This window comes from Xanthomonas sp. 10-10, assembly GCF_040182365.1.
Lineage (GTDB): Bacteria > Pseudomonadota > Gammaproteobacteria > Xanthomonadales > Xanthomonadaceae > Xanthomonas > Xanthomonas arboricola_F.
This window is the reverse complement of record NZ_CP144460.1, coordinates 3,164,473-3,394,128: the sequence shown is the minus strand read 5'-3', so window position 1 is coordinate 3,394,128 and position 229,656 is coordinate 3,164,473. Positions and strand designations below refer to the sequence as shown.

191 protein-coding genes, 1 tRNA gene, 1 other RNA gene and 2 pseudogenes (2 of these 195 cut by a window edge) are annotated in these 229,656 nt (G+C 66.1%); 112 read left to right on the top strand and 83 right to left on the bottom strand.

The window, feature by feature from the left end:
• The 4 genes from VZ068_RS14295 to VZ068_RS14280 form a co-directional block, all read left to right on the top strand.
• On the top strand, positions 1–802 hold the 3' portion of the coding sequence (locus VZ068_RS14295) for an XdhC family protein (RefSeq protein ID WP_349655663.1). The gene continues 212 nt to the left of window position 1, outside the view; 802 of the gene's 1,014 nt are visible here — the last part of the coding sequence; the start codon falls outside the window, past its left edge; it ends in the stop codon at positions 800–802.
• Positions 803–1,241: 439 nt separating this feature from the next.
• Entirely contained in the window at positions 1,242–1,850 is a 609-nt protein-coding gene (locus VZ068_RS14290) for a nucleotidyltransferase family protein (RefSeq protein ID WP_349655662.1), read from the top strand.
• Positions 1,851–2,369: 519 nt separating this feature from the next.
• The gene (locus tag VZ068_RS14285; RefSeq protein ID WP_046965284.1) at positions 2,370–2,585 is read left to right on the top strand and encodes a hypothetical protein; all 216 of its coding nucleotides are present in this window, start codon (positions 2,370–2,372) and stop codon (positions 2,583–2,585) included.
• Between the two features lie 344 nt (positions 2,586–2,929).
• On the top strand, positions 2,930–4,180 hold the full coding sequence (locus tag VZ068_RS14280; RefSeq protein WP_349655661.1) for a DUF819 family protein: 1,251 nt from the start codon (positions 2,930–2,932) through the stop codon (positions 4,178–4,180).
• Positions 4,181–4,349: 169 nt separating this feature from the next.
• Here the strand turns inward: VZ068_RS14280 and VZ068_RS14275 are convergent, their stop codons facing one another.
• Entirely contained in the window at positions 4,350–5,534 is a 1,185-nt protein-coding gene (locus VZ068_RS14275) for an XVIPCD domain-containing protein (RefSeq protein WP_349655660.1), read from the bottom strand.
• A gap of 36 nt (positions 5,535–5,570) precedes the next feature.
• Complete coding sequence (locus VZ068_RS14270; protein WP_349655659.1) at positions 5,571–6,380, bottom strand: ankyrin repeat domain-containing protein; 810 nt, start codon at positions 6,378–6,380, stop codon at positions 5,571–5,573.
• 224 nt (positions 6,381–6,604) lie between these two features.
• Between VZ068_RS14270 and VZ068_RS14265 the strand changes: the two genes are divergently transcribed.
• Positions 6,605–7,282, top strand: coding sequence for an HAD family hydrolase (locus tag VZ068_RS14265; RefSeq protein WP_349655658.1), 678 nt, complete (start codon positions 6,605–6,607; stop codon positions 7,280–7,282).
• A gap of 606 nt (positions 7,283–7,888) precedes the next feature.
• Here VZ068_RS14265 and VZ068_RS14260 read toward each other — a convergent pair.
• A complete protein-coding gene (locus VZ068_RS14260; RefSeq protein ID WP_005926176.1) occupies positions 7,889–8,113 on the bottom strand; it encodes a CstA-like transporter-associated (seleno)protein in 225 nt (74 codons plus the stop codon).
• Entirely contained in the window at positions 8,113–10,185 is a 2,073-nt protein-coding gene (locus VZ068_RS14255) for a carbon starvation CstA family protein (RefSeq protein ID WP_259151601.1), read from the bottom strand. The genes VZ068_RS14260 and VZ068_RS14255 overlap by 1 nt, the downstream gene beginning before the upstream one ends.
• 233 nt (positions 10,186–10,418) lie before the next feature.
• Here VZ068_RS14255 and VZ068_RS14250 point away from each other — a divergent pair, with 233 nt between their 5' ends.
• Together VZ068_RS14250 and VZ068_RS14245 are read left to right on the top strand one after the other, a co-directional pair.
• Positions 10,419–11,276: a pirin family protein gene (locus tag VZ068_RS14250; RefSeq protein ID WP_259151599.1), complete on the top strand. Its 858-nt coding sequence runs from the start codon at positions 10,419–10,421 to the stop codon at positions 11,274–11,276.
• A gap of 33 nt (positions 11,277–11,309) precedes the next feature.
• Positions 11,310–11,732, top strand: coding sequence for an OsmC family protein (locus VZ068_RS14245; RefSeq protein WP_349655657.1), 423 nt, complete (start codon positions 11,310–11,312; stop codon positions 11,730–11,732).
• A 148-nt stretch (positions 11,733–11,880) separates the two neighbouring features.
• Here the strand turns inward: VZ068_RS14245 and VZ068_RS14240 are convergent, their stop codons facing one another.
• The 3 genes from VZ068_RS14240 to nfi form a co-directional block, all read right to left on the bottom strand.
• A complete protein-coding gene (locus VZ068_RS14240) occupies positions 11,881–12,342 on the bottom strand; it encodes a hypothetical protein (RefSeq protein ID WP_259151596.1) in 462 nt (153 codons plus the stop codon).
• Between the two features lie 249 nt (positions 12,343–12,591).
• Positions 12,592–13,482, bottom strand: coding sequence for a pirin family protein (locus VZ068_RS14235; RefSeq protein WP_259151595.1), 891 nt, complete (start codon positions 13,480–13,482; stop codon positions 12,592–12,594).
• A 153-nt stretch (positions 13,483–13,635) separates the two neighbouring features.
• Positions 13,636–14,343 (bottom strand): deoxyribonuclease V, encoded by a 708-nt coding sequence (gene nfi, locus VZ068_RS14230; RefSeq protein WP_349655656.1) that lies wholly within the window; start codon positions 14,341–14,343, stop codon positions 13,636–13,638.
• 103 nt (positions 14,344–14,446) lie between these two features.
• Between nfi and gpmA the strand changes: the two genes are divergently transcribed.
• The 4 genes from gpmA to VZ068_RS14210 all read left to right on the top strand — a co-directional run bounded on the left by gpmA (position 14,447) and on the right by VZ068_RS14210 (position 19,864).
• A complete protein-coding gene (gene gpmA, locus VZ068_RS14225; RefSeq protein ID WP_259161245.1) occupies positions 14,447–15,196 on the top strand; it encodes a 2,3-diphosphoglycerate-dependent phosphoglycerate mutase in 750 nt (249 codons plus the stop codon).
• A gap of 137 nt (positions 15,197–15,333) precedes the next feature.
• Positions 15,334–15,651: a hypothetical protein gene (locus VZ068_RS14220; protein WP_349655655.1), complete on the top strand. Its 318-nt coding sequence runs from the start codon at positions 15,334–15,336 to the stop codon at positions 15,649–15,651.
• 246 nt (positions 15,652–15,897) lie between these two features.
• Positions 15,898–18,000 (top strand): M13-type metalloendopeptidase, encoded by a 2,103-nt coding sequence (locus VZ068_RS14215; RefSeq protein ID WP_349655654.1) that lies wholly within the window; start codon positions 15,898–15,900, stop codon positions 17,998–18,000.
• A 301-nt stretch (positions 18,001–18,301) separates the two neighbouring features.
• Entirely contained in the window at positions 18,302–19,864 is a 1,563-nt protein-coding gene (locus VZ068_RS14210; protein WP_349655653.1) for a phospholipase D family protein, read from the top strand.
• Positions 19,865–20,056: 192 nt separating this feature from the next.
• On the opposite strand, the gene VZ068_RS14205 is transcribed toward VZ068_RS14210, so the two are convergent.
• From VZ068_RS14205 to rlmJ, 11 genes are all read right to left on the bottom strand, one after another.
• Entirely contained in the window at positions 20,057–20,377 is a 321-nt protein-coding gene (locus VZ068_RS14205; RefSeq protein WP_349655652.1) for a hypothetical protein, read from the bottom strand.
• 274 nt (positions 20,378–20,651) lie between these two features.
• On the bottom strand, positions 20,652–21,791 hold the full coding sequence (locus VZ068_RS14200) for a chemotaxis response regulator protein-glutamate methylesterase (protein WP_259152491.1): 1,140 nt from the start codon (positions 21,789–21,791) through the stop codon (positions 20,652–20,654).
• Positions 21,788–22,594, bottom strand: a complete 807-nt coding sequence (locus VZ068_RS14195) for a protein-glutamate O-methyltransferase CheR (protein ID WP_259151583.1) — start codon at positions 22,592–22,594, stop codon at positions 21,788–21,790. Before VZ068_RS14195 ends, VZ068_RS14200 begins: the two co-directional genes overlap by 4 nt.
• Before the next feature lie 4 nt (positions 22,595–22,598).
• Positions 22,599–23,882 (bottom strand): EAL domain-containing response regulator, encoded by a 1,284-nt coding sequence (locus tag VZ068_RS14190; RefSeq protein ID WP_259151580.1) that lies wholly within the window; start codon positions 23,880–23,882, stop codon positions 22,599–22,601.
• A 25-nt stretch (positions 23,883–23,907) separates the two neighbouring features.
• Positions 23,908–24,417, bottom strand: coding sequence for a chemotaxis protein CheW (locus VZ068_RS14185; RefSeq protein WP_259151578.1), 510 nt, complete (start codon positions 24,415–24,417; stop codon positions 23,908–23,910).
• 10 nt (positions 24,418–24,427) lie between these two features.
• Positions 24,428–26,575, bottom strand: coding sequence for a methyl-accepting chemotaxis protein (locus VZ068_RS14180; RefSeq protein WP_259151575.1), 2,148 nt, complete (start codon positions 26,573–26,575; stop codon positions 24,428–24,430).
• Positions 26,576–26,640: 65 nt separating this feature from the next.
• A complete protein-coding gene (locus VZ068_RS14175) occupies positions 26,641–28,659 on the bottom strand; it encodes a chemotaxis protein CheA (RefSeq protein ID WP_349655651.1) in 2,019 nt (672 codons plus the stop codon).
• A gap of 18 nt (positions 28,660–28,677) precedes the next feature.
• Entirely contained in the window at positions 28,678–29,007 is a 330-nt protein-coding gene (locus tag VZ068_RS14170; protein WP_055849799.1) for an STAS domain-containing protein, read from the bottom strand.
• A 449-nt stretch (positions 29,008–29,456) separates the two neighbouring features.
• The gene (gene mfd / locus VZ068_RS14165) at positions 29,457–32,927 is read right to left on the bottom strand and encodes a transcription-repair coupling factor (protein ID WP_349655650.1); all 3,471 of its coding nucleotides are present in this window, start codon (positions 32,925–32,927) and stop codon (positions 29,457–29,459) included.
• Positions 32,928–33,599: 672 nt separating this feature from the next.
• Positions 33,600–34,142, bottom strand: a complete 543-nt coding sequence (locus VZ068_RS14160) for a GNAT family N-acetyltransferase (RefSeq protein WP_055849802.1) — start codon at positions 34,140–34,142, stop codon at positions 33,600–33,602.
• Positions 34,143–34,523: 381 nt separating this feature from the next.
• A complete protein-coding gene (gene rlmJ / locus VZ068_RS14155; protein ID WP_349655649.1) occupies positions 34,524–35,432 on the bottom strand; it encodes a 23S rRNA (adenine(2030)-N(6))-methyltransferase RlmJ in 909 nt (302 codons plus the stop codon).
• Between the two features lie 190 nt (positions 35,433–35,622).
• Here rlmJ and creB point away from each other — a divergent pair, with 190 nt between their 5' ends.
• Together creB and creC are read left to right on the top strand one after the other, a co-directional pair.
• Positions 35,623–36,327 (top strand): two-component system response regulator CreB, encoded by a 705-nt coding sequence (creB, locus tag VZ068_RS14150; protein ID WP_259151567.1) that lies wholly within the window; start codon positions 35,623–35,625, stop codon positions 36,325–36,327.
• Positions 36,328–36,376: 49 nt separating this feature from the next.
• Positions 36,377–37,825, top strand: a complete 1,449-nt coding sequence (gene creC / locus VZ068_RS14145) for a two-component system sensor histidine kinase CreC (RefSeq protein WP_349655648.1) — start codon at positions 36,377–36,379, stop codon at positions 37,823–37,825.
• A 252-nt stretch (positions 37,826–38,077) separates the two neighbouring features.
• Here the strand turns inward: creC and VZ068_RS14140 are convergent, their stop codons facing one another.
• Positions 38,078–38,890, bottom strand: a complete 813-nt coding sequence (locus VZ068_RS14140; RefSeq protein WP_349655647.1) for a C1 family peptidase — start codon at positions 38,888–38,890, stop codon at positions 38,078–38,080.
• A 432-nt stretch (positions 38,891–39,322) separates the two neighbouring features.
• Here VZ068_RS14140 and creD point away from each other — a divergent pair, with 432 nt between their 5' ends.
• The 7 genes from creD to VZ068_RS14105 all read left to right on the top strand — a co-directional run bounded on the left by creD (position 39,323) and on the right by VZ068_RS14105 (position 46,111).
• Positions 39,323–40,642 carry a cell envelope integrity protein CreD gene (creD, locus tag VZ068_RS14135; protein WP_259151563.1) on the top strand — a complete coding sequence of 440 codons (1,320 nt, stop codon included), beginning with the start codon at positions 39,323–39,325 and terminating at the stop codon, positions 40,640–40,642.
• 7 nt (positions 40,643–40,649) lie between these two features.
• Positions 40,650–41,069 carry a hypothetical protein gene (locus VZ068_RS14130; RefSeq protein ID WP_259151561.1) on the top strand — a complete coding sequence of 140 codons (420 nt, stop codon included), beginning with the start codon at positions 40,650–40,652 and terminating at the stop codon, positions 41,067–41,069.
• A gap of 47 nt (positions 41,070–41,116) precedes the next feature.
• Positions 41,117–41,719, top strand: a complete 603-nt coding sequence (locus VZ068_RS14125; protein ID WP_259151559.1) for a GNAT family N-acetyltransferase — start codon at positions 41,117–41,119, stop codon at positions 41,717–41,719.
• A 69-nt stretch (positions 41,720–41,788) separates the two neighbouring features.
• Positions 41,789–42,685, top strand: a complete 897-nt coding sequence (locus VZ068_RS14120; protein ID WP_349655646.1) for a carbon-nitrogen hydrolase family protein — start codon at positions 41,789–41,791, stop codon at positions 42,683–42,685.
• 154 nt (positions 42,686–42,839) lie between these two features.
• Complete coding sequence (locus VZ068_RS14115; RefSeq protein ID WP_349655645.1) at positions 42,840–43,931, top strand: DUF3616 domain-containing protein; 1,092 nt, start codon at positions 42,840–42,842, stop codon at positions 43,929–43,931.
• Positions 43,932–44,175: 244 nt separating this feature from the next.
• Positions 44,176–45,579 (top strand): glutamate--tRNA ligase, encoded by a 1,404-nt coding sequence (gene gltX, locus VZ068_RS14110; protein ID WP_259161213.1) that lies wholly within the window; start codon positions 44,176–44,178, stop codon positions 45,577–45,579.
• A 13-nt stretch (positions 45,580–45,592) separates the two neighbouring features.
• Complete coding sequence (locus VZ068_RS14105) at positions 45,593–46,111, top strand: transcriptional repressor (RefSeq protein WP_349655644.1); 519 nt, start codon at positions 45,593–45,595, stop codon at positions 46,109–46,111.
• A gap of 635 nt (positions 46,112–46,746) precedes the next feature.
• On the opposite strand, the gene VZ068_RS14100 is transcribed toward VZ068_RS14105, so the two are convergent.
• Positions 46,747–47,364: a TetR/AcrR family transcriptional regulator gene (locus VZ068_RS14100; RefSeq protein ID WP_349655643.1), complete on the bottom strand. Its 618-nt coding sequence runs from the start codon at positions 47,362–47,364 to the stop codon at positions 46,747–46,749.
• Positions 47,365–47,495: 131 nt separating this feature from the next.
• Between VZ068_RS14100 and VZ068_RS14095 the strand changes: the two genes are divergently transcribed.
• The 5 genes from VZ068_RS14095 to VZ068_RS14075 all read left to right on the top strand — a co-directional run bounded on the left by VZ068_RS14095 (position 47,496) and on the right by VZ068_RS14075 (position 55,273).
• The gene (locus VZ068_RS14095; RefSeq protein WP_259161179.1) at positions 47,496–48,719 is read left to right on the top strand and encodes an efflux RND transporter periplasmic adaptor subunit; all 1,224 of its coding nucleotides are present in this window, start codon (positions 47,496–47,498) and stop codon (positions 48,717–48,719) included.
• A gap of 16 nt (positions 48,720–48,735) precedes the next feature.
• Positions 48,736–51,882 carry an efflux RND transporter permease subunit gene (locus tag VZ068_RS14090; protein ID WP_259151534.1) on the top strand — a complete coding sequence of 1,049 codons (3,147 nt, stop codon included), beginning with the start codon at positions 48,736–48,738 and terminating at the stop codon, positions 51,880–51,882.
• A gap of 1 nt (position 51,883) precedes the next feature.
• On the top strand, positions 51,884–53,371 hold the full coding sequence (adeC, locus tag VZ068_RS14085; protein ID WP_349655642.1) for an AdeC/AdeK/OprM family multidrug efflux complex outer membrane factor: 1,488 nt from the start codon (positions 51,884–51,886) through the stop codon (positions 53,369–53,371).
• Positions 53,364–54,050 carry a TetR/AcrR family transcriptional regulator gene (locus tag VZ068_RS14080; RefSeq protein ID WP_349655641.1) on the top strand — a complete coding sequence of 229 codons (687 nt, stop codon included), beginning with the start codon at positions 53,364–53,366 and terminating at the stop codon, positions 54,048–54,050. The genes adeC and VZ068_RS14080 overlap by 8 nt, the downstream gene beginning before the upstream one ends.
• A gap of 239 nt (positions 54,051–54,289) precedes the next feature.
• Complete coding sequence (locus VZ068_RS14075) at positions 54,290–55,273, top strand: aldo/keto reductase (protein WP_349655640.1); 984 nt, start codon at positions 54,290–54,292, stop codon at positions 55,271–55,273.
• A gap of 402 nt (positions 55,274–55,675) precedes the next feature.
• Here the strand turns inward: VZ068_RS14075 and VZ068_RS14070 are convergent, their stop codons facing one another.
• Complete coding sequence (locus tag VZ068_RS14070) at positions 55,676–56,575, bottom strand: LysR family transcriptional regulator (RefSeq protein ID WP_349657714.1); 900 nt, start codon at positions 56,573–56,575, stop codon at positions 55,676–55,678.
• A gap of 335 nt (positions 56,576–56,910) precedes the next feature.
• Here VZ068_RS14070 and VZ068_RS14065 point away from each other — a divergent pair, with 335 nt between their 5' ends.
• Positions 56,911–57,399, top strand: a complete 489-nt coding sequence (locus VZ068_RS14065) for a cupin domain-containing protein (RefSeq protein ID WP_349655639.1) — start codon at positions 56,911–56,913, stop codon at positions 57,397–57,399.
• A gap of 135 nt (positions 57,400–57,534) precedes the next feature.
• Here VZ068_RS14065 and VZ068_RS14060 read toward each other — a convergent pair whose 3' ends face one another.
• The gene (locus tag VZ068_RS14060; protein ID WP_349655638.1) at positions 57,535–58,446 is read right to left on the bottom strand and encodes an AraC family transcriptional regulator; all 912 of its coding nucleotides are present in this window, start codon (positions 58,444–58,446) and stop codon (positions 57,535–57,537) included.
• 210 nt (positions 58,447–58,656) lie between these two features.
• On the opposite strand from VZ068_RS14060, the gene VZ068_RS14055 reads away from it, so the two are divergent.
• A complete protein-coding gene (locus VZ068_RS14055; RefSeq protein ID WP_349655637.1) occupies positions 58,657–58,857 on the top strand; it encodes a hypothetical protein in 201 nt (66 codons plus the stop codon).
• 138 nt (positions 58,858–58,995) lie between these two features.
• On the opposite strand, the gene VZ068_RS14050 is transcribed toward VZ068_RS14055, so the two are convergent.
• Positions 58,996–59,916 carry a LysR family transcriptional regulator gene (locus VZ068_RS14050; protein ID WP_349655636.1) on the bottom strand — a complete coding sequence of 307 codons (921 nt, stop codon included), beginning with the start codon at positions 59,914–59,916 and terminating at the stop codon, positions 58,996–58,998.
• A 99-nt stretch (positions 59,917–60,015) separates the two neighbouring features.
• On the opposite strand from VZ068_RS14050, the gene VZ068_RS14045 reads away from it, so the two are divergent.
• Positions 60,016–61,221 carry an MFS transporter gene (locus VZ068_RS14045; protein ID WP_349655635.1) on the top strand — a complete coding sequence of 402 codons (1,206 nt, stop codon included), beginning with the start codon at positions 60,016–60,018 and terminating at the stop codon, positions 61,219–61,221.
• 148 nt (positions 61,222–61,369) lie between these two features.
• Positions 61,370–62,401 (top strand): aldo/keto reductase, encoded by a 1,032-nt coding sequence (locus VZ068_RS14040; RefSeq protein ID WP_349655634.1) that lies wholly within the window; start codon positions 61,370–61,372, stop codon positions 62,399–62,401.
• Between the two features lie 69 nt (positions 62,402–62,470).
• On the opposite strand, the gene VZ068_RS14035 is transcribed toward VZ068_RS14040, so the two are convergent.
• From VZ068_RS14035 to VZ068_RS14000, 8 genes and pseudogenes are all read right to left on the bottom strand, one after another.
• Positions 62,471–63,064: a hypothetical protein gene (locus VZ068_RS14035; RefSeq protein ID WP_349655633.1), complete on the bottom strand. Its 594-nt coding sequence runs from the start codon at positions 63,062–63,064 to the stop codon at positions 62,471–62,473.
• 1 nt (position 63,065) lies between these two features.
• Positions 63,066–64,763, bottom strand: a pseudogene (locus VZ068_RS14030) (S8 family serine peptidase); the annotation flags it as partial.
• A 233-nt stretch (positions 64,764–64,996) separates the two neighbouring features.
• The gene (locus VZ068_RS14025) at positions 64,997–65,608 is read right to left on the bottom strand and encodes a hypothetical protein (protein WP_349655632.1); all 612 of its coding nucleotides are present in this window, start codon (positions 65,606–65,608) and stop codon (positions 64,997–64,999) included.
• Between the two features lies 1 nt (position 65,609).
• Positions 65,610–67,355 (bottom strand): S8 family serine peptidase, encoded by a 1,746-nt coding sequence (locus tag VZ068_RS14020; RefSeq protein ID WP_259163859.1) that lies wholly within the window; start codon positions 67,353–67,355, stop codon positions 65,610–65,612.
• Between the two features lie 918 nt (positions 67,356–68,273).
• Positions 68,274–70,652, bottom strand: coding sequence for a TonB-dependent receptor (locus VZ068_RS14015; RefSeq protein ID WP_349655631.1), 2,379 nt, complete (start codon positions 70,650–70,652; stop codon positions 68,274–68,276).
• A gap of 436 nt (positions 70,653–71,088) precedes the next feature.
• The gene (locus VZ068_RS14010) at positions 71,089–72,318 is read right to left on the bottom strand and encodes an MFS transporter (RefSeq protein ID WP_349655630.1); all 1,230 of its coding nucleotides are present in this window, start codon (positions 72,316–72,318) and stop codon (positions 71,089–71,091) included.
• Complete coding sequence (locus VZ068_RS14005; RefSeq protein WP_259151503.1) at positions 72,315–72,737, bottom strand: MarR family winged helix-turn-helix transcriptional regulator; 423 nt, start codon at positions 72,735–72,737, stop codon at positions 72,315–72,317. Before VZ068_RS14005 ends, VZ068_RS14010 begins: the two co-directional genes overlap by 4 nt.
• Before the next feature lie 435 nt (positions 72,738–73,172).
• Positions 73,173–75,239: a TonB-dependent receptor gene (locus tag VZ068_RS14000; RefSeq protein ID WP_349655629.1), complete on the bottom strand. Its 2,067-nt coding sequence runs from the start codon at positions 75,237–75,239 to the stop codon at positions 73,173–73,175.
• Positions 75,240–75,398: 159 nt separating this feature from the next.
• On the opposite strand from VZ068_RS14000, the gene VZ068_RS13995 reads away from it, so the two are divergent.
• Positions 75,399–75,815, top strand: coding sequence for a MerC domain-containing protein (locus tag VZ068_RS13995; protein ID WP_046964950.1), 417 nt, complete (start codon positions 75,399–75,401; stop codon positions 75,813–75,815).
• Positions 75,816–76,098: 283 nt separating this feature from the next.
• Complete coding sequence (locus VZ068_RS13990; protein ID WP_003487537.1) at positions 76,099–76,281, top strand: 30S ribosomal protein THX; 183 nt, start codon at positions 76,099–76,101, stop codon at positions 76,279–76,281.
• A 255-nt stretch (positions 76,282–76,536) separates the two neighbouring features.
• On the opposite strand, the gene VZ068_RS13985 is transcribed toward VZ068_RS13990, so the two are convergent.
• Genes VZ068_RS13985 through VZ068_RS13970 form a run of 4 tightly spaced genes read right to left on the bottom strand, consistent with a single transcriptional unit; the run spans position 76,537 to position 81,260 of the window.
• Positions 76,537–77,868 (bottom strand): chloride channel protein, encoded by a 1,332-nt coding sequence (locus tag VZ068_RS13985; protein ID WP_349655628.1) that lies wholly within the window; start codon positions 77,866–77,868, stop codon positions 76,537–76,539.
• Positions 77,869–77,913: 45 nt separating this feature from the next.
• Positions 77,914–79,218 carry an ectonucleotide pyrophosphatase/phosphodiesterase gene (locus VZ068_RS13980; RefSeq protein WP_349655627.1) on the bottom strand — a complete coding sequence of 435 codons (1,305 nt, stop codon included), beginning with the start codon at positions 79,216–79,218 and terminating at the stop codon, positions 77,914–77,916.
• A 36-nt stretch (positions 79,219–79,254) separates the two neighbouring features.
• Positions 79,255–79,800, bottom strand: coding sequence for a methylated-DNA--[protein]-cysteine S-methyltransferase (locus VZ068_RS13975; protein ID WP_349655626.1), 546 nt, complete (start codon positions 79,798–79,800; stop codon positions 79,255–79,257).
• Positions 79,797–81,260, bottom strand: coding sequence for an AlkA N-terminal domain-containing protein (locus tag VZ068_RS13970; RefSeq protein ID WP_349655625.1), 1,464 nt, complete (start codon positions 81,258–81,260; stop codon positions 79,797–79,799). Before VZ068_RS13970 ends, VZ068_RS13975 begins: the two co-directional genes overlap by 4 nt.
• A gap of 125 nt (positions 81,261–81,385) precedes the next feature.
• On the opposite strand from VZ068_RS13970, the gene VZ068_RS13965 reads away from it, so the two are divergent.
• From VZ068_RS13965 to VZ068_RS13945, 5 genes are all read left to right on the top strand, one after another.
• A complete protein-coding gene (locus tag VZ068_RS13965) occupies positions 81,386–82,363 on the top strand; it encodes a hypothetical protein (protein ID WP_349655624.1) in 978 nt (325 codons plus the stop codon).
• A gap of 90 nt (positions 82,364–82,453) precedes the next feature.
• Positions 82,454–83,644, top strand: a complete 1,191-nt coding sequence (locus VZ068_RS13960) for a hypothetical protein (RefSeq protein WP_349655623.1) — start codon at positions 82,454–82,456, stop codon at positions 83,642–83,644.
• Positions 83,645–83,721: 77 nt separating this feature from the next.
• On the top strand, positions 83,722–83,976 hold the full coding sequence (locus VZ068_RS13955; RefSeq protein ID WP_259151420.1) for a hypothetical protein: 255 nt from the start codon (positions 83,722–83,724) through the stop codon (positions 83,974–83,976).
• A 267-nt stretch (positions 83,977–84,243) separates the two neighbouring features.
• Complete coding sequence (locus tag VZ068_RS13950) at positions 84,244–84,783, top strand: DUF4019 domain-containing protein (protein ID WP_349655622.1); 540 nt, start codon at positions 84,244–84,246, stop codon at positions 84,781–84,783.
• Positions 84,784–84,808: 25 nt separating this feature from the next.
• Positions 84,809–85,210 carry an MAPEG family protein gene (locus tag VZ068_RS13945; protein WP_349655621.1) on the top strand — a complete coding sequence of 134 codons (402 nt, stop codon included), beginning with the start codon at positions 84,809–84,811 and terminating at the stop codon, positions 85,208–85,210.
• 207 nt (positions 85,211–85,417) lie between these two features.
• Here VZ068_RS13945 and VZ068_RS13940 read toward each other — a convergent pair whose 3' ends face one another.
• The 4 genes from VZ068_RS13940 to VZ068_RS13925 form a co-directional block, all read right to left on the bottom strand.
• Complete coding sequence (locus tag VZ068_RS13940; protein WP_259151417.1) at positions 85,418–85,738, bottom strand: hypothetical protein; 321 nt, start codon at positions 85,736–85,738, stop codon at positions 85,418–85,420.
• On the bottom strand, positions 85,735–85,977 hold the full coding sequence (locus VZ068_RS13935; protein ID WP_259151416.1) for an RNA-binding S4 domain-containing protein: 243 nt from the start codon (positions 85,975–85,977) through the stop codon (positions 85,735–85,737). The genes VZ068_RS13940 and VZ068_RS13935 overlap by 4 nt, the downstream gene beginning before the upstream one ends.
• Before the next feature lie 147 nt (positions 85,978–86,124).
• A complete protein-coding gene (locus VZ068_RS13930) occupies positions 86,125–86,772 on the bottom strand; it encodes a hypothetical protein (protein WP_349655620.1) in 648 nt (215 codons plus the stop codon).
• Positions 86,773–86,795: 23 nt separating this feature from the next.
• Positions 86,796–87,296: a sigma-70 family RNA polymerase sigma factor gene (locus VZ068_RS13925; protein ID WP_349655619.1), complete on the bottom strand. Its 501-nt coding sequence runs from the start codon at positions 87,294–87,296 to the stop codon at positions 86,796–86,798.
• Between the two features lie 172 nt (positions 87,297–87,468).
• On the opposite strand from VZ068_RS13925, the gene VZ068_RS13920 reads away from it, so the two are divergent.
• The 4 genes from VZ068_RS13920 (at position 87,469) to VZ068_RS13905 (ending at position 94,063) form a co-directional block, all read left to right on the top strand.
• A complete protein-coding gene (locus VZ068_RS13920; protein WP_349655618.1) occupies positions 87,469–89,409 on the top strand; it encodes a DEAD/DEAH box helicase in 1,941 nt (646 codons plus the stop codon).
• Between the two features lie 260 nt (positions 89,410–89,669).
• Positions 89,670–92,075, top strand: a complete 2,406-nt coding sequence (locus VZ068_RS13915; RefSeq protein ID WP_259151410.1) for an EAL domain-containing protein — start codon at positions 89,670–89,672, stop codon at positions 92,073–92,075.
• A gap of 79 nt (positions 92,076–92,154) precedes the next feature.
• Positions 92,155–92,877 (top strand): pseudouridine synthase, encoded by a 723-nt coding sequence (locus tag VZ068_RS13910; RefSeq protein WP_259151406.1) that lies wholly within the window; start codon positions 92,155–92,157, stop codon positions 92,875–92,877.
• Between the two features lie 115 nt (positions 92,878–92,992).
• A complete protein-coding gene (locus VZ068_RS13905; RefSeq protein ID WP_349655617.1) occupies positions 92,993–94,063 on the top strand; it encodes a sensor domain-containing diguanylate cyclase in 1,071 nt (356 codons plus the stop codon).
• A 404-nt stretch (positions 94,064–94,467) separates the two neighbouring features.
• On the opposite strand, the gene VZ068_RS13900 is transcribed toward VZ068_RS13905, so the two are convergent.
• The 3 genes from VZ068_RS13900 to VZ068_RS13890 form a co-directional block, all read right to left on the bottom strand.
• Positions 94,468–95,415: a DMT family transporter gene (locus VZ068_RS13900; protein WP_259151404.1), complete on the bottom strand. Its 948-nt coding sequence runs from the start codon at positions 95,413–95,415 to the stop codon at positions 94,468–94,470.
• 46 nt (positions 95,416–95,461) lie between these two features.
• A non-coding RNA gene (locus VZ068_RS13895) (sX9 sRNA) lies at positions 95,462–95,538 on the bottom strand.
• A gap of 115 nt (positions 95,539–95,653) precedes the next feature.
• Positions 95,654–96,487, bottom strand: coding sequence for a DUF72 domain-containing protein (locus tag VZ068_RS13890; RefSeq protein WP_259151403.1), 834 nt, complete (start codon positions 96,485–96,487; stop codon positions 95,654–95,656).
• A gap of 189 nt (positions 96,488–96,676) precedes the next feature.
• On the opposite strand from VZ068_RS13890, the gene rraA reads away from it, so the two are divergent.
• Both rraA and VZ068_RS13880 read left to right on the top strand, forming a co-directional pair.
• Positions 96,677–97,171, top strand: coding sequence for a ribonuclease E activity regulator RraA (rraA, locus tag VZ068_RS13885; RefSeq protein WP_259152488.1), 495 nt, complete (start codon positions 96,677–96,679; stop codon positions 97,169–97,171).
• A gap of 22 nt (positions 97,172–97,193) precedes the next feature.
• Positions 97,194–98,768: a serine hydrolase gene (locus VZ068_RS13880; RefSeq protein WP_259151402.1), complete on the top strand. Its 1,575-nt coding sequence runs from the start codon at positions 97,194–97,196 to the stop codon at positions 98,766–98,768.
• Positions 98,769–98,872: 104 nt separating this feature from the next.
• Here VZ068_RS13880 and panB read toward each other — a convergent pair whose 3' ends face one another.
• Complete coding sequence (gene panB / locus VZ068_RS13875; protein ID WP_259151400.1) at positions 98,873–99,730, bottom strand: 3-methyl-2-oxobutanoate hydroxymethyltransferase; 858 nt, start codon at positions 99,728–99,730, stop codon at positions 98,873–98,875.
• Between the two features lie 240 nt (positions 99,731–99,970).
• Here panB and VZ068_RS13870 point away from each other — a divergent pair, with 240 nt between their 5' ends.
• A complete protein-coding gene (locus tag VZ068_RS13870) occupies positions 99,971–100,432 on the top strand; it encodes an Lrp/AsnC family transcriptional regulator (protein ID WP_259151399.1) in 462 nt (153 codons plus the stop codon).
• A gap of 242 nt (positions 100,433–100,674) precedes the next feature.
• Entirely contained in the window at positions 100,675–101,940 is a 1,266-nt protein-coding gene (locus VZ068_RS13865; RefSeq protein ID WP_259151398.1) for a cation:proton antiporter, read from the top strand.
• Positions 101,941–102,001: 61 nt separating this feature from the next.
• Here VZ068_RS13865 and VZ068_RS13860 read toward each other — a convergent pair whose 3' ends face one another.
• Both VZ068_RS13860 and VZ068_RS13855 read right to left on the bottom strand, forming a co-directional pair.
• Positions 102,002–103,195 carry an ATP-binding protein gene (locus tag VZ068_RS13860; RefSeq protein ID WP_259161131.1) on the bottom strand — a complete coding sequence of 398 codons (1,194 nt, stop codon included), beginning with the start codon at positions 103,193–103,195 and terminating at the stop codon, positions 102,002–102,004.
• Entirely contained in the window at positions 103,192–103,881 is a 690-nt protein-coding gene (locus VZ068_RS13855; RefSeq protein WP_259151393.1) for a response regulator, read from the bottom strand. The genes VZ068_RS13860 and VZ068_RS13855 overlap by 4 nt, the downstream gene beginning before the upstream one ends.
• Before the next feature lie 105 nt (positions 103,882–103,986).
• On the opposite strand from VZ068_RS13855, the gene VZ068_RS13850 reads away from it, so the two are divergent.
• The 6 genes from VZ068_RS13850 (at position 103,987) to VZ068_RS13825 (ending at position 113,331) form a co-directional block, all read left to right on the top strand.
• A complete protein-coding gene (locus VZ068_RS13850) occupies positions 103,987–105,447 on the top strand; it encodes an efflux transporter outer membrane subunit (RefSeq protein ID WP_259161129.1) in 1,461 nt (486 codons plus the stop codon).
• 11 nt (positions 105,448–105,458) lie between these two features.
• Positions 105,459–106,295 (top strand): MipA/OmpV family protein, encoded by an 837-nt coding sequence (locus VZ068_RS13845; protein WP_326521101.1) that lies wholly within the window; start codon positions 105,459–105,461, stop codon positions 106,293–106,295.
• Between the two features lie 25 nt (positions 106,296–106,320).
• Positions 106,321–107,424 carry an efflux RND transporter periplasmic adaptor subunit gene (locus tag VZ068_RS13840; RefSeq protein ID WP_259151391.1) on the top strand — a complete coding sequence of 368 codons (1,104 nt, stop codon included), beginning with the start codon at positions 106,321–106,323 and terminating at the stop codon, positions 107,422–107,424.
• A complete protein-coding gene (locus tag VZ068_RS13835; protein ID WP_349655616.1) occupies positions 107,421–110,492 on the top strand; it encodes an efflux RND transporter permease subunit in 3,072 nt (1,023 codons plus the stop codon). The genes VZ068_RS13840 and VZ068_RS13835 overlap by 4 nt, the downstream gene beginning before the upstream one ends.
• Positions 110,493–110,710: 218 nt before the next feature.
• The gene (locus VZ068_RS13830; protein ID WP_259161125.1) at positions 110,711–111,307 is read left to right on the top strand and encodes a plasmid pRiA4b ORF-3 family protein; all 597 of its coding nucleotides are present in this window, start codon (positions 110,711–110,713) and stop codon (positions 111,305–111,307) included.
• Positions 111,308–111,498: 191 nt separating this feature from the next.
• Positions 111,499–113,331, top strand: a complete 1,833-nt coding sequence (locus VZ068_RS13825) for an ABC transporter ATP-binding protein (RefSeq protein WP_349657713.1) — start codon at positions 111,499–111,501, stop codon at positions 113,329–113,331.
• A 235-nt stretch (positions 113,332–113,566) separates the two neighbouring features.
• On the opposite strand, the gene VZ068_RS13820 is transcribed toward VZ068_RS13825, so the two are convergent.
• Positions 113,567–115,375, bottom strand: a complete 1,809-nt coding sequence (locus VZ068_RS13820; protein ID WP_259161124.1) for a DUF885 domain-containing protein — start codon at positions 115,373–115,375, stop codon at positions 113,567–113,569.
• A gap of 235 nt (positions 115,376–115,610) precedes the next feature.
• Between VZ068_RS13820 and VZ068_RS13815 the strand changes: the two genes are divergently transcribed.
• Positions 115,611–115,967, top strand: a complete 357-nt coding sequence (locus VZ068_RS13815) for a GFA family protein (protein ID WP_349655615.1) — start codon at positions 115,611–115,613, stop codon at positions 115,965–115,967.
• Positions 115,964–116,770 (top strand): DUF4349 domain-containing protein, encoded by an 807-nt coding sequence (locus VZ068_RS13810; protein WP_259161123.1) that lies wholly within the window; start codon positions 115,964–115,966, stop codon positions 116,768–116,770. Before VZ068_RS13815 ends, VZ068_RS13810 begins: the two co-directional genes overlap by 4 nt.
• A 190-nt stretch (positions 116,771–116,960) precedes the next feature.
• Here VZ068_RS13810 and VZ068_RS13805 read toward each other — a convergent pair whose 3' ends face one another.
• From VZ068_RS13805 to VZ068_RS13790, 4 genes are all read right to left on the bottom strand, one after another.
• Complete coding sequence (locus VZ068_RS13805; RefSeq protein ID WP_005994696.1) at positions 116,961–117,254, bottom strand: hypothetical protein; 294 nt, start codon at positions 117,252–117,254, stop codon at positions 116,961–116,963.
• A gap of 81 nt (positions 117,255–117,335) precedes the next feature.
• On the bottom strand, positions 117,336–118,769 hold the full coding sequence (locus VZ068_RS13800) for a DUF2867 domain-containing protein (protein WP_349655614.1): 1,434 nt from the start codon (positions 118,767–118,769) through the stop codon (positions 117,336–117,338).
• Positions 118,770–118,799: 30 nt separating this feature from the next.
• Positions 118,800–119,114, bottom strand: coding sequence for a metalloregulator ArsR/SmtB family transcription factor (locus tag VZ068_RS13795; protein WP_024939743.1), 315 nt, complete (start codon positions 119,112–119,114; stop codon positions 118,800–118,802).
• A gap of 353 nt (positions 119,115–119,467) precedes the next feature.
• A complete protein-coding gene (locus VZ068_RS13790; RefSeq protein ID WP_349655613.1) occupies positions 119,468–120,403 on the bottom strand; it encodes a LysR substrate-binding domain-containing protein in 936 nt (311 codons plus the stop codon).
• Between the two features lie 170 nt (positions 120,404–120,573).
• On the opposite strand from VZ068_RS13790, the gene VZ068_RS13785 reads away from it, so the two are divergent.
• Positions 120,574–121,461 carry a DMT family transporter gene (locus tag VZ068_RS13785; RefSeq protein ID WP_259161120.1) on the top strand — a complete coding sequence of 296 codons (888 nt, stop codon included), beginning with the start codon at positions 120,574–120,576 and terminating at the stop codon, positions 121,459–121,461.
• Between the two features lie 66 nt (positions 121,462–121,527).
• Here VZ068_RS13785 and VZ068_RS13780 read toward each other — a convergent pair whose 3' ends face one another.
• The 3 genes from VZ068_RS13780 to trxA form a co-directional block, all read right to left on the bottom strand.
• A complete protein-coding gene (locus tag VZ068_RS13780) occupies positions 121,528–122,499 on the bottom strand; it encodes a peptidylprolyl isomerase (protein ID WP_259152486.1) in 972 nt (323 codons plus the stop codon).
• A 163-nt stretch (positions 122,500–122,662) separates the two neighbouring features.
• Positions 122,663–123,112 carry a DUF4442 domain-containing protein gene (locus VZ068_RS13775; protein ID WP_349655612.1) on the bottom strand — a complete coding sequence of 150 codons (450 nt, stop codon included), beginning with the start codon at positions 123,110–123,112 and terminating at the stop codon, positions 122,663–122,665.
• Between the two features lie 362 nt (positions 123,113–123,474).
• Positions 123,475–124,335 (bottom strand): thioredoxin, encoded by an 861-nt coding sequence (gene trxA / locus VZ068_RS13770; RefSeq protein ID WP_259151343.1) that lies wholly within the window; start codon positions 124,333–124,335, stop codon positions 123,475–123,477.
• Positions 124,336–124,494: 159 nt separating this feature from the next.
• On the opposite strand from trxA, the gene VZ068_RS13765 reads away from it, so the two are divergent.
• The 6 genes from VZ068_RS13765 to rsfS all read left to right on the top strand — a co-directional run bounded on the left by VZ068_RS13765 (position 124,495) and on the right by rsfS (position 131,425).
• Positions 124,495–125,106 (top strand): DUF998 domain-containing protein, encoded by a 612-nt coding sequence (locus VZ068_RS13765; RefSeq protein ID WP_259151341.1) that lies wholly within the window; start codon positions 124,495–124,497, stop codon positions 125,104–125,106.
• A 72-nt stretch (positions 125,107–125,178) separates the two neighbouring features.
• On the top strand, positions 125,179–127,821 hold the full coding sequence (leuS, locus tag VZ068_RS13760; RefSeq protein WP_259161113.1) for a leucine--tRNA ligase: 2,643 nt from the start codon (positions 125,179–125,181) through the stop codon (positions 127,819–127,821).
• A 399-nt stretch (positions 127,822–128,220) separates the two neighbouring features.
• A complete protein-coding gene (lptE, locus tag VZ068_RS13755; protein ID WP_259151336.1) occupies positions 128,221–128,862 on the top strand; it encodes an LPS assembly lipoprotein LptE in 642 nt (213 codons plus the stop codon).
• A gap of 186 nt (positions 128,863–129,048) precedes the next feature.
• Positions 129,049–130,077: a DNA polymerase III subunit delta gene (holA, locus tag VZ068_RS13750; protein WP_046963866.1), complete on the top strand. Its 1,029-nt coding sequence runs from the start codon at positions 129,049–129,051 to the stop codon at positions 130,075–130,077.
• Positions 130,074–130,955, top strand: coding sequence for a nicotinate-nucleotide adenylyltransferase (nadD, locus tag VZ068_RS13745; protein ID WP_349655611.1), 882 nt, complete (start codon positions 130,074–130,076; stop codon positions 130,953–130,955). Before holA ends, nadD begins: the two co-directional genes overlap by 4 nt.
• A gap of 56 nt (positions 130,956–131,011) precedes the next feature.
• Entirely contained in the window at positions 131,012–131,425 is a 414-nt protein-coding gene (gene rsfS / locus VZ068_RS13740) for a ribosome silencing factor (RefSeq protein WP_046963868.1), read from the top strand.
• Between the two features lie 90 nt (positions 131,426–131,515).
• On the opposite strand, the gene VZ068_RS13735 is transcribed toward rsfS, so the two are convergent.
• A complete protein-coding gene (locus VZ068_RS13735; RefSeq protein ID WP_349655610.1) occupies positions 131,516–133,051 on the bottom strand; it encodes an alkaline phosphatase PhoX in 1,536 nt (511 codons plus the stop codon).
• A 121-nt stretch (positions 133,052–133,172) separates the two neighbouring features.
• Between VZ068_RS13735 and rlmH the strand changes: the two genes are divergently transcribed.
• Complete coding sequence (gene rlmH / locus VZ068_RS13730; protein WP_055849938.1) at positions 133,173–133,643, top strand: 23S rRNA (pseudouridine(1915)-N(3))-methyltransferase RlmH; 471 nt, start codon at positions 133,173–133,175, stop codon at positions 133,641–133,643.
• Between the two features lie 433 nt (positions 133,644–134,076).
• Here rlmH and VZ068_RS13725 read toward each other — a convergent pair whose 3' ends face one another.
• From VZ068_RS13725 to VZ068_RS13715, 3 genes are all read right to left on the bottom strand, one after another.
• Entirely contained in the window at positions 134,077–134,748 is a 672-nt protein-coding gene (locus VZ068_RS13725) for an energy transducer TonB (RefSeq protein WP_349655609.1), read from the bottom strand.
• Between the two features lie 304 nt (positions 134,749–135,052).
• On the bottom strand, positions 135,053–138,157 hold the full coding sequence (locus VZ068_RS13720) for a TonB-dependent receptor (protein WP_349655608.1): 3,105 nt from the start codon (positions 138,155–138,157) through the stop codon (positions 135,053–135,055).
• 315 nt (positions 138,158–138,472) lie between these two features.
• Positions 138,473–139,210: an SIMPL domain-containing protein gene (locus tag VZ068_RS13715; protein ID WP_349655607.1), complete on the bottom strand. Its 738-nt coding sequence runs from the start codon at positions 139,208–139,210 to the stop codon at positions 138,473–138,475.
• Positions 139,211–139,341: 131 nt separating this feature from the next.
• On the opposite strand from VZ068_RS13715, the gene VZ068_RS13710 reads away from it, so the two are divergent.
• From VZ068_RS13710 to VZ068_RS13700, 3 genes are all read left to right on the top strand, one after another.
• Entirely contained in the window at positions 139,342–139,914 is a 573-nt protein-coding gene (locus VZ068_RS13710) for a Maf-like protein (RefSeq protein ID WP_349655606.1), read from the top strand.
• On the top strand, positions 139,914–141,413 hold the full coding sequence (gene rng, locus VZ068_RS13705; protein ID WP_046963876.1) for a ribonuclease G: 1,500 nt from the start codon (positions 139,914–139,916) through the stop codon (positions 141,411–141,413). The genes VZ068_RS13710 and rng overlap by 1 nt, the downstream gene beginning before the upstream one ends.
• 169 nt (positions 141,414–141,582) lie before the next feature.
• A complete protein-coding gene (locus VZ068_RS13700; RefSeq protein ID WP_349655605.1) occupies positions 141,583–145,494 on the top strand; it encodes a YhdP family protein in 3,912 nt (1,303 codons plus the stop codon).
• Between the two features lie 5 nt (positions 145,495–145,499).
• On the opposite strand, the gene VZ068_RS13695 is transcribed toward VZ068_RS13700, so the two are convergent.
• On the bottom strand, positions 145,500–146,255 hold the full coding sequence (locus VZ068_RS13695; RefSeq protein WP_259161099.1) for a DUF6065 family protein: 756 nt from the start codon (positions 146,253–146,255) through the stop codon (positions 145,500–145,502).
• Positions 146,256–146,354: 99 nt separating this feature from the next.
• Here VZ068_RS13695 and tldD point away from each other — a divergent pair, with 99 nt between their 5' ends.
• Entirely contained in the window at positions 146,355–147,800 is a 1,446-nt protein-coding gene (gene tldD / locus VZ068_RS13690) for a metalloprotease TldD (RefSeq protein ID WP_349655604.1), read from the top strand.
• A gap of 256 nt (positions 147,801–148,056) precedes the next feature.
• Here tldD and yjgA read toward each other — a convergent pair whose 3' ends face one another.
• Complete coding sequence (gene yjgA, locus VZ068_RS13685; RefSeq protein ID WP_259151301.1) at positions 148,057–148,638, bottom strand: ribosome biogenesis factor YjgA; 582 nt, start codon at positions 148,636–148,638, stop codon at positions 148,057–148,059.
• Between the two features lie 198 nt (positions 148,639–148,836).
• Between yjgA and pmbA the strand changes: the two genes are divergently transcribed.
• Both pmbA and VZ068_RS13675 read left to right on the top strand, forming a co-directional pair.
• Positions 148,837–150,204 (top strand): metalloprotease PmbA, encoded by a 1,368-nt coding sequence (gene pmbA, locus VZ068_RS13680; protein ID WP_349655603.1) that lies wholly within the window; start codon positions 148,837–148,839, stop codon positions 150,202–150,204.
• A 336-nt stretch (positions 150,205–150,540) separates the two neighbouring features.
• Positions 150,541–150,930: a DUF4870 domain-containing protein gene (locus VZ068_RS13675; RefSeq protein WP_259151298.1), complete on the top strand. Its 390-nt coding sequence runs from the start codon at positions 150,541–150,543 to the stop codon at positions 150,928–150,930.
• 69 nt (positions 150,931–150,999) lie between these two features.
• On the opposite strand, the gene VZ068_RS13670 is transcribed toward VZ068_RS13675, so the two are convergent.
• The 5 genes from VZ068_RS13670 to VZ068_RS13650 all read right to left on the bottom strand — a co-directional run bounded on the left by VZ068_RS13670 (position 151,000) and on the right by VZ068_RS13650 (position 156,951).
• Positions 151,000–152,097, bottom strand: coding sequence for a M35 family metallo-endopeptidase (locus tag VZ068_RS13670; protein WP_349655602.1), 1,098 nt, complete (start codon positions 152,095–152,097; stop codon positions 151,000–151,002).
• A gap of 400 nt (positions 152,098–152,497) precedes the next feature.
• Positions 152,498–153,373 carry a farnesyl diphosphate synthase gene (locus tag VZ068_RS13665; protein WP_349655601.1) on the bottom strand — a complete coding sequence of 292 codons (876 nt, stop codon included), beginning with the start codon at positions 153,371–153,373 and terminating at the stop codon, positions 152,498–152,500.
• Between the two features lies 1 nt (position 153,374).
• Positions 153,375–153,638: an exodeoxyribonuclease VII small subunit gene (locus VZ068_RS13660; RefSeq protein ID WP_259151291.1), complete on the bottom strand. Its 264-nt coding sequence runs from the start codon at positions 153,636–153,638 to the stop codon at positions 153,375–153,377.
• A gap of 31 nt (positions 153,639–153,669) precedes the next feature.
• Positions 153,670–154,971, bottom strand: a complete 1,302-nt coding sequence (gene tilS / locus VZ068_RS13655; protein WP_349655600.1) for a tRNA lysidine(34) synthetase TilS — start codon at positions 154,969–154,971, stop codon at positions 153,670–153,672.
• Positions 154,972–155,250: 279 nt separating this feature from the next.
• Entirely contained in the window at positions 155,251–156,951 is a 1,701-nt protein-coding gene (locus VZ068_RS13650; RefSeq protein ID WP_349655599.1) for an alkaline phosphatase, read from the bottom strand.
• A gap of 148 nt (positions 156,952–157,099) precedes the next feature.
• On the opposite strand from VZ068_RS13650, the gene VZ068_RS13645 reads away from it, so the two are divergent.
• From VZ068_RS13645 to VZ068_RS13630, 4 genes are all read left to right on the top strand, one after another.
• Positions 157,100–158,440, top strand: coding sequence for a dicarboxylate/amino acid:cation symporter (locus tag VZ068_RS13645; RefSeq protein WP_259151278.1), 1,341 nt, complete (start codon positions 157,100–157,102; stop codon positions 158,438–158,440).
• A gap of 9 nt (positions 158,441–158,449) precedes the next feature.
• A complete protein-coding gene (locus VZ068_RS13640; RefSeq protein WP_349655598.1) occupies positions 158,450–159,277 on the top strand; it encodes a class I SAM-dependent methyltransferase in 828 nt (275 codons plus the stop codon).
• An 82-nt stretch (positions 159,278–159,359) separates the two neighbouring features.
• Positions 159,360–159,830, top strand: a complete 471-nt coding sequence (locus VZ068_RS13635) for a hypothetical protein (RefSeq protein ID WP_349655597.1) — start codon at positions 159,360–159,362, stop codon at positions 159,828–159,830.
• A gap of 504 nt (positions 159,831–160,334) precedes the next feature.
• Positions 160,335–160,826: an acyl-CoA thioesterase gene (locus VZ068_RS13630; RefSeq protein WP_259151275.1), complete on the top strand. Its 492-nt coding sequence runs from the start codon at positions 160,335–160,337 to the stop codon at positions 160,824–160,826.
• Between the two features lie 345 nt (positions 160,827–161,171).
• Here the strand turns inward: VZ068_RS13630 and VZ068_RS13625 are convergent, their stop codons facing one another.
• Positions 161,172–161,921, bottom strand: a complete 750-nt coding sequence (locus VZ068_RS13625) for a C40 family peptidase (RefSeq protein WP_046963896.1) — start codon at positions 161,919–161,921, stop codon at positions 161,172–161,174.
• A gap of 109 nt (positions 161,922–162,030) precedes the next feature.
• Complete coding sequence (locus VZ068_RS13620; RefSeq protein WP_259163840.1) at positions 162,031–162,573, bottom strand: C40 family peptidase; 543 nt, start codon at positions 162,571–162,573, stop codon at positions 162,031–162,033.
• 109 nt (positions 162,574–162,682) lie between these two features.
• Here VZ068_RS13620 and VZ068_RS13615 point away from each other — a divergent pair, with 109 nt between their 5' ends.
• The 6 genes from VZ068_RS13615 (at position 162,683) to VZ068_RS13590 (ending at position 168,852) form a co-directional block, all read left to right on the top strand.
• Complete coding sequence (locus VZ068_RS13615; protein WP_259151271.1) at positions 162,683–163,162, top strand: peptidylprolyl isomerase; 480 nt, start codon at positions 162,683–162,685, stop codon at positions 163,160–163,162.
• 230 nt (positions 163,163–163,392) lie between these two features.
• On the top strand, positions 163,393–164,637 hold the full coding sequence (locus VZ068_RS13610; protein WP_349655596.1) for a DUF418 domain-containing protein: 1,245 nt from the start codon (positions 163,393–163,395) through the stop codon (positions 164,635–164,637).
• Positions 164,638–164,643: 6 nt separating this feature from the next.
• Positions 164,644–165,894, top strand: a complete 1,251-nt coding sequence (locus VZ068_RS13605) for an FAD-dependent oxidoreductase (RefSeq protein ID WP_349655595.1) — start codon at positions 164,644–164,646, stop codon at positions 165,892–165,894.
• Complete coding sequence (gorA, locus tag VZ068_RS13600) at positions 165,891–167,261, top strand: glutathione-disulfide reductase (RefSeq protein ID WP_349655594.1); 1,371 nt, start codon at positions 165,891–165,893, stop codon at positions 167,259–167,261. Before VZ068_RS13605 ends, gorA begins: the two co-directional genes overlap by 4 nt.
• 435 nt (positions 167,262–167,696) lie before the next feature.
• The gene (locus tag VZ068_RS13595; RefSeq protein ID WP_349655593.1) at positions 167,697–168,110 is read left to right on the top strand and encodes an MGMT family protein; all 414 of its coding nucleotides are present in this window, start codon (positions 167,697–167,699) and stop codon (positions 168,108–168,110) included.
• Between the two features lie 40 nt (positions 168,111–168,150).
• Positions 168,151–168,852 carry a rhomboid family intramembrane serine protease gene (locus VZ068_RS13590; RefSeq protein WP_259163839.1) on the top strand — a complete coding sequence of 234 codons (702 nt, stop codon included), beginning with the start codon at positions 168,151–168,153 and terminating at the stop codon, positions 168,850–168,852.
• A 472-nt stretch (positions 168,853–169,324) separates the two neighbouring features.
• Here VZ068_RS13590 and VZ068_RS13585 read toward each other — a convergent pair whose 3' ends face one another.
• From VZ068_RS13585 to VZ068_RS13575, 3 genes are all read right to left on the bottom strand, one after another.
• Positions 169,325–171,337, bottom strand: a complete 2,013-nt coding sequence (locus VZ068_RS13585) for a M13 family metallopeptidase (protein ID WP_349655592.1) — start codon at positions 171,335–171,337, stop codon at positions 169,325–169,327.
• Between the two features lie 168 nt (positions 171,338–171,505).
• Positions 171,506–173,605, bottom strand: coding sequence for a M13 family metallopeptidase (locus tag VZ068_RS13580; protein WP_349655591.1), 2,100 nt, complete (start codon positions 173,603–173,605; stop codon positions 171,506–171,508).
• Positions 173,606–173,979: 374 nt separating this feature from the next.
• A complete protein-coding gene (locus VZ068_RS13575) occupies positions 173,980–176,082 on the bottom strand; it encodes a M13-type metalloendopeptidase (protein WP_349657712.1) in 2,103 nt (700 codons plus the stop codon).
• A 346-nt stretch (positions 176,083–176,428) separates the two neighbouring features.
• On the opposite strand from VZ068_RS13575, the gene VZ068_RS13570 reads away from it, so the two are divergent.
• On the top strand, positions 176,429–178,024 hold the full coding sequence (locus VZ068_RS13570) for an NAD(P)/FAD-dependent oxidoreductase (RefSeq protein WP_349655590.1): 1,596 nt from the start codon (positions 176,429–176,431) through the stop codon (positions 178,022–178,024).
• 109 nt (positions 178,025–178,133) lie between these two features.
• Here the strand turns inward: VZ068_RS13570 and VZ068_RS13565 are convergent, their stop codons facing one another.
• Positions 178,134–181,226: a TonB-dependent receptor gene (locus VZ068_RS13565; RefSeq protein WP_349655589.1), complete on the bottom strand. Its 3,093-nt coding sequence runs from the start codon at positions 181,224–181,226 to the stop codon at positions 178,134–178,136.
• A gap of 775 nt (positions 181,227–182,001) precedes the next feature.
• Here VZ068_RS13565 and apbC point away from each other — a divergent pair.
• Both apbC and dcd read left to right on the top strand, forming a co-directional pair.
• Positions 182,002–182,853 carry an iron-sulfur cluster carrier protein ApbC gene (apbC, locus tag VZ068_RS13560; RefSeq protein ID WP_349655588.1) on the top strand — a complete coding sequence of 284 codons (852 nt, stop codon included), beginning with the start codon at positions 182,002–182,004 and terminating at the stop codon, positions 182,851–182,853.
• Positions 182,854–182,948: 95 nt separating this feature from the next.
• Positions 182,949–183,518 carry a dCTP deaminase gene (dcd, locus tag VZ068_RS13555; protein WP_010366727.1) on the top strand — a complete coding sequence of 190 codons (570 nt, stop codon included), beginning with the start codon at positions 182,949–182,951 and terminating at the stop codon, positions 183,516–183,518.
• Positions 183,519–183,540: 22 nt separating this feature from the next.
• Here the strand turns inward: dcd and VZ068_RS13550 are convergent, their stop codons facing one another.
• From VZ068_RS13550 to VZ068_RS13535, 4 genes are all read right to left on the bottom strand, one after another.
• Positions 183,541–183,726 (bottom strand): DUF5668 domain-containing protein, encoded by a 186-nt coding sequence (locus tag VZ068_RS13550; RefSeq protein WP_259151244.1) that lies wholly within the window; start codon positions 183,724–183,726, stop codon positions 183,541–183,543.
• Between the two features lie 390 nt (positions 183,727–184,116).
• A complete protein-coding gene (locus VZ068_RS13545; RefSeq protein ID WP_005994260.1) occupies positions 184,117–184,284 on the bottom strand; it encodes a DUF5668 domain-containing protein in 168 nt (55 codons plus the stop codon).
• 28 nt (positions 184,285–184,312) lie between these two features.
• Positions 184,313–184,750 (bottom strand): HIT family protein, encoded by a 438-nt coding sequence (locus VZ068_RS13540; RefSeq protein WP_259161063.1) that lies wholly within the window; start codon positions 184,748–184,750, stop codon positions 184,313–184,315.
• Positions 184,747–185,409 carry a dienelactone hydrolase family protein gene (locus VZ068_RS13535; RefSeq protein WP_349655587.1) on the bottom strand — a complete coding sequence of 221 codons (663 nt, stop codon included), beginning with the start codon at positions 185,407–185,409 and terminating at the stop codon, positions 184,747–184,749. The genes VZ068_RS13540 and VZ068_RS13535 overlap by 4 nt, the downstream gene beginning before the upstream one ends.
• Positions 185,410–185,592: 183 nt before the next feature.
• Here VZ068_RS13535 and rimO point away from each other — a divergent pair, with 183 nt between their 5' ends.
• Positions 185,593–186,966, top strand: coding sequence for a 30S ribosomal protein S12 methylthiotransferase RimO (rimO, locus tag VZ068_RS13530; RefSeq protein ID WP_349655586.1), 1,374 nt, complete (start codon positions 185,593–185,595; stop codon positions 186,964–186,966).
• Positions 186,967–187,087: 121 nt separating this feature from the next.
• On the opposite strand, the gene greB is transcribed toward rimO, so the two are convergent.
• Positions 187,088–187,594, bottom strand: a complete 507-nt coding sequence (gene greB, locus VZ068_RS13525; RefSeq protein WP_349655585.1) for a transcription elongation factor GreB — start codon at positions 187,592–187,594, stop codon at positions 187,088–187,090.
• Between the two features lie 113 nt (positions 187,595–187,707).
• Here greB and VZ068_RS13520 point away from each other — a divergent pair, with 113 nt between their 5' ends.
• The gene (locus tag VZ068_RS13520; protein WP_259161058.1) at positions 187,708–189,174 is read left to right on the top strand and encodes a rhomboid family intramembrane serine protease; all 1,467 of its coding nucleotides are present in this window, start codon (positions 187,708–187,710) and stop codon (positions 189,172–189,174) included.
• Positions 189,175–189,415: 241 nt separating this feature from the next.
• On the opposite strand, the gene VZ068_RS13515 is transcribed toward VZ068_RS13520, so the two are convergent.
• Positions 189,416–190,690, bottom strand: coding sequence for a hypothetical protein (locus VZ068_RS13515; RefSeq protein WP_349655584.1), 1,275 nt, complete (start codon positions 190,688–190,690; stop codon positions 189,416–189,418).
• A 434-nt stretch (positions 190,691–191,124) separates the two neighbouring features.
• Here VZ068_RS13515 and nudK point away from each other — a divergent pair, with 434 nt between their 5' ends.
• The gene (nudK, locus tag VZ068_RS13510; RefSeq protein WP_349655583.1) at positions 191,125–191,724 is read left to right on the top strand and encodes a GDP-mannose pyrophosphatase NudK; all 600 of its coding nucleotides are present in this window, start codon (positions 191,125–191,127) and stop codon (positions 191,722–191,724) included.
• A 61-nt stretch (positions 191,725–191,785) separates the two neighbouring features.
• Here nudK and VZ068_RS13505 read toward each other — a convergent pair whose 3' ends face one another.
• Together VZ068_RS13505 and VZ068_RS13500 are read right to left on the bottom strand one after the other, a co-directional pair.
• On the bottom strand, positions 191,786–192,442 hold the full coding sequence (locus tag VZ068_RS13505) for a hypothetical protein (RefSeq protein WP_259161054.1): 657 nt from the start codon (positions 192,440–192,442) through the stop codon (positions 191,786–191,788).
• A gap of 32 nt (positions 192,443–192,474) precedes the next feature.
• Positions 192,475–193,980 carry a helicase HerA-like domain-containing protein gene (locus VZ068_RS13500; protein ID WP_349655582.1) on the bottom strand — a complete coding sequence of 502 codons (1,506 nt, stop codon included), beginning with the start codon at positions 193,978–193,980 and terminating at the stop codon, positions 192,475–192,477.
• 283 nt (positions 193,981–194,263) lie between these two features.
• On the opposite strand from VZ068_RS13500, the gene VZ068_RS13495 reads away from it, so the two are divergent.
• Complete coding sequence (locus VZ068_RS13495; RefSeq protein WP_349655581.1) at positions 194,264–195,847, top strand: transglycosylase SLT domain-containing protein; 1,584 nt, start codon at positions 194,264–194,266, stop codon at positions 195,845–195,847.
• A gap of 636 nt (positions 195,848–196,483) precedes the next feature.
• Here the strand turns inward: VZ068_RS13495 and VZ068_RS13490 are convergent.
• The 3 genes and pseudogenes from VZ068_RS13490 to VZ068_RS13480 form a co-directional block, all read right to left on the bottom strand.
• Positions 196,484–196,612 (bottom strand): annotated as a pseudogene (locus VZ068_RS13490) (phosphatidylserine decarboxylase); the annotation flags it as partial.
• Between the two features lie 49 nt (positions 196,613–196,661).
• On the bottom strand, positions 196,662–197,510 hold the full coding sequence (asd, locus tag VZ068_RS13485) for an archaetidylserine decarboxylase (protein ID WP_349655580.1): 849 nt from the start codon (positions 197,508–197,510) through the stop codon (positions 196,662–196,664).
• Complete coding sequence (locus VZ068_RS13480; protein WP_046963921.1) at positions 197,507–198,157, bottom strand: SCO family protein; 651 nt, start codon at positions 198,155–198,157, stop codon at positions 197,507–197,509. Before VZ068_RS13480 ends, asd begins: the two co-directional genes overlap by 4 nt.
• Positions 198,158–198,237: 80 nt before the next feature.
• Here VZ068_RS13480 and prmB point away from each other — a divergent pair, with 80 nt between their 5' ends.
• From prmB to VZ068_RS13435, 9 genes are all read left to right on the top strand, one after another.
• Positions 198,238–199,164, top strand: coding sequence for a 50S ribosomal protein L3 N(5)-glutamine methyltransferase (gene prmB, locus VZ068_RS13475; RefSeq protein ID WP_349655579.1), 927 nt, complete (start codon positions 198,238–198,240; stop codon positions 199,162–199,164).
• Positions 199,154–199,642 (top strand): hypothetical protein, encoded by a 489-nt coding sequence (locus VZ068_RS13470; protein WP_259151219.1) that lies wholly within the window; start codon positions 199,154–199,156, stop codon positions 199,640–199,642. Before prmB ends, VZ068_RS13470 begins: the two co-directional genes overlap by 11 nt.
• On the top strand, positions 199,632–200,735 hold the full coding sequence (aroC, locus tag VZ068_RS13465) for a chorismate synthase (protein ID WP_349655578.1): 1,104 nt from the start codon (positions 199,632–199,634) through the stop codon (positions 200,733–200,735). Before VZ068_RS13470 ends, aroC begins: the two co-directional genes overlap by 11 nt.
• Positions 200,728–201,786, top strand: coding sequence for a D-glycerate dehydrogenase (locus tag VZ068_RS13460; protein ID WP_349655577.1), 1,059 nt, complete (start codon positions 200,728–200,730; stop codon positions 201,784–201,786). Before aroC ends, VZ068_RS13460 begins: the two co-directional genes overlap by 8 nt.
• 84 nt (positions 201,787–201,870) lie before the next feature.
• On the top strand, positions 201,871–202,896 hold the full coding sequence (locus VZ068_RS13455) for an aspartate-semialdehyde dehydrogenase (protein ID WP_349655576.1): 1,026 nt from the start codon (positions 201,871–201,873) through the stop codon (positions 202,894–202,896).
• A 956-nt stretch (positions 202,897–203,852) separates the two neighbouring features.
• Complete coding sequence (locus tag VZ068_RS13450; protein WP_349655575.1) at positions 203,853–205,814, top strand: FimV/HubP family polar landmark protein; 1,962 nt, start codon at positions 203,853–203,855, stop codon at positions 205,812–205,814.
• Complete coding sequence (locus VZ068_RS13445; RefSeq protein ID WP_259151206.1) at positions 205,811–206,194, top strand: VOC family protein; 384 nt, start codon at positions 205,811–205,813, stop codon at positions 206,192–206,194. The genes VZ068_RS13450 and VZ068_RS13445 overlap by 4 nt, the downstream gene beginning before the upstream one ends.
• Positions 206,195–206,368: 174 nt before the next feature.
• Complete coding sequence (truA, locus tag VZ068_RS13440; protein WP_259151204.1) at positions 206,369–207,142, top strand: tRNA pseudouridine(38-40) synthase TruA; 774 nt, start codon at positions 206,369–206,371, stop codon at positions 207,140–207,142.
• Positions 207,139–207,807: a phosphoribosylanthranilate isomerase gene (locus VZ068_RS13435; RefSeq protein ID WP_166748936.1), complete on the top strand. Its 669-nt coding sequence runs from the start codon at positions 207,139–207,141 to the stop codon at positions 207,805–207,807. Before truA ends, VZ068_RS13435 begins: the two co-directional genes overlap by 4 nt.
• Positions 207,808–208,218: 411 nt before the next feature.
• Here VZ068_RS13435 and VZ068_RS13430 read toward each other — a convergent pair whose 3' ends face one another.
• Positions 208,219–209,145, bottom strand: coding sequence for a LysR family transcriptional regulator (locus tag VZ068_RS13430; RefSeq protein ID WP_349655574.1), 927 nt, complete (start codon positions 209,143–209,145; stop codon positions 208,219–208,221).
• A gap of 107 nt (positions 209,146–209,252) precedes the next feature.
• Between VZ068_RS13430 and trpB the strand changes: the two genes are divergently transcribed.
• The 10 genes from trpB to VZ068_RS13380 all read left to right on the top strand — a co-directional run bounded on the left by trpB (position 209,253) and on the right by VZ068_RS13380 (position 220,094).
• Complete coding sequence (trpB, locus tag VZ068_RS13425; RefSeq protein ID WP_259151196.1) at positions 209,253–210,470, top strand: tryptophan synthase subunit beta; 1,218 nt, start codon at positions 209,253–209,255, stop codon at positions 210,468–210,470.
• On the top strand, positions 210,467–210,985 hold the full coding sequence (locus VZ068_RS13420) for a hypothetical protein (protein ID WP_349655573.1): 519 nt from the start codon (positions 210,467–210,469) through the stop codon (positions 210,983–210,985). Before trpB ends, VZ068_RS13420 begins: the two co-directional genes overlap by 4 nt.
• Positions 210,982–211,800 (top strand): tryptophan synthase subunit alpha, encoded by an 819-nt coding sequence (gene trpA / locus VZ068_RS13415; RefSeq protein ID WP_349655572.1) that lies wholly within the window; start codon positions 210,982–210,984, stop codon positions 211,798–211,800. The genes VZ068_RS13420 and trpA overlap by 4 nt, the downstream gene beginning before the upstream one ends.
• 319 nt (positions 211,801–212,119) lie before the next feature.
• On the top strand, positions 212,120–213,004 hold the full coding sequence (gene accD / locus VZ068_RS13410; RefSeq protein WP_259161036.1) for an acetyl-CoA carboxylase, carboxyltransferase subunit beta: 885 nt from the start codon (positions 212,120–212,122) through the stop codon (positions 213,002–213,004).
• Positions 213,005–213,101: 97 nt separating this feature from the next.
• On the top strand, positions 213,102–214,451 hold the full coding sequence (gene glmM, locus VZ068_RS13405) for a phosphoglucosamine mutase (RefSeq protein WP_259151184.1): 1,350 nt from the start codon (positions 213,102–213,104) through the stop codon (positions 214,449–214,451).
• Between the two features lie 113 nt (positions 214,452–214,564).
• Positions 214,565–215,503, top strand: a complete 939-nt coding sequence (locus VZ068_RS13400) for a 2-oxoglutarate and iron-dependent oxygenase domain-containing protein (protein WP_259151183.1) — start codon at positions 214,565–214,567, stop codon at positions 215,501–215,503.
• 253 nt (positions 215,504–215,756) lie between these two features.
• Positions 215,757–216,440: a methylamine utilization protein gene (locus VZ068_RS13395; RefSeq protein ID WP_349655571.1), complete on the top strand. Its 684-nt coding sequence runs from the start codon at positions 215,757–215,759 to the stop codon at positions 216,438–216,440.
• Entirely contained in the window at positions 216,437–218,803 is a 2,367-nt protein-coding gene (locus VZ068_RS13390) for an EAL domain-containing protein (protein ID WP_259151177.1), read from the top strand. The genes VZ068_RS13395 and VZ068_RS13390 overlap by 4 nt, the downstream gene beginning before the upstream one ends.
• A gap of 50 nt (positions 218,804–218,853) precedes the next feature.
• Positions 218,854–219,672: a DUF3034 family protein gene (locus tag VZ068_RS13385; RefSeq protein WP_259152483.1), complete on the top strand. Its 819-nt coding sequence runs from the start codon at positions 218,854–218,856 to the stop codon at positions 219,670–219,672.
• Entirely contained in the window at positions 219,672–220,094 is a 423-nt protein-coding gene (locus VZ068_RS13380) for a group 1 truncated hemoglobin (RefSeq protein WP_349655570.1), read from the top strand. Before VZ068_RS13385 ends, VZ068_RS13380 begins: the two co-directional genes overlap by 1 nt.
• Positions 220,095–220,168: 74 nt before the next feature.
• Here the strand turns inward: VZ068_RS13380 and VZ068_RS13375 are convergent, their stop codons facing one another.
• Positions 220,169–220,969 (bottom strand): SDR family oxidoreductase, encoded by an 801-nt coding sequence (locus VZ068_RS13375; RefSeq protein WP_349655569.1) that lies wholly within the window; start codon positions 220,967–220,969, stop codon positions 220,169–220,171.
• Between the two features lie 112 nt (positions 220,970–221,081).
• On the opposite strand from VZ068_RS13375, the gene tpiA reads away from it, so the two are divergent.
• The 10 genes from tpiA to nuoG all read left to right on the top strand — a co-directional run.
• Positions 221,082–221,837 carry a triose-phosphate isomerase gene (gene tpiA / locus VZ068_RS13370; RefSeq protein WP_259163824.1) on the top strand — a complete coding sequence of 252 codons (756 nt, stop codon included), beginning with the start codon at positions 221,082–221,084 and terminating at the stop codon, positions 221,835–221,837.
• Between the two features lie 33 nt (positions 221,838–221,870).
• On the top strand, positions 221,871–222,344 hold the full coding sequence (gene secG, locus VZ068_RS13365) for a preprotein translocase subunit SecG (RefSeq protein ID WP_349655568.1): 474 nt from the start codon (positions 221,871–221,873) through the stop codon (positions 222,342–222,344).
• A 49-nt stretch (positions 222,345–222,393) separates the two neighbouring features.
• Positions 222,394–222,478: transfer RNA gene (locus tag VZ068_RS13360), tRNA-Leu, on the top strand.
• A gap of 105 nt (positions 222,479–222,583) precedes the next feature.
• On the top strand, positions 222,584–222,940 hold the full coding sequence (locus VZ068_RS13355) for an NADH-quinone oxidoreductase subunit A (RefSeq protein ID WP_005991364.1): 357 nt from the start codon (positions 222,584–222,586) through the stop codon (positions 222,938–222,940).
• Positions 222,931–223,485 carry an NADH-quinone oxidoreductase subunit B gene (locus VZ068_RS13350; protein ID WP_039420570.1) on the top strand — a complete coding sequence of 185 codons (555 nt, stop codon included), beginning with the start codon at positions 222,931–222,933 and terminating at the stop codon, positions 223,483–223,485. Before VZ068_RS13355 ends, VZ068_RS13350 begins: the two co-directional genes overlap by 10 nt.
• Positions 223,486–223,521: 36 nt before the next feature.
• Entirely contained in the window at positions 223,522–224,274 is a 753-nt protein-coding gene (locus tag VZ068_RS13345; protein WP_005991368.1) for an NADH-quinone oxidoreductase subunit C, read from the top strand.
• Positions 224,271–225,578, top strand: a complete 1,308-nt coding sequence (locus VZ068_RS13340; protein WP_039420572.1) for an NADH-quinone oxidoreductase subunit D — start codon at positions 224,271–224,273, stop codon at positions 225,576–225,578. Before VZ068_RS13345 ends, VZ068_RS13340 begins: the two co-directional genes overlap by 4 nt.
• Positions 225,575–226,102, top strand: a complete 528-nt coding sequence (gene nuoE, locus VZ068_RS13335; RefSeq protein ID WP_005991372.1) for an NADH-quinone oxidoreductase subunit NuoE — start codon at positions 225,575–225,577, stop codon at positions 226,100–226,102. Before VZ068_RS13340 ends, nuoE begins: the two co-directional genes overlap by 4 nt.
• Positions 226,103–226,105: 3 nt before the next feature.
• Positions 226,106–227,440 carry an NADH-quinone oxidoreductase subunit NuoF gene (gene nuoF, locus VZ068_RS13330; protein WP_349655567.1) on the top strand — a complete coding sequence of 445 codons (1,335 nt, stop codon included), beginning with the start codon at positions 226,106–226,108 and terminating at the stop codon, positions 227,438–227,440.
• Positions 227,437–229,656: the 5' portion of an NADH-quinone oxidoreductase subunit NuoG gene (gene nuoG / locus VZ068_RS13325; RefSeq protein WP_349655566.1), read on the top strand. 15 nt of this gene lie beyond the right edge of the window; the window shows 2,220 of its 2,235 coding nt (coding positions 1–2,220); its start codon is at positions 227,437–227,439; the stop codon falls past the right edge of the window. The genes nuoF and nuoG overlap by 4 nt, the downstream gene beginning before the upstream one ends.

Here is a 229,656-nt window from a genome sequence, read left to right as displayed (position 1 = left end):
GGTTGCCGGTTATGTCTCCGGCGGTTGCGTGGAAGCGGCCGTCGCGCATGAAGCCATGGGCGTATTGCGCGATGGGCAACCGCGATGGCTGGACTATGGCGAGGGCAGCGATGTGCTGGACATCCAGCTCAGCTGTGGCGGGCGCATTGGCGTGCTGGTCTGGCCAGTGCCGGATCTGGCCGAGCATCTCGCACGCTGGCGCAATGCGCGTCAGCACCGCCGCGCGTTTCATGTTGCGCTGGATCGCAGGACCGGAAGCGTGCGCTATCCCGCCCATGTGCACGATGTGCGTGCCGGCGAATTTCTGCGCGTCCATCGCCCGCCCTTGCGGCTGGTACTGGTGGGTGCAGATCCTGCATTGCTGGCGCTGGTGGCGTTGGCCAATCAAATGGGGATCGAGGCGCGTGTGCTGCGTCCGCACGGGCCCAGTGAGCCGCCGCCCGGCCTGGCGCCGGAACACTACGATCGCCGCAGCTTGCGCGATGCGTTACGCGATCTGCAGCTGGACGCCGGCACAGCCCTGTACAGCCTGGCGCACGACAGCGAGATCGATCTGCAGGTCGCGTGCCGCGGCCTGGAAACCGATGCAGCATGCATCGGCATCCTGGGCAGCCGGAGCAAGCGCGACAGCCGCCTGCAGGCGTTACGTGCGCTGGGCTACGACGAAGCTGAGCTTGCGCGTTTGCGCCTGCCGGCGGGTTGGCGAATGGGGCGCTCATCGCCGCATACCATCGCGTTGGGCATCATCGCCGAAGCCACGCAGGCAGTGACGGACCTGCACATCGGTGCGGCCAGCGCTTAGGTCGTCGTGCATCTGTCGTATGGTTTGTCGTGCCGCGCCTCGTAGGCCTTGGCGGTTGCCCGCAGCGCTGCTTCGTGCAGGTAATCCATCCCGACACAACGCCGTGTGCGTGCACGCATTCCGCGCTAATCCGCACTCCGCATGGTGCGTTGACGCCTGCTACGCATCAGCGCAAGCATCGCATGCGGTCGATGCGTTGCGCAGTCACTCCGCACGCACAGCGCGGCCTCTACGCTGAGTCTGTCTCCATCACGCACGACGTCGCCATGCCCCTTGTTCTCTCGCTTTGTGACGTTGTGTCGTGCGATGTGCCAGTTGCCGGATCGCCACGCGTTGCCGTGTGCATGCACGCAACGCCTGGCGACGCACGCAGCTTGCATCCGGCACGCAGTTGCCGCGCTACGTGCGTCGGTTGCGACGCGCCTGGCAGGCGCCGCGCATGAGCAGCGACCATGCCGCATTGATATTGGCAGCAGGCGCGGGGAGCCGGCTCGGCCGCTCCAAGCAGTTGCTGATGCGCGACGGCGAACCATTGCTGCGGCGTGCTGCACGCATCGCATTGCAGACCGCACCACTGCGCTGTGTCGTCGTGCTGGGCGCCGATGCCGACAGGCTGGCCGACGTCCTGCAGGGGCTGGAGGTGGAAGTGCTGCGGCATGCCGACTGGTCTTCCGGAATGGGCTCCAGCCTGTCCGCACTGCGCCGGCATGTACAGGACGATCCGACGCTGCGACGCAGCCTGATTTTGGGGTGCGACCAACCGGCACTGGAGGCGCCGCACTTACGCGCCTTGCTGGACGAAGCTGAGCGTGCCACTTCGCGGTGTGCCACCAGTGGCTATGCGGGCGTGCGCGGGATTCCCGCGGTGGTGACCCACACCGCCTGGGCAGACGTTGCGCTGCAGGGCGATAGCGGTCTGCGCGCGCTGTTTGCGAGTCTGGATGTGCAGACGCTGGGCTGCGTCAGCGCACCGGCGCTGGCGCTGGACGTGGACACGCCTGCGGATCTTGCGGCAGCGCAACAACGCGGTTGGGTAGACCGGGATTGAGACGCGATGACGGGTATCGGCCACCGATTTCCGACAGCCTGCTGCGCAATGCGCCGATGCCGATCAGGTCCAGAGCACCAAGGCTTCCCTGACCACCAGAACGTAGCCCACCACCATCGCGGTCTTGACCGGAAACTGGAACTTTCTGAGCAGATACATGCCAACCCTCCCCAAGGTCTGGTTCGAGCGCGCCTTGATTCCTGCAAGCCGTCGGCGCTCCTGTGGCGGCTGCCTGTGAAGATTTCTTCACGCCTCGTCGCGGAATGTAGCGCCCAGCGTGAACTGTGTCACGTAAGAATTTTCCTACTCGGATGCCAGTGTCCGCCCGACGGTGTCGCCATGCGTAAAACCGCATGCTCGCTATGCCAAACGCGGAGCCATCGGCCACTCTCCCGCGGCCCCTTGAGTAAGGGCATGTTGGCTACCGGAAGTGGCGTGGCTTGCCCCAATCCCTGGCGTGGTGCGCCCGTCCGGCGCGTCCGCTGTGTTTGACCGCTGTACTCACCGGCCGGAGGCCATATGGACCAATCCCGCTACGTCGTACGCATTCGTCCCGAGCAAGGCAGCTGGTGGGTGACCCGCCCGGAATGGTCGCCGCTGCGCTACCTGCGCGAGCAGGGCGCCCTGGAAAATGCCGAGCTGATGGCCAAGCTGCACTGCCTGACCACCGGCCAGCCCAGCGGCGTGGTCCTGGATACCGCCGACGGCGAACGCGTGGTGCGGCGCTACGGTTAAGCGCTGGTCCGGCGCCCGGCGTCGATCGCGATGGCCGTATGGCCGCATTTCAGTCTGGCTGCGGCTGTGCGACTACGAGGCTGTGTCGGCTTCTGCCAACCTACCGGTCGCGGCAGCAAGCTGCCGATAACGACAAGGCGCGCGCTCGACGGACTGTTCAACCGCCCATCCGCCTGGCATGGAAATGCGGCGCGCCGCAGATGGACCGGTTGCGATCGCCAGACCCGCTGCGCTCAGATTGTCCGCAGGGTTTGCGTGACCGCCGCGGTCGGCTAGATTCGTGGTCATCGGCCGCTCCTGGCCCGATCCGCGTCGGCGGCCCTCTGTCCGGATGACCGCCCGCGGTGAATGCGCCTGCGTCTGCACTGATTCAAAACGATATCGTCGTCTTCGGCCTGATCGCCGCCACTCTGGGGGCGGTGTTCTGGACCTCCTCGCGCGAGCAAGGCCCGTGGCGGCGCTTCTATGCCGTGGTGCCGGCCTTGTTGCTGTGCTACCTGCTGCCCGGGATCTACAACACCGTCGGGCTGATCGATGGCGCCAACACGCGCCTGTACAACCCCATCGCCCGCGATGTGCTGCTGCCGGCCGCATTGATCCTGCTCACCCTGAGCATCGATCTGCGCGCGATCCTGGGGCTGGGGCCCAAGCTGGTCGCCATGTACCTGGGCGCGTCACTGAGCATCATGCTGGGCGCGGTGGTCGCCTTCTGGGTGATGCGATGGCTGCACCCGGCAACCGTCGCCGGCGACACCTGGGCGGGCATGGCCGCACTGGCGGGCAGCTGGATCGGCGGTGGCGCCAACATGCTGGCGATGCGCGAAGTGTTCAATGTCGATGCGACCACGTTCGGGCAGTTTGCGGTGGTCGATGTCGGCGTCGGCTACGTGTGGATGGCGGCGTTGATTTTCCTGGCCGGACGCGCGCGCAAGATCGATGAGCGCAGCGGTGCCGACACCCGAGCGCTGGACGCCTTGCAGGAGCGCATGGCGCGCTTCCAGGCCGAACATGCGCGCATCCCCAGCCTGGCCGATCTGATGGTGATCGTGGCAGTGGCGTTTGGCGGGGTCGGGTTGGCCCACGCGCTGGCCAACCCGTTGGCGGCGTGGTGCAAGGCGCAGCTGAGCTGGGCTGGCCAGTTCAGTCTGGATGCGCCGTTCGTGTGGGTGGTGGTGCTGGCGACCAGCCTGGGACTGCTGCTCAGCTTCACGCGCGCACGGACCCTGGAAGGCGCGGGCGCCTCCAGGATCGGCGCGTTGCTGCTGTATTTCCTGATCGCCTGCATCGGCATGCAGATGGACCTGCTGGCGCTGCTGGATCGGCCGTGGCTGTTCCTGCTCGGGCTGATCTGGATCGCCGTGCACATCGCCTTGTTGTGGGCGCTGGCGCGCTGGCTGCGGGTGCCATTCTTCTATTTTGCGATCGGCTCGCAGTCCAACATCGGCGGCCCGGCGTCTGCGCCCGTCGTCGCTGCGGCCTTCCACCCGGCGCTTGCACCGGTGGGTGTGCTGCTGGGCACGATGGGCTACGCCACCGGTACCTATCTGGCCTATCTGGTCGGCATCACCCTGCGGGCGATGGCCGGGGCAGGCTAGTGCCGCGTTGCGCTGTGCGGCCGGCGTCATGGGGCTGCTGCCTGGAACAGCTGCATGCGCTTTCCCGGTCGGTTTACCGCAGCAGAGCCGTCGCCCATTTCCCCGACGCTTTCCGCGCCGCACGCGTCCACGGGACAAGGACTGCGTGCGGCACGGTTTGCCAGGCCCTCTAGTGCTGCATCACGCGGCGCTGCTCTTCCTGCTGCTGGGCAGGTTGCTGGTTGTGCTGCTGCAACTGGCTGACATTGCCTTGCGCAGGCTCATTGGCAGCGGATGCGGTCTGCACATGGCTGCGCAGATGCGCCGGGTCGTCCATGCGGCCTTGCACCGCAATCAGGCTGTCGCCATCGCGGTTGGGGACCAGGTGATCGATCCGCTGCAGGCCGTCGTTGCCTGCACGCGCGGCCACGCTGGCAGCAGTGTTGAGAAACGCGGTGTCGTCACGCAGCCCCAGCCGCTCGCGTTGGCCATCCAGTTGCACGACCGCGTCGTTGAACAACCGGCTGCCGGGTTGCAGCGACGTGCCGCGTGCCTGGTCCGGCGATTGCATGTCCTGCGCCTTGATCACCGAGTCCATCCCGTGCAGGTCCAGACGGTGCTTGAGCATCATGCCGGGCACCAGACGCTGCCCGAACGAGAGCGGGTCCGGCTCCGGCAACTGGATCTGGTGACCGGCCGCGTTGGGCATCGTCCACTTCAGCGGAATGCTGTCTTCCTGCAGATGGGTGAGGATTTCGTTCTTAACGTGGTAGCCGCGAATCAATTCATCGCTGGCATATTGCTTGGCTGCCGCCGCATCCAGGCCCTCGCGTTCGAGGGTGCGGTCGTTGACGCCGGCCGCGTTGTACGTCACTGCGGGAATGTCGTTGACCATGGCCGATGCAGACGCCAGACCACCGCCCAGCGAATGGCCGGAGATCACCACCTGGTCGCCAAAGGCCTGTTTGGCCTGGCTGCCGAGCTGGATTGCCGATGCGTATTGCGCATCGGCAAAGCCCAGGCCCTGGCCGATGTTGTGCTTCCAGTCCTTGCCTTCGTCGGTGCCGCAAAAACCGAGCACCACCTGGCCTTGATCGTTGCGATAGAACGCGGCATCGAAACCGCTTTTGGCATCGTGCAGCAGGGCCGGATCGATGCCGGCCTGCTGCAGCGCACTGTCGTCCATGCGCGACCAGCCGTTGGCCAGCGGCGCAAAGGTTTCGGCGCCGCCTTCGCGACGTTGGTTTGCAGTGGCGTAGAGATCTTGCAACAGCTCCGGAAACTGCCGGTCCTGCGGTTGCGGTTGTTGTCCGCGCATCGACTCTGCGAACGGAGTGGGTGCGGCGGTGGAAGAGATGGATACTGACGTGGGCATGCGCGGCTCCTTGCGTGCGTCGTACGGAAAGCGCGCTTAGCGGCTGCTTTCCACGGGAATGTTGTGGGCGCTCAACCATGTACGCACATCCGACCTGACCTGCTGTCCGGTGGCATTAAGCAGGCGGTCCGGCGTGGTGAAGAAATACGCCTGGAAGGTTTTCTGCTGTGCATTGCGCACCGTGGGGTCCACGCCGGCCTTGAGCAATTGCAATACTGCCGGGCTGGCGGCGCCGCTCTGCGCGGCCAGATGCAGCAGGCTGTTACCAGTGTGGTCGACACGCTGCACGTCGGCGCCGGCATCGAGCAACAGGCCGATCTGCGCATCGCGCTTGCTTTGCACCGCGCGGAACAGCGGCGTCCAGCCGGCACGTGCGCTGACCACATCGATCGGCGCCTTGTGCTGCAGCAGAATCTTCAGGTACTCCGGATCCTGCGCCATTGCGGCCATGTGCACGACCGTTTCCTGGTCCATGCCCGGTAACGCGGGGTCGGCGCCCGCGTCGAGCAGGGCGTCCAGGGCGCGTGGTTGTTCGTTCCAGATCGCCCATTCCAGCAAGGTCACGTTCTGATCGCCGTGTGCGGCCAGATCGACGGTGGGGGCGAGCGTTTTGATCCGCGCAACATCGCCGTGCGCGACGGCGTTGGCGATGTCGGTCAGACCGGGGTCGCGGAAGGCGACGGCGTGGTCCTGCAGCGTAGCTGACATGGTGGTTTGCTCCTTGGCACCGGGCGAGGCGGTGCATGAGACCGCGAAAAACGAGGTCGCAAGAACGAGCAGGGCAGAGAATCGCGGTTGCATCGAAATCTCCTTCTCCTGATCGCATTCCTGATGGCGCTGCGGCAAGTCCTTCCGCAGCGGGCCTGATCCTACCAGCTGTAAAAATCGCAAGCGGTAAGATTTCGTGACATCGGCGCGGAGGCGGGGCGTCTGGTCGGGACTGCTTGACGACGGGCCTTCCAGGCGAATGCGTGTGCGTAGTTGTTACCTGTACTAGCGCCGGGCCACAGCCGACGGTCACGACCGGGCCGGCATAATGGCGCTTTGCAAGCAGCAAGCAGATGGGTGCAATGGCGTACGAGCTACTGATCAGTGACTGCGATGGGGTTCTTGTCGACAGCGAAATACTGGCCGACCGGGTGATGCGCGAGGCGCTGGCAGCGTTCGTGCCGGCCGAGCCGTTGGAACATCTGCTGGAAACCACGTTCGGGCAGACCACACGCGAGGTATTGCGGCGGGTGGAGGAACACTTTGCGCTGCAGTTGCCCGAGACCTTGCTGGCACAGATCCAGGCGCGCAGCGAGGCCTTGATCGCCGCCGAGGTGCAGCCGATTGCGGGTGTGCGCGCGGCATTGGAGCAGATCCCGCTGCCGCTGGCGGTAGCCTCCAACAGTCGCCGCCACAATGTGATCGCTTCGGTCGAACGGGTGGGGCTCACTGCGCGCGCGGCGGGACACATCTTCGCCGCCGATATGGTGGAGCGGCCCAAGCCGGCGCCGGATGTCTATCTGTTGGCTGCCCGCACCCTGGGTGTTGCGCCGGAGCGCTGCCTGGTGATCGAGGACAGCCCCACCGGTGCGACTGCCGCGTTGGCGGCCGGCATGCAGGTGCTGGGTTTCACCGGTGCCAGCCATATCCCGCAGGGACATGCCGACACCTTGCGTCGCCTTGGTGTGCTGGCGGTGTTCGACGAGATGCGCGATCTGCCTGCGTTGTTCGAGCGGCTTGCGCAAAAACGCGCTGGCTGAGGCGCTGACAGGGTCTCTTGGATGTCAAAAGCCCGATGAGTCGTGCGCGCGGTGCCCTCACCGATCGCGGGACACGCCGCAAGTACGTCCATGTAGGCGCGGTGGCGGCATCCATGCCGCCACACGGTCCCGCAAGCGGCGAGGGCACCGCACCAGACAGTTGGTCGGCGCTCGTTTGAAAAGCTGTCTGTAGTGCGGCGCCCCCATCAGACATGGAGCCGATACGTCATGATCGGACAGGCGCATCCAGCAGGGCGCTTCCATGCGCACCGACCAACTCGACTGGTCCTTGCCCGCCCACCGTCGCGGGACCTTACGCGGCATGGATGCCGCGTAAGAGCCTCCATGGACGGATTCACGGCGTGTCCCGCGACGGTGGGCGGGCAAGGGCCCTGCAGCCAGCGCGCAGATCAACCGCCCTACAACTGATCCATTGGCAAGGCCGGCCATCAGCCGCCCGGCCTTGCGGCGTGTCTGCGGTGATGAGTGCGAGAGGCCCCCTTGCGGCCAACCCCAAGCCATCAACGCAACAGGGCGCGATTCGCATCGCGCCCTGTTGCGGTTCCACTAGACGATCGGCCACTCTCTGATCAGACACTCGTCCGATCAGCAGCAGCGGAACCCGCTCTTGCCGCCGTAACGCGCATCCTGGCGTTCGCGGAAGAATGCCGGGTAGTCCATCACCGGTTTGTCGGGATGTTTTTCCAGCATGTGGCGCACGTAGTTGTCGTAATCAGGAATGCCGCAGCACAGGCGTGCAGTCTGTATCAAGCGCCTCCAGATGCGGCGATGCACCTGGTACTGGCTGGCAAGAACGAGTTGGGTGCCCATTACAGATCCGCCATCTGGTGTGGCTGCAAGGCCACGTACGGAGTTTCGCGGTCGCTGCGTTGCGGAGTGCGGCGCGCGATCACGATCGTCTTGACCGCATAGATCAGGATCGAGCCGACCACGAACAGGAACAGCACGGTCAGCCCGGTGTTGACGTAGGCATTGGTGACGATCTGCTGCATCTGCGGCACGGTCTTGGCCGGTGCGGTGATGGTGTTGCTGGCGATGGCGGCCTGGTACTTGTGCGCCTGCGCCAGGAAGCCCTGCGCCGGGTTGCTGTCGAAGATCTTGATCAGCCCGGCATAGGTCGTGCATAGCAACAGCCACAGTGCCGGCACGATGGTGACCCATGCATAGCGGTCGCGCTTCATCTTGAACAGCACCACGGTACCGAGCATCAACGCGATACCCGCCAGCATCTGGTTGGAGATGCCGAACAACGGCCACAGGGTCTGGATGCCGCCGAACGGATCGATCACGCCGGTGTAGAGCAGATACCCCCACAGCGCCACGCAACCTGCGGTGGCGATGATGTTGGCGGCCCACGATTCGGTCTTCTTCAGGGCCGGGATGAAGTTGCCCAGCAGGTCCTGCAGCATGAAGCGGCCTGCACGCGTGCCGGCATCCACTGCGGTGAGGATGAACAAGGCTTCGAACAGGATGGCGAAGTGATACCAGAACGCCATGGTGTCTTCGCCCGGCAGCAGCTGGTGCAGGATCTGTGCGATGCCCACCGCCAACGTGGGGGCACCGCCGGCGCGCGCCAGGATGCTGTGCTCGCCGATGTCCCTGGCGGTGGCTTCCAGCACGTCCGGGGTGATCGCAAAGCCCCACTCGGAGACCTTGGCCGCAACCGCGATGGTGTCGGTGCCGACCAGCGAAGCGGGGCTGTTCATGGCGAAGTAGATACCCGGCTCGATGATCGAGGCCGCCACCAGCGCCATCACCGCCACGAACGATTCCATCAGCATGCCGCCGTAGCCGATGTAGCGCATGTGGCCTTCGTTGGCGAGCAGCTTGGGTGTGGTGCCGGAGGCGATCAGCGCGTGGAAGCCGGACACCGCACCGCAGGCGATGGTGATGAACAGGAACGGGAAGATGCCGCCCTTCCAGACCGGGCCGTCGCCGGTGGAGGCGAACTGGGTCAGGGCCGGCATCTTGAGATCGGGCATGACCACCAGGATGCCGATCGCCAGCGCCAGGATGGTACCGATCTTGAGGAAGGTGGACAGGTAATCGCGCGGCGCCAGCAGCAGCCACACCGGCAGCACCGAGGCGACGAAACCGTAGCCGATCAGCATCCAGGTGATCTGCTTGGCGGTGAAGGTGAAGGCCGGCCCCCAGGTGGGGTCGGCGGCGACCTTGCCGCCCAGCCAGATCGCGCCCAGCAGCAGGATCAGCCCGACCACCGAGATCTCACCGATCTTGCCGACGCGGATGTAGCGCATGTACACGCCCATCATGATCGCGATGGGCATGGTGGCGATCACCGTGAACATGCCCCACGGGCTCTCGGCCAACGCCTTGACCACCACCATCGCCAGCACCGCCAGGATGATGATCATGATCAGGAAGGCGCCGAACAGGGCGATCGTGCCGGGCACCTGACCCATTTCCTCGCGCACCAGATCGCCCAGCGAGCGCCCGTTGCGGCGGCTGGACAGGAACAGCACCACGAAGTCCTGCACCGCGCCGGCAAACACCACGCCCACCACCAGCCACAGCAGGCCCGGCAGGTAACCCATCTGCGCGGCGAGCACCGGGCCGACCAACGGTCCTGCACCGGCAATGGCAGCGAAGTGATGCCCGAACAAGACGTGCTTGTTGGTGGGGACGTAGTCCAGGCCATCGTTGTTGGACACCGCCGGCGTGGCGCGGGTGGGGTCGAGCTGCATCACCTTGTCGGCGATGAACAGGCTGTAGAACCGGTAGGCGATCAGATAGATCGACACCGCCGCCACCACGATCCACAGCGCGTTGATGTGCTCGCCACGCCGCAGCGCCACGGTACCCAGACAGAACGCGGCCAGCAGCGCGAGCGCGCCCCAGGCCAGCTTCGAGAACCCTTTCATGCATGCCCCTCAGGAACGATTCGCTCAAGGGTCCCCCCGTGCCCCGGCTGCGGTCAATGGCGACGTTCTGCGGCAGGGTAAAACTTTGGTCGTAGAGTATTCGGGGACACGATGCGCTAGCGCCCGCCATACCAGGCCGACGATTGGAACGATCGGTTGCAACCGCCGTGGTTGGGCGGTGCAGCATGCGCACCCATCATTGGCGCACCGACCCACTGCACAGGGACAACGCAATGAGCACCACCACCACGACAGCGGCGCATGTGCTGCGCACCATCCGCGGCATGCCGACCTCCGACGGTGCCGGCGTCAAGCTGACCCGCGTCATCGGCACCCAGCAGTTGCCGGATCTTGACCCGTTTCTGATGCTCGACGAGTTCGGCACCGAGAAGGCCGAGGACTACATCGGCGGTTTTCCAAGCCATCCGCATCGCGGCTTCGAGACGGTGACCTACATGCTCGACGGGCGCATGCGGCACAAGGACAACCACGGCAACGAAGGCCTGCTGACACCGGGCAGCGTGCAGTGGATGACCGCCGGCCGCGGGCTGATCCATTCGGAAATGCCCGAGCAGCAATCCGGGCGCATGCGCGGCTTTCAGCTGTGGGTGAACCTGCCTGCGCGCGACAAGATGACCGAGCCCAAGTACCAGGAGTACGCGCCCGACCACATTCCGGTGGCGCAGCCGGCGCCCGGGGTGACGGTCAAGGTGATCGCCGGCACCGTGGGTGAGGTGGTCGGCCCGATCGTGCAACCTGCCACCAGCCCGGTGTATCTGGATATCGCGCTGGCACCGGGTGCGGTGTGGGACTACCTGCTGCCCGGCGGGCACAACGCGTTTGCGTACGCGTTTGAAGGCGAGGTCGCAGTGGGCGAAGGCGATGCGTCCCGCGCGCTGCCGGCGCAGGAACTGGCCGTGCTGGGCGGTGGCGAGCGGCTGACGCTGCGCGCCGGTGCACAGGGCGCGCAGCTCATCCTGGTTGCCGGCCGCCCGCTCAACGAACCGGTGATGCGGCATGGCCCGTTCGTGATGAATACCAAGCAGGAATTGATGCAGGCGTTCGTCGATTTCCAGGAAGGGCGGTTCTAACCGTGTCGACGTCATGCATCGCAGGAGAATGCCATGAGTGACCGCCCCGTCCATGTCAGCACCGAAGCGGTGCCGTACACCGTCAGCATCCACGATGGGCAGCATCGCTGGGTCGGCGACACCCAACCGGCAAATGGCGGTAGCGATGCCGGGCCGGATCCGGAGTCGCAAGTGCTCGGCGCATTGGGCGCGTGCACCGCGATCACCGTGTCGATGGTGGCGGCACGCAAACAGTGGCCGTTGACGGCGGTGCACGTGCATCTGCATTACACCCAACGTGGTGCAGCAGGCACCGACATCAGCCGAGAGATCGTGCTCGAAGGCGCGCTGGACGACGCGCAACGCGCGCGCTTGATGGAAGTGGCCGACAAATGCCCGATCCATCGGCTGTTGACTGGCGAGGTGCGTATTTCCAGTCGGCTGCAGGCGTCGGACGCTGCCGATCCTGCGGCCTGAGGGTGTCGACAGGTCATCGCATTCGGTCCGGGATGCGGTGACCTGCGGCCAGCAGTCAGCCCATCAGCACGGCAAGCGCCAGACCTGCCGAGGCGCTCATGCGTGGTGCACGCGCGGCATTCACGCCGCGCGGCAACTGGCATTACCTCTAGCGCTGCAACGCAAGACTGGCCGGCTGCAGATCCATCGCCTGCACCAGCGATTGCATTGAGGCGAGTTCTTCGGTGCTGGCGCCGTCGATCCACAGCTGCGCATAGCGCTTCTTGCCCAGTTCCACCACGGTGACGCGGCGCGATTCCATGCCCGGAATGTCACGCCCGCCCAGATCGAGCTTGTACCAGTAGAAGTCTTCCTGCTGGATCTGACCCTTCTCGGCGCGGCGGTCGCGGGCCAGGGTCATGGCCGGGTCGCGGGTGGTGAGCATCACGCCCACCACCTGGCGGCCGTCGGCGGTGACCGCCTTGCAGACCAGATAGTCGGCACCGGCCAGCTCGTTCCACTGCAATCCCGATGCGGGCGGCAAGGGCGGGCAGACCGGCGAGGTCTGGGCGTGGGCGGTTGCGGCGGCCAACAGCAAGGACAGGCCGAACAGGCAGGATGCGGACTTCATTCAAGTGTTCCCCGGCGATGGATGACAATGCGGGGCGACGTCGTCTTTCGTGCCGCTGCACCGTCCCAAGCTCCCCGCTCGAGCGTGCCGTCCACGCGACGTGCTCCGACTACGGGGGTATCACTACCACAATTCTGTGGGCGTGCTCAAGATGGGTCGCATCCCTGCCTGGCATCGCTTGTGTGACGGGGCACTCCCGTTGCGAGACCTGGAGCGGTCGCGGTCGCCAGGCCGGATCCGCGCATGGTTTCAGGGGTAATTGACCGGATTGGGTGCCGGTGTTTCCGGCAGCGGAATGAACTCCTTGTCGTCGCCGGGGATGCTGCCGAAGCGCCCGGCCTGCCAGTCGTCCTTGGCCTGTTCGATACGCTCCTTGGAGCTGGACACGAAGTTCCACCACAAATGACGCGGGCCATCCAGCGGTTCGCCGCCGAGCAGCATGGCCTTGAGCGGCGTCTTGGCGCGCAGGCGCCCACGCGCGCCGGACGAGGGCAGGATCAGGTGGCGCGACGGCACATCGGCGCCATCCAGTTGCGCCTCGCCTTCCAGGATGTACAACGCGCGTTCGGCGTAGCCGGTGTCCAGATCGATCTCGGCATCGGGCGCCAGATCCAGTGCCACATTGAGGGTGCCGCTGAACACCTGCACCGGCGACTCCTCGCCATAGGCGCGGCCGGCGATCACGCGCAGCCACACGCCCTCGCGGCGTTGCTGCGGCAGGCTCGCGGCGGCGTGGTGATGGAACGCCGGGGCGGTCTCTTCGGCCGAACGCGGCAGCGCGATCCAGGTCTGCATGCCATGCAGTGCATGTTCGCGTGCGCGCTCGGGGCCGGGCGTGCGTTCGGAATGGGCGATGCCACGGCCGGCGGTCATCCAGTTGACGTCGCCCGGGCGGATCACCTGATCGGAGCCGAGCGTGTCGCGGTGGCCGATCTCGCCCGCCCACAGGAAGGTCACGGTCGCCAGGCCGATATGCGGATGCGGGCGCACGTCGATGCCGTGGTCCGGCTCCAGCACCGCTGGACCCATGTGGTCGACGAACACGAACGGGCCGATGCTGCGCGCCTGCAGGGTGGGCACGGCGCGACGCACCTGCAGCCCGCCGATGTCGTGGACGCGTGGGGCGATCAGGGTGGTCATGGCGTTAGCTCGTGACGGGTGGGAGCCAAAGCTTCGCATGCACGCCACGCCGTCGCAGCGCCGCCGATCAAGACGGAATGTTCTGTGAGCACCGCCGGGGAGATTGCATCGGTGCCGGGGTCGACTGCGCTGCGCCGGTGCGCCGGGTCGGTGCTACAGCAGGCTTGCCTGTGTGGGCAGGTCGATCTCGCCACGCCGCGAGGCCAGTCGATCGGCCAGGCGCGTGGGCTCGGGCAGGCGATGGGCGCGCAGCGTGCGCAAGGTCCAGTCGAGTGCCCCCTGCATCGAGACGCGATGCCCGGGCGAGACGATCAACGGATTGCAGCGCGGCTTGCTGCGCAGTGCCCAGCCGATCTGCGTGCCGCCCAGCAGGATCGGGCTGTGGTCGCCGCGGTCGGCACCGGGCTCCACGAAGGTCCCGGCCAGCCGTTGCTTGGCCACGCCGATGCTGGGCAGCCCGGTCACCACGCCGAAGTGCGCGGCGATGCCGAGCTTGCGCGGATGCGCGATGCCCTGGCCATCGACGAACACCAGATCCGGCGTACGCGACAGCAGTGCCAGCGCCTGCAGCAACGCCGGCAATTCGCGAAAGCTGAGCAGGCCAGGCACATACGGCATCGAGGTGGGCACGCGCGCCACATGCGTTTCCAGCGGACGCAAGGTCTGCGCGTCCAGCAGCACGGCGGCGGCCCGTGTGGTCTGGCCATCGTCTTCGAAGCCGACATCGAAACCGGCCAGCAACTGTGGCGTGGCGACGACTTCGTCCTGCAACACCACGCGGTGTGCCAGTTGCTGCTGCAACTGTCGCGCCTGTGCGGCGCTGCCGTCCCAATCGGCGAATACGGGAGCGATGCTGGACATGGCAGCAGCATCGCGCCCCGCACGTGGGCAGATCGTGCACGCCAGCGATGCGCCGGCTGCCGCTACAATCGCAGGCTGATCGGCCCCCAATCGGAGAACCGTAGTGACCCGCAAACTCGTACTGCTGCGCCATGGCCAGAGCCAATGGAACCTGGACAACCGCTTCACCGGCTGGGTGGACGTGGAACTTACCGAGCAGGGCCGCCAGGAAGCCACCGCGGCCGGCAAGCTGATGAAGGACGAAGGGCTGCAGTTCGATGTTGCCCACACCTCGGTGCTCAAGCGCGCCATCCACACGCTGCAGGGCGCACTGAAGGAACTCGATCAGGACTGGCTGCCGGTGTCCAAGAGCTGGCGCCTTAACGAACGCCATTACGGCGGCCTGCAGGGGTTGGACAAGGCCGAAACCGCGGCCAAGCACGGCGAAGAGCAGGTCAAGATCTGGCGCCGCTCGTACGACATCCCGCCGCCGGCGATGGACGTCAACGATCCGGGCCACCCCTGCCACGACCGTCGCTACGCCACGCTGGATCGCAATGCATTGCCGGGCACCGAGTCCTTGGCGACCACGCTGGTGCGCGTGTTGCCGTATTGGCACGACGCCATCGCGCCGCAGCTGAAAGCCGGGCAGACCGTGCTGGTGACCGCGCACGGCAATTCGTTGCGCGCGCTGTACAAGTACCTCAATGACGTCTCCAACGAGCAGATCCTGGAGCTCAACATCCCCACCGGCATCCCGCTGTTGTTCGAGCTGGACGACAACCTGCAGGTGCAGAGCTACCGCTATCTCGGCGATCCAGAAGCGGCCAAGCGTGCGGCCGAGGCGGTAGCCAACCAAGGCAAGGCGAAGTAGGCCTATGCCCGATGCCGCGCGTGCAGGCGCGGCGTGGAGTATCCACGGCGCAGCGAGCGCGTTGCGGCACTTCCATCCGGTACGCCGGGTGCTGCGTGGTTCAGCGCCCGGCGTCTCACGCATGCAGGGACGACAGGATGTCCGCCAGACGCAGGCACCAGAACGTGAGCGCCATCTACTGCCGTGCCTATCTGGTCACGGTAGGGGTTTTGCTGGCAGGCGCCAGCGCTGCATTCGGGATAGTGGCCGCCGGCAGCGTCTCCAGCGACGCACTGCTGGTGGCGCTGCTGATCTGCATCATGGGTGTGTTGCTGCTGGCGTTCGGGCTGTTTGGGCCTTCGCGCCCTATGGAATCCTGGGCGGGCGCGGCCTCCGGGCATGAAGTCGCGCTCGTGCTGATGCTGTTGGCGTATCCGGTGTATCTGCTGATGGCGCCGTTTTACGCGCGGAAATGACTGCACTCGGCGGCGCGTCCCTGCGCCGGAGTGCAGTGTCTGATCGGTCGACGATAGAACATGGTGAATGTCCGCCTGGATGGGGCGCAGATGATCTGTCGACGGCGTTGATGTGTTTTCGATAAGGCGCGGCATCCAACCTCACGCTGTTCTGGTGCCGCTGCAAGCATTTGTGTGGTTGTCTCCCAGACGGCTACCTACTTTTTTCGACCGCGTACGACGCGGTCTTGTGCCTTGGAGAATCCAATGAAGTTGAGCAAGTTTGCCCCGCTGTCGCTTGCGGTGGCCAGTGTGGTGGCGCTATCTGCGTGCGGTGCCTCCGACGACTCCGCCAAGGCGGCGCCCACCACCCCGCGGGCGGTACCGACCAAGGTGGATGTCTCCAAGCTCGATGCGCCGATCGTGGCGTTCGCTAGCGCCGATCTGGATCCGGCCATCAACGCGTGCCAGGACCTCAACGGCTTCGTCAACGCCAAATGGCTCAAGGCACACCCGGTGCCGTCCGATCGCAGCAGCTGGGGCAGTTTCGAAGTACTCGCCGAGCGCTCGTTGACCATCCAGCACGCGCTGGTGGAACAGTTGGCGCGCGGCAATCTGTCGGCCGGCTCGGTGGATGCCAAGATCGCCGACCTGTGGCGGACCGGCTCGGACGAGGTGGCCATCGACAAGGCCGGCATTGCCCCGCTGCAGCCGCAGTTGAAGGCCATCGATGCGCTGACCGACGCGCCTGCCATCGCGGCATGGCTGCGCGACAGCTACGCGCAGGGCCAGGGTTTCGTGTTCTCGTTCGGTGCCAATGCCGACTACAAGAATTCCGAACAGATGATCGCCTATGCAGGGCAGGGCGGCCTGGGCTTGCCCGAGAAGGGCTATTACACCGATCCGGCGCAGGCCAGGATCCGCGAGCAGTATGTGGCCTACATCGCGCGCGTGCTGGAGTTGTCCGGCATTCCCGCCGCGCAGGCGGCCACGCAAGCCAAGGCCGTGATGGCGTTCGAGACCCGCCTGGCGGCCGCCTCGCTTTCGCGCATCGAGTTGCGCGACCCGGCCAAGCGCTACAACCCGGTCGATGTGGCCGGCGCCAACGCAGTGACGCCGCACTTTGACTGGCAGGCGTTCTTCACCGCGCTCAAGGTGCCGGCCGGGACGTTTTCGCTGAGCCAGCCAGACTATTTCGCCGAGCTCGATGCGATGCTGGCCGACACGCCGGTGGAGACCTGGAAGGCGTACCTGCGTTTCCACAGCGTGGATGAGGCGGCGCCGTATCTGGCCAAGCCGTTCGAGCAGGCCAATTTCGATTTCTATTCGAAGACGCTGCGCGGCCAGCAGGACATGCTGCCGCGCTGGAAGCGCACCTTGAATGCGGTCAACGAAGCGATGGGCGAGGCGCTGGGCCAGCTGTATGTGCAGTCCGCGTTCCCCGCCGAATCGAAGGAACAGATGCAGCAGCTGGTGCAGAACCTGTCGGTCGCCCTGAAGGCACGGCTGGAAAAACTCGACTGGATGAGCGCGGACACCAAGCAGCGCGCGCTGGAAAAGTGGGCCAGCTTTACGCCCAAGATCGGTTACCCGGATCAATGGCGGGATTGGTCGGGCCTGGAGACGCGCGGCGATGGGTTCCTGGCCAACATGCAGGCCGCGCAGGCGTTCAACTACCGCTACATGCTGGACAAGATCGGCAAGCCGGTCGACAAGCGCGAGTGGCATATGACCCCGCAGACGGTCAACGCGTACTACAACGCCACCCGCAACGAGATCGTGTTCCCGGCGGCGATCCTGCAACCGCCGTTCTTCGATCCCAAGGCCGATCCAGCGCTCAATTACGGGGGGATCGGCGCGGTGATCGGGCACGAAATGATGCATGGCTACGACGACTCGGGCAGCCAGTTCGATGCCAAGGGCAACTTCGCTACCTGGTGGACCGATGCGGACCGCAAGTTGTTCACCCAGCGCACCGATCAGTTGGTGGCGCAGTTCGATGGCTACGAAGCGATTCCCGGCGTGCACGTCAAGGGCAAGCTGACCCTTGGAGAAAACATCGGCGACCTGGGCGGCCTGACGGTGGCCTACGACGCCTTGCAGATGGCGCTGAAGGAACAACCCGATGCCAACAAGGACATCGACGGCCATTCGCAGGATCAGCGCTTTTTCATGAACTGGGCAACGGTATGGCGTCGTAATTTCACCGATGGCGAACTGCGTGTGCGGCTGAACACCGACCCGCATGCACCGGCGAATTTCCGCGCCAATGGCGCGCCGTCGAACATGCCGGCATTTGCACAGGCGTTTGCATGCAAGCCCGGCGATGCGATGGTGCGTGCGGACAAGGATCGCGTGGCGATCTGGTAAGCAGGTGTTGGAACGATTGCGTTCGCCGTGGTGGGCGCAATCGTTTTTCCTGGTGCCGGCATCGATCGAGCAGACGCCTGTTTCCAGCGCAGAGAACAATCGTCGAGGCGCGTCAGAAAATCTCGGCGGAATCGCTGCCTGCGCGTCGGCGCCGATGTGGCTTGCGAGCGGTCGCAGCGACGATCTTCAACGCAAAACCGCTTGTTTGCAGCATTGTCGGGGCCGCTCGCGTGCCAGCCTGTGCACACGCAGCTACCAGCGCTGCATCTACACTGCGGCGCTGGCAATTTCGGGCTCGGCAGTGACCAAGCGTAACGTCTTCAAATGGATCGGCATCGGCATGCTGGTCCTAGTGCTGGGCAGCGTGCTGTCGCTGTACGGCTATGGCCGTTTTGCCGATCGCCAACGCGGGCCGGTGAGTCACGCGCTGCCGGCGACGGCCGTGACCACGTCGATCGACCAGGCGGTTGCACCTTTGCAGCAAGCGCATGCCGACCGGACCGGCATGGTGATCCTGTCCGACAACATCGATGCGTTTGCCGTGCGTGCGCTGACCGCGCGTGCGGCCGGGCGCAGCCTGGATCTGCAGTACTACATCTGGCACGCAGATTTCACTGGCAACCTGCTGCACAACGAGCTGCTGCGCGCGGCCGATCGCGGGGTGCGCGTGCGGTTGCTGCTGGACGACATGAATATCCATGGCAGCGATTCGGTCCTGGCGGCGCTCGACAGCCACCCGATGATCGAGATCCGTCTGTTCAATCCCACCCGCGCGCGCGAAGGCACGTTGATGCGCGGGGTGGAGATGGTGCTGCGCATGTTCAGCATCAACCGGCGCATGCACAACAAGGCCTGGATTGCCGACGGACGGATTGCGGTGGTCGGTGGGCGCAATGTGGGCGACGAATACTTCGATGCTGCGCGCGATACCAATTTCATGGACATGGACGCCGCCGTGCTGGGGCCGACGGTGCAGCAGGCCGAGCGCAACTTCGATGCCTACTGGAACAGCCCGAATGCCTTGCCGCTGGCCGCGCTGGTGACCGCAAAACCGCAGGCGCTGGAAGCGTTGCGCGGCAGCCTGGATGCCGGCATGGCGTCGGCACGCGCGCATCCGTATGTGGAGCGCTTGCGGCGCTCGCCCGGCGTGCATGCGTTGATGCAGGGCGACCGCCCGGTGCATTGGCTCGCGCATGCGCGCATCGTGTCCGACCCGCCGGAAAAAGCCGATGGCGCGCAGCCGCAAGCGGACTGGATGACGCCGGTACTGATCGGCGAGATGGCGCATGCGCAGCGCGAGTTGAAGGTGATCTCGCCGTACTTCGTTCCGGGCGAGGAAGGCATGCGCTGGATCGGCGATCTACGTCGGCACAAGGTGCGTGTGAACATCCTCACCAACTCGCTGGCGGCAAACGACGTGGTGGCCGTGCACAGCGGCTACGCCGATTACCGCGTGCCGCTGTTGCAACAGGGCGTGCACCTGCATGAGCTCAAGCCGATGGGCAAGCCGGATGGAAGCCTGTTCGGGTCCAGCGGTGCCAGCCTGCACACCAAGGCGTTCGTGGTCGACGACACGCGTGGTTTCATCGGCTCGTTCAATCTCGATCCGCGCTCGATGAATCTCAATACCGAGATGGGCCTGCTGTTCGAGGACCGCACCGTCACTGCGGAGCTCGAGCGTCTTTACAACCACAAGGTCAGTGCGGCGGTGAGTTATCGGGTCACCCTGGAACAGGGCGCGCTGCGCTGGCACGACGATGCCGCGCAGCCGCCGCGCGTCTGGACGCGCGAGCCGGAAGCCAGTGTCTGGCGCCGCAGCGCTGCGAAGCTGCTTGGCTGGTTACCGCTGGATTCGCAGCTGTAAGGCTTGGCGGCGCCTGCGCTGGTCACGCATGTCGAACGCTTACGGTGATGTGGTGCGGCCGACAAAACCGCTGCGCTCGCCGCCGGCCCGGCGCGGCCGGTGCCCGCTGCGGCAGATGGCATGCGGACGCACCGACTGGATCGTGCCGTCCACACCTGGCTGACGACTGCGCGCTAGGGGGCGTTGCCGCGCTTAGTGCATGCGGGAACGGGAAAGGGGAGACTCCGCGCGCGCCCGCGCATCGCCTGCAGCGCGTTGCGAAACGGGCTGTGCAAGCAAGGCTGCACGTGCCTGTGCCCAGTCGGGGCGGGGCTCTGCCTGCGGGCAATGCACGGCCGGCAGCAGTTGCAGCGGTGGCTGGCCGCAGTGCGCGTCGTCGACCACACGGGCAGCGGGTGCCAGCAATGCAGCACAGCCGATGGTGGCACCTGCCGCGATGACGGGGTCGACAATCACCGAGTCGACACTGACCGGATCGATAAACAGGCCATCGTCAAGATCGCGCGTCGTCATGTTGCACCTCCGGTCCCGGGACGGCGATGCCGCCGCTTCGGGTGACCCGCGCAATGCTGGGTCTTCAGTCAGGTTAGCGGCAGCAACGGCGGATCTTTAGGCTGCCGTGGACGCCAACGCAGCGGCAGCGCGGGCTGTGGCCGGAAGACCCGGCCCGCGTGGCGGGCGCCGGACTGCCGCGTGTATCGCGGTCTTGAATGCGCCGCCAGGCGCCAGGCGTGGGCCGCGTTGTGCACGCCCGCGGTCGACGCTACCTGGGCGCCGCAGGCGGTGCCTACTGCAGCTGCGTTACGATCTCCCGCGCCATCGCACCCAGCGGCAGGATGCGATCCGCACCACCGCGTTTGATCGCTTCCTTGGGCATGCCGAACACGATGCTGGTGTGTTCGTCCTGCGCCACCGTGCGCGCGCCGGCCTGGCGCATTTCCAGCAGCCCGGCGGCGCCGTCGTCGCCCATGCCGGTCATGATGATGCCCAGCGCATTGCTGCCGGCCGCACGCGCGGCCGAGCGGAACAGCACATCCACCGACGGACGGTGCCGGTTGACCGGCGGGCCTTCCATCACTTCGACGAAATATTGCGCGCCGCTGCGGCGTAGCAGCAGATGTTTGCCGCCCGGCGCGATCAACGCGCGCCCCGGCATCACCCGGTCGTTGTTGGCCGCTTCCTTCACTGCGATCTGGCACAGGCCGTTGAGGCGGGCGGCGAAGGCGGCGGTGAATTTCTCCGGCATGTGCTGCACGATCACGATGCCGGGGCACACGCGCGGCAAGGCAGTGAGCACTTCTTCCAGCGCCTGGGTGCCGCCGGTCGAGGTGCCGATCGCGACGATGCGCTCGGTGGTCTGCGCCAGCGCACGCCCGCTTTGCGCGGGGAGGATCACGTCGGCGGTGTGCTTGACCTCCGCTTCCAGCGGCACGGCGGCCACGCGTGCGGCCAGGCGCTTGACGTTGGCGCGTGCGGCGCTGCGCACCGTGGCGACCAGTTCGTCGGCAGAATCGGTCAGGAATTGCTTGAGTCCCAGGCGCGGCTTGGTCACCACCGCCACCGCACCGGCGGCCAGGGCATCCATGGTGACGCGCGCGCCTTTTTCGGTGAGCGTCGAACAGATCACCACCGGGGTGGGGCGCTCGCTCATGATCTTGCGCAGGAAGGTGATGCCGTCCATGCGCGGCATCTCCACATCCAGCACGATCACGTCCGGCCATTGCTTGCGCATCTTCTCGATCGCCAGCAGCGGATCGGCCGCGGTGGCGATGACCTCGATGTCGGCCGCGTCGTTGAGCACACCCACCAATACCTGGCGCACCACCGCCGAGTCGTCGACGACCATGGCCTTGATGGAATCGGTGCGGGCACCAGGGCTGGCGGCAGGGCGGTTGAAGGCTGTGGACACAGTGAATCCTTGGCTCAGGCCTTGCGGAAGATCGAGGGTGCCACCTGGACCAGATCGATGTCGAGTTCGCTCAGGCTCTCGGAATGGCCGATGCAGAAATGCCCGCCGGATTTGAGGGTGGCGAGCACGCGCAGGATGACTTCGCGCTTGGTCTGCCCATTGAAATAGATCATGACGTTGCGCAGGAAGATCGCATCGAAGCTCCCCAATGCAGGCAACGCGGCGTTGAGGTTGGCGTGCACGAACTGCACCCGCTCGCGCAGGCGCCGTTCCACCAGCAAGGTGCCGGCATACTCGCCCTGGCCGCGCAGGCAGTAGCGCTTGAGATACGCCTGCGGAATGCCGTCGATGCGTTGCAGCGCGTAATGCCCGGTGCGCGCCTTGGCCAGCACGCGCGTGCTGATGTCGGTGCCGACCACCTCGAACGGGCGCCCCTGCAAGGTGTCGTCCAGCACCATCGCCATGCTGTAGGCCTCTTCGCCGCTGGAACTGGCCGCGCTCCAGCAACGGAACGGCAGCCCGCCGCGATGTTCGCCGGCCAGTTTGCGCAGCAGCTCGAAGTGCTTGGGCTCGCGGAAGAAATAGGTTTCGTTGGTGGTCAGCAGGTCGATCGCGGTCTGAATCTCCGCGCGGTCCTGGCGGCTTTCCAGCAACTGCAGATACTGCGTGTAGTTGCTGAACTGATGTTCGCGCAGGCGCTTGCCCAGGCGGCCGCACAACATGGCTTTTTTACCTGACGAAATGCTGATGCCGGCGGCTTCGAAGATGAAACGCTGGAAGCGGCCGAACTCCTGCTCGGTGATGGCGGTAGCGGTACTCATCGGCTCAGGCCACATCCGCATCGCTGCTGAGCGTGGTGTCGCTCAATCGGGCGATACGCACGGCATGCTCGCGCCACCAGTCCGACAGCATCGGCCCGGGCATCGGCGACCCCATCAGATAGCCTTGCGCCAGATCGCAGCCCAGCTCGCGCAGCAGGCGCCAATCGTCCGGGGTTTCCACGCCTTCTGCCACGGCCGTCAGTTCCAGGCGATGGGCCAGCTCCAGCGTGGATTCGAGCACCGTACGCTGGCTGCGGCTGCGATGCGCGGCCTGCACGAAGCTGCGGTCCAGCTTGAGTTCGGTGAACGGGATGCTGGCCAGACGTTGCAGCGACGAGAAGCCGGTGCCGTAATCGTCGATGGACAGCCCGAAACCGTGCAGGCGCAGGCGCGCAAGCATGCTCAGCGCATTGGCCGGTTCCACGATGGCGCTTTCGGTCAGCTCCAGCACCAGATCCGCCGGACGCAGTCCGTTGTCGCTGAGCTTGGCGCACAGTTGTTCGAGAAAATCCTCTTCGCTGAGCAACCGGGGTGACAGGTTCAACGCCAGGCTCAGCTGAAAACCTTCGCTGCGCCAATCCACCAGTTGCGCAATCGCCTTGTCGATCACCTGCTGGGTCAGGGCGTGGATCAAGCCTTCGCGCTCTGCCAGCGGAATGAAGCGATCCGGCCCGATCATGTCGCCTTGCGGACGACGCCAGCGCGCCAGCGCTTCCACACCGCGCAGGCGGCCATCTTTCAGATCGAGTTTGGGTTGATAGGCCACGCGGATTTCGCCGCGCCGCATCGCGCGGTCCAGGCGCGAGGCCGCCGCGCCGCCGCTGGACATCAACGGCGAGATCGCCGTTTGCACGAAGCTCGGCACGCTGGCGCTGGATTCGGGTTCGCACTCCAGCACGGTGGCCAGGTCCTGCAGGTTCATCGGTTTCTCGATGCCGCCCAACACACGCACGCCGGCGCTGCGGCTGAGCTGCATCACCGCATCGATCAGCGCGCCGCCGCGTTGCGACACCACCACCACCGGCACGTTGTGCTTGCCGCGCGCCAGCGCATCGAGCAGTTGCACGCCGTCCATGCCCGGCATTTCCAGGTCGATCAGCAACAGCGAGGGCGCGGTGGCGTGGACCAGCCAGGCCAACGCGGCGTGGCCATCGACGGCGCCGTCGACCGTGCTGGCGCCGAGCTGGCGACACAAGGCCATGGCGTGCTCGCGTTGCACCACGCTGTCGTCGACCACCAGCACCGGGCCGGTGAGCGTGCAGTTGCAGGAGAGGAGGGCGGGGCGCATGGGAATCCTTGCGTGCATGCGGCAGTCAGGCCGCCAACGTGGCGGCGGGGAGCTGGGCGAGCGCATCGCGGCCCAGTACGGCATCGGCATCGAGCAGGATCACGAAACGCTCGCCGATCTTGCCCATGGCATGGATGAAATCGCGCGAGATGCCGGCGCCGAAGCTGGGCGTCTGGACGATGTCACCCGGTGCGATCTCCAGCACTTCGCTGACCGCATCCACCAGCAGGCCGAGCACGTGGTGTGCATCGCCCTGCGCGATCTCCACGATCACGATGCAGCTGCGCTTGGTGATGGCGCTGGCATCGCGGCCGAAACGCTGCTGCAGGTCCACCACCGGCACCACCGCGCCGCGCAGGTTGATCACCCCGCGTAGCGCCGCCGGCATCATCGGCACGTCGGTGGGGACGCGGTATTCGATGATTTCCTTGATGCCCAGGATGCCCAGGCCGAACATTTCCCCGGCCAACAAAAAGGTCAGGTACTGCTGCGGTGCCGTCGGCGACGGTGCGGTGCTGGTGCTGTGCGCGTGCATCGTCGGCTCCTCAGAAGCTGGCGAACTGCGATTCGTCGATGGTGTCGGCGGTTGCCGCCACCACGCCGAGCTGACGCACGTTGGTGCGGCGTGGCGGTGCGCTGGTCGGCGCGGAGTGGCTGGCCTGCACGACACGGCGTGGGCCGCTCTTGGTGCCTGCGCCGCGCCCGCCATTGCCCAGGCGGAAGAAGCCCATCAATTGCTGCAGCTGCTCGGCCTGCGCGCTCATTTCCTCGGAGGTGGCGGCCAGTTCTTCGGCATTGGCGGCAGCCGACTGCGTGGTCTGGTTCAACTGACCCACCGCGGTATTGATCTGGCTGACCCCGGCGGTCTGTTCTTCGGAGGCTGCCGCGATTTCCTGCACCAGGTCGGAGGTGCGGCGGATCGAGGGCACCATCTCGCCGAGCACACGGCCGGCGCTTTCGGCCAGTTCCACGCTGGAGCCGGCCACCTCGCCGATTTCCTGCGCGGCGATCTGGCTGCGCTCGGCCAGCTTGCGCACTTCGGCGGCCACCACCGCAAAGCCCTTGCCGTGTTCGCCGGCGCGCGCCGCTTCGATCGCAGCATTGAGCGCCAGCAGGTTGGTCTGGTAGGCGATGTCGTCGATGATGCCGATCTTCTTGGCGATGTCCTTCATCGCCACCACGGTGGCGCGCACGGTGTCGCCACCGTCGGCCGCTTCGCTGGCGGCCTTGGCGGCCATGCTGTCGGTGACGCGTGCGTTCTCGGTGTTCTGCGCGATGGAGGCGGTCATCTGTTCCAGCGAGGCGCTGGTTTCTTCCACGCCGGCCGCCTGTTCGCTGGCGGCCTGCGCCAGCGCCTGCGCGGTGGCGCTGACCTCTTCCGAGGCACTGGCCAGGTTCTCGGCGTTGCGGTTGACCTCATCGACGATCTCGGTGAGCCGGCTCATGGTGGTGTTGACGTAGCGCTGCATGTCGGCAAACGCGCCTTCGTAGCGGCCTTCCACGGTATGGGTGAGGTCGCCGTCGGCCATCGCGCCCATCACCTGGATGACTTCGGAAATGCTGCGCAGGTTGCCGCGCGCCCGTTCCACGGTGTCGTTGATGAAGGCCTTCTTGCCCGGCAGCGGCGCCAGCGGCGCATCGAAGTTGCCACGGCCGAACTCGGCCACCACGCCCATCGCCAGCTTTTTGACCGCGATATGCGCGCCGACCATCTGGTTGATGCCCAGCGCCATGCTGCGGAAGTCGCCATCGAAGCGCGCGCTGTCGATGATCACGTCGATATCGCCGGCTTCGTGCTCGGCCGACATGTGGTTGATCTCGGCGATCAGTCCGGTGAGGTTGCCGCGCACCTGGTCGATGGTCTCGTTGATGAAGCGCTTCTTGCCCGGCAGCTGCGGCAGTTGTGCGGTGAAGTTGCCGCGACCGAACTCGGCCACGCAGGCGATGGCCTGCTTCTTGACCGCGATATGCCCTGCCACCATCGCATTGATGCCTTCGGCCATGCGACGGAAATCGCCGGTGAAGCGCTGCGTGTCGATGACCACGTCGATATCGCCGCCATCGTGCTCGGCTGCCATGCGGTTGACCTCGGCGACCAGGCCGGTGAGGTTGCCGCGGATCTGGTCCACCACCTCGTTGATGAAGGCCTTCTTGCCCGGCAGGCGTTCCAGCTCGGCGGAAAAATTGCCGCGGGCGAATTCGGCCACGCAGGCCATGGCCTGCTTCTTCACCGCGATATGGTTGGCGACCATGCGATTGATGCCTTCGCCCATGGTGCGGAAGTCGCCGTCGAAACGTGCCACATCGATGCGTGCATCGATTTCGCCGGCATCGTGTTCGCGCGAGACGCGATTGATCTCTTCATTGACGTGGCGGATGCCGCCCTGCAGCTTGCGCAAGCCGCGCAGCACCTCGCCGGCATGCTCGTCGCGTGTCTGCGGCAGGGCGACATCGAAATTGCCGCGCGAGAATGCGTCCAGCGTGGTCGTCGCCAGGTCCAGCGCGCCGCCGGCGATGCGGATCGCCCACACCAGCAGTGCGCCGCTGATGAGTGCTGCCACGACGCTGGCGCCGAGCAGGGCCGCGTGCGACAGCGTCAGCGCAAAGCCGGCGACGATCACGAGGACGGGCAGGGCCACCGCAAGCGCGGCGGTGAACCATAACTGGGTAGCGATCGGAAGACGGTGTGACATGGCGATGATTCCTGGAGTCAGGTAACAACGAACGACGCGGGTTGTGGGAGCGGGACGACGAACGCTCAGGCCGCCAACGCGTCCTGGTTGGGATGCAACTGTTGAATCAGGCTGGGCACATCCAGGATCAGCGCGACATCGCCGCTGCCCAGGATGCTGGAGCCACTGATGCCCTTGACCTGTGCGAAGACCTTGGACAGCGGTTTGATCACCGTCTGCCATTCGCCCAGCAAGGTGTCCACGACCAGGCCGAAGCGCTGCGTGCCCTGGCGGATCACCACGATGCTTTCGCGCGCCGGCGTCCTGCCGCCGAGCGCGAACAGTTCACGCAGGCGCACATACGGCAGCACGCTGCCGCGCAGGTCGATGTAGTCGCTGGCGTAGTCGGGCGTGAATTCCACGCACTCTTCCACCACATCCAGCGGCACCACGAACACGGACTTGCCCACGCCCACCTGGAAGCCGTTGATGATGGCCAGCGTCAACGGCAGGCGCACCGAGATGGTGGTGCCCAGCCCGGCAGCGCTGTCGATCTCGACCGTGCCGCGCAGCGCAGTGATGTTGCGTTTGACCACGTCCATGCCGACGCCGCGGCCGGACAGGTTGGTGACCTTTTCGGCGGTGGAAAAACCCGGCTCGAAGATCATCGCGAACACTTCGCGGTCGCTGAGCTGGCGGCCGGGTTCGATCAGGCCGCGTTCCAGCGCCTTGGCCAGGATGCGGTCGCGGTTCAAGCCGCCGCCGTCGTCGGTGATCTGGATGACGATGCTGCCGGAGTCGTGATACGCGTTGAGGCCCACCGTGCCGCGTGCGGGCTTGCCACGCGCCACGCGCACGTCCGCCGGCTCGATGCCGTGGTCCATCGCATTGCGCACCAGGTGGGTCAGCGGGTCGCCGATCTTTTCCACCACCGACTTGTCCAGTTCGGTGTCTTCGCCGGCCACGACCAGCGCGATGTCCTTGCCGAGTTCGCGCGCCACATCGTGCACCACGCGCTGGAAGCGGCTGAATGTGCCGCCGATCTTGACCATGCGCAGCTGCAGGGCGCTTTCGCGGACCTCTTCCACCAGCCCGGCCAGGATCGAGGCCGATTCCAGCAGTTGCGCATCGCCGGTGCGCTGTGCATTGGCGTTGGTGCTGGACACGGCAATGATGAGTTCGCCGACCAGATCGATCATGCGATCGAGCTTGTCGGCATCCACGCGGATCGAGCGCGCATCGTTGTTGCGCCCGCCGGCGTCAGGCGCATTGCGGGCCGGCGCCGAAGCGGCATTTGCCGCATTGGGCACGGCCGCAAGCGCGCCGGCCGGTGTTGCGGCAAGCACCGGCTCGCTGACCAGCAGCGTGGCGGCATCGGTCGGTGCAGGCACTGCGGCGATGTCCAGGTCGCAATCGTCGCGGACGAATTCGAACACGTCTTCGATCGCGGCGCGGTCGGCGTCGCTGCGCAGCAGGATCTGGAAGCCGAGGTAATTGGCTTCCGGGTCGAGGTCTTCAAACCGTGGCAACTGGCTGTAGTCGGTACCGATCGATTCCACCGAGCCCAGGCCACGCAGATTGCGGATCAGCTTGAGCGGCGAGTTGCCGAAGCGCAGGGCATCGGCGAAGAGTTTGAGCGAGATGCGCCAGTAACCGCTCTGTTTTTCGGGCGTACTGTGCTGGATGGCGGCGGCGGTGACGCCGCAGGCGCTGCCTTGCAGGTAGGTCTGCAATTGCGCCAGCAGCGGTTCGGCTTCGGCAGCCAGCGCATCGGCATCGGCATGGCTGGGGTCGGCGGCGGTCTCCACCAACGCGTGGATATGATCGCAGCACACCAGCAGCAGCCCGATCAGTTCCGAGCTCAACACGAGCGCGTCCTCGCGCACCAGATCGAGCACGCTTTCCACCACATGGGTAAAGCCGACCAGCTGCGGCAGATCGAACAAACCGCCCGACCCCTTGATGGTGTGCGCGGCGCGGAAGATCGCATTGACCGCATCCGGCGAGGAGGCGCCACGCTCGGCTTCGAGCAGGTGCCGTTCCATGTCTTCGAGCAGGTCCCGGCTCTCGGCCAGGAAGGTCTGCATCAGTTGGTTCATGTCCATGCGCGCGTCACCAGTCCGTTAGTGAATGTGTTCGCCGAGGCCGGCAACCGCATGCGGATACAGCGCTTCGAGCAGGCCGAGCAGTTCGATCACATCGACTACCGCACGGCTGGAATCGGTCAGCGAAAATGGCCGTCCATCGGCCTGGATCGCCTGCTTGGTGGCCAGCAACAATTGCAGGCCGGTGGTGTCGATTTCGCTCACCGCCGCCAGATCCAGATGCACGCCACCCGGATGCGCCAACGCCGGCTGCAACAGCGGCTTGAGTTCGGCAGCGCGGCGAATGGTCATCTCGCCCTCAAGGGCAAGCGTCAGCGGCGCGGGCAGGTCGGGAGATGGAGTGTTCATTGGTGCCTCAAGCGATGGCGCACGTTGGGTGCGATGACGCGGGGGAGAAGGGCGCGGTGACATGGAACTGCGTATGGGTCTGCACGCAGGGTCATGCCGGTCTATGCAGGTATCGGCGCCTCGCTGGAATATTTAGGACAAATTCAGCCGAATGACGGAAATGCGAAATCATCGGCAGTTTTTGAATTAACTGCTCAGCTTTGTCGCAACCAGACTCATAAGGCGTTTGTCCCGGACAGTCCCCTGGACAAGGCACGCGTGTCTAGACGCACGGCAGGGCAGTGCACTTAGCAAGGGCAAGGGTTGCGAGCCCGTTGCGGGTGATGCAGATGGGCGCGATATCGGAACAGGCGCGCGCGCACGTCATGCAAACGGTGGCGCTTGCCGGCCTGCATGGTGCCCGGTGTTGTTGAGTCTGTTTGCAACGCCGTCAAACGCAGCGTTGCGCTTCAGCCCGGTGCCAGCGCAGCCATCAAACCGCGTGCGGCATTGAACCGATCCGCTCCTTCGGGCAGCGGCAGCTTGATGCGCAGTTTGTCCGGGCCATCCATGGTGTAGAGCTTGGGCTGCTTCTGGATCATCTGGATGATGGTCATCGGGTCGATCGACGGCTTGGCCTCGAACACCAGACGCCCGCCATTTTCGCCAAGATCCAGCTTGCGGATACCCAGCGCGTTGGCCTGCAGCTTGAGCTCGGCAATGGCGAACAGGTGCTTGACCGGGTCGGGCAGCAAGCCGAAGCGGTCGATCATCTCCACCTGCAATTCGCGCAACGCATCGGGGTCGCGCGCACTGGAAATGCGCTTGTACAACGTCAGCCGCGTATGCACGTCGGGCAGGTAATCCTCGGGAATCAGCGAGGCCACGTGCAGCTCCACCTCGGCGCCACGCGCCTCTTCGCCGGCATCCAGGTCGGGCAGCTTGCCCTGGCGGATGCTGCGTACCGCGCGCTCCAGCAGCTCGGTGTACAGGCTGAAACCGACCTCGGCCATCTGGCCGCTCTGGTCTTCGCCGAGCAATTCGCCGGCGCCGCGGATTTCAAGATCGTGCGTGGCCAGCGTAAAGCCCGCGCCCAGCTCGTCCATCGAGGCGATGGCTTCCAGGCGTTTTTCCGCATCGGAGGTCATCGAGCGCCGGTCCGGCACCACCAGGTACGCATAGGCGCGGTGATGCGAACGGCCGACGCGGCCGCGCAGCTGATGCAACTGCGCAAGACCGAAGCGGTCGGCGCGGTTGATGATGATGGTGTTGGCATTGGGGATGTCGATGCCCGATTCGATGATCGTGGTCGACAACAGCACGTTGAAGCGCTGCTTCTGGAAATCCAGCATCACCCGTTCCAGCTCGCGTTCGGGCATCTGCCCGTGCGCGATACCGATGCGCGCCTCCGGCACCAGTTCGGACAACTCGCGCTGCATGCGTACGATGCTTTCCACATCGTTGTGCAGGAAGTACAGCTGCCCGCCGCGGCTCAGCTCGCGCTGGAATGCCTCGCGCAGCAGGGTGTTGTCCCAGGCGGTGATAAAGGTCTGCACTGCCAGCCGGTTCGGCGGCGGGGTGGCGATGATGGAGAGATCGCGCAAGCCGGCCATGGCCATATTGAGCGTGCGCGGGATGGGCGTTGCGGTGAGCGTGAGCAGATGCACGTTGGCGCGCATCGCCTTGAGCGCTTCTTTTTGCCGCACACCGAAGCGTTGTTCCTCGTCGACCACCACCAGGCCCAGATCCTTGAACTTCACATCGGGCTGCAACAAGCGGTGCGTGCCGATGATGACGTCGATGTCGCCGCTGGCGACCTTCTCCAGCTCGGCCTTGATTTCCTTGGTGCTCTTGAAGCGCGACAGCACTTCCACCTTCATCGGGTAGTCGGCGAAGCGGTCGCGGAAATTGCGGTAATGCTGTTCGGCCAGCAAGGTGGTCGGCACCAAGACGGCGACCTGCTTGCCGGCGCTGGCGGCGGCAAAGGCGGCGCGCACGGCCACTTCGGTCTTGCCGAAGCCGACATCGCCGCAGACCACGCGGTCCATCGGCTGGCTGCTGCCCAGGTCGCGCAGCGTCGCATCGATGGCCGCCAGCTGGTCGGCGGTTTCCTCGAACGGAAAGCCGGCCGCGAACGGCTCGTACATCGCCCGGTCCACCTGCAAGGCCAGACCGGCGCGCGCGCGGCGGCGGGCCTGGATTTCCAGTAACTCGGCTGCCACGTCGCGGACCTTTTCGGCGGCCTTGCGCTTGGCCTTGGTCCATTGCTCGCCGCCCAGCGAATGCAGCGGCGCGGTTTCGGCCGAGGCACCGGAATAGCGGCTGATCAGGTGCAGCTGCGCCACCGGCACGTAGAGCCGGTCGCCCTTGGCGTATTCGATTTCCAGGAACTCGCCGGGCATGCCGCCGGCGTCGAGCACGATCAGCCCGCGGTAGCGGCCCACACCGTGATCTTCGTGCACGATCGGCGCGCCTTCGGACAGTTCGCCCAGGTCGCGGATGATCGCTTCCGGCTCACGCCCGACCCGGCGCGTGCGGCGCGGCTGGTTGGCCCGCTCGGGAAACAGCTGGCGCTCGGTCAGCACCGCAATCTGCGGTTCGTCCAGCGCAAAGCCGTCTTCCAGCGCTGCCACGGTGATGCCGAAACGCAGTTTGGGCGCCGCCAGGAAAGCCGGCACATCGGTCACGACATCCGGTTTGAGCTGGGCGGCGGCCAGCACTTCCATCAGCGCTTCGCGGCGGCCGGCCGAATCGGCGGCAACCAGCACACGGCCCGGGTAATGGCCAAGGAACGACGCCAGCGCCTGGCCGGCCGGCGCGTCCTTTGCGGCAACCGGCAGCGGCGGCAACGGTTGCTCGCCGAGCGCGGCGGCCTCGTCGATGCGCGCGTGGTCGCTGGCCCACACCTCGATACGCGCCAGCTTGTTGAGCCGCTCGCGCAATGCGTCTGGCGATTGATACAGCTCGTCCGGCGGCAGCAGCGGGCGTTCCACATCGTGGCGGCGCTGCTCGTAGCGATTCTGCGCCTGCGCCCAGAACGCATCGGCTGCGTTGGACACGCCGGTGGCAACCAGCGGCAACACGCGCTTGTCCAGATAATCGAACAAGGTGGCGGTCTTGCTGAAGAACATCGGCAGGTAATACTCGACGCCCGACGGCGCCAGGCCCGATTTCAGATCCTGATACAGCGCGCTGCGGCGGGTATCCACGTCGAAACGTTCGCGCAGGCAGGCCAGCACCCGCTCGATGCTGGCATCGTCCATCGGCACTTCGCGGCCGGGCAGCAGTTTGACGGCATCGACCTTGTCCAGCGAGCGCTGCGATTCGGGGTCGAAGACGCGGATCGAGTCGATATCCTCGTCCAGCAGCTCCACCCGCAACGGCGTGGATTCACCCATCGGAAACACATCGAGCAAGCCGCCGCGCACGGCAAAATCGCCCGGGTCCATCACCTGCGGCACGTTGCGGTAACCGGCGCTTTCCAGTCGGCGTTTTTCCGCATCCAGATCCAGCCGCTGCCCGACCTTCAGATCGAAACTGCCGCCGACGATGTAGCTCAGCGGTGCCAGCTGCTGCATCAGCGTCTGCACCGGCACGATCACCACGCCACGGGTCAGGCCGGGCAGGCGGTGCAGGGCGGCCAGGCGCTGGCTGATGATTTCCGGGTGCGGGCTGAACTGGTCGTAGGGCAGGGTCTCCCAATCGGGGAACGGCACTACCGGCAGCGTCGCATGCTCGCCGAGCAAGGCATGCAGATCCGCCTCGATCTGATGCGCGCTCTGGTTGTCGCGTGCGATCACCAGCAGCGGACCGGTATGCGCCTCGGCGGCCCGCGCGATCGACCAGGCCAGCGCAGTCGGCGAAGACGGAGCGCGCCAATAGGCGCGGAGCTGGCCGGACTTGGGCAGCGGCGGAGAGGGGAAAGTGGTTGGCGACGGCATCAGCCGGCGATTTTATCAGAGCGACCGCTGCGGCCGGTCCATCCGGCGTGAAACCCGGCCCCGGCCGCCTGCGCGCAAGCGCGCCGCAGAGCCCCGCCTTACGTATCGACATGCTTGTACCGGGCAACCCCTGGCAAGCAACCGGTTGGACCAGATGCAGGCGGGAGCGCAGTCGAAAGCCTAGTCAAAATCCCGGTCGGTCGAGAGCGCGGTGCCCTCACCGCTTGCGGGACACGCCGCAAGTACGTCCCTGTAGGCTCGGTGGCGGCATCCATGCCGCCACACGGTCCCGCAAGCGGCGAGGGCACCGCACCAGACAGTTGGTCGGCGGTTTTCTTGAAGGCGTGTTGTTCGGCCTGCGGTGGCAGGCGGGACGTTTTCAGGTTGCGCGTTAAAAAGCCTGTCTGTTGCTCGGCTTGCGGTGGGAAGGTGGTGGGAAGCCGGTCGACGCACACGGATCCAACCAGCGCATGTCATGCCTTGCTCTTAAATTAGGCACACCGACCATCTCGACGGGTCCTTGCCCGCCCACCGTCGCGTAAGAGCCTCCATGGACGGATTCACGGCGTGTCCTGCGATGGTGGGCGGGCAAGGGCCCGGCAGCCAAGCCGCAGATCAACCGCTCCAAGCCGCTTCACGAATCCCAAATCCCGAATCCCCAATCCCAGCCCCTCAGGCATCCAGCTCGAGCACCATGCGCACCAGCTCCGGCGAATCCGGATGCGCCTGCGGCTTGAAGCCCAGCGATTCGGCCAGCTGCAGCATCGGCACGTTGCTTTGCAGCACGTCGCCAAACAGGCAGTCCAGATACTTGCGGCGCGCCCACTTCACCAGTTTGCGCATCAATTGCCGGCCCAGGCCCTGGCCGGCGACGAAGCTGCTGACCAGGATGGTGTATTCGGCCTGGCGGGTGCCGGGCACCAGCGCCGCACGCGCCACTGCGCCCACCAGGGCTTCGCCCGGGGGCAACTGCTCGGCGGCGACCAGCACGATCTCGGTCTTGGGATTGGGATGGGTCAGGCGCTGCACCATCTCCGGGGTGATTTCGGCGGAGGAGCGCACGAAGCGCGCGCGGATTTCCTCCGGTCCCAGCAGGCTGAAAGCCCCCTGCAGCGGCGGGCCGTCCTCGGGACGGATCGGGCGGAGCAGAAGGGTGCGGCCATTGGGCAGGCTGAAGTTTTCATGCCAGGGGGGCATGCGATTGCGAATGGCCATGACCGGTGTTCCTTAAAGATCGGAAGATTCTGGCACCAGCCCGGCGCGCAACCGTGAATGAATCCGGTGCGCCGCAGAGGGCCAACAGGGGGTGGCAGTGCTTCCCACGCAACTGTAACGAGCCGAGCCGTGAGCCAGTCGTGAGAGTGTCGGGACAGGCGCTGGCCCGGTGCGGTCAATCCACGTCCGGGCGGCGACGCGGCAACCGGCGATTCTGCGCGCCATCCCGGCGGCCGGGCGATCAGTCCGGAACAGCCCGCGCTGGCATGCAGCGCATGCCGCGAGTCGGCACCAGGGGCCTGGCGTGGTGACAGTCAGCGGCCTGCCGACGCATGCCGTCCCGCTGCGGCCGCCACGGCCACGGCGACGGCTGGCGGCGGATCAGGCGTCCTGCCGCAGCCACTCCAGCCGGGTCGAGGCGCCGGGTTCGCCCAGGTGCTTCTTCAGCACCGGCAAGGCCGGCGCCAGCACCTGGTCGAACTGCCAGGGCGCGTTGACGATCAACAGCCCGCTGCCGGTCAGGCGCAGCGGCGAGTCGTCCGGGCGTACCTGCAGCTCGGCCACCAGCACCGACTTGGCCGGCAGCGTGGCGGCCTTGCGCATGAACGGCTGCAGACTGCGGCGCAGCTTGATCGGGTACCAGACCATGCAGATCGCCTGCGGCCAGCGTGCCAGTGCCTCGCGCACGCTGTGGATGATCTGCTGGTACTCGGCTTCCTGCGACTCGTAGGGCGGGTCGATCAGCACCAGCCCACGGCCGATCCTGGCGTCGCCGGCACGCGGCGGCAAAAACGCGCGGATGGCGGCATAGCCATCGCCGGCATGCACGCGCACGCGGCTGTCCTTGGCGAACAGGCCCTTGAGCGCCTGAGCCTCGTCCGGCTGCAACTCGCAGAACGCCATGCGGTCCTGTTCGCGCAGGGCCTGGGCGGCCAGCAGCGGCGAGCCGGGGTAATGATTGAGCTGGATGCCGGCCGTGGGGCGCGCCGGCTTCTGTCCGGGCGTGGCGGGGCGGGCAACGCTCTGGTTGTCGGCCTGCACGGCGCGCAGGTAGCGTTCGACCACTTCAGGCAAGGTGGATTCGGCCATCAGTCGCATCACGCCGTCATCGGCCTCGTTGGTCTTGCGGCTTTCTTCGCCGCCGAGTTGGTAGCGGCCGCGCCCGGCGTGGGTGTCGAGCACGAAGAACGGCGTGTCCTTGCGCTTGAGGGTGTCGATCAGCGCCAGCAAGGCGATGTGCTTGAGCACGTCGGCATGGTTGCCGGCATGGAAGGCGTGGCGATAGTTCATCCGGGAAGTGTAGAGCGTGCGCGGCCCTTTGCGCTGCGCGCTGGTATGCGGTGTGGTGGGATGTACCGGCGGCGTGGCCGTGAGGGCGGCACGCCAGGATGGCGGCGCCGCCCCGGCCATCTGTCGCCAAAGCCTGCGGGCTTCTACGGCCTGGCCGCACGCGCGCTATTGGCCGCACCGGCATGCGGCTATGCTGCGCGCCATGTCCGACACTTCCGTCCGCGTGCTCGTCGTCGAAGACGAAGCCGCCATTGCCGATACCGTGCTCTACGCGTTGCGCAGCGAAGGCTATGCGGCCGAGCATTGCCTGCTGGGCCGCGAGGCACTGGCGCGGCTGCGTGCCGACCCGGCCGATCTGGTGGTGCTGGATGTCGGCCTGCCGGACATCAACGGCTTCGAGGTCTGCCGCACCCTGCGCAGTTTCAGCGAGGTGCCGGTGATCTTCCTGACCGCGCGCAACGACGAGATCGACCGCGTGCTCGGGCTGGAACTGGGCGCCGACGACTACATGGCCAAACCGTTCTCCCCGCGTGAGCTGGTGGCGCGGGTGCGCGCACGCCTGCGTCGCCGCAGCGTGGCGGCAGTGGCCGAACCGGGCTGGCAGCCGCATGGCGCATTCGCGATCGACCGCGAAGGCAGCCGCATCCGCTATGGCGATGCCTTGTTGCCGCTGACCCGTTACGAATACGCGCTGCTGGCCGCGTTGCTGCAACGGCCCGGTGCGATCCTGAGCCGGGCGCAGTTGATGGATCGCGGCTGGGATGCCAGCGCCGACAGCGCCGATCGCACCGTCGATACCCATATCAAGACGCTGCGCGGCAAGCTGCGCCTGGCCGGCGTGCCGGCCGACCCGATCCGCACCCACCGTGGCCTTGGCTACGCACTGGAGCTGTAGGCGATGGGCCGGTCTGCGCGTGCTGGGTTGAGCGGAGCGGCGCGCTGACATGCGGCTAGGTCTCAAGCTGTTTCTGGGGTTTTTCCTGATCGTGGGCCTGGCCGCGTTCTTCGTGATGCGGGTGTTCGTCAACGAGGTCAAACCCGGCGTGCGCCAGGCGATGGAATCCACGTTGGTGGATGCGGCCAACGTGCTGGCGGAAATGGCCAGCAGCGACCTGGCCGCAGGGCACATCGTCGACGGCCGTTTTGCGCGCAACCTGGCGCAGGCGCAGCAGCGCGAGCCCAAGGCCTGGGTGTGGCGCTTCCGCAAGAACCATGTGGATTACCGCGTCACCGTGACCGACGCGCGCGGCGTGGTGGTCTTCGACTCGCTGGGCCGCGACGTGGGCCGCGACAACTCGCGCTGGAACGATGTCTACCGCACCTTGCGTGGCGAATACGGCGCGCGTTCCAGCCCGGAACTCGATGGCGATCCGACCGCAACGGTGATGCATGTGGCTGCCCCGATCTACGCGCCCGACCAACCCGGCAAGTTGATCGGCGTGCTGACGCTTGCCCAGCCCAATCGCAGCATCGACCCGTTCATCGAAGCCAGCCAACGCAACATCCTGCAGCGCGGTGCCTGGTTGATCGGCATTTCCGCATTGATTGGCGTCCTGATGACGTGGTGGTTGATGCGCGGCATCGGCCGGCTCAACCGCTATGCGCAGGCCGTGAGCGCCGGCATCCCGGTGCCGCCGCCCAAACCGCGCGGCGATGAAATCGGCGACCTCGGTCAGGCGCTGGAAACCATGCGCCGCAAGCTGGAAGGCAAGGCCTACGTCGAGCATTACGTGCAGTCGCTGACGCATGAAATGAAAAGCCCGCTGGCGGCGATCCGTGGCGCATCGGAGCTGTTGACCGAACCGTTGCCGGAAGCCGATCGCCAGCATTTTGTTGCCAGCATTCGCGCGCAGGAACAACGGCTGACCGAAACCATCGACAAGCTGCTCGCGCTGGCCGAGGTGGAACAGCACGGCTGGCTGCAGACGCGCGAGCGCATTGCCGTGGCCGGCGTGCTGCAGGCGGCGTCGGAGGCAGTGGCGCCGCGCGCCACCGCGGCAGGCGTGCAACTGCAGGTTGCCGCGCTGCCCGATTCGGCCGGCGAGCAGTACGTATCCGGCGACGGGTTTCTACTGCGTCAGGCGTTGATCAATCTGCTGGAAAATGCAATTGCGTTTTCGCCCCAGGGCAGCAGCGTGCTGCTGCGTGCGCAGATGGACGCAGGGCAATGGCGGCTGTCGGTCGAAGACAGGGGCAGTGGTGTGCCCGATTACGCCATCGAACGCGTCTTCGAACGCTTTTACTCGCTGGCGCGCCCACAGACCGGGCAACGCAGTTCCGGCCTCGGCTTGCCCTTCGTGCGCGAGGTGGCGCGCCTGCACGGCGGCGATGCGGCGCTGGGCAATCGCGCCGGTGGCGGTGCGATTGCGACCCTGCGCTTGCCGATCGGCTAAGCGCAGCTGACACGACGCGAGCCTGGTCAGATGGGATGGCCAATGCGCAGGAGCCAGGAAGTGCACGTGCTACATGCTGATTGCACGCGCCGGCTGCGCAGTCGTCTTGGCAACCGCTGGTAGCGGCCTGGTCGAATTTCGTGCAGCAGTATCTCGCTGAGAGCAGCGGCCTCCCGGTGCGGAATGCGGCATGCACTAGTGCACATGCCGTATCCGTATCAGCCGCGCATCACCGCGCGCATCCGCAACGCGCTAATGCACCACGTCGGCGCCGATGACGTCCTTGGCAACCACTGACCAGGACAGCTTGCCAAACCCTTTGTTGCCCCACTCGGTGCCCCAGCTGTTCTCCACGATCAGCCCATCGCTGTCGTAACCCAGTGCAATCACCGCATGCCCGCCCAGGATCGGCGTCTTGATGTCGTAGTCGACCTGGTTGCTGGGTGTGAGGTCCTCGAAACCCTGCCGGACATAGAAGCCGATGGCGACCGGCGTGGACGCGGCCAGTGCAAGTTTGATCTGCTCGATCAGCGGTCGCCCGCCATTGCCATCGCCTGCATACAGCACGGTGTATTTGCGATAAGGCGTGGGGTTCCTGGCCGCGTTGGCGCGGTCGGCGGCGGTGGGCGGGTTCTTCCAGTTGTAGTCGCCCCACGAATAATGCTGTTCGGTGTCGATACCTTGCGCCAGTGCGACATCCAGTGGAGCTTCCAGCGTGGAGCCTTCATCGACACCGCCGTTGACCTGGCTGTAGAGATACATCGGCGCAAAGCGGGTTTGCGCCTGTTTGCTGGCGTTGGCATACCAACCGGTCAGGGTGTGCGCGGTGGCCCATGATGCGCAGGATCCCACCTGGCCTTGATCGCCCGGTGCGATCGCCCAGGCAGTCAGGTCCACCGATGCGGGAAGGGGTTTGGCCGCACTCGCGGATCCGAACAACGGGGTGACCGGCTGCATCAACGCAGATGGTTTCAAACCCATTCCGTGCATTGCCGCCTGCGCCGCAGCGGAGGACAAACTCAGGGCGGCGAGCACGCAAAGCGCAAGTGAACGTTGCTTGTTCATGGAAGGCAGACTCCAGATGAAAAGAGGGATGCAGTTGCGCGCACGTTTGAAACCACTGCCGGCAAGCTGGCACGCGGGTGGAATGGCACCAATGCGGTGCACGCAAGGGACGAGGAAGAACGACACAATCGGAAAGCCGTGAGCCAGACAACTCAGAACACGATTGGATGGCTTTGAAGTGCGTAACTGCGTGCCCATCCTTGCGCCTGGCGCGAACGGGCGCGGCGGTGATGCGAAGTGTCATCGGTGAAACGGAAGCGTACGGCGGGCCTGCGTTGCAGTTTTAGGGCTGGAAACCCGGATTTCCCGTGTGCGTCACAGTGTCGGCCGCCACCCGTGCAGAGGTGGCACTTCACATTCGCTTCAAATTGACCTCAAACCCCCGACACCGGCGCCTTGCACCCTGGCCATCTCCCAGAACGAGGATGGCCGATGAAATCCCTGAAACTGTTGTTGCGGTTCGCCACCATCGGCGGGCTGATCCTGTTGTTGCTGATTCCCTTGTTGCTGATTCGCGGCACCGTGCAGGATCGCGCGCAGTACCGCGACCAGGCGGTGGAGCGGGTGGCGCAGAGCAAGGCCGGCGAGCAGCAGTTCATCGCGCCGGTGCGGGTGCTGCCGTACACCGAAGACGTGCAGGTGACCGAGCCGGACGAGGAAGGCAAGCCACACAAGGTCTGGCGCAAGCGCGATGGGCAACTGCTGCAGACCCCGCGCACGCTCAACCTGAGCGGCGAGCTGACCCCGTCCGAGCGCAAGATCGGCCTGTTCCGCGTGCAGGTGTATTCCTGGAAGGCCAAGCTCAAGGCCGAATTCGACCCGTTCGAGTATCCGGCCGTGGCCGGGCGCAGCTATGGTCAGCCGCATCTGGCCGTGGGCATTTCGGACGTACGTGGCCTGGTCGGCACGCCAACGCTGCGGGTGGACGGCCGCACGCTTGCGCTGGAAAGCGGCGCTGGCGGCCTGGCATCGCGCTCGGCCGGCATTCACGCCGATCTGCAGCCCTTGGGCGATCCGCTGGCCGGCAAGCTGGTCGATGGCAATACGCTGGACATGGCATTCGTGCTGGATGGCACGCGCAGCCTGGCCATCGCGCCGATTGGCGACAACAACGAGATCGCTTTGCGCTCGGCCTGGCCGCACCCGCTGTTCGGTGGGCGCTTCCTGCCGAATGCGCCGACCATCGGCGAGCGCGGTTTCGATGCGAGCTGGTCGTTGTCCTCGCTGGCGACCGGTGCGCAAACGCAGCTGCAGTCGTCGCAGTCGTCGCTGGATACGCTGGAAGTGCGTCTGGTCGACCCGGTGGATGTGTATACCCAGGCCGATCGCGCCAGCAAGTACGGCATCCTGTTCGTCGTGCTGACCTTCGTGGCGTTCGTGCTGTTCGAACTGATCAAGCGCTTGCCGATCCATCCGTTGCAATACCTGCTGGTCGGCCTGGCGCTGGCGATCTTCTTCCTGCTGCTGCTGAGCCTTTCCGAGCACATCGCGTTCTGGCAGGCGTATCTGGTGTCGGCGGCGGCGTGCATCGGCCTGCAGTTCTTCTACCTGTCCGGTGTGTTGCGCAGCTGGGTGCGCGCTGCCGGGTTCTCGGTGATGCTGACGGCGTTGTATGGCGTGCTCTATAGCCTGCTGGTCTCCGAAGACAACGCGTTGCTGATGGGCTCGCTGCTGCTGTTCGGCATCCTGGCCAGCATCATGTGGGTGACGCGCAAGGTCGACTGGTACGAGCTTGGCAACAGCCTGCGCTGAGGTCGGCATGCGCGCACATGCACAGGTGTACCGGCGGGCGCAGCGTCTGTTGCCCGCCGGAATCGACACGGTGGCGCTGCTTCCCGCAGCGCCACTACCGCAATGGGAATGCTCGCCGCTGTCGGCATTGCCGCTGGCGCGCGAGGGCCGCCGTGGTGTGATCGGCCTGCGCCTGCATGCGCGCACCGCGCAGGCATTGCGCGTGGATGGGTGCGGGTTTTTGCAGGCGGCGCGGCGGCAGGCGCCTTCAGCGGACGCAGCGGTTCGTGGCTACGGGCCGTGGCAGCGCTTGAGCAACGGCAGTTACTGGGCGCGCAGCGTCGATGCGCTGCTCGGGGTGCTGGTGGCCCAGGACGACGCGGCGGTGTGGCTGATGTGGCAGCAGCCCGACAACGCCACCCAAGACCACGGCGGCTGGCTGCGTTGAGCCGTGGCAGCGCAGCAGCGCGACGCGGCCTGGCTTACCATGGCCGCATGACCGGCACCTCCCTGATGGTTGAGACAGTTCACGGCAACGCGGTGTTGCCGTATCTGGATGCGGTGGCGCAGCTGCGCATCGCGGTGTTCCGCGCATGGCCATACCTGTACGACGGCGATGCCGGCTACGAGCGCGATTATCTGGCCGCCTATGCCGCTTCGCCCGACAGCGTCTTCGTGCTGGCGCGCGATGGCGAGGCTGTCATCGGCGCTTCCACCGGCCTGCCGCTGCTCGACGACAGCGAGGCCTTCCATGCGCCGTTTCGCGCCTGCGGCATCGACCCGGCCAGCGTGTTCTATTTTGGCGAGTCGGTGTTGTTGCCGGCATATCGCGGGCAGGGTATCGGCCACGCCTTCTTCGACCGTCGCGAGGCGCATGCCCGCGCATTGGGCCGCTTTGCGCGCACCGCGTTCTGTTCGGTGGAGCGCACAGCGGACGACCCGCGCAAGCCTGCCGACTATCGGCCCAACGATGCGTTCTGGCGCAAGCGCGGCTACGCGCCGCAGCCGGGCATGCAGGTGCGGCTGGAGTGGGCGGAGTTGCAACACGGGCAGATCGACCACAGCTTGAGTGTGTGGACGCGTGCGCTGAACCCTTGAGCGTGGCGTAGCCGATCATGGTGGTGTGCACCATTGCCTCACTCCAGCGCCGTTAGAGGAATCTTGCCGATGAATGCTCCCCTCACCGTTGCCGTTGCCAGATATCCGATCGGCAAACCCGCGGATTTTGCCGCCTTCGCGGCGCGCATGTCGGCCCTGATCGGCGAGGCCGCGGTTGCCGGCGCGCGGGTGGCGGTGCTGCCGGAATATCTGTCGCTGGAGCTGGCGGCCAGCTTCGGCACGCAGGTGTCGGCCGGCCTGCCGGAGTCGTTGGCGGCCATCCAGACGCTGCGCGCTGCCTGGTTGGAGCTGTTTGCCGGCCTGGCGCGGCAGCACCGCTTGCATGTGATTGCCGGCAGTTTTCTGCTGGATCTGGGGCAGGGGCGCTACCGCAATCGCAGTGACTGGTTCGCGCCCGATGGCGGCCATGGTTGGCAGGACAAGCTGCAACTGACCGGCTTCGAAAAGGCGACCGGGCTGATCGAGCCGGGCGATGCGTTGAAGGTATTCGACCTGGATGGGGTACGTGCGGCGATTGCGATCTGCTACGACAGCGAATTTCCGTTGCCGGTACGTGCCCAGTACGAAGCCGGCGCGCGCCTGTTGATCGTGCCCAGTTGCACCGACACTGCCGCCGGCGCCACCCGGGTGCGGGTCGGGTGTCTGGCGCGGGCATTGGAAAACCGCATGTTCGTCGCGCAATCGGTCACCGCCGGCGAGGCGCCCTGGAGCCCGGCGCTGGACGTCAACACCGGCGAGGCGGCGGTGTTTGCGCCGATGGATGTGGGATTCCCCGCCGACGGCGTACTGGCGCAAACCGACGCCGACGCCGTCTGGGCATATGCCGCGCTGGACTTCGATGCGTTCGAGGCCAGCCGCGCGCACGCGCAGGTGGCCAACGACCGCGACTGGCCGGGCCAGTTGGCGCCGCAAGTGGCGCGTGCCAAGCTGGCCGCGTTCGATTGACCAAGCACGATTGATTGCGACCTGCAGTGTGCGCAGGCGCGGCGGCTGCAGACGCGACGGGGGCCTTGGCCCCTGCCTCCGTCGGCCGCGACCGCGCAGCCATCTGCACAGGTGTTCAATCGCCCAGCCTTGCAATACCACCCACCAGGTTCCCATGCTCAAGAAAACCCTGATTCCGCACAGCGTCCGGCTGGAGTTCGCACCCGGCGCGCTGGTGCACAGCAATCTGTCCGGCGCGGCGTTCACCGACGACTGGCTGTGGGTGGCTGGCGACGAAGCCTGCGCGGTGGATCGCCTGCGCAAGCTGCAGCCCGGCCAGCGCGAGACGCTGCGCTTCGGGCAGGGCCAGAGCTTCCCGCTGGCCGAGCTGCTGGATCTTCCGGGCGAGGCCGCCGAGGAGGCCGACCTGGAAGGCATGGGCCTGTCGGACGGCTATCTGTGGGTGATCGGCTCGCATGGTTTGAAGCGCAAGAACGCCAAGCCCGGCCGCGACGACGCCGACAACGCCAAGCGCCTGACCAAACTCAAGCTCGACGCCAACCGCCGTCTGCTGGCCTGCCTGCCGATCGAGCGCGATGCCGACGGCACTCCGCGCCTGGTGCGCGAAGCGGCCGACGGCCGCCGCGCGCTGCGGCTCAAGGGCGACGCCAAGCACAACCAGCTCACCGAGCTGCTGGCCGACGACGCGCATTTCGGCCCGTTCCTGAAGATTCCCGGCAAGGACAACGGCTTCGATATCGAAGGCATCGTGGCCGACGGCAAGCGCCTGCTGCTGGGCCTGCGCGGACCGGTGCTGCGTGGCTGGTCGGCGCTGCTGGAAATCCAGGTGGAGGCGCATGGCGACCATCTGCGCCTGGCGCCGCTGGACGAGGACGGCACACTGCTGCGCAAACACTTTTTGCAACTAGGCGGGCTGGGTATCCGCGATCTGCATTATTCCGGCGACGATCTGTACCTGCTGGCCGGCCCCACGATGGTGTTGAACGGCGAGATCCGCCTGTTCAAGTGGCCGGATGCACGCACCGTGCTGGCTGCCAACCGCGAAGCGGTGCGCTTTCAGCATGCACTGCTGGAATCGGCGGTGCTGCCGCATGGCACCGACAGCGACCGCGCCGAGGCCATCTGCAATCTGCCGCCGCAGCTGGCCGGCAAGGTCCCCAGCTGGCTGGTGTTGTACGACGCGCCCGGCCCGGCGCGCAGCGATGGCGAATGCGTGGTGTACGGCGACCTGTTGCGCAATCGCTAAGCCATGCCGACGCGCCGGCTGCAGCCTCCGTGGTGCAGCCGGCGGGTGGATCTGCAACCGCCCTGGTCGCAGCGCAGATGCGCGCGGCTGAAGGCGCTGCGCGGCAGGGTGCGGGCGTGCCGGCAGCGCCGGCCAGGGTCCCGCAGGGCCGATGCGCCCCCGACATCACTGCCGTAGCGTCCGGCCGGGCAGGGCCACGCTGCGCAAGGTAAAATCGGCGCACTCCCGTTTCGCCGAGCGTTCCATGACCTGCCGCACCCGCTTTGCTCCCAGCCCCACCGGTTACCTGCACATCGGCGGCGCCCGCACCGCCCTGTATTGCTGGCTGGAGGCGCGCCACCGCGGCGGGCAGTTCGTGCTGCGCATCGAAGACACCGACCGCGAACGCAGCACCCAGGCGGCCATCGACGCCATCCTGGAGGCGATGGACTGGCTGGGTCTGGGCTATGACGAAGGCCCGATCTACCAGACCCAGCGCATCGCCCGTTACCAGGAGGTGGCCGAGCAATTGCTGGCACAGGGCAAGGCCTATTACGCCTACGAAACCCGCGAAGAGCTCGACGCCATGCGTGAGGCCGCGATGGCCAGGCAGGAAAAGCCGCGCTACAACGGCGCCGCGCGCGAGCAGCAGCTGCCGTATCGGGACGACCCGAACCGGGTGATCCGCTTCAAGAATCCGCTCGGCGGCACGGTGGTGTTCGACGACCTGATCAAGGGCCGCATCGAGATCGCCAACAGCGAGCTCGACGACATGGTGATCTTCCGCCCGGATGGCTTTCCCACCTACAACTTCGCGGTGGTGGTGGACGATTGGGACATGGGCATCACCGAGGTGATCCGCGGCGACGACCACATCAACAACACCCCGCGCCAGATCAACATCTATGAAGCGCTGGGCGCGCCGGTGCCCAAGTTCGCGCACATGCCGATGATCCTGGACGAGCAGGGCGCCAAGCTGTCCAAGCGCACCGGCGCGGCGGACGTGATGCAGTACAAGGACGCCGGTTATCTGCCGCATGCGCTGATCAACTACCTGGCCCGTCTGGGCTGGTCGCATGGCGACCAGGAGTTGTTCACCCGGCAGGAGCTGCTGGACCTGTTCGACGTCACCGACGTCAATTCCAAGGCGGCGCGCCTGGATATGGCCAAGCTCGGCTGGGTCAACCAGCATTATCTGAAGACCGACGACCCGGCCAGCATCGCGCCGCAGCTGGAATATCAGCTCGCCAAGCTCGGCCTGGACATCGCCGCCGGCCCTGCCGCGGCCGATGTGGTGGTGGCGCTGCGCGAGCGCGTGCAGACCCTGAAGGAAATGGCCGAAAAGGCCGTGGTCTGGTACCAGCCGCTGGAAACGTACGACGAAGCGGCGGTGATCAAGCACCTGAAACTGGGTGCGGAAGTGCCGTTGGGCAAGGCGCGCGAGATGCTGGCTGCGCTGAGCGAGTGGAGTGTGGAGAGCGTGTCGGCCGCTCTGCACGCCGCCGCCGAGGCGCTGGAACTGGGCATGGGCAAGGTCGCCCAGCCGCTGCGTGTGGCCATCACCGGCACCCAGGTCAGCCCGGACATTTCGCAGACGGTGTACCTGGCCGGTCGCGAGGGTGCCTTGAAACGCATCGATGCGGCACTCATCAAGATAGGAGCGGCCTGACGCCGGAGCCTGTATGACCAAGCACACGCACACCCGAACGCACGACCAAGAGCACGCCTGCACGGCCCCGCATCACCACGTCGACGATGCCAACAGCTTCGTGCGCGCGGTGGAGCGCGCCTGCAGCGAACGCGGCCTGCGGTTGACGCCGATCCGCGCCAACGTGCTGCGGCTGATCGCCGATGCCGGCAAACCGGTGAAGGCCTACGAATTGCTGGACTGGGTGCGCGAAGGCAAGGGCGTGGGCGCAGATGCCCCGCCCACGGTGTACCGCGCGCTGGACTTCCTGATGGCGAATGGCTTTGTGCACAAGCTCGAGTCGGTCAATGCCTTCGTCGCCTGCCACCACCCCAACAGCGCCCAGCACTCGGTGCCGTTCCTGATCTGCGACCGCTGCCATAGCGCGGTGGAGCTGGAAGACCGCGACGTGGTGGCGCAACTGGAAGCGCGCGCCAAGGCGCTGGGCTTCCAGCCGCAGGCGCAGACGCTGGAAGTGCACGGCCTGTGCGCCAAGTGCGCGGTGGCGGGTTGATTGTTGTGAATCGAACCGCTGCCAGCGGTTCGGGTTAGCCACCTCGCGCAAGACGGTAACCCAAGCGCCCCTCGCTGCAGGGGCAGCTTGGGCGCGATGGGGCTTTCCCGGTGTTATTTCGGCGCGGGTACGCAGAACGCGCGCGCGCTCGTCCGCATCGTCCGCCGCCGCTCAGTCTCCGCAGGGAATGCGGGCTCCTCGTAGGAGCGGCCTTGGCCGCGACAAGGCGTGCACGCAGTGCATCAACGTCGCAGCGCACAGCTGTCGTTTCGAACCCATCCGGCAATGCATCACTATGCAGCGAAGCTCTGCCAGCAGCGCACATGGCATTGCATTGAGCATGGCGTGCGGCTCCGCCTCCTTCAGCTAATGGCACGCACCACCAGCACGTGCGGTTCGGTCGAAACTGTTTGCGCTGTCGTCCCGCACTCTGCGTCTCTCATGCGCGCAAAGGAAGCACATCACAGTGCACAGTGCGCACGTCGAAGGCCGGCAACGCACTGCCATCGATGCGCTCGACCACGTAATGCCGCCCGGTGCACGGAATCGTCGTCGATTCGATAAACCAGTGAAGTCGTGAATCACCACAGCACGTCATCCACCAAACCGCCTCCCCGTGCACGCATCCGCAACACTCAGGCCGTCGCCGGCTTACACGCATACCCCGCCAGAAAAAGATCCACCGCGCGCCGCGTTGCATCGCACAGATACTGCGGGGAAGGATCCTTGAGTGCGCCGAACAGGCATGGCATCAAGGTGTCGGCCTGCAGCAGGCCGCCGAATTGCCGGGAGGCATCGACCGAGTCGGCGTGCCGTAACAAACCCTTGTCCATCTGCTTGCGCAGGTACTGAGCCACACGCTGCATGCCTTCTTCGGGGCCGCTGTTGTAGAACAGCGCGCCGACGTCCGAGCGCCCGGACACGCCAATGATGGTCTGCCAGATGGTGATGGAGGTGGGCGCGCACAGGAAGGTGAGGATGTCCCGGCCAAAAGCATGCAGCGCCTGCTCCACTGGCGCGTCGGTGCTTTCCAGCGTCGCGATCAACGGATCGATATAGCTGTCGGCCATGGCGGTGGCCACCGCGATGAACAGTTCTTCCTTGGACGGGAAATAGCCGTAGAGCGTGCGCTTGGAGCCGCCGACCCGGGTGGCGATCTGCGACATCGAGGCGCCTTCGAAGCCCAGTTCGAGGAACACCTCGCTGGCCGCCTGGACGATGGCGTCGCGTTTTTCTTCGGTTCTGACCCGCATCAACTCACTCCACTTTTGAAGTTTAAGTATACCGATTGGGCAGAAATGCTTGACGGCTACGGACACGCTTATTAGGATACCGAACCGTACCGTTTAGATTTCACCCTTACTGTCCCTCCGGAGACATCCTCGTGCGTTCTCATGCTTCGTTCCGCCTGCCGCTGCTCGCCGTTGTCGTCACCGCCCTGCTGAGTGCCTGCGGCAGCCCGCCGGGCGGACCGCCACCGGAAGAGGGCACGCCGGAGATGGCCGTGCTGACCGTCCAGCAGCAGCCGGTGTCGCTGACCACCGCGCTGCCGGGGCGTACCGTGCCGTACCTGATTGCCGAAATCCGCCCGCAGGTCGGCGGCATCGTGCAGTCGCGCCAGTTCACCGAGGGCGGCAACGTCAAGGCCGGACAGACGCTGTACCAGATCGATCCGGCGACCTACCGCGCCAGCTATGCCAGCGCCCAGGCCACCCTGGCCAAGGCGCAGGCCAATCTGCGCACCGCCAGGCTCAAGGCCGAGCGCTACACCGAGCTGGCGCAGATCAAGGCGATCAGCCAGCAGGAAGGCGACGACACCGCTGCGGCGCTGGGCCAGGCCGAAGCCGATGTGGCTGCCGGCAAGGCCAGCGTGGAGACCGCCCGGATCAATCTGGCCTTCGCCCGCCTGGACGCGCCGATCTCCGGCCGCATCGGCCGCTCCAGCGTGACGCCGGGCGCGTTGGTGACCGCCAACCAGTCCACTGCACTGACCACCATCCAGCAGCTGGACCCGATCTACATCGACGTCACCCAGCCCAGCGCGGCGGTATTGCGGCTGAAGCAGGCGATGGCGCGCGGCGACCTTGAGAAGGCCGGCGAGGGCGCGGCCAAGGTCTCGCTGCTGCTGGAAGACGGCAGCGCCTATCCGTTGCAGGGCCAGCTGGCGTTCTCCGATGTCACCGTCGATCAGAACACCGGCTCGATCACCTTGCGCGCGGTGTTCCCGAACCCGAACGCCGATCTGCTGCCGGGCATGTATGTGCGCGCGGTGCTGCAGGAGGGCGTCAAGCAACATGGCCTGCTGGTGCCGCAGCAGGCGGTCTCGCGCAATGGTGCCGGCAAGCCGACCGCATTCGTGGTGGGCGCCGACCACAAGCTGCAGTTGCGTGTGCTGGAGACCGACCGTGAAGTCGGCGACCAGTGGCTGGTGCGCAGTGGCCTGAAGCCCGGCGAACAGGTGGTGGTCGAAGGCGCCTCGCGTGCGCGCGACGGTATCGAGGTCAAGACCGTGCCATGGCAGCCCAAGGGCACGCCCGCTGCCGCTGGTCATGCTGCCGGTGCTGCTGGCACTTCTTCCGCCCCGACCGCACCGCGTGCGGCCAACTGAGGCGGGATCACACGTCATGGCACGCTTCTTTATCGATCGTCCGATCTTCGCCTGGGTGTTGGCCATCATCGTGATGCTGGCCGGCATCCTGTCCATCGCCACCTTGCCGATCGCGCAATACCCCAGCATCGCGCCGCCCGCTGTCGCCATCACCGCCAACTATCCGGGCGCCTCGGCGCAGACCCTGGAAGACACCGTCACCCAGGTCATCGAGCAGAAGATGAAGGGCCTGGACCATCTCAGCTACATGGCCTCCACCAGCGAATCCAGCGGCACGGTGACCATCACACTGACCTTCGACAACGGCACCGACCCGGACACCGCGCAGGTGCAGGTGCAGAACAAGTTGTCGCTGGCCACGCCGTTGTTGCCGCAGGAAGTGCAGCAGCAGGGCGTGACGGTCACCAAGTCGGCCACCAACTTCGTCAACGTGCTGGCCTTCACCTCCGAAGACGGCAGCATGAGCGATTCGGACCTGTCCGATTACGTGGCGGCCAATGTGCAGGAAACCATCAGCCGCGTCGAAGGCGTGGGCGACACCACGCTGTTCGGTTCGCAATACGCCATGCGCATCTGGCTGGACCCGAACAAGCTGAGCAATTTCAGCCTGACCCCGGTGGATGTGCGTAGCGCAATCCAGGCGCAGAACGCGCAGGTGTCGGCCGGCCAGCTCGGCGCGTTGCCGGCGGTGGCCAACCAGCAACTCAATGCCACCATCACCGCGCAGACCCGGCTCAAGACCGCCGAACAGTTCGAGAACATCCTGCTGCGCACGCAGTCCGATGGCTCTCAGGTGCGGCTGCGCGATGTGGCGCGGGTCGAACTGGGTAGCGAAAGCTACAACACGGTGGGTCGCTACAACGGCAAGCCCGCAGCGGGCCTGGCGATCAAGCTGGCCACCGGTGCGAATGCGCTGGACACGGTGCGCGCCATCGACAAGAGCCTGGAAGAGCAGGAGAAGTTCTTCCCGCCGGGCATGAAGGTGCAAAAGCCCTACGACACCACGCCGTTCGTGCGCATCTCCATCGAGCAGGTGGTGCATACGCTGGTCGAGGCAGTGGTGCTGGTGTTCCTGGTGATGTACCTGTTTCTGCAGAACTTCCGCGCCACCTTGATTCCGACGATTGCGGTGCCGGTGGTATTGCTGGGTACGTTCGGCGTGCTGGCCGCGTTCGGCTTCACCATCAATACGCTGACCATGTTCGCGATGGTGCTGGCGATCGGCCTGCTGGTGGACGATGCCATCGTGGTGGTGGAAAACGTCGAGCGCGTGATGGGCGAGGAGCAGTTGTCGCCCAAGGACGCCACCCGCAAATCGATGGACCAGATTTCCGGTGCGCTGGTGGGTGTGGCGCTGGTGCTTGCTGCGGTGTTTGTGCCGATGGCGTTCTTCGGCGGGTCCACCGGCGTGATCTACCGGCAGTTCTCGATCACCATTGTGTCGGCGATGACCTTGTCGGTGCTGGTGGCGATGATTTTGACCCCGGCCCTGTGCGCCAGCTTGCTCAAGCCGGTGCACAAGGGCCATGGCATGGCCACCACCGGCTTCTTCGGCTGGTTCAACCGTCTGTTCGATCGCGGCAACACCCGCTACCAGGGCGTGGTGCGGCACATGCTGGGCAAGGGCTGGCGCTACATGCTTGCCTACGCGGTGCTGCTGGCGCTGGTGGTGGTGGGGTTCATGAAATTGCCGGTGGGCTTCCTGCCGGATGAAGACCAGGGCACCTTGTTCGTGCTGGTGCAACTGCCGCCGGGTGCCAGCGATGCGCGCACCGGCGAGGTGATCCGGCAGGTGGAGCATCACTTCCTGGTCGATCAGAAGGACTCGGTGTCCGGCGTGTTTGCGGTCTCCGGTTTCAGCTTCGCCGGCACCGGGCAGAACGTGGGGCTTGCCTTCGTCAAGCTGCGGCCGTGGGACGAGCGTACCGGCAAGGGCCAGAGCGTCACCGACGTGGCGGCCAAGGCCGGGGCGTATTTCGCCAGTATTCGCGATGCCAAGGTGTTCGCCTTCGCGCCACCGGCGGTGTCGGAACTGGGCAATGCCACCGGCTTCGATCTGATGCTGCAGGACCGCGCCAACCTGGGCCACGACGCCTTGATGCAGGCGCGCAATCAACTGCTCGCGGAGCTGTCGCAGGACAAGCGGCTGGTGGCGGTGCGCCCGAACGGGCAGGAAGACACGCCCGAATTCAAGCTGGAGATCGACCCGCACCGGGCGCAGGCGATGGGGGTGTCGATCTCCGACATCAACAACACCTTCTCCAGCGCATGGGGCAGCGTGTACGTCAACGACTTCATCGACAAGGGACGTGTCAAGAAGGTGCTGCTGCAGGCCGACGCGCCGTACCGCATGAATCCGCAGGATATCGACCGCTGGTTCGTGCGTAACAGCGCGGGCACCATGGTGCCGTTCAACGCCTTCGCCACCGCCAGCTGGCAATCGGGTTCGCCGCGGCTGGAGCGTTACAACAGCGTGCCGTCGGTGGAGATCCTGGGCATGGCGCTGCCCGGCGCGGCGTCCAGTGGCGAAGCGATGCAGATCGTGGAAGCGGCGGCGGCAAAATTGCCGCCGGGTATCGGCTTTGAATGGACCGGGTTGTCGCGACAGGAAAAATCCTCCACCGGCCAGACCGGCCTGTTGTACGGCCTGTCGATCCTGATCGTGTTCCTGTGTCTGGCTGCGTTGTACGAAAGCTGGGCGATTCCGTTCTCGGTGATCCTGGTGGTGCCGCTAGGTGTGTTCGGCACGCTGCTGGGCGCGATCCTGACCTGGAAAATGAATGACGTGTACTTCCAGGTGGGGTTATTGACCACGATTGGTCTGGCATCGAAAAACGCGATCCTGATCGTGGAGTTTGCCAAGGAGCTGCATGAGAGCGGCAAGAGCCTGATCGAGTCGGCACTGGAAGCGGCGCGCATGCGCTTGCGGCCGATCCTGATGACATCGCTGGCCTTCATCCTGGGCGTGGTGCCACTGGTGCTCACCAGTGGTGCCGGTGCAGGCGCGCAGCATGCGCTGGGCACGGCGGTGATCGGCGGCATGTTGTCCGGCACGGTGCTGGCGATCTTTTTCGTACCGCTGTTTTTCGTGCTGGTCAGCGGCATGTTCAAGCGTCGCGCGCAGCCTGCCACGCCCGCCACTGCGCAACCGACAGGACACTGACATGACACCGATTCGCATGACACTTGCCGCCATCGCGGTGGCCAGCGCGCTGTCTGGCTGCACCATGATGCCGCGCTACACCCGTCCCGACGCTCCGGTGCCGGAACACTTCGCCGGTACCGGGTCCACCACTACGGCCGACGCGGCTGCAAGCGAACCGGCGCGCAGCGTGGCCGATATCGGCTGGCGCGAGGTCTTCACCGACCCGGCGTTGCAGCAGGTGATCGCGCTGGCGCTGGAGAACAACCGCGACCTGCGCGTGGCCGCACTCAACATCGAAGTGGCGCGTGCGCAGTACCGGGTGGAACGCGCTGCGTTGGTGCCGGCCATCAATGGCACCGGCACGGCGAACAATTCGCGCACGCCGAGCGAGCTTGCCATCCCCGGGCAGCCGGCGGTGTTTCGCACCTACAGTGCCAACATCGGCATCAGCGCGTACGAACTGGATCTGTTCGGGCGCGTGCGCAGCCTCAAGGAACAGGCGTTGCAACAGTTCCTGTCTACCGCCGAAGCCCGCCGCAGCACCCATATCAGCCTGGTCGCAGAAGTCGCCACCGCGTATCTGACCCTGGCCGCCGACCAGGCGTCGCTGCAATTGGCGCAGTCCACCTTGCGTAGCCAAGACGACAGTTATCGCCTGCAGCAACGCAGTTTCGAATTGGGCGTCGCCTCGCAGCTGACCCTGCGCCAGGCGCAGACCACGGTGGAAACCGCACGCGTGGACGTGGAGCGCTACACCGCGCAGGTAGCGCAGGATCGCAACGCCCTGGTGCTGCTGGTCGGCACGGCTGTGCCGGACGCCTTGTTGCCGCGTGCGTTGCCCGACAGCGCCAGCTTGGAAGGCAGTGTGCTGGCCAGCGTGCCGGCCGGGTTGCCGTCGCAGCTGCTGCAGCGTCGCCCGGACATCCTGGAAGCCGAGCGCAACCTGCGTGCGGCCAATGCCAACATCGGTGCGGCGCGTGCGGCGTTCTTCCCCAGCATCAGCCTGACCGGCTCGGTGGGCTCATCCAGCAGCAGCCTGTCGAACCTGTTCGATTCTGGCACGCGCGCCTGGAGCTTCGTACCGACGCTGACCTTGCCGATCTTCAATGCCGGGCGAAATCGCGCCAATCTGGACATGGCCAAGGCCAACCGCGATATCGAGGTGGCCCGCTACGAGAAATCGATCCAGAGTGCGTTCCGCGAAGTGTCCGATGCGCTTGCGCAACGCGATACGCTGGGCCGGCAGTTGCAGGCGCAGCAGGCGTTGGTCGATGCGACCGCCGATAGCTATCGCTTGTCGCAGGCGCGTTTCGAACGTGGCGTCGACAGTTATCTGCAGGCACTGGATGCGCAGCGCTCGCTGTACAGCGCCCAGCAGACCTTGATCGGCACGCAGCTGTCGCGGTTGACCAATCTGGTGACGTTCTACAAGGCGATGGGTGGCGGCTGGTTGCAGACGGCAGAGCCGGAGGTGGCCAGCGTCGCGACGGGGCAGCCGCATGGATGACCAGACCCCCGCCGACGCTGCACTGCGTGCGCCTGCGCCACCCGGCAAGCGCGGTGCCATCCTGGCGGCGGCGCGTGCGCTGTTCGAGCGCTGCGGATTCGAGGGCACCAGCATGGACACCATCGCCCAACAGGCGCGGGTGTCAAAGGCCACGCTGTACGCGTACTTTGCGTCCAAGGAAGTGCTGTTCCGCACCACGCTGGAGGCATTGGCGCATGCGCCGCGCAGTCACTGGGACAGGTTGCTGGAGGCGCAAGGTCCATTGGATCGGCGCCTGATTGCCGTTGCCAATGCGCTGCTGCGCGTGGCGAGCCGCAGCGCACTGGACGATGCCGCGTACGCGTTGGTGCGTCCGCCGGTATTGCCCAGCCAGATGCGCGAGGAGATGTGGATGCTGTGCTTCGAGCGTTACGACCGCATGATGCGTACCCTGCTGGCGCGTGAGGTGGCCGCCGGAGCGCTGGCGATCGACGACCTGCCGGAGGCATCGGTCCATTTTTTCGGGTTGATGACCGGGCTGCCCGCCAACGCGACGATGCGTGGCGACCTGTTGCAGGCACCGGCTGCAGCGCAGCAGGTGTATGTCGCCAGTGCGGTAGCGCTGTTCCTGCGCGCGTATCGGCCGCAACCGTCGGCGGTGCGCACGGCAGGCAAGCGCGAAGTGCCTGGCGGGTTCTAGTTGCAGCAGCAGGACTGCGCGATGGATGGCAGTAGTCGCTGGTGCGTTGTCTGCGTTCGCATGCAGGGCCACCACTGCATCAGGCGCGCTGCGCGTTGATGAGGGTCGCTCATAAGCGTTAGCGCCGCCCGCTGTGCAATGAGCCTGCGGCACCGGACTATCGTGGCGCATCGGTGCTGCAGCGGTATTGCCGCCTGCGGCCGATCCATTCGATGCGGCCATTGCCGCGGGAGAAAGCGATGCAGATACGACAGTTGGGAAACAGCGGGTTACAGGTTTCGGCACTGGGCTTGGGCTGCATGGGCCTGAGTTATGGCTACGGGCCGGCGACCGGGCGCAAGGACGCCGTCGCCTTGCTGCAGGCGGCCGTGGAGCGTGGCGTCACTTTCTTCGATACGGCCGAGGCCTACGGGCCCTTCGCCAACGAGACATTGCTGGGCGAGGCGCTGGCGGCGCACCGCGACCAGTTGGTGATTGCAACCAAGTTCGGCTTCAAGGACGGACATGCCGACGCCGGGCTCGACAGTCGTCCCGAGCGGATCCGTGCGGTGGCCGAGGCCAGCCTGACGCGTCTGAAGACCGACCGCATCGACCTGTTCTATCAACACCGCGTGGACCCGGCGGTGCCGATCGAGGAGGTGGCCGGCACGGTCAAGGACTTGATTGACGAGGGCAAGGTTAGGCATTTCGGGCTGTCCGAAGCCGGTGCCGACACCATCCGGCGCGCGCATGCAGTGCAGCCGGTGACCGCAGTGCAGAGCGAATACTCGCTATGGTGGCGCGAGCCGGAAACCGGCGTGTTGCCGACGCTGGAAGAACTCGGGATCGGCTTCGTGCCATTCAGCCCGCTCGGCAAGGGCTTCTTGACCGGCGCCATCCAGGCCGACACGCAATTTTCCGCCGACGATTTCCGCAATCAGGTGCCGCGGTTCGCAGCCGAGGCCCGTCAGGCCAACCAGGCGCTGGTCGGGCGCATCCAGGCCATCGCTGCCGACAAGGGCGGCACCCCGGCGCAGGTCGCGCTGGCGTGGCTGCTGTCGCGCAAGCCGTGGATCGTGCCGATTCCCGGCACCACCAAGCTGCATCGCCTGGACGAAAATCTGGGCGGCGCTGCGTTGACCCTGAGCAGCGAGGATCTTGCGCGCATCCAGCAGGCGCTGGATGCGGTGGCGATTGTCGGCGAGCGTTACAGCCCGGAGCGACAGAAGCTGGTCGGTCAATGACCCAGCGGTGCAAGCGACCGCACACCGCCGCAATCGTAGGAGCGCGCTTGCGCGCGATGGGGCTTTGTCGATAAGGCCTCATCGCGCGCAAGCGTGCTCCTACATGAGCGTGTCACCGCGGCAAGGCGTGCCGCAGCGCATCGACCGCCACCTTTACCCTCGCCGCAAACCGAAGCTGTTGTAGGAGCGCGCTCGCGCGCGATGGGGCGTTACCGATAAGGCCTCATCGCACGCAAGCGCGCTCCTACAGAAGTGCGTCAACGCACCAGATCGTGCCGCAGCGCATCGACCACCACCGTTACCCTCGCCGCAAACCGAAGCTGTCGTAGGAGCGCGCTCGCGCGCGATTGAGCGTTACCGATAAGGCCTCATCGCGCGCAAGCGCGCTCCTACGGAAGTGCGTCAACGCACCAGATCGTGCCGCAATGCATCGATCACCACCTTGAGTGCGCTCGAGGATTGGCGGCGGCTGGGGTAATAGGCGTAATAGCCGTCGAACGGGTCGCACCAGTCTTCCAGTACGCGGCGCAAGCGGCCGGCGGCGATATGGTCCAGCACCATGGTGTCCGGCAGGAACGCCAGTCCTGCGCCGGCCAACGCGGCGCGCAGGATCGCGCTGCTGCCGTTGAAGGTCCATTGCCCATCCACGCGCACCTTGACCTCACGCCCGTCTTTTTCGAAATCCCAGGCCAGCAATCCGCCGTGCGTTGGCAAGCGCAGGCCGATGCAGTTGTGCTGCGCCAGATCGGCCGGAACGCTCGGGATGGTGTGATGCACGAAGTAGCCAGGGACCGCGACCACCGCCATGCGCTGGCGCGGGCTGATCGGCACCGCGATCATGTCCTTGGCGACCTGGTCGCCCAAGCGGATGCCGATGTCGTAGCGCTCGGCCACGATGTCGGCCAGGCCGTAATCCACGGTGACTTCGATCTTGAGGTCCGGATAGTCGGGCAATATTTTCGAAAGCGCCGGCCACACGTAGGCATCGGCGGCATGCCCGGCGGTGGTGATGCGGATGGTGCCGGCCGGCTTGTCGCGGAAGTCGGTGAGCGCGGACAACTCGTCGTCGATCTCCTGCAGCCGCGGTGCCACCGTCTCGAACAGGCGCGCACCGGCTTCGGTCATCGAAACGCTGCGCGTGGTGCGGGTCAGCAAGCGGATGCCCAACCGCGTTTCCAGGGCACGCACGGTATGGCTCAACGCCGATTGCGAGACGCCCAGTTGCGCGGCGGCTCGGGTAAAGCTGCCCTCGCGCGCGACGGTGACGAAGACCTGCAGGTCGTTGAGGTTTTCCCGAGCCATTGCTGCCAGTGCCGCTCCAGGCATGCGATTCATGCGGCCAGCATCATGCGCGATGGAGTGTGATGGCCTCAATGCCGGTGCCCCGCAGCGCAGCCGCATTGATGCGCTGGGTTTCTAGCTGCATGCGGATTTGCAGGGGGAGTGTGTCTGCGCATGCGCGCTACAGTGCAGGCAACCGGATGCAGGGCAGGGTGGCGCTCTGCTACCGACTGCCAGACCGATGCGGCGGCTGCCCGATAGCGCATCGGCCGCTGGTCCGCTTCGACCTGCGAGGCACCCCGCGCGGCCTGGCAAGCCATTACTGCGTTGTTTCACCACACTCAAGGAGTACCGCAATGAATCTGTTCGCAACTGCAATGTCGTTGTCGATGATGGCCGCGACCACCGCGCCGGGTGGCGAGGGAAACGGGGGCACGCAGGCGCCGATCAAGGTGAGCCGTGCCGGCGGTGCGGCGTCGGCGGTGGGCCCGGCCGATTACTTCACCGGCAAGGTGCGGATCGATGCGTCGTTTCAGGCCGATGCACCCGCACGCGTGGGCGGTGCCACGGTGACCTTCGAGCCGGGCGCGCGTACCGCCTGGCACACCCATCCATTGGGGCAGACGCTCATCGTCACCGCCGGTGCGGGGAGGGTGCAGGAGTGGGGCAAGCCGGCGCAGGAGATCCGCCCCGGCGACATCGTGTGGATTCCGCCGGGCGTCAAGCATTGGCACGGCGCGAACGCGACGGTGGCGATGTCGCATATCGCCATTGCCGAGTCGGTGGATGGCTCGCCGGTGACCTGGCTCGAACAGGTGACAGATGCGCAGTACAAGGCCGATTGAGCGACCGGGAATGGCGCAGCGGGTATGCCGTCTTCGACTGCAACGACTGCATCGCCATCGCTGCAGGAGCGCCGCAGCTGTTGTGCGCGGCGCGATCTGCGCGTGCAGAAGACCGCGGTGGTCAGGCCGGCGGTCTCATGCCGCTTCGGTCGCGTCGGGCGCGCTTGCGCGTAAGCGTTGTGCATCGCGCGCGGGCGGCTCGCCGAGAAGGCGCGCGTAGTCGCGGCTGAATTGCGATGCGCTCTCATACCCCACCCGAAACCCGGCGTCGGCGGCGGTGAGCGCCTCGGCCACCATCAACCGGCGCGCCTCGTGCACGCGCAGATGCGAGCGGTACTCCAGCGGTGTCATCGAGGTCACCGCCTTGAAGTGCGCATGGAAGGTGGAGCGGCTCATCGCCGACAGATCGGCGATCTGCTCGATGCTGAAACGCTGCGCGTAGTGCTCGCGCAGCCACACGATGGCCTTGGAGATCTGGTTGAGGCGGCTGTCGGCAATCGCCATCTGGCGCACCACCGCATTGGCGGGGTCGGCCATCAGGCGATAAAGCAATTCGCGCGTGACCAGCGGGGCCAGCGCGGCGATCTCCTGCGGTCGGTCGAGCAGGCCTGCCAGCCGCACCGCAGTGTCGTACAACTGCGGCGTGCTGCGGTTGAGCAACAGGCCGGCGCTCGCGGTGTCGCGCTGCGGCTCGGCAAGTTCCGCGTGGTGGATCGCCAGTTCGCTGAGCACCGCCGTGTCCAGGTCCAGGCAGAAGCACAGGTAAGGGTGGGTGGCGCTGGCCTCGATTACCGAGCCGACGATGGGAAGGTCCACCGAGGCCACCAGGTACATCTGCGGGTGGTAGTGATAGGCCTGGTTTCCCAGCATCGCGCGCTTGCGGCCCTGCGCCACCAGGCACAGCATCGGCGTGTAGACGGTAGGGATGGAGTCGGAGGCGACGGCGCTGCGCATCACGTGCAACCCCGCGATCGGCGTGGCGTGCATGCCATCGGCCGGTGCGTGGCGCAGCAGGATGTCGGTCAGGTCGGCGGTGGCAGAGGGCATGCGGGACGCTCGTGCGTTGGCGCTATGCGGCACGGCCGCGGTAGCGCGATCCTACAAGGGACACCGTGGTGCGCCCAGCAATGGCAGACTCGACAATGCCGCCGATGCGTGCGCGTGCCAGTGAAGCCCTGGCCATCGGGGCAATGCCGCTGATCGATCGCTCACGCACATTCCGTATTCTTGCGACCTGTCTCCGGTGCCTCGATCGTCATGCCTGCCAAACCCCGTCCCTTAGCTGCCGCCACCCCTGCCGACTGGAAGGCGATCGAGCAGGCGGCGACTGCCGAGCTTGCCAGGCGTACGCGGCTGGCGCATCAGCAGATCGTCGGCCTGCTGGGCACGCACGGACATCTGCTCAGCGACGCCCAGCGACGCGCGCTCGGCAAACGCCTGCAACGCAGCGGCAAGTAAGGCGTCCGCGCCGTGGCGCCACCCGCAGCCGCGCTGCGCGCACAGTTGGCCCGGGCCTGCGGACGGCGGCACGGCGGCACGGCGCGTGCGGCCTGTGCGCAGCCCACACGATCTTCTAGCTAGCCGCCATGCAGGCGCTCATGCGCCCGTTGCCGATTCCCACGGCGGCGTCTGGCCGAAGTGTTCGAGCAGAAAGTCCACAAACGCACGCACCCGCGGCGGCTGCAGCTGGCGCGCGGGCATCACGGCGCTGATCTGCGAGGTGGGAGGCGGGTAGTCGGTCATCACTTCGACCAGGCGACCGGCGCGCAGGTCGTCGGCGATATGCCAGTACGAATGCATCGCGATGCCTTGCCCGGCGAGCACCGCATCGCGCACCAGTTCGCCGAAGTTGCTCTCGAAGCGGCTTTGCATGCGTACCCGCACCTGGCCGCCTTCCGGCGTCTGCAGCGTCCACAGGTCCTGGCGGCCATCGCGGCCCATCAGCAGCACGCCTGGATGCTGCATCAAATCCGCGGGAGTGCGCGGTATGCCGTGCCGCTGCAGATACGCAGGCGAGGCAGCCAGCGTGCGGCGGTTATCGGCAATGCGCCTGGCCACCAGGCCGGAGTCGTCCAGCGCGCCGATGCGGATCGCCAGGTCGAAGCCCTGCTGGACCAGGTCCACCAGGTCGTCGCTCAGATGCGCGCTGATGCGCAGGCGCGGGTGCCGTGCCTGGAAGGCGGGCAGCAGCGGGGAGATGTATTGACGCCCGAACGAGGCCGACAGCGTGACCCGCAAGGTCCCGCCGACATCGTGGGCGCTCTCGCGCAGGTCGTCGGCCAGCGCTTCCAGGTCGTCCACCAGCACCCGGCCGCGCGCCCCCAGCTGCTGCCCTTCCGGCGTGGGATGCAGGCGGCGGGTAGTCCGGTGCAGCAGGCGCACGCCGAGGTCGCGTTCAAGCCGTTTCAGGCGCTGACTGGCAACCGCGACCGACAGGTCCAGGGTGTGGGCGGCGGCAGTGATCGAGCCCAGGTCCAGCACACGCAGGAACAGCGCGATATCTCCGAGACGGTCCATGCATTATCAATCAGGCATTGAAAGTGAATCAGCATAACAAGGCTTCTTGAAGAGGATTGTCCGGCGCAGGCTATGCGCAGTCCTTCCCCGGTTCCTGTCATGTCCTCCCCTGCGTCCCGCCTGCCACCAGCCCTGCTGGCGCTGACCATCGGTGCCTTTGGCATCGGAACAACCGAATTCGTCATCATGGGCCTGTTGCAGCAGGTCGCCGCCGACCTGGGCGTCTCGCTCACCGCAGCCGGCCTGCTGATCAGCGGCTACGCGCTGGGCGTGAGTATCGGCGCGCCGGTGCTCACGTTGCTCAGTGCCCGCTGGCCGCGCAAGGCCGTGCTGGTGAGCCTGATGATCGTGTTCACCCTGGGCAATCTCGCCTGTGCCCTGGCGCCCGACTACGCCAGCCTGATGGTCGCGCGGGTGCTGACCTCGCTGGCGCATGGCACGTTCTTCGGCGTCGGCGCGGTGGTGGCCACTTCGCTGGTGCCGCCCGAGCGGCGTGCCTCGGCCATCTCGTTGATGTTTGCAGGCCTCACCGTGGCGACCCTGCTGGGCGTGCCGGCCGGTGCATGGCTCGGCCTGCAACTTGGCTGGCGGTCCACCTTCTGGGCGGTAACGGTGATCGGGGTGCTGGCCACCGCTGCGGTTGCGCTATGGGTGCCGGCCGCCGCAGGTGCGGCGGCGCCGGTGTCGTGGCGACAGGAAGTGGCGGTACTGCGGCGCGGGCAGGTGCTGCTGGCGCTGGCGATGACGGTGCTGGGCTATGCCGGCGTGTTCGCGGTATTTACCTATATCCAGCCGCTGCTGGTGCAGGTGAGCGGGTTCGCACAGGCAGCGGTGTCGCCGGTCTTGCTGGTCTTCGGCGTCGGCATGGTCGTGGGCAATCTGCTGGGCGGGCGGCTGGCCGACCGGCGCGCCACCGCCGCCTTGCTGTGCACGCTGGCGGCGCTGGTGGCGGTGCTCGCTGCGATGGGCCTGGCCCTGCACAACAAGACCGCGATGGTGGTGGTTGTCGGGCTGCTGGGCGTGGCCGCCTTCGCCACCGTGGCGCCGCTGCAATTGCGTGTGCTCGAACATGCACGCGGTGCCGGCCAGAACCTGGCCTCCAGCCTCAATATCGCCGCGTTCAATCTGGGCAATGCCCTGGGTGCCTGGCTGGGCGGCGTGGCGATCTCCACCCACGCCGGCCTGGTCGCCACCCCGTGGGTCGCCGCGCTGTTGAGCGCCGTCGGCCTGGGGATCGCGTTGTGGAGCGTGCACCTGCAGCGCCGGCGTGCCGCTGCGCCGGCGGCATGCGCGCAGGTGGGTTGATGCGGTTCTTCAGGCGTGGTGAGTAGGCCGCGCAACCGCGCGCGTGCGCGATCGGCGCCTGTGCTGGGCGAGCAGCGCCTGGCGCCGCTGGTTGCAGGACCCGCTGGCACTGCGCGCAGACGTTCTTTCGGCTTCAAGGAGCATTGCAGTGGAGACACGTTTTCTCGGCCGTTCCGGTTTCAAGGTGCCGGTGCTGGGGCTGGGCGCCGGCACGTTTGGCGGCAAGGGGCCGCTGTTTTCCGCCTGGGGCGATACCGATGCGGCACAGGCGCGGCGCATGATCGACCTGTGCCTGGAAGCGGGGCTGAACCTGTTCGACACCGCCGATGTGTATTCCGATGGTGCCTCTGAAGAGATCCTCGGCCAGGCGCTGCAGGGCCGCCGCGATCAGGTGATCCTCTCGACCAAGACCGGCCTGCGGTTGGGCGATGGGCCCAACGATGCCGGCGCCTCGCGCTTTCGCTTGTTGCGTGCAGTGGATGCCTCGCTGCGACGCTTGCGCACCGACTATATCGATCTGCTGCAGCTGCATGCCTTCGATGCGATGACGCCGGTGGAGGAAACGCTGTCCACGCTCGATGGGCTGGTGCGCGCCGGCAAGGTGCGTTATCTGGGCGCGTCCAATTACGCCGGTTGGCAGCTGATGAAATCGCTGGCCGTGGCCGACGCACAGGGCTGCAGCCGCTTTGTCGCCAACCAGAGCTATTACTCGCTGGCCGGGCGCGACTACGAATGGGAGCTGATGCCGCTGGGCATCGACCAGGGCGTGGGCGCGGTGGTGTGGAGTCCGCTGGGCTGGGGGCGCCTGACCGGCAAGCTGCGCCGCGGCCAGGCATTGCCCGAACACAGTCGCCTGCATGCCACCGCTGCCGCCGGCCCGGCGATCAGCGACGAGCGCCTGTTCGACATCGTCGATGTGCTCGACGCGATTGCCGCAGAGACCGGCCGCAGCGTGCCGCAGATCGCCATCAACTGGCTGCTGCAACGGCCCACCGTCAGCACGGTGCTGATCGGCGCACGCGACGAAGCGCAGTTGCGCCAGAACCTGGGTGCGGTGGGCTGGTCGCTGACGGACGCGCAACGCGCGCGCCTGGATGCAGTGAGCGCGGTGGAGCCACCGTATCCGTATTACCCGTACTGGCGCGGGCACTTTGCCGAACGCAGCCCGCTACCGGTGTGAGGCGGGCTGCGCCATTGCGCCACGCTGCTGCCGGATGGCGACAGCGTGGCATACCTCACTGTTGCCGCCTCACAACGGCCGTGCCGCGCGCGGAATCACCTCGGGCATGATCGCTCCCACGCCCTTGCTGCCTTGCAGCTGTTTGCAGTTGTCCAGTGCAGTGGTCACCGATTCGTAGCCGATCATCGCGCTGCCATCGATGGCCGAGGCATAGATCAGCTTGCCGCCAGTGCGCGTTGCCAATGCATGCGCAATGGCGGGCGTGGTGTCGAAGAGTTTGATCGAGGCGCCCAGCAAGATCAGCTGGCCGCTGCGGGTTTCGAGCGCTGCGGCCACGCGTGGGGCTTGCCCGGCCGGAACCGCGGCGGCCGTGCGTGCGGCGGTGCCGGCATCGAGATAGATCGCGTAGCGGTCGAAGCGTGCAACCGGGGCGTCTGTGGTGGTTTGCGACGCCGGCATCGCGCGTGCGGCGGTCGTTGCAGGCGCGCCCTCGGCCAGCCTGACCACTGCGCCGGGAATCAGCCGGAAGCTGCTACGTCCTGCAGCGATGGTCGGTCCGGTCGCCGCAGCATGCAGGCGTTTGCTGTCGACCAGCTGCGCCGACGCGGGAGCGCAGACGCCGGTTGCAACGACAACGAGCAGAGTGAGCAAGGATATCTTCATGTCAGTGACCCACCACGCGCATTTCGAATTCCTCCAGTTGTTCCTTGCCCTGGTCGGCGAGCATGTCGTCGACCTCCAGGGTCCAGCGCCCGGCCGAGGGTTCGTCCAGGAAGGCGTTGCTCGATGTCAGGAACACCACCATGCCTGCGTCGCTCCTGTCGAGCGTGGAAAACGGCGTCATCAGGGTGCTGCGCGTGCCACTGGGCGAGACCAGCACCGCGCGCAGGTTGCGGGGATCCTTGTGCGTGCCGGCGAAGTACAGCTGCACGCCTTCCACCTTGAAGGATTGACCGATGTCGATCGCCAGTCTTGCGGGTACGCCGGCACCGCCGATGGTGCTGCTTTTCCCCTCATAGCTCTTCCACTCGGTGTCTTTCATCGCCGGTAGCGAGGTGAAATGCACGGCGCGTTCCACCGCCGCGGCGGCGTCCACCAGGCCGAATCCGTACCAGTTGCTGAAACGGTGGCCGGCCGCGTTGGTGATCCAGCCAGGCTCGATCACGCTGCCGTTGTAGAGCACCTTCGGCTGCTTGGGATCGACCTGCACCGCGGTGGTCGCCAGGATGTACTTGACGTCGCGCAGCGTCAGTTGCGGGTTGGCGCTCAGCATCAAGGCCGCAACCCCAGCGACGGTGGGTGCGGAGGCCGAGGTGCCGTTCATGCGTGCGGTGTAATTGCATGAGGCATCGATCTTGGACCTGCTGGTATCCAGCGCATTCTGCATCGCGCGTGTGCGGTCGCGATTGTTGCCGGCCTTGCAGCCGCTCAAATCGGTGGTGACGATCGCCGGCGAGTAGAACGGCTGCGGCCCGGTTGCAGCGAGCAGCCCGTACGACTCCTTGAACGTCTCCGGATGCGGATCGAATCTGCGTTGGAATCCAAACTCGCCGGAGAGACCAGACACCCACAATGCAGACCCGGGCGATGAGTAACTCGCGCGCACCCCATTGGCGTTGACCGCACCGACCACGATCATGGTGGTCAGGCTATTGATGTTGTCGATATTCGCACTGCTGCAGGCAACGCCCAGTTGCCGGGTCTGATCGCTGCAGCGATCGATCAGCTTGCCCTGCGCATCCACGTCGATCAGCGTATTGAAATCGTTGCCTGCCGATTTGACATAGATACCGCCCTTGCCGCCGCGCTGGGCCCGCATCAACCGTTCCAGAGCGCGTTGCTCGTCGAGGTCGCTGAATTGATACACCGCTGCCGAGACGCCGAAGCTGTTGTTGAACACATCCATTGCGCGGGCTTGCGGCCCATCGCCCCAGGAATAGCGGTTGTTGACGTACTGGATGCTGCCATCGGTGGTGTCACCGGCGTTGAAACCGGCCAACTTCGCTTCCGGCGCAATGCCGCGCCCACCGATGCCGTTCCACCCCCGCGCAGCGATGATGCCTGCTACTGCGGTGCCATGCTCGCCGTCGATGTCATCTGCTCGCGGAGTGGGGTCGTTCGATCCGTTCAAAAAATTGTGCGAACCATTGGGCAGGATGTTGTCGGCAAGATCCGGGTGCGCGATTTCCAAGCCGTTATCGATCACCGCAACATTGACGCCGGCGCCGCGGATTCCCAGCGTGTGCAGGATGTCCACATCCAGGTCCACGCCGGGCAGCGGGCGTCCATCGCCGAACACCGGTTGGGCTTGATTGAGTAGATGCCACTGGTAGCGGAACAGCGGGTCGTCGCCTTGCTGTGTCTTGTGCCGGTGCACTGCGCCGGTACCGCGCTGCGCGACAACGTCGGCAGCACTGGCAGCACTGGCAGCACCAGCGCATACGCACAGTGCCAGCAGCACGGCAGAAGACAGCGCGGAGCTCTGCGAAGAAGCAATCATCATGACCTCTGGTCAGAAAGAGGAACTACGGAGATGGCGCCAGTGACGGCGCACCAGATGCGAAGGCCGCAAGCGTCTGCCTGCGGCCGTTGACCTCACATCGGTTGCATGACCGCCTGCGTCACCACCAGCGATGCCTGCGCGATGCCACTGCTGCCTTGCAGTTGGGCCGCTGCGCGTTGTGCCTGCTCGATCGAGGCGTAGCTGATGACTGCGCTGCCATCCACCGTTGAGGCGTAGGCAATGCTCCCACCGGTGCCTCCGGCCAGCGCGGTCGCCGTGGCGGGGGTTGTGCCGGTCAGCTTCACCTGCGGCCTGACCAGCACCACCCGGTCCGTCCGCTCGTTGACCGCCGCGGCGAGCGTGCGCTCAGGCGCGAGGGGTTGGTTGCGCGCCGCGCCGGCAGGCGGGTCGAGCACCACCAGAAAGCTGCCGATGCGTGCGATCACCTTGCCGCCCGGCGGCGGCGTGGCAGAGCCCTTACGCGCAACGCCGCCAGGTCCCGATCTCCGCTTGGCGTCGACCGCGGAGGTCTTCTGCTCGATGACCGTAGCAGGCAACATGCGGAAGGTGTCCGTTCCGGAGCGGAAGCGTGCGCCGGTGGCGGCTGCCAGCGCGGCCTGCGGAGCGGCCGATTGCGCTGCATGCGCTACGCCGCTTGCAACGCTGCAGCCCATCAACAAGGAAACAACAAGCGCGATCTTCATGTCAGTGCCCCACGATGCGAAGGTTGAACGCCTTGAGCGCTGCGGTCTTGCCAGGCTCGCTCATGTCGGTGACTTCCAGTGTCCAGATGCCGCGCGAGGACTCGTCCAGAAAGGCGTTGCTGGAGGTGAGGTCGATGTAGAAGCCGGTCTTGGCGTAGGCCGCGGGGTCCAGGACCGAGAACGGCGTGGCCACCACGCTGCGGGTGCCGCTGGGCGAGATGAGCACCACGCGTAGATTGCTCGGCGTCAGATGCGCAGACCGCAACGACAACTGCACCGCTTCGATCTTCATCGCCTGCTTGATGCGGATGCGGAGCGTGCCAGGTCGTGCCGGACCGCCGATCTGGCTGGGCGGGTTAGTGGAGGCGACCCATTGCGTGTCGCGCATGGGTGGCAGCGGAGTGAAGTAGCTCGCCTTGTAGAACGCTGCTGCGCCATCGGCCAGGCCGAACCCGTACCAATTGCTGAAGCGATGTCCGGCCGCATTGGTGATCCAGCCCGGGTCGATCACGCTGCCCTGGTAGACCGCGCGCGGCTGCCAGGGATCGATCTGACGTGCCGTGGTGGCCAGGATGTACTTGACATCGCGTGCGCTGAGACTGGGGTTGGCATTCAATATCAGCGACGCGACCCCGGAAACCGTTGGAGCTGCGGCGGAAGTGCCATTCATGATCCCGTTGTAGTTGCACGATCCATCGATCCTGGAGGCACTGGTGTCCAATGCATTGACGGGATCGGAGCCGTCGTAGTTGAAGCCTGCAGAGCAACCGGTCAGGTCGGTGGTGACAATCGCCGGCGCGTAAACGTTCGGATCGTCGATGCCTGGAGCGAACTTGCGCTGATATCCGTATTCGCCACCGATTCCGGAGATCCAGAGCGCCGAGCCGGACGAGGAGTACGACGAACGCACCCCTTTCGCGTTGACGCTGCCGACCACGATGGTGCCGATCAGGTTGCTGAGTGGGTCGACGTTGGCCAGCGCGCAGCCGACATTCAATGCGCGTGTCGTCGCATTGCACAGATCGATGGTATTGCCTTGCTCATCGCTGCCGAGCAGGTCCCCGAAGCTGTTGCCCGCCGACTTGACGTAGATGCCGCCAAGACCGCTGCGGGTCGAGCGCATCAATGCTTCCCAGGAGCGCTGCTCTTCTGCGGAGAAGTCGACGTAGAACGGCGCAACCGAGCCCCAGCTGTTGTTGAAGACATCGATGTTGCGCGCCTCCGGCCCGTCACCCCACGCATAACGCACGCTCGCATCGTTGTTGGAGGAACCGCGCGCCAGGAAATCGAACCCTGCCAGCAGGACATCCGGCGCCACCCCGCGCCCGCCACGACCGTTCCAGCCGACCGCACCGATGATGCCGGCTACCGAAGTCCCATGCGCACGATCCGGGTCGATCGGCGTGGTGTCGTGCGATCCATCGCCGAAGTTGTGGGAGCCATTGGGCAGGATGTTGTCGGACAGATCTTCGTGACCCAATTCCAGTCCGTCGTCCACCACACCGACCCGCACGCCGCGGCCGCGGATATCGATGGCATGCAGGATGTCCACATCCATATCGACGCCGGGCACCGGGCGACTGTCGCCGATCACGGCCTGTCCCTGGTTGGAGAGGTGCCATTGGTAGCGCAGCAGCGGATCGCTGGCCTTGGGACTGGCCTTGGAGTTGGCAGTGGTGGTAGCGGTCACTGGCGTGTCGGCCAGTGCCGAGAGTGGTGCGCTGGTGATCAGTAGGGCACCGATCAACAGCGCGAGAGGGCGCCTGCGGTAAGGGTTCATTCCGTTTGAGTCCAGTCAAGGGTAGGCACGGTCGATACGACACAGTCTCCCGTCCTGCCGATCATGCGATCGGCAGGCGTAACTGCTTCAACAGATTCAGGCCGTGCCTATCGAGCCCGAATCAGAAGCGTCGGGAGAAATCCAGGTGACTCCACGCGGCAGCGGCCGCGGCGAGCAAAACCGATCAGGCAGCGCCGAACAGATGCGCAGGCCCGTGCGAGCACGCCATCAACGTCAGGTGGGATTGGGGGGGCGTGCAGGAGAACAACGCGAAGAGGCAGCAACAGGGTCCATGTCCGTGTATCCCGAAAGAGCCAGTGACACGCATCGGTCCGAAACGCCGGACGGATGCGACCGGGGCACCAGCCGGCTCCCCTGTGCGCGTCCGCGCAGCCGACGCTGGCAATGCGAATGCATCGGCAGCGATCCGATTAGAGATGGCGCACTCCGCGCTCGCAAGCTGAGCATCAGATGACAGTCGCGTGACCCGTTGCGCAATTTATGCAAGACATGCCGATTCACGCACGCGATGCGACGTTTTTCGCACAGGATTGGCCGCGATCTTTTGGGAGCTATCACTTTTTCATTGATAGAAAGCATCGCGATGCGCGGATTTGCTTCGCATCCGGAGCGGCGCACCATGCGACTGCGACGGGTGTGCGCAAGGGGCGCAGCCAGGCGATGCCATACGACTCGGCACCCAGATGCTGTATAAGGGCGTGCGACCGGGGTCGCCTGTGCTGCGCCATGCAACCCGCATCGTACGATGCACCGTAGGCGCGTGTGGCCCCGGTGAGCGCAGGTGCTGTCGCAACGGAAACGGCGCCGATCCCGCATGTGTGCAGGAATCGACGCCTCGATGTTTCGCTGTATTGATCCTGCCGCCTACCAGCGATACGCCACCGACAGCTGGTACTGCCGTCCAGCGATCGGCCGGCCCATGAATACCCCGCCGGTGGCCGCACCCGGTACGCGGACGTTGCCTTCGGTGAGCCCCAGCGTATCGGTGACATTGCTGCCGCTGGCGGTCACTTCCCAATGCTCGCCCACATGCAGGTTGGCGCCGATATCCAGCATGTCGTAGGAGGGCAGGCGCTGGCTGTTGGCCAGGTCCGCGAAGCGATCGCCGATGTACGAATAGGTGGCGAACACCTTGAGGTCGCCGAACGGCAGCATCCAGTAATAGCTCGGCGTCAGCCGGAACTGCCGCTTGGGCTGGCGCATCACCTGGTTGCCGGTGAACTCGCGATAGTTGCGGTACTTCGCATCCAGCCATACCCCGGTGCCGGCCAGCTCGAAACCGCCGAACGGGCGGATGGCGCCTTCCACCTCCAGGCCGCGCGCGCGCGAATCGCCAACGGCGGTGAAATTTTCGCCATTGGCCAGGAACGCCTGGAACGGCGAATTCTTGAACGTGTTGTAGAACGCGGTGAGATACAGGTCGTAGGCGCTGGCGCCGGACTTGAGGCCGAGCTCGTACTGGTCCACTTCCTGTACGCGGTTCTGCCCATCGCGCAGGTTATCGAAGCCGGGGAACTTCACACCCGAGTTGATCCGTGCGAACAGGCTGTTGCTGTCGTTGAGTTTGAAGTTCAGCCCGGCCGTCCACGAGAATGCCTCGTCGTCCTGATCGATACGGCGTGTGGTCGCCAGGGCCAGCGAGGTGGCGTTGTCGTACAGGGTGGCGGGGTTGCCATCCAGGTCTATCGTGGCGGTGTCGTGCACATTGCCGGTCACGCTCTGGCGCTCGTAGCGCGCACCCAGGTCCAGCCGCAACTTGTCGTTGAGTTCCCACTCGTCGGCGACGAAGGCCGCGATGTTTTCGCCGTCGTAGTTGGCGCGCAGATTGAAGAACGCGGTGCTGGTGAAGCCCTGGCGCGTTGCCTGGCGTCCATCGTCCAATGCCACGTCGATGCGACGTGCGTTGTTTTGCGCGGTAAGCAACATGGTGTTGCCCAGGTACCAGGTGTCGGCAGAGGAATACCTGGCGTAGTACGCACCCACGGTCAAGGTATTGCCGGCAAACAGCTCGCGGCTCAGTCGCAGATCGTTGGTAAAGGAATTCAGGCGCTTGTCCACCGACCACCAGCCGGCTTCGAGCACTTGTTGATTCGGGTCGACTACGCCGCCGCCGTTGGTATACGTCGCGGTGCCGCCACTGCCGTAGCCAGCGATGAAATCGCTCAATCGCAGCGGCGCATCGCCGGTGAACAACGCATAGGTCGGCGCGCTGCCGCTCATCACGTTGAAGCGGTCGGCGATGGTCCAGGCGCCGGTTTCCCAGTTCAGTTCCCCACCGAACACATCGATGTTGACGCCGCGCCCGTCGGCCAGATCGCGTCGGATGGTCTGTCCGTTCGGCCCGACCAGCAGATCGACATTGCGGAAGTCGCGGCCGAGCAGGGTGCCGGTCTGCGCATTCAAGCCGGGGAAACTGGACAGGTCGTTGCCGTTATTGCGCGAGAGCAGCGGAATGGCGGTGTAGAACGCGTTGTTGTCGTCGGTATGCCGCGCGTAGAACGATAGCTCGCCACTGTCCCAGCGCTTGCTCAAGGTAGCGCTGAACTGGCCGCCCTTGTCAGCCGAAAACTGCGGGTCGCGCACCCCATCGGTCTCGCGGAAGAAGCCGCCCACGCTGTAGTACCAGCCGTTGCCCATCGGCCCACTGTTGAACACGTCGATGCGACGCAAGTCGTTGTTGCCGCCGGTCAGGCGCACGCTGCCCTCCGGTTCGTCCTGGCCCTTTTTCTGGATGAAATTGACTGTCAGACCGGGTTGCCCATTGGAGAAGATCGGGCTGGAGCCGCCACGCAACACCTCCATGCGTTCGACGGTGTCGTCGACGCGGAACAGTGTGGAATTTTCCAGAAACGACAGGGTCGGCGGTGGAAACAGCGGTGAGCCATCCAGTTGCATGGTCACGAACGGCGCGTCGCCTTCGGAGGGCATGCCGCGCACGAAGATATTGGCACCGGTGCCGCCGCCGCTGGGCTCGGCCCATACGCCCGGCACGATCTTCAACAGGTCGGCGGTGCTCTGCGGCACCGCTTGCTGGATCTGCTCCGGGCTGGCGGTGGTGATCGAAAAACTGGCATCGCGCTTGGCCAGACCCTTGAAGCGCGCGGTGCCGCTGACGATCACCGCATCCAGCGTGGTGGCATCCTGACTGGCTGTCTCTTGCGGTGCGGTCTGTGCGTGCGCCATCGGCGCAAGCAAGGTGGCGATGGTCAGCGATAACGCATAGCGGGGCATGGGTGAGGTCATGGCGATGTCCTTGCTGTCGCAGCAACCGGCAGATCCCGCCGCAGCGAACGGCGTACTGCCCGAAAAGTGATATGCCGCACAGGACTGCATCGATGGCGCAACGGACCTGCACGGCGCGTATTGCAGTTCTAACGGAGTCGCGCAGAAAAGCTGTTGTGCGCCGCGTCAACACATGCAGTGATTGCTGCGGGCGTGCTGGTCGCAGTGATGCATGGATCGAGCGGCTGTTGTGCAGCCCGCAAGACGACGGTACAGCCGCCAGGCGGGCGCGGCCGGTACGCGAATCCCTGTGTGCCATTCGCACACTGCGGCGACCGCTCGCCAGCTGTTGGCAGCCGCTCCTGGTGCGCATGAAGACTCGCACCCATGCGGTGGCAGAGGTGCGAGCGTCGCTGCGCGCAGCGCGGAGTTGATCGCTACGCTGTCCCCGCCTGCCTCAGGTCGCGGCAACAGTGCGCACCGGCGCCGCCTCGCGAATCGGCAGGTTGACCAGCGCCGCGGCAACCGCAAGCACCATGTCGCCGTACCACATCCAGCTGTAGTCGCCGCTGTGTTCCAGCACCAACCCGCCCAGCCAGGCACCGAAGAAACCGCCGAGCTGGTGCGACAGCAGGGTCAGCCCGAACAAGGTGCCCAGATAGCGCGGGCCGAACAGCTTGCCGATCAACCCTGCGGTTGGCGGCACCGTGGCCAGCCAGGTGAAACCCAGTGCGGCCGCAAACAGATAGAACGTTAGCGGTGTGGGCGGTGCGAGCAGGTACAGGCTGATCAGCACCGCGCGGCTGGCATACATCGCGCACAGCAACCACTTCATGCGTACGCGCTCGCCAAGTTTGCCGGCGACCAGGCTGCCGGCCACATTGAACAGGCCGATCAGCGCGATCGACACCGCCGATACGCTGGCCGGCAGCCCGCACAGCGCGACCTCGCCGGGCAGATGCGTGACCAGGAAGGCGATATGCACCCCGCAGGTAAAAAATCCCAGGTGCAGACACCAATAACTGCGATCGCGCACCGCCAACCGCAATTGCGCGCGCAGACCGATGTCGTCGACCGCGCGCGCCGGCTGGCTACCCGATGCGGATGGCACGCGGCGCAGCGGCCAGGCCAGCGGCAAGGTCAACAGCGACACCAACGCCAGGCCGATCATCGCCCTGGCCCAGCCGGCCGCACCGATCATCAGCTGCACCAACGGGGCGAAAACAAACTGGCCCAGCGAGCCGCCGGCATTGATCAATCCGGCCGCGAACGAACGCCGTTCCGGTGCGATGCGGCTGGCGGTGGCACCGATCAGGACCGAAAAACTGCCAGCGCCCGCACCGGCCGCCGCCAGCACGCCCAGCGATACGATCAAGCCCCATTCGCTGGCCAGCCATGGCGTCGAGGCCAATCCCAACGACAGCAGCATGCCGCCGAACAGCAGCACCGGCAGCGGCCCGCGCTGGTCGGCAATCGCCCCGAACACCGGTTGTACCGCACCCCAGACCAGTTGCCCGATCGCAAGCGCGAAGCTGATCGAGGCGATCCCGATCCCGGTCTGCCGATGGATCGGCTCGACGAACAACCCGGTGGTCTGGCGCGCCCCCATGGTCAGCATCAGCATTGCCGAGGCGGTGAGCAGCAGGCCCCATTGCGCACTTGCGCGTGCGGTTGCCGGCGCGCTCATGCGGCGTGTTCCAGCACGGCATCCAGGCGGCCCAGCGTGGCATGCAGCTGCGCGGTCGGCGCTGCACCAAACAGCGTTTCGATCCGTTGCTGGGCTGCCAGCCAGTGCGGTTGTGCGCGCCGCAGCAGCCCGCGGCCGCTGCGGCTCAGGATCAGCCAGGTCTGCCGGGCATCGTCGCCGCGCCGGGTGGTGATCCATCCGGCAGCAAGCAAGGGTTTGAGGTTGCGGGTGAGGGTGGTGCGGTCCATGCCCAAGGCCTGTGCCAGCATGCCCAGAGACTGCGCTGCGTCGAGTCGGCGCAGGATCGAGTACGCGTTGAGACTCAGGCCGACCGGCGCCAGTGCGTGGTCATAAAGCTGCGACATCCGACGCGCCGCCCGGCGCAGATGAAAGCAGGTGCAGTTGGACGTGCTGGACATGGACGCGCTCCGCAGGATGGCTGCATATTGCGTGCATATGCACCTATCTACAAGCGGCCGGATGCGTGCCCGCTACCCGGGCGAAGGCCACTTGCCTCAGAAGCCGTCATCCCCAACCAACCACGTAGGAGCGCACCTGGGCGCGACACCCATGACCGTGACCGGTTGTCGCGCAGTCGATCGTGTGCCGTGTGCGGTTTTCGCCTGCGAAATCCATTGGCACTGCGACAGAACGCATGCCGCCGCAACGATGCTGCCACCTGCGCGATCAAGTGGTGATGCCGAGCCCGCGCCGGCTGCCGAGCGGAGCGTACGCGCGCCCCGGGTCCGGGACAGGCAACACACCTTCGCTACAGCGCGCAGCTTGGCGATCCCAAATAGAGAGGCCGCCCGAAGGCGGCCTCGCTTCTACCCAGCGGGGGAGAGAGACCGCTGTCAGAAGAACATCCGCACGCCGAACGAGGCACTGCGGCCAGGCAACATCACATCGTCCTTGAGGAAGGAGGTATGCACGCGTGCGTCCTGATTGGTCAGGTTGTTGCCGTCCAGAAACACTTCCCACGCATTGCTGCCGCGGTCCACGTGGTAGGCCAGATGCGCATCCACGAAGGTATAGCCATCGGTCGCGGTTTCGTTCACCGCCACCTTGTCCTGCTTCAGGGTGCGGGTGGCGCCGAGCGAGGCGCGCCACGCATCGGCATTCCAGCGCATCTGCGCACCGAAGCGGCCCGGCGCGATGCGTGGCAGGTTGCCGCCATCGCTCAGGCGCGCACGCACGGTATCGCCGAACACGCGCAGGTCCCACGCGCCGGTGTCGTTGTTGGCCAGGTGGAAGGTCGCTTCGCCTTCGAAGCCGTGGAAGATCGCATCGGCCTGCGTCCACTGGCGGATCGGCAGGAAGTCGTTGTCTTCTTCGTTGAACCATTGATTGCCGGTGTCGACGATGTAGACGAAGTCGTTGTAGCGGTTGTAGTACGCCGCCACCTTGGCATCCACCCATTCGTTCTGGAAGTTGAGCCCCAGCTCGGCCTGGTTGGCCTTTTCGGTCTTCAGATCCGCATCGCCGATCTCATAGGCGAGGGTGGCGATATGCGGGCCGTCGGCGAACAGTTCTTCTTCGGCCGGTGCGCGCTCGGCGTGGTCCAGGTTGGCGGTCAGGCGCCACTGCTCGTTGAAGCGGAAACCGCCGCTGGCCGAGAAGCTGGTCGGGGTGAAGTCGCGGTCCACGCCGATGTCGGTCTGGTACTTGACCTTGTCCACACGTGCGCCGATCTCGGCGGTGACGCGTTCCCAGCTGTTGCGCGCCACGGCGAATGCGCCGAGCGAACGCGTATCGGTCTTGGGCACGAAGGATTCTTCGCCCACCGCCTGGAACGTGGTATCGCTGCCCTGCAGGCCGAACGCGGTCTGCCAGCCGCCGCCGAAGGTAAACGAGGCCTCCACGCGGCCTTCGTTGGCGCGCTTGGTGAACACGGTGCCGACTTCCTCGCCTTCGAATTCGGTATGCGCGTAATCGGTATGACCGAAGCTGTAGCGCAGCGCGCTGCCTTCGCCCCACGGATCGGTCAGCCCGCCCTTGAGGTCGTAGCGGTCCTGCTGCAGTTTCAGCGACACGCCGCGCTCGCCGATGGACGGGTCGCCCGGCTCGCCGGGGTTGCCGTAGTTATCGCGAAAGCGCGATGCCGACAGGCCGACAAAGCCCCAGTCGCCGGACAGCGAGGCGCCGATCGAGCCCACCTTGGAATCGATCCAGCTGTTGAGCTGGCGCCCCTGCGGGGTGTCGTAGTCGTTCTGGTTGCGGTACACGCCGTCGGCATGGATCGACAGGCCGCTGCCGTTGCCGGCATCGACGCGGAACATGTCGGTATTGCCGTCCTTGTCGCCGCCGTCAAAACGCACTTCGGCGCGCCCGCTGAAGCCGTCCACCGGGGTTTCGGCAATTCGCCCGTCGACCACGTTGACCACGCCGCCGATCGCGCCGGAGCCGTACAGCAGCGTGGACGGACCCTTCAGCACTTCGATCTGGTTGGCCAGGAACGGCTCGATCGCCGGCGAGTGGTCCTGGCTGACGGTGGACACGTCCTGGGTGGACAGGCCGTCGCGCAGCACCGCCACGCGCGGGCCATCCAGGCCGCGGATGATCGGCCGTCCCACGCCGGGGCCGAAGTTGGAGCTCTGCACGCCCGGCAGGCTGGCCACGGTTTCGCCCAGGCTCGAACTGCGCACCTCATCCAGACGCTCGCCGGCCAGCACCTCGACCGGACGGCTCAGCTCGCCTGCCGCGTCGCGCAGCGGGCTGGCGGTGACCACCACCTTGTCCAGGTCCTTGATATGCCGGCCGCTGGAATGGGTGGCGTCATGCCGGGTGTCCGATGTCGGCGGCGTCTGCGGGTCGGCAACCTCCGGGGTGTCTTCGGCCAGGGCCAGGGCAGGAGTCAGCAGGCTGGCCAGTGCCAGCGAGAGGGCGGAGCGGCGCAGCGAGGGGATGAGCGTGGGGGCCATGTGGATCGGACTCTCTGATTGTTACTATATATCAATGGGATGGCGCAGCTTGCCTGCTGTGCCGACGGCAAGGCCCGCGCTGTGCGATGCAGTGGTGCGGGCCTGGAACAAGGAAGATGTTATATTATTCCACGTCGCCGCGAGCACCTGCTGGAAGTCATGCCTCTACCCACACTTCGCCATCTGCTGGACCGCTTCGGTGCGACCGGCTCGCTGCTGTGCGCGGTGCACTGTGCGGTGCTGCCGTTGGTCCTGGCGCTGGCGCCGTCGCTCGGATTGTCGTTCTGGCTGGGCGACGGGGTCGAACTGGCGATCGTCGTGTTCGTGACCCTGCTCGGGCTTTTCAGCCTGGTCCTGGGATATCGCCGACACAAGGCGCTGCATGCGCTGGCGTTGTTGCTGCCGGGCCTGGCGCTGTTGTGGCTGGGCCTGTTGTACGACCCGCTGCACCATTCGGTGGTGCCGCACGCGGTGGTGATGACGCTGGGCGGCGCCCTGGTCGGCATCGCCCATCTGGTCAATCTGCGGCTGAATCACGGGCATGCGCACGTGCACGACGCGAGCTGCGCGCATTGACCAAGCGCTGATACACCAGCGCGCGCTGGGTGCAGGCGGTCATTCGGAAGATCGTTTTACACAGGTGCCAGGCTGGCCCCGGTCGCCAAGCTGACCGCCGGGTGCCCGTGGATGGCAGGCCTGATGCACGGAAGGCTTGTTCAGAGCGTGGCAGGGCCCGCGGCTGCGCGGCCCCGGGCCGACGTGGTAGGCTTGCCGGCCTTGCGCGAGGGCGCCGCCGGTGCAAACCTCGCCAGACCCGTGCCAGCACGGGAATTTGTATTCACATTCAGGAGTCGACGAAATGGGTAAGGGTGACCGTAAGACCGCCAAGGGCAAGCGCTACAACGCCAGCTACGGCAATTCGCGTTCGCACGCGGTGAGCAAGGTTGTCGTGGGTGCAGCTGCCCCGGTTGCCAAGAAGGGCGTGGTCAAGGCGCCGGCCAAGAAGGCTGTTGCCAAGAAGACCGTCGCCAAGGCCAGCTGATCCCAGCCCGCTTTGCGATCTGAAAACGCGGCGCTTGCGCCGCGTTTTTTTATGTCCGACGTCAGTGCAAACGCTGGCATAGCTGCTTGCCATGGTGCCGCAGCTCTGGGCAGTGGCCGCGGTAGCACCTCATCGCTATCGGCAGCCGTCGCGGGTCGGTGCAAGACCTCCCCAAGGCGGCTGGCGCCCTGTCATCGCCCGGCGCCGTCCGTGGTGCATCGGATAAGGCGTGCGCGCCTGGATCATGCAGCGTTTCTAGTGGGTGGCGTCCGGCGCCGGCGCCTTTGCAGCTGGGGTCAGCAACTGCTCGGCCAGTCCGCGATAGATCGGCGTCTTGCACACCAGCCCGGACACCGCACGTGCGATCAACACGGTGGCCAGGATCGGCAGCAGCATCTGGCTGGTGTCGGTGAGCTCCAGCGAAATCACCGCCGAGGTCAGCGGTGCCTGGGTGACACCGGTCAGGTAGGCGCACATGCCCAGCAGCACGAAGGTGCGCGGGTCCACGCTCGGCATCAGCACCGACAGGTTGTGGCCGATACCGGCACCCACTGCCAGGGCGGGCGAGAACAGGCCGCCCGGGATGCCGGCCAGGTACGAGACCAGGTTGGCGATGAGCTTCATCAGGCCGAACTCATGGCCGACCACGGCATGCCCCTGCACCAGGCTGCGCGCCTGCTCGTAGCCGGTGCCGAAGGCGCCTTGCCCGAACACCAGCGCCAGCCCGACCAGCGCCACGCCGCACAACGCCGCCAGCAGCACCGGGTGGCGCTGGCGCAGTGCGCCCAGCCAGCGCGGTTTGCCGCTGACGCTGGCCAGCACCAGCCGCGCGAAGATCCCGCCGAGCAGCCCGGCCACGCTCCCGCACAGTGCGATCGCCAGCCAAGCCTGGCCCAACGGCAAGGCCACCGCCACCTTGCCGAAATAGGTGTAGTTGCTCAGCAACCCCAGCGATACCACGCCGCCGACGATCACCGCCGTGAGCAAGGTGCCGGAGAAGCGGTGCTCGAAGCGACCGCTCAGTTCTTCGATCGCAAAGACCACGCCGGCGAGCGGCGTGTTGAATGCCGCTGCGATACCGGCCGCGCCGCCGGCAAGCAGAAAATGCGAAAGCTCGCGCGGATCGTGAAAGCCGAACCAGCGCCCGAACACATGCATCAGGCTGGCGCCCACATGCACGGTCGGTCCTTCGCGCCCGACCGATGCGCCACCGAGCAGCGACAGCGTGGTCAACGCAAGCTTGCCTAGCGACACGCGCAGCGACAGGTTGGTGCCGCGAAACGCCGGGTCCGGATGCTCCAGCGCGGCGATGACCTGCGGAATGCCGCTACCGCGGGTGGGCCGCATCGCCCCCGAGGTCAGCCAGGCGAGCAGGGCGAAAATGCCCGGCGTCAGCAGCAGCGCCCACCAGATCGAGTGTGCGGTGATGCGTTGAAACAACTGGAAGGCCGCATCGCTGGCCTTGGCGAACACGATGGCGACCAGGGCCACCGCAATGGCGCCACCCCAGAGTGCGGCGCGACGACGCCAGCCTTCGCTGGACAACAGCGGCCGCAAGCGACGCGGCGAGGGATCAGAAGCAGACATGGCCCCATTGTCGCATCGGCGCGCTGCAGCCGGTGTGCGCAGTGCTCAGTGCGCAATGTCCGGCGGCACGCGTAATGCCGGCAGCAGCGTGGCCGGGTTGCCGTCGTTGGGCGCTGCGGCGATGCCCAGCAACCGCGTCAGCAAGGCATACACATCGACGTTGTCGAACCCGGGCAAGCGCTTGCCCTGCGCCAGATCCGGGCCTTGCGCCACGAACACCGCACGCATCGAGGGCAGGGCTGGATCGAACCCGTGCGAGCCGCGCATGCCGTGCTGCGAGCGCTTGGCCAGTTTGTCGGGGAACAATGCGTCCCAGCCTTCGTGCATCTGGCACACGATCGGCGGAATGCGCGGGTGCGTGCCGTAATGCCAGCGCGCCGGCAGCTCGGCCTTGCGCCAGCAGTCGTACTGCGCATGGGGGCCGAGCAGCATCGCCTCGGCATTGGCCTGTTGCCCGGGCTTGGGCTCGAAGCCGATCACCTGGCCGTCGGTGACCGCGGTGGCAATCGCCGGCGGCGCGATGGCTTCCACGCTGATCGCATGCCCCGGCGCCACCTCGGCCATGCCGTGATCGGAGACCACGATGATGTTGGTGCGCGCGCGGGTCCCGTCGCGCTGCATGCCGGCCAGCAGCCGGCCGATGGCGGCGTCCACTGCGCGCACGCTGTCGGCGTATTCGCGCGATTCCGGGCCGTGGTCGTGGCCTGCTTCGTCCACGTGTTCGAAGTACAGCGTGACCAGGCGGTTGGCGTCGGCGCCGGAGCTCTTGAGCCAGGCCTGGACAGTGTCCACGCGCGCGTCCATGGCGACGCCTTCCTCGTAATGGCGCCAATGCGTCGGGCGCACGCCCTGGATGGCGGCCTCGCTGCCGGGCCACGACCAGGTTGCCGCGTGCATCCCGGCCTTTTCCACGCCCACCCAGACCGGCTGGCCGCCCCACCAGCGCGCATCGGTCACCGCGTCCTGCTTGCTCAGCCAGAAATTGCCCAGCCCGGCATCGCGCATGCTGTTGTGCACGATGCCGTGGCGATCCGGGCGCAGGCCGGTGACCAGCGTGTAGTGATTGGGAAAGGTCAGCGACGGGTACGAGGGTGTCATCCAGCGCGCGCGCACGCCATCGCGTGCAAGCTGCGACAGCGTCGGCGTGATGCCGCGATCAAGCATGTCCGCGCGCAGGCCATCGATGGAAATCAGCAGCAAGGGATGCGGCGCGTCGTCGGACGTCGCGGCGGCCGACAGTGGCGACGATGTACTGGGCGGCGGTGAGGCCTCACGCACGCCGGGCTGGGTGGAGCAGGCCGCTAGCAGCGCGGTGGCCATCGCGGCAGACACAAGACGTCGATCGATCATGCCGCCAGTTTACGGTGCAGCGATGACGTCGCGGAGTCAGCGCAGCGGCGCTGCACGTTGATCGACGAACAGGTCGTCGGCGCGTGCGATCTGGCGCGGCGACCAGCCTTCCAGCTGCAACAACGCCTGCTTGGTCGGCAGGCCGCCACCGAAGCCGGTCAACGTGCCATTGGCGCCGATCACGCGATGGCAGGGCAGCACGATCGGCAACGGATTGCGGCCATTGGCAGCACCTACCGCGCGGCTGGCGGCGGGGCGTCCTACCGCCTGCGCAAGCTGCGCGTAACTCCAGGTCTGGCCGAACGGAATCCGCGCCAACGTGTGCCAGACCTGCAGCTGAAACGGCGTGCCGGCCGGTGCCAGCGGCAGGTCGAAACTGCGTCGCCCGCCATGCAGATAATCCAGCAGTTGCTCGCGCGCTGCGCGCACCAGGGCGGCATCGGGGGCATGCGCCCAACTCGCACGTCCGGGCGCGTCGTAGCGGTTCTGTGCGAACAGGATGTGGCGCACCGCAGTGGAATCGGCGGCCACGGTGAGGGCGCCGATCGGCGAGTGGAAGGTGTCGTAGTACAGCGTGTTCATGGGCGGGTGTCCTTGCGGTCGATGGCGAGATGCCACAGGTGCAACACGGCATAGGCACGCCATGGGCGCCATGCCTGCGAACGCGCTTCGGTGGCGCGTTCGCTCAGACGCTCCGGCGCGCCGAGGACCTGCTGCAGGATCAGATCGCCGGCCGGAAACGCATCCGGATGCGAAAGCGCGCGCATGGCGATGTAGTGCGCGGTCCAGGGCCCGATGCCGGGCAACGCGGTGCAGGTGGCGACAAAGTCCGCCAACCGCTGGCCGGCGCCGAAATGCAGCCGGCCCTGTGCGCATGCCGATGCCAGCGCGCGCAACGTGGCCGCGCGTGCGCGTGGCAGCCCGAGCTGTTCCAGCGGCGCGTCGGCCAGCTGTGCGGGCGTGGGAAAACTGCGATCCAGGCCGGGCGGCATGTCGGCATGATGGCCGCCGTGGCGGTCCACCAACCGCGCCGCCAGCGTTGCCGCGCCGGCCACGCTGATCTGCTGGCCCAGCACCGCACGCACCGCCACTTCAAAGCCGTCCCATCCCCCCGGCACGCGCAGGCCGGGCCGGCGCGCGATCGCCTCGGCCAGGAGCGGTTCGGATGCCAGCGTGGCGTGCACGGCCTGCAGGTCCGCATCCAGATCGAACAGCCGACGCACCCGGCGCACGATCTGCGGAATCTGTCGCGGGTCGGTGGCGCCGATGCGCAGCAGCAGCTCGGGCCGCTGCGGCGCGGCGACCACCTCGATCAAGCTTGCGTGCCCTGGCGTGCCGATCACCCGCCGGTAGCCGCTGGCATCGACCTGCTCGATCCCCGGAATCGCGCGGCGCTGCAGAAACACCAGCATCGCCGACCAGTCCAGCGGCGGGCGATAGCCCAGGCGCAGGCACAGTTGGCCGCCCGGAACGTCGGCGCGCTGCTTGCGCAACGCCGACGGCGGCATGCCGCAGCCTTGCAGAAAGGCCGCATTGAAACGCCGCAGGCTGTTGAAGCCGGCGGCGAGCGCGACCTCGGTAACCGGCAAGGCGGTTTCGGTGAGCAACTGCTTGGCCAACAGCAGCCGGCGCGTGCCATGCACCTGGATCGGGGTGGCGCCGAGCTGCTGCACGAACTGCCGTTGCAACTGTCGCGCACTCATGCCCACCGCATCGGCCAGCGTCTGCACCGGCTGCTCCTGCAACAGGCCTTCGGCAATCATCGCCAGCGCACGCTGCACGCTCTCTTCGCCCAGATGCTGCTGCGCCTGCGGCGACAGTTCCGGCCGACAGCGCAGGCACGGCCGGTAACCGGCCGCACTGGCCGCCGCCGCGCTCGGGTAGTAACTGACGTTGCCCGGCTTGGGCGGTGGCGCCGGACACACCGGCCGACAATAGATGCCGGTGCTGCGGACCGCAGTAAAGAACAGCCCGTCGAAGCGCGCATCGCGCGCCAGGCGGGCGCGGTCGCATTGAATTCGATCGGGCGTCATCGTTTGCATGACGCCAGTCTAAGCGCTGGCTTGCGCCGCGGCTGGCCGTTTTCGGACAGGGTTGCTGCCTGGATGTTCCCGCCCGGATATTCTCTGCCGGATTGGTCAACCAAGACGTGAAACAGGACGCAGGGATGATTGTTCCCAGACATTGGGCCGAGGCCCGTATCCAGCATCGAGAAGGCAAGCGCAGCATCACCGTCCGCCGATTCGGATGGTCCGATGAAAGCTACGCTGCGGCCGAGCTGCATGCGCGTGGTCGTGCCGGTGAGGCGCTCGACGAGATCCTGAGCGGCACGCCGCTGCCGCGTAGGGAAAGGCTCGCGGCCTATGGAGAAGGCCTGCCGATTCGCGAAGAGATCGTTGCGCAGGAAGGTAGCCTGGTGCTTACCCGCAACAGCTATGGCGCCTTGTGCCTGAACACCCCCAACGTGCTGTTTGCGGATGTGGATTTTGCCCATTTGCCGCGTAGGGGCCTGGGGCCTGGTTGGGGCTTGCTGCTCTTGGTGAGCGTGATGGTGCTTGGTACGTTTCAATTCCATCTGTTCGGCGTGGTGATACTGGCGACGGCGGTGACCTGGCTATCGAACCGTCTGGCGAGGTCTTGGCGCCGTCATCGGTTTTGTCGCGCAGGCACACCAGAACAGCAGGCCCGGCGGCGTATCGATGCGTTCGCAGCCGCACACCCGCAGTGGCATCTGCGGCTGTATCGAACGCCTGCCGGGTTTCGTCTGCTGGCGTTGCACCGCTGTTTTGAGCCGGATGACGCAGAGGTCGCCGCTTGTTTTTCGCAACTCGGCGTTGACGCGGTCTACGCTCGGATGTGTCGTATGCAGCAATGCTTTCGTGCTCGGGTAAGCCCCAAGCCGTGGCGTGTGGGCATTCATCGACGTATCCGTCCCCCCTATGCCGCGTGGCGCGCCGAGCACGCAGCGTTACCGGAGCGTCTGCGGTGGATTGCAGACTATGAGTGCGCCAGTACCGCCTTCGCAGCATGCAGGTACATCGCCTCATTTGGCGACGAGCGCAATGTGACCGAGGCTGCTCGACAGGTGCAGGAACGCCACGACGCCTGGTGCCGTGCGGATCAGCCACACCTGCAACTGGCCTGACAGGCCGCGGGTTAAGGCAGGGTTCGGGGCGTGGTGCGCGTCCGCCCTAGACTGAGAGCCCGCTCACGCTGCTGTCTGGTGCTCATCTCGATGCTGAAGCCGCTTTGTCTGTCATTTGCCTGTGTACTGCTGCTGGTTGCCTGCGACCGCAGCAGCACATCCGCCGATGCTGCCGGGGCGCAGCAGACCGGAGTGGCGCAGGCCGGCGACGGCGACCACATGGTGTCGGTGGATACGCCCGAGCCGGCGCCGCCGCCGCCCCGTCCTCGCACGCAGGCGGGTGAGGCGGGCTGGCCGCAGGCACAGCTGGAAGCGGGCCAGGCGTGGATCAGTTGCGCGACCGATTACAGCAAGGAGGCCGGCGACGGCACGCTGTTGCCGGCGCTGGATCGGGCGAGCGTGGAGGCGGCGCTGGCGCCGTGTCGCGAGACCGGGCTGGTGCGGGTGCGGTATGCGGGCAAGATCAACGCCGGGTTTGCCGCGCTGGTGTGGCGCCTGGCGGCGGTGGCCGAACAATTGCGGCTGCCGCATCGCATCCTGGATCTGGATTCCAGTGGCGGGCAGGTCGAGGCGGCGATCCGCGCCGGCGACACCATCGGCGAATCCAACTGGACCATCTGGGTGCGCGAGGGCTCGATCTGCCACAGCGCCTGCGTGTTCGTGCTGGCGGCCGGTGACAACCGGCTGGTGGCCGGCAAGGTCGGCATCCACCGCATGATGCGGATCAGCTCCAAGGCGACCTCGCGTGCGGAGCTCAATCGCGAATTGCGCGAGGTCTACGGCAACGTCAAGGATTATCTGGAGCGTAACGGTGTGGCGGTGGCAGTGGCCGATCTGATGATGACCGTGCCCAACCGCAGCCTGCGGCTGCTGACGATGGAAGAGCTGCGCGAGTACGGCCTGGATGGCACCAATGCGGTACAGGACGACCTGGAACGCATCCGGCAGATGCGCAAGTGCGGCGATGCGTTCGTGCGGCGCAAGGATGCGTTTCTGGTGGCGTTCGATCAAAAGTGCAAGGGCGAGGGCGCCGACCTGGATGCGGTCAACGCCTGTGGCCTGGCACTGAAGCAGCGTTTCGGCTTTCCGGATGCGGCCTGCCCGGAAGAGAGCCCGCTCGCCGAGACCGATGCCGCCGCCCTGCCGGCTACCCCGGCGGCCCAGGCGCAGGCCGATGCCGCAGCGGACGAGCGGCCACCGGCAGAACCGGATGCAGCGCCGGTGCCGGACGCGGCAGAGGCGGAGCCCGAGTCGTCGACGCCTGCACACGCGAAGGGTTGAGCGCGGCGACAGGTTTCACGCGTATCGCACTGCGCGCTGCCTATGGTCGCCCCATGACAACCGGGCCGGGGGGCAGTATGCGAGGCAAGACCAAGGGTGTGTTACTGGCGTATCTGCCATCGGCACTGCTGGTGCTGGTGGGCTTCGGTGTGGCCGAGCTGCTGCGCCTGTCCGCTGCCCACCTGCATGCGCAATGGCCGGCAACATTGGCGACGTGGCTGAGCCTGGTGGCGCTGGTGGCGGCCATCGCCCGCGCGTTCTGGGTCAGCTGGCGGCTGTGGCGCCCGCGCGGCGTGGCGGCGGTACCGCCTGCGCCCGGCGGCGAGCTCTAGCGAGGCGATCCAGACCGAGCAAGCCTGCGTGCGGTGGGCACCGCCTTGAAGGCGCAGCCCCCGCTGGCTGTGCAAGCTTCGGGCATGCGCACGCACTGCGCTGACAGCCGGTTACACGCCAGCGCGACACCGCCTTCCCGATCATGCAGCCAGCCGCTGCAACCCGAATCGCGCGCCGCTTGTGTTGCGCACGTCCCGTCATAGACTGCGCTACCCGCCGCAATCTGTGCGGTCCATCGCTTTCCAACCCGTTCAAGGTGCTGTCCCATGCTCCGTCCCCGTTTGCTTGTCGCGTTGGTGTTGGCTCCAGCGCTGGCGTTCGCTCAACAACCGCAGCCTTCCCGCACGGCAACTGCCCAGCCGGCGCCCTCGGCGTCGCGGCCGGCTGCAGGCCAACCGGCACCGGCGCTGAGCGCGGCCCAGCAGGCGCAGGTCGCCAAGCAGGATGTCGAGATGACCCAGGCCGCCCTGCGCGTGGCGCAGATGGTCGATGCCAACAAGGCCGCCTCGCTGTGGGACGGTGCCTCCAGCGTGGCCAAGACTGCGGTCAAGCGCGATGCCTTCGTCGCCCAGCTCGCCGGCGAGCGTGCACGTCTGGGTGCGATGGTCGGGCGTGGCCAGGGCTCGGTGACGCGGGTGAAGTACGGCCCCGGCGCGCAGGTGCCCGAAGGGTTGTACGTCAACGTCAGCTTCCCGACCCGGTTCGCCAACGCGCCGCAACCGGTGCGCGAGCTGGTGTCGTTCCGTCTGGATGAAGACAAGACCTGGCGCGTTGCGGGCTACAGCCTGCGCTCGGCAGCCAAGTGATGCGGCAGCCTGCCAGGAGAATTGCGTGCAACTGACGATCGAACTGCAGATGCTGGGCTGGGCCATGGTGCTCGGCCTGGTACAGCTGCTGGCTGCATCGGCCAGCATGACCACGCAACGCGGCACCAAGTGGAATGCCAGTGCGCGCGATGGCGATACCAAGCCGCTGACCGGCGTCGCCGCACGCCTGGATCGCGCGTTTCGCAACTACCTGGAAACCTTTCCGATCTTTGCCGCAGCAGTGCTGGCGGTGAGCGTGGCCGGACGCACCAATGCCGAAACCGCCCTGGGCGTGCAGCTGTATCTGTGGGCGCGCGTGGCCTACGTGCCGGCTTACGCGGCCGGCATCCCTTACCTGCGCAGCGCCATCTGGGTGGTGTCGTTCTGGGGCATCGTCAAGCTGGTGCGTGCGTTGCTGGGGTGGTAATGCATGAGGGTCCGGACGCGTGCACGTGTGCCGTGCATCGCGCTCGATCCTGATCAAGCGCCGCGCCATGTGTTGGTTCCAGGCCGGGCGCATCCATGGCAGCGGGTGCGCGGCATGCGATCGACGGATATCGTGATCCGATGGTTGCTGGCGGGCATGGAAGTGCGACAGGTGGGCAAGACGAGCATTCCGCCGCACGGGGCCGCCTCAGCCCGGCACGCGCACCCGCGCTACGATCGCATCGATCGCCGCCTGCACATCGCCGTTGCGCATTGCCTCTTCCAGTAGCGGGATCGCCCAGGCGCACCCCGCATGGGTCAGATGTAGGCGCCAGTCGCCCCGCCAGCCGTCCAACTCGTGCAACGCCAGCATGATGCAGCCGCCACGGTCGGCATGGCCGCCATGGATGGATTGCTCCAGCCAGAACGGACGCGCTGCGCCGGGTTCGATCGAAAAGATATAGACGTCGTGCTTCGGATCTTCGGAGGACGGCGCGATATTGCGCTGGCCGATCTCGATCACGCTCATTCGCCGGACTCGGCGTCTGGGTCCATGGCCATGACGCGAATTTCCACGTCATCCAGTTGCACGAGCTGGCCGGGACGAATCTTCGCCGTCTTGCGCAGTTCCTGCACGCCATCGACGCTGACCGCGCCGCTGGCGACGATGGCCTTGCCCTGTCCGCCGCTATCGGCGATGCCGGCCAGCTTGAGCAGCTGGTTGAGTTCGATGTACTCGCCGTCCAGGTCGAATTCCAGGAATTGCATGCTGCGCTCGGTCAAAAAGAAATCGATTATCCGCCCGGAGTCGCTGCCAGCACCACCAGCCGCATGTCAGCAACACAGGCATGGGCGCGCAGCCAGGCTGTAGCGCTGCCGGGCTGCTGGCGCTGCCCGCCTCGGCAGGCCGGCAGCCTATTCGCGGCGAAACTGCGCAAGTTCCTCAAGCAGTCGTTGCGCGCGGGTCATGCTGCGGCCGGCATGCGCATCGTCGATGCGGTCCAGCCAGGGGTGCTGCGCGCGCTGCAAGCGCCGATAGCCGTACCAGGTGCCCAGGGCGCCCATCGCGCCGACCAACAGGTTGAGCAGCAGCCAGGCCTGCGGCAGCGAGGCGCCGGTGAGGCTGCGCCAGGCGCTGTCGGCGACGGCCACCCAGAGCACCCAGAACGCGATGCCCAGCCACGGCGCGACGCGCGTGCGCCAACGCCGCAGCTGGGCGAGCGCTTGTTGCGTCTGCACCAATGGCCCGCTGAAATCCAGCTGCCACAGCAACTGCAATTGGCGCCCCGCCGAGAGTGCCAGCGCCACGCACCAGAGCTGCAGCAGCACCCCCCCAACGATGGCCGTGAGCTGATCGGGTGCGCCCAGCCAGCGACGCGCGACCACGACGCTCAGTACCAGCGCGCACACAAGCTGTGCCCACTGGCGCCACCACAGCGGGCGCAGGCTGGCATGCGCTGCGTCGCTGCGAATGTCGCCGAGCAGTCGGTGGATGTCTGCGGCCTGGAGATCCAATCGGTGTTCCAGGGTGTGCCAGGCGTGTTTCATGTCGTCCAGTTCCATTGCGGCTCCGGTAAGGTCGTGGGTCACAGTTCGTTGCGGATGCGCGCCTTCAGGCGGCTGAGTTTGGTGGCGACGTTGGTTTCGCTGATGCCGAGCACCTCGGCGATCTCGCGGTAGCTGTGGTCGTCCAGATAGAGCAGCAGCAACGCACGCTCCAGCGCGGGCAGCTGCGCGATGAAGGTGTATAACGCGGCGACCTGCTGCTCGCGTACGGGGTCGTGCGGTGTCGGGTCGGCAAGATGATCAACCACCGCATCCAGTGCGATCGCCGCATCCGGCGCACGGCTGCGACCGCGCAAGTCGCTGATCGCCACATTCAGCGCAATGCGATACATCCAGGTCGAAAAACGCCGGGCCGGGTCGTACGCGGGAAAAGCGCGCCACAGCTGGGCTGCGATTTCCTGGGCCAGCTCGTCGCGGTCGTCGCGGTTGCGGCAATAGCTGGCGGCCACCTTCAGCACGATGCCCCGGTGCTGCTGGAGCAGGGCGCTGAAGCGGGTTTGCTGGTCTGTGTCCGGGGGCATGGCGATGGCGGGGAGGCAGGGTAGGGAAGGGCGTGCCAGGATGATTCGCCACAGCGGGCGGATCCTCACAACCTGAACAAAACGTCACGACCCTTCGACACGAAGGGGGGTAAGGGCGCACACTATGCTGCTTTGCGCCTGCCGGCTCCGTGCGGCGCCTCCGGAGTTACCCATGACCCAAGAATCTTCCGCGCCGCTGCTGTTTGCAGACCTCGGCCTCTCGGACGCTGTGATGAAAGCCGTTGCCGCTGTCGGCTACGAGTCGCCGTCGCCGATCCAGGCTGCCACCATTCCCGCGCTGCTGTCCGGCCGCGACGTCCTCGGCCAGGCGCAGACCGGTACCGGCAAGACCGCCGCGTTCGCGCTGCCGGTGCTGTCCAACGCCGACCTCAACCAGCTCAAGCCGCAGGCGCTGGTGCTGGCGCCGACCCGCGAGCTGGCCATCCAGGTCGCCGAGGCGTTCCAGAAATATGCCGAAGCCATTCCGGGCTTCCGCGTGCTGCCGGTCTACGGCGGCCAGCCCTATGCCCAGCAGCTGAGCGCGCTCAAGCGCGGCGTGCATGTGGTGGTGGGCACTCCGGGCCGGGTGATCGATCACCTGGATCGCGGCACCCTGGACCTGTCCCAGCTCAAGACGCTGGTGCTGGACGAAGCCGACGAAATGCTGCGCATGGGCTTCATCGACGACGTCGAAGCGGTGCTGAAGAAGTTGCCGGAGAAGCGCCAGGTGGCGTTGTTCTCGGCGACCATGCCGCCGGCCATCCGCCGCATCGCGCAGACCTACCTGAAGGACCCGGCCGAAGTCACCATTGCGGCCAAGACCACCACCTCGGCCAATATCCGCCAGCGCTACTGGTGGGTGAGCGGCCTGCACAAGCTGGACGCACTGACCCGCATTCTCGAGGTCGAGCCGTTCGACGGCATGATCATCTTTGCGCGCACCAAGGCGGCCACCGAAGAGCTGGCGCAGAAGCTGCAGGCACGCGGCATGGCCGCGGCGGCCATCAATGGCGACATGCAGCAGGCCGCCCGCGAGAAGACCATTGCCCAGCTCAAGGACGGCAAGCTCGACATCCTGGTCGCCACCGACGTGGCCGCGCGCGGCCTGGACGTGGAGCGCGTCAGCCATGTGCTGAATTACGACATCCCGTACGACACCGAAAGCTACGTGCACCGCATCGGCCGTACCGGTCGTGCCGGTCGCAATGGCGATGCGATCCTGTTCGTCACCCCGCGAGAGAAGGGCATGCTGCGCTCGATCGAGCGCGCCACCCGTCAGCCGATCGAAGAAATGCAGCTGCCGAGCGTGGATGCGGTCAACGACACCCGCGTGGCGCGCTTCATGACCCGCATCACCGAGACCCTGGCCGGTGGCCAGATCGAGATGTACCGCGATCTGCTGCAGCGCTACGAGGCAGAAAACAACGTGCCGGCGATCGAGATCGCCGCCGCGCTGGCCAAGTTGCTGCAGGGCGATGCGCCGTTCCTGCTGACCCCGCCGGTGCGTGGCGCGCGTGAGGAGTTCACACCGCAGCGCAACGAGCGTGCCGACCGCGGCGATCGTGGCGATCGTGGCGAGCGTCCGCGCTTCGAGCCGAAGTTCGAGCGTGGTCCGCGTGCCGATGGCGAGCGCGCGGCACGCCCGCCGCGTGCAGAACGTCCGGCATTCGCAGGTGATGGCGCCGGCGCAGAGCGTCCGCGTCGCGATCCGGTTGCCCCGCGCGGCGAGCCGGAGTTCGGCATGGAGAGCTATCGCATCGAGGTGGGCCATACCCACGGCGTGAAGCCGGCCAACATCGTCGGCGCGATCGCCAACGAAGCCGGTCTGGAAAGCCGCTATATCGGCCGGATCGACATCCAGGACGATTATTCGATCCTGGATCTGCCGGCCGACATGCCGCGCGAGCTGCTGACGCACCTGAAGAAGGTCTGGGTGTCCGGCCAGCAGCTCAACATGCGCAAGCTGGAAGAAGGCGAGGCTGCGGCGTCGCCGTCCAAGCCGCGCTTCCCGCGCGGTGGCAAGCCGTCCGGGCGTCCGAACGGCCCGGGGCGTCCGATGGATCGCGCCGGCGCGCCGCATCGCAAGGGTCCGCCCAAGCCGCGCGGCGAGTAAGCCAGGCTGACAATCGGCTGCGCAGCCAGGCGCATGCGCAGCCATCCACGTGCTGTTATTCCTTTCAGGACATAGCAGTGATGCGGCCAGGCCTGTCCCGATCGGGACCGCAGACGGCGGATCGTCAGCCAGGCTGACGTTTCCCGCCGGCCGTCCGGCAAACGGACGCCGCCATACAGACTCGGCCATTGCGGCCGCTACAGCCTTCAGGCGCCCACTGGGCGCCTGAATCGCACTGGGGCGGTGAAGGACGGATGGCAATGGCGCAGTCAGCACGCGGCACACGCAGTGGCCAAACCATGCACATGGTGCGCGGCTGGCTAACGCTCCCTCTGGCGCTGCTGATGGCGATGGCTGTCGGCATGGCCGTGCTCTCTGCACTGGCGATCGAAATCCAATCCGGAGCAACCGCCTGGATTGTCGGTCAGGGCCACTGGTCCAATGCCCAGCAAGAGTCGGTCTACTGGCTGGAGCGCTATCTGGTGAGCGGCGATCCGAGCGATCTGCAGGCCGCCTGCCGTGCGCTGGAGGTGCCGCTCGGCGATCGCGCGGCGCGCGATGCGGTCGAACAGCCGGTGATTGCCTGGACGGCGGTGTATGCCGGGCTTGCGGCCGGTCGCAATGCCCGTGAGGACATGCCGCAAATGGTCAGGCTGTATCGCTACGGCCAGATGATTCCGTATCTGGGCGATGCCATCACGCTGTGGAAGCACACCGATGCCGATCTGTTGAAGCTCAGTGCACTGGCCGACCGTGCTGCCTCCGTGCAAGCCGCCAACAGACCGGATGCGCGCGCGCTGCAGGACCTGCGCGACGAACTGCATCTGCTCGATGCCCGCATGCGCAGCGATGCAGCGCAGTTCCAGGCGCAGCTGATCCGCTGCGCACGGCTGCTGCACGACGTGATGGTGGTCTGCAGCCTGGCCACCTTGTTGTTGGTGCTGATCACCTGCGTGCTGGCGATACGCCGCATCCGCGACTATCTGCTGTCGCACGAGGGCCGGTTTCGCACGGCGTTTCAGCAGGCTGCGCTGGGGATGGTCAAGTTCGACCTGCGCGGCCACGTGCTGGATGCCAACGCCTCGATGGCCCATATCCTGCGCTACCGCCCGGAAGAGTTGCAGGCGTCCACGCTCGCCCAGCTGGTGCACCCGGACGACATCGTGCTGGACAGCCGTGGCACGATCGACTGGCCGCGGCTGATGCAGTCCGGCGAGCTGCGCTTCCTGCGCGCCGATGGCGAAGTGATGTGGGGCCGCTGGAGCGCCTCGCTGGTGGAGCCTGGCCCGGAGGAACCCACGCTGGTGCTGGCGGTGATCGAAGACGTCTCGCACGCGCACGAACTGGCCGACGAGGTCGCCTTCCACGCGCGCCACGACGCCTTGACCGGTTTGATCAACCGGCGCGAGATCGAGCGCCGCCTGCTGCATCTGATCGAGCCGCCGCAATCGCCGCAGCTGTGCCATGCGCTGTGCTTCGTCGACCTGGATCACTTCAAGCTGGTCAACGACACCTTCGGACATGCGGTCGGCGACAAGTTCCTGTGCCACTTCGCCGACGTCATCACCATGCAGTTGCGTCCGGGCGACTGGCTGGGGCGGCTGGGTGGCGACGAGTTCGCGATCCTGCTGGCCAATACCGACCTGGTGCAGGCGCAGGCCTTGCTGGAGCGCATGCATGGCGTGCTGGGGCAGCCGTGGAGCCATCAGGGCGGCCGGCCGCTGACGCCGAGTTGCAGCTTTGGCGTGGTGGAAATCCGCCGGGGCGCCAACGACGTCAACGCATTGATGACCGCGGCCGACCTGGCCTGTTTCGCCGCCAAGGAAGAAGGGCGCAACCGGATCCGGTGTCTTGGCGAGAACGATCTGGCCTTGGCGCGGCGTCGGCATGACGGTGGCTGGATCAGCGCCGTGCAGCAGGCGATCGCCGAACACCGGCTGCTGCTGTACGCGCAGAAGATCCAGGTGCTGAGCGACCCCGGCCGTCTGCAGTACGAGGTGCTGGTGCGCATGCGCGCGCGCGATGGGCGGGTGCTGAGCCCGGGCGAATTCCTGCCTGCGGTGGAGCGCTACGGGCTCGGGCGCATGGTCGATGCCCATGTGCTGGAAACCTTGTGCGCGCAGCTGGCCGACAACCCGCTGCATGTGGCGACCCTGGACCTGTGCCACGTCAATCTGTCCGCGCAATCGATCGCGCAGCCGGATTTTCTCGATTTCGTCTGCGCCCTGTTCGAGCGCTATCCCACGCTGGTGTCCAAGCTGTGCATGGAAATCACCGAAACCGCCGTCATCGGCGACCTGGAACATGCGCAGCGCTTTGTGCAGAGCGTGCGCGCGCGTGGCTGCCATGTGGCGCTGGACGACTTCGGCAGCGGCCTGGCCTCGTTCGGCTACCTCAAGCAATTCACCGTCGATGTGTTGAAGATCGATTGCGGCTTCGTGCGCAATTACGCGCATGACGCGGTGGACCGCGCTGCGGTGCATTCCATCGCCCAGGTTGGCCTGGCACTGGGTATCGAAGTGGTGGCCGAAGGGGTGGAGTCGGAGGCGGATATTCCCGGCCTGCGCGACGCCGGCGTGGGCCAGGTGCAGGGCTTCAGCCTGCATCGCCCGTGCCCGCTGGAAGACCTGGTCATGCCGCAGCCCATGCTGGCGGTAACCGGGTAGGGCGCGCCGGCAGCGCTGCGCGCCGGGCCGTTACTGCGCCAGTGTGCGTCGCAGGCTGCAAATGGCCGATAATCCAACGATGACAATCCGACTCAACAAACATATCGCCGATACCGGCTTCTGCTCGCGTCGCGAGGCCGACCGCCTGATCGGCGAGCGCCGCGTCACCGTCAACGGCATGGTGGCCGGCACCGGCGCGGTGGTGGGCGAGGAAGACACCGTGCTGGTGGATGGCCAGCCGCTGCGCGCGCGCGAGGCCAAGAAGCCCGGTGGACGCAAGCATGTCTATATCGCGCTCAACAAGCCGGTGGGCATCACCTGTACCACCGAGAGTTCGGTCAAGGGCAACATCGTCGAATTCGTCGGCCACGAGCAGCGCATCTTTCCGATCGGCCGCCTGGACAAGGAGTCCGAAGGGCTGATCCTGATGACCAGCAACGGCAACATCGTCAACGAGATCCTGCGCGCGGAAAATCGCCACCAGAAGGAATACCTGGTGGCGGTCAACAAGGCGGTCACCGACGAATTCCTGCGTGGCATGGCGCGTGGTGTGCGCATCCACAACGAGACCACCTTGCCGTGCCGCACCGCGCGTATCGCCAAGTTCGGATTTCGCATCGTGCTCGAGCAGGGCTTGAACCGGCAGATCCGCCTGATGGCTGCCGAATTCGGTTATCGGGTCACGCAGCTGCGGCGGGTGCGTATCGACAACATCAAGCTTGCCGCACTCAAGCCGGGGCAATGGCGCAACCTCAGCGATGCGGAACTGCGCGGCTTGTTGCCGCAGCGCACCGATTGGTAAGCCGGTTGGATGAACTGCCGGATGTGCGAGCGGCCAATGGTGCTCGCGCGGATGGATCGCTCCACGGGGTTTAGGCATATCGCCGCCACTAACGAGTCAGCAGGGGGCTGAGCGCGTGATCAAACCGCAATTGCCGGGAAACGAAGCCGAGCGGCTGATCGCCCTGCGCCAGTACGAGTTGCTGGACTCGCCACCCGAGCGCGCCTTCGACGACCTGACCCTGGTGGCGTCCACCGTCTGCCAGACGCAGATGGCGGCCGTGGTGCTGGTGGACGAACATCGGCAGTGGTTCAAGGCGGCCCACGGCGTGCCGCGTAGCGAAGCGCCACGCGATATCTCGTTCTGCGCGCATGCGATCCTGCGCCCGGACGAGGTGATGACCGTCGAAGACACCTTGCTGGACCCGCGCTTTTTCGACAACCCGATGGTCACCGGCGAAGGCGCCGTACGCTTTTATGCTGGCGCGCCGTTGGTCACCAGCGAAGGCATGCCGCTGGGTTCGTTGTGCGTGTTCGACCAGGCGCCGGCGCAGCTGCGCGAGGACCAACGTGCCGCGCTGCAGGCGTTGTCGCGGCAGGCCTCGCATCTGCTGGAGCTGCGTCTGGCCGGCAAGCAGCTGCGTCGGCAGTTGCGCGAGCGCGAATGGTACGAGCAGCAGATGGCGCAGTATTACGCCGCGATGGAAGCGGTCAACGCCGATCTGGTCGAGCAGACGCGTACCGACCCGCTGACCGGCCTGCCCAATCGCCGCGCCTTCACCGCGGCACTGGCGGCAGCGACGCAGCAGACGCGCATCGCCAACCAGCCGCTGTCGGTGGCGCTGCTGGACGTGGACCACTTCAAGGTGGTCAACGACGTGCACGGGCACGACCAGGGCGATTTGGTGCTGCGCGAGCTATCGGCGCTATTGCGTGCGCATGTGGCCGGTGCCGGCACCATTGCGCGTTACGGCGGCGAAGAGTTCGTGTTGCTGCTGCCCAATGTGGACCTGCAGCAGGCACGGGTGCAGTGCGAATATCTGCGCCAGAGCGTGGCGACAATGACGATTGCGCTGCCGGTGACGGTCAGCATCGGCGTGGCCATGTTGTATCCGCACGAAGGCGTGGAAACGGTGATCAAGCGTGCCGACCAGGCCCTGTATGCCGCCAAGCGCGGCGGCCGCGATCAGGTAGTTGCGCTGGAGTAGGGGTGGGCGTTGTTGCCTGCACGTCAGGTGCGGGCCGCTGCCCGGGCGGTGCGCTTTGGCGCGGGCTTGACGATGGTCGATAAGCACCGCTGCATCGTTCGAGGTTTCGAGCGTGCCCCTGACAGCGGACTGGAGACTGCAGGTCGGTTGACGCTCAGGCATCAAGACGCCCCCATTCGCTGCGGAGCCCTGGCTCAGGTGTTACGCGGCACTGCAACCGCTGCCGGTAGAGGCGCGGTCGCGCGATGCCACGTTACTTGCAGTAGCAGATAAACCATAGCGAACCGTCGTCGGCTGGATTGGCGACGGCGCGCCCGGAACCGGAGCATACCGGTGACCCCTGCCGAGTCCGGGCACCGGCTGCGCCCGCGTGGCGGTGAGCGCAATGGTGGTGTTGGCCGCTCTCAGTCGACGATGTTCTTGGCTTCGGCCGTGCCCAGCACTTCCGGGTGCACCACCTTGCGCCGGCGTTCCAGCACCGGGTGCAGGAACACCGCACCAAGAATGATCGCCACGCCGAGATAGAACTGCAGCGTGAGCTCGCGCTGTTCGCCCAGCAGCGCGATGGCCAGCACGATGGCGTAGACCGGCTCCAGATTGGTCACCAGCTGCACCGAATACGCGCTCAGATGGCGCAGCGCGACCAGCGCCAGCGCAAACGGCAGCAGGGTGCAGGCCAGCGACAGTGCGAGCAGCAACACGCCATCGTGCAGGCTGGGAAGCATCAACAGATCGCCATGCAGGGATGGCAGCAGCAGCGGCATGGCCGGTGCCAGCACGGTCAAGGTCAGCGTGCCGGCACCCAGCTCCAGGGCGGTGACGGTGAGCGGGTCGGCATGGGTCACCATGCGTTTGTTGAGAGAGCCGAACAGCCCGACGAATACGGCCGAAATCGCGCCGACCACCACCCCGGCACGCATGCCATCGGGCACGCCGCCGACCACCAGCGCCACCCCCGGCAAGACAGCCAGGCCGAACAGCAACTCGCGCGGACGGAACGGCCGCTGCGTCACCCATGGCTCGATCACGGCAGTGAACACCGGCGCCAGGGCAATGCAGGTCGCCGCCACCGATGCGTTGGCCAGCTTGATCGCGCCATAGAAGGTCAACCAGTGCAGTGCCACCAAGGCGCCGATGCCGCAATAGCCCAGCACCACGCGCGCGGACAGGCCGCGCAAGCCTCGCCACACCCGCGGCCACAGCGCCAGGGCCGCGACCACGATCAACATGCGCCACCACACCAGCGGCAATGCCTGCAGCGTGATCAACTTGCCCAGGATCGCGGTGATGCCCCAAAGCAGCACGCAGAAATGAATTTGCAGTTGCGCCTTGCGCAGGTCGGTCGTGGGCATGCGCCATTGTCGCCGAAAAACCGCAGGTCGGCGCCGTGCCTGGAGCGGCCGACAAAACCTGGCGAGCAGCCGCCAGGCGGGCTTGGACTGCGTACTCAGAGCCGAAGTGTACGAGTGGAACATGCCGCGCCGGGCACTGGTCCGGCCTGCCTGGCGGTGAGCGCAGCCGTGTTGCCGGCTGCTCCCGAACGCGTTCGGTCAACGCATCCGCCGGGCAGGCAGCGATGCTGGTAACGCGTTATGCAGCGGACAGCTCTTTCAGCAAGGCCATCGCCGCCGCCGGATTGCGCTCCTTGGCCGCACTGATGAAAAACACGAACACCTCGCGCGGCGTGCCTGCCGCCGGTGACATGGGACCCACATGCGGCAGATCGGCCGGGTTTTCGCCGCGTCGCCAGGCATGGATCCGCTCGGCCCATCGTTTCAATGCCGGCGCCGGATAGCCGGCATGCAGGCGCGCCTGGCTACGCATCAGGCGCGCGTAGACGAAGTCGGTGGAAAGATCGGCAAAGGAGGGATGCTCGTCCGAATCGGTGAACACGGTGGCCACGCCGTGGCGGCGCACCAATGCGAGCAGCGACGCATCCACCGCTGCATGGTCGCGAATCTCCAGCACATGCCGCAGGCTGCGTTGGCCTGCGCGTCTGGGCAGCAGCGTCAAAAAGGCATCCAGGTCGTCGGCCTGCAGCCGATGCCCCTGTTCGAATTGCCACACCAGCGGCCCCAGGGTATCGCCGAGCTCGACAATGCCGCCGACGAAGTCCTCCACCTGCGCCTTGGTGCCCGCCAGCGTGCGCGACTGGGTAATGCGTCGCGGCGCCTTGGCAGAGAACACGAAGCCGGGCGGCACCTCATCGCGCCATTTCGCGTAGGTCGCCGGTTTTTGCGCACCGTAATAGGTGCCGTTGATTTCGATGGCGGTGACGTGGCGGCTGGCGTATTCCAGCTCGCGCCGCTGCACCAGGCCGTCGGGATAGAACATGCCTGCACGCCAGGGCGCATACACCCAACCGCCGATACCGACATGGATGCCGTTCAGGGCGGGCGGCGCGGAAGCGAACAGATCGGTCATCTTAGGGATACTCGCTGGCATGAGGTATGCACGATTGCATGTGGCTGGCGGCGGCCACCGCCATAGCCTGGCGTAGCGGGGTTGGATGGGGCGTGACAGCGACGCTGCCAGCGGGCGATGTCGCCTGGCGACACCCAGACGCCACCGCAGCCGGCTACCATGCCTGCTCAGCCGATCGAGACCGCACCGATGACCTGGACCACGCCCGATCTGTGTGACCGTTTTCCCGAGGTGACCGTTGCCGAGCCGTTGTTCCGCCACTTCGGTGGGCGCAGCGTGTTCTGCGGGCCGATCGCGACCGTGCGCTGCTTTGAAGACAACTCGCGCGTGCGCGAACTGGCCTCTACGCCGGGCGAGGGGCGGGTGCTGGTGGTGGATGGCCAGGGCTCGTTGAAACATGCGCTGCTGGGCGACCAGATCGCGGCGCACGCGGTTACCCATGGTTGGGCCGGAGTGCTCATCCATGGCTGCGTGCGCGACGTCGAGATCCTGGCCACGCTGCCGCTGGGCGTGCTGGCACTGGCCGCCTGCCCGCGGCGCACCGAGCGGCGCGATCTGGGCGAGGTGGATGTGCCGGTGAATTTTGCCGGCGTCCCGTTCGTGCCGGGTCATTGGTTGTACGCCGATACCAACGGCGTGCTGGTCGCGCCGCTGCCGCTGGACAGTGCCGGCGGCGCAATCTGATCGACAACAAAGAGGTGTGGCGGTGATCTTGAACCGATGGCTGACGGGAGGCGTGCTGATGCTGGCGACCCTGGTGACAACGACGCACGCGGCCGACCTGCCGGCCGGCATGCAGCAATTCGATGCGCAGATGGAACGGGTGCGCAAGCAATTCGATGTGCCCGGCATTGCGGTAGCCATCGTCAAGGATGGCCAGGTGGTGCTGGAACGCGGCTACGGCGTGCGCGAGATCGGCAAGCCCGAGCCGGTGCAGGCAGATACGCTGTTTGCGATCGCCTCCAACACCAAGGCGTTCACCGCAGCGTCGCTCTCGATTCTGGCCGACGAAGGCAAGCTGTCGCTCGACGACAAGGTCATCGACCATCTGCCGTGGTTTCGGATGTCCGACCCCTACGTCAGCGGCGAGATGCGCGTGCGCGATCTGCTCGCGCACCGTAGCGGGCTGAGCCTGGGCGCCGGCGACCTGTTGTTCTGGCCGACCACCAGCTACAGCACCGAAGAGGTCGTGCAGCGCCTGGCCAAGGTGCCGTTGAACGGTGGGTTTCGCGACCGCTATGCGTACGACAATATCCTGTACGCCGTCGCGCAGAAGGTGATCGAGCAGGTCTCCGGGCAGTCCTACGCCGCGTTTTTGCAGCAGCGCATCTTCGCCCCGGTGGGCATGCGTGGCACGCGCTTCAACGCCGACCATCTGCAGCCCGGCGACAACGCCGCTGTGGGCCATGCCAAGTACGACTTCACCGAGCTGCGCACCGTTGCGCCGTTGACCTGGTCCAACAATTCCGGTGCCGGCGGTATTTACGCAAGTGCGCACGACATGGCGTTGTGGATGAAGGTGCAGCTGGCCGGTGGCGTGTTAGCCGATGGCACGCCGCTGTTCAGCGCCAAGCGGCAGCAGGAGATGTGGTCGATGATCACGCCGATCGCCATTACCGAGCCGCCGGTGCCCGAACTGGCTGGCGCGCGTCCCAATTTTGCCGGCTATGGCGAGGGATGGACTCTGAGCGATTATCGTGGCCATCGGTTGGTGTGGCACACCGGCGGCTGGCCGGGCATGGTGTCGCGGTTGACCCTGGTACCCGACCAGAAGCTGGGCGTGGTGGTGCTGACCAATCAGGAAGTGGGTGCGGCATTCAATGCGGTGACCTTGCAGGTGCTGGATGCGCTCTTGCAGGTGCCGGCAACCGACTGGACTGCTGCCTATGCGAAGGCCTTGGAAAAAGCCGACGGCGATGCGGATGCCAGCTGGAAGAAGCATCTGGACGCGCGCGCGTCACGCTCCACGCCCTCGTTGCCGTTGCGCAGTTATGCAGCGACCTATCGTGACCCATGGTACGGCGATGTGGTGATCCGTCAGGACGGCAAGCGCCTGCGAATGCAGTTTTCCAGGACGGCGCAACTGGTTGGCACGCTGGAACATTGGCAGCACGACAGCTTTATCGTGCGCTGGGACGACCGCGGCTTGAATGCCGATGCCTTCGTCAATTTCGCGCTCACTGCCGACGGCGCGGTGCGCGAGATGCGCATGCAGGCAATCTCGCCGTTGACCGATTTCAGCTTCGATTTTCAGGATCTGCTGCTGACGCCGGTGAAGTAGGGCGCCGCGTCGGTCGCGACCTGTGCAAGCGAACCATCGTCCAGATCGCACAGGGCTTCAGTGCGCCATGCCTGCGACCCGATGGTGGTGCGCGCGGGCATGTTCTAAAACGTGTGCTCGGCTGCAGGAAAGCTGCCGGCTTCCACATCGGCGGCATAGCTGCGTGCGGCCTTGCCCAGCACGCCGTGCAGATCTGCGTATTGCTTGACGAAGCGTGGCAGGCGACCGCTGCGCAAGCCGGCCATGTCCTGCCACACCAGCACTTGCGCATCGCAGCGGTTGCCGGCACCGATGCCGACGGTCGGGATGGACACCGCGGCGGTGATCTGCGCGGCAAGATCGCCGGGAATCATTTCGATCAGCAGGCCGAATGCCCCGGCAGATTCGAACGCAAGCGCGGTATCGATCAAACGCTGTGCGTCCTCGCCACGGCCCTGCACGCGATAGCCGCCAAGCTGGTGTTCGGCTTGCGGGGTGAAGCCGATGTGGGCCATGACCGGAATGCCGCTGCTGGCGAGTTTGCGCACCTGCGGCAGCATGTCGATGCCGCCTTCCAGCTTCACTGCGTGGGCGCCGCCCTCTTTCATGAAGCGCACCGCAGTATGGAAGCACTGCTCGGCAGAGGCCTGGTAGGAGCCGAACGGCAGGTCGGCGATCACCAAAGGCCTGCGGGTGGAGCGCGTCACCGCACGAACGAGCGGGAGCAGCTCGTCGACGGTCACCGGTAACGCGGTGTCGTGTCCATAGACATTGTTGGACGCGGAGTCGCCGACCAACAGCACCGGGATCCCGGCGTCTTCGAAGATCGCTGCGGTGTACATATCGTAGGCGGTCAGCATTGCCCACTTCTGGCCGCGCCTCTTCATCTGCAGCAAGTGCGGGATGCGTACGCGCGGCAGCGGCACGCCGGCAGTGGGTGCGGTGCCGTAAGGGGCGGGATGTTCGCGCGTAGTCGGTTGCATCGGGAGACCTTATGACGTTGGGTTGGGAGGGCCGACCGGTCGGCAAACGTCGACACGCGCGCGGTCTTTCCTGTCGTGCGGCGGCGCTTGCATGGGCTGCCCGATCAGCGTGTCGGACCGCGACCTTCAACGGCAGAAACGGGTCGTCAAACGCTAGAGTGCGAAATGATATCGTTGATGACCGGCAAAGTGCTTCCAATTATTTGCGAAGAATCCTGTGATTGAGGCAGGATATTGCGCATGGATGAGATCGATCGACACATTCTTGCCGAACTGCAATCCGATGGCCGGCTTAGCGTGACCGAGTTGGCCGAGCGCATCGGTCTGAGCGTGTCCCCGTGCCACCGGCGCGTGCGTGCGCTGGAGCAGTCCGGCGTGATCAAGAGTTATCGCGCGCAGCTGGACCCGAGTGCGGTGGGGTTGAATTTTTCCGCCATCGTCTTCGTGATCCTGCGTGAGGGCGACCGCCACGGTGTCGAAGCGTTCGAAGCTGCGGTTGCGCAGGTGCCTGAGGTCGTGCAGGCGCAGCGGTTGTTCGGCGATCCCGACTACCTGTTGCATGTGCTGGTGCGCGATCTGGCCGCCTTTCAGCAGCTCTACGACACGCGCCTGTCGGCACTGCCCAGCGTTCAACGCCTCACCTCTACCTTGGTGATGAAGCATGTGGTGCAGGACCGTCCGCTGCCGCTTGCACCACGCTAGCGCCGATGCGAATCGAACCGGGCCAGTAGATGGTGCGTAGCGCCGCTGCCTTGGTTGTGTGATCTGCGTTCGAGCAAAGCGACGTTGCGGCCCGTTGCGGTTCCGCGATGCCTGCGCCGGTGGGCACCCTGCGCTGCGCCGATTCGATGGCCGGCATCGGCACGGTACGGCACGTTTGGCTATCGGCCGCTTGAGCAGACCGCTATGATCCGCTGCTTCTTCACTCGGACCTCATCGGGCCCATGACCACTCCGCAGATGTCGGTGTACTTCTTTTTGCAGGCCGCAGCGATTTTGCTGGTGTGCCGTCTGGTGGGCATGCTGGCCAAGCGTATCGGGCAGCCGCAGGTGGTGGGCGAGATGATTGCCGGGGTGATGCTCGGCCCGTCATTGTTCGGCCTGGTGTTGCCGCAGCTGCAAGCGTCGCTGTTCCCCAAGCAGACCATGGATGTGTTGTACGTGTTCGCGCAGTTCGGCGTGGGCCTGTACATGTTTCTGGTCGGTACCGACTTCCGCGGCGATCACTTCCGTGCGCGCTATCGCAGCGCGATGAGCGTGTCGCTGGCCGGCATCGCGGTGCCGTTTGCGCTGGCCTTTGCGATGTGCCCGTGGTTGCTCAATGTGCAAGGCCTGTTCTCGGAGAAGGCCAAGCTCATGGAAGCCTCGCTGTTCCTGGGCGCGGCCATTGCGATCACCGCCTTCCCGATGCTGGCGCGCATCATCCACGAGCGCGGCCTGACCAATAGCCCATTGGGCACGCTGGCACTGACCGCCGGCGCATTCGACGATGCGGCGGCGTGGTGCATTCTGGCGGTGGTGCTGGCCAGCTTCGGCGGCAGCTGGGGCAGCGCGTATCTGGCCATCGGCGGCGGCGTCGCGTATGCGTTGTTCATGCTGTTTGTCGGCCGGCACCTGCTGCGTCGCCTGGCCGATCACGTGGCGCCGGATCGGCCGCTCAGCAACAGCGTGCTGGCGATCGTGCTGATGCTGTTCTGCGTCAGCGCCTGGGCGATGGATGCGATCGGTATCCATGCCGTGTTCGGCGGCTTCCTGCTGGGGGTGTGCCTGCCCAAGGGCGCACTGACCGAGAAGCTGCGCGAGATGATGCAGCCGTTCGTGGTGGTGTTGCTGCTGCCGTTGTTCTTCACCTATTCGGGCCTGAAAACCCAGCTCAGCGTCTTGCTGCAGCCGCAGATCATGCTGGCCGGCGTGGCCATCCTGGCGGCATCGTTCATCGGCAAGGGCGTGGCCTGCTGGGCCGCCGCGCGCGCCACCGGCGAAAACAACCGCGATGCGATGGCGATCGGCTCGTTGATGAACGCACGCGGTTTGATGGAGCTGATCATCATCAATATCGGCTTGCAGGCCGGAGTGATCGAGCAGGGGTTGTTCTCGGTGCTGGTGCTGATGGCGATCCTGTCCACCTTGATGGCCACGCCGCTGTTCAACTGGATCATGCGCCGCCACGCCAACGTGACCGACGCGGTGCCGAGTCTGCAACAGCGGTGAATGCGCGCAGCCGCCTGGGGTGCCAGGCCGCTGCGAGCGGTACAACGCAAGCGAGAACGCCTCAGCGCGAAAGTGGCAATCGCACGCTGGCCAACAGCCCGCCGCCGGAGCGATTGCTGAGGGTCAGGCAGCCATCGTGCGCCTGGCAGATGGCCGAGGCGATGGCCAGGCCCAGGCCGCTGCCGCCGGAGTGCCGCGCGCGTGAACTGTCCGCGCGCCAGAAGCGGTCCAGCAGGTGCGGCAGATGCGCAGGCTCCACGCCGGGGCCGCGGTCGCCGAACGTGACGATCACATGCCCGCCATCGCGACCCATCTGGATGTCCAGCGCTTTGCCCGCGGCGGCATAACGCAGCGCATTGTCGATCAGGATGGAAAACACCTGGCCCAGGCGATGACGGTCGGCGTAGACGCGTAGTCCGGAAGGCGCAGGAGCGGTGATCGTCATCTGCAACGCGTGGATTGTCGGGCCAGCCCATTCCACCTGCTCGGCCATCAGCTCGTGGAGATCGAAGTCTTCGGGCTCCAGCACCAGTTGACCGGCGCGCGCCAGCGACACCAGGTGCAGATCGCCGATCAGCCGGTTGATCTGTTCCAGCTGACGATGCACCAGTCGAAGTTGTTCGGGGTCGCGTGGGAAGACCTCGTCCAGCATGCCTTGCACACGGCCCATGGCGGCGTTGAGCGGTGTGCGCAATTCATGCGCCAGCATTGCGCTGGAGTCGCGCAATTCGCGTTCGTACTGCTGAAGCTTGCCGCTCATGGCGTTGAAGTCGTTCGCCAGCGCGGTGAGCTCGTCCGGTGCGCCGGCCACCAGCTGCGCGCGTGCGCTGAAATCGCCATCGCTGACCCGGTGCGCGGCGCTGGCGACCTGTGAAAATTGCCGAGAGAGCGGACGCGATGCGAGCAGGCCGCAGACCACTATCACCGGGATGGACAGCGTCACCATGGCCCACAGCATCCACCAATCCGGGTTGGCCAGTCCGGGCAGGAAATTTTCCACATCGTAGTATTGCTGGAACAACTGCCACAGACGCGCCTCGTTCGCAGTGGGTTGTTCGCGCAGTTGTTCGAGTTCGGTACGTGCAGCCGCTGGCAATTTTCGCAGGATCAGGTTGTCGCGCAGATTGAAATAGCACCACATGCCGAAGGCGATCACCACCACGGTCACTACCGCCAGCGCGCTCATCCGCAAGCCGACCCACATCCACAGCGGCGCTTGCCGACGCCGGGCAATGAAGCGCCGCAGGGCGTTCATTGGAAGCGGTATCCCACTGCACGCACGGTGACCAGCACGCCGGTGATGCCGTGCACTTCCAGCTTGCGGCGCAGGTTGTGGATGTGCGAATCCACCACCCGTTCCAACGCATCGCTGTCGGGCAGGCAGGCATCGAGCAATTCGCTGCGGGTAAATGCCTTGAACGGGGTCTTGAGCAACGACGCGAGCAGATTGAATTCGGTCGGCGTCAGGTCGAGTGCAACGCTGTCGCCGGTTTCGCGTTGCACGGTTGCCACGACTGCGGCCGGGTCCACACTCAGGCGGCCGTGCCGCAACGGCTCGCCCGGCGCACGCACTGCCACGCTTCGGCGCAGCACCGCATGCACGCGCGCGACCACTTCCTTGGGACTGTACGGCTTGACCACGTAATCGTCGGCGCCGTAACGCAGTGCTCCGAGCTTCTCCGGCTCGTCGCCGATGGCGGTCACCATGATGACCGGCGTATCGCCGGCGCGACGGATCGCCGACAGCACCTCGATCCCGCTGAGCTTGGGCAGCATCACGTCCAGCAGCACCAGATCCGGCGCCCACTGGCGATGCAGGTGTATCGCCCGCTCGCCGTCTCCGGCGATGGCAACGTCGAAGCCGTCGCGACGCAGATAGGCATCCAGGATGCTGGCGCTATCGGCGTCGTCTTCCACCAGCAGAACCTTTTTGCCCGTCATGGCGTGGTGCCTGTCGTCTCGATCAAATCTGGATAAATCCCGAAAACAACCTGGACGCTGCAGGTCGAGGATGTCGGTCGAGATTGGCTCGTTTACTCCGACACCATGATTCCACAAATGACTGCGCATCGTTGTTCCCGCGCCCTGCATCTTGCGGCAGTTGCCGTGCTGCTGGGCGGCTGTTCATTGACGCCTGCTTACCAGCGACCGGCGGTGACCGTGCCGGGCACCTTCGGCAGCGGGCAGGCGGTGGCCGCCGCGGCACCGAGCGCGCCGGTGGGTATCGAGCTGACTCTGCAGGAACGCGCATTTGTGCAGGCGTTCGCGCCGGATCGCGATCTGCGGCCGCTGCTGCAACGCGCGCTTGCGCACAATAGCGACTTCCGTCGCGCCGCCTTGCAGGTGGAGCAGGCACGGGCGCACTACCGCATCGAGCGGGCGGCGCGTGTACCCACCATCGGCGTGGGCGCACAACAGCTGCGGCAGCGTTTCGACGATCCGGCCCTGGACGCACGCTATCAGCAGGATCTGGTGGTCGCCAACGCGGGTATCGGCAATGTCGAGCTGGATTTCTTCGGCAAGCTGCAGGCGATGTCCGAGGCGGCGCGGCAGCGCTATCTGGCCAGCACTTATGGACGCGATGCGGCGCGTGGCGCGCTGATTGCCGAGGTGCTGCGCGCCTACACCGCCGAACGGGCAAGCGCCCAGGCGCTGCAGCAGCTGCAAGCTGCCGATGCCGACAGCGCTGCGCTGCTGGCGATCGCACAGCAGCAGTACCGGATCGGGCTGATGGCACGCGAGCAGCGCGATGGCCAGCAGCATCAGGCCGACCAGGCGCACGTCGCGGCACTGCAGGGGGCCGACGACCACGCTGCGGCGTTGCGTGCGCTGCAGTTGCTGGCCGGTTACGACAGCGCGCCGGTGCCCGGAGACCTGCAGCGCCTGGTTGCCGCAGACACGTCCAGCACGGCATGGCGTGCGCTGGATTCCTCGCTGTTGCTGCAACGCCCGGACATCCAGCAGGCGGAACTGGAACTGCGCGCGGCAAACGCCGATATCGGCGCCGCACGCGCTGCGTTCTTTCCATCGATCACCCTGAGCAGCAGCGTGGGCACCGCCAGCGACGGCTTGAATGGGCTGTTTTCCGCCGGCCACGGCATGTGGAGCTTCAGCCCGCAATTGAATCTGCCGTTGTTCGATGGCGGCCGCAATCGCGCCAATCTTGCGTTGGCGCAGGTACGCCAGCGCGCCGATGTCGCTGCCTACGAACAGGCGATTCAATCCGCCTTCCGCGAGGTTGCCGATGCGCTCGACGCACACGCCACCTTGGCCGAGTCCGAGCCACGCGTGCGTGCGCAGGCCGAGCGTGAGCAGTTACGCGTGACGCGGATGGCCAGGCGCGTGGATGCAGGCCTGGAAGACCGCACCACGCTGTTGACCGAGCGCCTGCGCACGACGCAGGCACAACTGGATTACCTGACCACCGCACGCCAGCGCGTGCTGAGCCGGATCGCGCTGTTCCAGGCGTTCTACGGCGTTTGCCTGCCCCCTTTTGTTGATTGCTGACGGAGATTTTCATGGCCATTGTGTTTTCCACGCAGCTGTATCGTCGCGCTGCCCTGCACGTGTCGCTGTTGGCTTCCGGCCTGTTGCCACCGTGCCTTGCGCACGCGCAGACCGATCTGACCGGCAGCTCGCGGCTGCTGGGTGACCATACCGAGATCACCGTGGGCGCGGCAGCGGTTGCGGCGCCGCGCTATGCCGGCGCCGAGCGCGCCCGCGTGCAGGCCAACCCGGTGCTGGTGGTCCAGCGTGGGATGCTGTTCTTCGATACCGCGCGTGGCGCGGGGCTGCAATTCCAGAGCGACTCCGGCTTCTATGCGTCGCAATCGATGTATTACGACCTGGGCCGGCTGCAACGCGACAACGACTGGCGTGCGGGTTCGCGGCTGTTGGCCGGCATGGGCGACGTGCCGGGATCGGTCACGGCGCGCACGCTGGTGATGCAGCAGATCACCCCGTACCTCAACGTCAATGCGGAAGCCGAATTCGCGCTCAAGGACGATGCGCGGCGCAATCGCTATCGCGCCGGGATGGAGTTCACCCTGCTGCACAGCGCCAGCGACACGGTGACGCTGGATCTGGACGTGCATGCCGGTGACCGTCGTTTCAATCAGGCGTACTTCGGTGTCACCGATGCGCAGGCGGCACGCTCGGGCTTGCAGGGCTTCAATGCAGGGTCCGGTGTCTATGCCGCTGCGGTGGGGAGCAGCTGGACGCACTCGCTCGGCGATCACTGGGCCACCACGGTGGGCGTGACCGGAACACGTTATGCCGACAACGCTGAGGACAGCCCACTGGTTGTACGCCGCAGTTTCGTCAGCGGCACGGTTGCAGTGACCTATAGCCGCTGAGCGGCGCATGGCAGGGGAGAGCGTGATGAAGGATTTTTTTCGCAGCATGGCGTGGTGCGTTCTGTCGCTCGTGCTGGCCGGTTGCAGCCAAGCGGATGCACCGGCTGCCGAGACACCGCGGGCGGTCAAGCTGGAGCGCTTCGGTGCCGGCCACGACGGCTGGCTGCAGGTGCCGGCGATGGTGCGTCAGCAACAGCGCGCCGAGTTGGCATTCGAAAGCGGCGGACGCATCGCCGCCGTGCTGGTGGATGTGGGCGATCGCGTGCAGAAAGGGCAGGTACTGGCACGTCTGGATGCCGAGCCGCTGCAGCTGCGCCAGCAGCAGGCCGACGCGAACCTGCGTGCAGCGATGGCACAGTCTGGCGAGCGGCAGCTGCAACTGCGCCAGCAGCAGGCCATGTTCGACGATGGCGCCAGCTCTGCGGCCACGCTGACCGCCGCACGTGCGGCGGCGGATGCGGCAAGCGCGCAGCTGCAGGTGGCAAAGGCCGACCTGGCGCTTGCGCGCCGCGCATCGCGTCTGGGCGAGTTGCGCGCACCGTTCGATGGCAGTGTGATCGCACGCCTGCAGCAACCGCAGGCCGATGTGGCGGCGGGGCAGGCGGTGCTGCAGGTGGAAGGGCAGGCGCATCTGCAATTGCTGGCCAATCTGCCGCCTGTTGTTGCCGCCGGGCTGACGCCAGGGCAAACCGTGCAGGCCACACTGGCCGACGAGCCTGCGGTGCCGCTGACGTTGCGACTGCGCAGCCTGTCCAGCCGCCTGGATAACGGCGCCACTGCGTTGGCGATTCTTGAGGTGGTGCGCGCGCCACACGCGTTGCGCAGCGGCGGCAGCGTCCTGCTGCAATTGCCTGCACATGCCGCAGGCGCGCCCAGCGTGCCGCTGTCGGCGGTATTGCCCAGGCTCAATCGTCAACAGGCCAGCGTGTTCGTGTATCGGCCGGCACAACGGATCGTGGTCGAGCGTGCGGTCGAGCTCGGGTCGATCGTCGGCGGCCGGATCCAGGTCCAGCGCGGATTGCAGGCAGGCGAACAGGTGGTCAGCACGGGCGTGGGCTTCTTGATCGATGGCCAGCCGGTGATACCGTTTCAGGCGCAGACGCAGCTGGGCGGAGTGCCGGCGCCATGATGCTGACCCGGATGGCGATGACGTCGAGCCGGCTGACGTTGTTTGCGGCAGTGATGATCCTGGTTGGCGGCATCGGGGCGTTTCTCGGCTTTCCCTCGCAGGAAGAACCGTCGGTCACCGTCCGCGACACCGTCGTGTCGGCCTCGTTTCCGGGCATGCCCAGCGAGCAGGTGGAAACCCTGTTGGCGCGCCCGATCGAAGAGCGCTTGCGCGAACTGGCCGGCATCAAGCGCATCGTGACCACGGTGCGGCCCGGCAACGCGATCGTGCAGCTGACCGCCTACGACGACGTGCAGGATCTGCCGGCGTTGTGGCAGCGCGTGCGCGCCAAGGCGACCGAGGCCGGTGCGCAGCTGCCTGCGGGAACGCTCGGGCCATTGATCGACGACGACTTCGGCCGGGTGTCGGTGGCCTCGATTGCGGTGACGGCGCCGGGCTTTTCGATGAGCGAGATGCGTGCGCCGCTGCGGCGCATGCGCGAGCAGCTGTACACCTTGCCGGGCGTGGAGCAGGTGAGGTTGTACGGGCTGCAGGACGAGCGTGTCTACGTGGCGTTCGATCGCGCGCGGCTGCTGGCTACCGGCCTGAGCCCGGCCGGCGTGATGGCGCAGTTGCGCTCGCAGAATGTGGTGGCCTCCGGCGGGCAGACGACGGTGTCGGGGCTGGCGATGACGGTTGCGACTTCCGGTGAGATACGCACGCCTGCGCAGTTGCAGAACCTGCTGCTGACCTTGCCGACAGCTGACGCCACCGGCGCGCGCGAGGTGACCTTGGGCGAGCTGGCGCAGGTGCAGGTGATGCCGGCCGACCCGCCGGAAAGCGCGGCCGTCTACCAGGGCCAGCCAGCGGTGGTGGTGTCGGTGGCGATGAAGCCTGGCAGCAACATCGCCGAGTTCGGTAAAACGCTGCGCGCCAAGCTGGACGAGACCGCGCACCAGCTACCCGCAGGGTTCGCGCAACACGTGGTCACCTTCCAGGCCGACGTGGTCGAGCGCGAGATGGACAAGATGCACCACGTCATGGGCGAAACCATTGTCATCGTCATGGCCGTGGTGATGCTGTTTTTGGGCTGGCGCACCGGCTTGATCGTCGGCGCGATCGTGCCGCTGACCATCTTCGCCTCGCTGATCGTGATGCGTGTGCTGAGCGTGGAACTGCAGACGGTATCGATCGCGGCGATCATCCTGGCGCTGGGCCTGCTGGTGGACAACGGCATCGTCATTGCCGAAGACATCGAGCGCCGCCTGGTTGCCGGGGAAGAGCGACGTCAGGCGTGCATCGCTGCCGGCCGCACCCTGGCCACCCCGTTGCTGACCTCCTCGTTGGTGATCGTGCTGGCGTTCTCGCCGTTCTTCTTCGGCCAGACCAGCACCAACGAATACCTGCGCTCGCTGGCGACCGTGCTCGGCGTGACCTTGCTGGGGTCGTGGCTGCTCAGCATCACGGTGACGCCGCTGTTGTGCATGTATTTCGCCAAGGTGCACGTCGCGCACAGCAGCGAGCAGGGGCCGTCGCGGTTCTATCGCGGCTACCGCTGCCTCATCGAGCGCGTGCTGATGCACGAGACGCTGTTCATCGCCGGCATGGTGGCGATGCTGGCGGTGGCGGTCACGGTGCTGGTGTCGATTCCTTACGATTTCCTGCCCAAGTCCGATCGTCTGCAGTTCCAGATGCCGGTGACCTTGCAGGCGGGCACAGATTCGCGTGAAACCCTGCGCACGGTGAGCGAGTTGAGCCGTTGGTTGGCCGATCGCCGCGCCAACCCGGAAGTTGCCGACAGCATCGGCTATGTCGCCGACGGCGGCCCGCGCATCGTCTTGGGCCTGAATCCACCATTGCCGGCGGCCAATATGGCGTATTTCACCGTGAGCGTGCGGCCTGGCACCGACATCGATGCAGTCATTGCACGGGTACGCGCGCATGTCCGCAGCGCCTTCCCCGCGGTACGCGCCGAACCGAAGCGGTTTTCGCTGGGCGCGACCGAAGCCGGGATGGCGGTGTATCGGGTGGTCGGCCCCGACGAAGCGGTACTGCGCAGCAGTGCGGTGGCCATTGCAAAGGCGCTGCGCGCAGTGCCGGGCACCGTGGATGTACAGGACGACTGGCAGGCGCGTATTCCACGCTACGTGGTGCAGGTGGACCAGCTCAGGGCGCGGCGTGCCGGCGTGAGCAGCGAAGATGTCGCCCAAGCGCTGCAGGCACGCTACAGCGGCGTGGACGCCTCGTTGCTGCGCGACGACGGCAGCTCGGCAGCGATCGTATTGCGTGGCAGTGCGCAGGAGCGCGCCGCCGGTGGCACGCCCGGCGACACCCTGGTGTACCCGCAAGCCGGTGGTGCGCCGGTGCCGCTGGCGGCGGTGGCCACGGTGCTGCGCGACAGCGAGCCTTCGGCGATCCAGCGGCGCAACCTGAGTCGAGCGATCACGGTCACCGCACGCAATCCAGGGTTGACCGCGACCGACATCGTCGAGCGGCTGTCGGCGCCGATGGCCGCGCTCAAGCTGCCGCCCGGCTATCGGCTGGAGATCGGTGGCGAGCTGGAGGATTCTGCAGAGGCCAATCAGGCCCTGCTGCAGTACATGCCGCACGCACTGGGCGCCATCCTGCTGCTGTTCGTGTGGCAGTTCAACTCGTTCCGCAAGCTGTTCATCGTGATGTCGGCGGTGCCGTTCGTGCTGATCGGTGCGGCATTGGCGCTGGTGATCACCGGGTATCCGTTCGGCTTCATGGCCACCTTCGGCTTGCTGGCGCTGGCCGGGATCATCGTCAACAACGCGGTACTGCTGCTGGAGCGCATCGAGGCCGAACTGGCCGATGGCCTGCCGCGCCGCGAAGCGGTGGTCACTGCAGCGGTCAAGCGCCTGCGTCCGATCGTGATGACCAAGCTCACCTGCATCGTCGGCCTGATCCCGCTGATGCTGTTCGCAGGCCCGCTGTGGACCGGCATGGCCATCACCATGATCGGAGGCCTGGCGCTGGGCACCTTGGTAACGCTGGGCTTGATTCCGATCCTGTACGACGTGCTGTTCGGCCTGCACCTGCCGGGGCGTGGAGCGGATGCGGCGTAAATCAGGGTCGGCAAAGGTGTTCGGTGGCGTGCGCTGGACGGTGCTGGCACCGCGGTCTGCGGCATCGTCCATCATCGGTCGGGCAACATGTCGCAGCGTGCTGCATGCAGCGGTTGTGCGGGCAGGTTGCTGCGCCGTTGGCGCCTGACCGTGCCACTGCGATGCAGGCGCGGCCTGCGCGCGCCATACTTGGCGTCGAAACAGGCGACCAAGACCCGATGACCAAGGCCAAGAAGAAAGCTGCGCAGCAGGTGGCGCCCGCGCCCGCGCCGGTGTATCAGCTGCATGTTTCGCTGGTGGATAGCGCACCGTTGATCTGGCGGCGCGTGCTGGTGCCGGGGGCGCTGCGCCTGGCCACGCTGCATCGCGTGCTGCAACCGGTGATGGGCTGGAACGCTGCGCATCCTTACGAATTCGACCTGGGCGGCGGCCGCTACGGCGAGTCCGGGCTGGATGTTCCGGACCGACCGCGGCTCAAGCATGCGGCCCGTGCCACGCTGGAAAGCGCAGTGGGCGAGCTGGAGCGGTTCGACTATTTCTACGGTCGCGGCGAGGGCTGGCAGCACCGCGTCCAGGTCGAGGCGATCCTGCCGCCTGATGCGGGCTTGCGCGCAGCGCGTTGCGTGGATGGTGCCAATGCCTGCCCTCCGGACAGCAGCGAAGGAATCGACAGTTACCAGGCGTTGCTGCAGATCATCGCCGACCCGGATCATGCGCAACACGTGCAGGAGCTGGCCACCCTGGGGGGGCGCCTGGATCCAGGCCGTTTCGAGCTGGACGAGATCAATCGTTTGCTTGCGCGTGTTCGCGACTGACGCCTCCTGACCTGCCGTGTTATCCAGGCCATGCATGGCCTTGGCAGTCCGATGCGACGGACCCGCTTGCCCGTCGCGTGCATGGCAGCCTGCCGTGCACGCGATGATGCACACGTCCAACGCCAGCGCCACTGCAGCTTGACGCGCGATCAGCTAGCCTGATCGCCCGGTGTTTCCCGAAAGTGTCTGCAATGTTCCGCTGGTTCGAGTCCCTGATCGATATCTTCCCGCCCATCGAGCGGGAGATGCCGCCCCGCAGTGTGTGGCGTTTCTATCTGCATTATCTGCGGCCGTTATGGCCGATCCTGCTGGCCACGCTGATCGCCGGACTGTTGCTGGCCTTGGTGGAAGTGGCGATGTTCGACTTCCTCGGGCGCATCGTGGACATGCTGGCCGAGCGGCCCGGGGCGGACTTCTTCCGCCGTCATGCCGGCGAACTGCTCTGGATGGCGGCGATCACGCTGGTGGCGCGGCCGCTGTTCACCGGGCTGCACAATCTGCTGGTCAACCAGGCGATCGTGCCGGGCCTGAGCAACCGCTCGCGTTGGTTGATGCACAACTACGTGGTGCGGCAGAGCCTGGGCTTTTTCAACAACGATTTCGCCGGGCGCATCGCCAACCGGGTGATGCAGACCGGTACCTCGTTGCGCGAGTCGGCGGTGCAGATGGTCGATGCGCTCTGGTACATCGTGGTCTATACCGGCAGCGCGCTGTGGTTGTTCGCGCAGGCCGACCCCTGGCTGATGGCGCCGCTGCTGATCTGGCTGGTGGTGTATGTCGGGTTGATGGCGTTCTTCGTGCCGCGCATGAAGGCGCGCGCCTGGGTGGCATCGGATGCGCGCTCCAAGGCGACCGGACGCATCGTCGATGGCTACACCAATATTTCCACGCTCAAGCTGTTCGCCCATGCCGGCCGCGAACAAGCCTATGTGCGCGACGCGATCGACGAACTGGCGGTCAAGCATCGCAGGCAGACGCGCGTGACCACGGCGATGGACACCGCCATTGCCGTTGCTAACGGCTTCCTGATCGTCGGCACCTGCGCACTGGCGCTGTGGCTGTGGAGCCGCGGGCAGATCAGCGTGGGCGCGATCACCCTGGCCACGGGTCTGGTGATCCGCATCCACAACATGTCCGGCTGGATCATGTGGACGGTCAACGGCATCTTCGAAGACATCGGCAGCGTGCAGGACGGCATGCAGACCATTTCGCAGCCGGTGCTGGTGCAGGACGCGTCCGATGCGGTGCCGCTGCAGGTGACACAGGGGCAGGTGCAGTTCGAGCACATCCATTTCCATTACGGCAAGCGCGGCGGGGTGATCGCCGGGCTGGACCTGCAGGTGCGTGCCGGCGAAAAGATCGGCCTGGTCGGGCCATCGGGTGCCGGCAAGTCGACCCTGGTCAACGTACTGCTGCGCCTGTACGACCTGGAGCAGGGACGCATCCTCATCGACGGGCAGGACATCGCCCAGGTCACCCAGGAAAGCCTGCGCGGGCAGATCGGCCTGGTGACCCAGGACACCTCGCTATTGCATCGGTCGATCCGCGACAACCTGCTGTATGGCCGGCCGCAGGCCAGCGATGCGCAGATGCTGGACGCGGTGCGCAAGGCGCGCGCGGACGGCTTCATCGACACGCTGGTCGATGGCGAAGGTCGACGCGGCTTCGATGCCTATGTGGGCGAACGCGGGGTCAAGTTGTCAGGCGGTCAACGGCAGCGCATCGCCATTGCGCGCGTGTTGTTGAAGGACGCACCGATCCTGATCCTGGACGAGGCCACCTCGGCGCTGGATTCGGAAGTGGAAGCGGCGATCCAGGACAGCCTGGACGCGTTGATGGGCAACAAGACGGTGATTGCGATTGCGCACCGGCTGTCCACCATCGCGCGCATGGACCGGCTGGTGGTGATGGACGCCGGACGCATCGTCGAGACCGGCACGCATGCGCAATTGATCGCACAGGGCGGGCTGTATGCACGCCTGTGGGCGCGGCAGACCGGCGGGTTTGTGGCGGCGGATGGGTGATGAGGTTGGTTGGGGGATTGTTTAAAAACGGCAGCAACGGCGTTGGCAAGCCCGCTCTCCTGTGGGAGAGGGGTTGGGGTGAGGGTACGGGGCGAAGCCGCTCGCTGGTTCAGCCATACGAGGCTTCGCCCGCACCTTCATCCGCCCTTTCGGGGCACCTTCTCCCGCGCGCGGGAGAAGGAACATGCATCAAACCAGGCAGTAGCCGCTCTCCCGCGCGGGGGAGAAGGATCGATCACTCGATCGGCTGGTCCAGCATCAACTCGCGCGCAAAGCGCACCGGCGGCGCACCGTAGGACAGCATCTTGTCGTGGTAGGCCTTCAGGTTGAAGTCCTTGCCCAATTTGTCCTGCACCGCCTTGCGTGTATCCAGGTGTTCCTGCACGCCGACGAAGTAGGTCGGCAGCTGCGCCGACGACAGCTGCGCACGCACCCACTTGCCCGAGGCTTCGCTTTCCTGCTGGAAGGTGTCGTGGGTCATCAGATGCATCGCCTTGTCGCGATCCCAACCGTCCACATGCACGCCCTGGTCGAGGATGGCGTTGGCGATGGTGCGCAGGTAGAACTTGAGCTGCACCAGGTGGAACAGCGGGTCGTTCTCCAGATAGCCCTGCTCCTGCATCATGCGTTCGGTGTACACCGCCCAGCCTTCTGCGAACATGCCCGAGCGCAGCACCGCACGTAGCGTGGAGGGGAACTTGGCCGAGTGCCAGCCTTCCAGGTAATGGCCCGGCGTGCCCTCGTGGATGCTGAGCAGATGGATCATGCGGGTGTTGTACTCGCGCAGGAACGAATCGACCTGCTGGTCGTTCCAGTCCTCGGGTATCGGCGAGACCGCGTAGAAGGTCTTGAGATTCTTGTCGAGCGGGCCGGGCGAATCGCAATACGCCACCGCCACGCCACGCTGGAATTCCGGCATCAGGATGATGTCCACCGGTGAATCCGGCAGCGTCATCAAATCCTTCTGGCGCACGAATTCGGTGGATTGCGCCAGCGCCGCCTTGGCGTCGTCCACCACCTTGTCGCGCGCGGGTTTGTCGGCATAGGCCAGTTCCAGCGCGGCTTCGATCGCAGCCTGCTGCTGGTCGTCGCTGGGCGAGGCGGGCAGCTTCGGTGCGCCCGGCTTGTCCTTGAGCACGGTACGCGCGATGTCGTACATCTGGCTGCGCACGCGTTTGAGTTCGGACTCCGCACGCTGTTTGATGTCGGCGCGCGACAGCGACGACAGCAGCGCGAATTTCAGCTTCTGATCGTACTTGTCCGCACCGACGCGGAAGTCGCCCTTGGCATTGGGCACCAGCACGGTGTCCAGCCAGGTCTGTTGCTCGGTCACGGCCTTGCGCAGGTTGTCGATGGCCGCCTGCGCGCGCGCCGCTTCGATCGGGCCGAGCTGGCTGATGTTGGGCGCGATGAAGGTATCGACGATGCTCAGGATGCCCTTGTTCTGCTTGGCCACCGTCTCGGCGTGGATCCTGGGCACGCGCGCCGGGTCCAGGTTGGCGCGCGCCTGGGCGAAGATGCTGGGGATCTTTTCCATGCGCTGGGTGGCCGACGCCAGCCGCTCGGGCAGCGGCGCGAACTCGCGCGCCATCAGGCCGTACAACGCGCTGCCGGCCAGGCCGTTGTAGACCTGCGGGTCCCAGGCCCAGCTCTGCAGGACCTCGGTGTTCCAGAGTTCCGACTGCAGCTGGTTACGCAGGATCGCCGCATCGACCTGGTTCTCGCGCGACAGCTTGGCGACGTCGATCGCATCCAGCTCGCTCAGCAGCTTCTTGCCTGCCTCCAGGCTGCGCTGGCGCCCGGCGGTGCTGAGATCGTCGATCTGCGTATCGAAGCGGTGATCGCCGGTCTGGGTGGCGGTGACCGGCGACAGCTGCATCCAGGTGTCCAGGGCTTGTTTGGACAGCGCGGCAAAACGCGCATCCGGGGTCTGCGCATCGTGCGCACCGGCGGGCGGCGCGGTATCGGCGCGCGGCGATTCGGGCTGCTGCTGGCAGGCACTCAGGCCGGCGATCAGGGCGAGGACAAGCAGGCGTTGACGCATGGTGGGTCCTGGTGGAGTCAATCTGCCAGCATAGGCAACTGCGCGGTTGTCCGCATCCGCCATTGGTTTAGAGTGGCGGTCGACGCGGTGCGTCGCGCGCCAAGCGGGTGCGGCCGGCATGCTGAATCGGCCGGTCTGCGGCACAGGCCCTGGCTGGCGCCTGGCCCGCCTTCATGTCGCCACCGTATGCCTGTTGCACGCCACAGCGAGGTGGCGCATTCCAAGGAGGAACACCATGTTGTATGCCGGTAGCTGTCATTGCGGACGCATCGCCTTCGAGCTGGAGACCGATGCCCCGATCACCGAGGTCTACGACTGCAATTGCTCGCTGTGCCGCCGTCGGGGTGGCCTGCTCTGGTTCGGCACGCGTACCCAGCTGCGCCTGCAGGCGAACCCGGACGCGGTCGGCACCTACCGCTTCAATCGCCACCATATCGATCATCATCATTGCCCGCAGTGCGGCATTGCGCCCTTCAGCGAGGGGGCCAACCCCAAGACCGGCGAAGCCAGCGTGGCGGTCAACGTACGTTGCCTGCCCGCGCTGGATCTGGCCACCTTGAACGTGCAAACGGTCGACGGAGCCAGCCGATGAGGCGCGGCATGCGCTGGCCCGGCATCGCGCTGCTGGTCGGCTGGGCGCTGTGCGGGTGTGCGCGGCCTCAGGGGGAGATGGCCGCAGATGGCGGTGCCCCGGCGCCGCCAGCGCCGCCAGCCGCACAAGGCGATGCGCTTGCGTACGAACACGATGTGCGGATCGAGTTGCCCGCCGATCAGATCGGCCAGCGCATCGCGGCCGTGCGCACTGCGTGCCAGAGCGCGCAGTTCGGCACCTGCGCACTGTTGGCGGTGGAACAGGATGGCGGACGCGAGCCCAGCGGCAGCGTTCGCGTGCGCACGGTGCCCGATGGCGTCGAGCCATTGGTGCAACTGGCCGGCCAGCACGGAGAGGTCGCGGCACGCAGCACGCGCGCCGAGGATCTGGCCCAGCAGATTGCCGATACCGGCCTGGCGCAGGCACGTCTTCAAAAGGAGCACGCGCGCCTGCTGGAGTTGCAGCAGCGCCGCGATCTGGCGGTAAGCGATCTGCTTGCGTTGTCCAAGCGCCTGGCCGAGATCGAAGCCCAGGCGCAGCAGACCCAGCAGGAGTCAGCGCAGCAGCAACGCCGTATCCGCACGCAGTTACTGACGCTCAACTTCCGCAGTACGGGTGGGGAACAGGGCAGAAGCGAGATCGCGCAGGCCACTGCCGAGTTCGGGCAGGTGTTCTCCTCCAGCGTGGCATTCGTGATCCGTGCGGTCGCGGCGTTGCTGCCAGTGGCGCTGCTGGCGGCGATCGCCGGCTGGCTGCTGTTGCAGGCGTGGCGCTGGCGCGCGCGGCAGCGCAGGACGTCCTGACCTGCGCACGGCTGGGCGGCCCAGCCGCGTTGGCAGCATGTTGTGGCCAGCAGCGTGCGCCCTCGAACGCACCGCTGCCTGGAATGCGGCGGTGCCTGCATAGTGCAGGGCGCAGCAAGCCATGCGATCTGGCAAGAGGGCAGGCCGACTGCAGGCGTCGATCGATACTACAGTCGCGCCCAACGCAAGCTCAGCCTTCGTCGAACTCGTACTCGACAAAAACGTCCAGCTGCAATGCCAGTTCCTGCACCGCGTCGCGCACCTTTTGCGCGGTGGCGTCGTTGCCGGCTTCCACTTCGAACTCGTGGCTGCCCGGACCTTCGTCGTCGGACAGGCCGGCCGAGCTGGAATCGTCGTCGTCCAGATGCGGCATCAGATCGTCCACTTCTTCGACGTGCTCGATGCCTTCGATGCTCTGCAGCAGGTTGGCGATGGCACGCGCGTCGTCGTCGGTGCCGGTGATACGCATGCGAAGAGTCGGCATGGGAGAGCTTCCTTGGATTGGGGACCCAAAGCCTAGGCAGCCGTCAGGCAAGATCGGGTGATGGCTGCGTGCGCCGGCCGCTCACGGGCGCCGCGCGGTTGCCTGTGTCGCAGTGGTATCCAATACCGGCACCAGCAGGGCCTGGGCGGCAGTGCGCAGCAGCGCCGGTGCGATGTAGCGATGGTGCACGCCGTCCACCAAGGCCATGTAGATGCGGCCAAAGCGGTTGCGGCAGGCCACGCGCGTCTCCAGGCTGAGCTCCACACCGCCATCCTCCAGTACTTCCACGCCGACGCTGCTGCGAAACACCAGGTGGCGGTCGTCGGCGCCCAGCAACACCTGCACGCGTCGATCCAGTGGCGCAGTGTCTTGCGCAAGTACCGGGAATCGCCCTGCGAACAGGCAGTCGCGCTGTGCCGACAGCAACGAAGACACCGGGCAGCCCAGCGGAGATGTCCGCAACTGCAGCGGCGCCACCAGCGCATTGCGCAGCCGCATCAACCAGGTGACGCCGCGTGGCGCGCGCTCGGTGAACCCCTCCAGCAGCAAGGCCATCAAGGTGTGCGCACCGCGTTGACGCAACTGATGCGGCTGCAGGCGCAGGCGTACGCTGTCCTGATGATCGAAGCCTTGCAGGTGCCGGGTCAGCAGCGAGCCGGGCTTGGGTTGGGCATGCACGCTGACCTGCGCCAGCTGCGGTGCCAGCGCAACAAACCCCACCGGCCGACGCAGCCGGCTCACTGCCTGGCGCAGCCTGCCGCTGAGCGAGCGCAGCCGGCCGCACCAGGCAAACCTGCTGCTGCCTGGCGATGCGGCCAGCGACAGACGCACGGTGGGGATCTGCAGCGCACGCGCCTGCGCCGAGGCCAGTAGCCCGAGCACCGCCTCGGGCAGCGTTTCGGTGAGCGTGGCGATATCGGCAGTGCCGGACAGCACGCGTGCGCGCACCGCATCGCTCAAGTCGCCGCCGGCCTCATCGCTGTGGCAGGACAATGCGAAAAATGCCGGGTGTGCGGCTTGCGCTTTGAGCGGTGCGAACTGATGCCAGGTGCCGCCGCCAAAGCGCACGGTGAACAGACAGTCGGCCGGCAGATCGATATGCCGCAACGCGGCCAGGAAGTGCTGCGGATCCTGTTCGATCTGTTCCATCGAGGCGGTGCAGAAGCGCAGTTGCGCGCCACTGCTGCCGGTGATGGCGGTGAACATGCGATGGCCGGCGTGGCGATGGAACGGGTGGCCGTTGGCGCCCACCGCAAACGAGAACAGCGCGGTCGATTCGCCGTGCGCAAAGTCGGTGCCGGCCAGGCGTGCCGATGGCTCGTCCAGCGCATCGTGAAAACTGGGATGCGCGCGCTGGCGGCGACAGGCCTGTTCGATCAACGGGTTGCCTGCGCCCACGCCCAGCTGTGCGATCAGCGTGACCTCCACCGGCAGACCGCCGCTGTAGGACTCCAGACGGACTGACGGAAAACCTGCGTGTGCATCGGCAGGGCGTTGCTGGGGCGTGCTGAACATCGGCATGAGTCCTTTGCGGCCGGAGGAGGGTCAGGAGGTCTTCTTGGTCAGGGCTCGCGCCTTGCGCTTGAGCGGCGCCGAGGCCGGGCAGACTTCGAAGGCAAAGCTGCTGAGCGTGTTGACCATGTTGTCCGGGGTGAGCCGATAGACCACGAACTGGCCGCGCCGCTCGCTGGACACCAGCCCGGCGCTTTCCAGTACCGACAGATGCCGTGAGATGGCCGGCGCGCTCATTTCGAACAACTGCCCGATCTGGCCGGCGGTGAGTTCCTGGTCTGCCAGGCACGCCAGCATCTTGCGGCGGGGCTGGGAGGCGAGGGCTTCGAAGATGCGGTCGATGGACATAAGGGCTTAAGTAATTAACGAATTAGCTAATTAATTGATTTTGTGGCGGCCGATGTCAAGTGTTTTTTCCGGGGCTGCGCCGCCCGTCCACGGCCGGATGCAGCTGGCGCCCGTCGCGAGCCTTGCCGTGATTGGCGATGGGGGTGATGTCGACGGCGAGCGCGCAAGGGATCTGCCAGCGTTGCGATGCAGGCCGCTGCCGGTTGCTGACGCTGGAGTGTGTTGTCGTGCGCCTGTCGCACTGGCATGCCGCATCGGTCCGCCAGCACCTGCGCGCAGGTCGCGCACCGCGCTTACGTCATGCAGGCCAGCGAAGCCCGGCCAGCAACATCGCAGTGGTCAAGCCAGCCGCCTCAGGCACGAGGCATTGCCATCAGTTCTGCCGGCAATGCAGGCATCGGGGTACGTTCGTCCAGGGCTTCGCGTTTGAGCCAGTCGATGAACAACGCTGCCGCCGGGCTGGGCTCGCGGTGGCTGGGGTGCACGATGTAATACGCGTAGCGGGCCTTGAGCGTGGGGCCTGGCAGCCGCACCAGTTCGTAGCGTTGCAGGTAGGGCTGGGCGATGTGCTTGCGTGCCAGCACCGCGCCCAGGCCGTAGACCGCCGCGCGCATCGCATCGGTGCTGTCGTTGAAGGTATGCATCGGTGGCAGCGTGGTGCCGCGCACCTGGGCGGCGCGAAACCAGTCGCGCCAGCCCTGCGGCGACATGTCACTCAGCAGCGGCAGCTGGGCGATCTGCGCCGGTGTGCGCAGTGCCGCCACTTCCGGCAACGAAGGCGAGGCCACCGGGAACAACTCATCGTCCATCAAATGCTGCGAGGTCAGTCCGGGCCATGCGCCTTGCCCATACCGAATGCCCAGTTCGGGGCCGCCTTCTTCGAAACGCGAAAACGCCGGGTCCGATTGCAGGTCCAGGCGGATGTGCGGATGGGCGCGGCAAAAGCGCGGCAGCCGCGGCAACAGCCAGCAGTATGACAGCGAGCGCAGCGTGGTCACGCGTAGCGGGATGGCGTCTTCGCGCGGGTGCAGGTTGCCGGCCACCGCGGCGATCTCGGCCAGGGCGGCGGTGGCGGCGTCGGCCAGCTGGCGGCCTTCGGCGGTGAGTTTGACCCCGCGCGGCAGCCGCTGAAACAAGGTGACGCCCAGCAACGCTTCGAGCTTGCGCACGTGGTGACTGACCGCGCTGGCGGTGAGATGCAGTTCTTCGGCCGCATGCGCAAAATTTTGGTGGCGCGCGGCGGCGGCGAACACGCCCAGCGCGGGCAACAGGGTCGGGCGCAGATTCATCGAGACATGAGTCAGATTTGTGGCTGACCGCGATACTACGCGCTTGTCGCGCCCGCAGTGGCAGCCGATGCTGCGCCATCCCGTTGCGATGATCGTGCCATGCCCAGCTGTCTGCCCGCGCTTGTCTGCTGCCGTTTCAGTACCGCACGGCATGGTGCCGGAGCACGCCCATGAGTGCGCACTCGTCGACGCAGCCGGTCGGTGCGACGCGCGAATGGCGGACCCCGCTGGAGCTGGGTTTTCTTGGCATCGTATGGGGCTGCTCGTTCCTGTTCATGCGCGTGGCGGCGCCCAAGTTCGGCACGGTGGCCCTGGTGGAAATCCGCCTGGCACTGGGTGCGGCGGTGCTGCTGCCGTTTTTGTGGCTGGCGCGCGACCGCTTCCCCTTGCACCGTTGGCCGATGCTGGCCGCGATCGGCGTGTTGAACTCCGCCCTGCCGTTCTTGCTGTTCGCGTGGGGCGCGCAGCACGCGCCGGCCGCCGTCGGTGCGATCTGCAATGCGATGACGGTGTTGTTCACCGCCTTGATCGCGTTCCTGTTCTTTGGCGAACGCATCGGCACGCGGCGCGCGCTGGCCTTGCTGGTCGGATTCATCGGCGTGCTGGTGCTGGCGACCGGCAAATCGGCCGGGTTGAGCGTGGGACCGGCGGCATTGGCAGGGGCGACCGCCTCGCTGCTGTACGGCATCGGCTACAACCTGGTGAAGCGCCACATGGGCGACCTGCCACCGGCCGCATCGGCGGCCTCCACGCTGGGCTGCAGTGCGTTGCTGCTGGCGCCGTTGGCCTGGCTGCAGTGGCCGACCACGCCGGTGCCGGCAGTGGCCTGGGTCTGCGCGACCGCGTTGGGCGTGGTCTGCACCGGGTTGGCGTTCCTGATGTATTACCGCTTGATCCAACGCATCGGCCCGGCGCGTGCATCCACCGTGACCTACCTGGTGCCGGTGTTCGGTGCGCTGCTGGCGTGGTCGCTGCTGGGCGAACCGCTGACCTGGACCATGTTGCTGGCCGCGGTGCTGATCCTGGGCAGCGTCGCCTTCAGCCAGCGCGCGCGCTGAGCACGCGCGCCTCGCTCTTGCGATTCCCGATTCCCGATTCCCGATTCCCGAATCCCGAATCCCGAATCAACCAGCAGGCGGCGCCCGCACCGGCAACGGCACATTGCACAGATCGATATGCCCGGCCGGGCGCTTGTAGAAATCGTCCCTGCGATTGCGGCGTGCTTCGGCCACGTCGCGGAAGGTCTGGCTGTCGGTGCGCAGCAGTTGCAGTGGCGTGCGCTCGGGCACCGGCACCTCGCTGGCCAGGCGGATCGCACGGATCGGCGAGCGCTGCGCGGGGTCTTCGTAGAAGCCCATCGGGTCGGGGCCGCGCGGGATCACGCTGAGCAATTCCATGCCCTTGACCACGCGTCCGACCACGGTGATGTTGCGATCCAGCTGCCGCGGCGACTGCCCGGTGACCACATACAGCTCGGCGCCGATGCTGCTGTCTTCGTCGTTGTTGCGGCCTGCGCCCAGCGTGCCGTAGCAATGCGCCAGCCAGGCTTTGCCGCTGGCGCTGTCGCGGCCTGCCGGGAAGCCCTCGACAAAACCGACCTGCGGCGCCCAGCCATCGCTATCGGGCAGGCGCTGGAAATCCAGGCCCTGCGCCGGGCGTTCGAATTCGGCCGGCAGATGCGTCTTGGCCGAGCCCAGGGATCTTGCCTTGCCGGGCGTCTCGCCGTCGGGGTCGCCGAACTGCACCACGAAATTGTCCTGCGAGCGGTAGATGCTCAGCCCGTCCCAGAAGCGCTCGTGGGCCAGCGTGCGGATGTTGCCCACGTGCTCGGGCGCAAACTGCGGCGCCAGCTCGATGATGACCCGCCCGCCATCCAGCTCCAGGTACAGCGTGCGATCGGGGTCTAGCACGCGCCACGCGTCGGCCGGCGAGCTGTCCAGGATCTGTTGCGGACTGCGATAGGCCGCGTGGGCGGTAGCGGGCAAGACCAGAGCGAGCAGGCAGGCAGAAACAACAGTGCGCAGCAGCATGAAGGCAACCAGCGAGGAGAGGTGCCTGATTCTTGACCAAGGCGCGCAAGGACGCAAAGCGGCGATTCGCACATCGCGACGTCGCCGTACTACGCGGGCGTCATGTCGGCGGTGACTGCATGCGGTTGCGCCGCCCGCAGTGCAGCCATGACACCGACATCGAGCGGACACGTGACGAGCGAGCGACCTGGCGAGCGTCTGTCTTGCAGTCAGGTCGACAGGGTTGCGATTACCGCGCCGGTTTGCGCTTGACGTAGAGCTGCTTGCGCACGCGCGCAACGACCTCGCCATCGCGGTTGTGTACCGCATTTTCGAACCAGCGCAGATGCTTCTCTCCGCCTGCGGTGGCTTGGCGCAGGTCGGCGAGCACGTCGTTGTCGATCACAAAGTCCGCGCTCACCGTGCCACGCCCGGGTTTGACGAACTCGATGCTGCCGGCCTTGTCCCAGACGTAGTAGTCGCGCCCCAGGTTCTGCATGACCAGCAGCATCCAGAACGGATCAGTCATCGCAAACAGGCTGCCGCCGAAATGGGTGCCGACGTAGTTGCGATTCCACGGGCGCTGCCGCAGTTCCACCCGCGCGAAGCGATAGTCGGCCGACAACACGGTGACGTGGATCCCCGAGAACAGGTAGGGCGGCCACAGGTTGATGCCGAGCTTGAACAGTGAAGCGCGCATGCGGGCCTTGGTTCCATGGCGGGTCGAGCTCACAGCATAACATTCGCATGCGTATGGTGACGGTGCCGCAGGTCGACATCGGGGCGGTCGTGTCCGCGCTGCGAGTCGGGCCAGGCGGCGCGTCATCGCCGCTCGCGCAGTGTGTCTCGCCGCTTGGTGCACCCGCGCTAGGGCCCGCCGCGGCGGGGCAGCCCTCGTAGGAGCGGACCTGGCCGCGACGGTGCGTTACCGATACTCGGGGGGCCTTGTCGCGACCAGGGGATGCCTCGTCGCGGCCGGGTCCGCTCCTACGCGGAAACAGTGCCTTGTCGCATCCAGGTCCGCTGCTACGTGTCCATGTGGCGCCGCAGCGCCACCGGCTATCAGAACACCAGCGCCGACATCTTGCGGCGGTAGCGGCCGACCAGGTCTTCGTCTTCGATCACGCGGAAGGCATCGATCAGGCTGCGGCGCGGCAGGTTCTCCTCGAAGGCGCGATCCTGGCGCAGCATTTCCAGGAACTGCTCCAGCGCCGCTTCGTCGTTGCCGTCGAGCAGATGGCGCACGCCCAACAGGTGACGGGCGCGCAGGTCGGCGCCGTTGGCGTCCACGCTGGCCTGCAGTGCGCCCGCGTCCGGGGCGTCCTTGAGCACATTGGCAAAACTCAGGCGGGCCTTGGCACGCACCGCGCGGTCATCGGTGGCCAGGTTGGCGGGCAGGGCGTCGATCAGCTGTTCGGCCTCGGCGGTGTCGCCGGTCTTGAGCAGCGCCAGCGCCAGGTCCAGCTTGAGCTCGTCCTTGTCCGGGTCGGCGGCGATCGCCTCGCGCAATGCGGCGGCCTGTGCCTGCGGGTCCAGCGGCGCCTCGGGCTGCAGCGCTTCGGGCGCCTGTGGCTCGGCCGGCAGCACGCCGTGCTGGGTCAGGAATTCGCGCACCTGGCCCTCGGGCATCGCGCCGGGGAAGCCGTCGACGATCTCGCCGCCCTTGACCAGGAACACCGTCGGTACCGAGCGGATCTGGAACGCTGCGGCGATCTGCTGTTCCTTGTCCACATCGACCTTGCCCAGCTCGAATGCGCCGTTGTACTCGCCTGCCAGCTTTTCCAGGATCGGCGTCAGCGATTTGCACGGCCCGCACCAGGTGGCCCAGAAGTCCACCAGTACCGGTGTCGTCAACGATTTCTGCAGGACCTCGGTCTCGAAGGTGTCGGTGGTGGCATCGAATACATGCGGCTTGTCGGACATGGGCTTCCTGATGGGGTGACGGCAACAGTGGGAGGTAATGGTGGCAAACCCGGCTGACACAAGGCCGGTCCGGGACGCCGGAGGGGGTTCACGGCGCGCCCGCCCGGCACGACAATGCCGCGTCCTGGTGGCGTGCGCGCCCCGCAGCGGAGCACGATAATGGGAAGGACTGACGGCGCGCAGCGCTACCTGGGGCTGATCGCGGCAAGCGTGTTCGTGCTGGCGCTGGCCGGGTTCGGCGCCACGTTGCCGGGTTATCTGCAGGCCAGCCACCCGGTCGCGCTGCTGGGCGCGCAAGGCGTGCCGCATGCGCTGGGCTTCAACCTGCTGGCGTTCGTGCTGGTCGGCGCGCTGGGCATGGTCACCGGCGTCAGCCTGCTGGCGCGCATGCCGCCCAGGGCCGGCTGGGGCCTGCGCGTGGGCGGGCAGCTGATCGTGCTGGCCGGGCTGGCCTTCGTCGGCATGGGCATGCTGCCGCTGGATCCCACCGATCTGGACGGCCGCGCCAGTCAGGCCCATGCCACGGCCTGGTTGCTGTGGGCGGTGGCCTTTGTGCCCGGCATGCTGTTGATTGCCGCTGCGCTGCTCAATGCCGCCGAGACCCGCGCGCTGGCCTGGCTCAGTCTGGCGGCCGGGCTGATGGTGGCGGTGCTGGCGTTCGGCCCGCCCGGCCTGCTGCGGCAGGCCATCGCCCAGCGCCTGGCGTTTCTGGCCTGGGTCGGCTGGCTGGCGGTCGCCGCCTGGATCTGGCCGGCAAAGCCGGCGATCTGAGCGAGCGGTTTGGTGCACCTGCTGCACTGCGGTACCCTGTACCGCTTTGCACCGCCCGAGCATCCGCTCCCAATGTCCACCGTCGAACCGAACGCCTACGACCCGCAGCAGGTCGAATCCTCCGCCCAGCAGTTCTGGGATGCCACCCGCGCCTTCCAGGTCGACGAGAACTCGGAGAAACCCAAGTTCTATTGCCTGTCGATGCTGCCGTACCCGTCCGGTGCGCTGCACATGGGCCATGTGCGCAACTACACCATCTCCGATGTGGTCAGCCGCTACAAGCGCATGACCGGCCACAACGTGATGCAGCCGATGGGCTGGGACGCGTTCGGATTGCCGGCCGAAAACGCCGCGATCAAGAACAAGACCGCGCCGGCCAAGTGGACCTACGCCAACATCGAGCACATGCGCGGCCAGCTGAAATCGCTGGGCTACGCCATCGACTGGTCGCGCGAGTTCGCCACCTGCACGCCGGACTATTACGTGCACGAGCAGCGCATGTTCACCCGGTTGATGCGCAAGGGCCTGGCCTATCGCCGCAATGCGGTGGTGAACTGGGACCCGATCGATCAGACCGTGCTGGCCAACGAGCAGGTCATCGATGGCCGCGGCTGGCGCTCCGGCGCATTGGTGGAAAAGCGCGAGATCCCGCAGTGGTTCCTGCGCATCACCGATTACGCGCAGGAACTGCTCGACGGCCTGGACCAGCTGGACGGCTGGCCGGACTCGGTCAAGACCATGCAGCGCAACTGGATCGGCCGCTCGGAAGGGCTGGAGATCCAGTTCGACGTGCGCGACACCGACGGCACCGCGCTGGATCCGTTGCGCGTGTTCACCACCCGCCCGGACACGCTGATGGGCGTGACCTTCGTGTCGATCGCCGCCGAGCATCCGCTGGCATTGCATGCGGCCAAATCCAATCCCGAGCTGGCCACCCTGCTGGAAACGCTCAAGCACGGCGGCGTCTCCGAAGCCGAGCTGGAAACCCAGGAAAAACGCGGCATGGCCACCGGCCTGACCGCGGTGCATCCGATCAGCGGCGAACAGGTGCCGGTGTGGGTCGCCAATTTCGTGCTGATGGGCTACGGCACCGGCGCGGTGATGGCGGTGCCCGGCCACGACCAGCGCGATTTCGAGTTCGCCAACAAGTACGCCCTGCCGATCGTGCAGGTGGTCAAGCTGCGCGAGCCGCGCAACGACGACGAACAGACCTGGGACGCCACCCAGTGGCGCGACTGGTACACCGACAAGAGCCGCCCGCTGGAGCTGATCAATTCGGCCGAGTTCGACGGGCTGGATTTCGGCGGCGCCTTCGAGGCACTGGCCGAGCGCTTCGAGCGCAAGGGCCAGGGCCAGCGCCGCATCAATTACCGCCTGCGCGACTGGGGCGTGAGCCGCCAGCGCTACTGGGGCTGCCCGATTCCGGTGATCTATTGCGCCAAGTGCGGCGCGGTGCCGGTGCCGGAAGACCAGCTGCCGGTGGTGCTGCCGGAAAACGTGGAATTTGCCGGCACCGGTTCGCCGATTAAGACCGACCCCACCTGGCGCCAGACCACCTGCCCGGACTGCGGCGGCCCGGCCGAGCGCGAGACCGACACCTTCGACACCTTCATGGAGTCGAGCTGGTACGTGGCGCGCTACACCAGCCCCAACGCACGCGACATGGTCGATCGCCGCGCCAATTACTGGATGCCGGCCGACCTGTACGTGGGCGGCATCGAGCACGCGATCCTGCACCTGATGTACTTCCGCTTCTATCACAAGCTCATGCGCGACGCGCGGCTGGTGGATAGCGACGAGCCGGTGACCAACCTGCTCACCCAGGGCATGGTCATCGCCGACACCTTCTATCGCGATGCCGACAACGGCGGCAAGGACTGGATCAATCCGGCCGACGTGGAAATCCAGCGCGACGAGCGCGGCCGCGTCACCGGCGCGGTGCTGATCGCCGACGGCCAGCCGGTGCATATCGGCGGCACTGAGAAGATGTCCAAGTCCAAGAACAACGGCGTGGACCCGCAGTCGATGGTGGCCAAGTACGGCGCCGACACGGTGCGGCTGTTCTCGATGTTCGCCGCCCCGCCGGAGCAGTCGCTGGAGTGGAACGAGGCCGGCGTCGACGGCATGGCGCGCTTCATGCGCCGGCTGTGGGTGCAGGTGCACAAGCATGTGGGCGAGGGCAGCGCAGCGGCGCTGGACGCCGCCAGCCTGAGCGCCGAGCAGAAGGCGATCCGCCGCAAGACCCACGAAACCATCGGCAAGGTCAGCGACGACTACGGCCGCCGCCACAGCTTCAACACCGCCATCGCCGCGGTGATGGAGTTGTCCAACGCGCTGGCCAAGTTCGACGACGCCAGCGACCAGGGCAGGGCGGTGCGGCAGGAAGCGCTGGAAGCGATGGTGCTGCTGCTCAACCCGATCACCCCGCACGCCAGCCACGCCCTGTGGCAGGTGCTGGGCCGTGGCGAAACGCTGCTGGAAGATGTCGCGTTTCCGCAGGTCGACGCCAGCGCATTGGTGCGCGATGCACTGACGCTGGCGGTGCAGATCAACGGCAAGCTGCGCGGCACCATCGAGGTGGCCGCAGACGCGGCACGCGAGCAGATCGAAGCGCTGGCGCAGGCCGAGCCCAATGCCGCGAAATTCCTGGATGGGCTGACGATCCGCAAGATCATCATCGTGCCGGGCAAGATCGTGAACATCGTGGCGGGGTGATCGCTCGGGTTGCCATTGCCGATCCGGGCAGTTCCCGGATCGGCGTGGCGGCGCGGTGCAAGCTTGCTGCGGCGGTATTGGCAATGTGCTGCACTGGCATGTGGTGCTGCGCGGGTCAGGTTGCTGCAGTGGTTCTCTGCGATTGACTGCATTGATGCGTCGCGACGCAGGGTGACGTTTCCGCGATGGTTCCCGGGACTTCAGGTCAGTCGCGCCTGGCGACGTGCAGGCGAGATTGTCGGGGTGGCTTGCGGTCATCCGTTTCACCGGCGCGTGGCGACGCGTTTGTCATTCCTGGGCGCCGGGTGGTTTCGCGGCGCCTATCAAGCCCCGTTCACGCGGGCTGCGTCAGGCTAGCCGCCTGTTGCCGCCGCCGGGGCGCTCATCCAGACTGTGCCCATGATTCGATTTCCTACTGCTTTCGCTGCGTCCCTCGTGCTGGTCTCCAGCCTCACCGCCTGCGGCTTCCACCTGCGCAATTCGCTTGCGTTGCCACCCGATACCCCGGCGGTGAAGGTGCAGTCCGCAGTGCAGTACAGCGAACTGGCCAAATTGCTGCGACGTGGCCTCAGGGCGGCCGGTGCCACGCTGGCCGACGAAGACGCCAAGACCGGCTTTGCGCAGGTGCAGGTGTTGTCCGAGCGCTGGGGCGATCTGCCGATCGCCATCGACAGCCAGGGACGTGCGCAGGAATACAGCCTGCGCTACGCCGCCATCTTTACCGTCACCACCGCCAACGGGGCGGTGCTGGTGCCGCAGCAGGTGATCGAGCTGTCGCGCGACTACGTGTCGCCGCCGGTGGATGCCACCGGTACCGCGACCGAGCGCGAGATCCTGGCCGACGAGTTGCGCAAGGACATGTCGGCGTCGATCCTGCGGCGTATCGATAGCGTGGTGCGCGCGCGCGTACAGCGCGGTGAGAGCCTGGAAAGCACGCCAACCGCGCCGCTGCCGCCGGCCGCCACACCGCCCGTGCAGCCGTCGACGCCGGAATCGAGCGTGCCGGCGTCGCTGCCGCCCGCCTCTTCGTCGAACAACTGAGCGGGTCGTGATCAGCCCGTCCGCGCAGCTGCCGGGCAAGCGCGCCCGGAGTCCGGAACTGGATTGCGCCAGGCGCATGGTGCGCTTGCTGCGCGGTCACCATGCCCCGGCCGAGTGCTGCAGACGCTGTCTTGTCCGTGACGCTTCAGTCGCGCGTGCCCTTGTAGTGATGGAACTTCCGTAGTCATGGAACTTCGCCCCGAACAGCTGGCCGGCCAGTCCAGCCAGCCGTTGCAGCCGGCCTATCTGATCGCCGGCCCGGAAACCTTGCGGGTGCTCGAAGCGGCCGATGCGGTGCGCGCACGTGCGCGCGCCGAAGGCATCGGCGAGCGCGAGGTATTCGATGCCGATGGTCGCGAGTTCGACTGGAACCAGCTCGACGCCAGCTTCAACGCGCCCAGCCTGTTCAGCCCGCGCCGGCTGGTGGAAGTACGCCTGCCCAGCGGCAAGCCGGGCAAGGACGGCGCCGAGGTCATCACCCGCTTCTGCGCCAACCCGCCGCCGGACGTGGTGCTGCTGATCACTGCCAACGACTGGAGCAAGGCGCACCAGGGCAAGTGGGCCGAGGCAATCGGTCGTATCGGCACCATTGCCGTGGCCTGGGCGATCAAGCCGCACGAACTGTCCGACTGGATCGAGCGCCGCCTGCGCGCGCAGGGGCTGCGCGCCGATGCGGCTGCAGTGCAGCGCCTGGCCGAGCGGGTGGAAGGCAACCTGCTGGCCGCCGCGCAGGAGATCGACAAGCTGGCCTTGCTGGCCGATGGCAAGACGCTGGATCTGGAGGCGATGGAATCGCTGGTGGCCGATGCCGCGCGCTATGACGTGTTTCGGCTGGCCGAAACCACCTTCTCCGGTCAGGCCGCTGCGGTGATCCGCATGCTGGCCGGACTGCGTGCCGAAGGCGAAGCGGTGGCGGCGTTGATGCCGATCCTGATCAAGGAACTGCTGCGCACCGCTGCCCTGGCCAAGGTGCAGGCCAATGGCGGCAACCTGGCTGCGGAAATGAAATCGCAGGGCATCTGGGAATCCCGCCAGGCCCCGTTCAAGCGCGCGCTGCAGCGCCATCCCGAACCGCGCCGCTGGGAACGCTTCGTCGCCGAAGCCGGCCTGGTGGACCGCATGGCCAAGGGCCGCGCCGACGGCGATGCCTGGGTCGGCCTGGAACGCCTGCTGGTCGCAGTGGCCGAAGCGCGCGCGGTGAGATTGCTGGCGTGAGCGCGGGGCAGGCCGGAACCGCTGAGCCAGGCACCGGCGCCGGAGAGCGGGAGCCTGCAATCAGTGGAACCGCAGGGCAACGCGCAAAGCCGGCAGCTCCCACCGGTGTGGCTGCAACGTCACCAGCCACCGATGCTCAGGCCGCCGCTTCAGACCCGCTTCTTTCCGACTCCCCACTCCCCCATCCCCAATCCCGATCCCACATCGATTCCCGGCTCCACCTCTACTACGGCGGCACCTTCGATCCGATCCACTTGGGCCACCTGGCCATCGCCTGCGCAGCGCGCGACGAACTCGCAGCGCTTGTGCACCTGGTGCCGGCTGCCGATCCGCCGCATCGCGCCGCACCCGGCGCCACTGCCGCGCAGCGTGCGCAGATGCTGGAGCTGGCGCTCGCCGGCCAACCCGGGCTGCAGTTGGACCGCCGCGAGCTGCAGCGCGCCGGCCAACAGCTGGCCCCGTCCTACACCGTGGAGACCTTGCGCGAGCTGCGCCAGGCACTTGGCCCCGCCACGCCGATCGCCTGGTTACTGGGTGCCGACGCCTTCGTCGAACTGCATCGCTGGCACCAGTGGGAGGCGCTGTTCGAGTTGGCGCACTTCGTCATCGCCGCGCGGCCCGGCACGTCCCTGGACCTGCGCGACGCGCCGCAACTGGCCGCCGCTGTGCAGGGCCGCTGGTCTGCCAATGCCGACGAATTGGTCGCCGCGCCGGCCGGCCGGCTGTGGCAATTGCACCACCCGCTGCGCGGCGAATCGGCCAGCGCCGTGCGCACGCAGATCGCTGCCGGCGGCGCCTGGCAGGCGCTGGTCCCGGGAGCAGTGGCCAGCTTCATTGCCCGGGAAGGCCTGTACGGCTGCGCCCGCCCGGCTAGCTGAACACGCGTCCGCCCGGACCGGCCTATAATTCACGCCAATTCCATCGAGTTGCCGCTTTGACCAGCCAAGCCCAAGTCATCAAGACCTCCATTCCGAATCCGCCGCCGTCCGTGCCGGCCCTGTTGGCCACCGTGCGCGAGGCTGTCGAAGAGCTGAAAGCCAAGGACGTGGTCGAGATCGATGTACGCGGCAAGTCCAGCGTTTGCGATTACATGGTGGTGGTCTCTGGCACCTCGACCCGCCACGTCAAATCGATCGCCGACGAAGTGGTCAAGTTCGCCAAGCGCCTGGACGTGATGCCGCTGGGCGTGGAAGGCGAGCGAGAAGCCGAATGGGTGCTGGTCGACCTGGGCGACGTGGTGGTGCACGTGATGCTGCCGCGCGTGCGCGAGTTCTACGCGCTGGAGCGCCTGTGGACGGTGGGCGATCAGCGTCCGTCCGACCAAGACGACGCCGACGAGCAGCTCTGAGTCACGCACTGCACGGTGTGCACTGCGCAACACACGAACGGCGCCCTTGGGCGCCGTTTTTGCGTCTGCCGTCGCTCACCGCTGCGCGGCTTAAAGCGGCCCGCGCTCCCACGGGCCGGTGATGGCCAGGGTGATCCCCGGTGTCTGGATGTTGACGAACAAGGTACGCGCCAGCGGGTCCCAGCAGGCGCCGCAGAATTCGGTATCGCGGTAATCGCCTTCAGCAATGGTCTTGCCGGCAGCGGCGATCTGCTGCGAGGTGAGCTGCACGTTGTTCTTGGCCAGGTAGAACGATTCGCCCCCGCGGGTCAGCCCGAGCAATCGCGCGCCGGGGCCGTATTCGTCCGGACTTTCGCCGCCGTCTTCGCACAGCACCACGCCGCCGCGCGCGCTGACGGTGACGTTGTCCGGATTGTGCGCGGCCAGCTGATTGCCGCTGACGAACAGCGCACTCAGGCGCTGGGTGAACAGGTCCAGCACCCACACTGCGCCATTGCCGTAACCGCGCCGGCCCTGCGCATCCACGCCGGTGCTGGTATCGACGATGAAGAGTTTGCCGTAGCTGTACCAGATGCCTTCGCCACGGCTCATGCGCAGCGCGCCATCGGCCCAGGCCTGTGCAAACGGTCCGCTCAAGGTGTCGTTGGCGCCGATGTCGGCAAAGCCGGCCGGTGCGGCGATGCTGTCCAGATCCGGCTCTTCGATATCCACCCATTCCAGCTGGAACTGCTGGCCGATGCTGGCCACGGTGAGGTCGGCATTGCGACGTCCGCGTACGCGCGCGGCCTGCAGGCGGCCGCCGTTTTCCAGCGAGCCATTGCGGCCGCGGCGGTCGTTGGGAATGAAGCGATACAGGCCGGCCTTGTTGCGGTCGTCCTCGGTGAGATAGACGATGCCGGTGCGCGGGTCGATCGCCACCGCCTCATGACTGAAGCGGCCCAGACCCACCAGCGGACGACCGGTGGTGCGGTGGCTGTCCGGGTCCACTTCGAACACATAGCCGTGCTTGCGGCCGGTGCTGGACACCGCATTGGTCTTGATCTCTTCGCAGCTCAGCCAGGTGCCCCACGGAGTCGGCCCGCCAGCGCAGTTGACCAGGGTGCCGCCCAGGCTGGGTTCCAGGCTGCCCCAGCCACGGCGGCCGTAACTCAGCGTGGTGGTGCCGCCGCCGGCGGACTGGGTGCCGCTGACGATGCCGGTGTCGTACATCGCCGGTGCGCGGAACGGGCTGCCTGCGCCGCGCTCGTGATTGCGGATCAACACGTACTCCAGGCCGCGCAGCGGGTCGCTGCCCGGCCGCCAGTCGGGACGGCGCAGACCGACCACGGCCATGCCGTCGTGACGGTCGGGGCAGGGCTGGCCATCGTCCATGCGATCGCCGCTCCAGCCGAACGAGCGGTAGCTGAAGCCGCGCGGCAGCTGCAGCAAGGGCAAGCCGGTGCTCTGGTCGGCGACCGGTGCAAGCGGGCCGTAGCGGCTGGGGACCGGTGCAAGGCGCACCGACGCAGACGTGGCGGCCTGGGCCTGGCGCGACTGCAAGGCGCCCAAGCTGCCAAGGGCGCCGGCGGCCATGACGGCGGCGCTGCCCTTGAGGACCTGGCGGCGGGCGGGATCGAAAATCGGCATCGAACGACTCCTGCGTGGCTGGGTGGTCGGGCGACACTAATTGCCGGCTGTAACCACGCCATGACACGCAACGACAAATCGTCACGGACTGCACAGGCTGTGACGCGGATATCATGTGCCGATGAAATGCCGACTCATCGCCACCGGCGAGCGCGCACCGGCCTGGGTGGCGCAAGGTTTTGCCGAATATCAAAAACGTCTGTCGCACTGGATGCCGCTGGAGCTGGTCGAAATCGAACCCGGGCTGCGCGGCAAGGGCCGCGACGGGCAACGCGCCATCGACGACGAAGGCCGCCGCGTCATCGCCGCGCTCCCCAAGAACGCGCATGTGGTGGCACTGGATGTGCCAGGCCGGCCGCTGAGTTCGGAGCAGCTTGCCCAGCGCATGGAGCACTGGCGCGGGCAGGGGCGCGATCTGGCCTTCCTGATCGGCGGCCCGGAAGGCCATGCCGCCGAGGTACTGAAAAACGCCAATGAAAGTTGGTCGATCGGCCCGCTCACCTTGCCGCACATGCTGGTGCGGCTGATCGTGGCCGAGCAGCTGTACCGCGCTGCGGCGATGCTGGCCAATCATCCGTATCACCGCGCATAGCAAGGCGCGCAGGTCGTGCAGATCCCGCAGCAAGCTGCGGTGGTCGCCGTACATCACCAGGGACGCAACCGGGTAGCCAACACGACCTGGCGAGCAGTCGCCAGGTGTGTCTGGATGGCGCGGACCGACCACGGTGCGAATGGCGCATGCCGATTCCGAACACCGGCTGCGCCTCCCTGATGACGGGGCCGGCGCGTCATGAGCGTTCCAGGTTGCAAGCGCGTGCGGTATGTCCAGCGCCTGCTGACGCGATGTGCCGTTACCGGCGATCGATGGCGGATGCGTCTATCGACGGACGCCGCGGCGATGTTGGATCTGCCTGCCAACCCGAACGCGCTCGTGCGTAGCGGCATGGCTGGCAGTTTTCGTTCGCGTGTGGGCGGTCGTATCGATGCGGCGGCGGCAGTTGCAGGCCGCCGCATCGGGTCGCCATTCAATTCAACGAAAAGCTCACCGGCACCAGGCCGTAGGCCTGTACCGCCTGGCCGTTCTGCATCGCCGGCTGAAAGCGCCAGCTGCGCAGCACCTGGCTGCGTGCGGCCAGATCGAGCGCGCGATGCCCGCTGCTGGTCTGCACGCTGACTTCGGCCGGGCGTCCATCGGTACCGACCAGCACGCGCAGCAGCACCGTGCCTTGTTGCCCCGCACGCAATGCAGCCGCCGGGTAACTCGGTGCGGGCGAGCTCAGATACTGCAGCTGGCCTGCCTCGATCGGCCCACTGGGCGCAGCGATGGTGGGCGCGCTGTCCATCGCGGTGTTGGCTGCCGGTAGGGCAACCGTTGCGCTATCCAGCACCGGGGTATGGTCGATGAGAGGGGTCGGCACCGGGACCGCGACCGGTACGGTCTTCGGTGGTGTATGCGTCTGCGGCTTGAACTTCACATCGACCGGGACCAAGGGCGGCGGCGGTGCGGTCGGTATGGTGATCGGCATGACCCAGCGCGGCTCGGGTGGCGGTTGCGGAACCGCCCGGTGCGATAGCGGGATCAGCAACAAGCCGCCGGCCAGCAAATGCAGCGCCACGGCCGTGCTGATCGCCAGCACGCGTGAGGTATCGATGCCAAAGGGACGGGAAGAAACCTGCGATTGCGTGCGAACCATCATCCACCTCCAGAACGGAACTGCGGAAAGGACCAGCGCGGCCCGGACGCACTACACCATCCGGTAGCGTAGGTTTACCTCAGCGCGCGCGGCTGCACAAGCGCGGCGCGTGTCTGCGAAGGGCGTTGCGCATCGCGAAGGATGCCGGAGTGATTCCGCGATCATGTCGATATCGATCGCTGGCCGGCTTCAAGGCGCAAACAGACAGGAATACTCGTAAGCAAACGCCCAGCCGGAGCTGGGCGTTTGCGGTAGAAAAGCCCAGCCCGTTGCGGGGCTGGGGAAACGACGCTGACGGGAGAGTGCGTCAGTAGTCGTACGACACCGAGAACATGGCATAGCGCGGCTGAGTGAAGAACCTGCCCATGTTGTAGGTGTTCGACAGGGTGAAGGTGTCGTCTTCCCAGGTCGAATCCACCTGCAGCGGCTTGCGCTCGTTGAAGATGTTGAAGGCCTGCAGGGTCATGGCGAGCTTGTTGCCGGCGAACGCCGGGCGATAGGTCAGGCCCAGGTCGACGATCTTGGTCCACGGCAACCGGCCGGCATCGCCGGGACGCGACGGCTGGCCGTTGCAGGTGTGGTAGGAGGAGCCATAGCCCACCGGGTCGCCGGCATCGGAATCTTCGCTGATGCCGTTGATGCTGACATAGCCCAGGCAGGACTTCGGCGTGCCGGACAGCACGCGGATATTGCCTGCAATCAGCCATTCCGGTGCGATCTGGTAGGAGCCGTAGATCTTGATCTGATGGCGACGATCGTTGGCCAGGTAGCCACCTGCGTACCACATCAGCGCAGCGGCATCCCAGTCCTGGGTCTTGGAGACATCGGTCTGGCCGATATCGGATTTGATCTGGCCTTCGGTATTGCCGAAGTTGCGCGACCAGGTGTAATCGATGCGGCCTTCCCATTTGCCATCGAATGGATGCTGCAGGAACAGGTCCACTGCCAGATAGGTGCGCTTGGCCTCCTTGTCGAAGCCCCAGTCCGAGGGCGACATCGACACCGAGGTGCGGCCGGAGCCGTTGAGGTTGGCCAGACTGAAGGAGTTGGTTTCGCCGGGGTTGAAGATGATGCAGCCGGGCACGTTGACGGTGCTCGGATCGATACCCGATGCAGTCAGTTTGGTGCGCATCCGGTCGGCATCGCAGACGTCGTCGATGGTGGCGCCGAGCGTGCGGTAGGTCGCCTTGGCACCGGTGACCCAACTCTCGCCCAGGGTCTTGTCGAAGCCGAGCATGAACTCGTCCTGGTACATCGACTTCAGGTCGGTGGCGGCGATGCCGGCGGCATCCGGTGCCTGACCGCATTCCAGATTGGAGGAGACGATGTTGCCCGAGCAGGAGAATCCGGCGGATGGATCGACCGCGACCGGCGTCAGCCCGGTCGGGCTGCCCTGCGCATCGATGCCGGTGTAGGTGAAGTATTCGCGCGTAAACGTGGACGGCGATGCGCCACGGATGGCCACGCTGTTAGGCAACGCCAGGTAGTAGCGACCGGCATTGCCGTAGACCTTGAGCGAGGAGTCGCCGAACACGTCCCAGCTCAGCCCCAGGCGCGGTGCCCACTGATCGCCACTGGTCACGTAAGGCGCACCCGCGTCGTTGAAGTTGGTGAACTTGTCGTTGCGGATACCCAGCGTCAGCAGCAGCTTGTCGTTGACCTGCCATTTGTCTTCGAGGAAGTAGGCCTTTTGCTCGACCGACATACTGGTCGCGGTATTGAACACGGAGCGATAGGCGTAGTAGCCATTGCCACCGGCCGGACCCACGCCCAGCGCAGCGCTGATGGGCGAGGTGGGGCGCGACGAGCGCCCATAGATCCAGCGGAAGCCCGGGCCGGTGGTGATGACGCCTTCGTTGTTGGCATTGAAATACATGTTGTCCACACCTGCAGTGAGGGTGTGGCTGCCCAACACATATTCCAGGTCGATGCGCAGACCGCGCGTCTTGTTTTCGCCATCGCGCGCCTGGCTGGAGGTCTGGTTGTTGCGGATCTCGCTGCCACCGGTGATGGCCGGGTCCTGCAGATTGGTGTTGGTCAGCAGCGGTGCGGTGCTGGGGTTGTTGCGGAAATCGGTCTGACGGCTCTTGCCGTAGGTGGCGCTCAATGTGAGATCGTCGGTGATGTAGCTGGTGTACTTGCCGATGTAATAGCGGTCGTTGACCTTGACCGTATCGGCGAATGCGCCGTTGGCGTCGCCGTCGACGCCGGAGTAGCCGGTGAAGTCGGTGTAATTGCCGGCCTCGCGGTAGTTGTTCTTGACCCCCGTCAGTTCGAGGATGTTGCTGTCGTTTATGTTCCAGTCGATCTTGGCGTAGATCTTGGGTTCATCGATGCGGTAGTTGTTGCGGCCGATGACCGGGTCGTCCCGACGCGCCGTGGAAACGCCTTCGCTGCGTTCCTGTTCTGCAGCCACAAACACGAACAGGCGGTCCTCGATCAGCGGGCCGCCGGCATAGGCGCTGTAGACCGTGTTCCAGAACCGGTCGTCCTTGCGGCTGCGGTACAGGGTGCCGGGCAGGGTGGGGTCGCTATATTCGTACCCGTCCGGCGGCGCAGTGTCGGGATACAGCACGTTCTTGTCCGTGCTGGAGAGCGACTTCGGGCGCCACAGGGTCTGCGCGCCGAAATGCCATTCGTTGGTGCCGCGTTTGCCGACCTGGCTGAGTACGCCGCCGGCCGAACGCCCGTAACGGGCGCTGTAGCCGCCGGTATAGGTTTCCTGCTGGTCGATCGCGCCGAACGGCAAGGTGACGCCACCGATGTTGGAAAGCGGATTGGAGCTGAGATAGCCGTTGAGGTAATAGGCGTTTTCGGTCACACCAGCGCCGCCGAAGGAAATCGCATTGCCGAAATAGCCGCTGCCCTGCACGGCTCCTGGCGACAGCAGTGCAATGGCTTCGCCAGAGCGCGCCAGCGGCAAACGCTGCAACTGCTCGGCGGTAATCACGGTGCGCGAGGCGGTGGCGGACACATCCACCGGCGAGATGTTCTTGCCGGTCACGGTGATCGTGCCCAGGGTGGCGGTGTCGCCAGCGGCAGCGCCGCCGAAGGACACATCGGTGCCCGCGCCGACGCGCAGGGCGATGTTCTTGCGTGTCTCTACGGATTGTCCGTCGCGTTGCAAGGTGACCGTGTAAGTGCCGACGGGAAGATTGCCGATCGCGTAGCGCCCGTTGGCATCGACGATCGCGGTCCGGGCAAAGCCGGTATCGCTTTGTGCCGTGACCGTTGCACCGGCGGCAGCGGGCGCGCTGCCGTAAATACCCGCAGTGGTGCTTTGAGCGGCGGCAGTGCCTGAGGCCAGCACGCCGACGGCGCCGCTCAGCGCGAGCGCAAGCACGCTGATGCGGGCATAACGTGCCCGCGACGCTGGATGGAAGGTGCGCTTTGAAGCAACGTTGCCGGACATCATCTCTCTCCAGAGGAGCGCCATCACGAATATGACGGTGCGCTGACAACCGATGCTAGAGCGCTGTAGAGGCTGCTTAAAGAACGTTTTCTCTAAATTTCATGTTTTTTTAAGCACAAATGCACATATCCACGTATTCATGTTCAGGTGCAGTGACTTTGGACACTTGCCAGCCGGCGGTCTTTAAGGTTTTAAAAGAAACTTAATGGTTCGCATGAAGACGACAAAGCAGCACGTCTTCCGATGGGACTGCGAAAACGACACTGCCCTCCGAGGAGGGCAGTGAGCGACAAGCTGCGGAATGGGATTGCTTCTTCAGCGACCCAGTTCGAAGGTCACATCCAGCGTGATCGACAGCGTGCTCTCGCCGGGCGCCACCTGGGTGTCCATCTCGGCTTTGGCCGAGCGCATCGAGGCGGCCATCATCATCGGGCGTATCACGCCGCCACCGCTGCGGCCTTCGGAGATGCTGACGATGCGGCGCACCTTCAGGCCCAGCGACTTGGCATAGGTGTCGGCGCGGGTCTGGGCTTTCTTCAGTGCGGCCACGCGGGCCTCGTCGTAGGCCGGCTCGGGCTGGTCGACCGAGAAGCTGGGCCCGTTGATGTCGTTGGCGCCTTGCGCGACCAGGGTGTCGAGCACCTTGCCGAGCTTGGAGATGTCGCGCACCTTCAGGCTGACCGTGTTGCTGGCCTGGTAGCCGTTGATCCTGGGCGCCTCGTTTTCTTTATAGGTGTACTGCGGGCTCAGATTGATGCCGCTGGTCTGCACGTCCTTGTCGGCGATGCCGGCGGCCTTTACCGCCGTCATGACCTTGCTCATCTGTTCGGCGTTCTGGCGCATCGCGGAGTTGCTGTCGGCAGCCTGGGTGACCACGCCTGCGGACAACGTGGCGATATCCGGCACGCGCTTGGCTTCGGCTTCGGCCGAGATGTTGAGCAGGGTGCCATCGCTGGGGATGGTGTAGTTGGACGCGGATTGGGCGTGTGCGGTCATGGCGGTTCCGGCAGCGATGGACAGGGCCAGCAACAACGGCTTGAAGGTGGTACGCATGGGATCTCCTTGTCTGTGCTGCGAGCGTGTTGGGAGGTGGATGAATATGTTGTGAGTCGAACGCTGCCGCGCAACCGCCGCGCGGGGTGCGAAGTCAGCGGGCGAGCACGGCCAACAGGTATGCTGGGCGGATGCTCTATCTCGCCTCCCGTTCGCCACGCCGACAAGAACTGCTGCAACGCCTGGATGTGCCATTCCAGACCCTGGAACTGGATGTGCCCGAGCTGCGCGCGCCCGCTGAATCGCCCGAACAATACGTGCGGCGCGTTGCGCTGGACAAGGCGCATGCCGGCCTTGCGCAGGTGCAGGCGCGCGACCCCGATGCGATCGTGCTGGGCTCCGATACCGAAGTGGTGCTGGGTGAGCGCGTGTTCGGCAAGCCGGTCGATGTCGACGACGCGATCGCGATGCTGCGCGTGTTGTCCGGGCGCACCCACCAGGTACTCACGGCGGTGGTTCTAGTCTGCGCACAGCGCGCCCCTGCGCAGGTATTGGCGGTGTCGGAGGTGACCTTCGACACGCTCGGTGAGGCGCAGATCGCCGCGTATGCGGCCTGTGGCGAGCCCATGGGCAAGGCCGGCGCCTATGCGATCCAGGGGCGCGCAGAACGTTTTATCAGCCATTTGTCCGGCAGCTATTCCGGCGTGATGGGATTGCCGCTGCACCACACCTCGCAGTTGCTCACAGCCTTCGGAGCGCATTGATGTCGGAAGAGATCTTGGTCAACGTCACCCCGCGCGAAACCCGCGTGGCGGTGATCGAGAACGGCATGCTGCAGGAGCTGCATATCGAGCGCGGTTGGCGCCGGGGCGTGGTCGGCAACATCTACAAGGGCAAGGTGCAGCGGGTGATGCCCGGCATGCAGGCGGCATTCGTCGAGGTCGGGCTGGAGCGTGCGGCGTTCCTGCACGCCAACGACGTGGTGCGCCCGGCACCGGCACCGGCCAGCGTGGTCGATACCGAAGAAACCCCGATCCCGCCGCCGCCGGCCGCAGCGGTGCCGATCGTGGAGCTGCTGCGCGACGGGCAGGACATCGTGGTGCAGGTGGTCAAGGACCCGATCGGCACCAAGGGCGCGCGGCTCACGACCCAGATCAGCATTCCCTCGCGCTACCTGGTGCTGCTGCCGCAGTCCAAGATCGTCGGGGTGTCGGCACGGATCGAGGACGAGGCCGAGCGGCTGCGCCTGAAGACCATCGTCAGCGAGGTGTCGGCCCAGCACGGCGGCTTCGGCTACATCATCCGCACCAATGCCGAGGGCCAGCCAGCCGAGGCGCTGGCCGAGGACATCGCGTATCTGTCGCGGGTGTGGACGGTGGTCGAGCGGCGCGGGCGCGAAGCGCCGCCGTGCAGCATCATCTATGAGGACCTGAGCCTGCCGTTGCGGGCGGTGCGCGACCTGATCCGCAAGGACGTGGAAAAGGTCAAGGTCGACTCCAACGAAACCTTCGTGCAGCTGCAGGCCTTCGTGGCCAAGTACATGCCGGTGCTGGCCGAGCGGCTGGAGCTGTACACCGGCGACCGGCCGATCTTCGACCTGTACGGGGTCGAGGACGAGATCGGCCGCGCCTTGAACAAGCAGGTGCCACTCAAGTCCGGCGGCTATCTGGTGATCGACCAGACCGAAGCGATGACCACCATCGACGTCAACACCGGTTCGTTCGTCGGCCAGCGCAATCTCGAAGAAACCGTGTTCCGCACCAACCTGGAAGCCGCGCAGGCGGTGGCGCGGCAGCTGCGGCTGCGCAACCTGGGCGGGATCATCATCATCGACTTCATCGACATGGACGATCCCGAGCACCGCCGCCAGGTGCTGCGCACCCTGGAAAAGGCGCTGGCACGCGACCACGCCAAGACCACGGTGTACGAGTTCTCGCCGCTGGGCCTGGTGGAAATGACCCGCAAGCGCACCGTCGAGAGCCTGGAGCGGCAGCTGTCGGAAACCTGCGGCCAGTGCGGCGGGCGCGGCACCATCAAGACCGCAGAAACGGTGACCTACGAAATCTTCCGCGAGATCACCCGTGCAGTGCGCCAGTTCGATGCCGCAAGGCTGCTGGTGATCGCCTCGTCCAAGGTGGTCGCACGCATCACCGACGAAGAATCCGCAGCGGTGGCCGAGCTGGAAGAATTCCTGGGCAAGAGCATCCGTTTCCAGTCCGACGATCAGTATCTGCAGGAGCAGTTCGACGTGGTGCTGCTGTGAGGCCGGGAATGGAGAGTCGGGAATCGGGAATGGGGGTGGAGCGAAAGGCGCTCTGCGAGGTGGCGGTGACATATTTAGAATGGCGGCGCGCGCGGATGGATGATCGTGTGCGCGGCGCGGTTTGTGCTCCTGCGATTCCCTATTCCCTATTCACCATTCCCCGCCGTTAATGCCCACCCCGCTGCGCCGCCGTCTGCGCCTGTTCCGCCGCTATGCGATCACTGCCTGCGCGCTCGCGGTGGTGGCGGTCGCGTTGCTGGTGGGCGCGGCGAGCCAGGCATTGCCGTTGGCCGAGGAGCACCCGCAGCAGATCGCCGACTGGTTGAGTCAGCGCGCCGGGCAGCCGATCGCCTTCGATCGTCTGGACACCGAGTGGACCCGGCGTGGCCCGCTGCTGCGGCTGGACGGTTTGCGGATCGGCCCGCATGGCGAGGTGCGTGTGGGCCAGGCGGAGGTACTGCTGGCGATGTACGCCGGCTTGTTGCCTGGGCATTCGTTGACCGAGGTGCGCCTGCGCGGGTTGGCGCTGACCCTGCAACGCAGCGACGACGGCGTGTGGTCTGTGCAGGGCCTGCCGAGCGGGAAGCGTTCCGACCCGCTGGAGGCATTGCGTCGGCTTGGCGAGATCCAGCTGGCCGAGGCGCGGCTGAAGGTGAACGCGCCATCGATCGGCCTGGACACCGCCTTGCCGCGGATCGACCTGCGTCTGCGCGTGAGCGGTTCGACGGTCAAGGTGGGCAGCCGTAGCTGGATCGATCTCAAGCGTGCCCCGCTGACCGCAGTCCTGCAATTCGACCGCGACAGCGGCGACGGCAGTGCTTATGCGCAGGCCGATCCTGCCGATCTGGCCGCATGGGCGTCGCTGCTGCAGGTAGGCGGCATGCGCGTGGACGGTGGCGGTGGGCGCCTGCAGGCCTGGGCGCAGCTGCGTGCCCGCCGTATCACTGGGGTCACCGTCGATGCCGATCTCACCCAGATTGCGCTGTCCGGCGAGCCGTTGCCGGACGAAACCGCGCGCCGCACGCTGCGCTGGGAGCGCCTGCAGGCACGTGCGCGCTGGCACACCATCGACGGCGGCTGGCGGCTGGATGCACCGGTGCTGCGGCTGGGCCAGGCGGCCGCGCTGCAGCATCTGGACGGGCTGAGCATCGCCGGCGGGCGGCACTATGCGGTGGTTGCCAGGCAGGGCGAAGTCTCCGGCCTGATTGCCGCTGCCGCATTGAGCGATCAACTGTCGCCTGCGCTGCGCCGCTGGTTGACCCTGTCCAAACCGCAGCTGCGTGTGGCCGATCTTCAGATCGCCGGCGAGCAGGGGGGCGCCGTGCGTGCGCAGGGGCAGATCGAAGAACTCGGTTTCCTGCCGGTGGGCAATTCGCCCGGAATCAGCGGTTTGCGCGGCCGCATCGACGGCGACGCACAGGGCGGCGAGCTGGAAACCGCGCCGGACGCCACGGTGCGCTTCGACTGGCCCACCGGCTTTGGCGTGGTGCATGAGATTCAACTGGCCGGCAAGATCGTCGGCTGGCGCGAAGGTGCGGGCTGGCAGGTCGCCACCCCGGCCCTGCGCGTGCAGGCCAGGGACTACGGCGCCAACGTGCGCGGCGGGCTGTGGTTCCAGAACGATGGCAGCCGTCCGCGCATGCAACTGGCCGCGCAACTGGACGATGTAGCGTTGCCGGTGGCGCGCAAGTTCTGGATCCGCTCCAAGATGAGCAAGGCGGCCATCGACTGGCTGGACATGGCCGTGGCCGGCGGCGTGGTCACCGGTGGCACCGGCCTGGTCAGCGGCGATCTGGACCAGTGGCCGTTCGACGACAACGACGGGCGCTTCGAGGCGTTCGGGCAGATCCGCGAGGGCACGATTCGCTTCAGTCCGGACTGGCCGGCGATGGACCAGGTGCAGGCCGATCTGCGCTTCGTCGGCAATGGATTTTCGTTGCAGGGCAGCGGCGATCTGGCCGGCACCCCGATCGCGCAGCTGGACGCCGGCATTCCCAGCTTCAAGACCTCCGAGCTGTATGTGCGCGCTTCCACCCAGGCCGATGCGGCGCAACTGCTGGGCATGTTGCGCAAGAGCCCGCTGGAGCAACGTTATGGCGATACCTTGCGCAACCTCAGCGTGTCCGGCCCGGCGACGGTGCGCTTCGATTTGCTGCGCCCGTTGCGCACCAACGGCGTGGGTGGCCATCTGCAGGGCACGGTGGCGTTGCAGGGCGCAAAGTTGGCCGACGCGCGCTGGAATCTGGCCTTCGACCAGGTCAGCGGGCAGGCCGAGTATCGCGACAGCGGATTTGCGGCCGAGCATCTGAGCGTGCAGCACCAGGGCCGCACCGGCGAGTTGGCGCTGCGTGCCGGTGGCTTTGTGCAGGACCCCAGGCAGGCCTTCGAGGCGCGCTTTGGCGCCACCGTGGATGTCAAGGAATTGTTCGACCGCGCCCCGCAGATGGAGTGGCTGCGCCCCTACGTGCATGGCAGCGCGCCATGGCAGGTGGGCGTGGATGTGCCGCTGCCGACGCCGGGGCAGGCCGATGCGCAGGCGCTGCTGACGCTGCGCTCGGAGCTGGTGGGCACCACGCTGGACCTGCCCGCGCCGCTGGACAAGGCCGCCTCCCAACCGCTGGACACGCAGGTCAAGCTGGCCCTGCCGGTCGGCGATGGCGATATCGATGTGGCCTTCGGCAAGCTGGTGGCGCTCAAGGCCAGCAGCCATGGCGACCAGACCGGCGTGCGCGTGGTGATGGGCACCGACACGGTGACCGAGCGTCCGCCGGCCAACGGACTGGTGGTGACCGGCCGTACCGCCTCGCTGGACGCGATCGACTGGATCAGCCTGGCGCGCGGCAGCAGCGATAGCGATGCGGACATGCCACCGCTGCCGGGTCAGCCGGCCACGCCCAGGAAGGATGCTGTACCGCTGCAACAGGTGGACGTGCAGGCGGATAGGCTGCTGATGATCGGCGGCGTGTTTCCGCAGACCCGGCTGCGGCTGCGCCCGACCCGCGATGCGGTGGCGGTCACGTTGGATGGTCCCTCGCTGGCCGGCCAACTCACCGTGCCCAACGCCGACGGCGGCATCGTGCAGGGCAAGCTCAGCACCGTGCGCTGGCAGCCGGTGGCCGATGCGCCCGAGCCTGCGGCCCCCGAGCCCGGCGACCCGCTGGCCGGTGCCCTGCCGGAACCGGCACGCCGCGCGGTCGCCGAGTTCGACCCGGTCTCGATCCCGCCGCTGGCGCTGGATATCGACGACCTGCGCGTGGGCAAGATGACCCTGGGTGCGGCGATCCTGCGCAGTAGCCGGCTCACCGACGGCATGCAGGTGGATCAGCTGCAGCTGCGCTCGGACGACCAGAGCATCGGCCTGACCGGCGCCTGGCGCGGCAAGGGCGATGCCGCCAGCACGCGGCTGTCGGCACGTGTGGATAGCCGCAACCTCGGCAACCTGCTGCAGAACCTCACCCTGGGCGGCCAGTTGCGTGGCGGCGAAGGCCAACTGGAACTCAACGCCGGCTGGCAGGGGTCGCCGACCGGCTTTGCGCTCGGCTCGCTGGACGGCAACCTGAAGGTGGATGTCCGCAACGGCCAGCTGCTGGAAGTGGATCCGGGTGCCGGCCGCGTGCTGGGCCTGCTCAGCGTGGCGCAGTTGCCGCGCCGGCTGATGTTCGACTTCCGCGATTTCTTCTCCAAGGGCCTGGCCTTCAACACGCTGGACGGGGAGGTGCGCTTCGGCGACGGTTTTGCGCGCACCGACGCCATCCGCATCGCAGGCCCCGCGGCCGAGATCGCCATCCGCGGCCAGACCGATCTGCGCGCGCAGACCTTCGACCAGACCGTGGATGTGAACCCCAAGGCCGGCAACCTGCTGACCGTGGTCGGTGCAGTGGCCGGCGGGCCGGTGGGTGCGGCGGTGGGCGCGGCCGCCAACGCCGTGCTCGGCAAGCCGCTGGGCGCGATCGGCGCCAAGACCTACCACGTCACCGGGCCATGGAAGGACCCGCAGGTGGACGTGGTCGAGCGCGAAGCGCGCGAGCGTGCGCCGAGCAAACCTGTGCCAGCTGGCAAGCCCGCCGCGCCGCCGCGCTGAGGGACTCAGTCGGCTGCAGCGTCGTCGTCGCTGCCGGCACGCCTGAACATCGGCAGCCGTAGCCGCGCGCGATGGCCCGGTACCACCGTCTGCTCCGGTCCGGCCACGCCGCGGAAATACCCCCGCTGCCATTTCTCGCGCGCCGCGGCCGATTGCGTATCCGGCAGCTCATCCAGAAAGCGCGTGCGGCTGCGGGTCCAGTCGGCGTGCTGCTGCGCCAGTTCCGGCGCCTCGGAGAGCGGCATCCACCGCGGCTGCACCTGTTCGATCAGCTGCCGCTGCAGCGGGAACAGATGGCAGAACGGCTCGCCCGCGTCGAAGCGCACCTGGCCAGGTCGGGTGAAGCGCCAGTTCATGGTGAAGGTGTATGGGCTCCAGTCGGTTTCCACCAGGCCGCTCAACGCGCCGATGCCGTCCTTGGGCCGGTTCAACGGGCCGGTGACGAACAGGTCGACGCCTGCGTCGGTGCGAAACAGGCAGGGCACATGAAAGGTCAGCACGCCGTAGCCGAAGTGGCTGATCGCCGGCGCCACGCTGCCTTCATCGGCAACGATCCGGAGTGCATCCAGCCCATCGCGCCCATCCCAACTGGCCTCGAAACCGGACTGGCACAGCAGCTCCCAGCCATGCGCGTTCGCGATCGCCAGTGGCAGGCAGCGGTATGCATAGCGTTGATCGGTGGCGTCCATCCAGTCGCGCGCATGCGGGGCAGGGCGGATGTCCAGCGTGTGGCCATCCAGAACGTGGGCGATGAGCTTCATGCGCAGGCAGTGATTGGAAGAGCGAGCCGGCGATGATAGCCGCGCCCATGTTCAGCCGGACGACTTGTCTCCCCGGCGCGCGGGCCCCATCCTGACCGCATGACCGATAACGCTCTCACTCTGGCCGAAACCCGGCTGCTGCTCCCCTCCGGCCTGGATGCCGGCCATCTGGACCGCACCTTCGGCGCCCTGCTGGGCCCCGGCATCGACTTCGGCGATCTGTATTTCCAGCATTCGCGACGCGAGAGCTGGAGCGTGGAAGACGGCATCGTCAAGGACGGTGCGCATTCCATCGAGCAAGGCGTGGGCGTGCGTGCGATCGCCGGCGAGAAGACCGGCTTTGCGTATTCCGACGACATCCAGCGCGACACCTTGCTGGAAGCGGCGCAGTCGGCGCGTGCGATCTCGCGCGACGGCGGCGCGCAATCCAGCCGCGCGCTGGTGCGCGGGAACGGCCGCGCGCTGTATCCGGCCACCGACCCGATCGACGATATGGACAGCGCCACCAAGGTCGAGTTGCTGCGCCGTATCGACCAGTACGTGCGCGCCGCCGACCCGCGCGTCAAGCAGGTGATGGTGAGCCTGTCCGGCGGGGTGGATACGGTGCTGATCGCGCGCAGCGATGGCGTGCTGGCGGCCGACGTGCGCCCGTTGGTGCGCTTGAACGTGCAGGTGATCGTCGAGCAGGGTGGGCGGCGCGAATCCGGCTATTCCGGCGGCGGCGGCCGTTACGGCTATGCCGAACTGTTCGCCGACGGCCGCCCGGAAGGCTTCGCCCGCGAAGCGCTGCGTCAGGCGCTGGTCAACCTGGAGGCGATTCCCGCGCCGGCCGGCGTGATGCCGGTGGTGCTCGGGCCGGGCTGGCCCGGCGTATTGCTGCACGAAGCGGTCGGCCACGGGCTGGAAGGCGACTTCAATCGCAAGGGCACCAGCGTCTACGCCGGGCGCATGGGCGAACGCGTCGCTTCGCCGGGCGTGACCATCGTCGACGACGGCACCCTGGACGGACGTCGCGGCTCGCTCAATATCGACGACGAAGGCACGCCGACGCAGTGCACCACGCTGATCGAAGACGGCGTGCTGGTGGGCTACATGCAGGACAGCCACAACGCGCGCCTGATGGGCGTGGCACCGACCGGCAACGGCCGGCGCGAGTCGTTCGCGCACCTGACCATGCCGCGCATGACCAACACCTACATGCGCGCCGGCCAGCACGACCCGCAGGAGATGATCCGCTCGGTCAAGATGGGCATTTACGCAGTGAACTTCGGCGGCGGCCAGGTCGACATCACCAGCGGCAAGTACGTGTTCTCGGCCACCGAGGCCTACCTGATCGAGGACGGCAAGGTCACCGCGCCGGTCAAGGGCGCCACGCTGATCGGCAACGGCCCGGAAACCATGCAGAAGGTGCGCATGATCGGCAACGACCTGGCGCTGGACGAAGGCGTGGGTGTGTGCGGCAAGGACGGGCAGAGCGTGCCGGTCGGCGTGGGCCAGCCATCGTTGCTCATCGACGGCATCACGGTTGGCGGAACGCAGGCCTGAGATGCGGGGATTCGGGAATCGGGATTGGGGAGTCGCAACGGCAGGAGCGGGCTATCGCGTGTCAGAGGCTTGCGCCGCGTCGGTCTTGATACCGGGAATCGGGATCAGGGCATCGGGAAGCGCAGCAGGAGAGGCGCGCAGCGTTCTCGGCGCGCAGGTGTCGCCTACCCAGGTTGCAGATGTTGGACGCATGCTGCCCAGTTTGGCTGCGGCGGAGGCGCTCGTTGAGCGGCTCCGCGATTGCGGCCGCCAGGCCCTATTCGTCGTCTTCCAGATTCCGGTCGTCTTCTTCCAATCCCGAATCCCCACTCCCCAATCCCGGCTCCTGAGACAGCTCGCGCAGCACCTGGAACAGCTCGCGGTAGGCGCGCGGCGGTTTGTTCTTGGCGCGTTCGTGGATCGCGTTGCGCACCAGCTGGCGCAGTTGCTGGCGATCGGCGGCCGGGTAGGCTTCCAGCAACTCGGCCAGCGCGACGTCGCCTTCGGCGAGCAGGCGCTCGCGCCAGCGCTCGACGCGATGGATCGCCGCCACTTCACGGCGCGCGGTGTCGCTGTTGGCATCCAGCGCGTCGCGGATGGCAGCCAGCGTTTCATCGTCCTCGCGGCGCATGTGCTTGGCCAGAAACGCCAGCTGCCGCTTGTGCGCGATGTGCGAGGTGATGCGCTTGCTCTCTTCGATATGCGGGATCAACGACTCGGGCACCGGCAGCTTGGCCAGCTGCGCCGGGGTGAGCGCCACCAGCTTTTCGCCCAGGTCGAAAATTTCCAGCGCCTCGCGCCGTTGCTGGCTGCGGCTGGCGCCACGAAATTCACCGGTCTCTTCATCGCGTCCGCGCATCGCCACTACATCCCGAAACTTGGTTAGTTAAATTTCCGGCCGTGAACGGCCGGACTCCGGCGGAAGACTCCGCACCAAATTCAGACACTGCGGCCAGGGATGGCCGAGCTTTCTGCGGAGGATCCGCATCCAAATTCAGACAGTCCGGCCACGATGGCCGGGCTTTCGCGGACGGATCCGCATCCAAAGGATAAAGCATTGAACGCACTCTCCTCCGAAACCCGTGTCACCGACGACAGCCTGCAGCGTCTGGATGCGCTGACCGATATCTCGCAACGCCTGCTCGAGCGCGCCCGCGCGGCCGGCGCCACCCAGGCCGAAGTGAGTTGCAGCGAAGAGCGCGGCCTGGACGTCAACGTGCGCCTGGGCGATGTGGAAACGGTCGAGTCCACCCGCGACCGCGGCATCGCGGTGACGGTGTACTTCGGCAAGCGCAAGGGTAGTGCCAGCACCGCCGACCTGCAGGACGCCAGCCTGGAGTCCACCGTGGCCCAGGCCTGCGCGATTGCGCGCTATACCGAAGACGATGCGGCCTCCGGCCTGGCCGACCGGGAGTTGATGGCGCATGACTTCCCCGATCTGGACAGTTGGCACCCGTGGGCGCTGGACGCCGACACCGCGGTGGACCTGGCGCTGGCCTGCGAGGCCGCCGGCAGGGATGCCGATGCACGCATCAGCAATTCCGATGGCGCCTCGGCCAGCACCGGGCTCAGCCTGTCGGTGTACGCCAATTCGCACGGGTTCATCGGACGCGAGCGCGGCACCCACCACTCGATCAGCTGCGCGCTGATCGCCGGGCAGGGCGATGGCATGCAGCGCGATGGCTGGTACAGCAGCGCGCTGGCGCGCGAAGACCTGGAAGCGCCGGAAGCGATCGGTCGGCATGCCGCCGAGCGCACCCTGGCGCGCCTGGCGCCTCGCTCGCTGCCCACCGGCCAGCTGCCGGTGCTGTTCGCGCCGGAAGTGGCGCGCTCGCTGGTCGGCCATCTGCTCGGTGCGGTTTCCGGTGGCGCGCTGTATCGCCGCGCCAGCTTCCTGCTCGACAGCGTCGGCACCAGGCTGTTCCCGGACTGGTTCAACATCGAAGAACTGCCGCATCTGCGCCGCGGGTTGCGCTCGGCCGCCTTCGACGGCGAAGGCGTGGCGACACGGCGCTCGGCCCTGATCACCGACGGCGTGCTGCAGCGCTATGTGCTGGGCAGCTACTCGGCACGCAAGCTGGGCCTGCAGACCACCGCCAATGCCGGCGGTGTGCACAACCTGCAGGTCATCGCCAATGCCGGCGACCTGGCATCGATGATTGCCGGCATGTCGCGTGGTCTGTTGGTCACCGAGCTGATGGGCAACGGCGTCAACCCGGTGACCGGCGATTATTCGCGCGGCGCCGGCGGCTTCTGGATCGAGAACGGCGTCATCGCCTATCCGGTCGATGGCCTGACCATCGCCGGCAACCTGCGCGACATGTTTGCCGGCATCGAAGCGGTGGGCAGCGATGTCGACCCACGCTCGCACGTCAAGATCGGCTCTGTGCTGGTCAACCGGATGACCGTGGCCGGCGATAGTTGAGGGGACGGCTGAGGCCGGCCATGTTTGACGGGCATGGTCGGTGGGCCGGGCCGGGGCCTGTCGCAGCGCTGGCCCTGCGGGTGGCCTGCGTGTGTGCTGTCTCGATTCCCCGCCAAAGGCGCACGGGGTGGACCTGCCCGGCGCGCAGCAACAAGGGGCTTGTCCCGGCGCCGCTTGCGCCATGCGGCAGCGCTATCGCTGGCGGCATCGCCTCCACGCAGCGTGCGTGATATCGCTCCTGCCAGGTGAGCAAAACCAGACCATGTCTTCGCGCACTGGTGGCTGGCTGAATCGTTGTTATAGTCCGCCGCACCACAATCATGTTTGGGGAGACAGATGAGCGAATTCGAGACACATGCCGCGCCGCCACCGCCGCCGGTCGGCACCAGCACGCCGTCGGAGGAGCGCACCCTGGCGCTGGCCGCACATCTGCTGGGCATCCTGACCTACTTCGTCGGCGCGCTGGTGATCTGGCTGATCAGCAAGGACGCCAGCCCGTCCAAGCCGTTTGCCACCGATCAGGCCAAGGAGGCATTGAACTTCCAGATCACGGTGGTCCTGGCCATGATCGTGGCGGTGATCCTAGCCATGGTGTCGTTCGGCATGCTGTTCTTCCTGCCGACCCTGGTATGGATCGGCAGCCTGGTGTTCTGCATCCTGGCCGCGGTCAAGGCCAACAATGGCGAGCATTACCGCTACCCGTTCACCCTGCGCCTGATCAAGTAATCCGGCGCGGTGCGATGAAAAAGGCCCGGCATCGCTGCCGGGCCTTTGTCGTTTCAGACGATGACGCGATCAGTTCTGCGCCGGGGTGTTCTCGGCGAAGTATTCGTGGCTGTCGGCGTTGGTGATCGCCTGGGCAGGGTTGCTGATCGCCAGGCTACGCGCGCCGGACTGACCATAGACGCGGTCCTGCGTGCCGGCCACCACGGTGAAGTGGCTGGTCTCGTGCACCAGCGTGCCGGCCTTGGAATCGGTGCCGGTGGTCGACGCACTCCAGAACGCGTTGCAGACATGGATCTCGTACGGCTGGTTCGGATAGACGTAGGCGAAGGCATCGGCCAGATCCGCCTCGCAGCTGCAGTTGATCGTCAGCTGGCCGTTGTTCTGGTCCAGCGCGTTGTCGATGTTGACGAAGTTCGAGCTGACCCGGCTATAGCGCGAGGCGTTGTACGCACCGAACCAGGTGGTGTAGCGCGCGCCGGTGCTGCCGGCGTTGAGGTAGTTGCGCGCGTTCTGCGAGTAGTTGCGCGCGGCAGTGACGGCACTGGCGGCCTGGTTGGTGCGCGTGGTGCTGCAGTTGAGATAGTTGATGCCGTTGACCACGGCGGTCGGGCCGATTGCGAGCTGGCGCTGTACGCCACGCCGTGCGCCGTCCAGCCAGACGGTGAGCGGGGTGCTGGTGGCGACTGCCGGCAGGCCGTTGGCCGCCTTCATCAGGCTGCCGTCGGACAGCGACGCGTATTGCAGCGACGAGCGCACCTGGATGGTGTAGTTGCCGCTGGTGGACAGGTCATAGGCACCGGCCAGATCCACCTCGCCCTTGACGCTCTGGCCCGGCTGCAGAATGGTGAAGTCGGCGGCCTTGGGCAGGCCGCGCTTGACCAGGCGCCCGGTGTAGTCCACCGGCTTGCCGTCGCGACTCACGTCCAGGATGCCATTGTCCAGCGACTTGAGCGGCAGCTGATAGGTCGGAACGCGGGCAACCTGGCTGCCATTGTTGGTGACGGTGACCGCGATCTTGCCTTGATGTCGCCCGGCCTGGTCGGCCACTGGCGCCAGTTCGATGGTCAACGGAACCGGCCCGCGCACGGACTGCGCCTGCGCCGAACCGAGCACGCCGACGACGGCAAGCGTGCCTGCTGCAAACGATGCGAGAAAAACATTCTTCACCAGTGACTCTCCTTGGTCGGGGGATGCCCGCAAGCGCGGACAGGCCAAACCTAGGCAGAGCGAGCGGGCGCGACAAGTCATTCAATTAGCGATATTTCTGGATGTCATGCATGGGTTATGCATCTCGATACATCACCTGTGCAGATAATTCAGCAATAAAGCGTGCCGGCCGTCATGAAATTTTGTCGGCTGTGTGTCGCCGGCTGACACAAAGTCCGGCGACCAATGTGCCGTTTTGTGATCAGGCTCGCTCGTTGCCTGAATGGACCGGTGCGGTCGACCGTGCGGTGGCGCACGGAATGCGCAACTGTGTCGTGCAAAGCGAACCTGGGAACGGCATTCGCTGTCCGCGCGCCGATCACACGCCTGGCAACCGCTCGCAACGCCTGGTTAGACGCGTCTAGTGCGCGCGGTCCACCGCAAACCGGCCCAGGGTGGCCAGGGTTTCGCCGGGCTGGCCATAGGGCTGCAGCACGTCGCGCATGCGTGTGGCCAGTTCGGCCAGCTTGGATTTGGCGCCGTCCATGCCGAGCAAGGCGGGGTAGGTGGATTTGGCTTGCGCGGCGTCCTTGCCGGCGGTCTTGCCCAGCTGCGCCGAGCTCGACTCCACATCCAGGATGTCGTCGCGCACCTGGAAGGCCAGGCCCAGCGCGTCGGCAAAGTCGTCCACGCGCTGCTGGTCGGCCGCGGCGGCGCTACCGGTCAGCGCGCCCATGCGCACTGCGGCGCGAATCAGCGCGCCGGTCTTGAGCGCGTGCATGCGCTGCAGGGCGTGCAGCGACTGCAACTGACCGGTGGCAGCGATATCCAGTGCCTGGCCGCCGCACATGCCGGCGGCACCGGCCGCGCTGGTCAGGCTCTGCAACCAGCCGACACGCAGCTCGGCAGCGACTGGCGCTGTGGCCAGCAATTCGAAGGCGCGGGTCTGCAGGGCATCGCCGGCCAGGATGGCGGTGGCCTCGTCGAAGGCGATGTGCACGGTGGGCTGGCCGCGGCGCAGCGCGTCGTCGTCCATCGCCGGCAGGTCGTCATGCACTAGCGAATAGGCGTGGATCAGTTCGACCGCCACGGCCGGGGTATCCAATCGCTCTTCTTCGGCGCCAAACAGCGCACCGGTGGCGTACACCAGCAGCGGCCGCATGCGTTTGCCGCCACCCAGCACCGCGTGCCGCATCGCCGCGTGCAGACGCTGCGGCGCCAGCGCAGCGCTGGGCAGGGCTGCGTCGAGGCTGCGTTCGGTGCGAGCGATCCAGTGTTCGAACAACGCGGAACTCACCTCAGCCGCCGTCCGGCGACGGCGGTTCGAAGGCTTCGGCAAGCTCGGGGCGGGCCGGGTCGGTCAGCATGCGGACGCGCAGTTCTGCCTGTTCCAGCGCCTGCTGGCAATCGCGATACAGGCCGATGCCGCGTTCGTAAGCGCTGAGCGACTGCTCCAGACTCAGGTCGCCGACTTCCATTTTCTGCACCAGTTGCTCGAGTTCTTCCAGCGACTGTTCGAAGCGGGCAACCGGGGATGTTTCGTTCAAGGACTTCTTGGCCATCGCTAAAGTGTGCGGCGCGCACGCAGGCGGGTCAATTCGCGTCGGCATCGACGCGCCACTGCAGACGTGCGCCATGGGCTTGCAGCCAGTCGTTTAACGCAGCGCAGACGATGCGATCGCCGGCGGCGAGGACCTGGTCGTCGGCCCACAGGATCGGCAGGCGATCGCGTTGCCATGGCGGCAGATCGGCGGTTTGCAGGACATGCTTGAGTTGATGCGAATGCCTGCGCTGCGGCAGCACGATGCGCTCGCCACCGTGCCGGCCGCGCACCGCCAACGGTTGCGCGAAGCGCAGCCCCGCGGGGCCTTGCAGGTGCAGTTGCGCGCCGTCGGGCAGCCGCAACGGCTTCGCGCCGTCCCAGTGCGCGCACCACTGCGCCGGCCATGCCGGTGCTGGGCGAAGCAGGTACAGGCACTGTCGCCAGCGCCGCACCTGGACCTGTTGCCAGGCAAAGCAGGCTTGCCGATCCGGTGCGTGATTGTCGATTTCCCGCTCCAGCGCAGCCACGCCCTGCGCGGGCAGCGGCGGCGCACCGGCTGCGGTGGCCCATGCGCGCAGCAACCGCAGCCGACGTGCGGCGGGCTGCGCGCGTAACAGGTGCAGGTCCAGGGCGCCGCTTTCGGTCTGCAGGCCGGGTAGCACGGCCAGATCGTCGTGCAGCAGCAGGTCGCTGGCGTCGGCGCTCAGCTGGGCGCTGCGTGCCAAGGCATCGGCGGCCTGCGGCCAGCGTTGCTGCAGCAACGGCAGCACCTGCGTGCGCAGGAAGTTGCGGTCGTAGCGGGCATCGGCGTTGCTGGGATCGTCGATCCAGTGCAAGCCGTGCAGGCGTGCATAGGCCTGCAGCTGCGCGCGTGCATGCGCCAGCAACGGGCGCCACAAGATGCCCTGGGCAAACGGGCGCTGTGCCCGCATTGCCGCCAGGCCGTCCGGGCCCGATGCGCGCAGTGCGCGCAGCAGAAACGTTTCGGCCTGATCGTCGCGATGGTGTGCCAGCGCCAGCCATTCGCCGGGCGCCAGCCTGTCGGCAAAGGCGCCGTGGCGCGCCTGCCGCGCGGCGGCCTCTAGCCCCAGGCCGCTATCGCGCGCGACCTGCACCCGCACGATGTGCAGCGGCACCTGCAGCGCCGTGCAGCTGCGCTGGCAATGCGCCGCCCAGGTGTCGGCATCGGCATGCAGGCCGTGGTGCACGTGCAGCGCACGCAGGCCACGTTCTCGGTAAGCCGGCATGGCCGCCAGCGCGTGCAGCAACACCTGCGAATCCATGCCGCCGCTGTAGGCGACCAGTACCGGGCCGGGCGGGGTGGCGGGCAGCAGTGGCGGCGTGTCGGTCACCGGGTGCTCACTCGATGTGGAGCGTTGCTGGAGGGGCCCGCCACCGCTGTGCGCGAACGGTGGCGGGCGCTGGATCGCATCGCCCGCGCTGGGGAACGGCGGCCCATCGTCGTGCCCGTCATCGCAGCACGTGGTGCACTGGGCACCACGTGATCATGCAGCAGAACGATCAGACCGCCGCGCATCATCTCGGACGCGCTCCGCCCATGCGGGAGGCGTGTCCGGCAAGGTGGCGTTGCTGGTAGACCCATTCGTCGCCATCGCGGGGCCATCTGCACATCAACGCGTTGCCGCTGCCTCGAACCTGGCCGGGGTAGGCAACTGCACCGGCACGCCGGCGCTGTCGCAGGTGCCGGCCTTGCACAGGCGCTCGCGCAGACGCGGGGTGGCCTGCACGATGACGTGGTAGATCACGTTCTCTTCCAGCGTGCCGCGGAACGCCGCGCTGCCCGGGCCGGTGGCCCAGATGCCGACGTCTTCGCCGCCGTGGCTTTCGGACTTGGTCGGTACCAGCGATTCCTGCATGTAGCTGGGCGCTTCGGTGTCGACATGGGTGAGGTCGGGCCGGCCGTGGGCCGGCTCGCTGCTGCTGGGTTCGTGCGGGTACTTTTTCGGCCCGGCCGGCTGTGCATTGGTCGCGCCGGTGTGGCCGGGGCCATTGGCGTAGCTGAGGGTGGTGTAGGGCTGTCCGGCCAGGTCGGTAGCCAGCTGGCTGCGGTCGCCTTCTTCGCCGCCGGTGCCGCGCACCTTGCCCAGGATCGGGTTGCCGCGCACTGGGTAACCGACGAAGTTGAGCGTGTGCGAATGGTCGGCGGTGACGATGATCAGCGTGTCGGCCGGAGCGGTCTGCACGGCGGTGCGCACCGCATCGGACAGCGACACCGTTTCGTCGAGCGCGCGATAGGCATTGCCGGCGTGGTTGGCGTGATCGATGCGGCCGCCTTCGACCATCAGCACGAAGCCGTTGGGATCGCGCGACAGCGCCTGGATCGCGGTGCGGGTCATTTCGGTCAGGCTGGGCTCGCCCTGCGGGCCGCGCTTGCGGTCGTGGTCGAACTGCATATGGTCCGGCTCGAACAGGCCCAGCAGCGCGGGTGCGCCGGCCGCGGCCTGCAGTTGCTGCTCGTTCCAGACATACGCGCCCTGCGGATGCGCCTGTTTCCATTCGGCCACCAGGTCGCGGCCGTCCAGGCGCAGGCCGACCTTGTCGTCGTACTCGGGGTCGCGCTCCTGCACGGTCTGGAACTGGCTGCGGCCGCCGCCCAGCACCACCTGCGGGCCGCGGCCGTAGCGGGCGGTCGACAACAGCTGCTGGGCGATGTCCTGGCAGCCGGCGGCACGCGCGGACTCGGGCAGGTCGGTGTCGTTTTCCCAGTTGCGATCCGGCGAATGCGCATAGGTGGCCGCCGGGGTGGCGTGGGTGAGGCGGGTGGTGGTGACCACACCGGTGGCCATGCCGGCGCTGTCGGCCAGCTGCAACCAGCTCAGCAGACCCTTGTTCAAGCTGTCGGCGCAGTCGCTGCGGTTGCCGCTGCTGACGCCGATCGCGCCCATGTGCGTTTTCACGCCAGTGGTGATCGCGGTCATGGTGCCGGCCGAATCCGGGGTCTGCGAATCGGTGTTGTAGGTCTTGCTGAAGGCGGTGGCCGGGAACTGCTCCCAGGACAGCAGGTTCTCTTCGCCGGGCCCGCCCTTGCGCTGGCCATCCAGGATGCGCGCGGCCGCCACCGTGGTCAGGCTCAAGCCGTCGCCCAGGAACAGGATGACGTTGCGCGCCTTGCCGGCCATGGCGCCATTGCCGGCCGCACGTGCGGCGCCGGAGCGGTACCACCACTGCGGGGTCTCGCCGGCCGGGTGCGTCACCGGCGGCACGTCCACGCGGACGGCGGCCGGTGCGGACACGGGTGTGCCGGCAGTGGAGGCGCAGGCGGCCACGCACAGGGTGGTCAGGGCGGCGAGGGCAGGCAGGCGGTAACGCATCGGGTTCGAACTCGTGACTGAATCGGCCCCCATTATGCCGGCCCGGGTCCGTCGCACAGATGACACGCCGCTGTTCCAGTCGTGGCCTCGCGGGCAAGGCAGGCCTGCGCTAAGGTGCATGCACTCTCCCCCCGGATGATTCGACGACATGAGACTGGTTGCGGCCTGGTTGCGCATTCCGTTCTGGCAGCGCGTGGTGGCCGGCTTCGTTCTCGGCGCGATTGCCGGGGCGTTGATGGGCCCGGCGGCCGATGTGTGGTTCGGCCCCCTCGGTGATCTGTATGTCACCCTGATCAAGATGATCGCGATCCCGCTGGTGTTCTTCGCGGTGATCAATGCGATCTCCTCGTTGCACGGGCAAAAATCCGTCGCCGCGCTCGGCGGCCGCACCTTCCTGTGGTTCGTGATCACAGCCGCTCTGGCGGTCGGCATCGGGCTTGCGGTGGGCACGATCATGCAGCCGGGTGCCGGGCATTTCAGCCTGAGCGTGGACTCGGCGTGGAAGCCGCGCGATGTGCCCAGCCCGATCAAGGTGTTGCTAGACGTGGTGCCGTCCAACCCGTTCTATGCATTGACCGGCATCGGTACCAAGACCAATGCGGCCGGCGAAACCGTGCTGGCGGCCGGGCGCGGCTCGATCCTGCCGGTGATCTTCTTCGCCGCGTTGCTCGGCTTTGCGATGGTCAAGCTCGGCGAGCGGGTGGCCGAGGCGCGCAAGCTCACCGGGCAGTTGAGCGACATCATGATCCAGGTGACGCGCTTCGTGCTGGAGATGACCCCGCTGGGCACCTTCGGCCTGATTGCCGGCCTGGTGGGCAGCTACGGCTTCACAAAGTTGCTGCCCTTCGGCAGTTTCGTGCTCGCACTGTATGTGGCCTGCGCCATCCATATCCTGGTGGTCTACAGCAGCCTGTTGCTGGCGCACGGGCTCAACCCGTGGAAGTTCTTCCGTGGTGCGGCGCCTGGCATGCAGGTGGCCTTCGTCAGTTCGTCGAGCTTTGCCGCGATGCCGGTGGCGATGCGTTCGATCACCCACAATCTGGGGGTCAGCAAGGACTACGCCGCGTTTGCGGTACCGCTGGGCGCCAGCATCAAGATGGACGGCTGCGGCGCGATCTACCCGGCGCTGTGTGCGGTATTCATCGCCCAATACACCGGCGTGCCATTGACGGCAAACCAATACTTCGTGGTGTTGATCGCCTCGGTGCTGGGCAGTTTTGGCACGGCCGGTGTGCCAGGCACTGCGGTGATCATGGCCACGGTGGTGTTGAGCGCGGCCAACCTGCCGCTGGAAGTGATCGGGTATCTGTACGCCATCGACCGCATCCTCGACATGATGCGCACCATGACCAACGTCACCGGGCAGATGCTGGTGCCGGTGCTGGTGGCCAAGGAAACCGGTTTGCTGGACAAGGCGGTCTATGAATCGGCATCCACCAACGTGGGGCTGGAAGATCCGCCGGCCGACAGCGCCAAGCCGCTGCGCTGAGCGCAACGCATGACGGTTGGATTGCCTGTATTGCGTGAGCGCCTGGCGCAACTGCCCGAGCTCGACAGCGTGGATGGCGTGTTCGTTCAACGCACGCTTGCCGAAGATCCGTTCGAGGATCGCTATCTGGAGGTGCGGCGCCAGGAAGGCCGGCTGTATACCGATGCGCAGGTGCGCAGCCTGCCGCGCCCCAGCGGCAAGCTCGGTGCCAGCCTGGAATGGCAGGTGCGCGCGCTGTCCAGCAGATTGCTGGTGCGGCACCTGCAGGCACGCGACGGTGAGGGCGCCATTCTCGAGCTGGGGTGCGGCAACGGCTGGCTATCGCAGCTGCTGGCGCAATCGCTGCAGCGCGACGTGTGCGGCGTGGACGTCAATCGCACCGAACTCACGCAGGCCGCGCGCGTGTTCGGCCACGACCAACGGCTGAGTTTTGTCGCTGCCGATATCCAGACCTTTGCGCTGCCGCACGATGTCTTCGACGTCATCGTGGTGCCGGCGTGCATCCAGTATTTCCCGGATCCTGCCGCCCTGGTGCGCCACCTGCTTGCGCAGCTTCGCGACGGCGGCGAGTTGCACATCCTCGACAGCCCGCTGTATCCAGACCGGCACCGCGCCGACCAAAGCGCTGCACGCAGCCTGCGCTATTTCACTGGCCTGGGCGTGCCTGAATTGGCCGGGCACTATCACCAGCACACCTACGCCGCCTTCGACGCGTTCGCAGTGCAATGGTTGTTCGATCCGCGTCGTGCGCGTGCGCGTGTGCGCCGCATGCTCAAGCTGCGCCAGCCGCATTTTCCATGGTTGTGTCTTCGCAAGCAGGACAACCGGGGACGGTAACCCGGCGGGGTCATCGTCCTTGTATGGCTCCAGCAACGTCGTTGCTTGCGGCGCCCGGTGCTGCGCGACCGCGCCGACCACGATGAAGAACGTCAGCACGCCGATCAGCGGCCATAGCGTGTGGCGAACGCACAACCACCACCAGCCTTGCGCCTGCACGCCGCGCATGCGTCGATACAGCCCGCCTGCCAGCGCCGCGTCCACCAGAAGCTCGGCCATCAATACCGGCGCCGACCATACCACCCAGGCGGCAGCGACGATGGCGACTGCGGCGGCGGCCAGCACTGCCAGAATCGCCAGGATCGGCAGTCCGGCTTCGCCATCGACGACGTCGGTGAGTTTGCTGTCGCCCGAAACATCCGGGGTCGATCCGGATGGCGCGCTCCACGTGCCGGAACCACCTGCGCCGCCGGAGGTGCCGCCGTGGCCGGCCCATCCCGAGGTGTCCTGCGCCACGCTGCTGCCGAGGTCGACGCAGTCGCTCACCAACTCGCCATCCACCTCGTTGCGCCAGCGCAGCCATGCCCACATCAGCAGCAGGAACAGGCCATAGGCAACCAGCGTCGCCATCGGGTAGCGCACCACCATCGCGTTCACGCCTGCATTGCGCAGCAGGAACGAGGCCAGCATCCCGCCTGTTGCCGTGATCAACACGATGGCGCTCATCTGCAGGCGCGGCCAACCGTCGCGTTCCAGATGCCGCCTTGCATGCTCGATGGTGAATCGTCTTCGGTCCGACATGACGCGATGCCTCCTGCTGCCGGCAGCCTTGCCCGGATGCCGAGGGTAAGTGACTTTCGATGACGCGTGCACGCGCTCCGCTGCAGACAGGCCACATGTCCAGGGACCGGTGGTCGATGAGGCGCTTGCCGGTCCGGCGCGCGCAGGCCATCGCTCAACGGCCTGGGGCTGTGTAGGCTTCGTCACCACATGCTGCGGGCGTGGGAGACCTGCAGGCAAGCGCAGGAGGCGCTGGGCGTTGGCGAATCCGAGTACGCGGGGCTCCTTCAACCCGCGCATGGCACACTTTCGGTTCATTCCCTTGCGAGAGCGTGCAGTGATTGGCCAACAACGTGACCTGACATTTCGTTTTCTGGCCGAGCCCAGCGACGTCAACTTCGGCGGCAAGGTGCATGGCGGGGTGGTGATGAAGTGGATCGACCAGGTCGGCTTTGCTGCGGCCAGCGGTTGGAGTGGGCATTACTGCGTGACGGTGGCGGTGGGCGGGATCCGCTTTGTGGCGCCGGTACGGATCGGCGATCTGGTCGCGGTGTCGGCCAAGCTGGTCTATACCGGGCGCAGCAGCATGCATTTCGCCATCGATGTGCGTGCGCGCAGCCCGATGGGCGGCGATTCGCGCTTGTGCACCCACTGCATCATCGTGTTCGTGGCAATGGACCCGGATGGTGTCACGCCGGTGGAAGTGCCGTCCTGGCGGCCTGACACGCCCGAGGATCAGCGCCTGGCCGAATACGCGCTCAAGGTGATGGAGCTGAGCAAGGGCATCGAGGACACCATGGCCCACTACAAAGCCGATACGTCCGGCTGAGAACGGCCAACAGAACGTCGCGCGCAGGGACAGGTGAGTGCGGACGACGCGCTCAGACCGGCGGGGACGAGCGGTGGATGCCGCAACGAGCCCCGGCCACGTCCGCTCGGCGGCAGCACAGCCGTTTGTTGGCTGCTCCAGACGGAGTAGCGCTGGACCTGGCGATTGGCCCGATGCGTCGACGCCGCCGACGCCGGGTGCTGTTACGAGCGCTGACAGGCCAGCTGCGGGAAGGTTGGCAGTCGCGGCTGCCACGCGGCAGTCACATGACCGTCTCGGTGGCAATGGGCACAAAAAAAGCCGCGGATCTGCCGCGGCTTTCTGAGGTCTTCAAGGCAGGCTGGATCACAGCACCCGGCGCGCCTGGATGAACTTCTCGCTCCAGTAACCGCTGGCCAGCGAATCCACGCGCACGTCCTTGCCGCGGCTGGGCGCGTGCAGGAACTTGCCGTCGCCGACCACCAGGCCGACATGATCGATGCGGCCGCGCTTGCCGAAGAACACCAGATCGCCGGCCTTCAGTGCGTTCGGGTCCTTGATCAGTTCGGCCGATTCGTCGCGGGCGATATCGCGCGAGACGCGCGGCAGGTCGATGCCCAGCGCCGTCTTGAAGACGTAGCCGACCAGGCCGCTGCAATCGAAACCTTCGGTAGACTCGCCGCCCCACACATAGGGGGTGCCGAGCAGGGCCATGGCACGTTGCAGGATCACCTGCACGCGACTATCGGCAACGGCATTCTGCGCAGCATTGGCCGCGCTCTGCGAGACATCGTAATTGGCGAGCAGGCGGCTGAGGTCCCCGGCGAACATCGCCGAGCGGTCCATCAGCGGAATGGCGTCATTGGCGGCCAGGTGCGGAAGCAGGGCGGCCAGGGTAGCGGTGGCAGCGGCGTCGGCGCGGCTGCGGGTTGCGGCTTTCTCGGCGGCGACGGCGCTGTCTGGCGTGGTCGTCTGCGGAGCGGATGGGGCGGTATTGGCGGTCTGCGCCAGAGCGGGCAGCGCGGCAATCCAGAGAGCGGTGACGCATAGCAGGCGGAGCGGTTTCCGGAGCGGAAGCGGTGCGGCGCCAGTTTTGATCTGTTCGTCGTTCGTCACGCGGGAATCACAATTCTGCTGTCGATGCGGGATGATGCCCTGGTGAACGAATCGTTACGTTCAAAAAAAGTTAACTTTCCGTTTTATTACTTGTGATGAGTGTCACATTTTAGTGTAAAACCCGCTTTGAACCTGAATAATGGTCACGCCAGTAGGCGCCATCGAGAAAATCCAAGCGGACGGTACCGCCAGTGGTCGGCGCATGCACGAAGCGGCCTTCACCCACATAAATGCCCACATGGCTCACATTTCCGCCGGCGCCGAAGAACACCAGATCCCCGGTGGCCAGCTTCTCGGGCGGGATCCGCGGGCCCTGGATCGCGGCCAGGTCGCGCGAGGTGCGCGGCAACGACAGCGCCAGCACATCCTTGTAGACATAGGTGACCAGGCCGCTGCAGTCGAAACCGGTCTCAGGCGTATTGCCGCCGAACCGGTACGGGGTGCCGACCAGCCCCAGCGCACGCATCAGGATGTTGTTGGCCGCGGCGGGATCGGCAGGCGGTACCTGGGGCCACACGCGTGCCGACGGCGGCGGGGAAGAAGGTCGCCGAACCGGCGCCTTCGACGAGCAGCCGCCCAGCAGGACGAGGCTCAGCAACAGACAGGCCGCGGCGCGATGGGCGCGGGCGGCGACAACTGGCGTGATATGCATGGAGCCGGGATAATGGGCGGTTCGAAAGGTCGCCATGATGGCGGCGCACCCGGCGGCCGACAAGCCGTCCTCCACCGTCTGCCACCGGGCAGCCTATCCAGAGCCAGGCATGAAGATCGAAAAAGACAGCGTCGTCCGCTTCCACTACACCGTTTCGGAGATTGGCCAGGAGCCGATCGAAAGCTCCAAGGAGCGCGACCCGTTGGCGATCATGATCGGCCACGGCAACATCATTCCGGGTCTGGAAGCGGCCATGATGGACAAGCAAGCCGGCGAGAGCTTCGGCGTGGACGTCAAGGCCACAGAGGCCTACGGCGAATACCGCGAAGGCCTGAGCCAGCGCGTGCCCAAGAAGCACTTCGGCGCCACCAAGCTGGTCCCGGGCACCCAGGTGGTGCTGCAGACCAACTTCGGCCCGCGCGCGGTCACCGTGCAGAAGGTCGGCATGAGCGTGGTCGACGTCGACCTCAACCACCCGATGGCCGGCAAGGACCTGCACTTCGACGTGGAAATCGTCGAAGTGCGCGAAGCCACGCAGGAAGAGCGCGACCACGGCCACGTGCACGGCGACGGCGGTCATCACCACTAAGCGCGGCGCTCAATGCCGCTGTGCGGCCGCTGGCTGGGTACGCCCGGCCAGCCGCCAGCCAGCACTGCGGGTGCACGCTGAGGTCTGCATGCCACCTGCAGCCGGCTGGTGGTGACGCCCAACGTGGTAGTGGCCGCAGCCCGCGATGGCTGTCTTCCTGACGGCCCGCTCCTCGGCGGGCCGTCTGCTTTCTGCGGTGCGCAACGCCGCATCCGGTTGCTTGAGCTGCGATGACACAACGCGATCTGCTGTTACCCATTGCCGCGACCGAGCGCATCGTCGTCTTGGACGTCCTGCGCGGCTTTGCGTTGCTCGGCATCTTGCTGATGAACATCGAGGCCTTTGTCGGTCCGCTGGATCTGGCGCTGAGCGGCGTGGAGCCGCACTGGCGCGGCGCCGATCGCGTGGCCGATGCGCTGGTCTACATTTTTGTGCAGGGCAAGTTCTACCCGCTGTTTTCGATGTTGTTCGGCATGGGGTTTGCGGTGATGGCGCAGCGCGCCGAACGTGCCGGGCGCGGGTTTTTCGGCATGTATCTGCGGCGCACGGCCGGCTTGCTGGTCATCGGTCTGGCGCATGCGGTGCTGCTGTGGTCGGGCGACGTTCTGGTGACCTATGCCTTGCTGGCGGTGTTGCTGCTGGGCGCTCGCAATGCGCCGACCGTGACGCTGCCGTGGCTTGCCGCGCTGGTGTACCTGTGCGCGCCGGCCCTGGTGCTGTTGTACGGCGTTGCCGGTGCGATGATGCAGGCCGCTCCGGCATCGGCGGTGGACTGGAAATCGGCCATGGCCGATGTTGCGCAGCAGGCCGTGGCCAATGTGCAGGCACAGCGCGCTGCACTTGGACACGGTACTTACCTGCAGGCCACTGCGCAGCGCTGGCACGATCTGCGCGAAGCGATGAGCGGGCTGAGCATCAATGGCCCGGCCATGCTTGGCATGTTTCTGCTGGGCAGCTGGTTCGTGCGCAGTGGCGCGATTGCCGCGCCCGAGCGCTTCCCACGGCTGTTCCCGGTGCTGCGCTACGGCGCCTTGCCGCTTGGGTTGGGCGTGATGCTGCTGAGTTATGCCGTGGAGCCCTGGATGGACCCGGTGCGGTTGAGCATGCGCCTGTCCGGCGCGTTCGCGCTGGCGTTGGTAGCCGGGCCGCTGATGAGCCTGGGCTACGCCGCGTGGGTGGTGCGCTTTGCCTCGCATCTGGCCTGGCTTGCGCCGGCCGGCCGTATGGCATTGAGCAACTATCTGTTGCAGTCGCTGCTGTGCACCTGGATCTTCTACGGCTACGGGCTGGGCTATTTCGAACAGCTGCCGCGCCTGTGGCAGCTGCCGTTCTCGGTGGGGCTGTTTGCCCTGCAGGTGGTGGCAAGCCAGGCGTGGTTGCACTGGTTCCGCTTCGGGCCGGTGGAGTGGGTGTGGCGCAGCGCAACCTATCTGCGGGTTCCGCCGATGCGGCGCAGCAACGCGCGCGGCCACTAGCACCCAATGGCCGGCGGGCGCGAGGACGTTGTGGTGATCGGCGCCGGCGCGATCGGGCTGGCCACGGCGCTGGCATTGCTGGAGGCGGGCCGGCAGGTGCGTGTTCTCGATGCCGGAGCGCTGGGCGCTGCCACCTCGCATGGCAACTGCGGCACCATCACGCCCAGCCATGCGCCGCCGTTGGCGGCACCGGGCATGATCGCGCAGGCGCTGAAATGGATGCTGACGCCGGATGCGCCGCTGTACATCCCACCGCGTCTGGACCCGGCGCTGTGGCACTGGCTGCTGCGGTTTGCGCGGCGGTGCAATGCGCGTGACTGGCAGTCCAGTGCACAGGCGCGTGCGGCCTTGCTGCACGATGCGCGCCAGCGCCTGGACGACTGGGTGGCGCGCTATGCATTGGAGTGCGAGTTCCGCACCGACGGGCTGGACTATGTGTTCGGCGATGCGCGCCGCTTTGCGAAGTACCGGGAAGAATGCGCGCTGCTGGCGCAGTGGGGAATCCAGGCACAGGTGATCGAAGGCGCCGACTACACGCGGCAGGATCCGGCGTTCCGCGAGGGGATTGCCGGCGCGATCCACTTTCCGGGAGACGCGCATCTGCGCCCGGAGCGCTACACCGCCGAGCTGGCCAGGATATTGCGCGCGCAAGGTGCGCAACTCGATGAGCACTGTCGCGTGGAGGCTGTGGTTGCCGAGCCCTCGGCGGTCTGCGTGCGGACCGCACATGGCACGCTGTACGCACGCGAAGTGGTGATCGCCACCGGGCCGTGGTCGCCGTTGCTGGCGGCACGGCTTGGCCTGCGCCTGCCGGTGCAGGCCGGCAAGGGCTATTCGATCACCTACAGCGCGCCACCCCTGATGCCGCGTCGCCCGGTGGTGCTGAAGGATCGCTGGGTGTTCGTGGTGCCCTGGCGTGATCGTTTGCGGATCGGCAGCACGATGGAATTTTCCGGTCATGACACGCAGCTCAATCCCACCCGCCTGGCAGCGCTGGAGCGCGCGGCGGCCGACTATCTGCATGCGCCCCGCGGGCCGGCGGTGATCGAGCGTTGGTATGGATGGCGGCCAATGACCTGGGACGATGTGCCGGTGCTGGGCGCAATACCTGGCCGTCCTCACGTCTGGCTCGCAGCCGGACATGGCATGCTCGGAATCAGCATGAGTACTGCAAGTGGACAACTGATGGCCGACCTGATCACGGGCCGCGCACCTGCGCTGGACCCGCATCCCTACCGGGCGGAGCGCTACGAATGAGTGCACGTTACGACTACGACGTGGTGATTCTAGGCGGCGGTTCCGGTGGTTTGGCGGCGGGATTTCGCGCGGCAAAGCACGGCGCACGCGTGGCGATCATGGAGCCTGATGCGTTGGGCGGCACCTGCGTCAATCTTGGTTGCGTGCCGAAAAAAGCGATGTGGTTGGCAGCCGATCTGGCCGGCAAGATCGAGCTCGCCAGCGCGCTCGGTTTCGACGTGCCGCGGCCGGCGCTGCAGTGGCAGGAGCTGGTCACCCATCGGCAGGGCTATATCGCCAACATCCACGCCAGTTATCGGCGTCGGCTCGACGAAGACGGCGTGGTGCTGATTCCGCAACGCGGCGTGCTGCAGGACCGCCATACCGTCATGGGGGGCGATGGGGTGGCGGTGACGGCCGAGCACATTGTGATCGCAACCGGTGCGCATCCGTTGCGCCCCAACGTGGAAGGCGCCGAGCATGGCGAGGTTTCCGACGATTTCTTCAATCTCTGTCATGCGCCTGCGCACGTGGCGATCATCGGCGGCGGCTATATCGCGGTGGAAATCGCCGGCCTGCTGCAGGCGCTCGGCAGTCGTGTGCATCTGTATGTACAGGGCGACCGGTTGCTGGAACGCTTCGATGCGGAACTGACGCAGCAGTTGGCCGACAACCTGCGCCACCTGGGCGTGCGCCTGCATTTCGGTTTCACCACCACCGGCCTTGAGCGCGATGCTCGAGGTGGGCTGCGCGTGCATGGCCATCCGGCGCACCCGCGCGAGCAGGGCAACGACGTGTTCGACAAGGTGTTCTTCGCCATCGGCCGGCGCGGCAACACGGCAGGTCTGGGTCTGGACGCCGTGGGTGTGGCGGTGGGCGAGAAGGGCGAGGTGGTGGTGGATGAGGGTCAGACCACCACGGTGCCCAACATCCATGCCATCGGCGATGTCGGCGGCAAGGTCGGGCTGACGCCGGTGGCGATTGCGGCCGGGCGTAAATTGATGGACCGGTTGTTCGGCAATCAAGCGGATGCGCGCATGGACTACGAAGGCGTGCCGAGCGTGGTGTTCTCGCATCCGCCGCTTGGCCATGTCGGACTCACCGAAGAACAGGCACGCGCGCGTTACGGCGGCGCGGTACGCGTGTATCGCAGCAACTTCCGCCCGATGCTGCATGCGCTGGCCGATGCGCCGCAACGCAGTCTGTTCAAGCTGGTCTGCGTGGGCGACGAGGAGCGTGTGGTCGGCGTACATCTGCTTGGCGAAAGCGCCGACGAAATGCTGCAGGGCTTTGCCGTGGCAGTGAAAATGGGCGCCACCAAGCGCGACTTCGACGAGACCGTGGCGATCCACCCTACCTCGTCGGAAGAGATCGTGTTGATGCATTGATGCATTGGTGCATTGGTGTGGAGTGGGTGGGAGCGTCAGCTGTCTGCGCCAGGGGAACGGTGGAAGTGGCGCAAGGGAAGGCAGGCGGGGCGCGAGTGCAGGCGGAGGGCGCAGCGCCAACCGCCAACCGCAACTAGGGCCCGGCTCCAGCCAGGAGCGGGATTGGGGTGAGGGTTGGCCATCAAGAAACTGTTAGGCAACACTGGCTCTGCGCTTGGCGAGACCGGCCTTGTGCTCATGCACTGTTGCGCGCTGTGTTGAGCGGCTAACCGTTTCGCTCTGCATCGCTTGGCCCGCACCCTCACCCCAACCCCTCTCCCGGCGGGAGAGGGGCCGTTGAGCGTTTTCGTCGAGACAGCCTTGGATGACGCGCTTTGTCGCACAAGCGCGGCGGCCCGGCCGGCATTGAGTCGCGTCTGCTGGCATTCTTGCCTGATGTCCAGACCCCGCCAGCCATCTTCGCGTCCGTTCGCATCTGCCAAGTCCGCCGCCTGTTCCGCGTCAACGCCGGCAGCGCCCTCAGGTGAGCAGGCGCGGCTGCGGATTCTTGACGTCATCGGCGCCATTCCTGCCGGTCAGGTTGCCGGCTACGGCGAGGTCGCTGCACGTGCCGGGTTGCCTGGGCGTGCGCGCCTGGTGGCGCGCGTGCTCAGTGGCAATGACGATCCGGATCTGCCCTGGCATCGCGTGCTTCGTAGCGATGGTCGCATTGCGTTGCCGTCGGGGTCGCCTGGCTACCACGAGCAATGCCAGCGGCTGCGTGCCGAGGGGGTGCCGGTGGTACAGGGGCGGGTGCGCCGAGCCAGCGCTGCGCAGCGGCTGGATGCGGCCGTGTGGGGTCCTTCATAACGCTGCCGTTATCATTGGCAGCATTCAGAAGGATGCCGCCATGCCTCAATTGCCGCCCGTTACCAAAGCACTGTTGATCGCCAATATCGGCCTGTTCCTGCTGCAATGGGCCCTGGGCGATCTGGGGGTTGGGGTGTTGCCATCGGACTCCACCTTGTCGTGGCTCATGCTGTGGCCGATTTCCGACGGCTTTGATGCGTTCTCGCCGGGCGCCAGCTTCATGCCGTGGCAGTTGTTGACCTATGCGTTTCTGCAAAGCGGTTTCAATCAACTGTTTTTCAGCGCGCTGGTACTGTTCATGTTCGGCGCACCATTGGAGCTGACCTGGGGCCAGAAGCGTTTTTTGACCTACTACTTGGTATGTGTGGCCGGCGCGGGCGTGTGCCAGCTGCTGATGGCGTGGATCACCGGAGGCGGTGCACCGGTCGTGGGCGCGTCCGGTGCCGTGTTTGGGCTGTTGTTCGCCTATGGCATGCTGTTCCCCAATCAGCGCGTGATGCTGTTGTTTCCGCCGATTCCCATGAAGGCCAGGACCTTGGTCATCGTGGTTGGCATTACCGAAGTGATGCTGGGCTTATTGGGCCAGCGATCGGTGATAACGTATTTCGCATACCTGGGCGGCATGCTGTTCGGCTGGCTGATGATCCGCTATTGGCGCGGCCAGTCACCGTTTGGCGGCAGCGGTGGCCGCAAGGGTGGTGGCGGAAAGGGGCGCAAGCCGCCGCTGCGCGTGGTGCGCTGAGTCAAACGACGGTTTACCGGGGCGGCCTGATTCGTGGCAGTGACGCTGGCTGCGATTGACATTGCCGGTAATGCTTCATCGCGGCCAAGGCCGCTCCTACGAGAGCAAGATGGCGGACGGCATGTCGTCGGAAGCAGGTGTGCCGCTGCTGCATAGGGCGACCAGTGGGCCGGGCAGCGTGCAGGTCGGAATGCACCCCGAGCAAGGGCTGGCTGGAATGCTGGTCCGAGGGGAGATTTGGCTGGGCAGAAAGCAGATCTAGCGGAAAGCGGATCAGCGAAAGGCGATCAGGCGAAAAGCAGATCGAGCCATGTAGATCAAGCAACGATGGATTGGGCAAAGCGCAAATCAATCCGAAGCAGATCAAGCGAAAGACAGATCAAGCATTCCGTCACGAATGCCCAAAACAAAAAAAAGAGCGCGGAATCCGCGCTCTTTTTTGTTGCCGACTTTTTGCCGGTCGTGCCGGGACTCAGCGCCAGATCTTGATCTGGTCTGCGTCCACGCGCTGCATCGGCTGGCCAGCCTTGCAGCTGAAGGCTGCACCGAATTCCGGCAGGTTGGACAGCGGGCCGTTGCTGCGCCACTGGCCTGGTGCGCGGATGTCGGCACTTGCGCGCTGCACCGCTTCGTTCGGCGACAGCTGCTGTGCCCACAGGCCGGCCCAGGCAGTGAAGAACGCCTGCTTGTCGACCTCGGTGGCTGCCGGTTGCGCCTTGCTGAAGGCCTGCAGGGCCAGTTCGACGCCGGCCAGGTCGGCAAGGTTTTCTTCGGCGGTCTGCGCGCCGTTGACCTTGACGTTGGGCACGCCCGGGTACGGATAAGCAGCGAACTGGTTGGCGACCTTGCCGGTCAGCTGGCTCCAGCTGCTCTTTTCGGCAGGTGTCCACCAGCTGCGCAGCTCGCCCTTGGCGTCGACCAGCGATCCCTTGGCATCGATCGCACGGGTGAGTTCGTGCGCGACCAGCGCGCCGTAGGCGCCGTACTGGGCCGCCGGGGTGCTGCCGGTGGTCAGCACCGGTGCCTGCAATACGGCCGCGGTGACGATCAGGCGGTTCTGTGCGATGTCGTAGGCCACTGCCGGCTGCTGCGGCAGCACGTCCCAGCGACGGTCGGCGTTGCCCTTGCCGATGCGCTTCATCTCCTCGCGGTGACGCCAGGTCGAGGCGATCAGCATGTTGCCGCCGAAGCTGCCGCGGCCCATCGGCTGCACGGTGTAATCCAGATCGCGGCGCGGTGCGCCGACTTCGATCTTCATCGCGGCCAGCTTGGCCTTGGCTTCGGCGATCACTTCGCCGTTGCCCCAGCCGGTGCGCTCCAGCGCGGCCAGCTGCGCGTCGCGCACCTGGTCGGCGATGGCTTCGGCCTGGCGGCGCGTGTCGCTGCTCAGGTAACGCGCCACGTATTCGCGACCGAGCATCGGGCCGGCAGCGATATTGATCGCGTCCAGCACTTGCTGCCAGCGCTGCTGCGGCAGGGCATCGCCACGCAGCAGACGGCCGCGGAACTGGTATTCGGCATCGTGGAAGCTCTTGGACAGGTACGGCGCCATCGCATCGCCCACGCGCCAGCGCAGGTAGGCCTTCCACTGTTCCGGCTTGATGCTGACGATCATGCTGTCGAGCTGCTTGAACATGGCCGGGTCGGCCATCGACACCAGGTCGTCCTTGACGCCCTGCGCTTCCAGGAAGTCGGCCAGACGCAGGTTCTTGTACTGCTTGGTCAGCTCCTTGGTGGCGATCGGAGCGTAGTTGTTGAACGGGTTGTTGATGCCTTGCACCGACTGCGCGCTACGCGCCAATGCGGTTTCGATCTGCAGTACCGAGGCGGCATCGGCGTCGAGCTTGTCGGCCGGTGTGCCGGTCAGCGCCAGGATCTGCTTGACGTAGGCGCGGTAGCGGCCCATCAGCGCCTGGGTGTCGGCATCGGTGCGGGTGTAGAACGCCGGATCCGGCAGGCCCATGCCGCCCTGCATGAAATAGCCGATGTGGCGGTCCAGCGCCTTCAGGTCCACGTCCGGACCGAAGTTGAAGCCGACCGGAATGCCGACCTGATGCAACGCGGCGATCGAAGCGGGCACATCCTTGGCCTTCTTGATCGCGTCGATGCGCGACAGCAAGGGGGCGATCGGATTGGAGCCATCCTTTTCCACCGCCGCCTCATCCAGGCCGCTGGCCCAAAAATCGCCGAGCAGCTTCTGCACGTTGCCCTGCGGGGCCTTCATCGAGGCGTCCAGCAGTTCGCGCTGCTGCTGCAGGGCACGCTCGGACAGCTGGCCTAGCGCCGTCACGGCGCCAGCCTGCGGGACCGGGTTGGCCTTCAGCCAGCCGGCGTTGGCGTAGTCGTAGAAATCGGTGCAGGCCGCGGAGACGGCCGGGGCCTTGGGAGCTGCCTTCTTCTTGCGAGCGGCGTCGGCGTCGGGAGCGGACAGCAGCGTGATCAGGCTGAAGCCAAGAGCGAGGGCAAGCGGGCGAATGGTGAGCATCGAGAAGAAGGGTGGCCAGATTGAAGTCGGCGGAGTTTAGCAAGGCTGCGCCTCGTACAGGCGGGCGCGAGCTGCCGTCGGTCCTCGTGCCGGCCGTTTGCATGAACGTGACAGGCCCGCGAGTGCGGGCCTGTGCGGTGTTATCGCATTGAAAGTGATTGCCGCCGCCTACCAGATCACCACGCGGTCCTTGTCCGGGCGCACCATCGCATCGCCTGCCTTGCAGGAGAATGCCTGGGCGAACTGCGGCATGTTGGATGGCGAGGCGTTGGCGCGCAGACGGTCGGGTGCATGTGGGTCGCTGGCCAGATAGACCAGTTGCTGCTTCGCACGCGTCTGTCCGCGCCAGCTGAGCGCGAATCCCAGGAAAAAGCGTTGATCCGGGGTGTAGCCATCGATGGCGGCTGCCCGCTCGGGACGCGCCCGCAATGCAGTCTGTAGTGCGTCGTAGGCAACATTGAGGCCACCCAGATCGGCGATGTTTTCGCCAAGGGTGAGCCTGCCATTGACGTGCAGGTCGGGGCGGTCGGGCAGTGGGGTGTAGGCATCGAACTGTTTGACCAGCGCTTTGGTCCGCTGCTCGAATGCCTTGCGATCCTGTGGCGTCCACCAGTCGACGTTGTTGCCCGCACCATCGAACTGGCTGCCCTGGTCGTCGAAGCCGTGCATGGCTTCATGCCCGATCGTCGCGCCGATACCGCCATAGTTGAGGGCATCGTCGGCGTTGGGGTCGAAGAACGGCGGCTGCAGGATGCCCGCCGGGAAGTTGATGGAGTTGGTGCTGGGGTCGTAGTAGGCGTTGACGGTCTGCGGGGTCATCGCCCAACGCGTGCGGTCGGTGGGCTTGCCGATCTGGGCGATGTCGTAGCGATAGTTGAACCTGGCCGCCGCCTGCAGGTTGCGGTAATACGCGCCGGGAACGATCTCCAGCCCGGACCAGTCGCGCCAGGTATCGGGGTAGCCGATCTTCGGCTGGAAGGTTTGCCACTTGGCCAGGGCCCTGGCCTTGGTCTGCGCACTCATCCAGTCGACGTGCTCGAGACGCACTTTGAGCGCAGCGCGAATGTTGCCCACCAGTTCGCTGGCACGCTGCTTGGCTTCGGGGGGGAACACCCTGGCCACATACAGCTGGCCCAGGCCTTCGCCCATGCTGATGTTGACGCTGCGCAGCACGCGCTTCCAGCGGAGTTCTTGCTCCGGCTGCCCATTCAGCGTCTTGTCGTGGAACGCAAAGTTGTTGTCGACGAAGGCCTTGCTGAGGTAGCCGGATGCATCGTCGATGGTGTGGAAGCGCAGATAGGCCTGCCATCGCGCGATCGGAGCGCTGGCGAGCTGATGGTCGAACTCTGCGAAGAAGCGCGGATGCGATAGCGAGAAGCCGGATCCTGCGTCCACGCCCTGGGCGGCGAAGAAGCGCGTCCAGGAGAAGTGCGGCGTCAGTTTGTCTGCCTCCGCCAGGCTGACGAAGTGATACTGATTCTGCGGTTGACGTGCATCGACCGGGGTCAGTGAGGCGGCCGCCAGGCGCGTTTCCAGCGCAAGCACGTCGTTGGCTTGCGCACGCGCTGCGTCCTTCGCGGTGCCGGTGAGTTCGAGGGACTTGGCGATGTAGTCAAGATACGCCGCCCGGATGGGGGCGTACTCGGCGGCGCTGTAGTACTCCTTGGTCGGCAGACCCAGGCCGGCTTCAGTGGCGAAGGCGATCTGCATGTCCGCCTTGTGGAAATCGGCGCCGGCGCCGAAGTTGAAGATCTGCGCGTCGCCCTCTGCGTAGCGGCCGGTGATGTAATCGGCGACCTGCTTGCCGGAGCTCAGCGCGGCGATGGCCTCCAGTTGCGGCCGGATCGGCTGATCACCCGCAGCCTCGATCGCGGCTTCGTCCATACCCGACGCATACAGCATGCCGATCTTGCGGGCCAATGGATCGGCCTGTGCGCCGGTTTGTCTGGCTGCGGCTTCAGCGATCTCGCGCTGCACGAGCTTGCTTTGTTCAATCAGGATGTCGCTGACGCCCCAACTGGTGCGATCTGCCGGGATGGGGTTGGTCTTGCGCCATTTTTCGTTGACGAACTTGTCCAGGTCCCGGCATGCGTTTGTTGCTGTATCCAGTTCGCCGATGTCCAGCGCCGACCGGGATGGGGTGCCGGCCGCGACAGGCGCTGGCGCGGCCGGCGTCTTCGCGACGCTGCTGTCGTCGGATGCGCGCTTGCAGCCGGCTAGTGCGATCAGCAGGCTAAGGGCGAGTGTTGAAGTCTTGATGGCTGACATGGCGGAAACTGGCGGGAAGGAGCGCCGAGGATAGGCGGGCACTGCCGTGCCGATACGCACGCTTGAGCTTTGTTGAGACTTGCATTTAAGCCGGTGAAGGCCGGGGCATCGAGACCCGATGGCATGGCCCGAAAAAGGAACACGGGTGGTCTGAAGCAGACTGCCTGAGGGCGTGAACCTCAGCGGTGAAACGCAAAAGCGGCCCGCGTGATTGGCGCCAGCTGTGGCAGGCCGTGTTCGATGCGCGATGCACGGCTTGAATCCGCCACTTGAAGGCGCAGCGCGCGATCCTGGCGGCATCGCGTTCCACTGCCGCAAAAACAAAAGGGCGACGATCTCCCGATCGCCGCCCCTTGTTTGCAGCTACCGTGCAACTACCAGATCACGACCTGCTGATCGCCCTGGCGCACCATCGCATCGCCGGCCTTGCACGAGAACGCGGCGGCAAACGCCGGCATGTTCGACGGTGCACCGATGGCGCGGAAGTTGGCCGGCGCGTGCGGGTCGGTCTTCAGGCGCACCACCAGTTCTTCCGGGGTGAAGTTGCGGCGCCACACCGTGGCCCAGTTGAGGAAGAAGCGCTGGTCGCGGGTGATGCCATCGGTCTTGGGGTCGTCCTTGCCGGCGGTAGCGGTCTTCATCGCGTCGTAGGCGGTGTTGAGGCCACCCAGGTCGGCGATGTTCTCGCCAAGCGTCAGGTCGCCCTTGACCTTGTCGCCGGCGGGCGTGCGGTAACCGTCGAACTGTGCGACCAACTTACCGGTGCGGGCCTTGAACGCATCCAGATCCTTCTGCGTCCACCAACCCGGATCGGGGATGAAGTTGCCATCGGCACCGAAGCGGCTGCCCTGGTCGTCGTAACCGTGGGTCATTTCATGGCCGATCACCGCACCGATGCCGCCGTAGTTCATTTCCTCCGGCGCATTCGGGTCGAAGAACGGCGGCTGCAGGATCGCGGCCGGGAACACGATCTCGTTCTGCAGCGGGTTGTAATAGGCGTTGACCGTCTGCGGGCTCATGCCCCATTCGGTCCTGTCCACCGGCTTGCCGATCTTGGACAGGTTCCACTTGTAGTTGAATTCCTGCGCGGCCAGCACGTTGCCCAGGTAGCTATCGCGACTGGTGGCAAGGCCATTCCACTCGCGCCACTTGTCCGGGAAGCCGATCTTGGGCGTGAAGCTTTCCCACTTGGCGATCGCCTTGGCCTTGGTCTCCGGGCTCATCCAGTCCAGCTTCTCGATGCGCGCCTTCAAGGCGGTGCGCAGGTTGCTCACCAGGGTCTCCATCTTGGCCTTGGAATCGGCCGGGAAGGCGACCTTGACGTACATCTGGCCCAGTGTCTCGCCGGCCTGGCCGTTGATGGTGGCCAGCACGCGCTTCCAACGCGGCTTGATTTCCTTCTGGCCGCGCAGGGTCTTGTTGTAGAACGCGAAGTTCTCGTCCACGAACGGCTGGCTCAGGAACGGCGAGGCGCCATCGACGGTGTGGAAGCGCAGATAAGCGCGCCAGATGGCCGGATCGGTATCGGCGATCATCTTGCTCACTTCCTGATGGAAGGCGGGGATTGCCAGCGAGAACATCTCCGGTGTGGCCACGCCCTGCGACTTGAAGAACTCGGTCCACGACCAGTTCGGGGTCAGCTTGTCGGCATCGGCCGGCGAGATCGGGTTGTAGGCCAGCGAGGCATCGCGCGACATCTGCGTGCTGGTCTTGGAGACCTTGGCCAGACGGGTCTCGAACGCAACCACCTGCTTGGCCTGCGCCGCGGCATCGGCAGCAGCCACGCCGGACAACTCAAGCACCTTGGCGATATGCGCCTGGTACGCCTCCAGCTTGGCCTTGTTGCCGGCGCTGGTGTAGTACTCCGGATCCGGCAGACCCAGGCCGCCCTGCATCGCGTAGGCGATGTTCTGGCTGGACTTCTTGAAGTCTGCTTCGGCGCCGAAGCCGAAGAGATCGTTGTTGCCCTTGGCCGCGCTGCTGCGCAGATAGTCGACCAGCTTGGCCTGGTCGCTGATCGCGTCGATGGCGGCCAGTTCCGGCTTCAGCGGCTCGATGCCCTGGGCATTGATCTTGGCTTCGTCCATGCCGGTGGACCACAGGTCGCCGACGATCTTTTCCACGCCGGTGGCGCCGGTGTCGGCGGCGGCCTGTTCGGCCAGCTGCTGCTGGATCGCGTTGGAGCGCTCATCGAGCATCTCGAACGCGCCCCAGCTGGTGCGGTCGCCCGGCACCGGGTTGGCAGCCAGGAACTTGGCATTGGCGTAGGCGTTGAGGTCGGTACAGGCGTTGCCGTTGGGGTCCAGGTCGGCCGCAGTGAACTGATTCACCGCCGGCAGCTTGCTCTGGTCCAGGGTCAGGGTCTTGGGTGCGGCGGGCGCTGTCGCCGCGGTATCGCCCGCCGGGGCCGCAGGCGCGGCGTCGTCGGACTTCTTGCAACCGCTCAGCGCGGCCGCCACGGCCAGGGTCAGCGTCAATAGATGAGGTGTTCGAATCACAAAGGCTCCAGGAGCAACAGTCGATTGGGGAGCCCCGTCACGGGGCCGTGGCCGGCACTCTACGCCTGCTCAGCCGACAGGCATGGTGTCGAAGGTCATGGGTGCGGGGTGTGTAGAAGAGCTGGCTAGTCGCGCTCTGGTAGGCGGCGGTTACCGTCACGGCGCTGTGCGTGGCGGCAGTTCGGAGATCTTCTCGTCCTAGGCGCTGCGGCTGCCTGCCATGCTCGTGGTCAGGTGGCCGGGTCGTCAATGTCGATGTGCCGATAGCGAGTTGGTGCCAAGGCCCGAATGGTCCAGCGGCGCAAGCGGTGCTATATACAAATGCATGCCTACCGCTTCCGAACCGTTGGACGTTTTGATCATCGGTGCCGGCCACAACGGCCTGGTGTGCGCTGCATATCTGGCCAGGGCCGGCAAACGCGTGCTGGTGCTGGAAGCGCGCGACGTGGTTGGCGGCGCAGCCGTCACCGAAGAATTTCATCCCGGATTTCGTAACTCGGTGGCGTCCTACACGGTGTCGTTGCTGCAGCCCAAGGTCATCGACGATCTTGCATTGGAGCGGCACGGGTTGCGCGTGGTGGCGCGCCGCATCAACAACTTCCTGCCGCTGCCCGATGGCGAGTACCTGCTGGCCGGCGCGGGGCGCACGGCCCTGGAAGTCGGCAAGTTCTCCGCGCGCGATGCCGCTGCATTGCCAGCCTATGAAGCGCGCCTGGAGCAACTTGCCGATGTCTTGCGTGCGCTGGCCTTGCAGCCGCCACCCGATGTTACCGATGCCGGGTGGCTGCGTGCGTTGCCGCAGCTGTGGCGTGCGGGCAAGCTGGGGCTGCAGCTGCAGCAGTTGCCAATCGCATTGCGGCAGGACCTGCTCGACCTGTTCACCATTTCGGCCGCCGAATACCTGGATCGCTGGTTTGAAAGCGCGCCGATCAAGGCGCTCTTCGGTTTCGACGGCATCGTCGGCAACTACGCCAGCCCCTACACGCCGGGGACGGCTTATGTGTTGTTGCATCACGTGTTCGGGCAAAGCAACGGCGTCAAGGGCGCCTGGGGCCACGCAATCGGCGGCATGGGCGCCATCGCCCAGGCGATGGCCGCCAGTGCGTGCGAATACGGCGCGCAGATTCGCACCGGCTGTGCGGTGGGGCGGGTACTGGTGGAGCAGGGGCGTGCGGTGGGCGTGGTGACGGCCGATGGCGCAACGCTCCGCGCGCGTGCCGTGGTGGCGAACGTCAACCCGAAGTTGCTCTACCAGCGCCTGATGCGGGCCGAAGACGTACCGCAGGCCACGCGCGAACGCATCGCCCATTACCGCTGCGGCTCGGGCACCTTTCGCATGAACGTCGCACTGTCGCGTCTTCCCGATTTCACGGCGCTTCCCGGCGCTGGCGACCATCTCACCGCCGGCATCATTCTGGCCCCCAGCCTGGACTACATGGACCGCGCTTGGCTCGACGCGCGTGCGTCGGGATGGTCGCGCGAACCGGTGGTCGAACTACTGATACCCAGCACGCTGGACGACTCGCTGGCACCGCCCGGGCAGCATGTGGCCAGCCTGTTCTGCCAGCACGTGGCACCGCAGCTGCCGGATGGCCGGCAGTGGGACGATCATCGCGAGGAAGTCGCCGACCTGATGATCGCGACGGTGGAGCGCTATGCGCCCGGATTCGCGGCCTCGGTGCTGGGCCGGCAGATCCTCAGCCCGCTCGATCTGGAACGCATCTTCGGGTTGGTCGGCGGCGACATCTTCCATGGCGCCCTCAGCCTCAATCAACTCTTCAGCGCACGCCCGCTGCTGGGGCAGGGTACCTATCGCGGCGCGATGCCCGGTTTGTATCTGTGCGGGTCTGGTACGCATCCAGGCGGCGGCGTGACCGGCGCGCCTGGGCACAATGCGGCGCATGAGATTCTTCGCGGCTGAGCCTGACCACTGCACATCAGCAAAAAAAAGCCCCGGACGAGCCGGGGCCTGGAGCAAGTACCGCTGACGGACCGAAGACGTTGTGGACGTCTCCGGTTGCCTTCCCGTATCAGAAATCGTAAGAGGCAGTCAGGCGAACATAGCGTGGCGGGTTGTAGTTGTAGGGCTGCAGACCCAGGCGATAGGTATTGGAGACGTTGAAGGGTACATCGCCTTCGTAGACGCCATCGACACGATTGACCGCTCGGTCGTTGAGGACGTTGAAGATTTGCACGCCGAAGGCCAGTTTGTGATCGGCGAACGCCGGGCGGTACGTCAAGCCCAGATCGAGGTTCTTGATCCATGGCGTCCTGCCCGCATCGCCCGGAGACGAAGGTTGTAGGCCGCAATAGTGATACGAAGAGCCGTAGCCGATCGGATCATAGTCGACCGCATCCGCATTCGGGCCGCCATAGAAGCCCAGGCAGCTGATCGGCGTACCTGACATTACACGCAGGGTGGCCGAAGCCATCCATTCCGGATTGATCTGATATGCACCAAATGCCTTGATCTGGTGGCGCCGATCGTTAGCCAGGCTGCCGCCGGCGTAGTACATCAGCTCGGCCGAATCCCAATCCTGCGTCTTGGACACGTCGGCCTGGCCGAGGTCGGACTTCACCTGACCTTCGGTATTGCCGTAGCTGTGAGACCAGGTGTAGTCGACGCGGCCATACCACTTCTCGTCGAACGGGTGTTCCAGGAACAAGTCCACCGACACATAGCTGCGCTTGGCCTTGTCGGTAAAGCCCCAGTCGGACTGCGACATGGAAACCTGGGTATAGCCGGATCCGTCGGCATTGGGGAGGTTGTAGGTGTTGGTCTTGCCCGGGTTGAACATCACGCAGCCGGGGATGTCTACCGCATCCGGGTTGCCGCCGCTGGCTTCCAACTTGTCGGCGATACGTCCGGTGTCGCAAACATCGTCGATGGCGGCTTGCAATTTGCGGTATGTGACCTTTGCACCCGAGTTCCAGCTGTCGCCCAGGGTCTTCTCGAACCCTAAGATGAATTCGTCTTGATACTGCGACTTCAAGTCAGTTGGCGCAAATGCGTTCGGATCCGGGGCTTGGCCGTATTCGCCATTGCTCGACACCGGACCAGGACCGATCGGCCGCAGGCCCGTGGGCTCGCCATTGGCATCAATGCCGGTATAGGCGAAATACTCGTCAGTATAGGTCGATGCAGACGCACCGCGGATCGCCACTTGATTCGGCAGAGCGAGGTAGTAGCGTCCCAGATTGGCAAAAATCTTCAGCGAGGAGTCGCCGAACACGTCCCAGCTGGCGCCCAAGCGTGGTGCCCACTGATCGCCGCTATCGACGTAGGGCACATGGTCGCTATTGAAGTTGGTGAATTTGTCGTTGCGGATACCCATCGTCAGCAACCAACGGTCGTTGACTTGCCAACGGTCTTCCAGGTAGTACGCCTTCTGCTCCACCGCCATGCTGGTGGTAGTTGTGAAGATACGCTGTTGAGCGTAATAGCCGTCGGTGCCCGGACCGGTGGCGCCCACACCCAGCGTGCCACGCACTGGCGAAACTTCGTCACCCGCGCTGCCATAGATCCACTGATAACCAGGGCCGGTGGTGCGCACGCCTTCGTCGTAGGCGTTGAAGTACATGTTGTCCACGCCGGCGGTCAGATCGTGGTCGCCCAGACGGTAGTTCAATTCCAGACGCAGATTGCGCGTCTTGTTGATCGGGTCATCCGCCTTGGAGCGATTGGTCGCCTGATTGTTGGAGATCGGCGTGCCACCGGTGATGGCCGGGTTTTGCAAATTCAGGCCTGCAATGAAGGGCAGCGAGGATACCAACGGGTTGAACTGTTGGTTGTGCTGTGTGCTGCGGCCCCAGGTAGCATTAACCGTCAGGTCGTCAGTGATATAGCCGGTGTACTTGAAGATGTCGTAGGTGTCTTTGATCTTGTAAGTATCGGCGTAGAGGCCTGACGGACCACCATCGGATCGTGTGTCGTAGTCATAGTTGCTGTAAGCGCCGGCACGACGATCGGTATTTTCAATGCGGGTGTATTCGAGAATGTTGTTGTCGTTAATGTTCCAGTCGATCTTTCCGTAAAACTTTGGCGAGCTGTACTCGTAATGGTTGCGACCTTGCGTAGTAGCGGCGGTTGCTGTGTTGGTCACAGCACCGTCGGTCTTGTCGGTTTCGCCGGCTACGAAGATAAACAGTTTGTCCTCAATCAGCGGGCCGCCAGCATAGGCACTGTAGACAGTGCGGCTTTGCACGTCGCCCTTGCCGCTACGATAGATCGTGCCCGGCAGTTCTGGGTCTTCGTACTTGTAGCGCGGATTGGAGTTAAGCGTATTGCTTGGGTACCAAACATCGCCAACCGAGCTCGATAGGTTCTTCGGCTCCCATACCGCCTGCGCACCGAAGTGCCACTCGTTGGTGCCGCGCTTGCCGACCTGGCTGATGACGCCGCCGGTCGAACGACCATAGCGCGAGCTATAGCCGCCGGTATAGGTTTCCTGCTGGTCGATGGCGCCATACGGAAGGCTGACGCCGCCCAAGTTGCTGAGCGGATTACTGACGTTGAAGCCGTTGATGTAGTACGCATTTTCAGTGACGCCAGAACCGCCGAAGGACACCACCGAGCGCGAGCCGTTGTTGAATGCACCGGCGCCGGATACCGCGCCCGGCGCCAGCAACGCAATCGCTTCGGCGCTACGTCCCAGCGGCAGGGTTGCCAACTGCTCGGAGGTGATCACCGAGCGAGAACTGGTGGAGCTGACATCGATCTTCGGTGCGTTGGCAGCGGTGACCGTGATCGCCCCAAGCGTGGTCGCATCTGCGTTGCTGCCTGCAGCGCTAGCACCAGCAAACGAGACTTCGGTGCCCGAGCCGACGCGCAGCTGCACGTTCTTGCGGGTGTCGACGATCTGGTCGCCGCGCTTGAGGGTGACGGTGTAGGCGCCCACCGGCAGCGAGCCGAGGTTGTAGCGGCCGTTCGCGTCGACGGTGATGGTGCGGCTCAGGCCGGTGTCGCTCTGAACGACGATGGTGCTGCCGGCTTCGGAGGGGGCGCTGCCATAGATGCTGCCGGTGGTGCTCTGCGCGTAGACCGCGCCGTTGGTTAGGCAAGCACCGAGTACGACGGCTAACGCGGTGCGCTTGAGGACTTGGCGACGAAACTGATTGCTCATTCCTGACCTTTCAACTGGGAGTGCGAATAAGGAGCGGTCATCGGGGAGTCAGATGGCCTTAACTCGAACGTAATGAATGTCTGCACTGCAGCGCAAGCAAACGAAATGATTTGTTAATGAAATAACTGAAATCCGCATCGGAAGTGAGGAACTCGGCACAATTCCGGTGACTGCGACACAGAGAAAGAAACAACCTCAACAATAGCGAGCGTTTTCGGTAGTTACATTCGATACAGATAATCCGGCGATACGACTGTTCCGGGGCGTGAAGCGGTCGCGACAGCGACGAGCAGGCCGATAGCTGGCGAGAAGCATCGCGGGCGCGCCGCCATGTCGGCAATAGAAGCCCCGACAAGCAGGGCTTCTTTCGAGCGGCAATTCCGGTCAGCTCGCACCGTTGTCCCCAAATAGAAGATTCGGCAGACGTTGCCGTAGAACGCCGAGTTGAGGTCAGAGTCCAAGTGCTTCGTTTAGCCGTGACATGCAGCGGCGCGTGCTGGGTGGGGGATGCATCGATTTCGGCAGATGAAGCTCCCGACACATCCATTCATAATTGTGAATGAATCGGCGTCTGGCGGGCACAGCCGCTGCCATTGCCTGCTTTGCAGCGAATGCAATAGCGGAGCCGGTCGACACGAGCCGGTAAACTGGGCGCCTTTCGCGCTGCGGCGGGCATGGCCCGCGTAGCCCGCACACGACGGATGGGACAGGTAATGGCAACGATGTGGGACAACATTCTGCGCGCAGGAACCGGCGCAGTACCGGACGGCCAGGCATGAGCGGCGAACGCAGGATCGCCACGCACGCGGTGCAGGGCGCGCTGGCGCCGCACCCGCGCATCCGCAACGTGATTGCGGTGGGTTCGGGCAAGGGCGGGGTAGGCAAGTCCACGACGGCGGTCAATCTGGCGCTGGCGCTGCGGCAGCAGGGTGCGCGCGTAGGCGTGCTGGACGCCGACATCTATGGGCCGAGCGTGCCGGCGATGCTGGGCTTGAGCGGCAAGCCCGACAGCCCGGACAACAAGTCGATCGAACCACTGCGTGCGTTCGGGATCGAGGCGATGTCGATCGGCCTGCTGGTCGACCAGGACACGCCGATGATCTGGCGCGGGCCGATGGCCACCTCGGCCCTGACCCAGCTCTTCAACGACACGCTGTGGGACGATCTGGATTATCTGCTGATCGATCTGCCGCCCGGCACCGGCGACATCCAGCTGACGCTGTCGCAGAAGATTCCGGTGGCCGGCGCGGTGATCGTGACCACCCCGCAGGACATCGCCACGCTGGATGCGCGCAAGGCGCTGAAGATGTTCGAAAAGGTCGAAGTGCCGGTGCTGGGCATCGTGGAGAACATGGCGGTGCACACCTGCAGCAACTGCGGCCATCGCGAGCATCTGTTCGGCGAAGGCGGCGGCGAGCGCATGGCCGCGCAGTACGGCGTGCCGTTGCTGGGGTCGTTGCCGCTGGCAATCGCGATCCGCGAGCAGGGCGATGCGGGCCGGCCGATCGTGGTGGCCGCGCCGGAGTCGGTGGCGGCGCAGGCCTACCTGGCGGCAGCCAGGCGCTTGTCGGAAGAGTTGGGCAAGCGTCCGCGCGCCAGCATCCCGATTTCCGCCTCGCTGCTCTAATGCGTCGGCCGGCCTCCGGTGCCGGCCGCTGGTAGAATTCGCCGTCTTCGCGCGGGCCGTTCGGCCCGCCGCCTTCCGTCTTCAAGGAACACCGCATGAGCATCAAGAGCGACCGCTGGATCAAGCGCATGGCCGAGCAGCACGCGATGATCGAGCCGTTCGAGCCCGGCCAGATCAAGCACGACGCCGCCGGCCAGCGCATCGTCAGCTTCGGCACCTCCAGCTACGGCTACGACGTGCGCTGCTCGCGCGAGTTCAAGATCTTCACCAACATCAACTCGACGATCGTCGACCCCAAGCATTTCGACCCGGGCAGCTTTGTCGATATCGAATCGGATGTGTGCATCATCCCGCCGAACAGCTTTGCGCTGGCGCGCACGGTGGAATACTTCCGCATCCCACGCGACACCCTGGTGGTGTGCCTGGGCAAGAGTACGTACGCGCGCTGCGGCATCATCGTCAACGTGACCCCGCTGGAGCCGGAGTGGGAGGGCCACGTGACGCTGGAATTCAGCAACACCACGCCGCTGCCGGCGCGCATCTATGCCAACGAAGGCGTGGCGCAGATGCTGTTCTTCCAGTCCGACGAAGTCTGCGAGACCTCGTACAAGGACCGCGGCGGCAAGTACCAGGGCCAGACCGGCGTGACCTTGCCGCGCACCTGAGCCCCGGGCGTGGCCTTGGTCTTCAGCAGGTCGCGCTCGTCTTCTCGCGGTAGCGCAGCAGTTGGCGCACCCCGGCAGCGACCAGGAAGGCCGGCCACCAGGTCGCGATCAGGCCGCCCAGGTCCATGCTGGTCAGGCCGAGGTTGTTCAGCAGGAACAGCGTGCCCAGGGTGATCAGGAACAGGGCGGGAATCAGGCGGCTGTGCATGGCGGCGTCCTCGTTGGGTGTGAGGCCATGCTGCGCGCGATGGCCCCGCCAATCAGGTGCCGGAAGTCAACAGTTGCAGGTGACAGTCGTCATGTCGCGCCGCTGCCGGGTGCGCATCGATCGTGAGGAGCAATCAAGGCGCACGCTGTGGGGGCAAGGATGCAATGGCCGCAGACGCTACCGCATCAAGGGATGGTGCTGGATCAGAACGCGTCATCGAAGGCATGAGTCCTCGCACGGACCCTCAGCCGCCTTTCGGGGCATCTTCTCCCGAGGGGAAAAGGGCAGGGCAGTGACACGCAGCTGGACAACCACCCCAGTCACCAGCACCGAGACACCGCTGTTACCAATCCCCAATCCCCAATCCCGACTCCCCAACCGCAGCCCTACCTACTTGCCACGCCCGAACAGCATGCCGATGCCGCAGGCCACCAGCGCGGCCGGCCACCAGGTGGCTATCAGCTTGCCCAGGCTGAGATTGGTCCAGCCCAGGTTGTTGGCCAAAAACAGCAGGCCGACAAGGATCAGGATCAGGGCAGCGACGACATTGGATTTCATGCGAGAAGGCAGGTTGGCGAACGGGCGCCTATCGTAGCCGCTGCGCCCATGCCGCGACACGCTCCTGCAGTGCGTCGGCCGCAAACCGCTGCGCCGGGCCGCTGCCCCAGACCGGCCCCGGCCAGGCCGCATCGCCTGGATGACGGCCGACCAGGTGCACATGCAACTGCTGCACGATATTGCCCAGCGCCCCGATATTGAGCTTGGTCACGGCAGGCTCGACGCGCAGCAGCTGCGAGAGCTGGTTGATTTCGGCCAGCAACAGGCGCTGCTGGCCGCCATCCAGATCGATCCATTCGCTGACATCGGCCACGCGCGGCACCAGCACCAGCCAGGGGAAGCGGGTGTCGTCCATCAGGCGCACCTGCGACAGCGGCCCGTCGGCGATGAACACGCTGTCGGCCGCCAGCCGCGGATCCAGCTGGAAGTCGCTTGCTGCAGGCGCGCGGGAGGCCGGTGCGCTCATCCCAGATGCGCCTCGAAGAAGCCCAGGCTGCGTTCGAGCGCACGCTCGGCGCTGTCGGCGTCATAGTGGGTGGGGTCGATGCTGCGGTTGAAGGCATGGCCGGTGGGATACACGAAGGTTTCCATCTGAGGCAGTTTTTCGCGGTGCGCCTGGATCGCTTCCGGCGGGATGCTGGCGTCCTGTTCGCCGAAGTGGAACATCACCGGCGCCTTGGGTGTTTCGTCCAGCAGCTGGGTGTTGCGGCCACCGTAATAACTCACCGACGGCAGCCCAAGGCGGATGGCCGACAGCAGTGCCACCGAGCCGCCCCAGCAATATCCCACCGTGCCGACCTTGCCGGCGCGGGTCAGCAAGGTAGCGGCGGATTTCACCACCTCCACCGCGCGCTCCAGGCCCACCGCGTTGGCCAGCGCCAGGCCGCGTTGCACGCTTGGCTGGTCGTACGGCAGTTGCACGTCCTTCTCTTCCAGGTCGAAGAAGGCCGGTGCCAGCACTTCATAGCCGCGTGCGGCGTAGTCGTCGGCCACCGCACGGATATGTTCGTTGACGCCGAAGATTTCCTGGATCACCACCAGGCCGCCGCGCGGGCTGGAGGCGGGGGTGGCGTGCCAGGCGGCAACCTGGCCGTCGGTGGTGTCGAGCGTGGTCCAGTGACCCATGGGAATTCCTGATGTGCAGCGAGGGAGACGCGCATTATCGACCGGACCGGCATCGCGAAAAGTGAGGGTTTCGCAAAGCCGGCCGGGCTGGCGAGGCCAGGCGGTTCAGAGCGCTGCCCGCACGCCGCTATAATTGGCCTTGCCCAGGCCCCAGGCCGCTCCGTTTCCCAGGCTCCTGCTTCCATGTCCCAGCTGAACCCCAAAGTCGGCTTCGTCAGCCTTGGCTGCCCGAAGGCGCTCGTCGATTCCGAACGCATCCTCACCCAGCTACGCGTGGAGGGCTACGACATCGTGCCCAGCTACGACGCAGCCGACGTGGTGGTGGTCAATACCTGCGGCTTCATCGATTCGGCGGTGACCGAGTCGCTGGACGCCATCGGCGAGGCGATGAACGCCAACGGCAAGGTGATCGTCACCGGTTGCCTGGGCAAGCGCCCGGAGCAGATCCGCGAGGCCTACCCGCAGGTGCTGGCGGTGTCCGGCCCGCAGGACTACCAGAGCGTGATGGAGGCGGTGCACGCGGCGCTGCCGCCGCGCCACGACCCGTTCGTGGATCTGGTGCCCGACTACGGCATCAAGCTGACCCCGCGCCATTACGCATACCTGAAGATCTCCGAAGGCTGCAACCACCGTTGCAGCTTCTGCATCATTCCCTCGATGCGTGGCGATCTGGCCTCGCGTCCGGTAGACGAGGTGCTGCGCGAAGCCGAGCGGCTGGTACGCGGCGGTGTCAAGGAACTGCTGGTGGTGTCGCAGGACACGTCGGCCTATGGGGTGGATCTGAAGTACGCCGAGCGTCCCTGGCGCGACCGCATGTACCAGACCCGCATGAAGGCATTGTGCGAAGGATTGTCGGAGTTGGGCGTGTGGACGCGCCTGCATTACGTGTATCCGTATCCGCACGTGGACGACGTGATTCCGCTGATGGCCGAAGGCAAGCTGCTGCCGTACCTGGACATCCCGTTCCAGCACGCCAGCCCGCGCATCCTCAAGCTGATGAAGCGGCCCGGTGCGGTGGAAAAAACCCTCGAGCGCGTGCAGCGCTGGAAGGCGATGTGCCCGGAGATCACCGTGCGCTCCACCTTCATTGTCGGCTTCCCCGGCGAGACCGATGCCGAGTTCGAATCGCTGCTGGATTTCCTGGATCAGGCGCAGCTGGATCGCGTCGGTGCGTTTGCCTATTCGCCGGTGGACGGCGCCAGCGCCAACGCGCTGCCGGACCCGGTGCCGGAAGAAGTGAAGCAGGAGCGTCTGGCGCGTTTCATGGCCAGGCAGGCGGAAATCTCCGCCATGCGGCTGGAGGCCAAGATCGGCAGCGTGCAGCAATGCCTGGTCGACCTGGTCGAAGACGACATCGCAGTGGCCCGTTCGCGTGCGGACGCGCCGGAAATCGACGGCCTGGTGCATATCCAGAACGGCGGCGAGCTTGGGCTGAAGGTCGGCGACCTGGTCGATGTGGAAATCACCGACAGCGACGAGCACGATCTGTTCGGCGACGCATTGCCGGCCAATGCCGCAATCCAGCCAGGGCGGTCGTTGAATCTGCAGATGGTGTAACTGGGCCCCGGCTCGTACACATCGGTCCGTAGGAGCGCACTTGTGCGCGATGGGGCCTTATCGTTAACGCCTCATCGCGCACAAGTGCGCTCCTACGCCGCAGCAGATTGCCAATGGATGCCTACGGGCTGCCGTAATCCACCGACACCACCACAAAGGTGTGCTTGCCTGCCGGCAGCTGCGCTTCGAACTCGTCGTCCACGCGTTTTTTCAGCAACGCGCGCGCCAGCGGCGAATCGATGCTGATCCAGCCCAGGCCGGCATCGGTTTCGTCCGGGCCGACGATGCGATAGCGCAACATCTCACCGCTATCGGCATCCTCCAGCTCCACCTGCGCACCGAAAAACACCGCGTGCGGGTCGGTGGGCGCGGTATCCACCACGCGCAGCGCTTCCAGCCGCTTGCTGAGATAGCGCACACGCCGGTCGATCTCGCCCAGCTGCTTCTTGCGATAGGTGTACTCGGCATTTTCCGATCGATCGCCCTCGGCAGCCGCTGCGGCGAGCGCGCGTACCACCTCCGGCCGACGCACCCGCCACAGATCCTCCAGTTCGACCTTCAGACGGGTGTGACCTTCGGGCGTGATCAAGGCAGTGCTTTTTTCGGCGGGCGGGCGCCAGCGGCTCATGGACAGGCTTGGAGGGCGGGGGAGTGGGGCGCGATGCTAGCGCGCATGCTCCACTTGCGCATCTGTCGCCGCACGGCGAAGCTTTGCGCCATTCTCAAGACACGGACGTCGTCATGTTGCTCATGCCGCTGCACAAGCCCTGGTCGCGCCACAACATCCCCTGGGTGACCCTGCTGCTGGTGCTGATCAATGTCGTCGTCTATCTCGGCTATCAGCGCAGGGACGACGACCTGGTCGACAACGCCGTGCACTACTACGTCGAGTCCGGGCTGGGCACGCTGGAAGCGCAGGCCCACGCGCGCTACCTGGCGCAGACCGCTGACCCCAAGCGACGCGCTGCGCGGCAGGGCAAGCTGGACAGCGTGCCGGCGCCGCAGCGCATCGCGTACCTGGCGCATCTGACCATGCACGATGTCGCCTTCGCACAGGCCTTGCGCGAAGGCACGCTGTTCAAGGACGAAGCGCAGATGCGCCAATGGCGCGGCCTGCGTGCGCCCTACGATGCCCGCCTGTCCCAGGTGTTCACGCTGCGTCATCTGCAACGCAGCTCGGAGTGGTCGCCGGCACGCATGCTCACCGCCACCTTCCTGCATGGCGACTTCGATCATCTATTCGGCAACATGGTGTTTCTGTTGGCGCTGGGCACCTTGCTGGAAGGGGCGATCGGCAGCGGCTGGTTCCTGCTGCTGTATCTGCTGGGCGGGTTTGGGGCCAGCGCAGCCAGCCTGTGGTGGCGCTGGGGCGAGCCCGGCGGTGGCTTGGGCGCGTCCGGTGCCATCGCCGCCTTGATGGGGGCGTTCTGCGTGGTGTGGGGCCGCCGTCGTGTGCGGTTTTTCTACTGGTTTTTTGTGGTCTTCAACTACGTGCGCGGGCCGGCGATCCTGTTGCTGCCACTGTGGCTGGGCTGGGAGCTTTACAGCCTGCTGGGGAGCGATAACGGCGGTGTCGCGTTCGAGGCGCATGCCGGCGGGTTGATCAGCGGTGCGCTGCTCGGCGCGCTGCTGGTGGCCGTGCGGCAGACCCGCCCGGCCTTCATGGACGAGGACGCCGCCGCGCAGGTGGACGACCGCTGGGAGCGTGCGCAACGCCATCTGGGCCGCATGGAGAACCTCGAAGCCGAGCGGCTGCTTGCCGAGCTGGCCAGCGAGCAGCCACACAGCCAGGACGTCGCGCTGGCCCGTTACCGCGTTGCGCGCAACGCCGGGCGCACCCAGGACGTCGTGCGCCATGCGCAGACACTGTTGCACCTGCCGAGCCATCACGCGCAACAGACGCGCGTGCAGCTGGGCGTGGCAGCAGAACTGAGCAAGGACAAGATCGCCGTTGCGCTACCGGCACGCATGGCTCTGGTCGATGCGTGCCTGCGCAACGGGCTGCTGGCCGATGCCGAACGGTTATTGAAGGAGTGCGACATCGATGCGCCACGCGCCGAGCTGGCCCAGCACTGGTTTGTGCTGGCGCTGCGGCATGGCGAACTGCAGGCCGGCGAGCAGCGCACGCGGTTGCTGCAGCTGGTGCGCGATCAATTTCCGGAGCAGGGCCAGGCGGCGAAGGCCCGTTTCCTGCTTGAAAATGGTTGACGCGGCGGCGCGTTCGACCAGATTCCGGGCATCGACGGCGGGGGTTTGAAGCCGCATCAGGAGCGGCTGCAGAACCTGGCGAGCGGTCGTCGTTGCGCGTGGATGGCGCGCTCGGCATCTTAAAGCATGCCGTCGGCAGTGCCGACGGCGTCCGCCGTGCGGCTGTACAGGCGGTTTATGCAGCGCGTCAAGACGTTTCGCATACGGTTTTTCGACCGCTCGCGGCGGTGTCTGGGATGCGCTAGGCCGGTTGGATCGCAACCGCCCGTAATGCTGCATCCAGCTTCGCCCGTTGTGCGTCGTCGTCGCAGCGATCCGCGGCGTTTTGCAGGATGGCGCGGGCCTGCTCGTCGCGGCCAAATCGCTCGGCCAGCATCAGGCCAGCATCCAGCGACCAGCCCGGCAACATCGGATCGCGTGGCCAGCCCGCGATGGCGGCCAGCAGCCCATCGGTCGCAAGCTGGAACTGGCCGGCCATCTTGGCGCGCTCGGCCAGCAGGGTGGCCTGCTCCGGCGTCAACGGAGTAAATGTCGCGTCCAGATCCAGTGCCTCGCGTTGCAGCGCCAGCGCACGACGCTCCTGCTTCTCCTGCAACAAGCGGTTGATGTATTGCCGGGTATGCTCGCGCAGCTCGTCGTTGCGATGGTGCTGGCGCAGCAGGCGTTGATACAGCTCGTGCACCGCCAGGCTCACCGCGCGCGAGCGCACCGCGCCGCGCAGGGCCTGGAACGCCTCGTCGGAATGGCCGTCGCGCACGTATTGTTCGGCCTCGTCGAGCAGGCGCTGGTCCGGGTCGATGCGTTCGTGCGCAGCCCCGCCGCTGGGTACGTAGCCCAGCTCTTCGTGGTACTGGTACACCAGATACCCGAGCAGATGAAAACTGGCGAACAGGGTCCAGATCGAGGTCATCATCACCGTCGCTTCGCGCACCAGCGGCGGCAGGTACTTCAGCGCGACGAAGACCGCTGCCGTGCCGCTGCCCTGGATCACGTACAGCAGCCCGTAGGCGGCCAGATACGGCCAGCCGATCCGCAGCGCCATGTCGATCGACACCGCCGGGTTGAGCGCGCGGCGCAGGCTGCCGTCGATGGCCAGCGAGATCAGCATGCCGGGCAGCAGCAACATGGTGCCCAGGTAGGCGATGGTCAGCCCGAAGGGGCCTGCGATCCCGGCGGCGACGCCGATCACGATGCCCAATGCGATGGCCAGCAGGATCAGGCGCAGCACCGCGCTGTCGAAGCTGTCATAGCCGAGCCGGGGCGCATCGGGCTGGCCATCGGCGGTATGCCGCAGGATGTCGAAGGCGTAGGTGTAGGTCGCCATGCCCAGTACGCCCATGACCACCAGTTTGAGGATGCCCGGCAACACCAGCAAGGCGCTGCACAGGGTCAGCGCAATCAACGCATACAGCGCCGGGCCGCGCAGCGGATAGGTGGCGATCGCCGGAATGCGGGTCCAGAACGGTGGAGGCGCAGCCTGCGCGGCAGCCTTGCGTGCGCGAAAACGGTCTTCCATGACGCTCCCCAGGCGTGTGATGTGAAGGGATTGTGAGGCGATGTGCGGCCGGGTGCAATTGGGGATCGCGTTTGGCTCGCGGAGGTGCAGTCGAGTGGGGGCGGGGCGCCCGCCTGTGACCCGGCGGTTGCCCTGCGCGCAGCGATGGATAGCGTGACGCAGGCCGCTGGCGGAGGCGGGCCTGCGCAGTCGACCGTGCGAAGGCCCGCCGATGGTGCAGGCACACGCAGGGCTCGCGCCGATTGCGATGATCGTGATCATTGCAATCGGCGGGCCGTGGGCCATCATTTCCGTCAGCCGCGCATGGACTTCTGCGCAGAACCTGTGGTTCGCTACCTGTCGGCCGCCCGCCATGTGGCGATGGTGCTGCTGGCGGCATGCGCTTGCGTGCAATCGCGAAGGTGCGGCCGGTCCCCCTATTGCAAGGAATTCGCTTGAATCCATCCGTCGCCGACACCCCGCAGGTTCGCATTCGCAGCATCGATGTGCTGTCCGACAACTGGTATGTGCTGCGCAAGGTCACCTTCGACTTTCAGCGCAAGGATGGCCGCTGGCAGACCTTGTCGCGCGAGGCGTATGACCGCGGCAATGGGGCCACCATCCTGCTCTACAGCCGCGCCAGGCAGACGGTGATGCTGACCCGGCAATTCCGCCTGCCGACGCTGCTCAATGGCAACCCGGACGGCATGTTGATCGAAGCCTGCGCCGGCCTGCTCGACCAGGACGATGCGCTGACCTGCATCCGCAAGGAAACCGAAGAAGAGACCGGCTACCGCATCGACAACGTGCGCAAGGTATTCGAGGCCTTCATGAGCCCCGGCTCGGTCACCGAACGCCTGTACTTCTTCGTTGGCGAATACTTCGATGGCGACAAGGTCGGCGAGGGCGGCGGGCTCGAGGAAGATGGCGAAGAAATCGAGGTGCTGGAACTCTCGCTCGACTCCGCGCTGGCGATGATCGCCTCGGGCGAGATCGCCGATGCCAAGACCATCATGTTGCTGCAGTACGCCAAGCTGCATGGCGTGCTGGAATGACCTGCCACGTTGCTCACTGCATCTGCATTGCCGCCTTGTAGCGTAATGGCATGGCTGACGTTTAGCGGACGCGTTTCAACACTTTGTCGCGGTGTTCCGGCCAATCGCCGCTGTGGCAGTTGCTCCCATCCTGGGCGAGTTCATAGGTTGCCGGGCGGCTTCCCGACGCATGCGTTGCGTTGATCCGAAATCCGTACATATTGGGGTTGAGCGAGAGATCGGAGACATCCTTGCGCGAAAGGATCAGGCACTCGTCCCCCATCATGTCGAGCCACCACGGCCCGCGCTCGGTGAGGGTGGCTGCGCGGCCTCGGGTTTGGCGAGTGATGCACGTTGTCTTGAGCGTGTAACGATGGCTGTCTTTCTTACCCTTTGCCGCTTCTAGCCAGAGTTCTGCACGAACCGACTGACACCGCCCGTTATCCGGGTGCAGCTTGCCGACATAGTGGCCGGAGAGCAGGTGTTGCTGGCCCAATGGCCAGTCGGTGGGGGAATCGTCTTGATTTGCGCTCTTCTCAGCCTGCGCCGAGCTGGCGCCGCTGACTAACAGGGCCAACACCACGGAGCGAGCGATGGTCAGGTGCGTGTGCGCACTATGCAGGAACCCGCGCGCACGATTGCGACCTGCCGATTCCGTATGTCTGCCGTGTCCGTCCGATAAGCGCGCAGTCGGTTGGTCGGCGGCTTCAAGCGCGGCGACAGCTGCATCTCCCGGCATGTTGTGGCTCCCGTCTCTGTGTGACGCTGTACTCAGCGCTTCCCACCAAAAATACTGCCGAAGATGCCGCGCACGATCTGCTGGCCGATCTTGCTGCCGATGGTGCGCGAGGTCTGCTTGGCCATCGTTTCCAGCATGCCCTGGCGACGGCCACTGCCGAATACGGCGTCCTTGACCGCTTTTCCGAAACCGCTGTCCTGCGCGTCCTCGTCCTCGCGGGTGCGTGCAGGCGGGGCGGCGGTCTGCTCGGCCACCTGTTCGACGCGGCGTGCCAGCATTTCGGCGGCCGATTCGCGGTTGACTGCGGTGTCGTAGCGGGTGCCGACCGGGCTGGTTGCGCGCACCTGCGCGCGTTCGGGCGCGCTGATGGCGCCCATGCGGCAGCGCGGCGGCGCGATCAGGGTCTGCTGCACCGGGGCCGGCACGCCCTTGCCTTGCAGTGGCGATACCAGCGCCTCGCCGGTACCCAGGCTGGAGATGGCAGTGGCCACGTCGAGCTTGGGGTTGCCCACGAAGGTCTGCGCCGCGGTCCTGACCGCTTTCTGGTCGCGCGGGGTGTAGGCACGCAACGCATGCTGCACGCGGTTGCCGAGCTGGCCAAGGATGGTGTCGGGAATATCATCGGGAAACTGCGAGCAGAAATAGATGCCCACGCCCTTGGAGCGGATCAGCCGCACCACCTGCTCGATCCGCTGCACCAGCGCCGCCGGCGCATCGTCGAACAGCAAATGCGCCTCGTCGAACACGAACACCAGCTTGGGCTGTTCCAGGTCGCCCACTTCCGGCAAGCCCTCGAACAGCTCGGACAATAGCCACAGCAGGAACGTGGAATACAGCTTCGGTTTGAGCACCAGCTGGTTGGCCGCCAGGATGCCGATCACGCCACGGCCGTCCGGTGCAACGCGCATCAGCTCGGCAAGCTCCAACGCCGGTTCGCCGAAGAATTGCTCGCCCCCATCCTGCGACAGCCGCAGCAGGGCGCGCTGGATCGCGGCCACCGATTGCGCCGAGACCAGCCCGTAACTGGTCGACAGCTCCTTGCGTTCTTCGATCACCAGCGCCAGCAATGCGCGCAGATCGTCCAGATCCAGCAGCAACAGGCCGCGGTCGTCGGCCAGCTTGAACACGATGTCCAGCACGCCGGATTGGGTGTCGTTGAGCTCCAGGATGCGCGCAAGCAGGGTCGGGCCCATTTCGCTCACGGTGGTGCGCACCGGGTGGCCGAGCTGCCCGTACAGGTCCCAGAACACCACCGGGCTGGCGGCCGGCGCGTAATCGGCGATGCCCACATCCATGGCGCGCTGCAACACGCCGGGCGCGCCGTCCCCGGCCACGGCCAGGCCCGCCACGTCGCCTTTGACGTCGGCCAGGAACACCGGCACCCCCAGCCGCGAGAAGCCTTCGGCCAGGGTCATCAGGGTCACGGTCTTGCCGGTGCCGGTGGCGCCAGCCACCAGGCCATGACGGTTGCCGAAGCGGCCTTCGAGCACGACCGGGATATCGTCGGTGACGCCTTTGCCGAGCAGGAACGAGGCCATTGGGCAGATCCAGTGAGGAAAGACCGGATTCTAGCGGGCAAGCGTGTCGCGCAAATCTGCGGGCGACGGCTGGGGCGTGACAGTCAGCCTGTGCGACGCGCCGGCACCGGGATCCAGCACGATCGACCGCATGCGCGCAGGTGCCAGACAAACGGTTCCGCCAGTCTTCAATGCATCGGGCGGGCACCCCAAGCTAACGCGCCACTGACCTGCCGGCGGCGTTGCCTTGCCCCGGTGTCGCCCCGGCGGCTACCCTGCCTGACTTTCCGCTGCACTGTCTCCGATGCCGCTCGCTCATTTTGGTTTGCGCTCATGGCCTGTCCTGGCTGTGGTGGCGCTGATGTCTGTCGTCCCCGCCGCCCACGCCATCTCCAAGCGCGACACGGAGAAGGCCGCCGTGCTCGATGCCCGCATGGCCGCCGCCGAAAAGCGCTATCGCGATGCGCTGGTGCTGGTGAACAACTCCGACCCCAAGGGCAGCGCCGAAGGCGATGCCGCGCTGGAGGACATGGAAGACGTCATCGACGCCTGCATCAAGCAGCGCGGCTGCCTGGTCGCCAATCAGCTGGCGACCTACAAGCGCCTGCTGAAGGCACGCGCCGATGCCGAAGCGCCGGCGGCCGAAGATCCCGAAGACGACGACACGCTGCTGCAGGCCGACCCGGACCACCTGGGCCCGGCGGCGAACGGCGTGCCCGAGGCGGCGCGTGCCGCCACGCTGCTCAACGACCAGCGCCACGATTTCGACAAGATGGTGCAATACAACCCGGCAGTGCAGGCCGGCATCCGCCGCTGGCTGACCGACATGCGCCCGGCGTTGCTGACCAGCTACGAGAACTACAGCAACCTGCGCGGGGTGATGTGGCCGGAATGGCAGAAGCGCGGCCTGCCCGAGGCGCTGCTGTTCGGCATCATGGCCAAGGAATCCAACGGCAAGGTGCACGCCAGCTCGCGTGCCGGCGCGGCCGGATTGATGCAGTTCATGCCGGCCACCGGGCGTCGCTTCGGGCTGGGCCCGGACGGCACCGGCTTCGACACGCGCTTCGATGCACGCAGCGCCGCCGAAGCCAGCGCCGCCTACCTCAACGAGCGCATGGCCGGGCTCAACCGCAACATCGAACTGGCGCTGGCCGCCTACAACGGTGGCGAGGGCCGCGCCGCGCGCGTGTTCACCCAGAGCGGCGGACGTGGGTTCTGGGAGCAGGACGTGTACAACCAGTTCCCGGCCGAAACCAAGGACTACGTGCCGATGGTGATCGCGGCGGCGTGGATCTTCCTGCACCCGCGCCAGTACGGGGTGGACTTCGCCAAGCTCGACGCGCAACCGGCCACGCTGAAGCTGGCCAAGTCGACCACCATCTATGAACTGACCATCTGCCTGGGCAGCATGGGCACGCGCGACGGCTACATGCGCGCGTTGCGCAACCTCAACCCGCGCTACGAATCCGATGGCTGGATTCCGGCCGGCACCGTGATCAACGCCACCAACCGCATTGCCAGCCTGTACACGCGTTACTGCGTCAACGGCCCGCGCGCGGACCTGGCGCGCACGCTGATCACCGCCGACCTCAACAGCGCCATCGTGCGCAGCAGCAGCGCCCCCGAGTACGTGCCCAGCGTGGCGGTAGGCGATGTCAGCCCGATGGCCGGCGTGCCGACCACCGTGGCCACCGGCCAGCCGGCGGTTGCCAAGCCCAAGGCCAAGCAGGCACGCAGCTATACCATCGCCAAAGGCGACACGCTCGGCCGCGTCGCGCAGAAGTACCAGTGCGAGATCAAGGAGCTGGCCAAGGCCAACGGCCTGAAGGCGCCGTCGTATGCACTCAAGCCGGGGCAGAGCATCAAGCTGGCCGGTTGCGATCGCTGACCAGCGCGAGCAGTCCCACGCCGGTTAGGGCATCGGCCAGCCGCCGCGGCGAGCTACGCCGGCCCGTGCCCGGTAGGAGCGGACCTGGCCGCGACGAAGCCGTCCCCATAGCTGCAACGTAGGCGATAGCGCTCCGCATCGGAGGGGGGGCACCACGCGTCTGCGCACGCACGTTATCGAGAATGCCCTGTATCGAGAATGCCTTGTCGCGGTCAGGCCCGCTCCTACAACGGAGTGATTGTTGTGGGCGGGCCTGGGCATGGGGCTTGTCGGTAGCGGTCCTGGCTGCGCCGCCGCCGCCCGTTGGCGTTTCGTCGCGAACGGGTGTGCACCTGCATCGGAATGGGCCATCGAGCTGACCGGTAGGGACGCGTTGACACGTGCGGGCACCGCCGCGGCGAGCTACGCCGGCCCGCGCCCCTCGTAGGAGCGGACCTGGCCGCGACGAAGCCGTCACCATAGCTCCAACGTAGGCGATAGCGCTCCGCATCGAAGGCGGGGGGCACCACGCGTCAGCGCACGAACGCTATCGAGAATGCCCTGTCGCGGTCAGGCCCGCTCCTACAACGGCGTCGTCGTCTCCCGCCGATTGCCGCGGGGATAGGGGGCGCCGCGGCAATCGGCGCACCGCTGCGATCAGCCGACCTGGCGACGCGCGAGCGCTTGACCCAGTCGAACGGATGTCTCTGCAGCAAGTCCGCTTCCGAGCTTCGCCACACCCGGCGGCAGTAGCACGATCACGGTGGAGCCGTAGTTGAAGCGCGCCGCGCCTCATTCAAATGCTTCGCCTGGATGCTGGGCGCGCCGCTGCGCGTCAGCGCACTTGCCGACGCGCTAGCGCTTGCCCCAGTCGAACGGATGTCTCTGCAGCAAGTCCGCTTTCGAGCTTCGCCACACCTGGCGGCAGTAGCACGATCACGGTGGAGCCGTAGTTGAAGCGCGCCATCTCCGCAAACTTCTCCAGCACGATCCCCTTTCCGCGGTAATCCTTGCGCGTGATGCGGTCGCCATAGCGCGGAATCTCCACGCCGCTCCAGACCGTCTCCACGCCGGACACCAGCAGCGCGCCCACCATCACCGAGGCCATCGGGCCGAACTCGGTATCGAAGTGGCACACCAGGCGTTCGTTGCGGGCGAACAACCGTGGCACGTTACGCACCGCATCCGGACCCACGCTGAACAGGCGGCCGGGCACATGCACGGTTTCGCGCAGGGTGCCGGTCCACGGCATGTGCACGCGGTGGTAGTCCTTGGGCGACAGATACACCGTTGCGAACAGGCCGTCGTTGAACGGCAGCGCCGCTTCGGCGTCGCCGAGCAGTTCGGCGGCAGTGAACGACTGCCCCTTGGCCTGAAAAATGCGCCCGTTCTCGATCGGGCCGAGCTGGCTGATGCGGCCGTCGGCCGGCATCAGCACGGCTGACGGGTCGGCGTCGTGCACGCGTGCGCCCGGCTTCAACGCGCGGGTGAAGAAGGCATTGAAGGTGGGATACGCGCGCGGATCCGGCTCTTGCGCTTCGCTCAGGTCCACGCCGAACTTGCGCGTCACCGTGTCGATCAACCATTGCTTGGTCGCAGGCGTGTCCGAGTACGCCAACGCGCGCGCCATGGAGGACAGCAAGCGATGCGGCAGAACGTAGGTCAGGGAAGTGACGAAACTCACGGAGCGGTTACCTTGGTCAGCTGTTGGAGGTCGGCGGCAATCGCCTTGGGGTCGAGCGGCGGGCGGATCAGGCCGGTCAGGCGACCTTGCGGGTCGAGCACGGCAATGCCGGCCGAGTGATCCATGCTGTAGTCGTTGGGGTTCTGATCGAAGTTCTTGCCCGGCACCTTCTGGAACACCAAGCCCAGCGCAGTGGCAAAGCGCTCCAGTGCCGGCACGTCTGCGGTGGCCGCCAGCGTGTCCTTATGGAAGGCGTGGGCGTATTCGCCCAGCCGTGCGGGCGGGTCGCGCTGCGGGTCCACCGACACGAACAGCACGCGCGGGCGCAGCCCGTCGGGAATGCTTTCCCACTGCTTCTGCGCCACCGCCAGATCGGTCAGCGTGGTCGGGCAGACGTCCGGACAGAAGGTGAAACCCAGAAACACCAGCGTCCAATGCCCTCTCAGTTCGCCAGACACCAGCTGGGTGCCATCGGACTGGCGCAGGCTGAACTGCGGCAAGGGTCGCGGCTGCGGGTAGAAAGTGATGGTCTGGGTGGGCGGCCAGGGCGAGCGGGGCGCTCCGCCGAAGAACTTCTGGCCCAGCAACAACCCAAGACCGGCGGCCAGCGCCACCAGCAGCACGATGCCGGTATTGCGATTGAACATGGCGGTTTCCAGTGCAACGGACGCTCATGATACCGATCCGACCTCTATAATCGGGGGCCGATTCCTTTTTAGTTGTTGCCATGACTGCCGCCGCGGCCGACGAACTGCACACCATCATCGACCTGATCCGCTACGGCACCAGCCGTTTCAACGAAGCCGGTCTCACCTTCGGTCACAGCTACGACAATGCGCTGGACGAAGCCACCCAACTGGTGCTGCACAGCCTGCATCTGCCGCACGACCTGGGCCCGGCCTATGGCCAGGCGCGCCTGCTGCGCGACGAAAAAGAACGCGTGCTGGGCCTGTTCGAGTGCCGCATCACCGAGCGCGTGCCGGCGGCGTATCTGACCGGTGAAGCCTGGTTTGCCGGCCTGAGTTTCAAGAGCGATGCGCGCGCCCTGGTGCCGCGCTCGCCGATTGCCGAGTTGATCGAGGCCGGCTTCGAGCCATGGCTGGGCGGCCGCGAGGTCACCCGCGCGCTGGACCTGTGCACCGGCTCGGGCTGCATCGCCATCGCCATGGGCCACTACAACCCGCAGTGGGATGTGGATGGCGTGGACATCAGCGACGACGCGCTGGCGCTGGCCGCCGAAAACAAGGCGCGCCTGCATGCCGACAACGTCACCTTGCTCAAGTCGGATCTGTTCGCCGGGTTGGGCGGGCGTCAGTACGACCTGATCGTGACCAATCCGCCGTACGTCACCAACGACGAGACCGATGCGCTGCCGCAGGAGTATTCTTACGAGCCGGAGCTGGGCTTGCGTGCCGGCGACGATGGTCTGGACCTGGTGCTGAAGATCCTGCGCGATGCACCGCAGCACCTGAGCGAAGACGGCCTGCTGATCTGCGAGGTAGGCGAGTCCGAGCAGCACCTGATCAAGCTGCTGCCGGAAGTGGACCTGGCCTGGGTCGAGTTCAAGGTCGGGCAGATGGGCATCTTTGCGGTGGAATGCCGCGAGCTGATCGCGCACAGCGCGCGCATCGCCGAGTTGGCCGGTGCGCGCTGAAGCGCCCGCCGCGCGTCCGCAGCTGATCGATATCGTGCTGCTGGCGCCGGTGTCGCTCTTCGGTGCGGCCATTCCATTCGGCTTGCTCGACGTGGTGTTTCGCTTGTTCGACCCGATGTACGGCGGCCCGACGGCGCAGCGCTGGTTGAGCGCAGCGGCAGAAATCGGCTTCGGCTTGATGGCGTTTTTCGGCCTTGTTTCGGCCTGGATCGTGGCCGCCAGCTCGGATGCGTCGCTGCGCACGCATCAGCGGCGTACGCTGGTGGTGACAATCGGCTTGCTGTGCGGGATCAGCGCTGCGCTCTACCTGCTTGCCGACTGGATGCTCATTCGTAAAGTAGAGCTGGACGTGTTTTTCATGGTGTTCAGCGGGTTGTTTGCAATGGCGCCGATGCTGGTGGCAGTACGTCATCTGCTGCGCATGTTTCGCGCCACGCCACCCGCTGCGATGTTAAGAGGATGCCGATATGGGCAGTAATAGTTTCGGCCGCCTGTTGACGGTCACCACCTTCGGCGAGTCGCACGGGCCGGCGATCGGCTGCGTTGTCGATGGCTGCCCTCCGGGCCTGGAGTTGGCGCCGGAAGAGTTCACGCTGGACCTGCAACGCCGTGCCAGCGGCAAGAGCCGGCATACCTCGGCACGCCGCGAAGCCGACGAGATCGAAATCCTGTCCGGCGTGTACGAAGGCCGCACCACCGGCACGCCGATCGGGCTGCTGATCCGCAACACCGACCAGCGCAGCAAGGATTACAGCAACATCGCCCAGCAGTTCCGCCCCGGCCATGCGGACTACAGCTACTGGCAGAAGTACGGCATCCGCGACCCACGCGGCGGCGGGCGCTCGTCCGCGCGCGAAACCACCATGCGCGTGGCTGCGGGCGTCATCGCCAAGAAGTGGCTCAAGCAGCGCTACGGCGTGCTGGTGCGCGGTTATCTGTCGCAGCTGGGCGAGATCCGTCCGACCGGCTTCGACTGGAATGCGGTCGAAGACAACCCGTTCTTCTGGCCGCACGCCGAGCAGGTGCCGGAGCTGGAAACCTACATGGATGCGTTGCGCAAGTCCGGCGATTCGGTCGGCGCGCGCGTGGACGTGGTGGCCGGTGGCGTACCGCCCGGTTGGGGCGAGCCGATCTACGGCAAGCTCGATGCCGAGCTGGCTGCCGCGTTGATGAGCATCAATGCGGTCAAGGGCGTGGAGATCGGCGATGGCTTCGCCAGCGCCGCGCAGAAGGGCACCGAGCACCGCGACCTGATCACCCCGGAAGGCTTCCTCAGCAATCATGCCGGCGGCATCCTGGGCGGCATTTCCACCGGGCAGGCGGTCACCGCGTCGATGGTGCTCAAGCCGACCTCCAGCCTGCGCCTGCCGGGCGCGACCGTGGATGCGGACGGAACGGTGGTGGATGTGATCACCACCGGTCGGCACGACCCATGCGTGGGCATCCGCGCCACCCCGATCGCCGAGGCGATGATGGCCTTGGTGCTGATGGATCAGGCCTTGCGTCATCGCGCCCAGTGCGGCGATGTCGGCGAAGTGTCGCCGCGCATTCCCGGTCAACTCGATGTCTGAAGCAGCGCGCCCCAAGGTGTGGGTCAGCCAGCCGCTGTTCGACGACGTCGTCGCGCAGCTGAGCGCGCATTTCGCGCTGACCACTACCGAGCGCGTCACCGCGTATTCCTCGCACGAGCTGGCCGCGCACCTGGCCGGCGTCGATGGCGCACTGATCACGCTCAACGAGCGCGTGGGCGCGGCAGAAATCGCCTCGGCGCCGCAGTTGCGCGCCATCGCCAACGTTGGCGTGGGCTACAACAATCTCGATATCGACGCGCTGAGTGCTGCCGGCATCCTGGCCAGCAACACGCCCGACGTGTTGACCGAAACCACCGCCGATCTGGGCTTTGCGTTGTTGATGGCCGCCGCGCGCCGTGTCACCGAAGCCGAGCGCTGGTTGCGCGACGGCCAGTGGGGGCAGTGGTCGTTCAAGACCATGCTCGGTGCCGACATTCATGGCAGCACGCTCGGCATCCTGGGTATGGGCCGGATCGGGCAGGGTATCGCACGCCGCGGCGCGCACGGCTTCGGCATGCGCGTGCTGTACCACAACCGCAGCAGGTTGCCGGCGCAGATCGAGCAGGACCTCAACGCGCAGTATGTCGATATCGACAGCTTGCTGGCGCAGTCCGATCACCTGGTGCTGGTGCTGCCGTACAACAGGGACTCGCACCACATCATCGATGCCGCCGCGCTGGGCAAGATGCGGCCCACCGCCACGCTGGTGAACATCGCGCGCGGCGGCATCGTCGATGAGCTCGCGCTGGCCGACGCGCTGGCCAATGGGCGTCTTGCCGGCGCCGGCCTGGACGTCTACGAAGGCGAGCCTGCGGTGCGCCCGGAGCTGCTGGCGCTGCACAACGTGGTGCTTACCCCGCATATCGGCAGTGCCAGCCTGGCGACGCGCCGCGCAATGGTGCAGCTGGCGGTGGACAACCTGATTGCCGCACTCGGCCACGGCCCCGACGCCGGGCGTCCGCCGAGCGCGCTCAATGCCGATGCGATCGCAGCTGCCAAACGCGGCGGCACGATCGTGGACGCCGGCAAAACCGGCGCGACCAAACGATAGGGAACCTCCGCGGCCAGCATTGGAGGTTCCCCGAACCCACGCGCAGCGCATTTCCCTTTTCACTCTTTCGATAAAGACATCCTCATGAGCAACGAAAACCGTCGTTTCAATGTCGCGGTCGTGGGCGCCACCGGCGCTGTCGGCGAGACCATGCTGAGCATCCTCGCCGAGCGCAACTTCCCGGTCGACAACCTGTACGCGCTGGCCTCGGCGCGTTCGGCCGGTGGGCAGGTCGAGTTCAATGGCGGCAAGGTCGACGTGCTGGATCTGGCCGACTTCGACCCGACCGGCGTGGACATCGCGCTGTTCTCCGCAGGCGGCAGCGTGTCCAAGGAGTACGGCCCCAAGTTTGCCGCTGCCGGCGCGGTGGTGATCGATAATTCCTCCGCCTTCCGCTACGACGACGACGTGCCGCTGGTGGTGTCGGAAGTCAATCCCGAAGCGCTCAAGCAGCGCCCGCGCGGCATCATCGCCAACCCCAATTGCTCGACCATGCAGATGCTGGTCGCGCTGGGCCCGATCCACCGCAAGTACGGCATCGAACGTATCAACGTGGCGACCTACCAGTCGGTGTCCGGCGGCGGCCGCTCGGCGATGGAAGAACTGGGCAAGCAGACCAGCGAGTTGCTCAGCTTCCAGGAAATCGACCCGCAGCGCTTTCCGGTGCAGATCGCCTTCAACCTGATCCCGCACATCGACGACTTCCAGGACAACGGCTACACCAAGGAAGAGATGAAGCTGGTCTGGGAAACCCGCAAGATCCTGGGCGACGAGAACATCCAGGTGAACCCCACCGCGGTGCGCGTGCCGGTGTTTTACGGGCACTCCGAAGCGGTGGCCATCGAGACCCGCGACAAGATCACCGTCGAAGCCGCGCGCGCGCTGCTGGAAGCGTCACCGGGCGTGGAAGTGGTGGACGAGCGCAAGCCGGGTGGCTACCCGACGCCGGTAACGCATGCCTCGGGCAAGGACGCGGTGTTCGTCGGCCGCATCCGTGAAGACTTCTCGCACCCGCGTGGTCTCAATCTGTGGATCGTCTCCGACAACATCCGCAAGGGCGCCGCACTCAACGCCGTGCAGCTGGCCGAACTGGTCGCACAGGAAGGCTGATCAACGTCCGTGTAGGAGCGCGCTCGCGCGCGATGGCTGTCCCGGTGACGCCCCGTCGCGCACAGCTGCGCTCCTACAAGGGCTGATCGCCCGCGTTCGCGATAAGCGCAGCGCCGTGGTCACCAAGCGCCCTTCGCAGGAAGGAGTTGCGGGTGGCATGGGCTTCCCCTGCAACTGCAGGCAACGCCGTCCAGCTGACCGAACTGGTCGCACAGGAAGGCTGATCTACCTCCCGCGTAGGAGCGCGCTCGCGCGCGATGGCTGTCCCGGTGACGCCCCGTCGTCGCGCACGGGTGCGCTCCTACAAGGGCTGATCGCCCGCGTTCGCGATAAGCGCAGCGCCGTGGTCACCAAGCGCCCTTCGCAGGAAGGAGTTGCGGGTGGCATGGGCTTCCCCTGCAACTGCAGGCAACGCCGTCCAGCTGACCGAACTGGTCGCACAAGAAGGCTGATCAACGTCCGTGTAGGAGCGCGCTCGCGCGCGATGGCTGTCCCGGTGACGCCCCGTCGCGCACGGGTGCGCCTTACACGTGCCGATGGCCTGAGGCTGTCGAACTCCCTGGTGCCTGGGTCAAGAATGTGCCTGCCGTAAAGGGCGCTTGTATGTCACCGGTCTCCCTGCGAAGGCCGATCGCCTGCACTGCGTGCCTTTCCAATGAAGCGCAGCTTGGCCCGACGCGTGAAGCGCTTCCCACGATCGATCTGCACATGAGCCGATAGCGATCACGCCAGCAGCGGAGCCGGTTCCGTGTGCGCGCTACGTAACAGCTGCACTACGCGTTCTTCGCTCTCGTGTCCCGGGCTTGTGGGGCTGCCGATTCGTGGTCGACAGCTGCGCCTGTGCACCGATGTCGCGGTGCGGCATCGCAGGGGCGGCGCGCGTGCGACGCGCGAACGACTTTTTCGCTCATTCAGCGGCTATATTGCTACCCATGAAACATAGGGGCAGGGGCGCGATGCGTCCGATACAAGGGATAGGCGCGTTGCTGCTGATGGCTTGCAGCGGCGCCGCGATGGCGTTGGGCTTGGGCGATATCCGGGTGCTGTCCAAACCCGGGCAGCCGTTGGTGGCCGAGATTCCGGTCATCTCCAACGAGCCGGGCGAGCTCGACAACGCGCGCGTGGCGCTGGCATCGGCGACCACCTTTGCGCGGGTTGGGCTGGAGCGGCCGCAAGGTCTGGTCAGCAACCTGCAGTTCCAGTTCGCGCAGGACGCGCGCGGGCGTGCGGTGATCCGCGTGACCAGCAGCCAGCCGGTGGACCAGCCAGCGATCAATTTTCTGATCGAAGTGGAGTGGGGCCAGGGCCGTCTGGTGCGCGAGTATGCCGCACTGGTCGACGCGCCCAACACCGCTGCCGCAGTTGCCGAACCGGCCATCGAGGCGCCGCGTGCCGGCGCCAGCAACACGATTGCACGCGAACCAGCGGCGGCTCCGGCGGTAGAACGCGCGGCAGGTGATGCTGGCGCTGCGGCGCCGACGCGGGCCGCGGCAACCGCACCCGCCGCCACGCAGGCTGGCGATGCATTGCCGGCCGTCCGCTCGGGCCAGACCTTGTCGGAAATTGCAGCAGGCCTGGCCCGCTCCAGCGGCCATTCGCTGGATCAGACCATGCTGGCGTTGCTGCGGACCAATCCGGATGCCTTCGTCAACGGCAACATCAATCGCCTCAAGCAGGGCGCCGTGCTGCGCACGCCGCAGGAAGACGCGCTGGCGCAGGTCAACGCGGCCGAAGCGGCGGTGATGGTGCGCGAGCAGGCTGCCCAATGGCGGCAGGCGCGCTCGGCCATTCCGCAACCGGCCGATGCCGGTGCCGCTGCTGCAGCAACGCCTGCCGCACCGACTGCGTCCACCGCGGCCGGTAGCGGCGCGCGGCTCGAAATCGCCCCGGCAGTGGCGACTCAGACCAACACCGCCGGCGCCACGTCCGGCACCAGTGCCGAAGGCGAGGGCGAGATGGCGGCCAACCAACAGTTGCAACAGGCCAAGGAAGACATCGCCACCCGCGATGCGGAATTGCAGGACCTGCGCTCGCGCGTGGCCGACCTGGAAAAGCTCAAGCAGCAACAGCAAGCCTTGATCGCCATGAAGGACACCGACCTGGCAGCCGCGCAGAAGCGCCTGGCCGAGGCGCCGCAGGCTGCCCCGCAAGGCGGCGGCTTCCCGCTGTGGTTGATCGGGGCGCTGGTGTTGATCGTGGCGGCGGTGGTCGCGTGGCTGGCAGCGCGTCGTCGCAAGCCATCGCCGCTGCCGCCGTTGCCGCGCCGCCAGTTCGACTTCGCACCGCCGATCGCTGCGACGGAGGCTGCCGGGCAGCAGCACGACCCGCAGGCCACCGAGCCCAGCGAACACGAGGTGCTGCACGAAACCGAGTTCGAACACGCCAACCTGCGCGAAGACGAGCGCGTCCACGACGCGCCCACGCCGCTATCGGACATGTTGCGGCGCGAGCCGTTGCCGTCCGAGCCGGTCGTGGCAGCACCGGTGGTCAATAGCGACGAATGGCGTGCGCTGCGCGCGGCCCCGCCGGCGCCGGTTACGGAGCCCGAACTGGACGACCCGCAATCCGGGCTTGCGCAGCAATCCGAGCTGCCGTCGCAGCAGATCGAGCCGCAGCACGCGCTTGGCGAGCGCCCGGCGCCCGCCACGACGTCCTCCGTCCAGGACGGCTTCGACTTCGAGCAGGTGTTGCAGCATCCCGAAGATGTCGAGCAGGCGCCGGCCCTCCCGGTGGAGTCGCCCACGGCGGTCGGCAACAGGGAGTTCGCCTCGGCAGGGCGCGATCGCCTGGAATTGGCGGTTGCGTACATGGACCTGGGCGACAAGGACACCGCGCGCGGTCTGTTGCTGGAAGTGGCCGCCACCGGCGACGACGCCACCCGCGCCGAAGCGGCCCAATTGCTGGAACAGCTGGCGTGAGTCCGGCGATGGAGCGCATGGCGGTGCGCGAACGCCGGATCGATTATGTGGAGTTCGCGTCCATCGATCCCGATGCCAGCCGGGCCTTCTTCGAGACCGTGTTCGGCTGGCAGTTCCAGGCCTATGGCCCGGATTATCTGGCCTTCAACGATGGCCGTCTGGACGGGGGCTTTTATCGCGCCACGGTACCCGTCCCGGCAGAAGGCGGGCCGTTGGTGGTGCTGTATGCAGACGACCTGCAGCCGATGCTGGAACGCGTGCGCGCGGCAGGCGGCGAGATCGTCAAGCCGGTCTTCGGCTTTCCCGGTGGCAGCCGGTTTCATTTCCGCGAGCCCGGCGGCAGCACGCTGGCGGTGTGGTCCGAGCGCGCTGCGGCCTGAGGCCAGCGCCCGATGACGTGTTGCCGGCAGGCTCTGTCGGCATCTTCTTCGCCGGCTGTACCATGTAGCCGCAACATGCGTAGCGTGCTATCGGTGTCGCTGCTCGATTGCGCATTTGCGCTTTGCGACGTTTGATGCAGACGCTTCACCGATTCGATCAACAGGCAGGTACCGATGCGTTACGCGCTGGGCGTGGAGTACGACGGCAGCGAGTTCCAGGGCTGGCAGCAGCTGGGTGAGCACGGCGGGCCGAGCGTGCAGGCCAGCTTGCAGGCGGCATTGTCGTCGGTCGCCGACGCGCCGATCCAGGTGGTCTGCGCCGGTCGCACCGATGCCGGCGTCCATGGGCAATGCCAGGTGGTGCATTTCGACAGCGATGCGCTGCGGCAGCCGCGTGGCTGGATGCTGGGCACCACCGCGCGGCTGCCGCCGTCGATCGCGGTACGCTGGTGCGTGCCGGCCGCCGCCGATTTTCATGCGCGGTTTTCCGCACGCGCGCGCCGCTATCGCTACTGCCTGCTGAACCGGCAGATCCGCCCGGCGCTGTATCGACAAACGCTGAGCTGGGAACGTCGGCCGCTCGATGCCGAGGCCATGCACACTGCGGCGCAGGCGTTGTTGGGCGAAAACGACTTCAGCGCGTTTCGCAGCGTGCAGTGTCAGGCCCTGCATGCGCGCCGCAACCTGCAGGCCATCACCGTACAGCGCACCGGCGAGGTGGTGGAGGTGCAGGTACAAGCCAATGCATTCCTTCATCACATGGTGCGGAATATTGTGGGCTCGCTGATTTTGGTCGGTACTGGCGAGCAGCCGATCGACTGGATCGCGACGTTGCTCGCCGGGCGCGACCGCACGGTTGCCGGGCCGACAGCGCCGCCACAAGGCCTGGTGTTTATCGGGCCTCTGTATCCTGCAGAGTGGCATCTGCCTGCCGAGGTGACCCAATGAATCGATCGCTGTACCGCACCCGCATCAAGTTCTGTGGCATGACCCGCGCCGGAGACATCCGGCTGGCCGGGGAGCTGGGTGTGGACGCGGTGGGTTTCATCTTTGCGCACGGCAGTCCGCGCCGCGTGGCGCCGGCCGAGGCGCGCGCGATGCGCCAGGCCACCGCGCCGATGGTCGATGTAGTGGCCTTGTTCCGCAACAATTCCAAGGAAGAAGTGCGCGAAGTGGTGCGCACCGTGCGCCCGACGCTGCTGCAATTCCACGGCGAGGAAGACGACGCATTCTGTCGCAGCTTCAATCTGCCCTACCTCAAGGCAGTGCCGATGGGCAGCGCCGGAGTCAATGGCGAGGACGCCAACGCACGTACCTTACAGTTGGCCTATCCCAACACCGCCGGCTTCCTGTTCGACAGCCACGCGCCTGGCGCAGGCGGCGGCACCGGCAAGACCTTCGACTGGTCGCGCCTGCCCACCGGCCTGCATCGCCCGTTCCTGCTCGCCGGTGGCATCACCGCCGACAACGTGTTCGACGCGATCGTCGCCACGCTGCCGTGGGGGGTGGACGTGTCCAGCGGGGTGGAGCTTGCGCCCGGCATCAAGGACGGCCACAAGATGCGCAAATTCGTGGAAGAAGTACGCCGGGCCGACTGCCACGAGATGGCGTAGGTTGGGGATTGGGGAGTTGGGATTAGGCAGTGGCAAGAGCGGGTTTGCTGCGCTGTGATTGGTTATGGATGGCTGCGAGCGGGTCGTGCTTGTTGATCGCTTTTTGAAGGCCGGCGAGCGGCTGCATCCACGTACTCCACGTATCTGTCCATTTGCGGCACTGCGGTTCGCCCGGACGCTTGCCTCCCTGCATATCCCCTGCGCTGCCGTGCCCGCCTTGTAACGCGGGCACTTGCCTTCATAGCGGCCGCGCCCACCGTCGGGCTGGCGCGGCCGGTCCTGGTCGCGGCATGTGACACGCGTGATATCCGCTTCCAGACGGACCGTCCCTACCAATCTCGCACGATCGTGCGTGACGGCCTGTCCGCTGCGCGTGAGCGTTGTTTGGCGATGCCGGTGCGCGATGCAAGCTCAGGCGCCTCGCGTATCCGGCGTGGTTGGCGTGTACTTATCCCGGGCCAATGCATCGACCAGCCAGCCGGCAAGGCGTTCGATGCGTGGGTCCGGATTGCGCCTGGCAGCGCACAGCACCCAGCGCCCGCGTGTGGCGGCGAAGCCCCAGGGTGCCAGCAGGCGTCCGGCGGCCAGGTCCGCGGCAACCAGTGGGTAGGGGGCGATTGCGACTCCCAGGCCGGCAGCGGCAGCTTCCAGCAGGTACACCAGATGCTCGAACTCGGTCCCGAAGCGCAGCGCGTCGGGTGCGAGGCCATGTGCCTGTGCCCATTCCGGCCAGGCCTGCGGCCGTGAGCGGGTGTGCAGCAAACGCTGATCGCGCAGGGCGGCTGGGGATTTTGCGTCGATCTGAAGGGCGCTGCCCAGCTGCGGACTCAGCACCGGGCCGATCCATTCCACGCCCAGCTCATGCACCTGCCACTCGCCGGGCCACGGCGGGGTGTCCAGCAGCAAGGCCGCGTCCAGGCCGTCCAGATCCGGGCCTGGCGGTTGTTCGTTGGCCGACAGGTGCAGGCGCAGGTCGGGCAGGTCGCGCTGCAGCAGGCCAAGCCGCGGAATGACCCAGCGCGCCAGCAGGCTGCCGGAGCAGCCCAGTACCAGCGGCGCCTCGCTGGCCGGGCGGCGTAACGCGGCCCAGGTGTCGGCGATCAATGCGAAGCCTTCGCCGGTCGCATCGCGCAGGCGGGTACCGGCAGCCGTCAGTACCAGGCCGCGCCCCTGGCGCGCGAACAACGCCGCACCCAAGGCCTGCTCCAGCGAGCGGACGTGGCGGCTGATGGCGCCATGGGTGACGTGCAGTTCCTGCGCGGCGCGGCTGACGCTTTGCAGGCGTGCGGCGGCTTCGAAGGCGCGTAGCGCCGCCAGTGGTGGGAGAGCGGTACTCATGTGTGAGTCCAGATCACAGGTTGCGGCAATCTTATCGATTTATCGCGGCGCCCGGCTGCGGTAAGGTGGCGGCTTCGCGTATGACCGCATCGCTGCAGAGGATCTCCATGTCGGCCCAGCCCATCAGTGACTTTTACGCCTATCCGGATGCTGCCGGCCATTTCGGCAAATTCGGTGGCCGGTTTGTCGCCGAAACCTTGATCGGCCCGCTGCAGGAACTGTCTGCCGCCTACGATCAGGCGCGTCAGGACCCGTCGTTCATCGCCGAATACGACAAGGACCTCAAGCATTACGTCGGCCGGCCCAGCCCGATCTATCACGCCGAGCGGCTCAGCCGCGAAGTGGGCGGCGCGCAGATCCTGCTCAAGCGCGAAGATCTGAACCACACCGGCGCGCACAAGATCAACAACACCATCGGCCAGGCTCTGCTGGCCAGCCGCATGGGCAAGACCCGCATCATTGCCGAGACCGGTGCCGGCCAGCACGGCGTGGCCAGTGCCACGGTGGCGGCGCGGCTGGGCCTGGAATGCGTGGTCTACATGGGCGCCACCGATATCGAACGGCAGAAGATCAACGTCTACCGGATGCAGCTGCTGGGCGCCAAAGTGGTTCCGGTGACGTCCGGCTCGGCCACGCTCAAGGATGCGCTCAACGAAGCGATGCGCGACTGGGTCACCAATGTGCGCGACACCTTCTACATCATCGGCACGGTGGCCGGCCCGGACCCGTACCCGCGCATGGTGCGCGACTTCAACGCGATCGTGGGCCGCGAGGCGCGCGAGCAGATGCTGCAGGACTATGGCCGGCTGCCGGACGCGATCAGCGCCTGTGTCGGGGGCGGCAGCAATGCCATCGGCCTGTTCCACGCCTTCCTCAACGACCCCGGCGTCAGGATCTATGGCGCCGAAGCCGCCGGCGACGGCATCGCGACCGGCAGGCATGCCGCATCCATCGCCGCCGGCCGCCCCGGCGTGCTGCACGGCAACCGCACCTATGTGATCTGCGACGACGACGGCCAGATCACCGAAACCCATTCGATCTCCGCCGGCCTGGATTACCCCGGCGTCGGGCCCGAGCACGCGTTCCTGTCCGACAGCGGTCGCGCCGTGTATCAGGGCATCACCGATGACGAGGCAATGGCGGCGTTTCATCTGCTTGCGCACACCGAGGGCATTCTCGCGGCGCTGGAATCCAGCCACGCGGTGGCGCAGTCGATCAAGCTGGCGCGCGAGCTGCCCAGGGATGCGCTGATCCTGTGCAACCTGTCCGGGCGTGGCGACAAGGACGTGCATACCATCGCCGCACGCGAAGGCATGGTGCTGTGATCGCGGCGCAGCTGCGCACGCTGGGCTGCGGTGCGGCACTGCTGTGCATGTCTGCGCTCGCCCTGGCCGCGACGCCTGCGCCCGAGCTGGATCGCAGTGGCGCCGTGCGGGTCGGCCAGCGCTTCAGTGAGTTGCAGGCACGCGCGCGCTGGGTACCTCTGAATGTGGGGCCGTTGGGGCCGTGCGGCTATGTGGAAGCGGGGCTGCTACCCGATGCGGTGTCGATGATGGTCGAAGACGATCGCATCGTCCGGTTCGATGTCAGCGACCGAGGCGCGGTGGGCCCGTTCGGCATCCAGGTAGGCGACAGCGAAGCTGCCGCGCGGGCGCGCCTGCCGTCGGGCTTCAGCGTCCAGCCGCATAAGTACGGCCGCGACGGCGGCAACGATCTTTATCTGACTTGGCGCGACCCGCAAGGCGAGTTCGCCGTTCGCTACGAAACCGGAGAAGGCACTGTGACATCGATGTACTGGGGAAGCTGGGATGCCGTGCAGTTGGTGGAGGGTTGCGCATGAGCAGCGCGCCAGACCGTATCGCTGCGCGTTTCGACGTCCTGCGTCAAGCCGGCCGCAAGGCGCTTATCCCCTTCATTACCGCCGGCGATCCATCGCTGGAAGCCACCGTGCCGGTGATGCATGCGCTGGTGCGCGCCGGAGCGGACGTCATCGAACTCGGCGTACCGTTCTCCGACCCGATGGCCGACGGTCCCACCATCCAGCGCAGCTCCGAGCGCGCGCTGGGCCGTGGCGCCGGCCTGGCCTACGTGCTGGAAGCGGTGCACGAATTCCGCCGCGAAGACGGCGCTACCCCGGTGGTGCTGATGGGCTACCTCAACCCGATCGAAATCCACGGCACGCGGCGCTTTGCCGAAGCCGCCGTTGCCGCCGGCGTGGACGGCCTGCTGCTGGTGGACCTGCCGCCGGAAGAGGCCGACGAGACCCGCGAGATCTTTACCGAGGTCGGGCTGGCGCTGATCGCGCTGGCCTCGCCGACCACCAGCGAGCAGCGGCTGGACATGCTGTGCAGCACCGCGCAGGGCTACCTGTACTACGTCAGCTTTGCCGGCGTGACCGGCGCTTCGAACCTGCTCGATACCCATGCCGCCAGCGACCGCCTGCGCCAGCTGCGTCAACGCGCCGGCGCACCGGTGGTGGCAGGATTCGGCATCAAGGACGCTGCCAGTGCCGCTGCAATGGCGGTCGATGCCGATGGTGTCGTTGTCGGCAGCGCCCTGGTCGCAGCCCTGGCCGACGCCGAGGATGTGCGCAACGCCCGCGAACGCGCCGAAGCCTTCCTGGCCCCGCTGCGACAGGCGCTGGACCAGGCGTAAGAACACAGAGCTCCCTCCCGGCAGGGCGAGAAGGCACAGCTGGCGCGCGTGCCTGGGCGCGGCGCGGGGGGGAGGGAGGGTAGGGGGGGCAGCCACGTGCAACCATCAGACTGCGCTGCATCATCAAAGCGCTGAAGCAGCCGGCAATCACCCCCGCATCTGGCATTCCACAGAACATCCTGCCTCCGAACCCGCCGGGATCGGGCACAGACTCAGAGCGTGCATTCATGACGCCCGCTACCTTGGTATTCCCGCGGCGCGTTAGACTGTCGCCCCTCTGCGGCCCGCATCGCCGCCCTGCATGGATTGTCATACACGCATGAGTTGGCTCAGCAAATTGATGCCCTCCGGCATCCGCACCGAGAACACCCCGGCCAAGAAGCGCAGCGTTCCCGAGGGTCTGTGGGAAAAGTGCAGCAACTGCGGCAGCGCGCTGTACGGCCCGGAGCTTGAGGAGAACCTGGAGGTGTGTCCGAAGTGTGACCACCACATGGCCATCCGCGCGCGCGCGCGCCTGAACTCGCTGTTCGACCCGGAAACCGCGACCACCGAGATCGCCGCCCAGCTGGGCCCGGTCGACGTGCTCAAGTTCAAGGACCAGAAGCGCTACGGCGAACGCATCAAGGCCAGTCAGAAGGCCAGCGGCGAATACGACGCGCTGATCGCCATGCGCGGCACGCTCAAGGGCAATCCGCTGGTCGCTGCCGCCTTCGATTTCGCCTTCATGGGCGGTTCGATGGGCTCGGTGGTCGGCGAGCGCTTTGCGCGTGCGGCCGAGGTGGCGCTGGAAGTGGGCTGCCCGTTCGTGTGCTTCTCCGCCAGCGGCGGCGCGCGTATGCAGGAAGGCCTGTTCTCGCTGATGCAGATGGCCAAGACCTCCGCGGCGCTCGGTCGCCTGCGCGAAGCCGGCCTGCCGTACATCTCGGTGCTGACCCATCCTACGACCGGTGGCGTGTCTGCATCGTTTGCCATGCTGGGCGACATCAACATCGCCGAGCCGCATGCCTTGATCGGCTTCGCCGGCCCGCGCGTGATCGAGCAGACCGTGCGCGAAACCTTGCCGGAAGGCTTCCAGCGTTCGGAATTCCTGCTCGATCACGGCGCCATCGACCAGATCTGCGACCGTCGCGAAATGCGCGACCGCATTGCCGAGCTGACTGCGATGATGATGCGTCAGGCACGTCCGCAAGAGGCGGTGGCGTGAGCGGTGTCATGACCGCAGCACTGCGGATCTGCTTGCGGACGTCCGCAAGCGGCGCGCAGTCTCGCGGTTGCGGCGCGCGTTGCACGGTGCCTGCGCTGTGAGCGCTCGCAAATATTTCGGCACCGACGGCATCCGCGGCCGGGTGGGGCAGGGCGTGATTTCTGCCGACTTCGTGCTGCGGCTGGGCAATGCGCTCGGCCGCGTGCTCACCCAGGGTCGCAGCAAGCGTCCGCTGGTGTTGATCGGCAAGGACACCCGCATTTCCGGTTACATGTTCGAAGCCGCCCTGGAGGCCGGCTTGGTCGCTGCGGGCGCCGATGTGCAGATGATCGGCCCGATGCCGACCCCGGCCATCGCGTTCCTGACCAGCACCTTGCGCGCCGATGCCGGCGTGGTCATCAGCGCCTCGCACAACCCGCATTACGACAACGGCATCAAGTTCTTCTCCGCCGAAGGCGAAAAGCTCGACGACGCCACCGAAGCGGCGATCGAAGCCGCGCTGGACGAGCCGTTCCACACCGTGGAATCCGAGCGCCTGGGCAAGGCGATCCGCACCCGCGATGCGATCGGCCGTTACATCGAATTCTGCAAGGCCAGCGTGGCGCGCGGCTTCACCCTGCACGGCCTGAAAATGGTGCTCGATTGCGCGCACGGCGCCACGTATCACATCGCGCCGATGCTGTTCCGCGAGCTGGGCGCCGAGGTGGTGGTGATCGGCGCTGCACCGGATGGGCTCAACATCAACGACGGTGTCGGCTCTACCCATATCGACAATCTCGCCGCCAAGGTGCGTGAGAGTGGTGCGCATCTGGGCATCGCCTTCGATGGCGACGGCGACCGCGTGCTGATGGCCGACGACCAGGGCAACCCGGTCGATGGCGACGATCTGCTGTATCTCCTGGCGCGCTCGTGGCAGGCCAGCGGCCGGCTCACCGGCACCGTGGTCGGCACCTTGATGACCAATTACGGCCTGGAGCCGGCACTGGCCGCGCTGCGGATTCCGTTCCAGCGGGCCAAGGTGGGCGACCGCTACGTGCATCAGGCGCTGGTCGAAGGTGGCGGTACGCTGGGTGGTGAAACATCGGGCCATCTGCTGTGCCTGGACCGCGCCAGCACTGGCGACGGCATCGTCAGCGCGCTGCAGGTGCTCGAAGCGCTGGGGCGCGATGGGCACAGCCTTCGCCACGCGCTGAGCGGCCTGACCAAGGTGCCGCAGAAGACCGTGAATGTGCGTCTGGATGGTGGCGCGGCCAAGGCCGTCGTCGAAGCGCCCGGCGTTCAGCAGGCGCTGCAGCAGGCGCAAGCCGCCGTGCAGGGGCGTGGGCGTGCGTTCCTGCGTCCGTCCGGCACCGAGCCGGTGGTACGCGTGACCGTGGAGGCCGACGACGCCGGGCTGATGCAGGACACGCTCGACCGGCTTTCCGGAGCGGTGCGTGACGCGGCGTGAGTCGCTGATCATTGGCGTCTGCGTGGTCTTTGCCAAGGCCGCGACTTTCTATCTGTTGTATCGCCTGCTGATCTGATCGGCAGGCCTTCCCTCACTTCGACCAAGACATTCGTATGAGCGCCCGCATCCCGACCCTGGACATCACCCGTTTCGATACCGATCGCGACGCCTTCGTCGCCGAGCTCGGTGCGGCCTATCGCCAATGGGGCTTTGCCGGCATCCGCAATCACGGCATCGCACAGACCGATATCGATGCGGCCTACGACGTGTTCAAGGCATTTTTTGCGTTGCCCGATGAGGCCAAGCGCCGCTATCACGTGCCGGGCAGCGGCGGCGCACGGGGCTACACCGCCTTTGGCGTGGAAACCGCCAAGGACTCCAAGCACTTCGATCTGAAGGAGTTCTGGCACATCGGTCGCGAGATTCCGGACGATTCGCCCTACCGCGACGTGATGGCGCCGAACCTGTGGCCGGAAGAAGTGCCCGGATTCCGCGAGCGCGGCTACCAGTTGTATCAGCAGCTCGACCAGCTGGGCTCGCGCGTGCTCTCGGCGTTGGCGCTGCACATCGGCCTGCCGCAGGACTATTTCGTCGACAAGACCAATAACGGCAATTCGATCCTGCGCCCGATTCATTACCCGCCGATCACCAGCGACGACATTCCCAATGTGCGCGCCGGTGCGCATGGCGACATCAACTTCATCACCTTGCTGGTCGGTGCCAGCGCTGCCGGTCTGGAAGTGCGTTCCAACGACGGCGAGTGGGTGCCGTTCACCGCCGACGCCGACACCATCGTGGTCAATATCGGCGACATGCTGCAGCGGCTGACCAACCACGTGTATCCGTCCACGATCCATCGCGTGGTCAATCCCCCGGGCGAAGCGGCGCGCAAGCCGCGCTATTCGGTGCCGTTCTTCCTGCACCCCAATCCGGATTTCCTGATCGACGTGCTGCCCTCGTGCATCAGCGCCGACAACCCCAGCCGCTATCCCGAGCCGATCACCGCGCATGGATTCTTGGAAGAGCGCCTGCGCGAGATCAAGCTCAAGTAACTCCGATGTCGTGAGCGTTGGCGATCGGGTTACTCATCGCCCAACGCGCCATGCGCGCATGTTGCCCATGCCGCGCATGGCCGCGTCCGCAACATGCGCCATGACTGAGCCCACAGTTCTGTTCATAAAATTCCTCTCGTGTCTGGTTAAAGCTTGCGTTCACCGGCGCCGATAACACAGGCTGATCGCTAGCGTGACGTCGGATCACCTGGCGCCCGCTACCGATTGCACGACGTAGGGGGCGCGCATGCGGATGCGGTGGTTACAACAACTAGGTGCGGTGTCGTTGCTGGCGCTGAGTGGCGCAGTGGCACCTGCCGCAGCGACGCCGGTCAGCGTCACCGTGACCGATGCCAACGGAGTCCTGGTCGATGCGGTAGTCAGTCTGGAACTGCCGCACCCCGCCGCAGCCAGCGCGGGCAAGATGCTGGAGATGGATCAGGTCAACTCGCAGTTCGTGCCCGCGGTCCTGGTGGTGCGCACCGGGACCTCGGTGCGGTTCCCGAACAACGATCAGATCCGCCATCAGGTGTATTCGTTCTCGCCTGCCAAACGCTTTGAATTGCCGCTGTTTCAGGGCACCACCGCCGCGCCGGTGCGGTTCGATCAGGCCGGTCTGGTTACGGTGGGCTGCAATATCCACGACTGGATGCTGGGCTATATCGTGGTGCTGGAAACGCCGTACTTCGGCAAGACCGGCAGCGATGGTCGCGTGCAGCTCGATGCCCCGGCAGGAACGTACACGCTGCGCGTCTGGCATCCACGCATCAAGGGCGCTGCAGTGGGCGAGCCGCTGGTGATTGCGCGCGATGCCGTGCAACGCAAGCTCACCTTGCAGACCACCGGCGCCGCCCCGGTCGTCGCGTCGCCGGACGAGCGCGTGCGCGCGCTGCAGGACAAGTTCCGCCGCGCCGATCCCAAGAAGCCGCACCCATGAGGGCGATGCGCCTGCATACGCGCATCGCGGCCTTGCTGGTGCTGGTCGTGCTGGCCACGCAGGCGTTGACCTTCATCGCCGTGCAGCTGGCGACCGAGCGCAGCGTCAAGGCGCAACTGGGCGAAGAACTGCAGATCGGCGAGCGCGTCTGGCAGCGCATCAATCTGCGCCGCGATGAGCAACTGCTGCAGTCGGCGTCGGTGCTGGCAGACGACTTCGGTTTTCGTGCCGCAGTGGCCAGCGGCGATGTGCCCACCATGCAATCGGCGCTGCGCAACCATGCCGCGCGCATGTCTGCGCAGACCGCCTTGCTGCTCTCGCCAGATGGCCAATTCCTGACCGGACTGGCCGACCTTCCGCAAGCCGAACAACTGCGTGCGGTGCAGGCGTTGTTGCAACAGGCGCAGCGCGATGGGCGCGCGGTCGGGGTGGTTGCCCTGGATCAACACATCGTGCGCCTGGCCGTGGTGCAGGTGCTGGCGCCCAGCCGCGTTGGCTGGATCGCGATCGGTAACGAATCCGGCGACGGCCTGGCACAGGATTTCCGCAGCACGACGGGATTGGATGCCACGTTTTTTGCCGATGGGCCGCCGGTGCGCGTGCTGGCATCCACCCTGGAGCCGGCACTGCGTGGCGAGTTCGCGCAGCAGTTGCCGGCTGCCGAGCACACGCCGGGGGCGGCGATTCCGCTCAACCTCGGGCAGTCGCGCTACCTAGTCAAACTGCAGGCGATCCAGGGCGACAGTCATGTGCGGGTTGCGTTGCAGGCATCGCTGGATCGCGCGGTGGCACCGTATCGCATTCTCAAATTGCGCATCCTGCTGCTGGCCGGTCTGGCGACTGCTGCTGCGCTGGCGGTGGCGATCTTTCTGGCGCGCGGCGTCAGCAAGCCGGTCGCGCAACTGGTGCAGGCGGCGCGCCGCATCCAGCGCGGCGATTATCAGACGGCGGTGGACGTCCCGCCCGGTCGCGAGCTCGCCGAGCTGGCCGACAGCTTCGGACGCATGCAGCATCAGATCGCCAGCCGCGAGCAGCACATCCTGCATCAGGCGCGGCACGACGCATTGACCGGGCTGCCCAATCGGGTCTGGTTGCTGGAACGGCTGAAGGAAGTGACCGAGCAGACAGTCGCCTCCGGCGGGGCTGCGGCGGTACTGATCCTGGATCTGGACCGCTTCAAGGAACTCAACGACAGCCTCGGTCATGATTTCGCCGACCAGGTGCTGGTCGAGGCCGGTCGCAGGCTCGCCGAGGTGGTGCAGGAGCCGAACCTGGTCGGGCGGCTGGGCAGCGATGAGTTCATGGTGATCGTGGCGCACGCCGATGCGACCACCGTGCAGCAGGACGCACAACGCCTGCTGCTGCAACTGCGCCGTCCATTGGTGCTGCCGCAGGCACGCATCCAGCTCGAAGCCAGTATCGGGATCGCCCTGATTCCCGAGCATGGTGCCGACCCGGACACCTTGTTGCGCCGTGCCGACATCGCGCGCCGGCAGATGGACGATGTCTCCACCATCGGCGCCAGCGTCTACCGCATGGGCCAGGACGAACAGCATCTGCGGCGGCTGCGTCTCACCGGCGATCTGCGTCAGGCCATCGGCGGCAACGAATTGACCCTGCGCTTCCAGCCCAAGATCTGCCTGCGCAGCGATCGCGTCGAACAGGTCGAAGTGCTAGTGCGTTGGCATCACCCGACACTGGGCCCGATCGGTCCGGACGAATTCATTCCGCTGGCCGAGCATTCCGGCGTCATCCATCCATTGACCCGTTTCGTGCTGGACGAAGCGCTGCGCTGCCAGGCGCGCTGGCGCACACAAGGGCTGGAGCTGGGCATGGCGATCAACCTGTCGGCGCTGGATCTTGCCGATCCGGGGCTGCCCGATTACGTGCGGGCACGGTTGGAACTGCATGCGGTACCTGCGCAGTCGGTCACGCTGGAATTGACCGAAAGTGCGTTGATGCGCGATGTCGAATCCGCGCTGCACATGCTGCATCAACTGCGCAACGTCGGCGTGCGCCTGTCCATCGACGACTTCGGTACCGGCTATTCCTCGTTGGCCCAACTCAAGCGCATGCCGGTGAACGAATTGAAGATCGATAAGAGCTTCGTCATGCAGCTGGCCGAAGGCACCGACGATGCCTTCATCGTGCGCAGCACCATCGATCTGGGTCACAACCTGGGCCTGAGCGTGATCGCCGAGGGCGTCGAAAACGACACCGCGCTCGATCTGTTGCGCGGCTACGGCTGCGACATGGTGCAGGGCTATCTCTACGCACCGCCGCTGGAGCAGGCCCCCTTCGTTGCGTGGTGCATGCGTCAGCTCGGAATGACCTCGCCCGCGCAGACAGGAGCGCAAGGATGAAGCATCGTCTGCGTGCTCCTCTGGCTTTTGCGGTGTGCAGTTTCGTACTGATGCCAGCGCTTGCGGTTGCCGGCGACGGCCGACTGCTCGCTACCGGCGGCGTGTCGATGATCGAAGGCAGCAGCGGTGGCGGTATCGTGCCGTGGGCCACGTTGTCCGGGTATGGCACGCGCGACGAACTCGGCACCGTGCTGTTCGCCACGCATGTGGACAGCGGCGATTACCGGCTCGACGTGCAAGGCGCCGCGCTGACAGTCGGCAACCGGCTGGAACTGTCGCTCGCGCGTCAGCGCCTGGACCTGGGTACCTTGCAGGATCGCCTTGCGTTGCCATGGAGCGCGCTCGGCCAGGATGTCTTCGGCGCCAAGCTGCGCGTATCTGGCGATCTGGTCTATGGGCGCGCCCCGCAAGTCAGCGTCGGCGTGCAGTACAAACGGTTGCGCGATGGCACGCTGCCGCTGGCGATCGGTGCGCGCGACGACCACGGCACAGATGTCTTTGTCAGCGCCAGCAGACTGTTGCTGCAAGGCGCCGGTGGCTATCAATTGCTGCTCAACGGCACATTGCGCGCAACCCGTGCCAATCAGACCGGCTTGCTCGGCTTTGGCGGCGACCGTCGCAACAGCTACCGGCTGGTCGCCGAGGCCAGCGCTGCGGTCGTGCTGTCGCCATCGTGGGCGGTCGGTGTGGAATATCGCGACAAGCCGGACAATCTGGGCTTTGCGCGCGAACAGGCCTGGGCCGACGGTTTTGTCGCCTGGTTCCCCAACAAGCACGTGTCGCTGACCGCCGCCTGGGCCGATCTTGGCGATATCGCCACGCTGACCGACCAGCGCGGCCCGTATCTTTCCTTGCAGGTAGCGTTCTGATGAATCGATGGCTGCGTTGGTCCCTGCTGTGCGCGCTGAGCTTGAGTGCCTGCGCCACCACGCAGCCGCGGACGCTCTATGACGAACTCGGTGGGCAGTCCGGCATCGAGGCGCTGGTGGAAACCATGTTGTCGCGCATCGCCGACGATCAACGCATCGTCGACAAGTTCGCACGGGTCAACATCGTCATGCTCAACGCACGCCTGGTGCAGAAGTTCTGCCACGTCGCCGACGGCCCGTGCCCGGACACGGCCAAATCGATGCAGCAGGCGCATGCGCATCTGGCCATCCGCGAGGGCGACTTCAACGCCCTGGTCGAAGATCTCAACTGGGCAATGGACCAGCAAAAGATCCCGCGCCGCACCCAGAACCGTCTGTTGGCGCGGCTGGCCGCCATGCACGGCGAGATCGTCAATCACTGAGTCGTACAGCTGCATGCCATCGACAGCGACCGTGCAGGAAGTGCGTCGTGAGGCAACGGCCAACCGGCAGCGTTTCAGTCCAGCGGTCTCACCCGATGCGAGCCGCGCGCCATCAGTCGCAGCGCAACCGAATGCGGAAGCAGGCGCAGGCCGGCATTGACCAGTCGATAGCGCCAGCCCGGCACCGCCAGCACCTGGCCGCGCTCCAATGCGGCAATGCCGTACTCGGCAACTGCATCGGCCTGCAGCCAGGCCCAGCCGGGCAGGGTGGACATCGCTGCGCGGGTGCCGGTGACATCGTGGAACTCCGACCACGCAAAGCCAGGACACAGCGCGCACACCTTGACCGCGCAGTCGGCGTTTTCCAGCGCCAGCGACTCGCTGAAGCGCAGCATGAAGCTCTTGCTCGCCGCATACAGTGTCTGGCCGTCGGCACTTGGCGTGAGTGCGGCAAACGAGGCGACGTTGAGAATGCGGCCCTGGCCGCTGGCACGGATCATCGGCAGCAAGCGCCAGGTCAGCTCGCATACCGCGCTGATCATCACCTGCAGGAAGCGTGCATGCGTGGCCCAGTCGTTGTGCAGATAGCGCCCCGGCACGCCGTAGCCAGCGTTGTTGACCAGCGTGCCCACCGTCCAGCCATTGCGCTGGATCTGCGTCACCAGCGCCTGGACCGCCGCAGGCTCGGCCAGGTCGGCCGGCAGCACTTCCACCCGCACCTGCGCGCCCAGTTCGGCGGCCAGCGCCTGCAGTCGATCTACCCGGCGCGCGGTCAGGATCAACGGCACCCCCCGCCTGGCGTACGCCCGCGCAATCTCGCGGCCGATGCCGCTGGAAGCGCCGGTGACCAGCGCGAAGACAGGCGAAACGGACATGGCAGGTTCCTGGTGGGGGAGGGATGGGACATGCGGCAGACAGAAGTGTGCCGGTTGCCGACAGGGCATGGGCTATTCTGTCGCCTGTCTTCAACTCAGGAACCTGCGCCTGATGCGTCGAAAGATCGTTGCCGGAAACTGGAAGCTGCATGGCAGCCGCGCCTTCGCCACCGAACTGGTGGACCGGATCGCCGCGCACATGCCCCTGGAGGGTGTCGATGTCGTCATCCTGCCGCCACTGCCTTACCTCGGCGACCTGATCGAGGATTTCGAGGCCCATCACCTGTCCTTTGGAGCCCAGGACGTCAGTAGCAACGAGAAGGGCGCCTACACCGGCGAGGTCTCGGCAACGATGTTGGTGGATGTCGGCGCCGAATACGGCCTGGTCGGCCACTCCGAGCGTCGTCAGTATCACCAGGAAAGCAGCGAGCTGGTGGCGCGCAAGTTTGCCGCCGCCATCCATGCCGGGTTGATCCCGGTGCTCTGCGTGGGCGAATCGCTGGAGCAGCGTGAAGCCGGTCAGACTGAGGCAATCCTACGTGCCCAGCTCGAGCCGGTGATTGCCCTGGTCGGTAGCGAAGGCTTCGAACGGGCCGTGCTCGCGTACGAGCCGATCTGGGCGATCGGCACCGGGCGGACCGCCAGTCCGGCCCAGGCCCAGGCCGTGCACGCCTTCCTGCGTGGCGAAGTCGCGAAGGCGGATGCTAGAATCGCCGACTCTCTGCCCATCCTGTACGGAGGCAGTGTCAAGCCCGACAACGCCAGCGAGCTGTTCGCACAGCCCGATGTCGACGGCGGGCTTGTCGGAGGCGCCTCCTTGGTGGCCGAAGATTTCCTGGCCATTGCGCGTGCGGCGGCCGCTTGTTAACCCATTAAGTTTTGTCCGGGGACGGATTTCGAAATGCTGATGTTGATCCTCAATGTGGTCTACGTGCTGGTCGCGCTGGCGATGATTGCGCTGATCCTGATGCAGCGTGGCGCGGGTGCGGCGGCCGGTTCCGGCTTCGGTGCGGGCGCGTCGGGCACGGTGTTCGGTTCGCAGGGTGCGTCGAACTTCCTGTCCAAGTCGACCAAGTGGCTGGCCGTGGTGTTCTTCAGCATCAGCCTGTTCATGGCCTGGTACGCCACCCACGGTGCCCGTCCGACCGACCAGAACCTGGGTGTGATGTCGCAGTCCGCCACTCCGGCCCCGGCCGCAGCCGGTGAGTTGGCTAAGCCGTTGCCGCAGGCGCCTGCCGCTGGTGCGGTACCGACCGCTCCGTCGCAGCCTGCTCCTGCAGTTGCGCCGGCTGCTGCACCGGCGCAGTCCGCGCCTGCGCCGTCGGCGCCCGCCGCCAGCGAAGAAAACGCTTCAGAACCAGCACAAAAACGCTGAAGCCGGTTACAATACGCTGCGCACTGGGATGCCCAGCGGCGCAACGTATGCCCAGGTGGCGGAATTGGTAGACGCACTACCTTGAGGTGGTAGCGACTTAGGTCGTAGGGGTTCGAGTCCCCTCTTGGGCACCATTGTTTGGCTGCAGTTCCTGCGCATCGCGACGTGTCGCGCGCAGGGTCTGCCTATACCCCATGCCGGCACGCGGCGCGTGCGGGCAGAGGCAAGAGAGAATCGCTGTGCTGGCCGAATATTTGCCGAGTCTGCTGTTTCTGATCGTCGCCACCGGCATCGGCATCGTGCTGATGTTGATTGGTCGGTTCCTCGCTCCGCGCAGCCCGGACGCGCGCAAGCTTTCTCCGTACGAGTGTGGCTTCGAGGCCTTCGAAGACGCGCGCATGAAGTTCGATGTGCGCTACTACCTCATCGCGATCCAGTTCATCGTGTTCGACCTGGAAATCATCTTCATCGTGCCGTGGACGCAGGTGTTCATGGAGATCGGCGCACGTTCGCTGGTCACCATGGGCCTGTTCGTCGGCATGTTGTTCCTCGGCTTTATCTACGTGTGGAAGAAGGGAGCGCTGGAATGGGAGTGATTCAGACCCTGGATCGTCTGATGACCAACCCGATGCCGGAAGGCCGGGTGGAAGACATCCTGCGCCCGGACGGCGAAAACCCGCTGCTCGAAAAGGGCTATGTGACCACCAGCGTCGACGCACTGCTGAACTGGGCGCGTACCGGCTCGATGTGGCCGATGACCTTCGGTCTGGCCTGCTGCGCGGTCGAAATGATGCATGCGGGCGCGTCGCGCCTGGACCTGGACCGTTACGGCGTGGTGTTCCGCCCGTCGCCGCGCCAGTCCGACGTGATGATCGTGGCCGGCACCCTGGTCAACAAGATGGCCCCGGCGCTGCGCAAGGTCTACGACCAGATGCCGGACCCGAAGTGGGTCATTTCGATGGGCAGCTGCGCCAACGGCGGCGGCTATTACCATTATTCGTATTCGGTGGTGCGCGGTTGCGACCGCATCGTGCCGGTGGACATCTATGTCCCGGGCTGCCCGCCGACCGCCGAGGCCCTGGTCTACGGCATCTTGCAGCTGCAGAAGAAGATCTGGCGTACCCAGACCATCGCGCGCTGACACCCGTCTTCTCCTAACGAGAGCAGCCAAGCCCCCATGGCAGAGCAAGCATCTTCCTTCACTGACCGACTTGCGGCACGTTTCGCCGGTGCGCAGATCGCCGTGGCCTTGCCGCGCGGCGAAGTGACGCTGGAAGTCGCTGCGGCAGATTGGCACGCCACCTGTCTGGCGCTACGCGACGAGCTCGGTTTCGAGCAGCTCAGCGATCTGTGCGGCGTCGATTACCTGGGCTATGGCAGCGACGAGTGGGATACCGCCGACGTGTCGTCGCAGGGCTTCAGTCGCGGCGTCGAAGGCAAGGCCGTCGGTCGCTTCGGTTGGGGAGAGTTTCCCAGCCAGGAAAGCTCCACCGGCGCCCATCCGCAGCACATGCCCAAGCAGCGCTTTGCGGTGGTCGCCCAGCTGATTTCCTATCAGCACAACCAGCGTCTGCGGGTGCGTTGCTATGCACCGGACGAGCAGGTGCCGGTGGTGGCGTCGGTGACCGATATCTGGCCGGGCGTGAACTGGTTCGAGCGCGAAGCATTCGACCTGTTCGGCATCGTGTTCGACGGCCACCCGGACCTGCGCCGCATCCTGACCGACTACGGATTCGTCGGCCACCCGTTCCGCAAGGATTTCCCGCTGATCGGCAACGTCGAAGTGCGTTACGACGAAGAGCGCAAGCGTGTTGTGTACGAGCCGGTGACCTCGGTCGAACCGCGCGTTGGTGTGCCGCGTGTGATTCGCGACGATGCCCGTTATGAGACTGCCGCTGGTGAAGTGGGCAAGTCGGAGACTGCCAAGTGAGTGAGTTCCGCCAGGCAACCGATGCCTTCGCGAGCAATCCTGTCGAAAGCAAGCAGGAAATCCGCAATTACACGATGAATTTCGGCCCGCAGCACCCTGCGGCGCACGGCGTGTTGCGCCTGATCCTGGAAATGGATGGCGAGACCGTGGTACGTGCCGATCCGCATATCGGCCTGCTGCACCGTGGCACCGAGAAGCTGGCCGAGTCCAAGCCGTTCAACCAGTCGGTTCCGTACATGGACCGTCTGGATTACGTGTCGATGATGTGCAACGAGCACGCTTACGTGCGCGCGATCGAGTCCCTGATGGGCATCGAGGCGCCCGAGCGTGCGCAGTACATCCGCACCATGTTCGACGAGATCACCCGCATCAAGAACCACCTGATGTGGGTGGGTTCCAACGCACTCGATCTGGGCGCGATGGCGGTGATGCTGTACGCGTTCCGCGAGCGCGAAGAATTGATGGACGTCTACGAGGCGGTCAGCGGCGCGCGCATGCACGCGGCCTACTACCGTCCCGGTGGCGTGTATCGCGATCTGCCCGATCGCATGCCGCAGTACAAGGAATCCCGCTGGCACAAGGGTGGGGCGCTGAAGAAGCGCAACGCCGGTCGCGAGGGCACGCTGCTGGACTTCCTGGAGGAGTTCACCAACACCTTCCCGGCGCGCGTGGACGAGTACGAAACGCTGCTGACCGATAACCGTATCTGGAAGCAGCGCACCGTCGACGTGGGCATCATCAGCCCGGATCTGGCGCGCGCCTGGGGCATGACCGGCCCGATGCTGCGTGGCTCGGGCATCGAATGGGATCTGCGCAAGAAGCAGCCGTATGCCAAGTACGACGCGGTGGAGTTCGATATCCCGGTCGGCACCAACGGCGACTGTTACGACCGCTACCTGGTCCGCGTGGCCGAGATGCGCGAGTCCAACCGCATCATCAAGCAGTGCGTGAAATGGCTGAAGGCCAATCCCGGCCCGGTCATGGTCACCAATTTCAAGGTCGCTCCGCCAAGCCGCGAAGGCATGAAGGACGACATGGAAGCGCTGATCCATCACTTCAAGCTGTTCAGCGAAGGCTATTGCGTGCCGGCCGGCGAAACCTACAGCGCGGTCGAAGCGCCCAAGGGCGAGTTCGGCTGCTACCTGATGTCCGATGGCGCCAACAAGCCGTTCCGCGTGCATCTGCGCGCGCCGGGCTTTGCGCATCTGTCGTCGATGGACGCGGTGGTGCGTGGCTATTTGCTGGCCGACGTCGTGGCGATGATCGGTACTTACGATTTGGTTTTCGGTGAGGTTGACCGATGAAGGCGACGGGTAATTTCGAAGCGGCGCGCGACGTCGATCCGCAGGTGGTGCTGAGCGACAAGACGCGCGCGCACATCGATCATTGGCTGGCCAAGTTTCCGCCCGACCGCAAGCGTTCGGCGGTGCTGCAGGGCCTGCATGCTGCGCAGGAGCAGAACCAGGGCTGGCTGACCGATGAGCTGATCGTCGGCGTGGCCAAGTATCTGGAACTGCCGCCGGTGTGGGCCTACGAGGTCGCCAGTTTCTACTCGATGTTCGAGACCGAAAAGGTCGGCCGCCATAACGTGGCGTTCTGCACCAATATCAGCTGCTGGCTCAACGGCGCCGAAGATCTGCTGGCGCACGCCGAGAAGAAGCTGGGTTGCAAGCTGGGGCAGTCGACGGCCGATGGCCGCGTCTACCTCAAGCGCGAAGAAGAGTGCCTGGCGGCCTGCTCGGCAGCGCCGATGATGGTCATCAACGGCCACTACCACGAGCACCTGACGAAAGAGAAGGTCGACGCGCTGCTGGACGGGCTGGAATAAGACATGGCACATCATCACGCACCTACAGGTCCGGTCGGTCCGGCGCCGTTGCCGCATCAGGTCGTCTACACGACCCTGCACTACGACACGCCGTGGTCCTACGAGAGCTACCTCAAGACCGGTGGCTACGCCGCGTTGCGCAAGATCCTCGAAGAGAAGATCGCGCCGGCCGATGTCATCGAGATGGTCAAGGCATCGAACCTGCGCGGCCGCGGTGGCGCAGGCTTCCCGACCGGTCTGAAGTGGTCGTTCATGCCCAAGGGCAACATGCAGAAGTACATCCTGTGCAATTCGGACGAATCCGAGCCGGGAACCTGCAAGGACCGCGACATCCTGCGTTACAACCCGCATTCGGTGGTGGAGGGCATGGCGATCGCCTGCTACGCCACCGGCTCGACCGTGGGCTACAACTACCTGCGCGGCGAGTTCCACCATGAGCCGTTCGAGAACTTCGAGCTGGCGCTGGCCGATGCGTATGCCAACGGCTGGCTGGGCAAGAACATCCTCGGCAGCGGCGTGGATATCGATATCTACGGTGCGCTGGGTGCCGGCGCCTACATCTGCGGCGAAGAAACCGCATTGATGGAATCGCTGGAAGGCAAGAAGGGTCAGCCGCGCTACAAGCCGCCGTTCCCGGCCAACTTCGGCCTGTACGGCAAGCCGACCACCATCAACAACACCGAGACCTATGCGTCGGTGCCGGCGATCATTCGCAACGGCCCGGAGTGGTTTCTTGGGCTGAGCAAGACCAAGAACGGCGGCCCGAAGATCTTCTCGGTGTCCGGTTGCGTGCAGAAGGGCGGCAACTTCGAAGTGCCGCTCGGCACCACCTTCGACGAGCTGCTGGAAATGGCCGGCGGCCTGCGTCCGGGCCGCGAGCTCAAGGGCGTTGTACCTGGCGGTGTGTCGATGCCGGTGCTGAAGGCCGACCAGGTGGCCGGCCTGCAGATGGATTACGACACCTTGCGTGCGCTGGGCACCGGCCTGGGTTCCGGCGCGATCGTGGTGCTGGACGACAGCGTCTGCTGCGTACGCTTTGCCTGCCGCATCTCGCAGTTCTTCCACAAGGAATCCTGCGGCCAGTGCACCCCGTGCCGCGAAGGCACCGGCTGGATGCACCGCGTGCTGGAGCGCATCGTCGCCGGCAAGGCCACGATGGAAGACCTGCACCAGCTGCGTACCGTTGCCGGCCAGATCGAAGGGCACACCATCTGCGCGTTCGGTGAAGCGGCGGCGTGGCCGATCCAAGGCTTCCTGCGCCAGTTCTGGGACGAATTCGAGTACTACATCGTCAACGGTCGCTCGATCGTCGACACGCAAGTCGGAGTGGCTGCATGAGCGCCCAACCAGTCAACCCGAACGTACCTCCGGATCATGTCACCGTCGAAATCGACGGGCAGTCCCTGGTGGTGCCGAAGGGCTCGATGATCATCCAGGCCGCCGACAAGGCCGGCATCCCGATCCCGCGCTTCTGCTACCACGAGAAGCTGCCGATCGCGGCCAACTGCCGCATGTGCCTGGTGGACGTCGAAAAATCCCCGAAGCCGTCGCCGGCCTGCGCCACCCCGGTGATGGACGGCATGAAGGTCACCACGCGTAGCGAAAAGGCGCTGAAGTACCAGCGCAGCGTGATGGAATTTTTGCTGATCAATCACCCGCTGGACTGCCCGATCTGCGATCAGGGCGGCGAGTGCGAGTTGCAGGACGTCTCGCTCGGCTACGGCCGTTCGGTCAGCCGCTTTAACGAGCGCAAGCGCGTGGTGCCGGACGAGGACATCGGTCCCCTGGTCGCCACCGAAATGACCCGCTGCATCCAGTGCACCCGTTGCGTGCGCTTCACTGCAGACATCGCCGGCACCTACGAGTTGGGTGGCATGTATCGCGGTGAAAACCTGCAGATCGGCACCTACGACGGCAAGCCGCTGACCACCGAAATCTCCGGCAACGTCATCGACGTGTGCCCGGTCGGCGCGCTGACCAACAAGGTGTTCCAGTTCCGTGCCCGCCCGTGGGAGCTGATGGCGCGCGAGTCGCTGGGCTACCACGACGCGATGGGCTCGAACCTGTTCCTGCACGTGCGTCGCGGCGAAGTGCTGCGCACCGTGCCGCGCGAGAACGAGGCGGTCAACGAGTGCTGGCTGTCCGATCGCGACCGTTACTCGCATCAGGGTCTGTACTCCGAAGACCGTGCGGTCAAGCCGTTGAAGAAGATCAACGGCGAGTGGACCGAAATGAGCTGGACCGAAGGTCTGGCCGCTGCGACCCAGATCCTGCGCGACAACGCTGGCGATCAGCTTGGCGTACTGGTGCATCCGTCCACCTCCAACGAGGAAGGCGCGCTGCTCGCACGTCTGGCCGAAGGCTTGAACAGCGGCAATCTGGATCACCGTCTGCTCAATCGCGATTTCTCCGACGCTGCGGTGGCCGAAACGTTTGCAACGCCGCTGGCCGAGATCGAACAGGCCGATGTGGTGGTGCTGTTCGGTACCAACGTGCGTCACGAGCTGCCATTGCTGCATGCGCGTCTGCGCAAGGCGCACATTCAGAACCGCACGCAGATCCATTCGGTCAATCCGGTCGATTTCGATTTCGCATTTACCCAGGCCAGCCGCACCGTCGTCGCGCCGTCGAAACTGGCTGCTGCACTCGACGATGCCGCGCTGCGCGATGTGGTCAAGGGCGCGACGCGCGCCGTAATCGTGGTTGGCGCACTGGCTGAAAATCATCCGCAGGCTGCGGCGCTGCGTGCTGCCGCACGCGACTTCGCTGCCGCAACGGGCGCCTCGCTGTGCCGTATCCCGCAGGGTGCGAACGCGGTGGGTCTGGTGTCGCAAGGCGTGCTGCCGACCGCACGCAATGTGGCCGGCATGCTGGCGCAGCCGCGTCAGGCCTACGTGTTGTACGGCATCGAGCCGGGTCTGGATTTTGCCGATGCCGCCGCTGCACGCAGCGCGCTCGCCGGCGCCAAGGTCATTGCATTCAGCCAGTTCGCCTGCGCTTCGACGCGCGATGTGGCCGATGTGATCCTGCCGATCGGCGCACTGCCGGAAATCGACGCCTCGCTGACCAATCTGGATGGTCGCGTGCAGACGGCGCGTGCCGCAGGCCGCCTGCCGGTCGAAGCGCGCGAAGGTTGGCGTGTGCTGCGTGCGCTGGGTGGCGAGCTGGGTCTGGCCGGTTTCGAGTTCATCGATCTGGTCGGCCTGCGTGCCGGCATGCAGAACCGCGACGTGCGCCCGGTAGCCTCGGCCCAGCCGCAGGCGACCACCGACGGGCTGGAGGTTGCGGCAACCGCCGCGATCTACCGCACCGACGCGGTGGTGCGTCGCGCCGCTGCGTTGCAGTCGCATCCGCTGAACGTCTCGCCGTGTGTGGCGATGCATCCGGAGCAGGCTGCGCAGCTACAGATTGGCGCAGGCCAGATGGTCAAGGTCGGCACCGACGCTGGTAAGGCGACGTTGCCGGTGGTGCTGGACAAGCGCGTTGCACCGGGCACGGTGTGGATCGAATCCGGCCACGGCGCTACCGCGCCGCTTGGCGCCGGTCGCGTAACG

Excerpts from the sequence above, each read along its gene's own strand:
- VZ068_RS13765 (WP_259151341.1), top strand. The coding sequence starts at position 124,495 with ATGGGAAGGACTGACGGCGCGCAGCGCTACCTGGGGCTGATCGCGGCA.
- VZ068_RS13980 (WP_349655627.1), bottom strand. The coding sequence starts at position 79,218 with ATGATCGATCGACGTCTTGTGTCTGCCGCGATGGCCACCGCGCTGCTA.
- VZ068_RS13345 (WP_005991368.1), top strand. The coding sequence starts at position 223,522 with ATGGCAGAGCAAGCATCTTCCTTCACTGACCGACTTGCGGCACGTTTC.
- VZ068_RS14115 (WP_349655645.1), top strand. The coding sequence starts at position 42,840 with ATGCTCAAGAAAACCCTGATTCCGCACAGCGTCCGGCTGGAGTTCGCA.
- VZ068_RS13385 (WP_259152483.1), top strand. The coding sequence starts at position 218,854 with ATGCCAGCGCTTGCGGTTGCCGGCGACGGCCGACTGCTCGCTACCGGC.
- VZ068_RS13965 (WP_349655624.1), top strand. The coding sequence starts at position 81,386 with ATGATTGTTCCCAGACATTGGGCCGAGGCCCGTATCCAGCATCGAGAA.
- VZ068_RS13855 (WP_259151393.1), bottom strand. The coding sequence starts at position 103,881 with ATGACGGGCAAAAAGGTTCTGCTGGTGGAAGACGACGCCGATAGCGCC.
- VZ068_RS13580 (WP_349655591.1), bottom strand. The coding sequence starts at position 173,605 with ATGTCAGCCATCAAGACTTCAACACTCGCCCTTAGCCTGCTGATCGCA.
- VZ068_RS13720 (WP_349655608.1), bottom strand. The coding sequence starts at position 138,157 with ATGTCCGGCAACGTTGCTTCAAAGCGCACCTTCCATCCAGCGTCGCGG.
- VZ068_RS13825 (WP_349657713.1), top strand. The coding sequence starts at position 111,499 with ATGTTCCGCTGGTTCGAGTCCCTGATCGATATCTTCCCGCCCATCGAG.
- VZ068_RS13800 (WP_349655614.1), bottom strand. The coding sequence starts at position 118,769 with ATGTTCAGCACGCCCCAGCAACGCCCTGCCGATGCACACGCAGGTTTT.
- dcd (WP_010366727.1), top strand. The coding sequence starts at position 182,949 with ATGAGCATCAAGAGCGACCGCTGGATCAAGCGCATGGCCGAGCAGCAC.
- rlmJ (WP_349655649.1), bottom strand. The coding sequence starts at position 35,432 with ATGAACTATCGCCACGCCTTCCATGCCGGCAACCATGCCGACGTGCTC.
- secG (WP_349655568.1), top strand. The coding sequence starts at position 221,871 with ATGCTGATGTTGATCCTCAATGTGGTCTACGTGCTGGTCGCGCTGGCG.
- truA (WP_259151204.1), top strand. The coding sequence starts at position 206,369 with ATGCGTTACGCGCTGGGCGTGGAGTACGACGGCAGCGAGTTCCAGGGC.
- VZ068_RS14000 (WP_349655629.1), bottom strand. The coding sequence starts at position 75,239 with ATGGCCCCCACGCTCATCCCCTCGCTGCGCCGCTCCGCCCTCTCGCTG.
- VZ068_RS13910 (WP_259151406.1), top strand. The coding sequence starts at position 92,155 with ATGACAATCCGACTCAACAAACATATCGCCGATACCGGCTTCTGCTCG.
- VZ068_RS13805 (WP_005994696.1), bottom strand. The coding sequence starts at position 117,254 with ATGCCGACTCTTCGCATGCGTATCACCGGCACCGACGACGACGCGCGT.
- trpA (WP_349655572.1), top strand. The coding sequence starts at position 210,982 with ATGAGCAGCGCGCCAGACCGTATCGCTGCGCGTTTCGACGTCCTGCGT.
- VZ068_RS13955 (WP_259151420.1), top strand. The coding sequence starts at position 83,722 with ATGCGAGGCAAGACCAAGGGTGTGTTACTGGCGTATCTGCCATCGGCA.
- VZ068_RS13395 (WP_349655571.1), top strand. The coding sequence starts at position 215,757 with ATGCGGTGGTTACAACAACTAGGTGCGGTGTCGTTGCTGGCGCTGAGT.
- VZ068_RS13375 (WP_349655569.1), bottom strand. The coding sequence starts at position 220,969 with ATGTCCGTTTCGCCTGTCTTCGCGCTGGTCACCGGCGCTTCCAGCGGC.
- VZ068_RS14265 (WP_349655658.1), top strand. The coding sequence starts at position 6,605 with ATGGCGTACGAGCTACTGATCAGTGACTGCGATGGGGTTCTTGTCGAC.
- VZ068_RS13725 (WP_349655609.1), bottom strand. The coding sequence starts at position 134,748 with ATGATGGTTCGCACGCAATCGCAGGTTTCTTCCCGTCCCTTTGGCATC.
- VZ068_RS13620 (WP_259163840.1), bottom strand. The coding sequence starts at position 162,573 with ATGCATATCACGCCAGTTGTCGCCGCCCGCGCCCATCGCGCCGCGGCC.
- VZ068_RS13920 (WP_349655618.1), top strand. The coding sequence starts at position 87,469 with ATGACCCAAGAATCTTCCGCGCCGCTGCTGTTTGCAGACCTCGGCCTC.
- creC (WP_349655648.1), top strand. The coding sequence starts at position 36,377 with ATGCGGCTAGGTCTCAAGCTGTTTCTGGGGTTTTTCCTGATCGTGGGC.
- VZ068_RS14105 (WP_349655644.1), top strand. The coding sequence starts at position 45,593 with ATGACCAAGCACACGCACACCCGAACGCACGACCAAGAGCACGCCTGC.
- rlmH (WP_055849938.1), top strand. The coding sequence starts at position 133,173 with ATGAAATGCCGACTCATCGCCACCGGCGAGCGCGCACCGGCCTGGGTG.
- VZ068_RS13695 (WP_259161099.1), bottom strand. The coding sequence starts at position 146,255 with ATGAAGCTCATCGCCCACGTTCTGGATGGCCACACGCTGGACATCCGC.
- VZ068_RS13390 (WP_259151177.1), top strand. The coding sequence starts at position 216,437 with ATGAGGGCGATGCGCCTGCATACGCGCATCGCGGCCTTGCTGGTGCTG.
- VZ068_RS13950 (WP_349655622.1), top strand. The coding sequence starts at position 84,244 with ATGCTCCGTCCCCGTTTGCTTGTCGCGTTGGTGTTGGCTCCAGCGCTG.
- VZ068_RS14195 (WP_259151583.1), bottom strand. The coding sequence starts at position 22,594 with ATGAGTACCGCTACCGCCATCACCGAGCAGGAGTTCGGCCGCTTCCAG.
- VZ068_RS13715 (WP_349655607.1), bottom strand. The coding sequence starts at position 139,210 with ATGCGTACCACCTTCAAGCCGTTGTTGCTGGCCCTGTCCATCGCTGCC.
- VZ068_RS14070 (WP_349657714.1), bottom strand. The coding sequence starts at position 56,575 with ATGGCTCGGGAAAACCTCAACGACCTGCAGGTCTTCGTCACCGTCGCG.
- VZ068_RS14055 (WP_349655637.1), top strand. The coding sequence starts at position 58,657 with ATGCCTGCCAAACCCCGTCCCTTAGCTGCCGCCACCCCTGCCGACTGG.
- VZ068_RS14080 (WP_349655641.1), top strand. The coding sequence starts at position 53,364 with ATGGATGACCAGACCCCCGCCGACGCTGCACTGCGTGCGCCTGCGCCA.
- VZ068_RS13985 (WP_349655628.1), bottom strand. The coding sequence starts at position 77,868 with ATGTCTGCTTCTGATCCCTCGCCGCGTCGCTTGCGGCCGCTGTTGTCC.
- VZ068_RS13820 (WP_259161124.1), bottom strand. The coding sequence starts at position 115,375 with ATGCGTCAACGCCTGCTTGTCCTCGCCCTGATCGCCGGCCTGAGTGCC.
- VZ068_RS13795 (WP_024939743.1), bottom strand. The coding sequence starts at position 119,114 with ATGTCCATCGACCGCATCTTCGAAGCCCTCGCCTCCCAGCCCCGCCGC.
- VZ068_RS14075 (WP_349655640.1), top strand. The coding sequence starts at position 54,290 with ATGCAGATACGACAGTTGGGAAACAGCGGGTTACAGGTTTCGGCACTG.
- VZ068_RS13505 (WP_259161054.1), bottom strand. The coding sequence starts at position 192,442 with ATGCCGGGAGATGCAGCTGTCGCCGCGCTTGAAGCCGCCGACCAACCG.
- VZ068_RS13710 (WP_349655606.1), top strand. The coding sequence starts at position 139,342 with ATGCTCTATCTCGCCTCCCGTTCGCCACGCCGACAAGAACTGCTGCAA.
- nuoF (WP_349655567.1), top strand. The coding sequence starts at position 226,106 with ATGGCACATCATCACGCACCTACAGGTCCGGTCGGTCCGGCGCCGTTG.
- VZ068_RS14240 (WP_259151596.1), bottom strand. The coding sequence starts at position 12,342 with ATGAAGTCCGCATCCTGCCTGTTCGGCCTGTCCTTGCTGTTGGCCGCC.
- VZ068_RS13935 (WP_259151416.1), bottom strand. The coding sequence starts at position 85,977 with ATGCAATTCCTGGAATTCGACCTGGACGGCGAGTACATCGAACTCAAC.
- nfi (WP_349655656.1), bottom strand. The coding sequence starts at position 14,343 with ATGTCCAGCATCGCTCCCGTATTCGCCGATTGGGACGGCAGCGCCGCA.
- VZ068_RS13890 (WP_259151403.1), bottom strand. The coding sequence starts at position 96,487 with ATGACCGATCTGTTCGCTTCCGCGCCGCCCGCCCTGAACGGCATCCAT.
- VZ068_RS13455 (WP_349655576.1), top strand. The coding sequence starts at position 201,871 with ATGAGCAACGAAAACCGTCGTTTCAATGTCGCGGTCGTGGGCGCCACC.
- trpB (WP_259151196.1), top strand. The coding sequence starts at position 209,253 with ATGTCGGCCCAGCCCATCAGTGACTTTTACGCCTATCCGGATGCTGCC.
- VZ068_RS14140 (WP_349655647.1), bottom strand. The coding sequence starts at position 38,890 with ATGAACAAGCAACGTTCACTTGCGCTTTGCGTGCTCGCCGCCCTGAGT.
- VZ068_RS13480 (WP_046963921.1), bottom strand. The coding sequence starts at position 198,157 with ATGTTCAATCGCAATACCGGCATCGTGCTGCTGGTGGCGCTGGCCGCC.
- leuS (WP_259161113.1), top strand. The coding sequence starts at position 125,179 with ATGTCCACCGTCGAACCGAACGCCTACGACCCGCAGCAGGTCGAATCC.
- VZ068_RS14035 (WP_349655633.1), bottom strand. The coding sequence starts at position 63,064 with ATGAAGATATCCTTGCTCACTCTGCTCGTTGTCGTTGCAACCGGCGTC.
- VZ068_RS13845 (WP_326521101.1), top strand. The coding sequence starts at position 105,459 with ATGGCCATTGTGTTTTCCACGCAGCTGTATCGTCGCGCTGCCCTGCAC.
- apbC (WP_349655588.1), top strand. The coding sequence starts at position 182,002 with ATGAGCGGCGAACGCAGGATCGCCACGCACGCGGTGCAGGGCGCGCTG.
- VZ068_RS14090 (WP_259151534.1), top strand. The coding sequence starts at position 48,736 with ATGGCACGCTTCTTTATCGATCGTCCGATCTTCGCCTGGGTGTTGGCC.
- VZ068_RS14015 (WP_349655631.1), bottom strand. The coding sequence starts at position 70,652 with ATGACCTCACCCATGCCCCGCTATGCGTTATCGCTGACCATCGCCACC.
- VZ068_RS13460 (WP_349655577.1), top strand. The coding sequence starts at position 200,728 with ATGTCTGAAGCAGCGCGCCCCAAGGTGTGGGTCAGCCAGCCGCTGTTC.
- VZ068_RS13840 (WP_259151391.1), top strand. The coding sequence starts at position 106,321 with ATGAAGGATTTTTTTCGCAGCATGGCGTGGTGCGTTCTGTCGCTCGTG.
- VZ068_RS13925 (WP_349655619.1), bottom strand. The coding sequence starts at position 87,296 with ATGCCCCCGGACACAGACCAGCAAACCCGCTTCAGCGCCCTGCTCCAG.
- lptE (WP_259151336.1), top strand. The coding sequence starts at position 128,221 with ATGATTCGATTTCCTACTGCTTTCGCTGCGTCCCTCGTGCTGGTCTCC.
- VZ068_RS13775 (WP_349655612.1), bottom strand. The coding sequence starts at position 123,112 with ATGCGCGCTTCACTGTTCAAGCTCGGCATCAACCTGTGGCCGCCCTAC.
- VZ068_RS14010 (WP_349655630.1), bottom strand. The coding sequence starts at position 72,318 with ATGAGCGCGCCGGCAACCGCACGCGCAAGTGCGCAATGGGGCCTGCTG.
- VZ068_RS13970 (WP_349655625.1), bottom strand. The coding sequence starts at position 81,260 with ATGCAAACGATGACGCCCGATCGAATTCAATGCGACCGCGCCCGCCTG.
- aroC (WP_349655578.1), top strand. The coding sequence starts at position 199,632 with ATGGGCAGTAATAGTTTCGGCCGCCTGTTGACGGTCACCACCTTCGGC.
- VZ068_RS13430 (WP_349655574.1), bottom strand. The coding sequence starts at position 209,145 with ATGAGTACCGCTCTCCCACCACTGGCGGCGCTACGCGCCTTCGAAGCC.
- VZ068_RS13595 (WP_349655593.1), top strand. The coding sequence starts at position 167,697 with ATGTCCAGACCCCGCCAGCCATCTTCGCGTCCGTTCGCATCTGCCAAG.
- VZ068_RS14175 (WP_349655651.1), bottom strand. The coding sequence starts at position 28,659 with ATGGACATGAACCAACTGATGCAGACCTTCCTGGCCGAGAGCCGGGAC.
- tldD (WP_349655604.1), top strand. The coding sequence starts at position 146,355 with ATGACCGATAACGCTCTCACTCTGGCCGAAACCCGGCTGCTGCTCCCC.
- accD (WP_259161036.1), top strand. The coding sequence starts at position 212,120 with ATGAGTTGGCTCAGCAAATTGATGCCCTCCGGCATCCGCACCGAGAAC.
- VZ068_RS14060 (WP_349655638.1), bottom strand. The coding sequence starts at position 58,446 with ATGCCCTCTGCCACCGCCGACCTGACCGACATCCTGCTGCGCCACGCA.
- mfd (WP_349655650.1), bottom strand. The coding sequence starts at position 32,927 with ATGCCGTCGCCAACCACTTTCCCCTCTCCGCCGCTGCCCAAGTCCGGC.
- VZ068_RS13915 (WP_259151410.1), top strand. The coding sequence starts at position 89,670 with ATGGCGCAGTCAGCACGCGGCACACGCAGTGGCCAAACCATGCACATG.
- tpiA (WP_259163824.1), top strand. The coding sequence starts at position 221,082 with ATGCGTCGAAAGATCGTTGCCGGAAACTGGAAGCTGCATGGCAGCCGC.
- VZ068_RS13605 (WP_349655595.1), top strand. The coding sequence starts at position 164,644 with ATGGCCGGCGGGCGCGAGGACGTTGTGGTGATCGGCGCCGGCGCGATC.
- VZ068_RS13675 (WP_259151298.1), top strand. The coding sequence starts at position 150,541 with ATGAGCGAATTCGAGACACATGCCGCGCCGCCACCGCCGCCGGTCGGC.
- rimO (WP_349655586.1), top strand. The coding sequence starts at position 185,593 with ATGTCCCAGCTGAACCCCAAAGTCGGCTTCGTCAGCCTTGGCTGCCCG.
- VZ068_RS14255 (WP_259151601.1), bottom strand. The coding sequence starts at position 10,185 with ATGAAAGGGTTCTCGAAGCTGGCCTGGGGCGCGCTCGCGCTGCTGGCC.
- VZ068_RS13635 (WP_349655597.1), top strand. The coding sequence starts at position 159,360 with ATGAAGAACGTCAGCACGCCGATCAGCGGCCATAGCGTGTGGCGAACG.
- VZ068_RS13860 (WP_259161131.1), bottom strand. The coding sequence starts at position 103,195 with ATGAACGCCCTGCGGCGCTTCATTGCCCGGCGTCGGCAAGCGCCGCTG.
- VZ068_RS13850 (WP_259161129.1), top strand. The coding sequence starts at position 103,987 with ATGATTCCACAAATGACTGCGCATCGTTGTTCCCGCGCCCTGCATCTT.
- VZ068_RS14025 (WP_349655632.1), bottom strand. The coding sequence starts at position 65,608 with ATGAAGATCGCGCTTGTTGTTTCCTTGTTGATGGGCTGCAGCGTTGCA.
- VZ068_RS13615 (WP_259151271.1), top strand. The coding sequence starts at position 162,683 with ATGAAGATCGAAAAAGACAGCGTCGTCCGCTTCCACTACACCGTTTCG.
- VZ068_RS13540 (WP_259161063.1), bottom strand. The coding sequence starts at position 184,750 with ATGAGCGCACCGGCCTCCCGCGCGCCTGCAGCAAGCGACTTCCAGCTG.
- VZ068_RS13450 (WP_349655575.1), top strand. The coding sequence starts at position 203,853 with ATGCGTCCGATACAAGGGATAGGCGCGTTGCTGCTGATGGCTTGCAGC.
- VZ068_RS14250 (WP_259151599.1), top strand. The coding sequence starts at position 10,419 with ATGAGCACCACCACCACGACAGCGGCGCATGTGCTGCGCACCATCCGC.
- VZ068_RS13645 (WP_259151278.1), top strand. The coding sequence starts at position 157,100 with ATGAGACTGGTTGCGGCCTGGTTGCGCATTCCGTTCTGGCAGCGCGTG.
- VZ068_RS13700 (WP_349655605.1), top strand. The coding sequence starts at position 141,583 with ATGCCCACCCCGCTGCGCCGCCGTCTGCGCCTGTTCCGCCGCTATGCG.
- VZ068_RS13545 (WP_005994260.1), bottom strand. The coding sequence starts at position 184,284 with ATGAAATCCAATGTCGTCGCTGCCCTGATCCTGATCCTTGTCGGCCTG.
- VZ068_RS14045 (WP_349655635.1), top strand. The coding sequence starts at position 60,016 with ATGTCCTCCCCTGCGTCCCGCCTGCCACCAGCCCTGCTGGCGCTGACC.
- VZ068_RS13930 (WP_349655620.1), bottom strand. The coding sequence starts at position 86,772 with ATGGAACTGGACGACATGAAACACGCCTGGCACACCCTGGAACACCGA.
- VZ068_RS14205 (WP_349655652.1), bottom strand. The coding sequence starts at position 20,377 with ATGACGACGCGCGATCTTGACGATGGCCTGTTTATCGATCCGGTCAGT.
- VZ068_RS14065 (WP_349655639.1), top strand. The coding sequence starts at position 56,911 with ATGAATCTGTTCGCAACTGCAATGTCGTTGTCGATGATGGCCGCGACC.
- VZ068_RS13870 (WP_259151399.1), top strand. The coding sequence starts at position 99,971 with ATGGATGAGATCGATCGACACATTCTTGCCGAACTGCAATCCGATGGC.
- VZ068_RS14185 (WP_259151578.1), bottom strand. The coding sequence starts at position 24,417 with ATGCACGCGCACAGCACCAGCACCGCACCGTCGCCGACGGCACCGCAG.
- VZ068_RS13535 (WP_349655587.1), bottom strand. The coding sequence starts at position 185,409 with ATGGGTCACTGGACCACGCTCGACACCACCGACGGCCAGGTTGCCGCC.
- prmB (WP_349655579.1), top strand. The coding sequence starts at position 198,238 with ATGACTGCCGCCGCGGCCGACGAACTGCACACCATCATCGACCTGATC.
- rraA (WP_259152488.1), top strand. The coding sequence starts at position 96,677 with ATGACCTGGACCACGCCCGATCTGTGTGACCGTTTTCCCGAGGTGACC.
- gorA (WP_349655594.1), top strand. The coding sequence starts at position 165,891 with ATGAGTGCACGTTACGACTACGACGTGGTGATTCTAGGCGGCGGTTCC.
- VZ068_RS14190 (WP_259151580.1), bottom strand. The coding sequence starts at position 23,882 with ATGCGCCCCGCCCTCCTCTCCTGCAACTGCACGCTCACCGGCCCGGTG.
- VZ068_RS13515 (WP_349655584.1), bottom strand. The coding sequence starts at position 190,690 with ATGGAAGACCGTTTTCGCGCACGCAAGGCTGCCGCGCAGGCTGCGCCT.
- VZ068_RS14170 (WP_055849799.1), bottom strand. The coding sequence starts at position 29,007 with ATGAACACTCCATCTCCCGACCTGCCCGCGCCGCTGACGCTTGCCCTT.
- VZ068_RS13790 (WP_349655613.1), bottom strand. The coding sequence starts at position 120,403 with ATGAATCTGCGCCCGACCCTGTTGCCCGCGCTGGGCGTGTTCGCCGCC.
- VZ068_RS13495 (WP_349655581.1), top strand. The coding sequence starts at position 194,264 with ATGCCGCTCGCTCATTTTGGTTTGCGCTCATGGCCTGTCCTGGCTGTG.
- adeC (WP_349655642.1), top strand. The coding sequence starts at position 51,884 with ATGACACCGATTCGCATGACACTTGCCGCCATCGCGGTGGCCAGCGCG.
- VZ068_RS14100 (WP_349655643.1), bottom strand. The coding sequence starts at position 47,364 with ATGCGGGTCAGAACCGAAGAAAAACGCGACGCCATCGTCCAGGCGGCC.
- VZ068_RS13550 (WP_259151244.1), bottom strand. The coding sequence starts at position 183,726 with ATGCACAGCCGCCTGATTCCCGCCCTGTTCCTGATCACCCTGGGCACG.
- VZ068_RS13660 (WP_259151291.1), bottom strand. The coding sequence starts at position 153,638 with ATGGCCAAGAAGTCCTTGAACGAAACATCCCCGGTTGCCCGCTTCGAA.
- yjgA (WP_259151301.1), bottom strand. The coding sequence starts at position 148,638 with ATGCGCGGACGCGATGAAGAGACCGGTGAATTTCGTGGCGCCAGCCGC.
- VZ068_RS13400 (WP_259151183.1), top strand. The coding sequence starts at position 214,565 with ATGAGCGCCCGCATCCCGACCCTGGACATCACCCGTTTCGATACCGAT.
- VZ068_RS14235 (WP_259151595.1), bottom strand. The coding sequence starts at position 13,482 with ATGACCACCCTGATCGCCCCACGCGTCCACGACATCGGCGGGCTGCAG.
- VZ068_RS13650 (WP_349655599.1), bottom strand. The coding sequence starts at position 156,951 with ATGCGTTACCGCCTGCCTGCCCTCGCCGCCCTGACCACCCTGTGCGTG.
- VZ068_RS14220 (WP_349655655.1), top strand. The coding sequence starts at position 15,334 with ATGTCCGCCAGACGCAGGCACCAGAACGTGAGCGCCATCTACTGCCGT.
- rng (WP_046963876.1), top strand. The coding sequence starts at position 139,914 with ATGTCGGAAGAGATCTTGGTCAACGTCACCCCGCGCGAAACCCGCGTG.
- greB (WP_349655585.1), bottom strand. The coding sequence starts at position 187,594 with ATGAGCCGCTGGCGCCCGCCCGCCGAAAAAAGCACTGCCTTGATCACG.
- VZ068_RS13520 (WP_259161058.1), top strand. The coding sequence starts at position 187,708 with ATGTTGCTCATGCCGCTGCACAAGCCCTGGTCGCGCCACAACATCCCC.
- VZ068_RS14275 (WP_349655660.1), bottom strand. The coding sequence starts at position 5,534 with ATGCCCACGTCAGTATCCATCTCTTCCACCGCCGCACCCACTCCGTTC.
- VZ068_RS14050 (WP_349655636.1), bottom strand. The coding sequence starts at position 59,916 with ATGGACCGTCTCGGAGATATCGCGCTGTTCCTGCGTGTGCTGGACCTG.
- VZ068_RS13960 (WP_349655623.1), top strand. The coding sequence starts at position 82,454 with ATGCTGAAGCCGCTTTGTCTGTCATTTGCCTGTGTACTGCTGCTGGTT.
- VZ068_RS13380 (WP_349655570.1), top strand. The coding sequence starts at position 219,672 with ATGAATCGATGGCTGCGTTGGTCCCTGCTGTGCGCGCTGAGCTTGAGT.
- VZ068_RS13640 (WP_349655598.1), top strand. The coding sequence starts at position 158,450 with ATGACGGTTGGATTGCCTGTATTGCGTGAGCGCCTGGCGCAACTGCCC.
- creD (WP_259151563.1), top strand. The coding sequence starts at position 39,323 with ATGAAATCCCTGAAACTGTTGTTGCGGTTCGCCACCATCGGCGGGCTG.
- VZ068_RS13585 (WP_349655592.1), bottom strand. The coding sequence starts at position 171,337 with ATGCTCACCATTCGCCCGCTTGCCCTCGCTCTTGGCTTCAGCCTGATC.
- VZ068_RS14260 (WP_005926176.1), bottom strand. The coding sequence starts at position 8,113 with ATGGGCACCCAACTCGTTCTTGCCAGCCAGTACCAGGTGCATCGCCGC.
- VZ068_RS13830 (WP_259161125.1), top strand. The coding sequence starts at position 110,711 with ATGACCAAGGCCAAGAAGAAAGCTGCGCAGCAGGTGGCGCCCGCGCCC.
- VZ068_RS13590 (WP_259163839.1), top strand. The coding sequence starts at position 168,151 with ATGCCTCAATTGCCGCCCGTTACCAAAGCACTGTTGATCGCCAATATC.
- VZ068_RS13735 (WP_349655610.1), bottom strand. The coding sequence starts at position 133,051 with ATGCCGATTTTCGATCCCGCCCGCCGCCAGGTCCTCAAGGGCAGCGCC.
- trxA (WP_259151343.1), bottom strand. The coding sequence starts at position 124,335 with ATGTCCGACAAGCCGCATGTATTCGATGCCACCACCGACACCTTCGAG.
- VZ068_RS13865 (WP_259151398.1), top strand. The coding sequence starts at position 100,675 with ATGACCACTCCGCAGATGTCGGTGTACTTCTTTTTGCAGGCCGCAGCG.
- gltX (WP_259161213.1), top strand. The coding sequence starts at position 44,176 with ATGACCTGCCGCACCCGCTTTGCTCCCAGCCCCACCGGTTACCTGCAC.
- VZ068_RS13435 (WP_166748936.1), top strand. The coding sequence starts at position 207,139 with ATGAATCGATCGCTGTACCGCACCCGCATCAAGTTCTGTGGCATGACC.
- VZ068_RS13975 (WP_349655626.1), bottom strand. The coding sequence starts at position 79,800 with ATGAACACGCTGTACTACGACACCTTCCACTCGCCGATCGGCGCCCTC.
- panB (WP_259151400.1), bottom strand. The coding sequence starts at position 99,730 with ATGCAACCGACTACGCGCGAACATCCCGCCCCTTACGGCACCGCACCC.
- VZ068_RS13565 (WP_349655589.1), bottom strand. The coding sequence starts at position 181,226 with ATGAGCAATCAGTTTCGTCGCCAAGTCCTCAAGCGCACCGCGTTAGCC.
- creB (WP_259151567.1), top strand. The coding sequence starts at position 35,623 with ATGCTGCGCGCCATGTCCGACACTTCCGTCCGCGTGCTCGTCGTCGAA.
- VZ068_RS13995 (WP_046964950.1), top strand. The coding sequence starts at position 75,399 with ATGCCTCTACCCACACTTCGCCATCTGCTGGACCGCTTCGGTGCGACC.
- VZ068_RS13835 (WP_349655616.1), top strand. The coding sequence starts at position 107,421 with ATGATGCTGACCCGGATGGCGATGACGTCGAGCCGGCTGACGTTGTTT.
- VZ068_RS13900 (WP_259151404.1), bottom strand. The coding sequence starts at position 95,415 with ATGCCCACGACCGACCTGCGCAAGGCGCAACTGCAAATTCATTTCTGC.
- VZ068_RS13500 (WP_349655582.1), bottom strand. The coding sequence starts at position 193,980 with ATGGCCTCGTTCCTGCTCGGCAAAGGCGTCACCGACGATATCCCGGTC.
- VZ068_RS13810 (WP_259161123.1), top strand. The coding sequence starts at position 115,964 with ATGAGGCGCGGCATGCGCTGGCCCGGCATCGCGCTGCTGGTCGGCTGG.
- VZ068_RS14215 (WP_349655654.1), top strand. The coding sequence starts at position 15,898 with ATGAAGTTGAGCAAGTTTGCCCCGCTGTCGCTTGCGGTGGCCAGTGTG.
- VZ068_RS14120 (WP_349655646.1), top strand. The coding sequence starts at position 41,789 with ATGAATGCTCCCCTCACCGTTGCCGTTGCCAGATATCCGATCGGCAAA.
- VZ068_RS13610 (WP_349655596.1), top strand. The coding sequence starts at position 163,393 with ATGACACAACGCGATCTGCTGTTACCCATTGCCGCGACCGAGCGCATC.
- VZ068_RS13570 (WP_349655590.1), top strand. The coding sequence starts at position 176,429 with ATGCCTACCGCTTCCGAACCGTTGGACGTTTTGATCATCGGTGCCGGC.
- VZ068_RS14005 (WP_259151503.1), bottom strand. The coding sequence starts at position 72,737 with ATGTCCAGCACGTCCAACTGCACCTGCTTTCATCTGCGCCGGGCGGCG.
- VZ068_RS13990 (WP_003487537.1), top strand. The coding sequence starts at position 76,099 with ATGGGTAAGGGTGACCGTAAGACCGCCAAGGGCAAGCGCTACAACGCC.
- VZ068_RS14245 (WP_349655657.1), top strand. The coding sequence starts at position 11,310 with ATGAGTGACCGCCCCGTCCATGTCAGCACCGAAGCGGTGCCGTACACC.
- VZ068_RS14130 (WP_259151561.1), top strand. The coding sequence starts at position 40,650 with ATGCGCGCACATGCACAGGTGTACCGGCGGGCGCAGCGTCTGTTGCCC.
- VZ068_RS13350 (WP_039420570.1), top strand. The coding sequence starts at position 222,931 with ATGGGAGTGATTCAGACCCTGGATCGTCTGATGACCAACCCGATGCCG.
- nuoE (WP_005991372.1), top strand. The coding sequence starts at position 225,575 with ATGAAGGCGACGGGTAATTTCGAAGCGGCGCGCGACGTCGATCCGCAG.
- VZ068_RS13815 (WP_349655615.1), top strand. The coding sequence starts at position 115,611 with ATGTTGTATGCCGGTAGCTGTCATTGCGGACGCATCGCCTTCGAGCTG.
- VZ068_RS13785 (WP_259161120.1), top strand. The coding sequence starts at position 120,574 with ATGAGTGCGCACTCGTCGACGCAGCCGGTCGGTGCGACGCGCGAATGG.
- VZ068_RS14125 (WP_259151559.1), top strand. The coding sequence starts at position 41,117 with ATGACCGGCACCTCCCTGATGGTTGAGACAGTTCACGGCAACGCGGTG.
- VZ068_RS14160 (WP_055849802.1), bottom strand. The coding sequence starts at position 34,142 with ATGGCCATTCGCAATCGCATGCCCCCCTGGCATGAAAACTTCAGCCTG.
- VZ068_RS14285 (WP_046965284.1), top strand. The coding sequence starts at position 2,370 with ATGGACCAATCCCGCTACGTCGTACGCATTCGTCCCGAGCAAGGCAGC.
- VZ068_RS14290 (WP_349655662.1), top strand. The coding sequence starts at position 1,242 with ATGAGCAGCGACCATGCCGCATTGATATTGGCAGCAGGCGCGGGGAGC.
- VZ068_RS14180 (WP_259151575.1), bottom strand. The coding sequence starts at position 26,575 with ATGTCACACCGTCTTCCGATCGCTACCCAGTTATGGTTCACCGCCGCG.
- holA (WP_046963866.1), top strand. The coding sequence starts at position 129,049 with ATGGAACTTCGCCCCGAACAGCTGGCCGGCCAGTCCAGCCAGCCGTTG.
- VZ068_RS13940 (WP_259151417.1), bottom strand. The coding sequence starts at position 85,738 with ATGAGCGTGATCGAGATCGGCCAGCGCAATATCGCGCCGTCCTCCGAA.